Below are 230,686 nucleotides of genomic sequence, written 5' to 3' on the forward strand. Positions count from 1 at the left end.
TGTACGTTGATCTACTATAAATTCAACTTCAGCAAAACCAGTCCATCTTATTTTTTTCATGAATTCAATTGTTTTATTTTCAATTTCAGGTAGTGAAATTGTCTTCCATAATGTAACAGGGCCACCTTCTACCGGGAATTCTCTGATTCCCTGGTATGTACAAGCAGCTTTCAATTCGTGGTTCTGATCTAATATAACTAACACTTGAATCTTGTCAAATTCACCTGTGATGTATCGTTGTACAATTGGCAAAGGATAATCTTCATGTATTTCTTTGTATTTTGAATTTAGTTGTTCACTGTTTTCAACATAAGCGATTCCCCGAGATCCAGAACTTAATCTTGGCTTTATAATTGCTGGATATTCTATATGAGAGATTATCTCTTGCAACTCGTTAATATCGTTAAGAAAATAAGTCGTAGGACAAGTTATTCCATGCTCAATCGCATTTTTCATAGTCTTACCTTTATCTCTCGCGATCATAAAAGAGTCGTATTCAGGAAGCAATGTCTTTGTATTGTTTAGAACTTCAATGTTAGATATTATTAAGCCGACTGTTTCGTCTTCCATCGGCATAACGACATCAATTTCATATGCATCAATAACGCTTTCCAGCTCTTCTAAAAAAATGTCTTTTTCATCTATTGGATTTGGAAGGTGAACAAATGATGCACAATATTTACTGGATCTTGACATATTAATTTTTTTATCCGACCCGGCTATCACATGAAAGCCTTGTTTGCCAAGACTTCTGACAGCGCATAATGCCTTCCGTGATTCGCAATCTGTTACTAAAACTTTTTGCATTTAGGTTCACCTACAACCAAACATAATAGCTATCTATTTTTGTTCATTATATACTGTGTTTTCCAGATTCCACTTAGGGCTGAGAATTGAACTCATCCTTTTAAGTGAATATCTTGGAGGGTTGGTTAATTTGTGTATATTTAAACTTATCTTAGATACTTTCTCGTTATTTATAATAAGGTTTATCAACTTTAACAAAGGTTTAATAATCGAAAAAAGTTGGTTTGGAATATAAAAGACTTTTTTTACATTGCCAATTTGTTTTTCTAGTTCGATAAAATCAATTGTATTAATATATTCAGAATCAACTACATTATAAATTCCGGATATCTCTTCACGTGATGACAACCATTTCAAAATGAAATCTATAACATTATTAACAGATACAAAGTGATAGTCCTTTCCTTTGCCAACCCTAAAAGCTATATTAGGATGGCTTATATAGATTCTTTTGTATGCATCTTTCATATATCCTTTGTCATATACGGGCGCAAACCTTGCTATTGTGCAATTTGTAGAATGTAAATTCGCTTTTTCAATTAATGTTTGTTCAGCTAATTGCTTAGAATGAGCGTAATCTGAAATGGGCTCAGGTTTACTTTCTTCCGTTATATACTTTGATTGTTTATCTCCATATACATCAACAGTACTGGCAAAAAAGATATTGGCACCAGAGTTAATGGCGGCTTCAAACAAACATTTACTGGCTAAGGCGTTTACCCTATAAAATTCATTCCAACTGATTTTTTTTCGGTTTTTCAAATGCGCAATAGCTGCTAAGTGAATAACAGCTTCTATATCATAAGTGTCAAAAAGACTTTCTACAGAGAGAGGATGGGTGATGTTCATTTTAATATGTTTATAATTTTCACTTCCTTTTTTGATACTATCACTTGTTGATATGCCCAATACTTTATACCCCTTATTCAACATTGCATCTACTAATTTGGAACCAATAAAACCGTTACTGCCTGTTACTAAAACATAACCCATTATATCCCTCTTTACTTTTGCACTATAGTTCGGCTCCAAGGGGTTTAAAATTAACCCCTTCATTTTTCAAAAAACGTAATAGTTTATTTAGTTTTTTTAAATTACCTTTTCTTCCTACAGTTGCTCTAAATTTATCCTTTCGAGGTATGTTAGAAGATAGCGGTAATGGTATATCTGTTAACTCAAAAGGATGTAAATAGAATACAAAACTTGACTGTTTTTTAAAATGATTTTTAATCAATTGTTTAATAACCGGGTATGGAAATAACCGTAAGTATCCACCGCCTGAAATTGGAATATTGTACTTTCCAATTTGATAAGTTGGTACTTCAAATTCTAAAAAGTCATCGTTCTGGTATATTAAATCTTCTTTTTTTACATAACCGCTCAAATCTAAATCCTCGTATAATGGATGTTCCGCGAAGCTAATATAACTGGAATCATATTCATATCCACACTCTTTAAGAAGATTTAGTTTACTGCGATTCATTGTGAAACAAGAAGCCCTGTAACCCTTAACAGTATCCTCACCTACAATTCTATCCAAGATGTTTTTAGCTTTTATTATTTGGTCTCTAAACTCTTCGTCTGTTTTATTATATAAGAGATCGTGGTCTAAGCCATGACATCCTATCTCATGTCCTCTATCTCGGATTTCCCTAATAATATCTGCATATTCTTCAGCTATTTCACCCACAACAAAAAATGTTGCTTTAATTCCCAAGTCATCTAACATATCTAAAAACGTAAAAATTTCAGGAACTGTTTTTGCTTTATGTTTATCAACTTCATAGTCTTTCAAGTAGTCCAAATGATACCACTCTTCAAGATCTATCGTTAAATAGGCTTTCTTCATTTTGAGTACTCCTTCTCACTTGCTGCCTCTTCTTTGGTTTGTGCACCTGTTCCGCCTTCCACAACGCCATCACTTTTGATAACACTAATAAACGTCCCAAAGAAACATTTTACATCGAACTTAAAACCGATATTTTGTACATACTCACCATCAAGCTGGGCTTTTACATCAATCGGGAGCTCATCACGGCCTTTAATTTGTGCCCATCCAGTTAAACCTGGTAGAACATCGTTGACCCTGTATTTGTCCCTTTCAGCGATCAAGTCATATTGATTCCACAATGCCGGGCGGGGACCAATAATGCTCATGCTGCCGCCAAGGATATTAAAAATCTGCGGCAGTTCATCAAGCGATGTTTTTCTCAAAAATTTACCCATTTTTGTTATATACTGGTCCGGATCTCTCAGTAGATGGGTCGGTGTGTCCTTTGGTGTATCAATCCGCATCGTCCGGAATTTTAGTAGATTGAAGTGCGTTTTGTTAATGCCAACCCGTTTTTGCCTGAAAAGTACCGGACCCTTGGAATCCAACTTGATGCCAATCACAAGAATCAAGTAAACAGGTAATAATACTATTAGACCGATTAAAGACAGTATAATATCGGTTAGGCGCTTTAGTTTTAAATACATATTATGACGCTCCTAGATGGTTAGTGGATTAGAACTTAACTGGATTTCAAATAATTTACTAAGCTTCTTCCTTACCATGGAAGTGTTTTTAATATGTGTGCATCCAACCAACTGCTAAACCACTAAACAATAATTAATAGAATACAAGGCAATGTGCCAGGCTTTTAAGCCCAACACCTGCCATATATTGATAGAATTAATTCTTAACACCCTGTTTAGCAGCCAGTTCCTCAACCAACGCTGTTACATCCTGACCAATATCCGGATCTTTCATAGCATATTCCAAAGTCGTTTTGATAAAGCCATACTTCTCACCAACGTCATAACGTTTACCTTCAAAGTCATACGCATAAACATCCTGATCCTGATTCAACATTTGAATGGCGTCAGTTAATTGGATTTCGCCGCCTGCACCGATTTCATGCTTGTCAAGATGTTTGAAGATTTCCGGTGTCAGGATATAGCGACCCATAATGGCCAAGTTTGATGGTGCTTCACCTTGTGCAGGTTTTTCGACAAAGTGGTCGACTTTGTAGCGTCTGCCTTCTATTGTGCTTGGATCGACAATACCATAGCGTTTTGTTTCTTCATGCGGCACTTGCTGGACGCCGACAACGGATCGCTCGGTTTCTTCAAATTGCTGAATGAGTTGTCTTAAACCGGGTGTTTCGGATTCAACGATATCGTCACCCAAGAGCACGGCAAATGGATCATCGCCTATGAATTTCCGTGCGCACCAGACGGCATGGCCGAGGCCTAGCTGTTCTTTTTGCCGAATGTAGTGAATATCGACATTAGATGTCTGATTCACTTTTTCCAGCAGTTCGAACTTTTCTTTTTTCATGAGATTTTCTTCCAGCTCGAAGTTGTTATCGAAATGGTCTTCAATTGCACGCTTATGTTTCCCTGTTACGATAATGATATCTTCAATGCCTGAGTTAACGGCTTCCTCAACGATGTATTGGATCGTCGGTTTATCAACAATCGGCAACATTTCTTTCGGCATTGCTTTGGTTACCGGCAGGAAGCGTGTTCCCAGGCCTGCTGCCGGAATGATTGCTTTTTTGACTGTTGTCATCGTATAGCCCCCTCTAGTTTTTTCTTTATGACCCTTGTGCTGTTAGCAAGGTTTGTTCCGTATAAACAATTTTCATTATATCATCTTTTAAATGGTCCGGATCCGTTTTATTGAGCTTATCTATTAAATCCATGATAAGTGATGCATCCACCTCAACTGTCCGTCCCACATAAATCTTCTCATACACTTCCCCGGGATGGACTTCTTCATCACTGAGCAGTTCCTCATACATTTTTTCACCAGGCCGTTTGCCGCTAAATTCAATGCCGATGTCTTCTTCGGAATTACCTGATAGTTTAATAAGGTTGCGGGCGAGGTCGACAATTTTGACCGGCTCACCCATATCAAGCACGAAGATTTCGCCACCTTTAGCCAATGTGCCGGCCTGGATGACAAGCCGGGATGCTTCCGGGATTGTCATGAAATAGCGTGTCATTTCCGGATCGGTAACCGTGACCGGGCCGCCCTGTTCGATTTGCTTTTTGAACAATGGGATGACACTGCCGCGGCTGCCGAGGACGTTGCCGAATCGGACCGCGACGAATTTGGTCTTGCTGCGTTTGGCCAAGTCCTGAACGACCATTTCCGCGAGTCGTTTGGTGGCTCCCATCACGTTTGTCGGTCTGACGGCTTTATCGGATGAAACAAGTACGAACTTTTCGGCACCGTATGTATCAGCTGCTTCGGCAACGTTTTTCGTGCCGATGACGTTGTTTTTGACCGCTTCATGCGGGTTGAATTCCATAAGTGGCACATGCTTATGTGCGGCCGCATGATAGATGATCGCCGGCTGATACGTTTCGACAATTTCGAACATGCGATGGCGGTCCTTTACATCACCGATGACCGGGATAATCTCGATGTCGGTATCACCGTATTCCTTCTTCAATTCCATATCAATTTGATAAATGCTGAACTCGCCGTGACCGACGAGCAGAATCCGACCGGGTGTGAATGTCATCAACTGACGGCACAATTCCGAACCGATTGATCCGCCGGCACCGGTGACCATGACCGTACTGCCGGTGACGTATTCCGATATCGAGTCAATATCCAATTTAACCGGGGCACGTCCGAGCAAGTCCTCGACCTCGACATTTTTCAGGCTGCTGACCGAGACTTTCCCGGTCATGAGATCCTCGATTTTCGGGATCATCTGCACTTTGGTGTTTGTCTGGTTGCAGTAATCCACGATTTTTTTCAATTGACCATTGGCGAGCGACGGAACGGCAATTACGATATGCTCGATACTTTCCTGTTCGGCAATTGTTGGGATATCTCTTACCTTGCCTAAAACGGGAATATCATAGATCTGCATTTTTTGTTTGGTTAAATCGTCATCGACAAACGCCATCGGGTTCAGCTCGGCGTTTTCCTGTTCATTTTTCAGCTGGCGGGCAATCATGGCACCTGCAGCACCTGCCCCGACAATCAGGGTTCGTTTTTTCTTATCCGTGTTGGCGATATAATGATCACGATAAATGCGCCAGGCGAAGCGCGATCCGCCGATCAGGATAATATGTAATAACCACGTGACAACCAGCGCGCGATTGTAAATGGAAAAATCATTCACTAAAAATTGCACAATCCCTGCCGATATAATGGATAGCGTGATAGCTTTCACAATCGCCAGCAGCTCACCAACACTCGCATATGCCCAGACTTTGTTGTACAGCTTGTAAACGGAAGCAAATAAATGATGAAAGATTAATAATGCAATGGCGCTGATAATAATGGCGTTAAGCTCCAGCACTTCCGTGTATGGATAGACAACCCATGATGCAATAAAAATGGCTGTACTGACAATGATGGAGTCGAGCAGAACGAGCAGCGTGAGTCGTGTTCGGTATGTCAATGATATCACTCCCTCCTGAAGCAATCATGATTTTTTCTCTTCCCTAGACTATAACAAGTGATTATTAACTGACTGTTACTATGATATTAAATTTACTGTCACATTTTGTTCCACACGAGAAATCATACTAAAGTCTTAGTCATATTTTAAGTGAAAAACAAAGAAAAAAGTCACTTTCTCCTAATTCCTGTAAATTTTATGCAAATAATCGATAACCTGCCCTCGGTTGTGAATCCCGAGTTTTTGATAAATTTCGCTGATGTAATTTTTAATCGTGCCTTCACCGAGGCGTAATTTATCGGCAATTTGTCTGTTTGATTGGCGTTCCATGAGCAGGTAGGCTATTTCCTGTTCGCGTTTTGTCAGATGAATTCCCCGATTTTCCAGCCGGATGCCGAGAATGGCACTTTTGTCCATTGACAGCTCGCGAATGCGGCGTGCCAGAATCGAGGCAACGTCACCTGAGAGAACAACCTGCCCGCGGTAGGCATCCCGAATCGCCTGGTATAATGTGTCCGGAAACAGTTCCTTAACCAGGAAACCATCTGCCCCGACACTGATGCCTCTGATGGCCAGGTCTTCATTAATACTGGTTGTGAGCATGATGACTTTAACCCTGGGGTATGACTCCTTGATTCGCGCTGTTGCTTTGATTCCGTCCAGCTCAGGCATATGAATATCCATCAGAACGATATCAGGCCGCAATTCGCTGACCAGCTCCACTGCCTGATCGCCGTTTGATGCGGTCGCAATCACTTCCATATCGTCCTGTGTATCAATCAGTGCCTGCACACCTTCCAAAAACAGGCGTTGGTCTTCTGCGAGCAACAGCTTTATCAACGTCCACAGCCCCCTTTTTCATCGATAACCTAAGTATACACGACAGCTTATGCAGATTTATGTATACCCTGAAAATAAGGAAACGCCGGATACAGCTTATGGTCTACATCCGGCGAGAATTCTAAAATAACCCGAGAAATTTCTTCTTTTTAACCTGCTGTGGTTCATCTTTGTTGACGTTCTGGCCGTTAATGAGTAATTGTGCATTTTCCATGAACAGATATGTCATCTCATTGCCATGCTGGTCACTCAGTTCCTGGAATGCTTCATCCATCACAAATCCCCGTGTTGTTGTGTTATGCGCATCAGAGGCGAGAAAATGTGTCAGATTCGCTTCAACAAGCTGGTGGGAGAATTTCTGGATGTTTTTCCCGAAATTGCCATTAAGGCTTGCCGCGGTCACCTGCGTTAATGCACCCTTTTGCACAAATTCATAAAGCATGGATGGGTGCTGACTAATAGCGGAATTCCGCTCGGGGTGTACAATCACAGGTATGTAACCGGCCACCTGAATATCAAACAGCATTTGTTTGGCATACCTTGGCACGTGGCTGGACGAGAACTCAACAAACAGATATTTGGTATCGTTGAGTGCCGCCAGATCACCGTTTTCAATGTCACCAACCATATCCCCATTGATCCGTGTTTCTTGTCCGGGAAGGATGGTAACAGGTATATTCTCTTCTTTCAACTGTTCATTCAGGTCATGGGTGTAGCTGATGATATCGTTTTTTAGGTTATTAAAGACGCCATTCCGGTGATGCGGTGTGGCCACAATCGTATGAATCCCCTGCTGTGCGGCGGTTTGTGCCATTGCGAGGCTGTCTGTGATTGTCCCGGCACCATCATCGATCCCCGGTAAAATATGACAATGTATATCAATCAATCGCGTCACGTCCTGTCGAAAAAAGCTTTAACTAGCCGTATTATAACAAAATTCGAAGGTGTTTTACAGTCTAACTAAAAAAACTTGCGAACCCGGGATTTTCTGATGCGTTCGGGCATTTCTTTTGCAATGGGCTTGTCATGGAATATATACCCACTGTTTTCTATGAACATATCGGACATCGTTGCCTCAAGTGACCGGTAAGCTTTGGCTAAATGAATCGTCTTCGCATCATGGGCGTTTGAAGCAATGATATGTACCATATTAGCGTCGAGCAGTTGCTGTGTCAGTTTTTTCACCTTTTTCCCATTGGTACCGATCACGCTAGCTGCATCTGCCTGTACCGCAGCGCCGTTTTTTACCAGGTCATAGAGTATATTCGGGTTTTCCGCAATGCTCGCGTTTCTTTCCGGATGGGCAAGGACCGGGATGTAGCCGTCTCGTTGTAAATCAAAAATGAGGCGGTGCGTATATGGCGGCAGATGTGTTTCCGGCAATTCAATCAGAACATATTTGCTGGACTGATTCAGCGGCAATAGGAGACCGCGTTTCAGATCACCCGCGATATCTTCATAGAGATGAATCTCCTGCCCTGGGACGATATCCACTGGAATGCCGTGCTGCTGGATTTGTGCATTGACAAAGTCAGTCGCACCAAGGATGTCCTGTCGCTCGTTTATATACTTGCCGTTGTTATGGTGCGGTGTTGCGATAATGGTGTCTATCCCCTGATCTGCTGCCTTTTTGGCCATTGCGATGGTCTTTTTCAGCAGCTTGGGGCCATCATCAAGTCCCGGCAATATATGACAATGTATGTCAATCATTCATACCACTCCCCGCTTCGATATACCCTATTCCGGAGTGTCTTAACGTATTATAGGACTATTGTACTATTTCCCAATATACCAAGACTCCTTACCCGTCGGCAAGGAGTCTGGTCGTCTTGTTTACGTGCCGTAGTAATAATAATAGTTGGCTTTCTTTTTCTCGACACCGTTCAGGACAGTCCCGAGAAATTTCGCTGTTGATGATTGCAGGACATCAATCGATTTCTCGGCCGATTCATATTCCGTCTGCTTGCTGCGGACGATGAGCATTGACCCATCACATAGATTCGCCAATATTTGCGCATCCGTAACAGCGAGGACCGGCGGCGTATCAAACAGGATGATATCATACGCCATTTTCGCTTCCTTGATGAATTGTTCCATTCGTCTGGAGCCAAGCAGCTCGGATGGATTTGGCGGAATCGGGCCGCATGCAATAACATCAAGATTTTCGACATCCGAGTATGTGACTGTATCCTGAAGTGAAGCATCACCGACAAGGATATTGCTTAACCCGCTCAGGTTATCCAGTCTGAACGTATAATGAACAGTCGGTTTACGCATATCGGAATCGACGAGCAGTACTTTCTTGCCTTGCTGGGCGTAAACGACAGCAAGGTTTGCCGCACTGGATGACTTCCCTTCCGACGGGCCGGATGAGGTAACCATAAGGCTTTTGAGCTCATGGTCTGCCGATGAAAACTGTAAATTGGTGCGCACCGTACGAAATTGTTCAGCAATCGGTGATCTCGGATTCATTTTCGTAATTAGATGCCTGATTTTGCTGTTTTTAGATTGATTTTTTTTGCGATTGCGCGCCACTGTAACCACCCCGTTTCATTCTGTTTGCGGCCGACTGAACCTCATCCGAGCGGACGTCTGAGTCATCAATATGGCTGATAACCCCTAATACAGGTACACCCAGTTTGTCTTCAACGTCGGATTCTGTTTTGATCGTGTTGTCCAGATACTCAATCAGGAATGCCAGACCAACACCAAGCATGCCGCCAAGCACGATGGCAATCGCGATGTTCAGAAGTGGCTGCGGGCTCACCGGTGATGGATTGGGTGATAGTTCCGCTGCGGACAAGATGCTGACATTATCGACGTTCATAATGTCCGGAATCTCTGATTGAAACGTTGTCACCGTTGTATTCGCGATGTCACGGGCCAGGTTCGGATCCGGATCTGTTGCGGTAACGGTAACAACCTGGGAATTCTCGGCGCTCTCCACGGTGATTTTATCTGAAAGCTGAGACGTGTTGAGATTCAGGTTGAGTTCCTCGACGACATTTTCCAGAATGGCCGGGCTTTGGATAATGACATTATATGTATTGATCAGTTCCACATTCGTCTGGACATTCAATTCATTCGATGTCATTTCCGAATCCTGCTGTTCGCCCTGATTAACTAAGAATTGCGAACTTGACTCATACTGCGGGGTAATAAAGAAAAATGTTATGATTGCGCTGATTAATGCTGTTCCCACAATGAATGAGATAATCAGAAGCATGCGTTTTTTCAGAACCTCAAATATCTCTTTGAGGGATATTGTCTCTTCCATTCTAGTACCTCCATTGATGCTTTATGCAGTTTAAATAGATGCGTTAGTTCGACATTACAATCGGCATTATAACATAGATTCGGTATTTGTGATGATTTTTTAGGAAATTATTTTTTGGGTGGGGTGTGTGGGGGCGATTTTTTCTTTCTTGCGTCCATGTTTGGAGTTTCGCACTCATGTTGGCGGAGTTCTCGCCCATGTTTGGGGGTTTGCGCCCATATTTGCGATTTCTCGCCCATTTTTTGGATTTCCAGCCCATGTTTCGGTTTTCCGGCCCATATTTGTGGTTTCGCGCCCATATTTCGGATTTCCAGCCCATGTTTGGGGTTTTCTCGCCCATATTTCGGATTTCCAGCCCATGTTTTGGTTTTCCGGCCCATGTTTGGGATTTTCCGCCCATGTTGGCGGAGTTCCCGCCCATGTAGCAGCGGTGAGGAACATATTTCCGCGTTCGGGGACATGATTTCAAACTCATGTGTGATGAAATAACAGCCGCCCAGCAAAATCTTCCGCACAATATTACAGACAGGTTACAAGTAGATTACAAAACTATCAGACATCTATTAATCTCGACATTTTTCTTGTATAATGGTAAATATTTCATCACGATTATGGAGGGATCTTGCATTGGCGAATAAGAAAATTTTTATGTCGGTAACCGCAAGTGCTGCCATCGCTGCAGCAATAGTTGGAGCAGATGATGCAGAAGCAGCTTCATACAAAGTTAAGAGCGGTGACTCACTATGGAAGATCGCACAGCAGTATGATACAAGTGTCGGCCAGTTGAAATCGTTGAATGACTTATCAGGGGACATTATTTATCCGAATCAAGTATTGGAAACGTCGGGATCAAGCAGCTCATCCGATTCTTCAAACAGCGGCAGTTCCGGAAGTTCCAGTGGACAGGCATCTACATACAGCGTGAAAAGCGGAGATACATTAAGCGGAATTGCTGCCAGGCATAATACGACCGTGTCTGATTTAATGGATTGGAATAATCTTGATTCGACACTCATTCACCCGGGAGACGAGTTTGTCGTGTCGAAAAGCGGATCCGGCAATGGCGGGTCGAGTTCGGGTAATTCGGATTCGGGCAGTAGCGACTCGAGCTCAGGCGGCAGCGGAAATACAGGATCCTCTGAAGTTTACACCGTCCAATCCGGTGATACCTTATCAGGCATTGCCAGCCAAAAAGGCGTGTCCGTCAGCCAACTGAAAAACTGGAATAATCTATCATCTAATTTAATCTTGATCGGTCAGAAATTGAACATCGGCTCGGAAGCTTCATCCGGATCAGGTTCATCAGGTTCGGATTCAGGGAACACGAACTCAGGGAACAGTGGATCGGCTGATGTGGGCTACGATGTCGATGAATTGATCAGTGTTGCCAAAAGTCAGCAAGGCGTCAGTTATCAATGGGGCGGCAATACCCCGAGCACTGGGTTTGATTGCAGCGGCTTCATCTATTATACGTTCAACAAAGCCGGCAAAGACATCAGCCGTATGTCGAGTGCAGCTTATTACAACCGCGCCCAATACGTGAACAACCCGCAAGTCGGCGATCTCGTATTCTTTGATAATACGTATGCAGGCGCAAATGGTATCTCGCATATGGGCATCTATCTCGGCGGCGGTGACTTCATCCATGCCGGGTCGAGCGGTGTGACGATTTCGAATGTGAACAGTTCTTACTGGAGTCAGTATTTTGAAGGGTATAAGCGGTTTTATTAATATGGTGGCTCTCGGCGCGTGCCGGGAGCTTTCGTTTAAGGTGGAGTTTTTCGGCTGAAGTTGAAAATCAACAGCATGGATTGGTATATCATGCAGAAGTTGACGCTACTTTCGCACGAATTGAGGCTGTTCTCGCTCGAGTTTGTGGCGCTCCCGCACGAGTTGAAGCCTTCCTTGCACGAGTTTGAGCTGCTCTCGCACGAGTACAAGCTGTTCTCGCACGAGTTCGAGCCGTCCTCGCACGAGTACAAGCTGCTCTCGCACGAGTTCAAGCCGTCCTCGCACGAGTACAAGCTGCTCTCGCACGAGTTCGAGCCGTCCTCGCACGAGTACAAGCTGTTCTCGCACGAGTTCGAGCCGTCCTCGCACGAGTACAAGCTGCTCTCGCACGAGTTCGAGCCGTCCTCGCACGAGTACAAGCTGTTCTCGCACGGGTCGGAACTTCCCTTGACCGCTCGAAAGTCACTTCATATTGAAGATTTTTGGCAAAAGCCAAAAATCACCCACTAAAACAAAGGAAGTAACAACATATTGTCTTTTGCTGAAAAATAAGTTTGACGAGAATCCAGCAGTCTTGATACTTTTGACTTCGGATGTTTGATTGTTTGTAAAAGTTCTTCTTTTTCCTCTTCAGTCTGGTATGGCAAGGGTAACAACCATTGCAGAAAATGCGGAAATTCAAGATATTGACGGTAACATTATCAATATGCTTCTGATGATTTACATTCTAGCTGTTAAGGAACCTGGTAAAAATGAAGGTGGTGTTGAAGGTGTCAACCAAAGAGAACAGTAGAAAAGCTCTTGTTCGAAGTGACGAACCACCAAGAAGGCGTCTAAACCTGCCAATTGCTCACGTAGGAGAAAACCATAGTCAACGAAAATTGCGGGAAGAAAATAGAAAGATTTTAGGAAAAAGAAGAAGAAGTTACAGATTTCGTAAAAAAGAGGGTATCCAATAGGGGTACTCTCTTTTAATAATTAATAATTGAGGGGGTCTGTCCCTCATTGCTCTAATACGTTAATGCGATGAGGGACAGACCCCCATTATGCTTTCATGAATATTGTTTGTCAGTCATATAACTGCTTCAAGCGCATCGGTTATCATTGTACCAAAGTCTTCAAATGATTCTATGAATGTCCCTGACGGCTTATCAAGTTCTACATACAACTTCTCATCCAAATCATAGCAATACCAAGCAACATCTGAATCCCCAAAAAACACATATTTTCTTTGCCACTCATTTTCATGCCAAAGTTCATTGGTCTCAATAAAGCCATGAATTTCTTCTTCTATTTCCTTATCTAAAAAAGCTTTATCAATTCCATAAATTACTAATCCATTAAAGTCTAATCCATTAACAGTTTTTAAAAAACTTATATATTGAATAGGCAATATAGTTTTATTTTTATCTTTCATTCTTTCAATTTCCTCATCAGATACCGGATCTCTTAGTGAACTTCCATATTTATTTTCAATTTTTTCAATCTCTGCTAATAAGTCTTTAAAATGACCCATACTCTTCTCCTTTCTTAAAATGGCTCTGGAGGATAAACCTCGTCCTCTAATATTGGCCAATTTATCTTTTTAGTTTCACCAGGAGATAAATTCCTTGTGAGCGAATTTTGTTCATTGGTTATAGCTTTATGATAAGGATCATTTTTTATTAAAACCAAGTTAGAAAAATCATTTGTTCCTCCATCATCTAAAGGAAGATTATGGTGTACTTGCCATCCTTTTGGATTTAATCCATCCTTCATTCTTGCGATGTCCTAGTCATTTAACCCAGCCTTTCTAAGGTATTGAACTCTTGACTGGTCATTTGCAAATTCTTTAAGATATCTCTTCCTAACAGAATGATTGAATTTCTTTCTTAGTCTAGCAGTTTCTACTGGAGACCTTTTGGTGTATAAAATTTCCTCTATTTTAACACCTGTTAAATCAATTTTATTTCCTTTTAATGTTCCCTCAAAATAATTTTTTTCCGTGCTTTTATCTTTACTAAAACCACTACTTTCAATCCGATTTCCAGAATCACGCTTCTTCACCGCAAAATGGTAACCGCCCATACTATCCTGCACAAGCCCCATTTCAGGAACATTCACACGGTACCATTCTCTTTATGTTCGTGGAGGGTTGGTAGTTTCGTGTCTTTCGAGGGTTGCTTGGGCTGCAGACACGGTGCTCTTTTGATCAGGCGATGTTACTTTCGAATTGGTTTTTTAGGCATCCCGGTTTATTTTTGGTGCACGAAAACACCTCTCGCGCCAACGGCCTGTAAAAAATAAACCGAAGCTTTGACGTCCAATGCTCTTTTTGAAAAGCCCTCATCCCGGATTTCACGGCGTCATTTACCATATCCAACAGCGCCGCCATTGGTGAGCCAGTTGGCAAAATCAGATGGGAGTTCAGCATATTTTCGGCATTATACTGTAAATCCGCTTGCGTATTTTTCGCCATATCAAATGCGCCAAGCGTCAGATAGTTACCAAAATCATACCATGAAATCTGTTGCTTTTTGACCTCTTTCTCAAGGCCGCTCCATAGATCCAATCCAATTTCCTTGAATGCTCCAACAGACTTTTGAAACGCATTTTTTTCCTCTTCCTCAGGCTTCAACCGGCTCTCCGAAATCTCAGAGACGAATTTGTAATTCACATTCCCCTCGTTATCCATAAATTCTCGGATAATCCGGCCATCCATCAGCGTGTGGTAGTTGCCATACCATTCATTCTTATAATCAGAAACTTTTTCAGTGTTCACAACCTGCCCTTTGACGGTCGCAAATTCCTGCTCGCTGATATTGCTGCCGACAGCTGCTGTGACAACGTTTTAGGCTCTAAAACTGTATTCCGCAATTTTCATTTCAAACTTTTTCACTATGGATTAACACAATTTTCCAAGTGTGAAACGGTAGTTCTTGATCTAAGGACTTTAAAAAGTTAAAACCTTGAAAAGCTTTGTACCTTTCAAGGTTTTATTTAATAGCTTTATGGTATAGCAATTTTTTTCTGAGCATTGTAGACATTATCCATCTGGATAGTAGTGAAATCTAGATTTTCAACTCCCAATCAAAACTCTATCAACCTTCTTACCAAAATCCTTTATTTTATTAGCAATTAACAATTGAAATAGTCCCTTAGAAAATCAAAGAACGTCCGCCAAGTTTCTTCTAATTCTTCTTTCAAAAGCAACTCGTCTTCACCTTCAAAATTAACCGTATACACTTTGTCTGTTTTAGTATCAAGGACAAGTACTGCATTTGCTGACATTGAACTTAAAACCAAGAACTTATTAGGGAATCCATGTTCATTTCGAGAAATTTGTGTAGAAGACTCAATATTGTTGACGTCCTCTACAATATCCAGTAATTCAAAAGGAATATGTTCTTCCCAGAAAGGACCTTCATAAAGTTGATAAAATTCTTCGAAGGTGTCTGATACTGCCACATTCAATCTTGCTAAAGAATTCGTTACTGCAATTTTATCTTCTCGTTTATATATATCTTCTCCTATTACTTCATTCAGTTTATCAGGTAAATTGCTCATTTTATTTTCCTCCCAGTTCTCTATTTCCTCGAATTTTCCAATATTTAATAGAGTCTATTTTTTGAAATGCCCCTCTAGTCGTTTCATCCATTGGGGAATATGGATTTAATTTTCCTTTATAAGGATGTAAAGGAGGCCTTTTAGCATTACTGATATTATGATACCTAGTCGAAGCTTCAAATAATGGTCCCATACCCTTTTGTTGGGAATGATGTAAAGTGGCAATATTACCCAAATCATCAAGAATAGGAGCAAGACCGTACTTTGAGGAAGCTTCTGCATTTGTTAGACCCCGACCTTTTTTAGCTCCACTTGTTCGAACTAAACTCCAATCGATATCTCCCCTTTGATAAACTTTATAAGTAAATCCCGTTCCGTCAATGCCTGCATTATACTCTACACTTTTCGTAAAGTATTTATTGTTTTTATAATCCTTAAGATGCTTATAAGTTTGATAGTCAGTGAGTTTACTTGAACCACCACTCTCAACCCGATTCCCCCCATCACCCTTCTTCACCGCAAAATGATAACCACCCATACTATCCTGCACAAGCCCCATTTCAGGAACGTTCACACGGTACCATTCTCTTATATTCGTTAGGGTTGGTAGTTTCCGTGTCGCCGAGGTTGCTTGGGCTGCAGACACGGTGCTCTTTTGATCAGGCGATGTTACTTTCGAATTGGTTTTAGGCATCCCAGCATTTTTTGGGGCACTGATACCTCTCGCGCCAACGCCTGTTAAAAATAAACCGAAGCTTGACGTCCAATGCTCTTTTGAAAAGGCCTCATCCGGACTCACGGCGCCATTTACCATATCAACGCCGCCCATGGTCAGCCAATTGGCAAAATCAGATGGGGAGTTCAGCATATTTTCGGCATTATACTGTAATCCGCTGTGCGTATTTTTAGCCAAATCAAATGCGCCAAGCGTCAGGTAGTTACCAAAATCATACCATGAATCTGTTGCTTTTTGACCTCTTTCTTCAAGGCCGCTCCATATATCCAATCCAATTTCCTTGAATGCTCCTACAGACTTTTGAAACGCATTTTTTTCCTCTTCCTCAGGCTTCAACCGGCTCTCCGGGATCTCAGAGACGAATTTGTAATTCACATTCCCCTCGTTATCCATAAATTCTCGGATAATCCTACCGTCCATCAGCGTGTGGTAGTTGCCATACCATTCATTCTTATAATCGGACACTTTTTCAGTGTTCACGACCTGTCCTTTGACGGTTGCAAATTCCTGCTCACTGATATCGCTGCCGACAGATGCTGTCACAACGTTTAAGGCGCGGAAGCTGTACTCAGTGGTCCTCATCTCAAACTTTTCCGCCAGCTTGTTTATCCAAGCACCGGAATACGGAACATACCGTGAAAGGAGGTTTGCGGCCCCTTTGCCTATAAGCACATCCAGGGACAACATATTTTGTACCGCTTTGCCCCGCACGCCGGAAATCAATGCCTGATGGAAATCGTGCTGGGACAGTTGCTGAACGGAATAATTTCCAATGCTGATGTCGCCGCTGGAAACCATTCCGCCAAGTTTATTGATATAGGTTTGCATTAAATCCAAATCATTCTGGGGTTTATCCAGCGCTCTGGTGCTTTCGGAATCAAATGTATATAATTTTTCCAGTGTATGGTCTGTCTTTTTTCGTGCCTGCTGCGAGCGATCGAGAAAGTCACTGTCATCCACAGAAGGTAATGGGACAATATCCCTGACAGCGGAAATCACATGGTTTGCCTCATCGGTTAAAGTCATTGTAACATTTTCTGCATTTTTCAATCCCTGTTTGACATCTTCCTGCAAAAAAGATTCGCGGATATAGCCCTGCTCATCAGACTCCAATGAGGCAAGTGAATTTTTGATCTTGGCCAGGGCATCCTGAAAATCCCTGATGAATCCTTCCATAAATACGAGGAATGGCATATGGCTTTCCTGGTAAAAAGCCCGAATGGAATTTGCTGCTTTTCCTTTAAAAGCATCCTCCATCGCGACAAACCCATCTAGCTTTGTCTGGATTTTTTTGATCTGCTCCTTCAGCCTGGTTAAATCTGTTGTCGTTTGGTCAATTTCATTATGTAGCTGCTGTACATCTAAAACCTTTATAGCGTTTCACCCCTTTCCAATAACCTTACCCTTATTTCAATACTTGGAAAGAAGAGGCCACCGTTTCATCCGTTTCCTTCAGTCTTTCAACCACAAGATTTGCCGATTCCGTGTTTTCCCGAAGTACTGTTTGGTAGGATGAGTTTATATTCTCTAACTGTTGTTTCATCTGCTGAAGCTTATCCGTCACTTCCATTGAGCTGTCCCCTGAAGCATGCTTGGAGAAAGCGTTCTCCATTGCCTCGACCGCGTTTTTTAATTCACTCAGTGATTGTTGGACGGTTGAATCGTTAAGTTTGATTTCTTCACTCATTATTCAGCAGCTCCTTTCTCCTTTGGTCATGTAAATCATTCAGCCTTGATTGCTGGGATGATCGATTATTCTCCAACGAAATTATTTCCTGTTTGATTTGCTCGATTTCTGATTCCACTCGGGAAATAACCGTCTGCAAATCTCTCTCTTCAATAGATTGATAGCTTCCCTGTAATTCCTTTTGTTTGAACCCCTCAAAATCGTTTGCCATACTTCCGCTCCATGTATTTTTAGACAGGGATGGATCCAGACAGACACCCTTGTTGTGGCGGAATTCATCACTGCAATCCAACAACTGTGAGAATGCCTTTTTCAGCCTGACCAAATCCTCCTGTTTCCGCTGCAATTCGGCATTTATCGAATTTATTGCCCACTGCACGCCGGATATTTGCGAATCAAGTTGGAAGACAGCATTTGCCAAACGTTTCACCCCACTACAATAATTTCTTTTGGATTAAGCCGTTTTTCTTAGTTACCTATTATTGTAAAATAATTAGAAACTTTTACTAAGGGGATAAAAGGACTATTTATAATTTCTTAAATAATTCTTTATACCTGTTTTGTGTTTGGGGGGGTCTGTCCCCCATCGCTTTAACGCGTTAACGCAGCGGGGGACAGACCCCCCCTTTTAACTCAATTTCTTATAATTTTTGCGTCAATAGTCAATATTATATATAATTAAGTAAATATATTGGCAAGGGATGTTTTTATATGGGAATAAAAGGGTTGATGCCGCTCCCAATCGGGGTTAAGACAGAAGAAGCTTTAAAGATAATGGAGATCCTTTCAGGAGTGAACAATAAACTGGGCCGCCTGGAGGAAAAATTTAATCATTCAGTGGTCAGTGAAGCATTGGTGCAAATCCTTTCGTTAAGTGAATCGGTTGAATCGACAAGGATTGAAGGGACACAGGTAACATTTACAGACATGGTGGAAGAGCAAAATGATAAAAACAAGCGTTGGGAAATTAAAGAGGTCAGTAATTATCAGAAAGCACTATATGAAGGTTATGAAAGAATTCGAATGGGTTATCCCATTACGTCAAGATTAATAAAGGAATTGCATGATATATTAATGGAAGGCGGACGTGGTTCTGCGCAAGGCTCAGGCAGCTACCGGAAAAGCCAGAACTTTATTGGCCCCACTAACAAAATTGAGGATGCCAGCTATATCCCCGTTTCTGCCGATAAGATCGATGCGTATATGCAGAACCTTGAATATTATATTAATCATCATCCCTATCATAAAGCGTTGCCGACGGACCATATAAAGGAAACGGAATATATTTTCAATGAGGATGCAGACCCGCTTATAAAAACTGCCATAATCCATGCGCAATTTGAATCGATCCATCCATTTTTAGATGGAAATGGCCGGCTTGGCCGCATTTTAATTGTTCTATCTTTAATCCAATCAAACGTGATCACAAAACCGATTTTCTTTGTCAGCGAGGAACTGGAAAAAGAACGGCCGAGGTATTACGATATGTTAAATGGCGTTAGAGGGGACAATCCTCAGTGGGGCGATTGGCTATTATTTTTCTTAAAAGCCTGTGACCGGATGGCCAACCGTATCAATGATAAACTGGAGGCCGCAGAGCAACTGGCTGAACAAGGACTTGCTCGATGTGAGACAGAATCAGAGAAAAACGTGTGGATCTACACGTTTTCAACCCCTTTTACAAACGCGGTGAATGCTGCCGGCAAGATTGGTGTTGCGCCAAACACTGCCCGGAATGCATTGAATTCTTTAGTGCGGAAAGATATGCTGTTCACGGAGAGAGAAGTCAAACGAAATAGAAAGTATCGAAATTATGACCTTATGCGGATATTGCGATATTAGTGTTGGGGGGGTCTGTCCCCCACTGCGTTAACGCGTTAAAGCGATGAGGGACAGACCCCCTCAGGGTTTATTTTTCAAGAAATCCTTAATCATTTATCTATCTGATCCCACTCTGTTTTCTTATAATGTATATCCTTAAGCATGTCATTTATAAAATCCGGATTATATTCCCTGAACAATTGGTCCTCGGCCCATTCTTTCATATCTGCGTGTTCCGGGTGATTTGTGTCATGATAGATGTTTAAAAACGCATAATAACCCGCAGACCACCCACATCTTCCGGCGGCGCTGTTTCAGCACCATCTATCAGCGTTGGGTAGCCGTAATGGTAATCTTCTATAGTCTTCTCCAGCGTAATGAGAAAATACCAACCATCGCCATAATCATAAATGTAGTTGATTTCGCCATATTTTTCTAAGTACGTATCAATTTTGATACCGGTTTGCTTGCGAATGACTGTTTGCAAATTCCGCAGCCGGGCCTCTTGAATTTCTGCATATTCAGGTGGAACATTCCGCATTTTGGCCTCAATTTCTTTCCGGTTTTTCTTAAAATGCTGGTGCTCTTGATACGCCTCTTCATCATTGGTCACTCTCATATTCTCATCCGGTAAATCAAATTCAAACAGGTGGTATGAGCCGGGATAACCGCCCTGAAAATTCGTTACGTTCTGTATCACATCATGCAGCCTGTTAAATGTCGCCCCGGCCGGCATGACGACTCTGCGCCAGATTAAGGGTTCAGAATCGGTTAATTCAATTTTGATTTGGTAAGCTTTCATGTAATCAACTCCCATTGCGATTCAAGTATATTTTCTATTATAGGACAAACGCATTTAATTGGCATCCCGTATGAAATGGAATGTGGATTTCTTGTACTTCTATACTGTCACCGTTGGCGAGAGGTTGCACGAGTTACGGTGGTTCTCGCACGAGTCGGAGCGCTTCCTGCACGAGTTGAGGACGCTTTCGCTCGAGTTCGAGATGTTCTCGCACGAGTTACGGCGGTTCTCGCTCGAGTTGGAGCACTTTCTGCACGAGTCTCAGCGCCTCCCGCACGAATTTCAGCTAATCGCTCCGCAAGTTAGTGAATCGCTCGCCCATTCAAATGGATGATTTTTGGCTTTAGCCAAAAATCCGCACTTAACAAGCTTAAAAGGAGAGGTTTTCGGCGGACGCCGAAAACCAGCCAAATGCCGAATTATGCTTTTTGCCAGCATCGATGTTCGTTATTATATACCAAGCCGCTTGTCTTGAGAATTCTTGTTGCTGTGCCACGATTGATACTGCCGAGGAACCACATACATGCCTTATTTGTAATCGAATCTTTCACCAGCAAAAAATAATCGTCTAAGGCTTTCAAGTGCGCATGTCGTGAAAAACAGTGGCATTTCCTGCAGTGCCAGCCGTTATAGACTCGCTCCATCCCCCGCCAACCACAATCAGGACAGATCACACCAGGCAATATGTCCGCTGGCCGTACACCATACTTCTTGAACAAATCAATATCAAATTCACTGCATTTGCTTAGAATGGTCTTGCCAATTTGATAGTCTGAGAGCTTCCGCGCACCCTTTTTGCCAAATTGACGATCTGCATTCAATATTCGCACGGGAAGTTCAGCGGCATGGACAACATAATTACTGATCTCCTCCTGGCTGCCTTCCACTTTTACAACGGTGGATGGATCAGCAATAGCGACGAAACTTTTGATTGGAATATGCCCTAAGTTGTGCTGATTGAGCCAATTTTGCAGATGGAAATTTTGATTATTGACCTGGGTTATGGGATATCCGAAGCCTGATTCGACCTTGCCGTCAGAGCGGGTAAGCTGCCGGAGGGTGGTGTTAAAGGTGATAGTGCCATTATAATTTTTGGAATCAATCAAGGAAATGGAATGGTTCGCGATCGCCAGGGAGTCCATTTGGAAGTTTTTGTTGTTCTCGCGGAGGTAAACATCGTGAAGAATGGTGTGAATCGGGGCGAGATTGTCGAGAAAATAGTCGATCTTCTTTTCACCGGAATAGCCTTGTTGGTGCTTTCTCGCATCCTCTTGCATTCTGCCAAGATTAGGGAACGTTGGTGAGAGTCGAGGGATGGCTGCATCGAGTTTTTGAAGTGGACGGGGTTTTGGGCGTTGTTTAAGGTTCATCGTTTTGCTCCTTTATATAATTTTTGGGGTTGTTATTAATATAGCATATTAGCAGGGGGAAGTGTATAGATTTTCGGCTGGGGACGAAAATCATCGTTCTTGGCGGGGGTGGTGGACTGTTGCTGCACGAGTTAGGAATGTTGTCGCACGCGTTGGGGGCTCTCGCACGAGCTAAGGTGGATGTCGCACGAGTTGACGGGACTCTCGCACGAGTTCGAAGGCTTCCTGCTCGAGTTGGGGCCGCTCTCGCTCGAGTTGAGGCGCTTCTCGCACGAGTTGCCGTGCCCCTTGCACGAGTCCGCGCCCCTCCAGCTCAAGTTTCAGCGCCTCCCGCACGCTACAGCGGGCATTTTAGAGCAATATTCCCTTCATGCCGACCAGTACAATCTTATAAATATTTTCCAGGAAGGTGAACTTGTCACATCTCCCGGCATCCCGTGCATATCATTCACGATGGCCGACATAATGGAGCGTATTCCGAGGTTGGATTTAAAGTTCACAAAAATCATACCACTTGCTGTCCCTTTTTTGATATAGTGAAACTTAACACAGTAACTTAATATCAGGAGCTGATCACGTGTTAAAAGCCGAACACACACCAAATTATGCAGGAATCACGCTTCACGGTGATGTTTACGATTTTGAACAATTATACGAAGCGATCCATGACATTGTGGGGGAGGAAGGCGAATATCCGCCCTATGAACAAGTGCGTCTCTATATCTTGAGTTTCTGCTATGATTTGCGGCATGCTTTCATGGGCGACAGAGAAAGTATATTCGTTGATAATGGCATGACGGAAGATATGATGACACTTTTGAACATGGTTGGTTCCACAAAAAACATCTATTTTTCATTTAACACACTGTATCCTCAGATGCTCTTTACCATCGCGGCATTAAATGATTTTATTGAACGACGGGAAAGAATCCTCAAACACCCGGCGCAGGATCGAACTATAACCACACTCAGGCAATTCCAGGCAGCAGTCACCCAATCTCTGGAAGAAACGCTCTCACAGCACGCATTCAAGATGATGCTGAACAATATGTTTCACTGGTTAGTCGATTTTGACAATTATTACGCCCAGTACATTGATCAGCTGAACATCCGTTTTCTCGAGTGGGATAAGGAAAAGCGCAAGAAAAATATTTCGATTATGGCCAAACGAATTGTTGAAAAAGGAAAAGAGTACCAGAACGTCAAGCAGGGGATCGATGAGGTCGCACGCGAAGCAAATGTTCCGGTCAGCGAAATCCGCTTTACGGGAGAATATCCGGATGAGATTGATTGGTGATGGCTCAGCTCTCTTTCAATTTATAATCAGAGGATGTTATGATGCTGCATAATACATATGAAGAAAGGATGCAATAAGGATGTCGTTAGAAAAAGTCAAATCCCATTTTAAACAATGGAATCGTGAGCAGGACATCATGGAATTTGAGACCCTGAGTGCCACAGTCGAACAGGCAGCTGAAACACTCGGTGTCATCCCGGCCCGAATTGCCAAAACGCTGTGCTTCAAGGCTGAAGAAGACAAAGCCATTCTAATTGTCGCGGCCGGTGATGCTAAAATCGATAATAAAAAATTCCGCAATGCTTTTCAATTCAAGGCACGCATGCTTTCCCCCGACGAAGTACTGAGACAAACAGGACATGCTGTCGGTGGCGTTTGCCCATTCGGATTGGCAAATGACCTGGATGTCTATTTGGACGTCTCAATGAAACGCTTTGATAGCGTGTTCCCGGCGTGCGGAAGTGAAAATTCAGCCATTGAATTAACGGGAGAGGAACTATTTAACTATTCATTCGCCAAACAATGGGTCGATGTTTGTAAAGGATGGCAGGAAGAGGAAATGGAAGAGGCTGTGGCGATTAATGATGATTAGGATTAGTGCATGAGGGGCGACGTGAGGGTAGTCGCATATGTGTGTGGTATGGGGGGGCTGTCCCCCACCGCTTTAACGCGTTAACGCAGCAGGGGACAGACCCCTCTTAACCTTCATTCTTTCAATTCTTTCATGACTGCCTCAATCAATGGATTGTCCGCCTTGAGTTCCGATACAGATTGAAGCGTTTTTTTATAGCCTTGTTCAGCAACCGTTTCCTGAAGTTTAACAGCCTCTTCATCATCTTCATGATAATATTGCAGTGCTGCCGCAATCGTTTTTGCCTGATATACTGGTGCTTTCCCGGTTAAGTCGAAGTAAAGACGGGCCGGGCGAATCAAGCGGTCGCGTGCGCCGAGTTTGCGGATCGTACCGCGGCCAACGCGGGTGACGTCATCCGAAATGTGCGGGTTCTTGAAGCGTTTAATGATTTTTTCAATATAGTCCTGGTGTTCTTCTCTGTCAAATCCATATGTCCGGATGAGCGCCTCGCCTGATTCCTGCAATGCGCCATCGATAATTTCCTGCACGCTCTTGTCCTGCATGGCTTCATAGATCGTGGCATATCCCATCGAATGGCCGATGTAGGCAGGGACCGCATGCCCGGTATTGACGGTGAACAGTTTCCGCTCGATATAGGGTTTCAAGTCATCAACATACGTAATGCCATCAATGGGTGGTTTTTCGCCTTTAATAGCGGTTTGTTCGACTACCCATTCATAGTAGGGCTCGACGGACACTTGCAGCATATCCGCATGTGACTGGTTGGGAACAATCCGGTCGACCGCTGCATCCGGGAATCCGAACATATCAGCGGAGGCGGTCTGTTCACTTTCAGTTAGATGCGCAAATACATTTTCTTTCAGCACGGTACTGCCGCCGACCATGTTTTCACAAGCGATGACGTTCAGAGGCTGCTTGCTGGTTTCCAGGCGTTTGCGGAGTCCTTTGGCAATCAGCTCTGCAATCATCGGCAAAATTTTCGGGCCGACCGCTGTCGTGACGACGTCTGCTTTCACAATGGCGCCAATGACATCATCCGGGTTGGTCACGCTGTTGATCCCCGAGACATTTTTGACGGTCAATGTGTCACTGTTTTCCGCAGCGAGCACGACATCGTATTGCTGGCGGTCATTGATTTCGCGGATGATCGTATCATTCACATCGACAAATGTTGTGTGATAGCCCGAATCATTCAATAAAGCGCCGATGAAGCCCCGGCCGATATTGCCGGCACCAAAATGTACAGCCTCCATTTAGTTCACCTCATCGAACAAATTAATGATGTCTTCCTCTGATGTCGCATCAACGATTTTCTGGATATTTTCTTCCTCGGAACAGACAATCGCGATTTTTGACAGCACATCCAGATGTTCACCTTCTTTTCCGGCGATACCGATCAATACTTTGACCGTGTTGCCGTCAAAATCAACGCCCTCAGGCACGGTGACAACGGAAAGTCCTGTCTCCTGAACCAAGTCTCTCGCATCTTCTGTGCCATGCGGAATCGCAACATAATTGCCCATAAACGTTGATGTCACTTCTTCGCGCTCCAGCATTTTATCAATATAGGCTTCCTGCACATAGCCGTTGTCAGCCAGGATTTTACCGGTGTAACGGACGGCTTCCTCTTTGCTGTTCAATGATTGATTCAAATGGATATTTTCTTTCGTTAAGATATCTTTTGCCATGACGTGATGCACTCCTTACATAATCGTTTCGTTTAGCCATTTATAAAAATGCTTTGACAGGTGCTCCCCAATCCGGTCTGCATCGCCGGATTCAAGCACGTGGATACTTTCCTCTTCTATGATCAGACTGCTGAGATAGCTGAGCACCTCCAGCAGCTCCTGTTCCGCATCAGCTGGCGCCAGCATGACGAGCAGTGTGTTCATCATCATTTCAGTTCCGTCCATACTTTGAATTTTTAAAAGCGAATCCAGTGTATAAACGGTAAAACTCGGCTGCATGACCTCGTCTGTCCGTGTATGAAAAAGCGCCAGATGTGATCCGGGAATGCCGAGTCCGCTTTTTGCTTGCCTATCGATTAAAACGTCCTTAACGGATTCCGGGTTGTTTAACACGCTGTTTTCAGCCAGTTGATGGCACACTTCATGTAACAGCATTTCCTGTGATGTTTTTCCTGACAGCCGCTTAACGTCAAGTGACGTCAGCACATCAAGAATGGCCGCCGAATAGGTTTGTGTCCTTTCCAGCTTTTGCCGGCTATCCGACTGTTCGCTGTCCCATTTCGTCTGCTCATGCGGCTTCTTGAACACAGCTGCTTTTCGTTTCCGGATCGCCCGTTTCACCTCATCCGCTTCCGGTTTTGTCAGCATGGGCGAGGTCAGAATATAATCATCCGCCGCTTCATCCAGTGGGATTGTGGAAACGATAATATCATAGTCATCTGTTTCGGTATTTTCCAGATCAAACAGCGATTTGTTGTCTACCTGCTTAATTTCCGGAATCTGCTGTTTCAGTTTAGTTGCCAGCATTTTCGCTGTTCCGATACCGCTTGAGCAAATGACAAGCGCCCGCATGCTCGCATCTGTTTCGTCATGCAGCAGGATTGCGGCAAAATGGAGCACAAGATAGGCGATTTCATCTTCCGGGAAAGCAATGTCCGGAAAGACCTCACCCGCGGCATCCTGAACGATTTTGAACAGGTTATCGTAATCGCGCCTGATCTCGTCCAGCATCGGATTACTGATGGTTAAGCCTTTCTTCAGCCTGTAGATGGACGGCTTCAAATGAGCGACGAGGTCATTGAGCAGCGTGATGTTATAGGTTAAATCTTTTCCCAGCCGATTGCTTACAAAATCGATCATTTCTTTTGCCTGATAAGCGACATCAAGACTCGAATCTTCAATCAGATAATGCTGATCCGCCCTCAGCTTCGCGCCCAACAAGTGCATGGTGATATAGCCGATTTCATCATTTGGAATGGTCATATCAAAATCATTTTCAAGATTGTGAAGCAGCTTCTCGGCGATCGCGTATTCATCAGTCTGGCTGATTTCATTTAAATACGCTTGATCAAATTCGATCGTGTCGCCCTTTTGCAGACGCTCAATGGCCAATGCCAGGTGAACGACCAGCCCAACATACGCATTGTCTGCCAAATCATATCGCAGCAGATCCCGGGTCTGTGCCACGCGCTGTTCAATGATGCTTAATTTCTCAGGATTTACCAGCCCCAGCAGCCGGTCAGATATGGTGTCTGTGTAAGACGTGCGTGTCCGCTGTTTTAAAAATGACACGATGTCTGCTGTGTTCACATGTTCGGAAATCAGACTGCTGATCGCTGCACGTTTATCAGCTTCCTTGCCTTCAATGCGGACGCCATAACCTCTTCTTCTGATTAATTGGAGCCTGAAGTTTATAAGTCTGTCTTCCAGCTGATCCAAATCATGACTGACGGTTGCGGTTGTCACGTTCAAGTTTGCTGCAAGGGTGAACAGTTTGACCGGCTCATCCGCTTCGAGCAGCGTTGATAAAATAATGGTCTGGCGTTCTGCCGGGGTGAATTCGGACCACGGTGTTTCCGCTATCTCTGACATCATCAGTTTTTTATCAGCCTCTGAACCGGAAATTCGCAGGCCGACACCTGATTGTTTGTGCAATTCCAAGTTATAATCAAACAAAATCCGCTCAATAGTGGCTAAATCCCTGTGAATGGTGCGCTCACTCACATCAAGCTTATCAGCGATTGTTTTGATCGTGACAGCTTCCTGAGCTTCCAATAAATACTCAAGCATTTTTCGTTCACGGCCTGACAGGTACAAGCGGTTCACCTCCCTTGCAGCTTGATGTTACTTTTTCAGACGATCAGTCAGCTCATCATATTTCGGGCTGTTCAGGAAGTTTTCCACCGAAATATGCTCGGCACTCGGCAGTTTTTCTTTTGCCTGATCGGTTAAATCCTTATGGGTAATGACGATATCCGCATCGTCCGGAATCGCCTTGATGGCCGTGTTATTCACATCAATCGTTTCAATTTCCGCTTTCTTGAATTTGTTTTTCAAGAGTGATGCGCCCATAGCGCTGGAACCCATTCCGGCATCACAGGCGAAAATGATTTTGCCGACGTCTTCTGCAGGCTTTTCTTCAGACGGCTCATTCGTCTCAGGCGTTTGATCACGTTCAGCCGTTTCTGCTTCTGACGCATCCTGTTTCAGGCTGCCTGCAACTGAGCTCTCCTTGCCTTTCATTTCTTCCATTTTACCAGTTGCTTCAGTCAGGTCTTCATCAGATGATTTGCTCGTTTTCAGTATAAGCGCCGCAATCAGGAATGATACGACAGTTGCTATAACCACACCTGCCAGGACGCCGATGTAGTTACCCTGCGGTGTCAACGCTAATATTGCAAAGATACTTCCCGGTGATGCCGTTGCAACCAGTCCGGCATCAAAGATTGTAAATGCGAACACACCACTTACGCCCCCGCCAATCACGGCCAGAAGCAAAGCAGGCTTCATCAGCACATACGGGAAGTAAATTTCATGAATACCGCCCAAAAACTGGATGATTGCCGCACCGGGCGCAGAACTTTTGGAAGTGCCGGCCCCGAAAATAGCAAACGCTAGTAAGACACCCAATCCCGGGCCAGGGTTCGCCTCCAGCAGGAACAGAATCGATTTTCCAACCTCTGTTGACTGTTCCACCCCAATTGGACTTAAGATGCCATGGTTAATGGCATTATTCAGGAATAAAATTTTCGCAGGCTCGATGATGATATTGGCCAGTGGCAGCAACCCGGCATTTATGATCACTTCAACACCAGCTGCCAATGCATTATTAAGACCCTCAACAATAGGGCCAATTAGGCTGACCGCAATACCTGCGATGATTGCGCCTAGGATGCCCGCTGAAAAGTTGTTATAAAGCATCTCGAATCCGGAACGAATCTTGTCCTGGAACAAGTCGTCCACTTTTTTCATAAGATAGCCGCCCAATGGCCCCATGACCATGGCACCTAAGAACATCGGTATATCAGCACCGACAATCACACCCATCGTGGCAATCGCACCCACGACACCTCCACGCTTATCATATACCAGCTGCCCGCCGGTATAACCAATCAAAAGCGGCAGGAGGTAATTGATCATCGGGTCGATCAATGTTGCCAGCTGTTCATTCGGCAGCCACCCATCCGCCATGAACAGCGCCGTAATAATACCCCACGCAATAAACGCGCCTATATTCGGCATAATCATACCGCTCAAAAAACCGCCAAAGCGCTGTACTTTGGTACGGAAGCCTTTTTCCGCCATCGCTATATACCCCTTTCTAAATATAAAGCCTATCATTAGCGTACAGCGCACAGGCAGCGTATTCAATCTCATCTTAATGCTAATTTGTCATAGGAGATGGTGACATGATTTAATAAGTAGGATTTGCTTGTTGGGGGGCTAGGGGGTCTGTCCCCCATCGCTCTAATACGTTAAAGCAATGGGGGACAGACCCCCCCCTTCAGAGCAGCTCTCGCATGATTTGGGTTGACTCTCGCTCGATTTGGCGCGGTTCCTGGATGAAGACAATTCACTATATCGCCAGCAAAAAACAAGTCCATTCTAACCTTAGAACAGACCTGTTCTCTAAGCCTTACAGCTCCAACTTTAAATCATTCAACTTCTCTTCCGATAGTCCTGTTACATCAATGATATCTTCATCCGCAATTTTCGAAGCATTGCCAGAGCTATTTCTTTTCTTTCTTTCACCCTAATCTTATCATATATCGGTTTCAAAGTTGGTGGGTCAGGGTATTTCATTCTTTCCATATGATTCACCTCCTCTACCATTGGCTCTATCTCCTCTTGCAGCTCCCCTGACATCTCACGAGGAACTTCCAACAGATAATCAATAAAGAATAACAGGGGATCTGCATACTCCCGGTGCTCGACTTTTTTATCCCTTATCAACAACTCGAATAATCGACGCTTTTTTAAGAAAAAGCGATTTGTTTTTAAAATGACTTACGCCGATTTTCTGGATTCGCGATTTTCGGCATCCGCTTTCGAAAAACGCGTCTCCGGAAAATCCCGTACACCAAAAAACAGGTCCGTTCCAGCGCAAAAACGAACCTGCTTCATAACCCTGTACGTTCACATGACAGCATGTGCTTCTTCCTTTAAATCTGTTATGAACATGTGTCCCGGCGCGTGCGTTATCGCCATGTCACTATCGCTGTTCATCACAGCCGCTTGAGGTGTGACGCCGCATGCCCAGAATACGGGAATCTCATCGGCGTGAATCGTTACGTCATCGCCGAAATCCGGTTTGCTTAAGTCATTAATTCCAATCGTGCCGGGGTCGCCAATGTGAACCGGCGCGCCATGGACTGACGGGAATCTTGAAGTGATCTGCACGGCTCTAATCGCATCGGCCGGTTTCATCGGACGCATCGATACAACCATCGGACCGCTCAGTTCTCCTGCGCTTTCACATGGGATATTTGTCCGGTACATGGGCACATTGCGGCCCTCATCAATATGCCGGATGGGGATACCATTATCAAGCAGCGGTTTTTCAAATGTAAAGCTGCAGCCGATAATAAACGAAACAAAATCATCAGACCAGTAATCTGATATATCCGTGACTTCCTTGATCATTTTGCCATTTTGATAGATCCGGTATTTCGGCAAGTCTGTCCGCAAGTCTGCATCAGGTGCTGTTTTTACCGGGACTGGACTGCCCTCATCTGTTACTTCCAGCAGCGGACAGGACTTGGGATTCCGTATACAAAACAGCCAAAAATCATAGGCATATTGTTTAGGGAGAATAACCAGATTTGCCTGCGTATTGCCCGGATTGGCGCCGGTTGTTGGCTTTGTCCATTTCCCCTGTCTGATGGATTGCCGAATTTGACTCGCATCGTTGGTCATTTTACGTCTCCTTTCGATTAAACAAGAAGCTTCGACCGCCGTAGATGGGGTCTGTCCCTCATCGCTTTAACGCGTTAACGCGGCAGGGGACAGACCCCCGGCACACATTTATATAGCTTTCACCATGCCGCCATCGACGACGAACGATTGGCCGGTGAGGTATGTGTTCGCTTGTGAGCCCAGGAACGTGATGATTTTGGCAAATTCATCCGGCTGACCATAGCGGCCGATTGGGATGTTTTGCTCGGTATCCTGGCGTACTTCATCGGGACTGATATTCAATTTTTCCGCCTTTGTTTGGTCGAGACTGGCAACACGGTCCGTGGCAATGCGGCCCGGTCCGACTGTATTGACCAGGATGTTATCGGGGGCCAGTTCCTGAGACAGAGACTTAGACAGACCGAGTATTCCTGTACGGAAAGTATTTGATAAAATCAAGTTATCAATCGGCTGCTGAATGGACGATGATGCAAGATTTATAATCCGCCCGCCATCCCCTTTTCGCATGTAAGGGAGCACAGCCCGCGTCGTACGGATAAAACTGAGCAGATTTAATTCAAATGCAAATTGCCAGTCATCGTCATCCACTTTGTCAAAAGTACCTGCGGGTGGGCCGTCGGTGTTGTTGATGAGCACATCGACCGTGCCATACTGCTCCACCGTCTTATCGACCAGATTTTGGATATCGTCCGCTTTCGTCATATCGCAGACGGTGTAGGCGACATGATCATTGTCTGTTTCAGCTTGGATGTCTTCCGCGGTTTGCTGCAGCTCCTCTTCACTGCGGCTGGAAATCATCACCTTGGCGCCTTCAGCTGCAAATTGAAGGGCAGACGCCTTACCAAGTCCTTTGCTTGAAGCCGTCACGATAACTGACTTATCTTGTAAACCTAAATCCATGTTGATTTCCCCTTTCTGTATTTAGGGGGGGTCTGTCCCCCATCGCTTTAACGCGTTAACGCAGTGGGGGGCTGTCCCCCCTTATCCGTTCACCGGATTAACGAGTGGTTCAAAGCCATCAATGTGACACGCAACGACATCGCCATCACGAATAACGACTGCACCGGGTGTTCCGGTTGATATGATGTCTCCCGGCAACAGTGTCATCACTTTGGAATGGAATGACACAAGATGCCATGGTCTGAATGTCATGTTCGAGACGACGTTTTTGCGATGCAGATTATTGTTGATCATCGTTGAAACATTGAGTGCATGTACATCACCAACCTCGTCGGGCGTGAGGAGTTGCGGGCCGAAACTGAAGAACGTATCAAAGCTTTTTGATCGTGTTAAATACCGCGGATTCTTTTGCAAAATATCTTCAGCTGTCATATCAATCACAGTTGTATAACCCGCAATGACATCCTGTGCTTCTTGTTCAGGGACGTCCTTGCACGTCTTGCCGATAATGATCCCGAGTTCCGCTTCGGCTGTCGTCCGTTCTGATTGACGCGGAATATAAATGGTGTCGTTTGGACCGATAATCGCCGTATCCGGTTTCATGAAACTTGCCGGTTCTGTGTTTGGAGCTGCTTCACTCAAGTCGGATGCATGTTCCACGTAATTGAGGCCGATGCCCCAAATCTTTCGCGGATGGCGGTAGAGCGGCGCATACTCAGCATCGGCTAGTGGAATGATACTGTCCACCTTATCCAATTCATCCAGCGATTCAAACCATAACCTGAATTCCGTCAATTGACCTGATGTCAGCAAACTTAATACATCAGCCGGCCATTGTTGGTTGTAAGTATCGTTTAAATCCTGAACTCGAGCAACACCATTATCCGTCACAACAGCCGCCTGTTCTTTCCCCTGATAATTAATCGTTACAAGGCGCATTTAATTCAACTCCTTTTTTGTGGGGGACTTTTTGTGGGGGACTGTCCCCCACCGCTTTAACGCGTTAACGTAACGGGGGACAGACCCCCTATAATCCCCGCTAACTTATCCAATGCCATATTACCGCCCGACACAACGGAGCAGATATTTTTTTCGTGCAAGCCCGCCTTATTGGTCATGGCTGCTGCAACTGCCACGGCAGCTGATGGTTCAATGAGCTGTTTCATTCGCTCCAATACAAAGACTAACGCCTCGGTTATCTCATCCTCCGTCACAAGCACAATATCATCCACATATTTCTGCACAACCGGGAACGTCAGGTCACCTGGCTGGGATGCCCTGAGTCCGTCAGCTATAGTATCGGCACGTTCGATGGCGGTCAGCTTTCCTTGTTTTTTGGATAAAAATGTATCATTCGCTTGTTCCGGTTCAACACCAATTACTTTGACATCAGGCCGTGATTCTTTAACGGCCGTCGCGATACCGGAGATGAGGCCTCCTCCGCCAATCGTTATGTAAATGGCATCAACATCAGGGATTTGCTCCAGGATTTCAACGCCTGCCGTACCCTGTCCCGCCATGATGAGCGGATCATCATAGGGCGGAATGAACACTGCTTCCTGTTCGGTTGTCAGTTCTTCAGCTTTCTGCAAACGCTCCGTCGATGTCGTCCCGCACGTCATAATGTTGGCACCGTAACCGCGAATGGCGGCTACCTTACTTGAGACGGCATTTTCAGGCACAACAATTGTTGCCTCCAGCCCGAGCTTCCCTGCAATATAGGCAACGGCCTGTCCATGATTCCCGGAAGATGCGGTGACAATATGCTTTGCCCCTTCTTCGGCGACTGTTCTCACTTTGTTGGTTGCACCCCGGATTTTAAAAGCCCCCGTTGGCTGCAAATGCTCACCCTTCAAAAACATTTTATTGTCAGTTTTTGCTGAGAGCGTCCTGGACGTCAAGACAGGTGTCCTGCGTATCACGTCCGCGATGTTGCCGTACGCATCATTTATATCGTATATTGAAATCATTGCGTTACCCTCCTTTTTCGGGATCTGGGACACGGGGTCTGACCCTCTGTCCCCGTCTCAGGGGGACTGTCCCCCACCGCTTTAATGCGTTAACGAAGTGAGGGACAGACCCCCAAGAAATTTTTCTTCGTTAACGGCCAGTTTTTGTGCTTCATTCACGTTGACCGGTTGGAACTGTATGCTGCTGTTCGGGGGGAGCTGTGATACTTTTGGTAGATCAACGGAAATGACGGTGGCAATCCGTGTGTAACCCCCGGTTGTTTGCCGGTCTGCCATCATGATGATCGGCTGGCCGTTTGCCGGTACTTGTATGGTGCCAAACGGTATGGCGTCCGACCAGATGTCTGCGCCGTTTTTATGCGGGATTTCCGTTGATTTCAGGCGATAGCCCATCCGGTCAGATTCAGGGCTGACAATATGCTCCTGTCGATAAAACGTTTCGATTCCCTTTTCGGTAAACCGGTCGGTATCGGGCCCTTTCACTACCCTGATATGAGCTGGATTAGCATACTGGGGAATTTCACGATCAATCAGCCCCACCCCATGATGAGCACTGACATCAAAGCCATTAATCGTCATATCTTTTTCAATAACCGTTCCAAGATTCGCACGTTCATACGTCGATTTGCTGCCCATGACAACCGGCACATCATAGCCGCCCGCAACAGCCAAATAAGCGCGCACCCCCGCTACAGGACGGCCAAACGTAATCCGGTCACCCGCCTGGACTTTAAAAGACTTCCACATGGGGGCTCTTTTGCCATTGATTGCCGGACTCAGATCAGCACCACAAATCGCGATAACCGCTGATGATAAGACATCAAGCTCCGGCCCCATTAATGCGATCTCCAGAGCAGCTTCATCCCGGCGGTTGCCGACCAGCACATTCGCCACTTGTAATGCGAATGGATCCATCGCGCCGGATGCGACAACACCATACTGCTGCAGCCCTTGCCGCCCTAAATCCTGAACCGTCGTTTGCAAGCCTGTTTTTTTGAATTTAAATAGTGGCTGTGACAATGAATTAAGCACCGACACGTCGAATGTCAATTCCTTCCGCTGTCAATCGCCCGCGCAACTGTTCAACAAACTTCAAAGCATGCGGGTTATCACCGTGAACACAGACCGTATCCGCTTCAATGGCGATGGTTGTGCCATCAACAGCAACGACATGCTTATCATAAATCATATGCAGCACCTGCTCGATGGCATCATCCGGGTCCGTTATCATGGCGTTCGCATCTGTGCGGGGGGTTAGCGTGCCATTTGCCTGATACGTCCGGTCGGCAAACACTTCAGATGCAGTCGTCAGGCCATGATGTTGTCCGGCGCGTATCAGCTCACTTCCGGATAACCCAAATAAAATCAGATCATCATCAATATTTTTAACAGCTCTGGCTATCGCATCAGCCATTGCCGCATCAGTCGCTGCCATATTATAGAGTGCACCGTGTGCTTTGACATGGTTCATCCGGGCATCATGCACCTGACAAAAGCCTTTTAATGCGCCAATTTGATAGGTGACAAAATGGTAAACATCATCCGGCTCCACCATTATATTGCGCCGCCCAAATCCCTGCAGATCAGGCAGCCCCGGGTGGGCACCGATGCCGACACCATTTGCCTTTGCTGTTTCGACGGTATCATACATCGTATTATGATCCCCGGCGTGGTAACCACATGCTATATTGGCAGATGTTATAATTTTCAATACGTCATCATCAAGGCCGATCGTATAAGCGCCAAAACTTTCCCCAATATCACTGTTTAAGTCAATCCGATCTTTCGCCATCCTGAATCACTTCCTTTTCAATTTGAAACGCCTGGTTGCGAACCTGTTTTTCAATGCTGTCGTAGTCACTTTCTGAAATGGGCACGAACCTGATTCGGTCACCTGCCTGATATAAAAAGGGGTCATCACGATGCGGGTCAAATAATTTTACAGGCGTTTTGCCGATCAAGTTCCACCCACCCGGCGACGTCAACGGATAGATGCCTGTTTGATTGCCGGCAATCCCCACCGAGCCTTCAGGGACACTGCTTCTCGGATTATCCAAACGCGGTGTGGCCAATACTTCCGGCAACCCACCCAAATACGGAAAGCCTGGCAAAAATCCAATCATATAAATGAGATAATCAGTACCGGAATGGATGTCCACCACCTTTTGTTCACTTAAACCGTTATTCGCTGCTACATGCGCTAGATCGGATCCAGCGCAGCCGCCATACAGAACAGGAATTTTCACAAGCGTCACCGTTTCGTCATCAACGTACAAATCCCCGCCGGCTAAATCCAGTAAGGTGTCGCGCATCGTTTTATACGAAATTTGATAAGGATGATAATAGACAACCACTGAACGATAGGTTGGCACCCATTCGGTGACTCCCTTAATGGCATGCTCACGCAAACGTTTGCAGAAAGATCTGATCTCACGGTTCAAATCCGGCGATACGTCTTCGTTAAAATTTATGCGAATGGCCGTATCACCTACTGGCTGCCACGATATATTTAGCAAAATGGATCACCTCCACATGTGGGGTCTGTCCCCCACCGCTTTAACGCGTTAACGTGGTGGGGGACAGACCCCCCCTAATCGAGAATGCCGAATGATTGTAGTGCCAATAGAATTGTGATGGCAAAAATCAGCCAGCCGGCTACATTGATCCACGTCCGGTTAACATGTTTGCCGAGCAATTTTTTATTATTCATGACAAACATGAGCAATAGGACGATAACCGGTAAAATCAACCCGTTCGCATATTGCGCAAATAAAATGACCTGGATTGGCTCATATCCCAAACTTGCGAACAGAACACCAACCACAATAATGAATAGCCAAACCATGCGAAAGCGCGTGGATTTTAAATTACGTTCCCAGCCAAGTGCACCGGATGTTGCATAAGCTGCCGCCAGCGCTGCAGTCACTGACGATGTGATGCCGGCTGCAAAAATCCCGATTGAAAATACGTATTTGGCCCAGGAACCAAGCAGCGGCTCCAGCTGAACAGCCATTTGCGCCGGATTACCAAGCGCCGTACCAATCGGAAACGCAGCCGCTGCCGTTAAAAGAATCGCAATTGAAACAACCCCGCAAATTATCATTGATGCAATAATATCAAATCGGCCATCTCTTATCCCTTCTTCCCCTTTCCAACGTTCCTGAACCGTAGAGGATTGCAGGAATAAGGTATAAGGCACAATGGTTGTTCCGATAAGGGATATAACAAACAGCCCCGCCCCATCAGGCACTGTCGGAATGAAGGTGCCTTCAAACATCGCACCAAGATCCGGCTGAACCACGACTGCTGTAATGACAAAACTTAAACTCATGATGAGGATGAGTGTAATGAAGGCCTTTTCAATTATTTTATAACTTCCAGTCCACAATAACAAGGCAGCGGCGATACCAATGATGACACTCCACACATCAACAGGAATTCCTGTGATCGTCGTCAATCCAATCGCCCCACCGGTAATGTTTCCGGTTTCATATGCAGCATTACCTATCAATATGGCAGCAATAATGAGGAAAACTGTGGCTCCTTTTAAAACCGGATGCGTGAACTGGTCCCGCATCACCATACCGAGTTCTTTTCGGCTGATAATTCCCAGCCGCGTTACCATATCCTGCAGAATCATCGTAGCCAAAAGCGAAAAAACCAAGGCCCATATGAGGACATATCCAAACTCAGCCCCCGTAGCAGAAGCCGTCGTGACCGTACCCGGACCGACAATCGACGCTGCCACCAGCACCCCAGGCCCTAGTGTCCTCAGCCTCTCAAAAAACCCTTTTTGTCGCATGCTTCCCTCCCGGATTCCTGTATTTGAAATATTCTTTTATTAGTGAATATTATACTTTGTGGTGATGAATTAAGCAAATGGCGGTTTAAGGAGTTATGATGGGGTGATTTTCGGGTGGGAGGAAAATCTGTAGTATAGGAGGGAACTGGGGTTGGAGGCGTTCTTTCGTGTTGGGAGGTTTTGGATTGCGGTGCTCTCGTATGAGTTTGAGGTGGGCTCGCTCAGGTTTGTTTTGAACAGACTTGAGCATCGGAAAATCGTTCAACCCATCGCCGAATACATAGACATCGTCAGGACTTGAGCGGATTTTTATAGATTGTTTCGCTATTATGAACAACATACTGCAATCATTCCATGGGGCCAGTCCCTCATCACATTAACGTGTTAGAGTGATGAGGGACTGGCCCCCTATTCCCCATTCCTCGATGAAACGACTTTAAATGCGTACTTATGGGGATGGAAGTAAATTTTTGAGTACTCAAATACCGTTCCATCCTTGAACGTCGAGAATGCCTGCATAAATAATAATGGATCTTGTTCGGCGATCTGCAAATGTTTTATGATTTCGTCACTAGGCATCATTGGTATAAGCTCACCGTAACGTCTGTCAATTTTATATCCCTTACTGCTGATATATTCATATTTTGACCGCTTCATCACTTCAATCGATAAATCCGAAAACAGATCGACCGGCAAATAGGATTCTTCCAATATTAACGGTTCGAAATCCGCAAAACGAAGCCGTTTAACGTAATAAACTTTTTCATTTTCGTCTATTTTCAAATGCCCCCTGGCCTCTTCAGGTGGTGACATCAGTTGAAATTCCAGTATTTCATTGGAAGGGTTATTGTCCAGACTGCTCATTTCCTCGGTGAACCCCTGTAATCTCAGAATATCGTGTTCGATTTTCTCGTGATTGATATAGGTCCCACTTCCCTGAATGCGGTACAGGACACCTTCCTCAACAAGCTGTTTAATGGCCTCCCTTACCGTTACTCTGCTCACACCATACGTTTGGGCGAGTCTTGTTTCGGAAGGTATGGCATCTCCGTGTGCTAATTTTGCATCATCTATATCTGTTTTTATGTTGTTTGCAATTTGTTTGTATAATGGCAACGAATTGTTCCACATTTTACTTATCAACCTCTCCAATTACTGGTTAAAGTGTACCACGTTCTGACAGTTTTTTATACCATTTTATAAATTTGTATTATAATTGTATTGATATATGCATAAAGTTGAGTTAAAATCATATTAATAACAACATGAAAGGGGTTACATTTATATGGACAGAAAGAATCTGGTCATCGTCGGCGGTGGCAGCACTTATACACTTGGCATTGTCATGAGCCTGATTGAAGAGAAAGCTAACTTCCCGCTTAAATCAATCACGTTTTATGACATTGACGCCGAACGTCAGGAGAAAATTGCAAAAGCAGCAGCAATCATGCTTGAGGAACATTATCCCGAACTTGAGCAATTTAACTATACAACAGATAAAGCAGCCGCATTCAAAAACATCGACACGGCCTTTATCCAAATCAGAACCGGCGGACTTGCGATGCGTGAGCTTGATGAGCAAATCCCCATCAAACACGGGGCTATTGGCCAGGAAACAAGCGGGGCTGGCGGTATGGCATATGGCCTGCGCTCCATAAAAGACATGACTGAGCTGATTCGGGATATCCGTCAATATTCAAAAGACGCATGGATCCTAAATTACACAAATCCGGCAGCCATTGTGGGACTGGCGCTTAAAAGAGAGTTTCCTGAGGACAATCGGATCTTGAACATTTGTGATATGCCGATAGCCATTATGAAAAGCTATGCAGATCTATTGGATAAAGATGTATGGGAACTTGTACCGGAATATTTCGGTCTGAATCATTTTGGCTGGTTCAGCAAAATTCTTGATGAAGAAGGCAATGACCTAACTCAGGAACTAAAAGGTAAAATCATTAATGGTGACTTTATCCCAACAGATAAAGAAATCGCCAACGATGAATCATGGATACAGACTTTCCGAAAAGCCAGACAAATGCTGATCGACTTCCCGGAATTTTTACCAAATACGTATCTACAGTACTACCTGTACCCGGATGATCTGGCTAAAAAGGAGTCGCCGGATAATACGCGTGCAAGACAAGTGATCAACGGTAGAGAGAAGCGGGTACATGAACTATGCGATCATATTGTTGCACAACAAACAACAAAAGATATCCATGTCGAGTCTGATATTCACGGTGTCTACATGATCCGGGCAGCTGCGTCACTCATATTTAATCTGAAAGAAACGTTCATTGTCATGGTTGAAAATAATGGGGTTATTGCCAACCTACCAAATGATGCACTTGTCGAAGTTCCGGCGATGCTGACCAATAACGGACCAAAAGCATTTGCAGTCGGTGACATCCCGACTTTCTACAAAGGCTTAATCGAAAACCAGCATGCCAGTGAAAAACTTATTGTTGAAGCCTATTACGAGAAAAGCTACACCAAGTTGCAGCAGGCTATGACCCTAAACAGGACGATTGTTCATGCACCAAAGGCCAAAGCAATCCTTGATGACTTAATTGAAGCCAACAAAGATTATTGGCCGGAATTTAAGTGACGTTACATTTTTAAAAAAAGGGAGGGTTACCATGTTAAAACTCATCATCAATGCCGATGATTTCGGTTATTCAAGGGCAGTCAACTACGGCATCATCGACGCGCATACGGAAGGGGTGCTCACATCCACGACATGTTTGACCAATATGCCCGGTGCTGAGCATGCGTATCAGCTTGGCAGAGAACATACACGTCTGGGAATTGGAGTACATCTTACTTTGACATGCGGCAGGCCGCTTCTTGACAACCATCAGACCCTCATTGATGCTGATGGCAATTTTAAAAAACTGCATCATTATGAAGACAAATTTCATATCGATCAGGATGAATTGTATCGGGAATGGAAAGCCCAAATTGAGGCTTTCCTCGATTCCGGGCTGACACCTACCCACTTGGACAGTCATCATCACATCAATAATAGAGCGTCGATACTGCCTGTTTTTATCAGGCTGGCAAAAGAATATGAGCTGCCCGTCCGTAATAATTTTGACCAAAATACAGTCGGAGCCAAACTGGTTACAACTGATAAGTTTGAATATAATCCGGAAATTATGTTAGCGGATACAGAAACAATTTCAGGCCATTTTCAAGGTGTTGAGACGGTTGAAATCATGTGCCATCCGGCATACCTGGACAAATTTCTTATGGAAAATTCCTCGTATGCCATGCCGCGCCTGGAAGAATTGGCATCCATTACACATCCGGAAACGAAAGCAAAACTGGGGGATCAGGGACATTTTGAGTTAATTACATTCAACGATTTAAGGAGAGGTGAATAAGCAATGAGACGTTTCATGCAAAACTTGGGGAAGGCGATGCTCATTCCAATTGTAGCATTGCCTGCTGCCGGTATCCTGTTCCGTATCAGCGCAGAAGACCTGCTTGACTGGCAACTGGTGCAGGCTGCCGGGGCCATTTTCAATAACATGGATATTTTGCTTGCAATTGGTATTGCGATGGGACTTGCCAAAACGAAAGACAGGGGAATCCCCGCGTTAACCGGCTTTTTGGCGATTGCCGTTTTGAATGAAGGACTTTCCATTATGAACCCGGATCTCGACATGAGTGTATTCGGAGGTGTGTTATCCGGACTGATTGCAGCATTCATCTATAACCGCTTTAAAGATACGCGATTACCGAATATCTTTTCCTTCTTTGGCGGTGAGAAATTCCCGATTACGATGATTATCGTGACCATGATACCTGTCACAGGTATTTCGGTGTTATTATGGCCATATGCTCAATCAGCTATTGATTCTCTCGCACAGGGGCTGGTCGGTTTAGGTGCAGCAGGCATTTTCATTTTCGGCTTTCTGAACCGCTTCCTGTTGCCATTCGGATTGCACCACGTGTTGAACACGTATATTTATTTCGGACTCGGGAGCTATGAAACGGCCGGCGGTGAAGTTGTAACCGGTGAAATCACACGTTTCTTGAATGGTGATCCAACTGCAGGTTACTTTTTAGGCGGCTTTTTCGTTGTCATGATCTTTGGTGTTCCGGCTATTGCATTGGCCATTGCCAGAGCTGCTCATAAGAAGAAAAAAGAAGAAACAAAGGCCCTGATGAGTTCAGGAAGTTTAACATCTGTCGTTGCAGGTCTGACTGAACCGATTGAATTTACATTCCTGTTCACATCACCATTACTGTATTTCATTCACTCCGTCTATACAGGTCTCGCCGGGGCGACACTGTATTTAGTGAACGTCCGGCATGGATTTTCCTGGGGCGGAAGTGCGATTGATTACGCATTGAACCTCGGCATTGCCGATAGCGGATGGATGATTATTCCAGTCGGTCTAGCATTCGGCGTCCTTTACTACTTTACATTCTATACACTTATTGTGAAGCGAAACATTAAGGTTGTCGGCCGTGAAGATGACCAAGAATTCAGCGAAGAACGGGAAGAAAAGGAAAAAGACTTGGAACTGAATCATGGCAAGTACGAATATATGGCGAAAAAAGTCCTCCAGAATGCCGGGGGCCAAGACAATCTGGTAGACTATGAAAGCTGCATGACCCGTCTGCGCTTGGTCGTCAAGGATGCATCAGTAGTGGATGAGGAAAAAATCAAACAAACCGGCGCACACGGTGTCGTGAAGGTTGATAATGAACATGTGCAGATTGTTATCGGACCTGAAGTAAGCAATGTTTATCAGGAATTTAAAAAGCAGGTTGAGGGATAATAACTTGATAGGTGACACACTGTTCTTGTGACCACGTAACACAACGAGACTGACCTGGAGTTTTTTCTTCCAGGTCAGTCTCTCTGTAATTGAAAAATGGGCACTCATAGTTCTTGAATTGATTAGATGCCGCTATGTCACCGTCAACAATAGCAGACCAAGATATAGTGCCATTTTTTGCAGAATAGGCTGGTATTGTTGACTCAGATATGAAAACCTTTCCGACCTCTGTAGACTTAGCCCTCACGCCATTCCTCAAGCAAGCTTTCACTTCCGAGCTGAAGAATGGCATGAGCTTCTTCTGTTATAAGCCCGTTTTCTCGCTTATTCGTTAATAAATATCGGAAACTTTCCAAATGCTTCACAGCTTTAACCAATTCTTCTTTCTCTTCAAAGTGGGCTACCGAATCCAAGTGAACTTTAAGTGAACGTACAGTCCCATGGTTTTCAAAGGCGCCATCTTCTTCATATTGGTTCACCATTTCTATCAATTCATTTGAAGTGGAGATAGTCGGCTCTGTAACTTCAATCGTTATGGTTGTTGAAAGCTCGTCATAGCCGTCAACATCCAATTTATAGATGACTTCATATGAGCCTGGTTTTATTGGATCAAAGTCACCCTGATCGATCACAACCTCATTCGTTAAATCATTTTCGTGCGGATCTTCAGCAACGCTGATTAAAGATGTGAAATCCAGATCATCACCAGCCGTTATCGTTGCATCATCAACCTGCAGAACAGGTTCCAGTTTTTCAATGCGAAGATTATCCAGCATAAATGTACCTTCTCCCGTGTCCATATTCAGGCTTGTCCCATCACTGAAAATACCAATATACGTTTGGCCATTTTCAGATCCGTTTACAACAAACTCAGCTGTTTTCGATTCAGTGGATGACGCTAACTGCTCATTCACCTTTAAACCTTCAACATTGTCTATATCGTTTTCATCAATGGCCTCATCACCGGAAATGAAACGATAAGAATCGGCTGTCGTCTGATAATCGAAATTCACTTTATACGATGCACCTGCTTCAAAATGAAAATGTTGTGGAATGGTACGGTATACTAAACCATTATTTCCGTTGTTGACTTTGATAGACCAGTTACCATCAAGTACATCATCGACTACTTTCTTATCTGCCCATCCTTTTTGTGTATACGGTCCATGTCGCTCAGACAAATGAATACGGTTATCTGTTACACCTTGTATATTACCAATGACAAATGGATAGATCCCTTGTACAACATTTTCAAAATCCTGCTCAAAAACGGAATCCGATTTATATTTATGATTATTCAATGATTTTTGCACAATCCGGATATCGTCAAATTTAGTATCGCCTTCTCCGGCTTTTCGACTGAGCGTCAGCTTTGCAGTTTCATCTTTTGCGGTAAAGCTAATCTGCATGCGCTGCATTTTACTGTTATAGCCATCATTGGAAGCATGTGAATCGGCTTGTACATAATTCTTTTGCAAGCTGCGCAATGTGAAATTACTTACATCTTTTTCAGCATCTGTAATCTCCAGAGAAGACTTTAGGTCACTCGCATTTTCTACATAGACCTCTGCGACATAATCTTTGCCTGGCTCCAGGTTTCGCAATGTGCGAGTCACCGAAGTGTCCTCTGAAGGGCTGTTAAAACTCAAGTAGTAGTCTCCACTGCTTAAGTTCCTTGCGTTCTCCTCATTATCAGTACGTTTGACGGTAACTGCATCAGTATCTCCTTCAATTGCAGTAAACTCGTCGTCTAATGAACCTGTATTAAACCCTGCATCATGAACATGATTACCCGTACTCCATTCTTCAATTTGAACAGGATCCTCTTCACTCATCGATACCACATATGGAGTAGCCGGCTCAGCATTCAATGTAATTTGGTTGTCAACTACATCGACCTCTTGTTTGTCGGTTCTGCCTTGGTCAGTCAGCTTGTATACGTTTAAGCTGGAAACACCCTCATATTCATCCGGTAGCGTCCATGTAGATTCCCCGCCATCTAAATTCCAATGATACAATTTTTCCGAATCAGGGGTAGGCGTTTCAAAATCCTGTTCTACCCAAGGAATAAGGTATTTGTTTTCATCAAGTACCACATTGTCGTTCAACGTAATGATACGTTCTCTTGAGTCATCCTTTCTCTCGACAATAACAGTATCTCCGTTACTCGGATCTTCCAGTCTGATTTCTTTTTCCAAATTCGTTTCAGTTGGATCGCCTTCTGCCTTTTTCCACTCCATCACATAATACTTTTGTAAAAATTTAGTCGGTATGTTTGTATTAAATGTTTTTCGAATAAAGTAATCAAAGTTTTTATCAGATTGCCAGCCTTCAAATCCGGCTAGTTCAAATCCGCCCAGCAACGGATGATCGGCAGTTCCGCCTTCTTCCGGCCAGTTGAGCACCCATGAATCTTTTTGGTGATTGCTGATAAAACGAAGAACTTCAGAGTTGATCCCTTTATTCTCCGGTCCGCCATAATTTTTATCGGTAGCCCAATGCTGCCATGTTGAATAATTCGAAACAGAAGTACCAAATTCAGTCGTCATTCTCCAGCCGCGATCCATAATTTGTTCAGCTATCCGATCAGATTCCCACTGATCCTGGTACCATACATCCAAGTAAATGAAATCAAGCTCCGGTGCTGCTTCTTTTAAAGCGTCTAAACGTTCAGCACGCGCTCCGGAATATAAATCCTTTAGTTTATCAATCGTATATGACTGATCCAGCCATCCCCACCCTTGAGCATCGGGGCTATTAATCAAATCTTCACTAAATGCATCTGCTTCCGGATAGGACTCCTGAGCATTTATATGAACACCAAATTCTGTGTTAAAACGATGTCCTTGTTCAATAAGTGTATTCAAATCATCAGCGCCACCCATACGCTCTCCAACATCGCCGTAGTCAGGGTGTGCACTGTCATGACCTTCATTACCATACCCTTTTAATAAAACAGCCTGTCCCAATCCGTCTGTGGCAAGAGCTACTTTCTTTACATTATCCAACGTTTTCAGAAATGGCTGCTGTGCCTGAGAGCCGAAATTCATCGCAATCCGTGTTCCAACGGTATTATTCACATTTTCATAATCCTTAATATCTTGCATAATATCACGGTATTCAATAGCCGCATCCTGCCAATTGATCGCATTGTCATCATTCGTGTCTTCTGCGATGGCAATTTTAATTGTTGGTGTATTCGATGATGGTTCAGGCATAAAATCTCGATGATAATATAATTTACTTGATCCTATCCCCATCGCTTTAACATCATTGTCATTTAAATAACGATTGGCAATCAAATTTCCGTATCCATCCACTTCTGAACTTGACCAGACTCCTGCACTCAGCTCATCATTTGATAGAAATGCAGTGTAATAACTTTCGGATGTGCCAATACCGTCCATAGATGAATCTACCTCGACAGTTGTATCACCTGGCTGGGTAACATCACTGCTCAGATTGGTCAGTTTAGCAGTTGCGTTTTCATCATCACTATTTACCGAAATAAAATTCATGTCAGCAAACTGCAGTGATTCAATATTTGCACTTGAGTCATTGGTGATTTCATCAAACTTGTACACAACCTGATTTTCGTTAACTCTAAGCGAAAGTTTTAATTCCGCATCTAAATCCTCCATAACATCCGTGACGGAGAGCGTGTAAATCCTGGATTCCCGCCATAACATAACGATAAATCAGGTGAAAATCCGATAATGTTGGGCTTCATGCCCATTTTTTATTGTTTTTATACTCGTTATGTGTTACAATATACATAACGAGGAGGCGGAAAAATGGCTATCGTCTATCAAACAGATAAGCGTTCAGGGATTACCTATGCGTATGAGTCCATTTCATACTGGGACAAAGACAAGCGCCAATCCCGATCCAAAAGGACCTTAATCGGACGGGTGGACAGTAAAACCGGAAAAATTGTCCCGACAGACGGCAGAGGACGGAAAAATAAAGAGGCGCATACCGTGGCAAAGAGAGGTCCTGTTCCATCTGTGCAAACGTCACGTTATTTTTACGGCGCTACTTATCTTCTGGATCAAATCGGTGCCAATACCGGGGTTACAGAAGACCTAAAAGCGTGTTTTCCCGACAAGTATCGCCAGATTCTATCCATCGCATACTATCTGGTCCTGGAGGACAGCGCTCCGCTCTACCGTTTTGAAAAATGGAGTCATTTACATAAACATCCTTACGGTCAAAACATCACGTCTCAGCGAAGCAGCGACCTGTTCGCGTCCATCACCGAAGACGCGAAATATAAGTTCTTCCAGCTGCAGGGAAAACGGCGGACGGAAAAGGAATTTTGGGCCTATGATATCACCACCATATCCAGCCAGTCCGAACTTTTGAGACAGGTCCAATACGGCTGGAATAAAGAAAACGATCCACTGCCTCAGCTAAACCTGGCGTTGGTGTTCGGCGAAACATCCAACCTGCCGTTTTATTATCGCAAACTGGCCGGTAATATCCCGGATTCCAAGACCGTCAGAAAACTGCTTGCCGATTTGGATATGCTTGGCTTCTCCAAGGTGAAGCTGGTCATGGACAGAGGCTTCTACAGTCAGGAAAATATCAACGCTTTGTTGAAAAACCATCTGAAGTTCCTGGTCTCCGTTAAAATGTCTCTTACTTTCGTCCGGAAAGAACTGGATGCCATCTATGACGGCTTTCGATCGTTTGAACACTACAGTGAGAAATACGAGTTATATGCCCGCACGGTCCGGACAACGTGGCATTATACGCAGCAACGTCCTTATAAAGGAGACGCCCTGACACAGTCCAGGCGTATGTACATTCACTTTTATTACAATATTGACCGGGCCGCGGAGGATGAAAAAGCATTTGACCGCAAGTTAATCAACCTGCGTCGTGAATTGGAATCAGGGAAAAGGCTCCCGGAACATGAAAAGCAGTATCAAACGTATTTTGAGACAAAAACCACCCCGAAACGCGGGACAAAAGTCACCGTCAAAGAAGAGGCTGTCAACAAAGCCAAGCGATATTTTGGATATTTTGCGCTGATGACCAATGAAACGATGGGCGCCATCGCTGCATTGGAGCTTTACCGCAATAAGGACGTTGTTGAAAAAGCGTTCGGGAATCTGAAGGAACGGCTGAACATGCGCCGCACACTGGTATCATCCGAACAGAGTCTTGATGGGAAACTTTTTGTGGAGTTGTGGCGCTCATCTTATTCTTCTTATATCAAAAAACAAATGCAAGATACCGATTTATTAAAAAAATATACGTTACAGAAGCGTGCTGATCAACTGGATGTTATAGAATACTTTGAAGCGCCAGGGAAAGAACCGCGTATTGGCGAACTTCTTAGCAAGCAAAAAGAGATTTATGGAAAATTAGGTGTTACCCCGCCTACCTCGTTATGAGTAGGCGGGAATCCAGGGTAAATGGCTTCACTGTCATTCACTTTTTCAAATTCTACATCCGGATAATAAAGCTCATTGTTTATATAGAGGCCATATACAGACTTTTCCTGACCGCGCATTATCTTCCCATCAACATCGTATTTCATTATACGCGGAAATACCTCATCAATCTCAATACTCATAAAGTCTGACGATAATGTATTACTTACCGGATCTGTATCTGGAGGCGAAACTTGTTCGGAATTTTCGTCTGCTGCCTTAACGTTATAGGGTGAAAAAACATTTGCCACAATTAACAAAATGGTAAGGGTAGTCATAACAAAAACAGCTGTAAATGGTTTCGTTAAATAATCGCTTTTCAATTTTTAAACCTCCTTTAAATCTTTAAGTTGTTACTCTAATAAACTTAGTTACACCCCTCTCTATTATGAATATAATTGGAGAAACTAGGTTTTGATTATAACTACACGACTTTTCACAAAATGTTCCACAAACATAAATTTATGTCAAAGTCGCCACCAATCAAAACCTTATCAATAAGTTAAACGATATAAAACGCTTTCACAATGCTAATTATTGTCTTATTTTTTAGCTGTATTGTTATTTTTTATAACCTTCAGACTATTTTGTTAAAAAATGGGACCTTAGTCTATATCGAAGTCTAGGCAGATGGGTTCACGTTGCATTCATTACAAACACAGAGTCTATCAACGATGTCAGAACCTGCCTGAGCAAAAAACATGTGTTGAAAATTAGCATTGAATACATCACCGGTCTGAATCTTTTGCAAATTTATGAGGTAATATATGGTGGAGCTGGTTGTTTAAAGAATTGTTAGTTAGGGAGATGTTCGATTTATTATGAGATTAGTGATTCACGAATCATAATAGGGGCGACAGCTTGCTGTACCAGCCTCGGTACTGCAGCTATTTTCGCCCCCTTTCCTAAAGCATTTATTTACGAATATTTTGTTCATAGCAGAGTCGGTGGCTATACGGCTCTTATGCCAATAATGAATCAAGTTTCAAATGGATAGATTGTCACACCTTTTACAACACGATTGATTACACCATCCGGGCTTGGGTTGTCCGGGGAAAGGCCAACATGCAGTGATTTTTTCATCGCAAATGTCTGGGCGAATGCAATATACTGCAAGGCCAGATACATGTCATTTTCAAAATCCTCGCCTTCTGGATTGACCGTAATTACCCAGTCGGCAAGTGCTGCGACAGTGTCATCCGATTTCTCCGTCAATGCAATGACCTTCATGCCTGAATCATCCGCAGCTAGCTCACGCAATATATCCATATCATATTTTCGCGTATACGGGTCTTCTGACATAAATAGAACTGCCACAGATTTTTTGTTTATAACTGATTTCGGTCCATGACGGAATCCAAGTGAGGACTCATGCATCGCCATAACCCTGCCGGCTGTCAGTTCGAGCATTTTCAGGGCGCCTTCACGGGATAGTTCACTCAAAAGCCCCGAGCCCAAATAGATGACGCGTTCAAACGGGAATGTGAGAATATCTTCGATACGATCTGTAATGGAATCAAGCAGGACACTGGTGTTTTGGATCGATTGGTTCACTTTATTTTCCGAAAGCGGCTGCTCTGAAAAAAGGGCGAACGACGCCAAGACCATGGATGAAAAACTGCTTGTCATAGCTAGACTTTTGTCATTTGATTTTTTGGGCATGAGAAGTGTGATACTATTATCGTCGCTCTGGATGTTTTGAGCTAGCTGTCCTTCTTCGTTACAGGTGATTACCACCTGATAAAACTCATCAATAATTTGCTCGCCTAACGCTACCGACGCAACACTTTCCGGACTGTTGCCAGACCGGGCATACGAGACCATAATCGTGGGCACATCCTTAAACAAATAACTTTCCGGGTTGGATACAATGTCGGTTGTAGCAATCGCTTCAAACTTTATCTTTCCCTGGTACTGCCTGTTTAACTCCGTAACAAGTGTATTCCCGGCAAAAGCTGATGTGCCTGCGCCTGTTAGAATAACTCGAACACTTTCATGTTTAGCAAAAATCGACTTCACAAAACCTCGCAGTCTACCTTGCTCTCGCTCAATCATCTTGATTGTTTCGTGCCATACCTCCGGCTGCTGATAAATTTCAGAAGCTGTATGGATTGTCTGTTTTTCATGTAATTCACCGCTCGACAAGTTAAACATTTTAATACTCAGCCTCCCATTCTTTGTATTTCAAATGAACAATGTCTATGTCAGTCTATCCACGACACACCTAAACCCTGTGTTACCACCCGAACTGTCAGGAGTATTGGCAGTTCGTGCTGCTACGCGGTAACGGTTGCAATACGAAAAATGACACAAATAAGATCCACCCCGCAGCACACGTGTTTCGCCTGATTCCGGACAAACTGAATTATCACTTCCTCCACGCTGGCTGATATGTTTAGTGAACCAATCCGAACACCATTCCCACACATTCCCTGCTACATTATACAAGCCAAACGAATTGGGCGGAAAAGACTTGGAAGGAGCCGTTCCCGTATAACCGTCTTCCGCCGTATTTTGATAAGGAAATTTCCCTTGCCAAATATTACAATAATGCTCCCCGTTTGGTGTGAGTTTATCTCCCCATGGATATTTTTTTTGCTGCAAACCACCTCGAGCAGCATACTCCCATTCTGCTTCAGTGGGAAGCCTTTTTCCTGCCCATTTACAAAATACCTGTGCATCATTCCAGGAAACATGGATGACAGGATGATCCATTCGTCCCTGAATTGTAGAATCAGGACCTTCCGGATGATACCAGGTTGCCCCTTCAACAACCCACCACCAAGGGGTTTGGAGCACACGTTGGCTAACACTTTTTGCTATTTCCGAGCTTAGGAACTGATAAAAAACAAACGACCAGCCAAATTGCTCCGCTTCCGTGACATAACCAGTGGCATCAACAAATGTCGCAAACTCCTCATTCGTCACGGTATAAGCATCCATATAAAAAGAGTCGACATTGATCTCCTGAATAGGTCCTTCCCCATCTGACGGAAATCCATCTTGATCTGTAGTACCCATTAGGAACGTATTTCCCGGGATATAAATCAACTTATCCCTGAATAACGTCCTTCCCCTCTTTTGATGTGAAGGAGCCAAATGATGATCGACATTATTCTGGTTTAACCTTTGATTCCTTGCAGCAACACAACAACTTGACATCTTAACACACTTCCTCCCGGGCAAATTGTTGGATAAATTCCTATCAAGTGCCAGGCCAGTATCGCAAAAGCTCTTAGGCTACTGTCAATTCCATTCGTCCAACTGAACTTGCGTCGCTTTTGCCGTTTTACCAGGGATCAAATTTTCACCATCTGTATAGCCTTCATCTCTTCCCGACAGTTCGTCGATAAGCTGTTCTCTTCTATGGCGCAAACGATCGTGATAGTTGGCTTTTAGTGCTAGGTTTTGTTTTTCTTCCGGATCCTCCCACAAATCGAAAAACTGTTCCACACCAGATTGCGAAAACCAAATATATTTTTCTTTTCCATCCGTTATATAATGGTACGAAGCTTTACCAAATTCATGTTCACCATGGATATAATCCCGCCAGGACATTTCACTCTCGTCCTTACATAATGGTATCACACTCTCTCCATCAACCGAATCGGGGGGATCCACCCCGGCTGCATCGAGTAGTGTCGGCATGATATCACGCATCTCCACGACTTTATCAACAATCGTATTCTTTTTTAAATGGAGCTGGTTACCTGGATCAGCCACAATAAACGGTACCTTCGCACTCCCCTCATATGGCAATGACTTGCGATAAAGGTGATGATCACCCATCAGTTCACCATGATCTGATGTAAACAAAATCATGGTATTATCATATACACCATACTCACGCATTGCTTGCAAAAAACGTCCTATCTGATGATCGATATGCGTGATCAATGCATAATAAGCTGCTTGTGCACGACGGTGTCGTTGTGAAGGTACGATGCCCTTTGAGGTGGCCGGATCCAATCCAGCTCGAGTCTTATCCTTTGTTTCAGCCCATTCCCCAACAGGCGCATCAGGCAGCTCCATATCCTTGTACATATCAAAAAATGCTTGAGGCGGATCCAATGGAGGGTGCGGCCGTACAAATGACATTTTTAAAAAAAATGGTTTTGACGGATCCCGACGCCGTAAAAAGTCAATAGACTGCGCAGCCACCCAATTAGTAGGGTGAAACGTCTCTGGTAAATGCCAAGGACGGGTAACCGTTGACGAATTACAATCAAGCCCAAGGTCTAGAAAATCAACCTCCAACCCCTGCTTCTCGCGCAGCCAATTCAAATAATCATCGGTTTGCTCCTGTGATTCCATTGTTGTCGTCTTATGTTTAAAACGGTTGTAGTGCATGTAGCCATCATGCAGGACAACATTATGAAACCCACATAAGTTTCGGGCTGGATAAACATGCATCTTCCCCACACTTTGTGTATGATACCCGGCTTTAGCCAGTTCACCTGCAATAGTGTGTTCATACCTCCATGGAATCTCTTCCTCATAGCCAGTCCGACCCGTCGAGACTTGTGACATGCCAGTCATGACGGATGCTCGCGCAGGAACACAAGACGGTGTCGCAGAATAGGCATACTGAAACAATACACCATCTCTTGCCAGTTGATCCAAATTAGGTGTATCTACAACAGGATGGTTTAGATAACTTAAGCAATCCCACCGTATTTGATCAACCATAACTAATAGAACATTTGGCTTCATTTGGGACCACTCCCACTCTATATTTCATTTTAAAATGTGTCTTGAAATGCTTCCTCTCTATTTTCCAGTGCTCGAAGCCCGGCGCCGATAATCCCTTGCTCATTTCCCATATAGCTGACTTCCATGTGGTCAAGTATATGCGTCTGTTCGTCGAGAAGCCATTCTTCCAACTTTGTCTTAACCATTGTCAGTAAAACAGGATTTTGCGAGACAACACTTCCACCAAACACAATCTTATGCGGATCTAAAAGGCTATTGATTGTATAGATGCCTTGAGCCAGACTCGCAGCTATATCCTTAATCAGCATTTGAGCGATTGAATCGTCATCATCAAATGCTTTGAATACTTCTTTTGCCGTCATATCAGATCGCCCGTATAGGTCGTTTGAGTGTTTCGCAATAGCCGGACCGGAAGCAGTCATTTCCAAACGCCTTAATGTGTTTTCCGGAAAGCGCGTATAAACCGGTATTAATCCCGCTTCACCAGCAAAACCAGCTCCCCTCATAAATTCTCCATCTTGAATAATCGCACTCGAAATCCCTGTACTGATTGTCATGTAAACGAACAATTCATCTTGTTTAAGCTGAGCTTTCTTCCATTCTGCAAAAGCAGCCATATGCACATCGTTATCAATGGCCACGTGCTCCAACTCAAATGCTTCACGAATCCGGCGGATAAAAGGAAAATTATTCCATGGTAAGTTATTTTGAAAAATAGCAATCCCTTTTTCACGATCAACTTTACCAGGAACACCTGCCCCAAGACTATGAATATCACAAATTGGGATACTCGAATGATCCAACAGCTTTTCTATACATAGCACCACCTGTGCAAACATATTTTCTCTGTCGAAGGAGTCACTTTTTACCGTTTCCTGCTGTATAACATCCCCATTTTGATTAACGATGCCGCTAGCAATTGTAGTTCCCCCGATGTCCACACCAATCGCATATTTCATTGTTATTGCCTCCTGCATCTGCTCCCAAACTTATGAACCTGAGATATGGCTATCATTGAATTCATCCCATTTTCACTTTGATACAATTTATACGAACTACTGGTTGTGAAACTATACAAACTTCCGATTGTAATTCCATAATAAAAATAAAAGACCGGCAAGACCAATTAATTGAAGAAGCAGATAGATTTTGCCAACCGTTTGTTGACCATAGACGATCAAAAACATGCAGAAAAGAAAAAAGATGATTTTCAAAACACGGAATACCTTATCTTTCATCCCGTATCTCCTCCCAAATAATATCACTTGGATTTAGCCTTAATTTGTGAACAGTACCATTCCCATCATATACATTCGTTTCCTGCGGGCTGCTTGAATTATTGACGACTGCATATTTTCCAATGCCTGGATATGCATGAACCTCACAGTGTATATTGGAAGCTTGCCATTTGTTGAATTCACTTTCTTTTCCTGCCGCATAGAATAACGCACGCATTAACAATCGCGTATTTTCATGGCTGTATGGAAGTCCAGCCATATAGATGCCTCTTCCTTTGCCGAAGGGTGTACTGGACAACTGAATACTACCATCACTGTATTCAATAATTTCCGTATCTTCTCCGAGTGCGTGAACGTTCTTGCTTCCTTCGCCATAATCATAAGTGCTCAAATCCTCAGCCAGAAAATGTGAATCTACCGGGTTGGTAAAATACTTATTAGTCGATAATCCAAATCCCAACTCTTTATCCACTCCGAGTACATTAGCTAATTGAAAATAACGGCCCTCATGGTGCACAGCCGATGGTTCACCAATCCCAATAAAACCACCGCCATGATAAACCCATTCGCGTATCGCAGAAACCAGGTTCGGGTCTTTCCATTTGTCACCTCCTGAAAAGGCAGTACCCGCATCACCGACATTAATGATGACATCTACATCATTCGGAACCCCGTTTTCAATCACATCGTCAAAACTAATGAATGCCACATCTGCAGCTGCTCCGCTCAAAGCTTCGACAATGCCATAATAAGAATAGGTTTGCTGATAATACTTTCCATGGGCTACAATATGTGTTTGCCAAGTCCGGAGTTTCCCCCAGGAATTCAAAATAGCAACCTTGACCCCAGTATATGGATCAGCATCTTTTATCGTTTGGTAAATTTCCCGAAACTCATCCGTTACGTTTTCAACATAATCAATAAACTCTGGAAATTTATATGGCAAACTTGGATAACCCCCATAGCCGATCCGATCCACCGGTTTGCGCATAATCGCTCTTCTCGCGGTCAGCCAATTTTCATTCGCCTCAACCACAGGATCGTTCCCCTCATAAAATGTATCAGGAAAGAAGTAAGGAAGAAATCGGCCCTCGGTATAGCTGACATGCGGAATATCTGAAATAAGACGTAATGTTGTGCCATCACCGACACTGCCAACAACCGCATCGATACCTGTTTCTTTAAAATAGTTTCCATACGGCTCCGTTCCTATCCAGTTGTCCCCCAGAAACATCATGGCTTCCTTGTCATATCCATGAACGATATCAACTAACGTTTTCACTTCACGTGCTACAAATTGTTGAATAAAATCAATGTAATCCAAATAAGCTTTGGACGGTACCCGGAATGACGTGTTGTAATAGCCCTGATCCACAAAATCTTCCGGCCGGAGCTTGTAGCCTTTTTCATTTTCAAAAGCTTCCATAGCAGCAACGGATACACTCGCCCCGTAACCAAACCAATCAACGAATTTTTCTTTACCTAAATGATTAAAAATTAACGTGAAATGATAGAAAAACGTAGTAAATCGAACCACATCGGTATCCGGATTATCACGAAGCCATTTTTTTAAATAGTCTTTTATAAATTGATTAGAATTAGGCTGACGCGCATCAAACGGAATTTCATGCGGTTTATCCCCCCAATTATTGGTGATGTGATTATACATTTGAGTCGGATCCCATTTCATATATGCCAGAAAGGATACAGTGTACTCATGCCAAGGCTCTGCATCATAAACTATCACCTCGTTGACACCCTGATCGACATCCCAGTGAACGGCGTCAACCACCTTTCCAGTTGTTCGATCAATGACTTCCCACCACGTTTTAGGATCGTTCCGGTAATCAGGTTCTATTTGATCTTCAAAATAACCTTGCATAATACGAATCTTCAAATTTGCTTCGGTAGCTGTGTTGTAAGAAGACATCAGATAGATTTGCTGTGTCTCTTCCGGATGTTTATACGCAAACTCATTCTGTCCTCGAGCTACGAAATATGTTGTATAAATTTTTGCATTCAATTGCTTCATTTCCGCCTCCATGGTTGTCCCGTCACTGTCACGCAGTGCATCGGCACCCCAACGTTCCATTAATTCCCTGGTTTCTTGCAAGAAATTTTCTTCAATAGGAAGCGTAACACGTCCTGTTGATTTTTCCATTTCTGTCACCTATCCTTTCACTCCACCTACAGTCATTCCTTCTGTTAAACGCTTTTGGACGATAATATACAAAATCAATGTCGGGAGCATTACAATCACCATTCCGGCATACATGGGGCCATAATTGACGGCCGCTCGCTCGGCAGCCAGAAGATTCAACAAACCCACTGGTAATGTTTTGTTGTCTCCCGGCATAATCGTGAGTGCCAAAAGATATTCATTCCAAAACAATAAAAAGTTAAATAAGATGACAATCACTATACTAGGCATTGCCATCGGCAGCATGACCGAAAACATCGTCCGAAAATAACCTGCCCCATCAATATTAGCTGCTTCTTCAAAATCAGACGGCAAGGTTTCAAAGTAACTCGACAATAAAAATATTGTAAAAGGCAATGCAGTCGATGCATAAATCAATGCCAAAATGACCCTATTATCCAAAAAGAAACCCTGTCCGATTAAAGTTTGCAATACATTATCCCAACCGAGCAGCATTAAAAAGATTGGAACTGCGATATAACTGACATTAATAAATAAACCTGCCTTGACAAATGAATTAAGCAGACCACTGCCAAAAAACTTGAATCTGGACAAAACATAAGCAGCCGGCAATGCAATAACGAGCAAAAACAATAACGCCAATGATGTAACCATCACAGAGTTAAAGAGATACTGCCCCATGTTTGCTTCGATGAATGCCTCCACAAAGTTTTGGAAGTGGAAACCATCTGGTAAGGCCCATGGATTCCCGTAAAATTCGGAGTTTTCCTTTATTGACGCCAAAAACACCCATCCTACCGGAACAATAATCGAAATGGCAAGTCCGGCCAACGCGATATAGATAAATAGTTTAAACAGTTTAGCTGTACTCATACGATTGGACTTCTTCATTCACTGCACCTCCTTAGTACTCCAGAACATCTCGCTTCGTAATTCGGCTGACAATAGCAGCAAGGAGGAATGAGAAAGTAAATACAATAACACCTATAGCCATTCCATAGCCGTAAGTCGAATTCCCATATGCCTGGTCATACATATAGGAAAGAAAAACTTCTGTTGAACCACTCGGGCCACCGCCAGTCATGGCCGTTACCAGCAAAAAACTCAGATTAATCGTACTGATAATATAAAAAGCTAAGGTTGTACGAATATTATTCCAGATTAACGGAAGCGTGATAGCCGTAAATTGTTTAATCTTACCCGCTCCTTCTAACGAGGCTGCTTCGTAATAACTGGCTGGAATACTTGCCATACTGGACATATACATGACCATATAATAACCAATAGCTTGCCACACCAGCGCTCCCGCTATACTGTAGATAACGATGTCTTGATTTCCCAGCCACATTTGCTGCCAGTTCTCTAAACTTACAATACCAAGGATACTGTTGAGCAATCCGCTTTCAGGGTCATAAATCGCGGAAAATATACCAGCAATGACAACAATAGAAAGGATATTAGGGATATAAAAGACAACCCGAAAAAAATTATTCCCTATCAACTGTTCCCGCGTTAATACGGCAGCAAAGAAAACCGCAAAAAATAGCGTTATTATGGCTACCAGGACAATCAGCAAAATCGTATTTTGGAACGACTGAATAAAATCCATATCATTCCATAAAATTTTAAAGTTATCCAAACCAACAAATTGCTGAGAACCGGAAAGGCCGCCCCATCGATAAAGTGACATTCTAAACACTTCAAATGTCGGTACAACCATAAATAAAATAAACAATAAAATTGCAGGTGAAATACACACCGTAATGAAAATGTTTCTGGAAACTTTTTTACTCAAGTCGTTCACCTCTCTTAAAAACACGCCTCACATGACAACTGGTATTCGAATCCAGCCGGTGTTCATGAAACAAAACGGCGAGTCAATTGAGCGGACTCGCGGTTTTGTTTTGTATGATCTTTATCCATTTAATTATTCTATTTATTGCATTTCAGGCCTTAACTGATCAGATGCTTCTTGTACAGTTGCCTGCCATTCTTCATAAGTCATTTCGCCATTGACAACACTATCGATACTTCCGTACAACGCATCACTTATGCTCACACCGGGCACAGGATTTGTTGACGCAAATGTACCCATTGCCGGAAGAACATCTTCATCGTAAATACTGTAAAATTCTTTCTGTTGACCTTCCATTTTTTCAGTCATTCCTTCGATAGGCTGTACGGCACCGGCTTCAAGGAACGTGTCGGCTGCTTCATCTGAATACATATAAGCAATAAATTCTTTGGCAGCTTCTGTATTTTCAGCTTCAGCTGGGACCCACATTTGTTCAAAGAAAGTAAATGTATAACGTTCTCCTTCACCGCTTTCAAACGCAGGTATTGACGTCATGCCCCATTCAAAATTATCGGATCTCGGTGCCTCGGCCATTTCCTCAACAACCCATGCGCCGTTCGGCATAAACAATGCTTCATTATCTAAAATCAACTGCTGATTTTTGGTGAAGTCATTTGGATTGGCATTTGCCACTGTATTTGGATGCGTGTACTCAGCTAATTGCTCAACCGTTTGCAGCACCCGTTCAGCTTCTTCCGTTTCCCAAACACCTTCTTCATAAGTCATCGCGGAATTAAAGAAATCAGCACCACCTGAAGCATACAGCATCGAACCGATGAATGTGTCAAAATAACCGGCTATTGGGTATGTGAACAGTGACATATCTTGTTCAGTAGCTTGATCGCCAAGCTCCCACATGTCATCCCACGTTTCAGGTACTTCCCATCCCTGTTCGTCAAACAAACCGGCGTTATAAAACATGCCTGATGGGCTGTAGAACATTGGCGCCATGTACATTTCACCGTCACCGTAAGGGTTTGTCGCCAATGTATCACTAAATCCTTCCAGAAGCTTATCTTTTACTGCTACATCTTCACCTGGAATCGTCATATCCAAGACGTCGGTAATATTTTCGAGTCCATTTTCTTTGATCATCGTCTCTGTGAGTGCTTCTTCTCGATCAGTTGCCAATAAAAAGACATCAGGATAATCTCCGGCCTGCATTTGTGGACGAATAACTTCTTCCAGATTTTTTTCAATCGTTAACTCAATCGAGACATTTTCTTTAATAGCTTCATAGTCTTCAATAATATTTCGCCACATTTCTTCCCCATAAGCTGATTCAAGGGCAGCTACATGCAATGTCACATCCTCATCCGCTGTTGAATTGTCGTCTCCATTACCCTGGCCTTCGCTGTCGCCATCAGCTTCCTCACCACTGCAAGCAGCTAGTCCAAAAGTCAGTATCATAATAAATCCGACAAATAATAGATGCTTTAATTTCATCTTGACTCCCCCTTGGGTTTATTAAGTTCACTTTGATTATATATTCAAGTAAAACGCTTTCACAATCGAGATGTTGTTAATTATTTTAGAAATATTGCTCTTTTATTTGTAAAATTCGTATAAAAAATCTGTTAAAAAACGCAGACTCCTTGGCATTCACGAAATCCCACTTCTAAATTCTCTGATACAAAGGAAGTTGCTTTTTTAATTTCAGGTCGATAAAATTGGTTTAACAGAGTTGAGAAAAATTAAGGCTGGTGAGTCCAATGTCATATGAATTATATAAAATGAATAATCACTTCACGAGAAATATGCCTTTCAAACTCCTGTATGTTACACACTCAGAATATGACAAAGGATGGCACAGCACCTCGCATACGCACCATTTCACCGAGCTTTTTTACATTGTAAAAGGAAAAGGAGCCTTTGTGCTCACGGATTATGATGTACCGGTTCAGGAAAATGATCTGGTCATTATCAACCCCCATATTGAACATACTGAACGATCGAATAAACATGATTCGTTAGAGTATATTGCTTTAGGTATTGAGGGGCTGTCCTTCTGGCTAACGGAAGAAAAAAATGAACCAATCGGGCTTTATACATATCAGGGCGAACGCAATGATATCCTATTTTACCTGAATAAACTATTGGAAGAAGTACAACAAAGCAATGATGATTATGAGGTCATTTGCCAAAATATCATTGAAATTCTCATTGTCAAATTATGGCGTGAGCGGAAGATAACCATAGAGAAAACCAAGCCCAAAGAACTTAATAAAACGACGGCTTTCGTCAAACATTATTTAAATCAAAATTTCCGCAATGATATTACACTCGACATGCTTGCAACGGCAGGTCATATTAACAAGTATTATTTAGCGCACACTTTTAAAAAAGATATGGGTATATCACCGATTGAATATTTAAATCGTATTAGGATCAAGGAAGCAAAAACACTTCTCGAAACAACCGATTATTCCATCGCAGATATTGCAGAGATTAATGGTTTCTCCTCTCTATCATTTTTCTCACAAGCTTTTAAACGGGAGACATCCTTTGCACCTTCTGCTTATCGAAAAGAAGTACGTGAGCGCGATAAAAAATTTAGTGAAACAACGTAATAAGCTGTGAAATTACGAAATCCGGCCGGACATATATAGTCCCGATTCTGAGAAAAAACCCGGCTGCCACCTAGTTTTTTCCGAGGTCAGAGGGCGGAAGTCAGACTCGGGGAAATCGGCGAACTAGCCGATTTCTAAATATAACTGATCCACCATTAAAAGGAGTGTTCTGAATGAGCATATTGGTATTAGGAGGGGCAGGCTATATTGGATCACACGCTGTCTATCAATTAATCAATCAGCAAAATGATGTTGTGGTGGTAGATAACCTGCAAACTGGTCATCGGGAGGCCATCCATCCCGAAGCTACTTTTTATAAAGGCGATATACGCAACATTGTTTTTCTCCGGTATGTTTTTAAGAAAGAATCTATTGATGCAGTTATTCATTTTGCCGCCAATTCACTTGTCGGAGAATCGATGAAGAAGCCTCTCGCTTATTTTGATAATAATGTCTATGGTACCCAAGTGATTTTGCAAGCCATGACTGAATTCAATGTTAAACATATCGTGTTCTCATCAACGGCAGCCGTCTATGGAAATCCTGCACAAGTACCGATTGCAGAAACGTCAGATCCAAATCCAACGAATACATATGGAGAAACCAAATACATCGTGGAAAAAATGATGTACTGGATGAATCAGGCTCATGACATCAAGTATGTCTCACTCCGTTATTTTAATGTAGCGGGAGCACTACATTCAGGTGAAATCGGCGAAGATCATAGGCCAGAAACACATTTAATTCCAATTATTTTACAAACAGCACTCGGTCAGCATGATCATATTACCATTTTTGGTGAAGACTACGACACACCGGACGGCTCCCCGATTCGGGATTATATACATGTCGATGATTTGATACAGGCCCATCTCCAGGCACTCGATTATTTACAACACGGCGGCGCAAGCGATGTATTTAATCTAGGTAGCAGCGAGGGGTTTTCAGTAAAAGAAATGATTAAGTCAGCCCGCAAAGTCACAGGCGCACCAATACTGGTTGAATCCGGTCCGCGCCGTGACGGGGATCCAAGTGTACTGATTGCGTCTTCTGACAAAGCGCAAAAGGTGCTTGGCTGGCATCCATCCCGCATATCGATTGAAACAATCATAAAGGATGCCTGGAACTGGCATCGTACACATCCAGACGGATACGGAAGGGAGTAAACGTAAAATGGGCATTTATACTGACCTAACCAACTTAATGGAAAAATCGATTGAAGCAAAGCTTATCGTGAAACGTGACCGTATCTACGTATGGAATCGAGTTCTGCACTTACTTGGATTGGATGCGGCACCCCTCGGCGATTCTGAATTTGATCATAAATCGGAGAAGCCATCAACAGAATTGGAAATCCCTGACATATTGGGGCGTTTAATTGATGATGCCGTATTACGCGGTACAATAGGAAATGTACTGGAGGATAAAGAAGCCCTCACAGCTAACATCATGGATTGTTTTTTACCGCAGCCTTCAGTGATAGAAGGGGAGTTTTGGCAAAAGTATAACCAATCGCCCAAAGAAGCTACAGACTATTTCTATCAATTAAGTCAAAACAGCAATTACATCCAGGTAAGTCGCATTCGAAAAAATATTCACTTTAAAGTAGAAACAGCCTATGGTGTCATGGATATCACGGTCAATCTGTCCAAACCCGAAAAAGATCCGGAACAAATACGGCGCGAACGCCAAAGAAAGCAAGACATCGGTTATCCGCAATGTGTGCTTTGTAAAGAAAACGAGGGCTATGACGGTCGAACCGGTCATCCGGCAAGGGCGAACCATCGTATCATTCGAGTCCCCCTCTTGGGTGAGGATTGGTTTTTACAGTACTCCCCATATGTGTATTATAACGAGCACAGTATTGTTTTATCCGAAGAACACAGACCTATGAAAATAAGCCAAACAACGTTTGAACGACTGCTGGCTTTTACCGATAAATTCCCACATTACTTTATCGGTTCAAATGCCGACTTGCCCATCGTCGGGGGATCTATTCTAAGTCATGACCATTACCAGGCCGGACGGTATGAGTTTCCAATGACACAGGCTGATGATACCTTTACCTTTGAATTAAACCATTTCCGAAATGTATCCTTCTCTGTTTTGAAATGGCCGATGACAGTGATCCGCTTGCGTTCACATTCTAGAGATGAAATAGTCCGTGCTGCAGACCATATACGCACGACATGGAAAACGTATCAAGATGAAGAAGCTGACATTAGAGCCTTCAGCGGTAAAACACCGCACAATACGATAACACCCATTGCCCGAATACGCGAAGAGCTATATGAATTGGATCTTGTTCTCCGCAATAATCGAACCAGTGACAAACATCCAAGAGGGATTTTTCACCCGCATGAAGACGTCCAACACATCAAAAAAGAAAACATTGGTCTCATCGAAGTAATGGGGCTTGCCGTCTTACCGGGCCGGCTTAAAGACGAACTAGAGGAAATCAAGCAATATCTCCTTGGTCATAAAAATGATGTTCCAACTCTTCACAATAACTGGGCAGATTCGTTAAAAGATCGTTACGGGGACATTAGGGGGGATAAGGAAGCCGAAACGACTTTGAAGAAGGAACTTGGACAAAAGTTTGCCAGGGTACTGGAAGACGCTAGTGTATTCAAAGAAAGAAAGGAAATGGAACGGTTTATTGAGGTGTTAAATTTGTAGCGTTATGGCATTTAAGCAGGGTTTATATTTTGGTCCATCTATAAAATAACCAATTATCATCCCGTCTAAAAATGAATGAGAAATCACATACATGAATATAAGGATTTAACAACGATAGCTTATTCGAAAGCATATGCTTCAGAATAGGCTATCAACCTGTTTCATCCATGTTTCCTTTCTTCAGAAGGCTCCTAAAATACTCAGTCTATCCATACAGCCACTTATGGTCGTTTCAGCCATTCCCATTAATTAATTACACTTCTTGATTTAAAAAGTCATCATTACACTCACCTTTGTACTCATCAAGGTGCGTAGATTTGCCTGAAAACCGTAGACCACAACCATCCTATTTATTTATATCAACATGCACCCCGGTTTTTTAAGTTCTCCGAAATAGTTCTCCTTCATTCCGGAGTGGGTTGTATTCTTCCATATGATCAAGGCTGATGGCAGGTTATTCACGTTCGCGCCCGCTCGAAATAACCACAAAATGCCTGGACGCCTGCAACTCAGCAATAGCGTCTTTCCTGGATTCCTGCAGCTACTTATCGCTATCAAGAAGCTTGCCGTCTGTATCAGAAAAGACAGTTTTTTTGTGTTTGTATGTCCCCCCTTTTCATCAATGGTCTTCAGCTATTTTAAATCCTTTCGACGTTGAACGTTCTTACTTAATCAACTAAAAGCATGGCCTGGCGTTTGTTCTTTTTCTTGATGATTTGTGAAAAAAAAATGAAATATAAACTTTTCTATTGTCAAGTAAACGTTTGCAGTATATAATAACAATTGAGAACAAAAACAAACATTTTCAAACATTGGAGGTGAGTAAAACTGAAAGAAAGCAGACAAGATGAAATCCTTGAATTAATAAACGAAAAAGGGTTTATCAACGTTAACGATACAGCAGAATTACTGAATGTCACAAACATGACAATCAGAAGAGATTTGCTGGAACTCGAAAAGCAAGGTGAAGTCGTCAGGATTCATGGCGGGGCCAAACAAAAAACAAAAGATGATTATATCGAATTGTCCCACTTAGAGAAAGAAACGTTAAACGTTAACGGAAAAAAACACGTTGCCAAGAAGGCGGCAGAATTAATAGAAGAAAATGATACTGTTTTCATAGGCCCTGGTACGACCACTGAGTTTATTCACGAGTACATTAATCTGGACTCTGCAACCATTATTACTAACTCCATATCTATTTTTAATACTTTTCAAGACAAGGAAATGTTTGATGTTGTTCTAATTGGCGGCAGACTACGGGAACGAACGAAAACATTTGTGGGTTACTTTACGAGTAATTGGATAAAAGACATTAAAGTCCAAAAGTCTTTCATTGGCACAAATGGAATTTTTGAAAACAATATAACGACTGCTGACGAAGAAGAAGGTGCACTACAACGAACCATTATAGGAAACTCGCATCAAAATTATATTGTGAGTGACAGCAGTAAGTTTGGTGTTGAAGCTTTCCAGATTATTTGTTCAATTGATGATGTGACAGGCATCATTACAGATAAAAAAGTTTCAAAAGAAGTTGAAGATTATTATAAAGGTAAGTTAATCAATTAAGCAGACACCGAGGAGGTTTTTAACATGAAAATTGCTATAGGCAGTGATGTTAATGGACTCACATTAAAAAATCACTTGAAATCACATTTGGAAAACATGGATTATGATGTCTTAAATGTAACTTCAAACGAGGAATATGACCTTTTTGATGCAGCAACAAACGTTTCGAAGGCGATCACAGATGAAGAAGCGGATCGAGGAATTGTAATTGATGCGTATGGGGTCGGATCGTCAATTGTTGCCAATAAATATGAAGGTATCATTTGCGCAAACGTTGCTGATGAGCATTCGGCCAAAATGACAGTAGCCCATAACAACTCATCAATCATAACACTTGGTTCTGAAATTATCGGGGAAATACTGGCAGCAAAAATATGCGAGGCTTTTGTTAAAGCTGATTATGATGGAGGACGCCACCAAATCAGAGTAGATATGGTAAATAAAATGTGCTAAGGAGTGACAATCATGAAAATTTCAATTGGCTGTGACCACATTGTTACGGAAATGAAAAATCATTTAGTGGAGTATTTAACCGAAAAAGGACACGAAGTCATTGACAATGGAACACACGACAAGGAACGCACACATTATCCCATTTACGGCAAAAAGACGTCCGAAAAAGTTTCCTCGGGTGAAGCAGATTTAGGCATTGTTGTTTGCGGTACTGGTGTAGGTATCTCGGTAAGTGCGAATAAGGTCAAAAGAATCAGGGCCGCATTAGTCAGCGATATCGAAACCGCCAGATATGCCAAAAAACATTTGAATGCAAACGTTCTAGCAATGGGCGGACGTATCACAGGCATTGGTGTTATCGAAGAAGCAATTGACACCTTCTTGGAAACAGAATATGAAGAAACAGAAGAAAGCAAAAAGTTGATTGAAAAAATCGATTCAATTCCTATGAATGAGGATTTAATCGGTGATGAACACTATTTTGATGAGTTTATTGAGAAATGGAATAATGGCGGTTATCCAGCAAAATAGGATTAGATTCAACTTACTTGATAAAGGGGGTGTTTACTTGGATTCTATTAAATCATTATTTGATAGAGAACTCATTTTTATGGAAGATGCTCAGGATCAGGAAGACATTTTTAATCGAATTGGAAAGATTCTGCATGAGAAGGGAATTGTAAACGGTGATTTTACAGATGCCCTTATCGAACGCGAACAGAATCACCCTACAGGACTTGATTTGAAACCAGTTGCTAATGATATCCCAAATGCCGCCATACCACACACAGAAACAGAATACTGTCATAGTAAACATATTGTGTTTGTAAAATTAAGCAAACCAGTCTTATTTAAAAATATGATTGCACCTGATCAAGAAATGGAAGTTAAGTATTTGTTTTTCATTATCAATAATGAAAAAGGCAGCCAGACAAATGTTCTTTCGGAATTAATGGGGTTCTTGACGGTGGCCGATAATGTGAAAACCTTGGAAACATTGGAATCCAAAGATGAAATCTATCAGTTTTTAACTGAACAAACTATTAAAAATTAAAGGAGTGCTTTTAAATGATTAAAATTCTAGCGGCATGTGGTGCAGGTATTAACTCAAGTCATCAAATTAAATCAGGAATAGAAGAAGAAATGAAAAAACGGGGATATGATGTCCATGTAGATGCAGTCGTTGTTAAGGATATTAACGAAGACATGATGAATCAATATGACATTTTCGCCCCTATCTCAAAAATGAAATTCAGTTTTGAAGTCAAACCCCCTGTTGTTGAAGCAGGTCCTATCCTCTACCGTATACCAGCTATGGCGGATCCTGTTTTTGATGAACTGGAAAGCGTTATCAAAAAATTGGATAAATAGTTTACTAATAAACCTGTAAAGGGGAGTGAGCTTTCATGTTGGATGCTATTATAGATTTTGCAAATAGCATATTTCAGCCCATAATTGATTTAGGTGCGGCACCAATGATGTTCATTCTATTGTCATTATTGGCAATAATAATGAGAGTTAAAGTCAGTAAAGCACTTGAGGGCGGTCTGAAATTAGCAATAGCTTTAACAGGTATTGGGGCAGTCATTGATATTTTGACAGGGAATTTTGCCCCTGCCTTGCAGGATTTTGTTAAATCCACAGGTATTGAGCTGACTATAACGGACGTTGGCTGGGCACCACTGGCCACCATCACCTGGGGATCAGCATACACATTATTTTTCTTACTGATTCTTGTTCTTGTCAACCTTGTTATGCTGGGAATCAATAAGACAAACACATTAGATGTCGATATTTTTAATTTCTGGCACCTTTCCATCATTGGTTTACTAGTCGTGTACTACTCAGACAATTTATTCATTGCGACACTATTAGTTATTTTGCTGGGTGTTATGAAATTTATAAATGCGGATGCCATGAAGCCTACATTTAATGATTTACTAGATATGCCTGACACGAACCCGACAACAACAACACACTTGAATTTTATGCTTAACCCATTAATCATGCTTTTTGACAAGATATTCGATAAGTTTCTTCCGTTTCTCGACAAATTTGACTTCGATGCAGCATGGTTAAATGAAAAAATTGGTTTCTGGGGAAGTAAGTTTGCAATCGGTATCTACCTGGGTGCATTTGTTGGTCTATTGGGGCAACAGCCTGCATCAACAATATTCACCCTAGCCTTTATTGGTGGTGTATCCCTTGAACTCTTCTCAATTGTTGGTACATGGTTCATTTCGGCCATGGAGCCTATATCAAAAGGGATTACTGATTTTATGAGTAAACGACTGAAAGGAAGAACATTCAATATCGGTATTGACTGGCCTTTCCTGGCTGCACGTCCTGAAATGTGGGCTGCTGCCAATGTTATCGCACCTATAATGTTGTTCATCGCATTGATTTTACCTGGCAATGGTATCCTTCCTTTAGGTGGTATTATTGCGATTGGTTTAACACCGGCGCTATTGGTTGTATGCCGCGGTAAAATTTTACGGATGATTTTGATTGGAACAATTATGGTACCAGTTTTCTTATGGTCCGGTACTGCTATCGCACCATTTGTTACAGAGACAGCCGCTTCTGTCGGAGCTGCACCTGCTGGAATAGAAGAAGGCGCGCTCATTACACACTCAACCTTAGAAGGTCCGGTTGAGAAATTCATCGGTATCTTAGTCGGTAAAGCCGCCGGAGACTTCAGTCTTGGTCCCGTTTCTGCAGCGTTAGGCGCAATTGCAGCTTATATGCTCTTGTTCATCTGGTATCTAAAACAAATGAAGAAACGCAATAAACAATATGAATTAGAAAAAGAAAAAGCTTAATTTGACAATCTGCGGGAGTGAGTTGGTGTTACCGCTCACTCCCTTAAAACGAAGTGATGCAATGAAAAAGGTGATATATCGTGATTCTAACCATTACACTAAACCCCTCCGTTGACATCAGTTATAAACTTGAAGCATTTAATCTTGATACGGTAAACCGTGTTGCGGATGTTTCAAAAACGGCCGGTGGTAAAGGACTGAACGTATCGAGAGTGATCCAGCAGCTTGGAGAAGACGTTGCTGCCTCAGGGTTTCTGGGCGGCAGCTTAGGTCAGTTTATCCGCTCGGAAATTTCCGATCAGGGTATCGAGAATTTTTTTGTCAGCATCGCTGGTGATACGCGAAATTGTATCGCAGTGATTCATAAGGGGCAGCAGACGGAGATATTAGAAACCGGCCCAACAATCAATGAAACTGAGGCCACTGAGTTTTTAAATAAATTTTCAGAAGACGTACAAAAGGTAGATCTTGTAACGATTTCCGGCAGTTTGCCAAAAGGTTTGGATAAAGATTTTTACTCACAGCTTGTTGAAATAGCCAACCAGCATGATACACCGGTATTGCTGGATACAAAAGGTGAACTGCTTCGCCACACGCTTCGAGGTGACAGTAAGCCTTTCTTAATTAAACCTAACCAAGAAGAGCTGGCGGATTTACTCGGGGAAAAAGTGACTGATGATGCGCAGATTATTTCTGCTTTACAATCACAGACATTTTCCGGTGTCCCCTGGGTCGTTGTGACAACAGGAGCAACCGGGGCTTTTGTGAAACACAATCAAGAAGTATACCGGGCGACGACACCTAAAGTTGATGCGGTCAATCCGGTTGGCTCAGGTGACTCGGTCGTCGCAGGATTTGCAGCAGGAATATCACGTGGGCTGACAGACATTGAACTTGTGAAATACGGCCTCTCAATGGGTGTTTTAAATGCGATGGAAGCAACTACAGGCTCGATAAACCCGGAAAACATCAGCTGGTGCAAGGACCAGATTCGTGTGGAAAGTATTTAATAGACGGGAGGACTCGTAAATGAAACTAACACCAGGAAAAAAACGCGGTTTGGAATTAATTTCTGATGAAAATAATGTTGTTATCGCAACAGCGATGGATCAGCGAGGTTCATTAGGCAAAATGATTAAGTCATTCAATGATGACATTTCTTATGAAGATGGGGTGAGCCAATTCAAAGAAGGCGTCAGTGAAGTGCTCGGGAACCAGTCATCTTCCCTTTTGCTAGATCCTGAGTACGGCTGGAGCGCTGCAGAGAAATTAAATGACGACATCGGATTGATTATGGCCTATGAAAAAACCGGATATGACACTTCCGAAAAAGGGCGCCTGCCGAATTTGGTTGACAACTATGCTGTGCAGGACTTGATTGAAAAAGGTGCAAGTGCGCTGAAGCTGCTCGTATATTATGACCACAACGAAGAAGAAAAATACAATACGATCAAAAAAGCATTTATCAAACGTGTCGGTGATGAATGTAAACAAAACGACCTGTTATTCATATTAGAGCCTGTTTCTTACAGCGCAGAAGGTTTAGGTTCAAAAAGCGCTGAATTCGCTAAAAAGAAACCGGAAATTGTGGAATATTTCATGACCGAATTCTCCAAAGAGGCATATGGCATTGACCTGTTGAAAGTGGAAGTGCCGGTATCCATATACAATATTGAAGGCTACGAGCAGTATGATAATTATGAACCTGTATTCAGCAAGGAAGAAGCGGCAGATTTTTATCGTCCTGAATTATTCATAGAAACACATTCTGCATATATTGAAGGTCAAAATTAAAAATTCAGAAGCATTTTTATCAATTATCTTTGTAAATCTCTTTTTTCATTTGATAAAAACCCATATATTACAGGTTTTTCCATAATTGGAGTTAAAAAAGGACATACGTATCCCGATGGAGGAAACTCATTTTTTAAATTTTCCTTGAGTCTGCGCAAAATTGGCTAACACAACATTGGAAGCTGCTGTATTCGATTCAGCGTGCTGTAAAAGGCATTCTTATATAGCGAACTACTGGACAATTTGAATGTGATATAGCGTCCGGATCGAATCACTTTCCCGGCAATTTTGATTAAACTTGTGCGAATGGTTTGGATTTGATGCTTTTTCATCTTTGTCGGCATACAAAGGCGGCGTAGTCCATTATTTAAATTGTAAGCCAGGACAGCAATCTGTAATTTGTTTGCGTTGATTTCAAACGCTGTGCTGCTCATTTGGCCAAAAGCGAAGCCGAGCTTCCCTTCTTTGATGTAGTTTTCCTTTGCCGCGCACGAAAATTGTACGGTATTCCGGCGACATCCAGTGTTGTGACGATAAAAGTGGGAATAAACAACAATTGATCAACCGGCTTTTCCAGTTTCAACATCACATTACGGGGTTCATCCCAACTGGCAGCTTTGTATGTAAATGCCGGTAGAATTCATGATGGCGGCCATCATAAATGTCGATTTCAGGATCATCGAGTATCTCACTTTCAAACTCACCGGCAATCCGCTGCAGGCGTTGGTTAGCCTTCAAACGGATAACATAATCCGCGCCCAGTTCTTCACAAAGGTCGTACAACCCCGGTGTGGCAAATCCACTATCACCACGGATGATGATCTTGATGTGCGGATACTTCTTTCTTAATCGTTTCAGTTCAGGACCTACGAAAGCAACGATTTGTCTTGATGTATACACGTTTCCGGCACGCAAGGAAGCTTTGAGGCAATCACCTGTATCCCCTTCAAACATAAAAATGGGATGGTAGCCATTTTCACCGTAATGTGGGTTATACGAACTGCCATACTGATCCCCGTAGGTTGGTGAATTGGATGAATCAATATCCAGCACCAGGATTTCAGGCGGTTCCAGTTCTTGAAAACGTTCGGTAATGGTTTGATTTACCGTTTGAAGCTGTTTCATGGTTTCCTTGTCCAAATGTTGGTTTAATCGGGACATTGTAGGCTGAGAAGCGAGCTCAGGCTTATCCAGAACGGTTGTAAATACCGGATCATATTTTAAGTTATCGCCATGATCGTCCGCATCGTAACCGGCAGCATTCTGATAAATCTTTTGCATGATAACATCATGATTGACATGACTGCGATGAGATACGCCATCTTTTATATGAACCATTTCTTCAATTGCTTTATGTAATTGATAACATGATCAAACTCTTGATAAAGCAACAGACCGGCATCGCCTGTTAAATCACCACCGTCAAAATTTACTTTTACACGTTTATTGAAGTTCATGGATTTTTCGTTTACACTAGTAGTCATAGAAGGAGCCCCCTTGGTATGTTTTTGTTTAGTCACTTATTACATTACCAAAAGTTGGGCTCCTTTTCATTATTTTACTTTCACTTTTTGGTGATCAGCGTTAATGCTCAAAAGTGCTGTTATAACGGGATCACCGAAGAATATATCATGAAGTTATGAATAATTCAGGTATCGTACATGTTCTGAAAAAAGCCGTCTGCCATTCATTTATTTGAGCGGCGGCGTAACAAATGACCAATTTGTCGAAACACTCCATTTTGCCAAAGAAGCCGGCGCCAAATTCAGCGGCAGCCTTTGCGGACGTGCAATATGGAAAGACGGTGTGCAGCCATTTGCCGAAAAAGGAAAAGACGCGCAGTATCAGTGGCTCGAAACAACCGGATTGGAGAACTTAAACAAAGTAAAAAAAGCGATTAAAGATACTGCAACACCTTGGAGTTAAAGAAGGGGACTGAGTTAAAGAAGGGACAGTCCCCCACCACGCTAACGCGTTAAAGTGGTGGGGGACAGACCCCTATAAGTCTTTTGAACTGAATTTTTACGATTGATGTTTTTCTATTAGGTAATCTGCATTCGTTTTAAGCGTCTGATAAGCATTCTCTAATATACTGTCCTTCTCATGTTCAAGGAGTGTATTAAAACCTTCAAGATGTTTAATTACCTTTCCATTCTCCTCTTTTTCTTCAAAACGATCAACTGTCGTCAATTGAAGATTTAAAGAACGTACCAACTGGTCATCGGAAAATACACCCTCCTCATCATAACGCTCTACAAGTGTTTTCATACCAGCAGCACTTGTAGTGACATCTGTTACAACACGTTTACTTAATTCCATTGGTGAATCTTCTTGTGATACTGGCTGCAGGCGATAACTATAGCTGTACGATTGATCCGCGTTTAATGTATATTCCGAATGCGGACGTGCCCCCCAGCTGTTATCTCCGCCTAGCCCCATCTGATGGTAATTCAAATTAACATAAACATCATCCTTTTTGTCCATTTCATATGGATGTGCCGCATCTTCCAGGTCTTTCTCCGTATAATGAAGTGCGTTAACTTCCAGTAATGGCAATCCTGTCGCCATTAACCCTTCGCCATCCTCATTTGTAAACGTAACCCAGCGTACGTCTGTCTTATTCCCTGTTTCTTGTGGAATGGCATATGGGTAAAACTGATCATCAACTGTACTACTGTACACACCTACCGGATAACCCATTTTGCGATCCCAGTAGTTGCTTTCTGGACCACGACCATACCAATCCATGTTTTCAAATTCTTTAGGTAGTGTTAATTCCATTCCAATAGCTGGAATTTCCGGTAAACCGTTCCCTGGGTCAAGTGTGCTCTTGACAACAACTTCTCCGCTACCATAAACAATATAAGCTGTCTGATAATCAGATTCACTTGTAGTTGGCAATGTGCCTGCAACATTTATCCGAACAGCGTTTTCGCCGTATTTCATAACTTCCACATCTGTAACGCTCCTATTATCCCCTGCATTGCGCCATATACCGGTTCTGTCAGGCATACCATTACCATCGTCATTTTCGTTTGGAGCTCGCCAATAATCAGGTTCCGGGCCACTCTTAATTAAATTTTTTCCGTTATGTTGGAAGGATGACATCGTTCCACTATTTTTATCAAACTGTATATTAAAATCGTTCCCTTCAATTCCAATTTTCGAGTCATCTTCATTCACAGACATTTCTGGCATATCTTCAATGGATTCCGCCTCAACCTCTGGAATGTCATAAGGGATTTTGAATTGCTCACTAGCAATTTCATGACCTTCATTCGCCCAACCTTTATCTTCTTTTAGTGAAAAACTTATATTCAGGTGGTACTCAGACCCAGCTTCCATTGTCGGTTTTTCAATCGGTAATGTAATTTCTTCAGTTGTTAACGGAGCAACATCCAATTCATCTATATTTCCTTCCTGAATGACTTCATCATCCTGTTTCAGCTCCCAGTGAGTGTCGTACTGCTCTAAATTTGTAAATAGAAACTCATTTTTTAATTCAATCACACCGTTTACTATATCTGAGTCACTGACTTCAATATTTTGATATACTTTTTCGACTTCTTTCAGCTCTGGCTGTACGGTTCGATCTGCAGAAACAAGCCCATTAGCCAGGAAATTACCGTCATTTGGCTCGTCTCCCCAATCTCCCCCATAAGCAAAATAGTATTCATTTTCGCTGCCCGGAACCGGTTCCAGTAAATTCTGGTCAACCCAGTCCCAGATAAATCCGCCTTGCAAATTGTCGTACTTGTCAATAACATCCCAATATTTATAGAGATTACCGACACTATTGCCCATTGCATGTGCATATTCAATTAGTAATAGTGGCTTTGTATTTTCTGATTTCCCATATGACTCAACATCTGATACGTTAGGGTACATGACGCTTTCAACATCTGACCAGCGTGTATCGCCTTCATAGTGTACAACCCTTGTCGGATCCATTTCACGTGCAACATCAGCCATGTGCTGGAAAGTTGATCCTTCTCCTGCCTCGTTCCCCAAAGACCAGATTACTACTGACGGATGGTTTTTATCCCGTTCAATCATGCTTTTTAAACGGTCTATCGAAGCATCCAGCCATTGCGGATCACTTGCCGGAAGTTCACCACGTCTTCCATGAGTCTCAAGGTTAGCTTCATCAATCACATAAAGCCCGTATTCATCTGCTAGTTCATAAAATTCAGTCTGATTTGGATAGTGGCCAGTACGGACAGCGTTAATGTTATGCTGTTTCATCAATTTAATATCCTCAATCATACGGTCTCGTGAAACAGATCTGCCATCTTTTGGATCAATTTCATGGCGATTAACACCTTTAAATGTAATTGGTTGTCCATTGATTTTCATTTGCCCATCGTTCAATGTAAACTCTCGGAACCCAACATTTGTACTGGTGGTTTCAACCACTTGGCCTTCCTTATCTTTTAATTCCAATACGAGTGTGTAAAGGTTTGGATTTTCTGCCGACCATTTCTTTGGATCCTTAATGACTTTTTCTTTATCAATCGAGACCTGTTCTTCTCCATTAAAGTCAACTTCATGACTGATTGGCTTTTCCAAAACTTTATTATCTTCATCATCATACAGATTCATTTCTACAGTTTGGCCGTTTACTTCATTATCATTATATTTGGTTAGATCTACATTAACGTTCAATGCAGCATCTTCAAATGACTCGTCTAAGTCTGTTTGAACTGTAACATCACGCATGTGAACGTTTGGTGTAGAGTAAAGATATACATCCCGGAAAATACCGCTCAGATTGACCATATCCTGATCTTCCAGCCAGCTGCCATCAGACCATCGATAAACCTCAACAGCAATCGTATTTTTTTCATCTTGTTTCACATAATCGGATATGTCAAATTCTGCTGGTGTAAAACTATCTTCACTGTATCCAACCTTCTCTCCATTAACCCACAAGTAGAAGGCAGATTCGACACCCTGTAAAGATACATAAACAGGATCGTCATCCCAATTGTCAGGAATCATAAATTCTTTTTTATACGAACCGACAGGGTTATATTCTGTCGGCACCTCTGGCGGATCTGGATTTTCAATGCCTACCCAAGGGTACCTTTCATTTGTATACATTGGGTAATCATAACCTTCTAGTTGCCAGCTGGAAGGCACTTTAATTTCATCCCAGTCCGAAATATCATAATCATCTTCATAGAAATTTGCTGGTCGTTCGTCTGGCTTCTCAGAAAAATGAAATTTCCATTGACCATTTAAAGACTGATAAAAATCTGATTCAGTTGAATCATCTTTCAATGCGGAATCTACGTCGTTATACGGTGTAATGGAAGCATGTCCCGGTTCTCTGTTCACTTGATAAATTTCTGGGTTATTATTCCACTCCGGATAATCTTCCTTTTCAGCTGCAGTTACAACTATCGACTGGGTAGTAACATAGCCAATAAAAAGAATTGAAACCAGCATCGGCAAAACGTAAAGCTTCTTTACCATACATCTTCTCCTTTCTATTCAGTAAGCTTTTCATTCGTGATTCAGTGTTTTTAGTAATATGAGGAATGAAGAATTCTTCTCATATATCCTTAGCTAACACATCTTTTAATTTAAAAATTATAATATTTCACATTTATATCACCCCCTTCGATATTCTTAAAACATCCCAGAGTAAGTTATCCTGGGCAAAACGAGGAAATTTCTTTCCGGATTGCTCATTATTCAGCGCTACTAGCGCACATTATTATTTATGACATAATTGGTATAGAGAATCAGAACAAAATTGAACAGGTCGGATTCTTGTGCCCTATAAACCCTACACCTTTTGTATCTCTAGCACAAAAGCCATCTCTAAATTTTTTTATCAATCTAATTTATATAATATTTGTTGCAACTTTTCAGATTTACAAAACAAGGTCTAACTTAGCTGAAATATCTGTAAAAACTTGTATTAATGTTCAAAAATGTTTGTTTTTGTTTCATAATGTTATTATAACCTGAAAGCGATTTCTTTCAAACGGACTTCAGTACTAATATTTTTAAAATTAAATATATGGTTATTACTTAAGGAACCAGACTTTTTAATTATTTTTATAATCTAATTAAAATTAGGATCCGTACTACTGCCAAGTCCTCAACCGGAAGTTATAGTAGAATCGCACACAATAAGTTTTCATTAACACACCTTTCACTTAACTCTTTATTTAATTAGGATAAAAATATTTCAAAATGTTTTCGGTACTGATTGAGCAAGTGTTAAATCTGAATCCCGGAACATTAAATGTCAACACAGAGAATGAGAATACATTAGAGCTAAAAAGGGAAATTTGGTAAATGGGGTCTGTCTTCCAAAAAAGATACACTCTATTAATTCAGTGGTAGTTTTTTCATTTTTATACAGAGAATTATTGGAATTTAAACGGGGTTTGTGCTTATAAAATAGTCTTTCACAGATTTGCTTTAAACGTTAAGTCAGTGTAGACTCAGCTTATTACTGTGAAAGGAGAACATTTATGTCCCGAAAACCCCGAGTATGGTATCCAGGAGCTGTTTACCATATTACCGCCCGCGGAAACCGGCGTGATAGTATTTTTTATGACCCAGATGATTATCAGCACTATATGGGCCTTATCGCCTCCTGCATGGAAGACATCTCATTTATTCTCCACGCATATTGCCTTATGCCGAACCACATCCACCTGCTCCTCGAAACAAAAGAGGTACCACTTGGCGCCATCATTAAATTCATTCATACCCGATACGCCATTTATTTTAATAAGCGCCATGATTTCACAGGGCATGTTTTTCAAGGCCGCTATTATGCCAAGTTAATCGATTCAACTGATTACTTTCTTCGAGCAAGTCGATATATTCATTTAAACCCTGTTGAATCAGAGATAGTAACTGAACCAAAAAACTATGTCTGGAGCAGTTATCCTGAATATATGGCAGAGGCAAAAAATAGCACATTGCTCGAGACAGGCCGCGTATTATCCTACTTTCAAGAACCTCAAAAAGAAAATTATTGTACATATGTAGAAAGCAGCGAACCTGAAGAATCAGACGCCACTTTAACGAATTAGTGTAGTGGGGGACAGACCCCACGGAGAATAGGGGGGGACTGTCCCAAGTCTTCTGTCAACGGTCAATATCGAGCGATCGGTAATGAGACCCACTTCTCTTATCAACAGCAAAACCAGACAGCCAATTCGCTGTCCGGTTTATTATTCTGCCCTGTATCGTTTTGTCAACAATCTCCAGCATCATTGCTTCTTACCTTCAAGGCACTATCGTATGCTTACCAACAATTCTAAAACATATTTCTTGTTTTCCCTGTTATCATTTGTTCTCACCATCAGTCAGACAAACCCTTTTGCCAGCCTTCATCGATTATGTTTCTCGTTTTTCACTTATTGTTTAACAATTGCTGACAAATTATTGCCCGGGAAATATCGATTTTCGACAACTGGTTCTCTGCTTAGTCAACTAAGTACAACCTTCAAAGTTTCAGTTTTACACGAACCAGGGCTGCTCCCGCCCGAATTGATATGGCTAGGCAATCCCTCTGTAGCATCGACAGCAGGAAGATCACAATCTACACAGCACTTTAACGCATTAACGCAGTGGGGGACAGACCCCCCACTACAATCTACTGCCATTTCTCAATCAAAGATTCCGCATCTGAGTTAAGAGCTTCATAGGCTTCCCCGGAAATTAGGTCATTCGTTTGCTGATAATCCAACAACTGTTTAAAACTTTCCATGTGTCTCAAGACTTTCTCCGCTTCTTCCTGTTCTTCGTAGCGACTTACAGATGTCAAATGCATGGTTAAGGAGCGGACAGTCTGATCATTTTCAAAGGCACCATCTTCTGCAAAATTCTCAACACTTGTTATGAGGTCGTGTGCACTGATTGGAGTACCTTCTATCTCTTCCAAGCCGGATCGTGCATCGTTTAAAGCTTCCAGTGCAGCATCAACTTCTGCCTGCGTTGCATCTTCATTATTCAGAACAGTTTCCGCATCCGCCAATGCTTGCTCTAATGCCTCCCAACTTTCTTCTGTATAGTTTTCTTCATTTAATTCTTCGGCATTAATCTCATCAATCCGGTTCTGCAGTTCTGTTTTATCGACTTCCGGATCAAAGAGGTTCTCCGGTGCACGCGCCGCGGACTCTCCCCCGGTACCAACACTGAAAAATGCCCATTCGTTAACCGTTCCTCCAGTGAAATGAACCAAACCAACTTTGCCATGATTAAGCGTATCGTCAATATGGGTCACTTGAAACGCATCCGGTTCTTCTTCCCCATATGGCCAAGTTTTTGCACGAATTCTATTACCTTCACGCTGTATGACCACCTCATACCATGTATCCTCCAAAGCAGTAAACGGTAATTCAGCAGTACTATGCTGGGTGAATCCGCCATCTATCCAACTATTAATTCTCACCCTATTTGCTGACGAACTCGCATCCGAATGTCGCATGTCAAGATAATAACCGTTCGTGCTGTCTGCCTCGCCTGACATATGAAAAGCTAATTGGAACATTGTATTACTAACACCATCCGCTCGCACCACACCAGACAATTCAACATCACCGTAAACCTCGCCAACTTGATCCCAGGTTAAGGCCTTGCTGCCACCATCAGCTCCTACAACGACATGCTCCAACCGGTTGGGTTCATCAAGCACCGTCCAACGGCTCTCACGCCACATTGTGGACCAGTCACCAGGCGTTTGACCAACTTCATACTCGGAAAAATCAGTCTCATACTGTGCGGGCTCTGATTGCTCCGGAATATCTGGAGGATCTATTGAGCCCGGATCTGAGCAGTCATCTAAAGCTAATCCAGCCACCATGCTGTAATTTGCACGTTCATCCATTAAGAATGGCACGACAGTCATCATTGGTTGATTCATCGTGACAAAAACGCCATTTTCGCTAACCTTCTCAGTTTCTAATGAGAACAGTTCAATATGACGGCTGATATCATCCGCTTGAGCCGTGTGAAGCAGGTAACCACAAGCAGCCGGATCTAGTATTGCCCATTCCGGTGGCTCCCGATTGTCTGCACCATCAAGATAAAATGGCTCTTGATCCGCACCGTCAGCCGCCTTTCGATCAGGTGCTCCTGATACTGTATCGGCAATTTCATCAAAATTATCACGATAAAACTCCAAAACTGACTCGACTGTTCTTTTTTGCATTTGGACCCTTGATTCAGGTTCTGCCATGCCCGGTGATTCAGTCAACAATCCTATTCCATGTCTCAAGCCGGCCATTTGGGAAAAAACCGTTTCCAACCCTATTGTTGATGAAAAAGGAGCATATAAACCCGTTGTAAATCCGGCTTCTTCAACTTCTGGTCTGACATGATCCTGAACCATCTCCTCACTCAGTTCACGTAATTGATTGTCTGTATTAAGATTTCGCGGCCACATCAACTCCATATCAGGGTCTCCGGCATCACCAGGGCGTTCATGTGCATCAACAACGATATCCGGGGATAATTGATCCATCACAGCTGCAACTGTCTGTATCTCTGGCGTCCACAGATTCAAGTGATCCCGGTTAATGTCCATACCCTCTGCATTTCGGCGCTGGTCCATTTCAGAACCATCCGGGTTAGCCGATGGAATAAACAGTACAGTCGTTTCACTCAACTGATCCAGCAGCTCAGGATTTTCGGTAAACGCCAAATCCCTCAGCAACTGCAATGCCATTTCGCGCCCTGCCGGTTCATTTCCATGCTGAGAACCGACAACCAGCATGTTTCGTCCATTTTCGATTTCCTCATCTGTCGGAGGTTCAGGAAACCCAACACGTACCAAATGTAATGGTTTGCCCTCAACCGACGTCCCTACTTGAGAATAAGTCATACGTTCAGATTGATTTGCAACATCCTCTAAAAACGCCAATTCTTCTTCGTGTGTTGTCCATTCATCTCCATTACTTTCTTCAAATCCTGTAACAGGCAAACCCTCAGGAGACTCTTCCGCTAAACCAGTTAATGGAAAAACAAGTAACAATGATACAAATAACAGGCATTGAATAACCTTTTTCACATTTTTATTTTTCACTAATTTACCCCTTTTCTGATTTTTTAAATTAAAAATTTCACAGCTGTGTACTATAAATAATGAAGCTTTAGGAATGTCCCAGCTATAAAGAATCAGACCACACTTTAACGCATTAACGCAGTGGGGGACAGACCCCCCACTACAAATCCTCCACAATCACTTCATCAAAGTTAAAAACATTGCTGCTGTCGTAATCAAAGTTAATGACGCTCATCAACGCTCTGCCTGATTCGTTTGGCAATTGTTCATCCTTAGAGAGTGTATGGACCATATCCCACTCTTCAGGCTCTTGCGTATCATCCTGCCAGAGCCGGACCATTAGCTCATCACCTTCCGCGCGCAACCGTACATAATGCCATTCATCCGACATATTCGCATCGACACTGGCAAAATCTGTTGAACTGCTATCCTGCCTGCCTCGCAGAATCAATTCATCCGTATTAAGATTCAACTCAACACCGTAACCGTTCACAGGCATTGAACTTCCCGATGTAAATGCATCAGACTGCAGCCACAACCGCAAACGCTGATTATTGCCTGTCTCATCAGCTTTGAAACGCACCAGCATTTCACTATTTTCCGTATCTTCCATATTAGGCGTTATACGGCCAAAAGCACTGCCGTTGCCCTGTTGACGGTTATCGAGGTCAACCTGGCCGGTGTTGTTCTGGATCGTGTATGTGGCACCATCCGGGTTCGTCGGCCAGGAATGCAGATTCGTAAAATCAGATGATTCCCAGCTGCTTCCATCATCACCAATGAATCCCTGATGAAACGCATACTGCAGATCTTTCATGTAACTGTCAGCTTGCGGCTCAATCAGGTTATAGGCTTCCTCGGTGATCAGTTCATTTTCTCTTTGGTGATCAAGCAATTCCAAAAAGCCATTCAAATGTTTGACGACTTTTTCAGTCTCACCCTGTTCTTCAAATTGGCTCACTGACGTCAAGTGAAGATTAACGGCACGTGCAGCCTCATCGCTCGCAAATTCCCCGTCTGTTTCAAACCGGTCAGCCAAAATCTCTAAATTTGCCAGACTCGGTGAACCAAGTGGCGGTTCCACTTCACCGGGATTCGCACAATTATCGAGCGGCAGGCCATTCACTTCATTATAGCTCGCCTGTTCATCAAGCAGGAACGGAGCAACTGTCATCATTGGCTGGTTCATCGGAACAAAGACACCATGTTCACTGACTTCTTCCGTTTCAAGCGAAAACAAATCAGTATGCTTGCTTACCTCGTCCGCCTGAGAACTGTTGATAAGATATCCGCAAGCTTTTGGATCAAGCACAATCGTCGGATCCCAGTTATCCGCACCATCGAGATAAAATGGCTCAGATGGATCTGCTCCAACTTCTGCCTGACGCTCCGGTGCTCCACCCACGACGTCAGTGACATCAGCAAAACGCTCACGATAGAATCGTAGTATCGAATCAGCAGCTTCCCGTTGCATTTCCACCCTGTCCAGGGGTTCTTGACTGCCGGCGCTTTCCGTCAAAATGCCAAGGCCATTCCGAAGCCCCAGCATGTTGCGTAAAATCCGCTCATCACCGCCGCCAGCACCACCAGGGGATCCATACAAGCCGGTTGAGAAACCTGCATCTTCAACATCCGGCATCATATAATCCTGTACCAGCTCTTTATTAAGCGCACGCAATTCCTCATCCACATTCAGATTACGCGGCCATAGCATCTCCATATCCGGATTTCCTGTAGCACTAGGGCGCTCATGGGCATCTACCGTAATATCCGGCTGAAATTCATTTAAAATTTCTGCGACCGTTTGCATCTCAGGCGTATCCAGATTGAGGTGATCACGATTGTTGTCAACACCCCAGGCATTCCCGCGCGTATTCGCTTCTCTGCCGTCCGGATTTGGTGTTGGGACAAACAACACTGTCGCCTCACGTAGCTGCTCTATCAGCTCGGCATCCTCTGTAAATGCCAGATCCCTCATCAGCTCCAGTGTCATCTCACGTCCTGCAGGCTCATTTCCATGTGGTGTCCCCATGATCAAAATGTTATTTCCCGCCGCAATGTCTTCATCAGACGGCGGCTCTGGGAAACCGACTCGTACTAAACGAATCGGACGATCTTCCACAGATGTCCCAACCTCAGAGACAGAAACCCGATCGGACATGTCTGCCAAATCTTCCAAAAATGCCGCTTCCTCTTCAAGGGTTGTCCACCCGTCACCATTCCGGTCCTCAAACCCTGTCGTCAATGTTTCTTCAGGTGCATCCAGGGTTTCACTGCCACTCTCAGCAGCCACACTCAATGGACTTACGGTTAAAAGGAAAGACAGCATCATGATAAACGGTATTAATCCTTTTTTGACATGTGTCATTAATAATGACCTCCTCTTCAAAATATTTAGGTATTAAAACGTGAGCTTTGCTTATTCCTCAAGAATTTGATCCCCCCTTCCAGTAAGCCATTATTCTATTAACCTATTGCTAATAGTATTTGATCAAACGTTTAATTAACTTCATTACAGCCTTCATAATGGGAACTCAACTTCTAATGTTCGAAGTCACCAAACCTCCTTTTTCATGATTAGATGTCTCTTCCTTCAAGCAGATAATGGCGCTGCTGGAAGTAACAGTTTTAAATTATCACCACCAATCCATGAGTTGTTCCGCATGTCAGAGACTTCCTCCAAAATCCCCTTCCTGAAGACTTCTTCATCGGAAGTCACTGCATGCCGATATACAAAACAACTCTGAAGTCTGGCATTCTATTATTCAAGCAGAGACTTATCTACCCGCTAAACAAACGTATCAACTCAACCCAAAACTTTGTGCCTTCTTATCTGTAAACTCTACTGCCAGTTCTCAATTAACGACTCCGCATCCGAATAAAGCGAATCATATGCCTCATCGGAAATCATCTCATTTTCTTCCTGATGATCGAGTAATTGTTTAAAGCTTTCCGTGTGACTAATGACTTTTTCTGCCTGATTGTTTTCTTCATAACGGCTCACTGCAGTTAAATGCGTTATTAATGATCTGACGGCATCGTCACTCTCAAAAGCGCCCTCCTCAGCGAAGCTCTCTACGCTTGTAATCATACTGCTTGCGCTGATCGGATCTACTTCTTCAAGCCCATCACGCGCTTCATTCAATGCCGCAAGTGCCGCATCAACGTCTGATTGGATGGCATCAGGATCGTTCAGTACATTTTCGGCTGCTGCCAACGCGTCCTGCAGAGCTTGCCAGCTTTCTTCTGTATAATCATTTTCATTCAAATTCTCAGCATTGATCTCATCCACCCGCATCTGGAGTTCTGTTTTATCAACTTCAGGGTCCTCCGGTTCGAACAGATCGTCCGGTGCACGGGGCGCGGATTCACCAGCAGTACCGACACCGACATATGCCCAATCGTTAACCGTACCTGAGCTGAAGTGTCCTAATCCTATCCATCCCCAGTCAAGAGAATCATCGGTGACTTCTACCTGCCAATCGTCAGGCTCTTCCTCACCATAAGGCCAAACCTTCGTACGTAGCTTATCTCCATCACGCTGCAATACGACCTGGTACCATGTGTCCTCTTCTACTGTAAATGGTAACTCTGCACTGCCAAGCAGACTGAAACTGCCATTTTGAACCTCGTTGATGCGTACTCGATTAGCCGATGAACTTGCATCTGGGCTGCGCATATCAATGTAGTAGAAATCCTCATCACCCGCTGAACCTGACATGTGGAGTCCTTGCTGGAACAACGTATTATTGACACCACTTGCACGTACCACACTGGACACTTCAACATCACCACGAACTTCGCCGACTTTGTCCCATACCAACGCACGACGGCCGCCATCAGGCAAATGCTCCAGCCGGCGTGGTTCATCAAGCACTGTCCAGCTGCTGTCTCTCCATAATGTTGACCAATCGTCCGGCTGCTCACCGGTTTCATATTCAGTAAAGTCAGTCGCATATTGGTCCGGCTCCGATGGGGGTGGCGCTGCATTTAAGTAATCCGCAATTTTTTCACCTATTTCGTTCATGGCGCTTCTTGCAGTCGGCTTGAATAGTCCGCTGGTTAACACAGCAGCATATACCGATTTGTTTCCCTGAGTGACAAGTGCCACATCATGCCTGATCTGAGGCGGACCTGATAATGAACCCCCTTTACTGGCGAACGTAGCGCCTGTTGCATGAGCAGGCAGACCTGCCGCCAATTTTTGCTCCCTCATAATTTTTAAAATCTCATCCTGTCCTTCCTCAGAAACGATATTGCCCTCGTCTATTGCTTTTAATATCCCGGCCATATCTTTAGACGTTGTTAAATTATCAAGCGGTGAACTGAAGTCCATCATATATCGTTGCAGCTCAGTTTGTTCACAGCCCATCTCCAGACAAGTTTCGTTTACTGCATCCATCCCGACTCTGTCTATGATCATGTTTGTAGCTGAGTTATCGGAAACGATGATCATTAATGTCAGTAAGTCTCTCAGGGTCATTGACTGATTTTCCGATAAATCATTTAAAATTCCTCCGCCACCAACGATATCTGATGAGTCTATTCCGATTTTTTCATCCAAATTCAGGATGCCCTCTTCTGCTTGTCTGATCGCTTCGACAAGAATAGGTACTTTGATTGTACTGGCAGCAGAGTATACTTCTGTTTCATTAACGTTAATTTCACCTTCACTTGTTTCGATAGAGATTGAAATATCGCCTTCATCAGAGGCTTCATCTACAATTCGCATTACCTCGTCTTCCAAGGTTTCAAATCGCGAATCATCCGTTTGACCATTTAACCATTGACCGGAAAAACCCAATAGTATGAAACATGCAATTGCTGTCATTGCCATTAAGATTTGTTTCATCAACTTTGGCATAATCGCCCCTCCTTTGATTTAATCCCCTTAGTGGCAAACAAATAGCCTGCCACTAAGGTGCTAATCTAACAGTCTATTGCCATGCCTCTAATAAGTTATCAGCGTGTCCTTTCAATTCATCAGCAGCCTGTCCGGTAATCAACCCATCATTTTCCTGCTGATCCAGAAGCGATTTGAAGCTCTCCATATGCTTAATAGCCTTATCTATCTTTTCCTCTTGTTCATAATGCTCAATAGACGTTAAGTGGGTACTGAGCAGCCGGGCTGTTTCCTCATTTTCAATATCTCCGCTTGCCTCAAAATCCTCAACCAGTCCCATCATCAATTCCACACTGGATCCCTCAGGTGGCGGGTCTTCTATCTCATCTCTATCAATGGCCATAGCACTTCCGCCGCCTCTTCGCTCAGGTTCAGCAGCTGCCCGGACATTTCCATCATTCAGAAACTCTAAACCGGTTGCAGCGCTGATTCCCTGTACAGCTGTATCCGCAGTAAATGTGTGGCCCATTTCTTCCAGCTCATCTAAAAGTGATCCGTATTTATCAAGATAAATTTCCTCATATTGTGCGCTCGCATGACTCAGGTTACGCTGTGACAGACGCGGCTCACTAATGGCTTCCGGCAATGTCATCCCAAGATCAAGCCGGCCAATGATAATCTGCAGGTTGGTTGTAATAATCCGGTTACTGGACGGGGAACCTACTGTCATCACAGGTTCGCCATCATTTGTCACAATGGTGGGAGACATAGCACTCAGCATCCGGAGTCCAGGCCGTGGTGCATTTGGATGATCCGGGTCCATCATTGGTGTCCGCCCGGAAAATCCATTATTCAGGATAAACCCATATCCCGGAACAACCATGCCGTTCCCTGCAATACTGTTGATTGTTTTTGTATAGCTGACAACATTTCCATCACTGTCGGCTACAGATAAGTCAATCGTTTCGGTCGGAATTTCCTCTTCCGCTTGCTGGGAATCAGCAGCATTTTGTTCCAGTGTCGTCATTTGCGTTTCCTCAGCCAGATTATTTACGGTAATTTCATCAAAAGAAATCGTGTTCCCGCTATCCGTATCAAAATTAATCATGCTCAGAAGTGCTCTTCCGAAAGCATTATCTTCCATTTCCTCTTCGGACAGCTCATGCATAACATCCCAGTCATCCGGTTCATTCATGTCGTCATTCCAAAGACGGGCGCTAAGCTGATTACCTTCAGCTTTCAGGCGCAACCAATGCCAGTCAGTTGACAGATCCGTATCCGCCGTGTCAAATGTTGTTGAACTGCCATCATCTCTTCCGCGTAAAATTAACCTTTGATCATCAGCTCTCAGTTCAATTCCGTAGCCATTTTCCGCCATTGAACTTCCGGAACTGAACCGGTCTGCCTGAGTCCATAATCGCAGGCGCTGGTCATTTCCCAGCTCATTGAACCTGAATTTCACCAGTAATTCACTCTCATTTAAGGCACTCATATCCGGGGTAATGAGTCCATAAGCACTGCCGTTACCCGGCTGCCGTTCATCCAAAACGACCTGTCCGGTATTGTCCTGAATACTGAAATCCGCACCAAGCGGAGTCCCTGGCCATGAATGAAGATCTGCAAAGACGATTGGGTCCCATTGCTCACCATCGTTTCCCTCAAAATCATGATGAAATGCAACACCATCATCTTCCGGCGGCTCAGGTTCTTTATCCGGATCTTCTTCATACGGCCAAGGATTCCCTGGAGCAACTTGTCCAATCGTAGCGAAGTCATCCGATATATTCTGCCTGCGCTCAGCAGCATAGCCTTTTGACATTAAACCGACTGCCGGAACCTCCGTATGTGCCGGATCGCCCATATACATGCTGCGGTCTGCGAATGCGTATCTGGAAGCTTCAAGAAAGTAATGATATGCCTGGGTTTCAGACATATTGCCAAGATCATAACCCTCCAAAATATTCAGTATCTCACTGATTGTGACACCGCTTGATGACGGCGGTACACTGTAAATATCATTTCCGCGATACGTTGTATGGGTCGGCTCTTTATGAAGCACTTCATAATTCTCCAGATCATCCATCGTCATGTTCCCTGGCAATACCTCCCTTTGCGGATTATCCACCACAGGAGGATTATGGATCGTATCTATAATGGCCTCCGCAATCTCACCTTCATAGAAAATCTCACTGCCATGTTCAGCGAGCAGCCGATAGGTGTCGGCGAGATCAGGATTTTTCATGATGGTTCCTTGTTCCGGGACCTCGCCATTTTCATCAAGGTAAATAGCTTTAGCGCTTTCGAAAAGCCGGAGTTTATCAGCATTTTCGCTTGTTTCCCGAATAAAGTTAGGATCCGCTGCAAATCCTTCTTCCGCAACTTCTATTGCCGGCTGCAGCACGTCACTTAAAGACATGGACCCATGTTCTTCCAATGCCTGCTCCCAAGCTTTAACCGCCCCCGGAATACCTGTTGCCATCCCGCTTGAGCTGCGGACCGATGCAGGATAGAGTTCTCCTGTTTCAGAATTAATGAAAGAATCAGGCCCAAAATTTTCACTCGTTTCGGTTACATGATCCAGAATCAGTGAACGGTCCTCCTCAGCAAGGTAAATATTCATAAAACCCCCACCGCCAATTCCACCTGAAAAGGGACGTGTGACACCTTGTGCCGCAGCCGCTGCAACAGCTGCATCAACCGCATTACCGCCATTTTTTAGGATCTCTGTCGCTGCATTGGATGCCTCTACGTGCTCAGTTGCGACTGCTCCACCGTCACCGACAGCCGTCGGGTTTTGTCTGGGATCTTCTGGATAACCGGCAGACGTTGTGACGGGAGCAGTAGTGACCAGAAGCATGATTAGAAACACAGTCATGAATAGTCTCAGCCATTGTTTCGGCATAAAAATCCTCCTCTTTTAAAAAATCTCCCTGCGACAAATCATTTTCTGTCACAGGGAGTCACCCTCTCGTCAACGTTGTCTTCTGCAATTTTTTAATCGGCAGCCAAACCGACATGTTTTGGTCGTGAGTGTCGTTTTCGGGCCTATTTCCGGTGCTTTCTCCTGTCCTTTTATACAAAGATGTTCTCAGGGAATTTTCAGCACTTTTTCTTGCTGTTTTGAAATTGAGAAGCGCTCTCTCTGACGTTTCAGCAATTTTTCCTGCCATTTTGGACTAGAGAAGCGCTCTCTCTGACGTTTCAGCGATTTTTTCCTGCCATTTTGGACTAGAGAAACGCTCTCTCTGACGTTTCAGCGATTTTTCCTTGCCGTTTCGGACTTGAGAAGCGTTCTCTCTTACGTTTCAGCGATTTTTTCCTGCCGTTTTGGACTAGAGAAGCGCTCTCTCTGACGTTTGAGCCGAATTTTCTGCCGTTCTGGATTTGAGAAACCCTCGCAAACACCTCTTGCCGGCTATTTTGGCCTTGAGAGCTGCTTTGCTTTCATTCAGAAAACGTTCTCTCAATAATGCGGCCTTCTTTCAATTCACGTTTGCTCTCTCAAGCATCCAATGACACTATCGAATCACTCCCACGCTTCCAGCAGGTTATCGGCATGTGTCATCAGCGCATCAGCTGCATCCGCAGAAATTGTACCTTCAGCCTCCTGATAATCCAACAATTGCTTAAAGCTGTTCATATGCTTAACTGCCTTGTCCATGTCGCCCGATTCCTCGTAATGGCCTACAGTGTTCAAATGGGTTTGCAGCAAGCGCGCCGTTTCTTCATCCTCGATTTCACCTTCGTCTGCAAAACGATCAACCAGCTCTTTCATGCCGTCAATGCTGGAAGGTTCGGCATCACCCAGAAATCCTCTTACCTCATCTTCACCTTCAATCTGAATCGTAACGGTCGGACGGTCATCGGTTATCCCGGTCTCATTCTCATCAATGATAACCGAGAATGTCCGCTCGTCATCATCATTCAGGAGGCCACGGCCTGTAAAGCTTGTCCAGCCGTCTGCCGTTTGAGTTTTTCCAAATCCTGTCGCTTCAAAATCCAGATCGGCTTCTTCGTCCTGAACAGTGAATGACCCATCAGCCTCCACATCTTCTTCACCTTGCTGGAGGGAAAATGCGATTTCTGCTCCTGTTGCTGAATTCGGTTCATCCATGTCGTAGAGCGCTCCCGCATTTTCGATGTCAACCGCTTCCGTTGTCATCGGGCGGGTCGGCATATTGGCATCACGCTTCAGTGCCTTACCAGCTTGTACACCTGTTAGTTCGGCATTTTCCATTGCAAATTCACCATTGACCAAAACATGCTCAATGCCGTCTGCATATTGTTTCGGATCGTCAAATGTCGCGTTGTCAATAACGGTATCCGGATCAAAAATCGTAATATCCGCGGTCATCCCTTCAGCAATAAATCCGCGATCTGTTATGCCGATCGTGCTTGCCGGCAATCCTGTCATTTTTTGGACCATGGTTTCCCAATCCAAAAGCCCTTCTTCTCTTACATAATTGCCGAGCGCACGCGGCTGTGTGCCATATCGCCTTGGATGGGTACTGCTTGATGTCGTTGCACCGCCATCAGATGCAATGGACGTTGTCGGGTTGTTAAGAATTCGTTCAAAATCATCTTCATGGCCAAAGTTATAAATCGACCTTAAGCTTCCCTCTGTTTCCAGAATCCGCATCGTTGTTTCACCTGCTGTCAGTTCTTCTTGCTCTTCTTCTTCTTGCGGCTCAGGGATATCCGCTGTCATGCTCCACTCTTGGGGTTCTTCACTTTCATCATTCCAGAGACGTGCCATGAGCTGACCATCTTCAACCCGCACTCTTAAGGAATGCCAGTCGGTTGTCATATCAGCATCGACACTGCCGTAATTGGTGGAGCTTCCGTCCTCTCTGCCATATAAGGTCAGTTCATCATTTCCAAGGTGCAACTCGATGCCATATCCATTTACTGGGAAAGAACTGCCCGAGCTGAAGTCATCAGCCTGCAGCCAGAACCGGATTCGCTGGTTGTTTCCGACATCACTGACTTTAAAGCTCATGTACGCTTCACTGTTATTTTCCAATTCATCCATGACAGGCGTTGTTTTGCCATAAGCGCTGGCATTACCTTGCATGCGTTCATCGATTTCAACTTTTCCGACATTGTCTTCCACGTTGTAGTTCACCGCATCAGATGGATAGGAAAACAGCTGTTCAAAGGAATCGGATTCCCATTCCCCGCTGTCAGTGAAATCGTAATCAAAAGCGGTATTGCCTTCTGAATCCTGAACATTTATTTCATCAATATCAAACGTGATGTCACTGTCATAATCAAAGTTGAGGAAACCTAAAAGCGCCTGTCCATCCCTGGTATAGTTGAAACCCTCATCCATGTAGTCAGCAAGGGTCATTTGTCTGGTAGGAAAGTACACATCTTCCGGTCCTTCCACCCGGCTATGCATAATGTCTTCAATTTCCGCTTCAATCTGCGGACGGAGCTCTGGATCAGCGAAACGTTCGAGCATCGCATCCCATCCGCCATCCTCTACCCATGGGGGCACAATTGCCGTCAAGCCAGTCTGACTGCGGAGATATGGATAAACATCCGCTGTCGCATAAGTCCCGCGGTCATTTGCTTCTTCAATCAGACCAACCGTTTCGTCGGATTTTCCCCAATTATCCGGTCCCATCACCTTCATATGCGTGATATGCGGAACAAGACCCGCTTCTTCGCCGATTTCAATTGTTTCAGCTGTTGCATCTACTACGTCATTATTCTCATTGCGGATATGATGCTGAAAATAGGTCCGCCAATCATCGGCTGCACTGACGACATCAATGACTTCCTCTGTCGTCGCATAATACGCGGGCCGATAGAACAACCCGGCGGAAACACCAAAAGCACCATCTTCCATGCCTTCAGTGATCAGCCCCTGCATCTCACTGATTTCGTCTTCCGTTGCGCGCCGGTCTTCTTCACCGACGACTTCTTCCCAGACGGAATTGAATCCAATATGGGCACCGATGTTGATGCCTAAACCTTCTTCCTCAAGGTCAAAACGCTCCTGGAGGTCTGTCGGGCCGCCGCCATCAACATTTAAAATTTCTGTTGTGACACCTTGCGTCAGGGAGCTTTGTGCTTCCTGAAGCGCTGACGTTGATGCGTGGCTGTGAATTTCAATAAAACCTGGCGTTACAAACTGGCCATCCGCATCCACTTCTTTTTCTGCTGCAGCATTTTCCAGATCGCCAATTTTGGCAATAACGCCATTTCGCAAGCCGATATCTGCATCATATTGCGGCTGACCGGATCCATCGATAATTGTGCCATTCCTGATAATCGTGTCATAAACCGCTTCCTCCTGTGCCTGCACAGTATTTCCAACGGACGCCTGTGAAAATGTTCCGATCAGCAGTACAAAAACCGCTGCCATCATCGTCAATTGACGCAATTTAAACATAATCATCCCTCCTTGTTGGGGGTCTGTCCCCCGTTGCGCTAAAGCGTTAATGTGGTGAGGGACAGACCCCTCACTCCCATTCATCCATCAGATCATCAGACGCTGCCGTCAACTCCTCATAAGCTTCTTCTGAAATCAAATCATTCGCCACTTGATGGTCAAGCAGCGTGTTAAATCCATTCAGATGCTTAACGGCTTTATCCATGGATCCTGAGCTTTCATAATGAGCCAGCACTGCCAAATGGGCGTCAGCATGCCGTTTTGCGTTCGCATCATTAAATTCGCCGTCATCTTCCAATTCATCAGCGAGATACTGCAGATATGCAACCGTCGATGCTTCAGGTGGCAAATCATCAGCTGTAATGCCGATTGCTTTGCCTTCTCTGGTTGAATCAGCGGCACCAAAGTACGCTCCGCTTTCGGAATCAATCACTAAACTGTTGACGTTGCCGATTTCACCTGCTGACGCTTGCCATTCATGCCCCATTGCTGCCAGCTCTTCCCGTACGTCTGACGGGATGCCGGACTCCCAGCTGATACTTGGATAAGAACTGCTGAAAATCCGCGGTTCTTCAATCGCATCCTTAAGCTCCATATCATAACCGATCACATTGACAATCGTCTGCATGACGGACGTAATAATGGTAGTACCGCCCGGTGAGCCGACTGTCATGAACGGTTCACCGTCCTGTAAAACAATCGTTGGTGTCATGCTGCTTAACGGCCGCTTGTTCGGCTCAACTTGATTCGCGCCGCCTGGCACACATCAAAGTCGGTCAGTTCATTATTCAGCATATCGCAATCTTACCGATATCCGTATCGATTCTGCGATACTTGCTCATCGTTGTGGTGTATGAGACGAGATTGCCTTCGTTATCGGCAACGGGTAAAATGTTGTCGTCTCACATTGTTTTGTCGCCGGCCTTTTCACTGATCTTCAGAGGCTCACCTTCTGAATATCCCATGGGTTACCCGGTTCGACATCATCATTTGCCTGCTCCGGATCAAATTAGCCAAACCCTTTCATCCAATATAGTCGGGATGAGCAGTCCTTCAGCTGGCACATCACAATTCCGGATCACCCATATAGGGCGCCTCTGTCCGCATAGGCAAGGTGCATCGCTTCGGCCATATGGTGGTTATTTGTCAGGCTGACGGATATCATGTTGTGTCAGGTCCATCTCTTCAAACACTCCAGCATCTGCAGCATGGTCAGACCACCGGACTTGGCGGGGCCATTGATGCATATCATAACCTCCTATTACTCACCCCATACCGGTTCTTCGTAGGTGACTTCATAATTGCTCAAATCTTCCGGTGTCATGCTGCTGTCACGCTTTCGACTCCTCGACAGAGCTTCGCCGATTTCACGTTGTAATACGTCGTTGCCATGGCTTCGGCAATCAGGGCTGTACGTCTTAGCCAAATCTTCTGCACGAGCAGATCGCCTTCTTCCCGGCGTTCGCCATCAGGCAGGAAACGTTCTTTTGCCGCGGTATTTGACAATTTTTCCGCGTTACTGGCATCGCGTCGGCAGGACTCGATTGACTTCAACGCCTTCTTCGCCATTTCGATGGAAGGTTCCAACAGCTTGTCATTGAGCGGGTGCCCATTGATCAAGAGCGGTTTTCAAGCCTTTCAGCCGTCCCGGTACAACAACTGATTTGCCGCTTCGGACCCGTTTCCTGAGGCATCGGGTCACCGTCTTCGTCTAAAAACATATCAGGTGTTTTGCACATTCGGGGCCGCTCCCTGCTGTTATGGACGACACATCTTCCGTTCGGCGTCATAGTACATCAAAAACCGCCACCACCGATACGGACATCATCGTTCATTAACATTCAAGGCAAACTGATCGCTACAGCCGCCATCAATCGCCATTGCCGCCATTTTTCAGCACATCTGCCCCGACTTCAGATGCCAATGGATGGGCACTTACCACCATGCCATAATCGCCTCTGCCGTCTGTTCATCCTTTATGCCTGTGCACTGGCAGTGAGTCCGGCCGGCATACGATGTGAAGCAGAAGAATCAGTGACATGAAAATTGACCAGCCCATGCGAATCTTTGTGTCACAATAAAAAAACTCCTTTCTTCTTGAGGATCTTTCTTTTAGTGTCTGTCCCCCATCACTTTAATGCGTTAATGTGATGAGGGACAGACCCCGCAATTATTCTCTTTCACCCGGCTTGCTGTGCATTAAATGTCATTCCAGTTCCACGAATCACCTGAAATTGGTTCTGGTCTCGCCGTTTTATCGACAAAATTGAACTGGACAACTAAATCATCGAAGCGATCCGGCTCCAGACCGTCTTCAAGCAGCGGATCAAAACATGTTCATTCACCGCTTCAGGTGACATGTCCTCCAATTCTGCCAATGTTGTTTTGATATCACTTCATCCATTTGTCCGCGTTGTTACAAAATTCGACCTCAATTATGCTCCTCCAAAGTCACCCGTGTGTTGTCACCTCTGCATCGATGACGTTCATAATTTGTTTCAGGAGTACTTTGGTCGATTGCGACTGATCCGTTATTCTGCAGTTCAAAATCGCGGGTCATCGAATCTCCTGGCTGAATGTGTCAACATCAATCACCTGCGTCGGTTCACCGGCCAAATCAAGCGTACCGGCCGGCAAACGTATTGTTCGTAGCCTCGCTGTCGCTGAAAATAGGCATTACGTCCCTCCTCCAATCAGGGATAAACCGAGTGCCGCCGACATCACGCCCATGCCTAATTGCTTTTTAATCCCCATTAAAACGCCTCCTCTAAAGATTTTCCCTGGCAAGCAGGTGAATTTATTTTTGATGCCGCATAGAATGGGTGTCTATGACATTTCAAACGTGTTCGTTCAGATTCTGTTTTCACTAGGGGGACAAAGGGTCAGACCCCTTGTCCCACAACCATCATCGGGCTAATAGAAATCATGGTTGCGTTTTTCATAGTTCTGGAAATAGCTATCGTTGATGACACGGCAGAAAAAGTACAAATACCCCTGTCCTGCATTTAAACACCTTTCGTGAGTTGCGGAATAACAATGAATGAAACTGATAATTGCGGTATCTTATGATATTGCCATGATGCGGGAATCCTGCTAAATTTTTATAGGCTGATATAATTAGTAAATTTTTTGTGGAATCATAGAGTTCTCAGGAGAGGTTAATGGATCATGGATTCACGTATTGTCTGTCACTTCCTGTTGATGTATGAATCACCCGACGACAAAATTGGGGTTGAAGTGCCAATATTTTTCTAATAATTGAAATCTTATAATAGACTATCAAGTTATCATGCTGCCGTCTATATAACTTAAGATTCACTTTCCATATTTCTATAATTTTCCTGTCATTTACTAGTACTTTTAAGGGGGTCTGTCCACTGCTTTAACGCTTTAGCGTGGTAGGGGCAGACCCCGCCGCAAAATCTTCCCCAAATCTTTGACGCGCGTCAAATTATCTTTCCTTGCGCATGTCTTATTATAAGTCAGAGGAAAACAAAACTCGCAAATAAATAACAAAGGAGACGATGCGTGATGTTTATTCAATGGATTCATAGTACCAAAAGCCAATCACATTTATTCGGGAGCTTTATTGATTCTCGCACTTATCCAAATTTCGCGGGCTATTATGACGTTACGTCAGGGGATTTAGTTCATTGCTACGATAATTGCCGGTGTGCCAATTTTCCTTAAAGCGTATCAGGCCTGCACGCATGAAAGCTTTCAGTATTGAATTATTTGGTAACAATCGCCGTCATCGGGCGCTGTTTATCGGTGATATGTCGAGTCTTCCGTTGTGACGTTTCTGTTCTTTATTTCGGGATTATCTGGAAGCACGCACCTGCAAAAAACCGTTCGTCGTTTAAAAAAGAACTTGTTGACATGGCACCACAGGAAGCAACGGTGATCCGCGATAGCGATACGGAAACAATTCCGGTAGAAGAAAGTTGCTGAAGGCGACCGCATTATCAATCCGTTCCGGCGGCAAGTGCCCGTCGACGGCAGTATTATATCTGGCCAGGCATCCTTGAACGAAGCAGCTGTCACCAGCGAGTCGGTCCCGCAGCGAAAGCCAAGATGATAAGTTTCAGCGGAACCGTTCTTGATAATGGTTATATTGAAGTTGTCGCCAGAAAGTCGGCCAATGATACAACATTTGCCAAAATCATCGAGCTGGTTGAAGAAGCTCAGGATTCCCAAATCAAAAACACAAAAATTCCTGGATAAATTCGCAAACATCTATACACCGGCCATGTTGTTCTGTCAGTGCTCGTTACCTGTGACGCATGACTTGCACTTAAGCGATTACCCTTCCTGGTTGTCGCCTGCCTGTGCTCTTGTCATCGGTGCCCAGTATCAAACGTCGCCCGGTATTGGTAACGGGCGCGAAAATGGGGTGCTCGTTAAAGGCGGCGAGTTATGGACAATTTCTCCAAAAGTCGATACCCTTGTATTTTGATAAAACCGGTACAACTGACGAAAGGGAGACCGGAAGTGACCAACATTCAAACCTTTAACGGCTATAAGGAAAATGCCTTGTTACAACTGGTGGCTAAAGCAGAAAGATATCCGAAACCACCATTTGGGCCAAAACGATTGTGAAAAGAGCTGAAGCGCGAAATCTTTTCGCTGGATCAGGACCGGAGACAGCGACGTCATCAAAGGAAATGGGATTAAAACAACACTCGCAGGCCATGCATAGCCATAGGCAACGGAAATTGATGAAAACAGAAAAGGCATCCATTCTGAAGAGTCGAAGCTTATCAACAGACGTGAAAAGCAGGCAACACGCCATTTCGCAGCAGTCGACCGGCAAGGTCGCCGGTATCTTTCTCATCGCAGACCAAATCAGGGGAAATGCAGCAGAATCCCTGGCAGAAATGAGGGAAAATGGCATCAAAGAAAATCGTCAATGCTCACCGGCGACAAACAACACACGGCAAGAACTCGTTGCTGGAAAAGCTGGGCATTGATGACGTTCATGCGGGAATTACTGCCGGGAAGACAAAAGTACCTTGGTCAAACAATAAAGAAGCCGGCACACAAGTTGCTTATGGCAGGCGACGGCATCAATGAACCCAGCAAATCGCAACGGCAGATAATCGGGCTGGCAATGGGGAGAAGGAAGGCGGAAACAGACATTTCGATGGGAAACGCAGATGTGTCTTATGGCCGATAAATTATCGCAATTCTCGCATGCGTACGCGCTATCAAAGCAACCATTCGAAAACATGAAACAAACACCTTCCTGGCAGTCGGAAATCGTCTTTGTCCTTCTTGCAGGTGTACTCGGCGGCATCATCACCTGGCATCCCGGCATGTTTCATCCATGAAGCAAGCGTCCTGCTCGTCATTTCTGAAACGCCATGCGACTGATCGCTTCAATCATAAAATATGAGCATAGGGGGGTCTGTCCCCCAACACGCTAAAGTAGTAAAGCAATGAGGACGCCTCACAAAAAAGCCTCGGAAATTGACTGGGTCAAGGAATCGATATCTTTTAGAATATTAATGAAAATAGACATAGAAAGGAGAGATTCAATATGGCAACCGAACATGCACATCACCATGCAACAGCAGCATTTATGACGAATCAATTGTAAGCAAATTTAGGACTGTAATGTCAAGCTTCATCAGTATCACTGGCACGTACAAGGGCCGCATTTCTTCACACTTCATGCGAAATTTGAAGAGCTGTACAACGAAGCAAACCAATATTTCGATGCGTTTGCTGAACGATTAATCGCCCTTGGTGAAAAACCTTATTCGACATTAGGCGAATTCATCGAGCATTCTTTCATCCAGGGAAACGTATACGATGAAAAAATACCAGCCGAAAAAATGGTCGAAAATCTAGTAGAAGATTACCGGACAATCCGCGATGTAACCGTGAAAGGCATCGAACTGGCCGATCAGGAAGAAGACCCTGTCACCGAAGACATGCTGACAGAATATAAGGCAAGCATCGACGCCAACATTTGGATGCTCCAAGCTTATCTTGGAAAAGACCCACACGAAGGCGAGGAAGAATAAATTAGGCGGGGACTGTCCTAACACTTAACGCAGTAGCGTAACGGGGGACAGACCCCTACTCAAATCACTACTTTCGACTAGTTTCCTCTTTCTATTCAGAAAGTTAGTACAAATTCTCTTCCTATTTTCTGCTAGACACTAACTATAATCACAACTAATAGATTAGGAGGGATTTTTGTTGAAAAGTGGCAGCAAATTTTTACCGATTATGCTGATGTTTTTTGTGGCAGGTGCTTTGACCTGGCCGTCATTTGCAGATGCCAGTACAGAAGGCGATTCTGCATTGGATGCTACTGGCCACCAGCTTGAAACGGTGTGACAGAAACCAATCTATTCAATATGAGGATGCGATCAGAAAACCATCTATGTCGAAATCGTCATTAGACAGCGATAACGACGGTGAACGTGATCATATCGCAGTAGACATTATTCGTCCTCAGGAAACAGAAGGCGACCTGGAAGTGCCTGTCATAATGGATGCAAGCCCTTATTATGAAAGTCTTGGACGTGGAAATGAATCCGAGATTAAGGACCCTGACGGTGATGGCAACAATGAGAAATTCCCGCTATTCTACGATAACTATTTTGTCCCGAGGGGTTATGCCGTCGTGCTGGTCGATATGGTTGGCACCAATAATTCCGACAGCTGTCCGACAACTGGAGGCTATGAAGAAACGGAAAGTGCCAAAACGGTTGTTGAGTGGCTGAATGGTAAAGGAACTGCCTGGAATGAAGATGGTGAAGAAATCGAAGCTGACTGGACGACAGGTAAAACCGGGATGATTGGGAAATCGTATGATGGAACCATTGCCAATGGGGTTGCCGCTACTGGTGTTGAAGGTCTGGAAACCATTGTGCCAATCGGTGCCATCAGCAGCTGGTATGATTATTACCGCTATGACGGCATTCCATTTTATCCGAATGGACCGAGTGGTTTGGCCGAAACAGTCGTCAGCAGTGACAGTATTGAAGAATGCGCACCTGTCAGGGATGAAGTCAGAGCAGGGGCTGACGACGAGACTGGTGATTACAATGACTTTTGGGACGAGCGTAATTTTGTGAAAGACGCTGATAATGTCAATGCCAGTGTTTTCGTTATCCATGGATTGAATGATTATAATGTCAAAGCCAATCATTTTTCCAATTGGTGGGAAAAACTTGCCCAAAATGATGTGCCGCGGAAACTATGGCTGACACAGACTGGTCATGTCGATCCGTTTGATTTCAATCGGGCGGAATGGGTAGACACGCTTCATAAATGGTTTGACTATGGCTGCTGATATCGACAATGGGCATTATGATGAGCCGAGGTTGACATCGAGCGTTCAGCCGATGAATGGGAACTATTCATCCTGGCCATTGAAGATTCCAAATCTGTTGAAGTAAACCTTGGGTCCGGCGACAGAAGAATTGCCTGGAACAATGGCACCGCCTGTCAAAGAGAAATTTCAGTCAAACGTTCACAGACAATCCGCAGACAGAACAGGAAATGGTGGAAGATAAATTTACGGCAAAAGATGATCGATTAATGTTTTTGTCTCCTGAATTAAAAAGAAGATATGACATTAAGCGGTGTCCCTGAAATTGATATTCGAGCGACAGTGGTATGGAGAGGGATACAAACTGACAGCCTTAATTGTCGATTTATGGATCAGATGAACGCGTGACCATCGAGACCAGGGTGGAGGCATTCGTACACTGGATACTGAATCGTGCTGGGGTGAAAGCACCGATGTGGACGACGGCTGTTATAAAGAAACAGAAAGACGACGCACACAGCACCTTACGAAATTGTCACCACGGCTGGATGGATGCCAAATTGGAAAGGATAGGACAGACGATATTTCTGACGCCTGGAAAAACTATCGTTTCCAGTGGGTACGCTTCCGAGGGACTATGTTTTCAAAGAAGGCCATCGTATTGGTATTGTGATTGCAGGCAGCGATGACACTGGGCTCATGACGGATGAACCCGGGCAACGTTTAACGTTGATTTGAACCAAAGTCATGTGAACTGCCTTGTCGGCGGCAAAAAGGCTTTTGAAGCAATGGGGGCTTCCGTATATACAGAATCTTATTGACGAGCTGAAGGATGATGGCGCGTTCAATGACGAAGATGCAGCCCGCCACGTTGAACAACATTTAACGGCTCTCGCGCAATACAAAACTCAGCTTCGATGGATAAAGCGATAAAAACATCTTAATAATTAAAACGCTGCTTGAACACCAGAAGAACCAGGAATTGATTTCAGAAGCAGCTTACAACCAGTTAACATCTGCATCTGATAGATTACTGGAGATTGGTAGTTTATGTATGAGGGTCTGTCCCCAACGCAAGCGTTAACGTTGGACAGACCCACAATGTACTGAAAACAACGATTGAAAAACTTGGTTATCCAGTGCTTCAAACTTTATGACATGACCCGTGTTATCACGTGTGGATTTCCTTTTGGGGTCTGTCCCCATCACTCTAACGCGTTTGATGAGGGACTGACCCTATACTTAGTGTTTCATAGACCCTCTGACATTTCCTGCTGATGATTCAGCAAGTTTTTAAAGCCTTCCATATGTTTGACGACTTTTTCCGATGCGTCCTGGTCTTCATAATGGCTGACAGCAGTCAGATGAACGTTCAGGGAGCGGGCCGTTCAGTATCAGCAAATTCTCCTTTTTCTCAAAATATCTACAAGTCTCTTAAAACCGGATGCGTCTAACGGATGGTTCCCAGGCTCGACGATGACATCGGCCGTTACTGGAAGATGGTCGGAAGCCTGTGACGGAAACATTGGCAGACTCGACTTCATCCGGTGCTGTTACACTAGTCAATCGTTATCCGGGAAATCTGCGGGACGTATAGCCTGGTCCTCCTCAGTCAATGTCCACGTATCCTCAAACTGCTGAAAAGTGGTGACAGTTCAGGTGAATCAGGTGTTGCGTTCATATCACCGACCAACACTATTGCTGTGGCTGGAGGTGATATTCAGCATGTCATCAACTTGCATTTCCCAATCATCGGATCTGATCGGTAATCAAGGTGTGTGACATAAAACCATAGCTCCTCGCCGCTGACATGGATTTGCGCTTCAAGAAAGCCAGAGCAGGTTCGGAGCAGGGTCGTCATCCTGGGTGGACAGTCTCGCGATTTCACGGTTCTTAGCTATGTATGATTGGGTATTTGCTTAAACGGCTACACCGTATTGCCTTCTCGTTCGCCTGGTGCGGGCGGGTCCAATAAAACAAGCCCATGTTCAAGGTATCGGCCAGCATTTCAATTTGATTTTCAAATTCGCTCCTGCTGCCCCAGTGAACATCAACTTCCTGCAACCCAATGATGTCTGCACCCGATTCGCGAATCGTATTGGCGAGTCTGTCCAAATTGTAATGGCCATCAGTCCCAATACCAGTATGCATGTTATAAGTTGCAATCCTGACTGTCTTCTCGTTATCGGGGTGATTATTTTCTGCACTGACATTTTCAGCAACAGCTGAAGACACGGTCAAAATCACAAGTACAGCCATAAGCATATAACACTTTTTCACATCAATCCCTCCATTTCTTGGGGGGGTCTGTCCCCCATCACTCTAACGCGTTAATGTGATGGGGGACAGACCCCTCTCACCACTTCCCAATCAAATAATCCGCGTTCCTATTGAGCGTTTCATAGGCATCCTCTGACATATTTTCCTGCTGATGATTCAGCAAGGTTTTAAAGCCTTCCATATGTTTAATCACTTTAGCAACTGCGTCTTTATCTTCATAATGGCTGACAGCAGACAGGTGAAGCTTCAACGAATGGACTGCACGTTCACCAGCAAACGCATCATCATCCGCCAAATCTTCCACGAGTGCATTCATGGAGGACGCGCTCCATGCGTTCATGGCATCGGCTGTTTTCCCTGCCACTGCCTGCCGTATCGGATTGGTGGATGGAGCATCACGCGTCGGGTGGACTTTATTTGTCAGTAAAATCGCCACCGCATCTTTCGCCGGATTAATCACGATCGACGTGCCTGTAAAACCGGTATGCCCCATCGTTGCCGGCTCGGATAATGCACCCATATACCAATCCTGGTTCAATTCCCACGCCAGACTGTGCGCATTTCCCGGAAATTCAGGCAGCTCATTTGTCTCCATGATGTCAACGGTTTCCGCTTCAAGAATGCGAGTCCCCTCATATTCCCCGTCATTCAGAATCATTTGCGCAAACACTGCCAAATCCTGTGCCGTTGAAAATAATCCGGCGTGACCGGCAACACCATCCATTGCCCACGCATTCTCATCATGCACCTCGCCCCAAACGATTTCTCTATCTGTCTGTGGCTGGTATTCTGTTGCTGCAATACGGTCTTTCAATGATTCAGGCGGATTGAACATCGTGTCCGTCATGCCGAGCGGCTCGGTAATATGCGTTTGGATATAATCATCAAGCCGCTCACCTGAAATTTCCTCAATCAATGCGGCCGTTGTGATCATGTTCAGATCACTGTATCCGTAATGCGTCCCGGGCTCATAATCTAATGGCGTCGCGAACACTTCCTGATAGGCTTCCTCACGGGATTCCGTTGTTTGATAAAGCGGAATCCACGCCGGGAAACCGGATGTGTGTGTCAGCAATTGCCTGATCGTGACATCAGACTTTCCATTTTGTGCAAATTCCGGAAATGTACGCCGCTACGGAATCGTCCAGGTTAAATGCACCCTGCTCATATAACTGCATCGCAGCCGTCGCCGTGAACACTTTCGTAATCGAGGCTAAGTCAAAAATTGTATCAGTTTGCATGTCGACCGGGTTTTCCATTTCGGTAAATTCATCATCCAAATAACGTGCTGCATCGCCATACGCGTCCTCTTTCACAATAGTTCCGTTTCTGGCCGCCAAAACGACAGAACCTGCCATGTACTTATCGGCAATCGCCTCCTGAATAATACCATCAATGTCATCCAGCGGCCCCTGAAGCATCTGCTCACTGCTTGGCGGTCCGGGCTCTACAACGGGCGCAACAGCTGTGGCCTTTCCAGAACCTGCAAAAAATACCGAAGCGAGCACAGCACAAGTCAGCGTTATCGAGATCAACTTGTTTGTCATTCTTATATCTCCTTTCATTTGGGGTCTGTCCCCCACCGCTTTAACGCGTTAGAGTGATGGGGGACAGACCCCCCAATTATCCCCACTGTCCGATCATTGATTCTGTTTTGGCTTCCAGGGCCTCATACGCTTCGTCTGAAATCTGCTCATTTTCCAGTTGCTGTTCAAGCAGCAGTTGGAAGCTCTCGATATGTTTGGCCACTTTATCAGCGGATTCACTTTGTTCAAAACGGTCCACGGCTGTCAAATGCATGGTGAGGGAGCGGACGGCTTCATCATCAGCGAACGCCCCTTCATCCTCAAAGCGTTCCACCATCTCGATCATCTCCTGGGCACTTGTTGTGTACAGCAGATAATCACGCCGGACGTCTTTAAAGTCCTCCAAGCCTTCCTGCCAGTTTTCGATAATCGCATCAACCGATGTGCCATTTTCGATTTCGTCACGCACCCAGCCATTCCCGATCAAGTTATCGAAAAATGAGACACCCTCACTGTTCTCTTCACGGAATGCAAAATCGTCCGGATACATATCATGAATGGTTTTCACGATGGTCAGTCCCGTCTTGACAGGCTGATATTCTGCGCTGTCTTTAATGTGAATTTGAATGCCCCCGGACAGTTCGCCGGCATGTTTTGAAAATTGCGGTGTAAAATAGGCTGACCTGAATTGCACACCAGGCAACCCGGCAGCATTCAGCTCTTCCGCCAGATCGGCACCGTCAATGAACGGCGCGCCAATCAGTTCAAACGGTTTGGCTGTGCCGCGTCCTTCAGAGACATTCGTTCCCTCAATCAAGGCAGCACCCGGATAGACATTGGCCGTATCAAGCGTTGGCATATTCGGTGATGGCAGCACCCACTCAAGTGGTGTATCATTGTAATCCATCGAACGCTCCCATCCATTCATTTCAACCACTGATAAATCAGCACTCAGGTCAAACTCCTCGTTGAATAAAAGCGCCAATTCCCCAACCGTCATACCGTGCCGAAGCGGAATCGGATACAAGCCGACAAACGATTCATAGTCAGGGTCAAGGACTGGCCCCTCGACTTTCACACCCCCGATCGGATTCGGACGGTCAAGCACCATAAATTCAACATCATTCTCCGCAGCTGCTTCCATCGCATACGCCATTGTGTAAATGTACGTGTAATAGCGGGTGCCGACATCTTGAATGTCAAATAACAGCACATCCACATCCTCCAGCATTTCCGGTGTCGGTTTCCGCGTTTCACCGTACAGACTGTATACCGGCAGCCCCGTTCTTTCATCAATATAAAATTCAACATAATCCCCGGCCTGTTCACTTCCGCGGACACCATGCTCCGGCCCGTATAAGGAAACAAGATCCACATCCGGGTCGTTATGCAGTGTATCAACAATACTGTTTAGCTCCTGATCAACACCTGTAGGATTCGTGATTAACCCGACGCTCTTACCCTCCAGCTGATCCAACTGTTCATTAAGCAGTACTTCAACACCCGGCGAAAAATTTTCCTCGTTATTTGGACCATTGCTGCTCTCTTCACCGTCACTGGCTGCAGCCGCTGGTAATGATGCCAGCAAAAGGACAACTGCCGCCATCACAATAGACCATTTTTTCATTGATCTCCCTCCATTATTAATATTTGCCACCCAAGCAGAATCGGCGAGGGTGATTAACCCTCCCGGATCATTTTTATGGATTAGCTTATATAAGATTTTAAGTCCGGATTGACATTGTTCGTGCTGTTGCTTCTGCGGGAGTTTGCGATGCTGTCGTACGTTCTCGCACGTTTTGAAGATGTCCTCGCATGATTGGCGGTGACTCTCCCAGATTTGAAGCCTCCTCGACCTTTTTAGGATGTTCTCGATTGATTCGTACCACTGTCGATCGATTTTGGGAGGCTCCCAATCGTTCGTACCACTGTCGATCGATTTTGGGAGGCTCCCAATCGTTCGTACCACTGCCGATCGGTTCTGGCATGCTCCCGATCGAATTCGAAGTTGTCTCGATCGATTTTGAAAGCGCTCTCGCACGTTTTGAGGATTCCCTTGCACGGTTTGGAGTTCTTCTCGCACGGTTTGGGCTGATCCTCGCACGTTTTGAGGTTGCTCTCGCACGGTTTGAAGCTGTTCTTGCACGATTTGATATCGTTCTCGCACGATTTGCGACCTCTCCCGCACGATTTGATGTTCCCCTCGCACGCTTTCGGCCGATCCTCGCACGTTTTGAGATTACTCTCGCACGGTTTGAAGCTGTTCTCACACGATTTGAGACCGATCTCGCACGATTTGCGACCTCCCCCGCGCGATTTGAGGTTCCCTCTCGCACGATCCCAATCCGCTCCCGCACAATTCACAGCCCCCTACGCCCCCTATCACAAGAAAGAAGCTCTATACTATAAATCTTTTAACCTACTGCCACTTCTCTATCAGCGCATCAGCATCATGGTTAAGGATGTTAAATGCCTTTTCGGAAATCATATCGTTCGCCTGCTGATGGTCGAGTAAATCTTGAAAACCCTCGACATGCTTAATGACTTTCTCCGCTGCTTCCTGTTCCTCATAATGACTGACCGCTTCCAAATGAACGCTTAAGGAGCGAGCAGCACTGGCATCCTCAAACTCCCCGTCATTTTCGTAGCGTTCAACCCGTTCTTTCATACCTGCCGCGGTCGTCAAAATCGTTTCGTCTCCCGGATAAATCGCATTGGAAAGCAGTCTGTACAAATATTCCGGATGATCCCTGAAGCCGACCTCCAGCCCCATTAGTGTGACACCTTGATGGTTGCCTTTCGTGATCACCGGTTGGCCTTGTGCGGCTTCAGCGTCTTCCCAAAATCCGGCTTTAAACAAGTCCTGATCTGCAAAAGAGGCTATCACTCTATCATTTTCGATATTTGTATACCAGACAGGATTATAGACAAAGCCAACGTCCTGATCATCGTACCCGGCAGTCAGTGATGTATCCTTATAATTCACGTTGACAACGCCATTACTGTTCCGGGCACCGGTCTTAATGTCGGCATCGGTCAGGCCGAGCTCAGCAGCAGCATTGGAGGCACTTGAGCCAATGGCAATATATTTTCCGCCGTCAGCTATAAACGTGTGAATGTTTTGCCTATACGCGTCACTGTCATCGATGCCGGAACCGTTCGCCACCAGGACGTCGTAACCATCTAATCCGTTTTCAGTAATCTGTTGCGGTTCAATTTCATCCACTGCAAATCCAAGCTCTTGGAGGGCTGTCCTGATACCGTGCTGGCCGCCATCCTGTAAAACGGCAACATTGACATGATCCAGCTCTTCTGCATCGTCAGGGATTGATGCTGTATTCACAGTGATTCCGGATTGTTCGACAGCCTGGCGCAGCGTATCCCCGTTGCTGCTTTCCACATAAAAATGACCGTTCTCGCCTCTATAAACCGGAATATCGTTCTGGATCAGCTCATTGACCAGTGAAACAGCTGCAACTGAACTGTTCGGGACTTCATACGGACCGTCGCCGATAAGTTCACCTTGTATATCCAACTCCCCGGCTTCTTCAACCTGAATATCAATCTCTGAATCTGTCGGGATTGCAGCAAACCCCCATAATTCCGGCAGATTCCACGCCGAAATATCATACATGGCGCTTGCCTGATCACTAATGTCTTCACCATCCCAAAGGAGTGTATTGGCTAAACTTGCTTTTGGCTGATCCAGTGGCACAATAAACGTTCCTGCATCATATTGGTCACCGTCAACGGTAAAGGACGTTTCGGCTTTTTCGACTTCAACATCATGCCTGATGAGATTATTCACAGCCTTCTCTGTTACAGTGGGATCTGTTTCGTCAACAGGCAGTACATAAGCTTCCGGAAAAAATCCATCGTCGTGTTCAGGATGGTCAAATTGAATCCCGCGTCTGAAAATATCCAGCTGGTTTTTCGTCATGTCCATTTTGTTGTCCGATGCAAATTTCAGTGATCCCATCACCGCATCAAAATGCCATTTGACACCATCCACACTGTTGTTTGGTGTTTCGAGCGTATGACCGTAAATACCGTGAAGCATGGCATACATCGGTGTGAAAATCGGTGGATAGTCATCCCATCCATCCTCAGCATCGCGATACGGAATGTGGGTTCCTTCCATATTTTGATATAGATCCGTTTCATAATCCTGCTTGTTTGCCACGAGCTCCGCTTCCATTGCTTCAGCCTGATCCAGGGCGTGTTCCAGGTATAAATCATGCTCATAGTTAGGGTTGTGCGGCCCGGTCGTCGGCTCAATCAGGCCGGGGCTCTCATTTGACCGAATAATGAAACCATGTAAATCAAGAAAGACCATTGGATTCCATTCAGTTATTAAATCAACATTTGCCGCTGATTCCGGTTGCGAAAGCGTCACGTGATCACGGTTAAGATCAAAACCTTCTGCATTTTGTCTGGTTCCTAAAATACGTCCATCGGGATTATTCACGACATTAAACACCAGAACGTTGTTGTCGAGAATGTGCTCCGTTGTTTCATCATTGTCATAAGCAAACCTGTCAATCAACTGCAGTACGGCATCAGTCCCCGGATACTCATCACCGTGTATTGAGCCATTCACCATAAACGGAACTTTAAAATCAGGGTTTTCCTCAATAAAGTCTTCAGCCTCTTCCGGATTCGCAATCATCTCCTCCCGCATCGCTTTGATTTGCTCAAGATCATCTTCCGGTTCAGAAATGACCACACTGTACAGGTCATGGCCTAACGACGATTCGCCAATAACTTCAACCGAAACACGGTCACTTTCGTCTTCATGCTCTTCAAGAATCGAATGGATTTCTTCATATGGCACTGGATTGTAAGGTGTTTCATCTGCCTGAACCGTGCCGGATACGGGCATGATAATTGTTACTGCAAACATGAATGCAAAGAATAGCATGTAAAAAGTTTGTTTTCTTACTGGATACATTTTAAGTCTCCTCTCGTTTTTCTATGAAGATGGGTGATAGAAAAATAGTGCTGACATTCTATCGAGGTTTCGGGCTTGTTTACTGCCTGCTTTGGACGACGGAATTGCTTTTCTGACTTTGCGGGGCCAGCACCGTAAACAATCTGCCTAACCGTTTAATCGAAAAGGCAGCCGCTCTAAAAATGTTTCCAATCGAACGGCTGCCTGTATCTTAATTTGCTGTAGGCTCTGTCTCTTGTTCTTGTTCAGTGGCAATATCAGAGATTGCCGAATCCATCAATTCGCCGACCATTTGAATTTTTTCAGGACTTATCTTATCAATCGTGTCTTCAGGTGTGTGATACCATGGCTCTAAAGAAGCTGTTCCGGGCTCTCTCCAGATAAAGTTTGCTGCATCGATACCTGCTTCATGGAAAGCCTCGTGATCGGAAGCCCCTCTTTCGTAAAGGAAAAGGGTATCATTGTCTAATCGATCGGCAGCTACCTCGGCATATTGCCATACCGTATTGGGCTGTCCATCAACAACATTTACATAAAGTTGTGTCGCCGGGTCCCAATTCGTTCCAACCATATCCATGTTAAAGTTGCCGACACTTCTATTAATCTCATTATCTGACAATTGGCTGACATAGTGATGAGCACCTACCAAACCAATTTCTTCAGCGCCAAAAGCAACGAAACGAATTTCTTTGTCCGCTGGCACATCCTCCAGCACTTTGGCCAGTTCAAGAAGCGTCGCGGCTCCCGATCCATTATCGTTTGCCCCAGGAGATTCAGGTACACTGTCATAGTGTGCCGTGACATACACAATTTCAGGGTCCTCAACACCCTCGGCTTCTTTCACTGCAATGACGTTTTGCGATTGCTTATTATCCTGAATATCAAATGTTTGGGTGGAAACATCATACCCGAGCGTTTCAAATTCATCTTGTATATACGCTGCCGCTTCCTGCTCTCCCTCTTCTCCAGCGACACGCGGTCCAATGTCTACACTTAAATGCTCAAGATGGGCCATTGCCCGTTCTGAATCAAAAGCGAATGCTTCCCACTTCTCAATGAGCGCATCGCCCTGCGACTGAAGCACATCATAGGCGCTGGCAGAAATCAGCTCATTCTCCAGTTGGTGATCAAGCAAATCATTAAAGCCTTGCATATGCTTAACGACTTTTTCATCTGCTTCCTGATCTTCATAGTGGCTGACAGCGGTCAAATGCTGATTCAGGGCACGCGGAGCTGTATCACTGGCAAACGCTCCGTCGTCTTCCAGCTGATCGACAGTCGCCATGATGTCTTCGGCGCTTTCAGGCGGTGCGACGTCATAATCTTCTCCATGGCCAAATTCATAATGACCATCAATGGTGACCGGAAGCTTTCCACCAGGTGACGCACCATAAATCACATCAACGGCAGCTTCCCACGAAACCGGTACGGCCGACCCCCATCTTTCAATCGCATACGTTGCGATGTGCGCGTCCACATCTGGATATTCCCCGATATCATATGGAAGGCCTAATGATACAGACGCCACTGGGGTATCTGTATCCCCGAGAGCACTTACCAACTGGCTCTGCCCATCAGCGAGTTCACCGGCAGAGAACGTTGAAACGATGATTCGATCTGCTTGTTCTGCTTGCTGGGCCGCTTCATCAATCTCGCTGTCGGAAGGGTCCTCGGACGTGATAAAGGTTTCGACATCGCCATTTGTTTTCGCCTGAACGGCATCAGCGATATCCTCCATATAATAGGTGCCGTCGTATATTTCCGGACCAACGACTAACGTTGATTCATCGGATGCAGCATCAAACGGAAGGATATCATCATTTTTTACTAGCGTCATAGAATCCTGCGCCATGCTTCCGGCCAATTCTTTATGGGATTCCGTATTCACGACATCTGTCGCCTCATCCGGGTCAACATAGCGGTCATCAAAAAGCCCGTATCGCACTTTGGTTGATAAAATACGCTCGACAGATTCATCAACACGCTCCTCTGAAAGTTCACCAGATTCATAGGCTTCCAGCAGCGCATCAAATGTTTCTTTCTGTTCATCGAGCGTTCCGGTCGCCATGACAATATCAGCGCCTGCCTGGATCGTCATTACAGCTGCTTCACCCGCGCCCCAATTGTCTTTGATCGCTTGCATCGACATGGCATCTGTTACGATAAGCCCGTTAAAGCCCATCTCTTCACGAAGCAATCCGGTCAAAACATCTTCTGACAAAGTGGCCGGAAGCTCCGGATCAATCGCTTCAATGATGACGTGTGAGGTCATAATCGACTCGGCGCCTGCATCAATGGCAGCTTGAAACGGCGGCAGATGAACTTCTTCAAGCGTTTCCCGGTCATAAGTGACGGTTGGAAGATCATAGTGTGAGTCTTCACTCGTATCACCATGTCCCGGAAAATGTTTTGGTGTCGATAACACGCCGTTTTCCTGATGCCCTTCAACTTGCGCAACCGTCATGTCGGAAACAAGCTCTGTGTTCTCACCAAATGACCGGACGCCAATTACCGGGTTGTTCGGGTTGGTGTTCACATCAGCAAGCGGCGAATAATTCCAGTTAAAGCCTGTCGCTTTCATCTCTTCTGCCGTGACGCTTGCCATTTCCTCAGCTGCTTCTAAATCCCTTGTCGCAGCAATCCCCATCTGCCGCGGAAATGCAGTCGCATCAGTCACATGCTGATTCACACCATACTCCAAGTCAGCTGTTGAAAATAATGGAATATTCATCTCCGTTTCCGATGCCCATTCCTGGAGCTGATTATTGTATTCAGCCGTGGTCTCAGCATCACGATTTCCGTAAATAATCACGGAACCCGCTTTGTAGTCCTGAATCAGCTCTCGTGTGTCTTCATTTGGCATATCCTGCTCGTTATCGTGGGTGGATGGCATGACGAGCTGACCGATTTTTTCTTCAGGCGTCATTTGGCTCGTCATCTGCTGAACCATTTGCTGATTCTGATCAGCCTGGACGTCACTTTGCTGGCTCAATGATGATGGTGTGAGAGCCGAGACTTGTGTTGGAAGGAGAAGAACGAACACTGACAGGTAACTTAACAACCGGACAAATTTCTTCATTTCACTCTCTCCTCTCATTATGATTTTTTCGTTTACGGAATGAAAAAAGCTGGCCATAATGGACGTTCATCATTTATGGCACAGCTCTCGTCAAATCAAGTATTAGCCTTCCTCACCTTCTGTTTGCTGGGCATTAAAGGTCCACTGCAGTTCTAAAGAGTCGCCCTGGAATTGGTTTTGATCTTCACCGTTGTCGGCGAAGGAAAATTCAACAACGAGATCATCACTCGTACCGGATTCAAGCCCGTCCTCACCAAGCGCCGGAATGAATACCTCTTCATTAACGGCTTCTGGTGTCATGTCTTGCAGCTCAGCCAATGTTGTTTCATAAATCACTTCATTCAGCTGATCCGCATTGTATAAAAACGTCACCTCTATATGATTTCCAAAGTCATCCGTGTTGTCACCTTCAGCATCTATCACGGAATAGTTTGTTTCCAGGAGCACCTGATTAATATCCAGTGATCCGTTATTTTGCAGTTCAAAATCGCGGGTCATGGATTCGCCTGGCTGGATATTTTCTACATCAATTACCTCTGTCGGCTCAACAGCCAAGTCAAGCGTTCCCGCCGCAAACGTGTTGTTCGTCGTCTCGCTGTCACTGAAATATGCGTAGGTTCCTCCTCCAACCAGCGATAAACCGAGTGCTGCAGACATCACACCCATACCTAATTGTTTTTTAATCCCCATATTGAATGCCTCCTTAAAATTTTTTCTCCCTGAGTTAAAGGGTATATTTGAATGCCGCATAGAATGGGTATCTATGAACATCGCAAACCAATGATTATTCTTTCGCCGCTTCCTTATTTTTCGAACCGTCAACTTGCTTCAGCGCTCGCCAAATGCTAATTGCCGAGTAACCGATGAGAAAAATACCGGGCAGGATAAGCAGCAGTGCAGCGCCCTCTGCCGTATTGGCAAAATTCATCACATAACCGACATACGGTATCGTGAGCCCTGTGTATTTTCCAACGATATTTTCAGCAAGGACCGCCTCTGAATCAGCTTCTTCGTTGTTGTCACCTTTCGTCATGTATTGCTCACCGTCTTGCATCACCTCATCAACTCGGTGGGTAATGAGCATGTCATCCGATGATCGGTAAGTGATTACATCGCCTTCTTCAAAACGTGTCATATCCCCATCCAGTTCAATCGATATAATAGATCCGGTCTGTATCTCAGGTTCCATCGACCCGGATAAAACCGTTTTCAATTGATAACCGAAAAGATCAGCTTCCCCTCCCGATGCTCTGAGAGAAATTACCATAAAAACGGTTACAATCAGCAGACTGAATAATAGAAACGTTGTCAGGTGATTAATCATTTTCAGGATTTTTTTCATCATCCTGGTTATCACTCCGATCCGCATCCGGCTTTGATTCGTCTGATGCGTTGTCGTCATCGGCCGCGGAAGTTTCTGATTGGTCGTTATTGGACTCTTCTTCTGGTTCCTCATTGCCTGGTTTTGACGAAGGTTCAGACTTCTCGTCCTCTCCGGATTGGTTGTCATCCCCTTCACCATTCGAATCGGACTCATCAGGTGATGTAGCGTCATTATGCTCATCTGCCTGCGTGTCCTGCTTGGCCGGCTCACCATCTGTATTTGCCTGCTGGTCCTCCTGTGACTGCTCCTCAGATGTTTGAGAACGTCCAGGCTTGTCCTGCTCACGATTTGCGTTTTCTTGCTTGTCCGCCTGTTCATCACGCGTGGCGTTGTCCGATTCCGCTGCATCTTCTTCATCAAAATCATCGGCAGCTGAAATGGTTCCATCAGCACCTTCATCATCGCTAAAGTAAGCAGTCGTTGGTGATGTCAGTAAAAAGGCGACACAAAACAGTAAGTAAGCCGCTGCGGCGATTCTAAACATGCCATTTGCATAGCTTTTTTGCAAAATTTGATTTGGTTTGGTTGAACGATGACGTTTCATGCTATAAACACCTTCCTAAGAAAAACTCAGGCCTAGCCTCGTCTCTTCAGTGATCAGAGGCCGGAAGTCAGATTGGGCGAAATCGGCGAATCAGCCGATTTCAATCGTAAAAAATATCCTCTGAAATGATAGAATTTTTAACTTTTAAAGAAGTCGATTGATATCGAATTGAAAATCTATCTATGACCATTTCTCAATTAACCGGTCCGTTTCCGTCATCAGGTAGTTATGTGCCTTGGATGACATCATTTCATTAGCCAATTGATGATCGAGCAGTTGTTTGAAGCTTTCCATATGCTTGATCACTTTTTCGGCTGATTCACTTTCCTCAAAATGGCTCACGGCCGTTAAATGTCTGATGATGGAACGAGCCTGGCTTTCCTCGATCTCGCCCTCATCTATAAAGTTTTCAGTGAGGGTTGTCATACCATCAGCGCTGTTTGGTGTGTCAATATAATCTAAGCCGTGGCCGTATTCATATAAATCCGGCAGAGTAACCGGGAGCTTTCCGAATGGATTGACATCGCCGGCCATGACGTTGGACAGCGCGTTAACCGACACATCCTGAAAGCCGTATGTTGCCAGATAACCATCGACTTCCGGAAAAGCCATCAGATCGTAAGGATTCCGGATAGCTGCGACAATCACCGGTTTGTCAGTTGCCTCAAGTTCACCCACCAACTGTTGCTGCGCCTCATTTGTGTTAGCGGTATAGGTCGTCACAATGACTTTATCCGCTTCTTCCGCGTTCGCGACAGCTTCATCAATTTGTCCATCACTCGGACTCGTATCTGTTGCCAAACTGCTCGCTTCCACTGTTTTGTTATTTAATTGATCAGAAAGCAAGCCGGGTTTCGCTGATGATGGGCCGGTAATGAACACATCCTCGGAACTTTCAAGCGGCAATACGTCATTTTCATTCTTTACAAGCGTAATGCTTCTGTTGGCAATTTCGTCAGCCGTTTGCAAATGCTCGTCCGTCCCGATATTTTCGATTGCGTCCGGGTCAGTGTGCGGATCATCAAAGAGCCCTTTATCCTTTTTGGCTTCCAAAATGCGGTAGACTGATTCATCCACTCGTTCCTCACTAATTTCGCCGGTTTCGACCGCTTCCATCATGCTGTCATACGCCAATTCAACATTCGGCGGATTCAGTAAAATATCGTTTCCGGCTTTAAACGCCTCAACGGCCACACGATCCTCTGGTACAACATTGGCGCCGGACATGCCGAGACTGTCCGTGATAATCAAACCGTCAAAACCCATCTCCTCACGCAATAAATCGGTCAGGATCGGTTTCGAAAGCGTTGCCGGAAGCCCGGAATCATCGAGAGCCGGTACAACAATATGCGCCGTCATAATCGAATCAATGCCCGCATCAATCGCTTTTTTAAAAGGTTTCAAATCCACTTCATGCAATGTCTCCAGGTCATGATTGATAATCGGCAGCCCGTAATGGGAATCGACATCCGTATCACCGTGGCCCGGAAAATGTTTCGCTGATGCGATCACATTTTCTTCCTGGTAGGCATTGACTTGAGCAACTCCCAGATCCGACACCAAATCAGGATTTTCACCGAAAGAACGAACACCAATCACCGGATTCTCAGGATTCACATTGACATCGTCACACAGGGCAAAATTATATTTAATACCGAGGCTCTTTACTCCTCACCCAGAATACCGGCTGATCAGCTGCCATCTCCTCGGAACGTGTCGCCCCGAGCGCCATATTCCCCGGAAAAACAGTCCCCGGACTTGTCACCCGCTGCACAATTCCGCCTTCCTGATCAGTTGAGATAAAGAGAGGAATTTCAGAACGCTGATCCATCGCTATATCCTGCAACCCGTTTGAAAGTGCATTCACTTGTTCGGTATCAACAGGCATCCCGATATTATCGGTCCAGTTAAAATAAATCACACCACCAACATGGTAATTTTCGATAACTTCTTTAAAATTTTTACCACCACGGTCATTATCTAAATTTGTCTGCTCATAGTCCGGATCAGTCGGTGTCTTGCCATAAACATGGACGACAAATAACTGCCCGATTTTTTCCTCTAACGTCATGTCATTCATTTTATTCCGGACAAAATCGTTTTTCCCATCCTCACTGTCAGCAAATGTATAAACCGGGAAGATAAGGGCCAAAACCAACAGCATCGACAAGGCCGACAACAAATGACGATTTTTCATGGTAACGCCTCCAAATAGACAGATTTACCGTAAGAACAGCGAGACATCCGGTACATGTTGCCTCCTTTCTTATTTAACTGGATTCGGGTAAATAAATAGAAATGTTTAATCATGGGGTGTCAGAAATTTCCTGGATAGAAAAGTGGAGCTTGACCATCATTAAAATAATGATCGAATGTTGTTATATAAAGACTACCAAGTAAAAATCTGTCAGTCTATACAACTTTAGTTTTGTTATTTCAAATTTTCTGTATTTTGGGCATCTTTTTTCCTAGTACTTTTTTCGTTTTTTATCGAAATAATGAAGTTTGACCAAAAAAAACCTGATCGTGTCGATGGAGGGGGGGTCTGTCCCCCATCACTCTAACGCGTTAAAGCGGTGGGGGACAGACCCTCTATCTGGCACGGGGCGGACCTCCTGTGGTATACTATCATAAACGAATGGGAGGTACGGTGATGCGTGATAAAAAGGAGAGTAAAAATAAGGACGCTTATACTGAACTCATAAACGAAAACAACCTCACCTATGATGATTATGCTTCAATTGATGACGGCTACCGCTATGAACTCGTTGACGGGCAATTGGAATTGATGAGCCCGGCGCCGTCTGTTACACATCAGATGATCAGCTTTCAAATGCAGAAGGAAATAGGAAAAAGCTGTGAATCAGACTATATTATTTTATATGCTCCTGTTGATGTCATATTAGCTGATAATGAAGTGAGGCAGCCGGATCTTGTATTGATTCACCGCAAGCGTTTGGATATTTTAAGCAATCGCGGTGTAATCGGGCCTCCAGACCTTGTTGTTGAGATTCTTTCACCGTCCACATTAAAACGGGATAAAATTGATAAACTAAACACGTATGCCAATTTCCGCATCCCCGAATATTGGATAATCGAACCTAAGGCAGGCATTTTAGAGCAGTATTCCCTGCACGATGAACAGTACAGGCTTATTGATGTGTTCCAGGAAAACGCGCATGTAACCTCTCCCCACATCCCGTGTATATCTTTCACCATGGCTCAAATAATGGAACGTATTCCTATTATTTGGATTAGCGGGGGTCTGTCCCCCATCACTCTAACACGTTAAAGCGGTGAGGGACAGACCCCCTATTCGTAATGGATATAATTTCAGCTAAATATTTTTTCACTTCTTTTTTCAAAATAACACCAGCTTTAATATGTGCCATTTGTTCAGTAAGTAAGGCTAATGAAACAGTAAATTTAATAGTTCAATTGACGCAGGTACAAGAGAATTTCGTTTCCATTCAATCTTTTCAAATTATATTTGCGGATCTTGCTGTCAATTTTCTTTTGCTGCTTACTTCCTTTGCTGAAAAAATTAATAATATGAAAAAATGTTCCTCCCCAAATGCCTGCCCAACCGCGGAATCCTAACTGGAATGCCATTTCTTCTGTTTCCGTAATCGGCAATTGCGTGTTTTCCTCGAACTCTCTTTTATAGTCTTCGTGGATTATAATATAATCTGCTTTGTTCGTTAACGCAGAAAGCAAATCTTCAGCGTCGCAGGCAACAAAACAATCATCCAGCTGTTTATATTCCAAAGAATTCACTCTCCTTTCAATGAAAAGAATAGGTTGAAATTTACGAATCAAACATTTTCCTCCCCTTGTTTTCAGATAGAAGGGGACAGACCCCCTATCAGACCCCTATTCAAGCAATATTCTTCCTGTCCAGGGCGGCCAGACGCTTTTTGTTTGTTGCGATGAAGTAAATGGCAATGCCCCAGATGATGACGGCTAAAATCGACCCGATGTTGAAAATGCCTTTGTCGGCTGTCCACATGATCGAATAGCCGATTGAACCAGCCAAGAGCGCGTAATACAAAAATGGAATCAGCGTCTTCCTTATGACGTGGCCTTCCTTGCCGACGAGGCCAACGACAGCCGATGCGGCAACAACGTTATGCACACAGATCATATTACCTGCTGCACCGCCGACTGCCTGCAGGGCGACCATCCATGTTGGATCACCGCCGATATTTTCACCGACCCCGTACTGGAAGAAGGAAAACATCATGTTGCTGATTGTGTTACTGCCGGCCACAAATGCACCAAGACCCCCGATAAATGTTGCAAAGATTGGATACAGCTCGCCGCCCAAATTCGCAGCAGCTTCTGCCAGAACGAGCGGCATTTCCTGATAGCCTGCCGCGCCGCCATCCGTGTTCAGAAAGACTTGCACCATTGGCACCGTAAAGACCAGTGCTGTGCTGGCTGCAATCATATTTTTAGCTGAATCCCTCCATGCAGTGGCAAATTCACTTGGTTTCATACGATGCATAAAGTACGTTATGACAGCAACAACGATGAAAATAAATCCTGGTGAATAAAGAATTTCCCATTCAGCTGTGATTTCCGTTCCAAAGAGATTCGGAATCCGGATGATGGCAGCCTGCATCCATTCACCAAGCGGGGTCAATCTTGAGATAATCAGCAGAAGCGCAATCAGCACATAAGGTGACCATGCGCGCCACATGCCAATTTTTCCGGCATTGACATCATTTTGCTTCAATTCTACTTTGCCATTCCAGAGCGGATCCCAGCGTTCTTTTGGCTCGAAATCCCACTCTTCCCCTTCTTTTGGCATAAGAAAGCCTTTTTTCGCTGCTGGGACAACAACGGCAAGACCAATCAAGCCGCCGAACATGGCCGGGAATTCCGGTCCCATCGCATAGGCAACCACCAGATGCGGGATCGTCATGGCGAGCGCGGCGAAAATAGCAAACTTCCAAACCTGAAGCCCTTCACTAAACGATTTGTTTTTCCCAAAAAAGCGTGTCAGAAGTGCAACCAGAAACAATGGTACTAAAATACCTGCCAGCGTGTGGAGCAGCGCAACTTTCCCGGCAATACCGAAAACAAAACTTGAAACATCCGTTATCTGACTCAGTGGTTCAACACCATTGCCCACGCCGACAACAAGCGGTGTTCCGACCGCACCATATGAGACAGGTGTACTCTGAATGACCATCCCGGAAACAACCGCTGCCATTGCCGGAAAACCAAGTCCTACCATCAGCGGCACGGCGACAGCTGCCGGTGTTCCAAATCCTGCAGTCCCTTCAATAAACGAACCGAAAAGCCATGCAATGATAATGACCTGAATGCGGCGATCCGGCGTGATGTCCGTAAAGCCGCGTCGAATCGTGTGAAGTCCGCCGCTTTCCTGCAGCGTGTTCAACAGCAGGATCGCACCGAAAATAATGAATAAAAGCGTCACAGCAACGACCAGACCATTGACAGAAGCAGCAGCGACCTTCGGGAATGAGACTTCCCAGACAAAAAGTGCTAACACAATAGCTACAATGTAGGAAATCGGCATGGCTTTACTTGCAGGCCATTTAAAGCCCACCAGAAATACAGCAACAGCAATGATTCGGAAGCAAAGCAAGAAAGCTAAGGTCCAGTTCCCAGGTGATTCCTCCCTTTTTAAATTTTTTCTGTTTTCAGATATTTTTTCGTTTACTATTAGAAGCAGGTTTAAGATGTGAGGACTGTGTGACAAGCTTATTGTGCAAAACAGCAACATATTTCGACGCGGCGCCCAATGCTTGTGCACACATGTCCCTTTTTTAAAAGTAATCGTCTATCTGAAAACAGCTTTCATGAATAATATGGTAAACGGCATTCTGATATCTGATCGCTGACTGGCAGGTGCAGATAGCCATATTACCGTGAACGCACACGCACCTTTTGCACAACAGGATTATGAAGTTCTCCGATGCCGTTAATGCTGCAAATAATGTTATCGCCGTCTTTCATCATGACGGCGCCAAGCGGACTCCCGGTTAAAATGACATCACCCGGTTCCAGTGTTGACCAGATAAATAAGCCGATATCTGTCGCATTGAGACAATCATGTTCGTCGGCTCCTGTTTCTCTCGCCATTCAAGCTGGCTTTAAACCGCTACCATGTCAGGATCAAGGCTCGGTCTCGATACAGGGGCCAAGTGGTGTGAACGTGTCAAATGACTTGCCGACCATCCAATGGCCATCCTCATGAAAATATTGCGGCGCTGTCACGTCATTGGCCACGGTATAGCCGAAAATATAATCAAGCACCTCATCCTCAGCAACGTTTTGCGCCGTTTTCCCAATAACAACTGCGAGCTCTGATCAAACTTCACCTCGCTGATCCCCTCTGGAATGATAATAGGCTCGCCACTGCCAATCACTGACGACACCGGTTTGTAAAAGAATACCGGTAATTCAGGCGGCTTTTCCGGCAAGTCTTCCGGTCCCGCCACGTAGTTTGCACCAATGCCAACCACATGCCTCGGGGAAATCGGTTTCAAACTTTCGACATCAGCAGGCTGATAGATCGTCCCGGTTTCTTGCCAATCGGTAAACATATCCCCTTCAATTTGTTTGATACCGCTATCAGTTACAATCCCCTGTAAAATCGTTTGTTCGTGTTTCGGTTTGAATTGTGTAAACTTCACGCTATCGCCTCCTTTGTTAGGGGTCTGTCCCCCACCACTCTAACGCGTTAAAGTGCTGAGGGACAGGCCCCCTACCCAATGGTTTCTTTTTTCTCCTCGTGTTTCACCTCAACGCAGCGGGCAGGTTCAGGAAAAAGCTTCCCTGGATTCAGCAGATTATCCGGATTGAAAACGTTCCGGACATCTGTTTGTGCTGCCATTTCCTCATCACTGAAAATAAAATGCATTTCGTCTGATTTTTCGATGCCGACACCGTGTTCGCCGGTGATTGAACCGCCCACATCAGCGCACACTTGCAAACATTCCGATCCTGCTTTGGACGCCCGCTCACTTTCGCCATCGATGCTCGCATCAAACAGGATCAGCGGGTGCAGGTTGCCGTCGCCCGCGTGAAAAATGTTCGCAATCCGCAAATCGTATTTTTTGCTGATGTCACTGATCTGTGACAACACTTCAGGCAGACGCGTCCTTGGAATCACACCGTCCTGGACGAGGTAATCCGGCGAAATCGCGCCCATCGCACCGAAGCCCATTTTGCGGTTGGCCCACCACATACTGCGCTCAGCCTCATCTAGCCACTTCACGTCACGCCACGCGTTGTTCTGCATACGGTTAAAATCTCATCATCTGATCGTCATGCCCGGCCGCAATCCCATCCACTTCAATCAGGAGAAATGCTGCAATATCTTGCGGATGCCCGACCGGATAGGCCGAAGCTTCGACACCTTCAATCGCAATGTCATCCATCATTTCCAGCGCAGCCGGGATGATACCTGTTGCGATAATATCCGAAACCGCCTGACTGGCATGATCAATGTCGTCAAAATAAGCGAGTGCTGTTTTCTTGCCTTCAGGATTTTTCAAAACGTTGACCGTAATTTTCGTGACGATGCCAAGTGTTCCCTCTGACCCGGTTAGAAGACCGAGCAAATCATAGCCGGGCTGATCCGGGACAGCACTTTTGCCGATCTCGATGACCTCACCGCGCGGCAAAACCACTTCGAGTGCCAGGATATGGTTGGTCGTGACACCATATTTCAGACAATGTGCACCGCCGAATTTTCCGCAACGTTGCCGCCGATGTAACAGGCCACTGACTGGAAAGGATCCGGCGCATAATAGTAGCCTTTACCGGCAATTGAACTGGGACAGCTCAAGTTAATATAGCCGTTCGACAACGGCTATGCGGTTTTCCAGATCAAGGTCCAAGCAGCCGTTTCATACGTACGAGGCTGAATGATCACTTCACGCCCATTGGTGTTGCGCCCGCCGCTCAGGCCTGTGCCTGCGCCGCGTGCCGATATATGGTACTTCCCAGTGCGTTTCAACGATTTGACGACCTCTGAAACATGCTGTGTGTTCCTCACAAACACCACTGCCCTTGGCACTCTTTCCAGTGTGTAGCCATCACAAATCGTAGGCCAGGAGATCTGCTTTCAAATAGAGTACGTTTTCTTCTCCGGCAATATCGATTACTGCTGTTTGGACAGCATCCGTTTTTGTTTGGTTTGCTTTTTCCGAAACATAATTTCACCTGCTTTCTGTTTGATGCATTTATGGCGCCTGTCACAACTTCACCCATTTGATGGGATGAAATTGTCCTGACGCGCCGATGCCTGTCAAAAATTATTTATTGAAGGCTTCAGACTTGCCCTTCACCACATTAACGCTTTACCGTGGTGGGGGACAGACCCTCTTCGTGTGCTTTCTGCTTATCTTTTTCGTATGCCCGTCAAGGAGCTAATGAACGATTTTTTCTCCGTCCGTATTTTTCACACCCATGGCAATCTGCGCAGCATACAGCCTGGGTTGCCCATTGAAATCATGTCAACATTGTCCGGTACGTCATCAATCTTACGGTCAAGCAGCTTGCCTGCCATCTCAGGATGTGTCAGGTTATAAATCCCCGCACTCCCGCAGCAGCGGTCCGCATCAGGCAGGTCAACCATCTCAACGCCCGGAATGTCCTTCAGAATTTGGCGCGGCTCTTCCCGGATGCCCTTGCCCGTGGCCAGTGACATGCATCATGATTAAGTCACGGTTGTATCACTTCGGAACAGGACGTTTGAAATCAATATCGTTCAGGAATTTCGTAACATCCTCGATTTTTTCGGAAAATTCTTTCGCAAACGGTTGCATCTCTGGATCGTTCCGGAACAGCTCATCATATCCTGGAGCGCACAGCCCGCAGCCTGCAGATTGAGGAGAATCTTATCGTATTCCATGAATGCCTGGATGTTTCTGTTTGGCGAGCGCTTTGCCCGGTATCCCGCTCACCTGCGTGCACATGAAGCGCCCGCAGCAGCCCCTGATCAGGCGGTAGTGCAAACTTCGTATCCATTATGTGTGAGGACGCGGATGGTCGATTCGTTCACATCATTGAACATTTCATCCATCATACAACCCGTGAGCAATAGCGGACACGCTCTTGTCTCGCCCTTCGCCGTCACAACATCCGATACCCTGCCCAGAAACCGGCTTCGCTTTTGGCATGGCTCCAATCATTTTAAATGGTCCGGCAAGACGTTGAGTGCCCCTGTTTTCCTGGCCGCTTTTTGCAGGCCGCTCTTCTGGTAAAAGCGCATCAAACCGCCAAGCGTATTCATCCGCTTCTGGTTCGGGAGCACTTTATTCAAAACGGTCTTCTTAAACGTGCCGGTAACACCTGATTCCGGCATCGCCTGATTGATTTGTCCGCGTGCCTCCTCAATCAGTCCGCCAACCTGAACATTTGCAGGACAGGCTGTTTCACAGGCACGGCAATCAAGGCAGCCGAAGACGGGATCGGAAAACGCTTCATCAATAGTGATTTTGCCTTCTGCCACCGATTTGATTAAGTAAACACGTCCCCGTGGAGAATGCTGTTCTTCACCTGTCTCCTGGTAGGTCGGACATGCCTCGAGACACAAGCCGCAATGAACGCAATCAGCCCATTTTGTCGCATCAGGTATATCATCCCAAAGGTAGTTTCCGAGCGTGTTTGTTTGACAGGGCGGCTCGGTTTTATCTGTCTGCTGGTCTTCCATAACGGCAGCGGCACTGGTTTGATTCGTACTTTCTGTTTGGCCATCACCTGTTACCGCAGCAGTTTCAAGATGATGTCGCTTGCCTCTCAGCAAATCCGCTAAACCCATGCTCATCTTAAATACCTCCTACAAACCGATGTCGGTTTAGTATTTTCTTCGGATCATTCGCTTGCTTAATCCCTTCCAGTAACGGAAAATAATCAGGCTTCCCGCCCCACACGTCAGCATGTTCCCTTAGTGTGAACGGCATGTGTGTGCAAACCGCATAGCCATGATTCTTTTCCACCTCTGACCTGAGTGCTTTGGTGTAACCGATGATGTCCTCCGTGAACCCGTTCATATAGACCCTCGAGATCCCATGTCCGGCACCGCCATGTGCTTTGATTGATACATGATGTGCTTCCGCGAGCTCTTCCGCTTTTTTTAAGGTGGCCGGGACATCAGAAGGCTGGCTGCCGATTTTCAAAGCAGCTTGGGTTTTGGCGTCGTCTGCTTCATCGGTGTGGCCGTTCGGGCTCAACCAGCGGAATTTATCCCACCATTCGCGTGCTTCACCTTCATGCAGGACCATCTGCTCGACCCCTGTTGGCAGATACTCTGTCACCCACGCTTCCTGCTGTCTGACGGCTTTTTCCCGGTCTTCAAAAGCAATTGCGAGTGTATAAAGGCGTTTTCCAGTCATCATGTCAGAAGTTTCCGGTGTCAAAACTTCAAGTGAGACCGGCTCCATCATCGAGTCCATGATTTCTTTGGCAAACGTGTGGATGTCTTCTTCACGTCCATCCGGAAAATGCAAAAGTGACAGCCCTTCATACTTCGGCAACGGCCGTAATTTTAGCGTGATTTCACTGAAGATGCCCAGTGTGCCCATCGCGCCGATGAAAAGTTTATTCATGTCATAGCCGGCAACGTTTTTGACCACCTTGCCGCCCGTTCGGATCACCCGCCCATCCGCATAAACAATCCGTGTGCCGATGACGTGATCTCTTGCCGACCCGTAAAGCAATCGTTTGGAACCGCTGTCATTTGCAGCAATCGCGCCCCCCGATCGTTGCCAGTTCCGGCCACGATGGATCCAGCGCCAGGCATTGCCCGTTTTCTGCCAGTTTATCGGATATCTCTTTTATGGTTGTTCCAGGTCTGACAGTCAGCGTCAAGTCCCCAACCGAATGCTCCACAATGCCTCTGTATTTTGCGAGCGATAGTAAAATGTCCGCTTCTTTCATTGTGCCGCCATACCCGCGTTTCGTACCGCCCGATATGATATTAACGGTCATATCATGTTTGTTCGCGTAAGCCAGCACATTCGAAATATCTTCCTCGGAATGGGCTTCAATTATTTCGCGTCCGCCATTACCAAGCGGATGGTCTTTTTTCTCATTCGGTTTAATCTGATCTTTCGGTACAACCGTATCGATAGCTGTTGATATCATATAAGAACTCCCGCCCCCTTTTTGTCACTTTTTGTTATATAACAACCCAGAGAAAAAATTGACTTTGTCTTAAGTTAATCAGTGTCATACAACAAAGTCAGCATTAATTTTAAAAATTACAAATATTTTGGAGGGGGTCTGTCCCCCACCACGGTAAAGCGTTAATGTGGTGGGGGACAGACCCCCTATTTTGCTATGGCTTGCTTTTCTTTTGCTTCAATCCTGCGTTGATGCAGGATCGGTTCGGTATAGCCGCTTGGCTGCTCGCGTCCTTTAAAGACAAGGTCACAGGCTGCCTGGAAAGCGACTGATGCATCATAATCCGGTGCCATTGGACGATACGCGGAATCACCGGCATTTTGCTTATCTACTACTTTGGCCATTCGTTTCAATGTATCCATCATTTGTTCCTCGGTGCAAATGCCGTGATAGAGCCAGTTGGTGAGCATCTGGCTGGAGATGCGCAATGTCGCGCGGTCTTCCATCAGCGCGACGTCATTAATGTCGGGGACTTTTGAACAGCCGACGCCCTGCTCGACCCAGCGCACCACATATCCGAGCAGTGTTTGGCTGCTATTGTCGAGCTCTTGTTGAATCTCGTCAGCCGTCCAACCGGTATCACGCGCAACCGGAATTTGCAAAATATCATCGCGGTACTCCTGCGCTTCTTGTTCAATGGCCGCTTGGACCTCCCATACATTCACTTGATGATAATGCAGTGCATGCAGGGTTGCAGCCGTCGGTGATGGTACCCATGCCGTGTTGCCGCCTGCTTTCAGATGACCAATCTTCTCGTCAAGCATATCCGCCATCAAGTCCGGCATCGCCCACATCCCTTTCCCGATTTGCGCTTTGTCTTTCAAACCGGCATCGAGACCAACATTGACGTTATTCTTTTCGTACCCATTCAGCCAGGTCGATGCTTTCATGTCACCTTTGCGGATCATTGGACCTGCTTCCATGGCTGTATGGATTTCATCACCGGTGCGATCGAGAAATCCTGTATTAATAAACACAACACGTTCGCGCACTTCATGAATGCAATTTTTCAAGTTCAGGCTCGTGCGGCGTTCTTCATCCATCAAGCCGATTTTCAGCGTGTTGCGTTCCATATCGAGCATGTCTTCCACACGTGAAAATAGTTCATTGGCAAAGGCCGCTTCTTTTGACCCGTGCATTTTCGGTTTGACAATATAAACCGAGCCGCGTTGTGAATTTTGATAAGGACCATTGCCGAGAAGACTGTGTTTTGCCATCAGACTTGTAAACACACCGTCAATAAGCCCCTCGAAGACCTCCTCGCCATTTTCATCGTGAATCGCGTTGTTCGTCATCAAATGCCCGACATTGCGGACGAACATGAGTACTCGACCGTTCAACGAGAGCTCACCGCCGCCCGGAGCGGTATAGGTGCGATCAGGGTTCAGCCTGCGCGTGACGTCTTTTCCATTTTTTGAAAAACTCGTTGTCAAATCGCCCCGGTTCAAGCCGAGCCAGTTGCGGTAGATGAGCGTTTTATCCTCGGCATCAACTGCTGCCACCGAATCTTCACAATCCATAATGCTTGTTGTGGCCGACTCCATAAACACATCTTTCACGCCAGCCGGATCCGCTTTGCCGATGGGATGATCAGGATCGATTTGAATCTCAGCGTGCATTCCGTTATTCCGGAGTAAAATGGCGTCAGGTCTGTCAGCAGCCCCCTGGTAGCCGGCAAATTGCACTGTATCCTTGAGCCTGGCTGCCGCACCGTTTTCCAGCGTCACCTCAAGCTTTCCTCCATTTACAGAATAACGGACGGCATCTTTATGTGACGCCCCCTCTAGCGGTATATGGTCATCCAAAAAGTTTTTAGCAAATGCAATGACTTTTTCACCGCGGACAGGATTATAGGAAGCTGTCTTCTCAGCACCGCCTTCTTCACTGATGACATCGGTCCCGTATAACGCATCATAAAGTGAGCCCCAGCGTGCGTTGGCAGCGTTGAGCGCATACCGTGCATTATCGATTGGCACGACTAATTGCGGCCCTGCCTGATGTGTGATGACCTCATCCACATTTTCGGTTGTGATGTTAAAATCGTCCACCTCAGGTTCCAAATAACCGATCTCTTTCAGGAAGGTTTTGTAAGTATCAAAATCCGACACATCATTTTCCTTATGCCACGCGTCAATCTGCTTCTGAATCGTCTCCCGCTCATCCAGCAATGCTCTGTTTTTCGGTGTCAAATCGGCAATAAGCTGATCCAAGTCCTTCCAGAATGCATCCTGGTCAAGTCCTGTTCCCGGAAGCGCCTCCGAATTGATAAAATCATAGAGTTCCCTGGCGACTTGCAGATTTCTCACTTTGATATAATCCGTCATTCCTGAATCCTCCCCTTTGTCCTTTCCTTCATTTTAATGTAAGCGCATCAAATACTAAAATACATGTTTTGCATGAATACTATTCCTTTTGGCTATACCTTGACGTATAATAGACATAATCAAACCTGTATGAAGGGAGCCTGTGCACATGGATATCAGGCAAATCGAATGCTTTACGGAAGTTGCCCGGCAATTGAACGTCACCCGAGCGGCTGAAACACTTCATATCGCCCAGCCCTCCTTAAGCAAAACGATTAAAAACATTGAACGGGAGCTTGGTGTACAGCTTTTTTACCGGGGATCGCAGCAATTGGAACTGACCGATGCCGGAGAAGCTTTTCTGGTCAATGCGAAAAAAGTTCTTGCGTCATTTGCCAATCTGAGATCTGAGTTGAATGACGTGATTGATTTGAAAAAAGGCGAAATCAGAATCGGTATCCCCCCGATTATTGGTGCCGCGTTTTTTTCAAAATTCATCAGCCGCTATAAAGAAAATTACCCTTCAATTGATCTGTTATTGACAGAGGTCGGGAGCAATAAAATCAGTGAAGGCGTCAGTGACGGCGACCTTGATATCGGCCTCGTCTGCAATCTTCCCGCACAGCAAGAAAACCTCGAAATCATACAACTTTTAAACGATCCTTTGATGCTTATGGTGCATCAAGACCACCCCTGGGCCGACCGACATGACGTGGCCTTTGCGGAAATCAAAAATGAGCCGCTTATTCTATACCATCATGATTTCTCGCTTCATGACCGAATCATGGCAGCTTGCTCAAGGCATGGCTTTGAACCGAAAGTCGTCTGTGAAAGTTCGCAAAAAGATTTCATGATTGAGATGGTAGGCGCCAAACTGGGCGTCACCCTGCTGCCAAGCCGTATCTGCAGTCAGATCGAGAATGAGAATCTCGCAGCCATTCCGTTTACACAACCGGAAGTCAATCTGGAGCTCGGCATGATTTGGAATAAGGATAAATATTTGCCTTATGCGGTGAGGGAATTTATTGGAATGTCGGAATCGTATAGGGTTTAAATTTGGGGCTGTTCACTTGAGTAGGAGGGATTGCCGCACGTTTTTTGTTGTTACGCGAATTCAGATGGCGTCGTTCATATGATCGGTGCGCGCTAATTTCGTTGGCGTCGCGCGATTGGAATCTGCTACTGTGCACGATTATGGATAGCTGAGTCTCTGAAATAACTGAAAGCGATTATCTAATTAACAAGATTTAATAGATTTTTAGTGTTCATTGCCATTAATTTATAATCCCCAGCAGGACGCAAATATTTAAAATCAAATTTCGAATAAAAATTAACTGTGTTTTCGGTTGATTCGACTGTTATTAAAGAACAACCAGATAATTTCGCTACTTTAGTACAATTTGTTAAAACAGAGCTCATAATGTATAATCCGATTCCTTGATTTTGATACCGACTATCTACACCAATATAATGAAGCCTGATTGCCGGGATTTCCTTAACCTTTTGAGGGAGATATATTTGCACTTCTTCCCTTTTCTGTTTGTTCATTTTAATTGTTTCGTTAAACAATGAATAAAACCCGATTAAATTTTGATCGCCATCAAAGAATAATCGGGTTCTGACTAAATTCCGTTGCATTAACTTAAATGCTTCCTGTTGTAAAAATGTCTCCACCTGGTTATCTCCATCTTTGTCCACACACTGAAACCTATTTATATACGCGTTATTTTGTTCATTTAAAAATTCCTCTGAAATGTTTCGGTCCACGACCCTTATTTCCCCCGTTTCTGCTCCTGATATTGCTCAATTAGCTCTTTAACAAATTTGCTGGGCTCAGGAGGATTATTGACAAATTCAGTAAAATCTTTAAACTCTTTCTCTGAATCAAAGTTAATTTCCGTTGACTTAACCGGTTTTGTTGCTGAAGTCATTTTTTTATCCTCCTTTGTCATAACTAGCACCTCCTAGAATATATCATATTCACTAAGGTGCTCGATATTTACCTTAAGTATACAATATTTCTGAATTTTAATCAAAACATATATTTTTAATTAGCAGACCCACCTTATCCTGTTACATAGTACTTAAGAAGGAATTATGCTCACTGCCGTTTAAACGTTTACTTTCCCGGTAAAATTGATAATACCAACTTTACTAAGAAAGGAGCTCCTAAATGAAGCGTTGGCTATTCGCACTCACAGTGTTAACTGTTGCCATCGTCCTGGCAGCTTGCAACGGTAACGCAAACGATTCAGAACAGCACAATGATAACGGTGATCAAACCAGCCAACAAGAGGACGGAACGCAAGCATCTGTTACAGTGGATTTAAAAAATGGGGACGAACAATCGGTTGGTACTGCCGAACTGGAACAAGTATCGAATGGTGTCAACATTACACTTGAAGGAACAGACATTCCAAAAGGGACACACGGTTTTCATATCCATGAAAATGGGACGTGTGAATCACCCGATTTTGAATCAGCAGGCGGACACTTTAATCCCGATGATACCGACCATGGATTTGATACATCAGATGGACCGCACGCAGGTGACTTGCCTAACATCACAGTTAGCGAAGATGGTACTGTCACCATGTCTTATCTTGCAAAAGATGTAACATTGGAGACTGGCAGCAACAACTCACTGCTTGACGATGGCGGAACAGCATTGATGATCCACGAAGGCAAAGATGACGGCGAATCACAGCCATCCGGTGATGCCGGCAACCGGTTTGCATGCGGCACGATCAGCGAATGATAGCACAAAAACGCAGTCCTCATATTGGGGCTGCAGTTTTTTTGTGCCAGGATAGTTTTTCCTTTCGCTCAAACTGTCACAAAAACGGCTCATGTTCACTGAAATCGGCTCATGTTGTCACAAAACCCGCTCAAGTTCACATTTTCCCGGCTCAAACTGTCACAATTAATCGACGTTTATTCCATTTGTTATCTTAAGACAAGCAATTTCACCGTTAAATAAAAGCTGCTGAACCCTAAATTACGCAGGGCTTTCTTCCAGCAATATCAAGAGAGAGTCAGCAGCAGTCAACGGGCTTGTCGGTCTGCCCGCAAATAACGAGGGGCTGCTGAAAAATTCAGCAGCCCCTCGTTATTTGCTGTTCACCTCATTACGGCAATTCAATCTCTTCAACCGTACGCTCAACGATCCGTGCTTCTTTGATCGATACGACATCACCGCCTGATGATGTGAACGCGTTCTGATTGATGATTTCCTCCATCGCAGCTTTGATAGCTTCCGGATCAGCAGGCTCTACCGGCTTCTCCAGCGAGTAAGTTACCGTCTTGCCATCTTCGTTTAAAAATTTCAATTCAAGCTTTTTCATTTTGTCACCTCCTTTATCGTTGCATGCTTCAGCGGCGGACGCTCCATTATGAATCGGTGCTTGCAGCCATGACTATTTATTCTTTATCGGGTGCTAAGTGCTGCAGCCCAAGCAAGAATTCCCCCAAATAGTCGCCGACAGATGAACACCAAGCGGATTTCGGTTCAGCTTTTATTAAACGAGCTTGTTAAACCGCTCCAAGCCTCACCAATTCTCATTTTGCCTCTAAATGATTCCTATTCACTGGACGAGCGGAGCCGCTGCACGTTTAAGAAAATCACACTTCTGTGATTTCGGAACTGTCATTACGTTCCACATTGACGAGCGGGCGCTCCTGCAATCCTGTCACAGCGTTCGCGATCGCATAAAGCTGATCAGCTGTTGCGGTTGTCTTCACGTTGTTGAAGCCTTTCGTTTTATAAAGCTGCTCCCCCGAAACCTCATCCACGCCATCGTCGAGGATAAGGCGCAACCGCGAATCAATCATTTGTTGTTCAGCCATGTTGCCACCTCCTTTCACCCCTACAATCGAAAGAAAAAGCAAAAAGGGGGCGTCAAAAATAAAAAAATTTTTTTGGATTGAGATGCCCCCTTTTGACGGGTTGATTTCGATTGTAGGAAAAAGAGAGGTTTTAAGGTTTGGGATATAAGGAAAATTACCGGCGGCTGCCGAAAATAAACAGCATTGTGGCGGTTTATGGTGGGAAGTTTCGTGAGCTGGGAGTGCTGTCCGGCGCTTGGGAAGGGGTCCTCACACGATTTGAGGCGGTTCTCGACCGGTTTGAAGCGGCTCTCGCTCGTTTTGGAGATGTTCTCGCACGATTAAAAGCGGCTCCCGCACGGTTTGGAGGGGTTCTCGCACGATTTGAGCCTGCTCCCGCTCGTTTTGGAGCGACTCTCGCACGTTTCAGGACGCTTCTCGCACGTTTTGAGGGCGCTCTCGCACGGTTTGAGCCGGCTCTCGCACGTTTTGAAGCGGCTCTCGCACGTTTTGAGCCTGATCTCGCACGATTTACCGCGCCCCCACACACAGAATTGATGCTGTCACAGGCTAACACTGCTCAATCGCTTCCGCCCGCCACCAGATCGATTGGCACAGAACTCATCCGCTTCAAACAATCTAAAAAGAACCCCCACCCATAAACATACGGATGGCGGTTCCTGATTCAATCGTCTAAAGAAGGCTACAAGCTCCAGTAATGATAACCGTGAGCTTCACTTTCTTTACGATCCAAAATGCTTTTAACGTCAATCAATACCTTGTTTTCGGTTCGGTATAGGCTGTCCAGCGTGTTCAGATCATATTGGTCCTTGATTTCCTGGTGGCCGATAGCCAATACGACACAATCCAAATCCTTCAATTGATCTTTTTCAACAAGCTCAATGCCGAATTCATCATAGACGGCTTTTTGATCGGCAACCGGGTCGTGGACGACAACGTCAACACCATAGTCCTTCAGCTCCTCAATGATGTCGATGACTTTGGTGTTCCGGACATCCGGGACATCTTCCTTGAATGTGATACCGAGGACGCCGACTCTGGCGCTGCTGATTTCCTGTTTGGCATGGATCATTTTCTTAATGATATTTGATCCGATATATTTGCCCATATCATCGTTGATTTTCCGGCCGGACAGGATGATTTGCGAGTGATGGCCGAGCTGTTCAGCTTTATAGGTGAAATAATACGGGTCAACGCCAATGCAGTGGCCGCCGACAAGGCCTGGTGTGAATTTCAGGAAGTTCCATTTGGTGCCGGCTGCCTCCAATACGGCATTTGTGTTAATATCCATTTTATTGAATACCATCGAGAGCTCGTTCATGAAGGCAATATTAATATCACGCTGTGAGTTTTCAATCACTTTAGCAGCCTCTGCCACCTTAATCGACTCTGCTTCATGGACGCCGGCCTCAATAATCGCGTCATACACGCTTGAGACTTCACTTAATGCTTCATCATCAGAGCCGGATACGATTTTAATGATTTTTGTCAGTTTATTTACTTTGTCACCTGGGTTGATGCGTTCCGGGGAGTAGCCGACTTTAAAATCAGCACCAATTTGCAGCCCGGATTGTTCCTCGAGAATCGGAATGCAAATCTCTTCGGTCGTTCCGGGATACACGGTTGATTCGTACACGACGATTGAACCTTCCGTCAGATTGCGTCCTACCGTTTCACTCGCACCGATAACCGGATTCAGATTTGGCGTTTTATCCGTATTAATCGGCGTTGGAACAGCTACGATATGAAACTTGCATGTCTGTAAATCCGTTTCATCACTCGTGAAAGTCATCGTCGTATTTTTAACCGCTTCGTCACCGACTTCATGTGTGACATCGACACCGGTTAAATATTTGTCCAGTTTATCTTTGTTGACATCAAAACCGACGACATCAAATTTCTTCGCGAGTTCAATCGCGAGCGGAAGCCCGACATACCCCAGACCAATAACGGCAATTTTTTCATCCTTGGATGTTAATTTTTCAAACAGCGTCATAATCAATGCCTGCCTTTATTCAATCAATTTTTTACATACTATACTTTACCACATATAGGAATATGTTTTAAGAAAAACTCAGGCCTAGCCTCGTTTTTCCAGAAGTGAGAAGTCGGAAGTCAGATTGGACGAAATCGGCGGGTTAGCCGATTTCAAGATTGAGGTCTTCATCTGAAATGTTATACTTCTGACCTGACAAAAATGCTCTTTTGAATAACGTATATATCCAAACTATACAACGATATCCCGTTTTTGTATAGTATTTTAATCAGAGAATTGTTATATGTTGTCAATTAATTTCTACCATTGTTATATTGTCACTATTTTTGTAAAATAGTAGTTAGAAACAAATGAGGAGAAAATCTAATGTCGAAAAAGAAAAAATGGACGCTCATTATCGCTGTACCGTTATTATTAGTCATCATAGCTGCCGGCAGTTACGCCGCGTATTTGTACAACAAAACTGAAAACATGGTAAGTGATTCACAGGAAAAAGTCGGACGTGAAAACGATACATCAGAACTGAGAAGTGAGACTGTTAATCCGGTTGAGGACAATGTTTCCGCCCTGTTCATCGGGGTTGATAACAGCGAACACCGCAACGAAGCACAAGCCCGCTCGGACGCGCTTATATTGGCAACTTTCAACAAAGAAAACAGCTCAGTCAAGCTTTTAAGTATCCCCCGCGACTCGTATGTTTACGTCCCGGAGATGAATCAGCATACGAAAATCAACCATGCCCATTTTCATGGCGGCCCTAAAGCAACGATTGAAACAGTCGAGAACTTCCTTGACGTCCCTGTTGACTATTACGCCAAAATGAATTTCGAAGGGTTTGTTGAAGTTGTTGATGCCCTGGGTGGTATTAATTACGATGTCCCTTATGAATTATGGGAATCCGACTCGAATGATGACAAAAATAGTATCCATTTAATGCCAGGTGAGCAGCATTTAAATGGCGAAGAAGCATTGGCACTGGCCAGAACACGAAAATATGACAATGATGTCGAACGTGGAAAACGACAGCAGGAAATCCTTAAAACCATTGCCAACAAAGCAACATCCGCTTCCTCCGTCTTTAAACTGGGTGAAACAATCGATGCCGTTGGGGACAATTTGACCACGAGCCTTTCGTTCGATGATATGAAGAGTTTTCTCGATTATGGGCTTGATGAGAATATTTCCATTGAAACCGTCAACCTTGAAGGAAACGGCGGCTATATGGACGATGGTCTCTGGTACTATCAAGTGAATGAAGAAAGTAAAAACGATATGCGTGCGGAACTTCGGAGTCATTTGGATTTACAACAAAATATTGGAACAAGTGATTATGCCGATAACGACAAAAGCCATAACACTTATTGACCAAGAGACTGTATGAACAGTCTCTTTTCTAAAATATCGGAACAATTGTCGTCATCTTATTTACTATCGATCTGGTTAATAGTACAATAAGATGGGAATTCGTCTCGATGGGGAGATATTATGAAAAAAATCTTGACGTATGGGACTTTCGATTTGCTGCACCCGGGCCATATCAATCTTTTGCGCCGTGCAAAGGAGCTGGGTGACTATTTGATTGTCGGTGTATCAACTGATGATTTTAATCATGACAAAAATAAAGTTGCATATCATGATTTTGATAGTCGTAAAGTCATAGTGGAATCGATTCGCTATGTCGACAAAGTCATCCCCGAAACAAACTGGAACCAAAAAGTGGATGATATTATCACATATGATATCGACCTATTTGTCATGGGTGATGATTGGACTGGCAAATTTGATTTTTTAAAACGTTATTGTGAGGTTGTTTACCTGCCGCGGACAGCCGGCATCTCCTCATCAAAAATAAAAAGAAACAAACTATAAACCTATAAATTTGATATAAATATGTAACGTTTTCTTAATCGGATTCGTCTATAATATGTGGTATGATAGAAGACGCATTGCAAATTTCGACAATGCTGATCATTATGATTGATAGATTGATAGGAAACTTTAAAGGGGATTAATTAATATGGATCAACGTATGGAAATACGAAAGCAAAAAAAGAAAAAACGACGGCGCAGGATTCTCTATCCCTTACTGATTATATTTTTGCTGATGACCGGCGGGGTCGGTTACATGATTGTCCAGACATACACGGCTGCCAGCGAGTCGTATGATGACCTTGATCGTGAGAAATCGGATTTACGTGACGAAGCGGTGTCAGTCAGTGATGACCCGATTTCCATCCTGCTGCTGGGCGTTGAGGACTATTCAACAAACGGCGATAACGGCAGAACGGATACAATGATGGTCGCCACATTCAATCCGGATAATGAAAAATTACAATTATTAAGTTTACCGCGTGATACAATGGTTGAAATAGCTGATCGCGGCACACAGGAAAAGATAGCCCACGCCCATGCATACGGTGGTAAAGAGATGGCGATTAAAACAGTCGAACAATTCCTGGATATCCCGATTGATTACTACGCTGCTGTAAACTTTGATGCGTTTACCAATGTTGTTGATATCCTGGGCGGCATTGAAGTTGATGTGCCATTTGATTTCACACAGAGAACCATCAGGGAATCGGGGAATGAAGATTTGCAATTCACAGAAGGCCCAATGCAACTCAATGGTGAAGAAGCCCTGGCATTTGCGCGAATGCGGAAGCAGGATCCACGCGGGGACATTGGCCGAAATGAACGGCAGCAGCAAGTAATCGAAGCCATTATCGACAAAGCAACATCACTTAGTACTGTTACGAAAGTGGATGACTTGGCACAAGAAGTTGGAAGTAACGTCAAAACGAATATGAAAATAAGTGAAGGACTCGGATTTTACCGTGAGTATTCCGATTTCAGCACCAGCAATATTGAGAAACTATCATATGACACACAAACGCAAACAATTAACGGTATTGATTACGAGATTCCGAATGAACAATCACTTGCAGAAGTGAAAGCCATCTTACAACAGCATCTCGGTCTCGATACTTCGGCAAATTCCGAACCGCAGTCAGAAACTGGCACAACTGAACAACCATAAGGAAGAATCCCGGGGCTTATTTTCTGTCCCGGGATATTATTTTGCCTATAATGTTTTCTTCAGCTTCTCAATCTCTGCTTTTTCGAGATGTGTCACTTCAGCGATAAATTCAGTTGAAGCTCCCTTTCTCAACATTTCAGCAGCTACTTCCTTCTTCCCTTCTTTCTTGCCTTCTTTCTTGCCTTCTTTCTTCCCTTTCTCCTCATAGGAAATGGTATATTCCATTATCTTCTCGCCATCCTCCATTTTACCCATCTCTTCACGCAATTTTTCTTCCTCCTTTTCGTTTAGTTTCAGATAACTTTCAAAAAAACCGTAAATCATTTTTTCCTTGGCCGGGTTCAATTGCATTCTTACCAACATCCGCAGAAATTCCTTTTTAACTTCGATCCGATCCGCTCTTGACTGGCGTATCCCATTTTACTGAGCAACGCCGCAGCTGCAGGATTATCTGATTCAATGTAGTCACGCCAGTTCTTTTTCCTGAGTTCCAACATTAAAAAATTAAACGTCAAAACATGGAAGAACGGAAACTCAATTGTAAACGTATCGTGTTCATAACGCTTTTCGTCATAACTGAAAACAGCAATCGGCACAATTGGCTTACGATACTTATTATACAGCAGACTATAATAATGAAACATACGTTCATGGAAGTTCGGCTGCCTATAACTTTGCGGTTCGACATGGATGATAATAACAGAATCTTCGCCTTTAAGCTTCGTTTCAACGATAATATCCAGCCTTCGTGTTTTTCCGTCGTGCAGGTCGGTATGCACTTCTTCGGACAGCAGTTTCGCAGCATGATAATCGAGATGTTTGTGAACATCCGGGAAAAATACATCTATGAATTCTTTGAAAAATGTCTGGATGAGATCTTTGAATAGCAGATCATGTTTGGTGTATTCGGAGGTTTCTGCCTGTTCACGTACGATAGTGGCTAATTGCATTTTAGCACATCCTTTGTGGTTTATGAAGCGGAGTGACCGGGGTGTAATCGCTATAAGTATTATAACACAAAAACATATCAGGAACAAGTGTTCGAATTTATTTTTCCATCTAATTTTAAAGGCTGGAAATCTGATTGGTGGCACAGCCAAGTCAGCAAGTTTCGATATGAAAACCGTCATCCATATTGATCGTTCCTTACCTTTTAAAAAACACTTTCAGACCATCTAAATGACCCAAAAGTGTTTTTCTGACAATCTATTTCACTCTCTCTGCTCCAAATACCCGTTTAATCCAGCTTAATACAGGCTGCTGGCCTTGCATGACAATGCCGGATAATTCAGCGATGACCTGCATCCCAACAATAATGATGCCGAATATGATGCCAGAAGTCAGCATCGTTCCACTGTTAAACACGATCGCCATCCCGCCGAAAAAAGCACTGAATCCATAAATGATCAACACAGCAGCACGATGGCTGTAACCCATTTTCATCAATTGATAGTGAATATGCTTTTTATCCGCATTGGCTATGCCGTGTTTATTAACCGTCCGCCGAATAATCGCCAAAATCGTATCAAATACAGGAATGGCGATAACGATAATCGGAATAATAAAGCTGAATAAGGCAACGTTTTTAAACAGCCCGAGCATGGCCACCACCGCAATGGAATACCCTAAAAACAGTGCACCGGTGTCACCCATAAAGATTTTGGCCGGGTAGAAGTTATGATAAAGAAACCCGAGACAGCTGCCAATTAATATAACACATAAATAAGCGACCACAATGCGGTAATCGATTATCGCCATCACGAGAATGCTGGACAAACCTATGGCGGAAACACCCGCTGCCAGCCCGTCCAACCCATCGATCAAATTAATAGCGTTGGAAGCCGCAAGTATCCAGATAATCGTAATGATATATGCCAAACCATCCAAATAAACCGTACCAAAGAACGGCATAGTCAATTTATCAATCACCAAACCGGATGACGCAACAACAACTGCTGCCGCGATCTGACCTGCTAATTTGGTATATGGCTTCAAATCAAAAATATCATCCAGCATGCCCGTCGCCAGCATAATCAAGGCACCAATGATGATAGCTGTCATTTGCGGATGTTCCGGCTGCAAGTATAAAAATCCCGCAGCCGCACCGACAAAAATAGCCAGCCCACCTAAACTCGCCTTCGTGCCATTATGATGTTTTCGATTGTTATCCGGTATATCAGCTGCGCCCAGCTTTAAAGCTAATTTATTAATCAGCGGCGTTATGGCAAATGCAGCCAAAGCCGAAATCGCAAATGCAATGACTAACTCAGCTGTATCAAACATGGAAACACCTGCTCCATTTTAATTTAATGAAACTCCTTTATTGATTCTATCATATTTTTAATCGTTTGAGCACTGTTATTTTAGAATCATATTTTTTACTATAACTTCCCGTAGTGGAGTATGTTAAACTATTAATATTAATGAAATTTTTAGATTCCAAAATAACAGGTGATCATAATGGTATTGGACTATACAAATTCTATTCCGCTCTATATCCAACTGAAAGAAAAAATTGAAGAGAGGATTTTGAAAGGATTCTATACCGGCAAAATCCCCAGCGAACGCGAGTTTATGGATGAGTACTACGTCAGCCGCAGTACCGTCAGACAAGCAATTGATGCCCTGACAAGAGAAGGTACGCTTGAGAAAAAGCCGGGGAAAGGAACCTTTGTGACGCTGAAGCCAATTAACGATTGGCTCGGCAGCTTGAGCAGTACTTCTGAGACGATCCAACGCATGGGGATGGAACCTGGGGCAAAGCTGATTAAAGCGGATAGTGTCCAATTACCCAATATCCTGCAAAAATCAATAGGGATAACAGAAGCTGTTCACATTAAACGCATCCGTTATGCAGACAACATTCCGATTGGGGTTGAGAATAACTACTATCCTATTAAGCTGGGCGAAAAAATTAAAACGTATGATTTAAACAAGATATCATTATATGACCTGCTTGAGCAGGAATTAGGTGTCAATTCAATCGAAGCGGATCAGACTATCAAATCAGAACAAGTTGCCAGGGAAGATGCTCAACTATTGAATGTTCCAACGAGCACCAGTATGTTAATAGCTGAACGAAAATTAGTAGATATTAATGGTGATTTTGTCGAATACGAACGTGCTTCTTATCGATCGGATATGTATTCGTTTAATATTAAGCTTTCCAGAAAAAAATGAGTGACAGCCTATCAACGTCAGTTTGACAGGCTGTCCCGTTTAATGGTTTGTTACATCTTTAAGCGGGTTGAAATACCAAAAGCTTCCGCAACTGCATGAAGTTCGTCAATTGCAGCTTCTGTCAAAGGAATTCCGCTCTTTTGCCGTTCTCTTGCCCTTTCATTTTCGATTTCACCCGGCAGATAAATTTTATCGAAACCTTTGGCCGCCGGCACCTGTTTGATTTCTCTTGCCATGGTGTCCATCCGATTTTTGAACGTATCTAATTCCTCAAAAATGTCAGCACGCATCACGAAGAAAAATTGACCGACTTCCTGAACGTCATCTAAATTCTCAGGTCTACCGATACACGGTCCAAATGCAGCACCTGTCAGCAGTCCGGACAAAACATCGGCGAGTAATGCTAGCCCGTATCCTTTTGGACCTCCCACCGGTAAAACCAATCCATCCATTGCTTCCTGTGCATCTGTGGTTGATTCGCCTTTCTCGTTTATCGCCCAGCCGACAGGGATATCTTCATGATTTTGAATCGCCAGTTTTATTTTTCCTCTGGCTACAATACTTGTTGCCATGTCAAACACGATATTGCCCTCTCCCCCTCCAGGTATCCCATAGGAAATCGGATTCGTACCAAAATATCTTTCTTTTCCGCCCCACGGAGCCATATAGGATGGAGCGTTTGTTGTGGCTAAACAAACACAATCATTCTCAGCTGCATAGCCAGTGTAATCAGCCAACATGCCACAATGGTTGGAATGTGTGATGCCGGCAATGGCGACACCCGTTTCTTTTGCCTTACTAACAGCAGATCTTATCCCTGCAGTAGCGGGGATAATCCCCAACTCGTTGGCACCATCAATAAAAATGGATGAGGGGGTTTCCTTTTTTACCGTCATGTTATGCTCTCGGTTAACAACGCCTTTTTCCAAGCGATCGGTATAATTTTTGACCCGGGTGACGCCGTGTGAATCAACACCTCTTAAATTGGCAAACACAAGATGACGTGCAACGGTTGCACTGTGCTCCTCCTGCAAGCCGGCTTTTTGAAAAATTGCTTGAATGTAATTTTCCAGATCAGTATGGTTTATGTGAAAAGTCATGACTTCTACCCTTTCTAAGCGTATGTTTAACTAGCCTAATAGAATTCCTGCGGGCAACGGTACGAGAAATACGTAACGGAACAGCACAAAGAACACGATACTGACACTAACGGAACTGATTACAGCATGCACGATTTTCGCTTTGCTGCTTTTTTCCTGATTATCCCGCTGCAAATACCACGTTAATGTACCGATGAACAGCAGACTGGCTATTAAAAATCCAAACAGGCTTATCAAAACGACGTAGCCTATCATCCCAAGACTCATGACGAACACTTTACGTTTGTCAATTCCGCTAAGTAATTTGGTGTCGGTAGGCTTAATCAAACTTTTTATAAGATAACCTATACTCAGGATCAAGAGTATAATTCCAATCGTACGCGGGAAAACGTAACTCATTTCCGACAACCCTCTTGTTTCCCAAATCGCAATGCAGGCGACAATGATCAATATAACTGAAGATACCGTATTGTAGTTGATTCGTTGCATCATCAGGCCCCCAGCTCCTCTTGATGGTCTTCATGCTTATTTCGGAAAAGATTGCTTAAAAGTGGCAGCAGTATCGACAGGACACATAACACAATTAATACAATCGAGATTGGACGTGAAAAGAATAGTGCAAAGACGTTTCCGGATGCTTCTCCCAACAGCATGGATTGTGCAAGTCCTCTTTCTGCAATCGGTCCAAGAATAAGGCCCAACACAATTGGTGCCGGATTAAAGCCGGCATTTTTCATCACATAGGCCAGCAGACCAAACCCGATCAGTAATGCCACATCCAGGAAATTATTCCGAATCGCATAAGATCCTATAATTGTTAGAAAGACAATCGAAGGCGCCAAGTATGATACTGGTATTGAGAGAACTTTTCCAATATACCTGGATCCCATCAGTCCGAAGACAATCATAACGACATTTGCGATCACAAAGGCAATTAAAAATGTGTAAACCAGTCCTGGCTGCTGGTTCATGAGATCAGGACCAGGTGTAATCCCCTGCATCATCAATGCCCCAAGAATAATAGCGGCAGGCGGCGCTCCCGGAATGCCGAGCGATAACAGCGGAACAAGGGACCCGCCAACTTCTGCGTTATTTGATGTTTCAGCAGCCACGACACCATCAACATTCCCTTTACCGAATGACTTTTTATCTTTGGAAAAGCGGACCGCAGCATCGTACGACAATAATGATGCGACATTGCCCCCCGCTCCGGGAATAATGCCCGTTATGATACCAATGACGGATGACCGGATAATGGAAAATGGCTTTTTAATAATATAGAAAAAGAGGGTTTTGACGATGCCTTTTTCTTTTTTGACGCTTTTTTGGTGTTTGACCTTGTTCTCAATCATCGAAATGACTTCCGGTATACAGAAGAATGCAATTAAAATAACGATTAATTCCAGTCCGGATTGCAGCTCCGAAAAACCAAATGTATATCGTGACTCACCGCCAACCGGGGATATCCCGACAGTTCCGAGCAGCAGGCCGATACATCCGCCAATCAATCCCTTCAGCATGGATCCTGCTGACAACGTTGCAATCATCGTCAGTCCCAGTATGGCGACCCAGAAATATTCAGGCGGTCCAAAATTCAATGCCCAATCGGCCAAAATTGGTGTCAGAAATAAAAGCGCAAGACCACCTATTATGCCGCCGATTCCCGAACTGATAGCAGCAGCGGCCAGTGCCTTTGAAGCTTGTCCTTTTTTCGTCATGGGATAACCATCAAACGTTGTCGCAATCGCAGACGGTGTACCTGGTGTGTTGATAAGAATGGCTGATATGCATCCGCCGTAGATACCACCGATATATAAGCCACCCATCGTAATCAGCGATGTATCTGATTCCATTGTAAATGTAAACGGAAGCAATAACGCCAATGCCATGGTTGCTGTTAATCCGGGCAAAGCACCTACAATAATGCCGACTAATACACCGGCACACAACAGAAACATATTTAAAGGTTGTGTTAATGAACTCAGAACTTCTGGTAAAAACTCAAGCATCCCAGTACCCTCCAGGTGCGAAACCCTTTTTGGAAGTCCCAAAAAGGGTTATTCTTTACTTGTGGTGTTCGATCAATTTATTCGTCTTATTATCTAATTGGCCCAACAGGACTGTGACGAGCTCCAGCCCACGTCAGTTATCTTCAACATTTTCGAGAATTCGGCTGTACTGCTCTGTTTTCTGTTCAATATATTCCAGGGATTCCTCATGCCCCATTCTTTTCGGTTCGAATCCTTCATTGTACATCTCGTCCTCAACACCTTCTTCATCCAGGATATCCAAAAATGCCTTTTCGAGCGTGTCGATTACTTCCTGATTTGTCTCAGGTGGCACCGCTACACCACGGTCAATTCCCGGCGTCATATCATAGCCTAATTCCTTAAATGTCGGCACATCCGGCAATGGTTTAAACGTCTCTTCTGATCCAATGGCAAGTATATTCATATCATCTTTGTACTTAATCAGGTCACTGGAGTTTCCAAAAATAACCTCTGCATTCCCCCCAAGAAAAGCTTGAATGGACGGTGCAGCACCATCAAATGGCACGTATTGCATGTCGAGGCCGGCTAGATCCTGCAACTGCAGCAATGCAATGTGATGGCCCGAATATGTCCCGGAGCCTGCTACAGTAATAGAGCCCGGCGATTCTTTTGCCTTGTTTACGAGGTCTTCAAGTGATTCAATGTCACTATCCTTGGAAACGGCTATCCCGATTGGTGTTGCCTGAAAAATAGCTGCCGGCACAATATCCTCTGTCTGGTACCCTGTATCATCGTTTGCCAGTGGCTGAAGAATGATATGCGGGATATTGATGCCGGAAATGAAATGCCCATCCGGATCTTTACCAATCAGCTCGCTCCATCCAACGGAACCGCCTCCACCAGGTTTGTACTGAATCATAACATCCTGGCCTAAGGACTCTTCCAAATAGGGCTGCTGCCTTCTCGCTTCCACATCCGATTGACCACCCGGATCAAAAGGAATACTGTATGTAATAGATTCAGACGGGTAATTTTCTGCATTTCCTGAACCACCGGCATCTGCCCCGCACGCCGATAAGACCAATACCGCAGTCAGCATACTTACGACAATCAATGTCAACTTTTTCATGCTTTACCTCCCGATTCCAAAGTCACAACCTAATGGGTTATCGAACTAAAAGCCGATAAGTCCAACCGATCGGCATCAGTTGGACTTAAACCTTCACATCCCCAGGCCAATGCAAGTCATGTTCTTCTATGCCTGTAATGTCATGTTTCATCAAAACACGACTAGGCGCAGGTCAATTTCTTCCTCATTCATCTGCGCCATGCTTAGGATGATGACAATGTCACCAGGCGAGAATAAATGAGCTGGCGGGCCATTCAGACAGATTTTTTTCGAACCCTCCGGCGCCGGTAAAGCATATGTCTTCCATCTAGTCGCATTTTTCAGACTTGTTATTTGCACCATTTCGTATGGTTTAATATCAGCTTCTTTCATAAACTTCTCATCAATCGTCACACTGCCGACATAGTCAAGGTCAGCTTCTGTCACTCGCACTCTATGAAGTTTCCCTTTACACATCAGTCGCTGCATAAAAAAATTCCTCCTCGTGTTGGAATCCTCTTTAAGTATATAGTAAAGAAAGTAGATCAAATGAGGTAGAATGTACCAATTCATAGTGTACTGGTACGGACATATGACAATAATTGATTCAATATACACGGCACGTAAAATACAAGATAACGATGTGAGTTTTGTCGATTATAACCAATAGTGAGACAGAGAGAGGTGAAACGTTTTGAATTGGTATATATTTTGGATTGGCATTTTTCTTATTGTGGTAAAGCATCACTTTATCTCATCAAGATAGGGCTATTTTGTTTCAAATTCTCCAGTGTAATTCTGTACTCCCTGACATAATATGCTAAATTTTTTGCATATTGATATGGAGGGGGAGTTTTTTATGATGCTTATCCACAATTTTGAAATTGGCCTTGAGGAATATGATGAAAGGGGGTTGGAGAACAAATTCCCTGTATTTGATCGATGTCCCGATTGTCACTGTATTGCTCAGAATAACTTACATCGAAATGGTTATTATTGGCGATATGGGATAATGACAAGGATGAGGCATTGTATCCCAATATGCCGTGTAGGTGCTTAGTTCTGAAGGTTAATATTTCGATCTCCCAAGCTTTAATCCTTATTTTCAGCATACAATACATACGATTAGAGTACGTGTGAATACCGAAGAGAAAAAGTGCGTGGGGTATTCGCCAACAACTGGGCTCTATACATAAAGCGTTTTTGTGAACGCCTTAACTGGATTCATAGTTTTTCATGGATAGGCTGCCAACTCGGTTTGTCGAAAGACATCAAAAAAGAAGCCCCTAAAAAATATGTGAGGAATGATCCAGGATTTAGGCGAATCCACCTTCTTTCGAAGGAGCTGTGGTCATTTATCATCATATTTTATGGGCAAATTAATTGTACCATATTTGAGGCGTGATTTGGGGCGTGTCAAAATAAATTGTTATCCCACATAAATCTTGCCTATGAATCTTTTGCCGAAAAAAGTAGAATGAAAGCAATGGATAACCGGTTGTCCTTCTATCAAAAGGAGGAAAATTCAATGAATGAGAAAACACGGGAGGAAATTGCTTTATTTCGCTATGGGTTGATTGCCCCACTGTTGAATGGACATATGGAGCCGAAGGCATATTTTCAAGAATTGGAGGGGAAAATTCATCAGGTTCCTTATTATGGAGAACGAAAAGTTGCAACTAAAACAATGCAAGAATGGCTTCTTCATTACCGAAGGAACGGATTTGATGCACTGAAACCAAAAAGACGTTCGGATCATGGAAATTCCAGGAGATTGTCCCCGGATGATAAGGATCATATTTTAAAAATAAGGAAGGAATTTCTCCACATGCCGGTCAGTGTGTTCTACGAACAGCTAATTATACAGGGGGAGATTCAAAAGCATGAGGTTTCCTATGCCACCATCAATCGATTATTGAAAAAACATAACCTGGCTGGTAAGAATCATATAAGCTTTCATCCAGAAAAAGAACGGAAACGTTTTGCCTACGATAAGGTCAATGTATTATGGCAAGCAGATTTATCACATGGTCCATATATATCAATAAATGGAAAAGCGAAGAAAACCTTTTTGATTGCCTATATTGATGATTGTTCAAGGCTTGTCCCTTACGCGCAATTCTTTACTTCAGAAAAGTTTGATGGGTTACGAGAAGTCACAAGGGAGGCATTGATACGGCGTGGAAAACCAACCATTATTTACGCAGATAATGGTAAAATTTATCGTTCAGAAACGCTTCAACATGCATGTGCCCAATTGGGAATAACGTTGGCTCATACGTCACCATACGATCCCAAAGCAAAAGGTTATGTATAGTAAATGATAATGTAAAGTAAATCTTTTCTTTGCAGTCAAAGCAGGGTATTATGCTAAAATACTTTACATTATCATTTGTTCTTATTTATTGAAGCTGTTCAGCCACGTCAATAGGTTCTCATTTTCTTGCCACTCAGGTTCATCAGAAGGTGTTACATCAGTATATGCCTTCTCTATTGCTTCTCTTTTTTGTTTTGAATCTGTCTTGGCATAAATTTCTGTTACCTGTACAGAACTATGACCAAGAATATCTCTTATATATACAAGATTCACACCGGCTTGAAGTAGGTGCATTGCTTTTGAGTGTCTGAGACAATGGCAGGTAAACACTTCCGGAATCAATGTTTTATTTTCTTCCCGAGCTAAATTTTTGTATTTGGCTAATACATAATTCACCCCGGCTCTTGTCAGTTTCTCCTTTCTGTTATTGAAAAACAAAGGATATAAATTCGAAGAATTTTTTAAAAGGTCTTGTTCTTCCATATATCGCTTCAGTATTTGTACCGTTGGTTCCATTAAAGGTACAATCCTGGCTTTGTTTCCTTTGCCAATCAATTTTATAGTATAGGGTTTATCGAGCCGAACCATTGATGGTGTTAAGTCTATTATTTCCTGAACCCTGGCACCCGTTTCATACATGAGTGTTAATAAAGTTAAATCGCGGCGTCCAGCCGTTGTTTCTATATTTGGCATTTTTAACAGTAACTCTACCCCGTTAAGAGTTAGATAGTTTATGGTTTTCTTTTTTGTCCTTTTGACTGGAATAGAGAGGACTTTCTGCCATTCCAATAAATTATCCGGATTCTCGTATTGGAGATATTTAAAAAAGGAATGGATTGCTGCCAATCGCACATTTCTCGTCGCTGTGCTGCATCTACGCATTTTTTCCATCCAATCTAAATATTCCACCACTATATTTTTGGTTACCATATTCAAGGTCAAATTATCCGCAGGAATGTTCTTTTCATCGCTTAGGAAACGAAGAAAAAGAATAAACGTGTCTCTATAGGAGGCAATGGTGTTTTTGCTTGCTCCAGCTTCGCCTGGAAGATATTTTGTGAGAAACCTTGTAAGATAATAGGAAAAATCAGTAGGTTTCATTCTGACTTCACCTCCGGAAATAAATATGAACACAGATTATTTACATCTTGAATTAATTCCGGATACATATCCGAGGTTAATCTGACATACTTGTCCGTAGCTTCCAATGAATTGTGACCCAAATATTTAGACAGAATTGGGAGAGAATAGTATAGATCCAGTCCCTTACGGGACATTTCTGCCAATGAATGCACACTAAATGAATGTCTAAGGTCATGTACCCGTGGTCCCAAACCTTTCCCACCATGCGAGATACCGGCTTCCCAAAGAATTTTACGAAACCATCTATATACTGTGTCCGGGGCGTAACGGTTACCATTCAACTGTATAAAAAAGTAGCCCTCGGAGTCGTTTGAAGAAATATGAACTTTATATTGTTTACAAATCGTTATTAAAGAATCGGAAAGGGGAAGTATCCGGTCACATCCATTTTTCGTTTCCCTGACAATAATATAATTTTCGTCAAGGTTTACATCCTTATTTTTAAGTGACATTGCCTCATTTATCCTTAATCCGCAGCCGTAAATGACACGAAAAACGACAGGAAGGATAAATTTCATATTAGATTTACCATTTACCTTGATCGTATCACAAGCAGTAAAAAATGATTTTAGCTCATCTTTTGAAAAAATATATGGTGTGAAAGTTGTCTGATACTTTTTAGGCGTTCTCGGAATGTAAGACTGATAGCCTAATTGATTCAGGTAGATGCAAAAGTTGGCAATATCATTAACTCTTTTATAGCGCGTGACGTCAGATTCATTCGGGCGTTTTTCTTTCCATTTCTCTGCCAATCCTTTCGTCAAACCGATTGAAGTTGCGCCGTTATTGATTGTAAAATCGTCAAACGTTTTTGAAGTATAAGTGTTGCTCAGGCATTAGCCCATATTTCTTTTGAATGCTATATATTTGCTCAATCAAAATAAGCATTGACTCCTGATAGTTCCATCTCAGTTCACCTCCTGGTAATTGAGGTGATTGATTTTAGTACCTCTAGGCGCATTGCCGAAGAGATGTAAGATCAATTCTGAGATAAGTTTGTACTCCTCCGTATTTCGAATGTCCAAGTACCTCCGAAATAACTGGAATTGGTGTCTTCTGTTCCAGAAGAATTCCCGCGAGACTGTGCCGCAATGCATGTGGTCCATGCTTTTTTTGATCAATATTGCTAATACCTGCGCGCTTTAAATAAAAGGAAACTATACTGTGAAGCGTAGGTTCTTCAAGTTTGTCATATGGTTGTTGAGCACGTAAAAATATATACGGAAGGTCTGACATAGGCCTTCCGTATTTCAGATAATCGATAATCGCGTTTCCGAGCTCAACTAAAAGAGGGAGTTCGATTTTTTCTTGGGTTTTTCTTTGAGTAAGGTGTATTGTATTGGTTCCCCAATGTATATTTTCAAATTTCAAACCACAGATATCTGAAGCCCTTAATCCGAGCCTGGCCGCTAATAGTATCATAGCGATATCCCTTTTGCCTTTGGGGCTGGCCGTATCCACGGCGTTCAACAGAAGTTCCACCTCATCTTTTGTATAGGTTGTAGGAAGACGTGCTTCTTTTCTATATCTGCTTTTAGGTACAAGATACGTTAAATCGGAATCTAAATATTCAGTATCAAATAAATACCTTAGAAAGCAACGCAATGAACAAAGTGTACAATGAATCGTTGATTTTGAGGCAGAGCCAAGTCCGTTGATAAACCCCAGAATATGTTTTTTATCAAGATCAGATAGAGCCAAAACCCTGTTCGAATCAAGATAGCTCAAAAACCTGTGGAGATACAATTTGTTGTTATTTATAGTGTCTTCCGACAACCCTTGCGTGTTTCTGTAGGTTAAAAAATCCTGTATCAGGTTTCCTATTTCACCTTCAAATTTATATTCCTTTCGAACAGACCGGAATCTTATCATACCAGTGGTTTGGTACTCGGTGAGTACATTGGTGCTCCGTATTACGTCCTTTTCTTTCCTGCTAAGATCCGTATAGAATCTTTTGTTCAATACACTTGATATGAACACATCAGCTACCTTCGCATCAAAAAACTCTATTCGATGCTCTTCCATGAATTTCTTTAGAAGTTTCCATCCATTTTTGTAAACCCTGATTCTCACTTTGTGGTATGAAAGGCTGTTAAAATAAGCCTCTACCTCCGATGTAATTTCATAAAGTGTTTGTTTCTTTTCACCCATCATTATGAAGACCTCCCGATATTTTATTAGGCAACTGCCTATCTTTAATATCGGTTGATAATGTAAAGTAAATCAACTAAAAACACTGGATTTTACGTGAATAAATTAATTTACTTTACATTACCATTTACTATACATAACCTTTTTTATGCAAAGCTTTGCATAAAAAAGGGAAAATAGAAAGGGTATTCAAAACGATACAAACACGGTTTTATCCGTTATTAAAGGCCAATCCCGTACATTCCCTAGAGGAATTAAATGAACGATTTTGGGAATGGTTGGAGGTGGATTATCATCGTAAAAAGCATGCATCGCTAGATGGTAAAACACCTCATCAACTATTCCAATCTCAATTAGATAATATCACGTTTATAGAGGATTTGTCCATTTTGGACACGATCTTTTTAAAGCGCGCGGAGCGTAAAGTGAAGCTGGATGGAACTATAACATTAGAAAAAAAGTTATACGAGGTGCCATCTAAGTATATCGGACAGAAAATCGAGGTTCGATTGGATGAACAAGCCGTATATGTTTTTGAAGATGGCCAAAAAGTGACAGAAGCCACTCCGGTTACCATACATGACAATGCGCATGTGAAACGGGGGCCATCACCGTTCGCCGTTTCCGATACCAAGCATCAGGGGGAGGAAACGGATCATGTATAAACCATTTTATTCACTGGCAAGAGAACCATTTTCAAAGGATACGCAATCGGCTGATGCGTTTCACTCAACAAGCTACCAGGAAGCCCTTAACGGCCTTGAATATTTACAGAAATCCAAGGGGATTGGTTTGATCATTGGTGACCGGGGCCGGTAAGACATTTACCTTACGGTCCTTCAAGGAATCGCTTAATCCTGCATTATACCATGTGGTCTATTTTCCATTGTCCACTGGTGGTGTTATGGATTTCTACCGTGGTCTGGCATATGGGCTAGGTGAGGAACCCAAGTTTCGCAAAGTCGATTTATTTCGCCAAATTCAGCAGGGAATTGAACGGATGGACCAGGAGCGCAAAGTCACACCGGTTTTTATTCTGGATGAAATGCATATGGCAAAGGATGCATTTTTACAGGATTTAGCAATCCTTTTCAATTTTCAGATGGATTCATCGAATCCTTTTATCCTTGTATTGGCCGGCCTTCCACATTTAAAAACACGATTAAATCTTAACCATCATCGGCCGTTGGCCCAGCGTATCGTTATGCGGTATCAATTACAGCCATTAAATAAAGATGATGTTTACGTTTATATTGATCATCATATGAAGTTGGCTGGAGCCAAGATGCCTATATTTACATCGGCTGCCCTTGAAGCGATCGCTTTGCGTTCACAAGGTTGGCCACGTCTTATCAACACCTTAACAATTAATAGTTTACTGTTCGGGGCGCAGCAAAAGAAAGAACAAATCGATGAAGAAATTGTTCAGATGGCTGTTGAGGAGAGTGGCCTATAATGCGGCGAGAAGGGGTAATGGTTTTTAATGAAATAGAACGAGCTTGGCGAATAAGAATTGGCGATGAGTTCTACGAAACGCTTCCAGGAATGAATTTAGAAATCGGCATTCAACATCGCTATTACGAAGCATGCTTTGAGATAGATTACGGTGATTGGTTCGTGACACTTGAAGACGATGTGGATTTTTCGCTTCGGCTGGTCGAAGAATATAAAGTGCTAATTTCAGAAGAAGAAGAATTAATTCCGGCGTTCGATCTCCCATTTTGACGGGGGATCTTTTTTTACCGATTCGGATGCGGAATAATATGCTCAATTATTTTCAAATCTGAAATAAAGTGAGTAATAGAGCACATTATCTCAGATTTTAAGCTGAATTAATCTGATATTTAGTATCTGGAATAATGTGCTGATTTACATTATTGGCATTTTCGCCATAAGTATATATTATTCAAGAAAAATTAAAACGGCTGATGAATATACAATGGCCAATTTCAGCCTTGGCTTTTTTCCCATTTGCGGAACGATTATTGCCACTTCCTTAGGCTCTGCAGCAGTAATTGGTTCTTCTGGTAAAGGATTCGAAATAGGGATTGGCTGGATACTGACGAAATTTCCGGTTGCATTATTTTCTATATTGTTAGCAGTGGTATTGGGTTCAACCATTCGCAAATTAAAACTGTATACATTGCCCGACTTATTTGTCCGGCGGTTTGGCAAAGCTTCCGGTATTATCCCCTCCCTGATCATTAGCATCCTATACATGACGCCAACATTCGGGATGCAAATCGTCGGAATGGGGTCGGTTTTAACGATTGCTTTTGATGTCTCCGTTACGACGGCGATGCTAATCGGGTTTGTCATTTGTGTCATGTTCACATTAATGGGCGGTTTGCCGAGTGTTGCCTGGACCGACGCTGTACAATCGGTTCTGATTCTCGCAGGTTTAATTTTCTTGTTTGTTCTGGGACTGAATTATGTTGGTGGCGCCGATGTCGTTATCAGTAACACATCATCTGACACATTAAATCTTTTCAGTATGGAAACGACTGAACTGATTAACTACTTGATTATATTCGGGCCATTTTATTTGGTATGGCAAACATCCTGGCAGCGCATCGCGGCTGCAAAAACTGAAAAAATTGCTGTCAGGGCTGTATCAACCGGATTTATTATTACATTTATCATAGCTTTTTTCTCAATCGGAATCGGGATTATTGCACAACAAGTTCTGCCGGCTGGCACAGACCCTGACCTAGTGTATACCGAATTTCTTGCAGCTGTGGCCCACCCGGCTATTGGCGGTTTGTTCATGGTATCTCTTTTTGCGGCTGTATTAACCGGGGCAACATCTTTCCTCCTAAGTGGTGCGATGAATATTTCCAAAGACATTTATCAAGGCTGGATTAAACCAGATGCCACCAGTCGTGAGGTGCTTAAAATATCACGACTGTCTGTTGCGGGAATGGCTTTTATTGGCTTATTGGTCGCATTATTCATCACAGATGTGATCGCCATCTATTCGTATGCGTTAGCCTTATCAGCAATTACGATGGTTTTCCCAGTGCTTGCTGCGATGTTTTGGCGGCGGGCAACGAAACAAGGCGTGATTATCAGTGTCATTGGTTCACTTATTGTTTCTGTTATCTGGAGTTTGCTCGGGCAACCGTTTGGCTGGCATGAAATCATCCCGGGCATGATCACATCGTTTGTTTTACTTATCAGTGTCAGTCTGATGACGCAACATTCGGATGATGAAAACGTAGTGGCCTATTACTTTGATTTGAAAAACGAGGAAGACCCGGCACAGACGAACGTATCTTAACGGCATGAGGTATCATTGCCAAATAAAAAGGAGAGATATTTGATGCATGAAGTTGAATTACTATTTACAAACGCGAATGTCTTAACGATGGACGATGCCAATCCCCGAGCTGGATCGATTGCTATCAGTGATGGTGTGATTGCAGGCATATGGAATGACCCCGAACCGCCCAAACATGAGGTGGACATAACCAAAAACACAGCGGTTATTAATTTGCACGGAGCCACGTTATTGCCAGGTTTTATTGATACGCACAACCATATTTTAATGTATGCGTTGATGGCCGATAAAATTAACTGCGGCACACCTCCTAACCACAGTATCACTGATATCTTAAGTGCGATTAGGCAAAGAGCGCTGGAAACAGTGGACGGCAATTGGATAGAGGGTTACGGTTTTGATGACACACTTGTTGAAGAAAAGCGTCATATACTGCGACGTGAGTTAGATGACGCTGCGCCAAATAATCCTGTGTTTATCAGACATATCTCCGGTCATCTGGGCTATGCCAATTCACTTGCTTTGGAGTACGCAGGTTTACATGATGATATTTCCGATCCAAAGTCAGGTCATTTTGGCCGGGATGAAAATGGTCGTTTGAATGGCGTTTTATACGAATATGATGCGACCGACCCTGTTTCCCAACTAATACCAGACAAAACAATTGACAAAAAAGTTGACGATCTCGGAAAAGCAGCCAAAGAATATTTAGCACATGGCATAACGACTAACTCAGATGCTAAAGTAAGCAATCTGAACGAGCTTGATGTTCACCTGAAGGCAGCCAGACAGGGTGTCAATCCAATGCGAACCCGCCTTATGGTCATGCATAATCTTCTCTCAGATGGTGCGGCATTTGGCAATTATTCAGCCAATCAACTAAATCGGGAAATACAGGATAAATCAGGCGGGTTAGCCACACTGGATAGCGCCAAAATGTTTCAGGACGGCTCCATTCAAGGTCTGACCGGTGCATTGAGAAGTCCTTATTATAATGATGCGAAACATTATGGCGATCTCATTCATGATCAGGAATCATTTCAAGAAGAAGTCCTTGATTTACATCAGCGAGGGTACCGGGTAACCACTCACGGGAATGGTGATCGTGCCATAGGCTCCATTATCGACGTCTATGACTATGCTTTGGAAAAACACCCCAAAACAGGACATAAGCACAGGATTGAGCATGTCCAATCAGGTACACCGGAAGACATAAGAAGGATGGGAATGTTGGGGATTGCCGGATCCTTTTTCATCAATCATGTCTATTACTGGGGAGATCGACATGAGGGGATATTTCTCGGACCTGAACGTGCACGACGAATCAGTCCGCTGGCAGATGCCATAGATCAAAACTTGCTTTTCACCTTACATTCCGATTGTCCGGTCACGCCCATCTCACCACTTTTTTCTGTCTGGGCTGCAGTCAATCGGGTAACGCGAGATGGTAATATTCTTGGACCAGAACAACGAATTGATGTCATGACAGCACTGAAATCAATGACCATATATGGGGCGCAATTGAATTTCGAGGAAGAACAATCCGGCAGTATAGAAGTTGGTAAACAAGCTGATTTCGCGGTATTGGATAAAGATCCAACCGCCGTGGATCCAATAGCAATAAAAGATATCTCAGTTCAGGGAACGTTTATTGGCGGAAAGCAGGTGTATGAGAAAGAGGGATTGGAGACAAGTTAAATTTAAATGGAATGGCTGCGTGGCGGCCATTCCATTGTTTTTCAGCAATAATTAGCTACAATGGGGAAACAAATTAATTTTTATTCAACTTTTAAATGTATATTGTAGTAGCCTGAAATAATATATAATGTTGTTGTACACAAAATTTCTGGAAGGGAACTAGTAATAAAATGTTAACCCATCGTAATATAATGAATGAAAAACAATACTATGAAAAATTAGGAATTGCTACAAACACAAAAAACTTTGACCGATACTATAAGGCTGGCCTTTTAAAAAACATTGATGAAACCTATGTATAAGAATTACAGGAATACTGGAAAAAGTATTATAATAAAGACATTAACCCGCAGTTGCCTATAGCATTCATGAACTTGACCGGCAAAAAAGAAAAGAGAACTGTACTAGGAACAATCATGTGGAGAGAGATAATTCCATTCTTCAACGATCAGAGCTTGTCTGCGTATCGTGATAAAAACATCTTTGGTTCATTGTAAAATGAAATGCAACAGCTAAATAAATAGAAAGCCATCGTGAAACCACGTATAATTAAGGTTGACTAAAACACAAAAGATACGGAGGTAATTCACGATGACTCAACCCTATTCTAACACGGAAGAACGTACATTTACACATTTAACAGAAATGGAAAGAGGACAAATAGCCGCCTATTTGGATGAAGGCGTTTCACTAAGGGAAATTGGCAGAAGAATGGGACGCGATGCGAGTACGATTTCACGTGAAAAGAACCGCGGAAGCGTACAGCAGATTGATACTAACTGCAAAACCTATACCACATACTACCCAGACGCCGGGGTCCGTGTTTACGAGGAAAACCGTGAGAATTGTTGTGGGCATTCTACTATGGCGGCTGCGCGGGATTTTATTGAGTTTGCAGAAGAAAAAATCCTGGGAGACGAATGGTCCCCTGATGTAATCGTGGGTTATGCGAATAGGCAGAAGCAATTTGACTATGTCCCTTCGACGAAGACATTATACAACTGGATAGACGAAGGTAAGTTGTCGGTGATCAATATGGATTTGGAGCTGAAACTCCGCCGCTCAACGAAGAAGACAAAACCCCGTAAAAATAAAAAACTTCTTGGGACGAGCATTGAAGAGCGCCCCGAATCCATAGATAACAGGGAGGAATTTACCCATCACCCCACAACAAACTATAGGTTTGATAACCTTGGAAAAATGGAAAATTTTGACAAGTTCAAAACCTTTGTAATTGATCTACATAAAGACATCCTTCATCATGATTTTGTATCATGGGATATTGCTGTAGGTATTGATGGCCAACCTATCTTCATTGAAGCAAACTTTGCTGGCGCTACATGCCTTTATCAACTTGCTGCTCAACGTCCTTTGTTTGGTGACCTCACAGAGGAAATCATTCAATATGTCGCTAACGAAATCAAAAAAAATGAATATAGAGATGTTCACTCAAAATATGCTCAAATAAAGGATAAAAACAAATTACTTAGAGAGCGTAATAAAAGACTTATTCGAAATAATAAAAATCTAAAAGCTAAGAATACAGAATTAGAAGCTAATTTAACTAATCAAAAAAAATGAGTATAAAAAAGTACAAATTAAATACAAGAAAATATTGAATAGTAGAACTTGGCGATATACCCTTCCAATTCGGAAAGCTGCAAGTAAATTCAAGCGTAATTAAAAAGTAGTTCTAGTATATAAATAAAGTAAAGCTGACTTATCTAGGTTACTAAGTCAGCTTTTACTATGCTATCTGTATACTGGAATTTCCATGCTCAAAGTATCTAATCCAATTTGCTGGTACAAGTTATACATTGAGCCTATTTGTTTAGATGCCCATCCGATATCTGTCGCGTATTGACGACCAAATTTCCCCGTTTCATCCATAGCTAACGGATTCCAGCGCATTTTATACAAAGTGTTTTGTCCATCTTTAATATATCTATTCCCGATAAAAGCACCGCCACCTATTATTGCTTTCTCGGGTGTTGTCCATCCTTCTTCAAAAGCTCTTTTAGCTCCATCCCTTAATGGTTTGCTATCATTAGCATCGATTCCAAACATATTATAGACTGTGGTAGCCGTCTTATTTGTATTAGCAATATCACCATTGGAGTCTCTTGTAATATTGCCGTTTTTATCGACGGGAACCCCTGATGCAAGTGTTGATGTGCCATTTCCGGTTTCTAATGATGCATGGGATACTAAGTAAATATCATTTATTCCATTGATACGAGCAGCATCAATGAATGCTTGTCCCATCCCATCAAGTGTACCTTTACCTCTTAAAAATTGATCCAATTTATCAGCGGCTATATAACTCGGTCGGGATAAATCTAAAAATTGGAACTGCTGAATAGAGTCGTTAATAAAGTTATTCGGATTTAAATAATAAAACACATCATCTGGTTTAGCGTTAACCCATTGATGGTTTTCTGTATACTCAATTTTGTACCATCCACTTACTTCTTCTATTATAGTAATTTTCGTACCTTCATTTATTTGCCCTACGGTCCAATAATTTGTACCGGGGCCACCCCTTACATTTAATACATCAGCGGTCACCTCATTGTTGTTGTTGATATATGACTTAGAAACATAGGTATCATATTCTTTATCCGTTTGAGGTGTTGCTTTCAATTGAATATCTAAGGCGTCAGATAGTGTTAAGTCATAATGAGTGTATGATATAGATGCAAGAGCTTCTTCTATTGTTACTAGAGTTTTTTCTCTAGCTATACCATCCACTCTAAGACCATGAGCTTCCTGGAAGTCCTCCACAACACTTGCGGTGACACTGCCATAATATTGGCTTGGGTTCGACCAGTTCGCAAAACCTAATTCGGTCAAGTTCTCTTTGAGTTCTACTACTGGATTGCCCCTGTCACCATTTCGATACGGCGGTTTCAGAACCTCAGATATCTTATTACGTGTCCCTTCATCGGCTATACCTGTAACGGGGAGATTATAATAATCCTGGAAATCTTCCACCACATCAGCTGTTATACTGCCATAGTATTGTGTTGGGTCCGACCAATTCGCAAAACCAAGGCTTGTCAAATCCTCTTTTAAGGTCACGACATGATCACCGCTGTCTCCCTCTTCGTAATATGGGTCGTTTGTTAGTGCTTCCTCTATTTTTGACAGCGTGTTTTGGCCGGCTATTCCATCCACTGTAAGGTCATGGGCTGACTGAAAGTCTTCCACTACACCTGCGGTAACACTGCCATAATATTGACTTGGGTTAGACCAGTTCGCAAATCCTAATTCCACTAACTTTTCTTTGAGCTCGACTACCGGATCTCCTCTATCGCCATCCCGATAAGGCGGATTCAGAACTTCCTCTATTTTATCCCGTGTAGTTTTATCGGCGATACCAGTAACCTCAAAGCCATAATAATCCTGAAAATCTTCCACCACTCCGGCGGTGATATTCCCATAATATTTACTCGGAGATGACCAGTTCGCAAAACCAAGAATGGTTAGATCCTCTTTCAAGGCTACTATGTGATCTCCGCTGTCACCATCTCGGTATTGGGGATTAGTTAGCTCCTCTTCGATTTTTGCCAATGTGCTCTGACCGGCTGTGCCATCTACTTTAAGACCGTATGATGCTTGAAAGTCTTCCACCACACCAGCTGTAACGCTACCATAGTATTGACTTGGATTAGACCAGTTCGCAAAACCTAATTCCACTAACTTTTCTTTGAGCTCGACTACCGGATCTCCTCTATCGCCATCCCGATAAGGCGGATTCAGAACTTCCTCTATTTTATCCCGTGTAGTTTTATCGGCGATACCAGTAACCTCAAAGCCATAATAATCCTGAAAATCTTCCACCACTCCGGCAGTGATATTCCCATAATATTTACTCGGAGATGACCAGTTCGCAAAACCAAGAATGGTTAACTTCTCTTTTAATGTTACTATATGGGGGCCCTGATCACCCTCTTGATACTCATTCACACTAAGCAGTCCAAGAGATGTATCGGTATTCGGCTCTTGGTGAACTTCTTCATCTTCTGCAGACTCATCAGTGTTTTTTGGTTCGGCTGTTTTCCTGCTTTGGTCCTCTTTCTCTGTGTCTTCTTCTGGTGTTTCACTTGGTATATCTTTTCCTGATTTGGCTGTTTCTTCACCGTTTTCGTCTCCTGATTTATCCGGTTTTTCATCCTCGTTAGCTTTCGGCTGCTCTGGCGATATTTCATTTGGTTCTATATCTGTGTCTTCTGATTCATCTTTTTGTTCATCTGAATCAGACTTCACTTCTGTTTTTGCCTTGTCTGTTTCTCCTTCTGTTGCCTCAACTATGTATGGACTAAAGTGGAACAGAGAAAACATGAAAGCTAAAAGAATCATAAAAGCTCTTAATTTCACTTCAGTTTCACCTCCTTCTATTAATTTGAAATACTATTATATTATCGACTAGATCTCGATATTTTTCAACAAGATTTTTGATAATTTATCTTATTGGTAACCATTTTAATGGAGTTTGTGTGAAATTGGGTATCTATCACTCTTCCCATCATCAACACAAAAAAGGAGCCTGGTTCTTTTATGAGCCAGGCTGAAAAATAATTTACTTAATTAAATGCTGGAAAACTAAACCGTAAGGCTGGGTCTTCCAGTAACGAATACAGATTTTTAATATCATTAATTTGCTTCGTTGCCCAACCTATGTCAGTTGCATACTGATGTGGTGGATATTCGAAATTCCACCTCATTTTATAAATTGTGTTTTGACTATACTCATTGTGAATATAACTTTCACCAATATATTCAGATCCACCGACAATTGCCTTATCCGGTGAGAACCATCCTTCCTGATATGCACGGACAGAACCTCGAGTATTTGTGTTAACGTCTACTGCACCAATACCAAACATATTATAGGTTGTTTCTATATCATAAACTTCATCGCGGTCAATGGTAACATCTTCTTCGATAGACCATTCACCTTCCCCATCGTATCTTGCTATATCAATTTGACCTGGTTTGAATGAAACCCAGGTACTTTTATCCAGTTTACCTACCTGTATACTGCCATTAGATAAGACGGATGTGCCGTTACCTGTTTCATGAAGAGCATGGGATATCAAGTAAATCTCATTAACCGAATGCTCTTGTGATCCATTAATGAATGATTGGCCTGTACCTTCCAATTCACCTGCGCCATCCAAAACATTATTAAGGTTATTTGCTTCTACTCCAGAGTATTCGGAAAGTAGCAAATGTTGGAAGATATCATGATTATTTGGATTCATATAGTATTCAACTTCATTAGCTGTAGGGTTTCTCCATGAACCATATGATATCTCATGCCAGACATCACCCTCATTTACAACATTCACAGCAGTTCCTTCTTCAAGAGTTGCATAAACATGGCTTCCTGCATCTTTTTCTGCACGAATATTTACTTGTGCCGTTGTAACTGCTTCACCTGAGTCATTAATAGAAATGTATTCACTGGAAACATAAGCAGGAGCATTACGATATTGGTCGGTTTGTTGAAACCTACCCATTTGAATCTCGAGTGCTTCTTCATATGTCATATCATGTTGTGTATAGCTTACTTCAGAGTTTTGTTTAGTTATTTCTGAATTTATTCTTTCTAATGTGTCCTGATCTACAACACCAGTCACATGTAAACCATAGGTCGCTTGGAAATCCTCAACTACCCCGGCGGTTATACTACCATAATATGGTGTTGGGTCTGACCAATTAGCGAAACCTAAAGCAGTTAAATTCTCTTTCAAGGTTACTATATGGCCACCGCTATCCCCATTCTGATATAAGGTTGACAAAAATTCATCTAACTTTGAAAGAGTTGTTGTATCAGCTTTGCCGGTAATTCGTAATCCATAAGCATCTTGGAATTCCTCAACTACGCCTGCTGTCACATTACCATAGTATTGACTCGGATTTGTCCAATTCGCAAAACCTAGTGTTGTTAAGTTTTCCTTTAGTCCCACTACTGGGTTCCCTCTATCTCCATTCTGGAAAGCTGGGGTAAGCACTTCTTCTATCTTTGATAAAGTTGCTGGATATGCAGTACCTGTTACAGGCAAATTATAGTAGTCTTGGAAGTCTTCCACTACACTAGCGGTTATACTACCATAATATAATGTTGGATCTGACCAGTTCGCAAATCCTAAACGTGTTAAGTCCTCTTTCAAGGTTACAACATGATCACCACTACCCCCAGGTCTATATTGTGGTTCACTAGAAAGAACTTTTTCTACCTCTTCCAGTGTATCTTCATCAGCCACCCCATCTTGGGTTAGACCATATACTGATTGGAATCTTTCTACAACACTAGAAGTTACACTGCCGTAAAATTGACTTGGGTTAGACCAGTTTGCGAACCCTAATTCCACTAACTTTTCCTTGAGTTCTACTACTGGATTCCCTCTGTCTCCATTCTGATAAGGTGGTTTTAGTACTTCCTCTATTTTATCTCGTGTATCTTTATTAGCTATCCCGTTGGCGTTAAGTCCATAATATTTCTGAAAATCTTCCACAACTCCAGCTGTTATGCTGCCATAATATTGACTTGGAGATGACCAGTTTGCAAAACCCAAAGCAGTTAAGTCTTCTTTTAATTCTACTACATGATCACCCTGGTCGCCTTCCCGATATCTCGGGTCTGGCAGTACCTTTTCCATTTCTTCTAATGTGTTTTCATCAGCTATTCCGTCCGGTTCGAGACCGTAAGTCGCCTGAAAATCTTCTACAACTCCAGCAGTTATACCTCCATAGTATTGACTCGGATTAGACCAATTTGCAAAACCTAATTCTGTCAGTTTTTCTTTGAGTTCTACAATTGGATCTCCTCTGTCACCACTTCGATACGGTGGGTTCAGAACTTCCTCTATTACAACCCGTGTCTCTTCACCGGCAATCCCCGTAACGTTCAGGCCATAATATTCCTGGAAATCTTCCACTACACCGGCAGTGATACTCCCATAATATTTACTCGGAGATGACCAGTTCGCAAAACCAAGGCTTGTTAGGTCCTCTTTCAAGGCTATTATGTGGTCCCCGCTATCCCCATCCCGGTATTGTGGATCAGATAACACCTCATTGATTTTTGACAATGTGTTTTGACCGGCTATCCCATCTTCTGTCATACCGTATGCAGTCTGGAAGTCTTTCACAATGCCGGCAGTAACACTGCCATAGTATTGGCTTGGGTTAGACCAGTTCGCAAATCCTAATTCCACTAAATCTTCTTTGAGCTCAACGACCGGATTGCCTCTGTCACCATTTCGATACGGTGGATTAAGAACTTCCTCTATTTTAGTCCGAGTCTCTTCACCGGCAGCGCCCGTGACTTTCAAACCATAATATTCCTGAAAATCTTCCACCACACCGGCAGTGATACTTCCGTAATACCTACTCGGAGATGACCAGTTTGCAAAACCAAGGCTTGTTAGGTCCTCTTTCAAGGCTACTATGTGGTCCCCGCTGTCGCCTACTTCATACTGTGGTTCTGGTTCGTCTGTCAGCAATTTATCTATTTTTGCCAAAGTATCCGCACCCGCTATTCCGTCAACTGTTAAATCGTTTGCGGATTGGAATTCTTCTACAACACCTTCTGTAGCCTCATCATAGATATGGCTAAGATCGGACCCGGACCAGTCTGCGAAACCCAATTCTACTAGATTTTCTTTTAACTCCGTTACTGACTCTCCCCTATCTCCTAATCGAAAGGGAGGTTCTAAAACTACATCTATGGTATTTCTTGTTGCTTCATCTGCAATACCAGTAACGTCCAAGTTATATTCACCTTGAAATTCCTTCACTGCGCTAACAGTCTCTTCATCATAAGTTGATGTAAGATCCTGCCAATCTGCAAATCCTAAACTAATTAATTTTTCTTTCAGTTCTTCTATGTGTTGCCCCTCATCGCCCTCATGATAAGGAAGAGGACCTTCTTCGTCGGTGCTATTAGTTTGAATTTGCAAATTTTTTGAGGAATCATTTACACTGCTGTCTTCACTTTCATTTGTTAAATTTTCTTCTTCTTTTTCTTCATCCTTTACAGGTATTTCTTCGTTTTTTGAGTCGCCCTCATCCTTACCAGAGTCAGACCCTTCATTTCCTTCTCCGCTTTCATCGTCTACTCCCATAGCGTCCTGGTTCTGTTCTTCTTGATAATTCTCTTCTCCATCTTTTGAACTATTATCTGTAACTTCTCCCGTTGCCCCTACTGCTACTGAACTAAAGTGGAATAAAGAAAACATCATAATAAATAGAACCATAGAATTTCTTAACTTTACCACTTTAGTATCACCTCCTTATAAAATATTAACAACACATTACAAATCTAGTATCTATTGTCAGCGATTAATTGTCAATATATTTAACAAATTTTTGTAATGTATTGTCAAAAACCGAGAAGAAAACTGTATTTTAGACCATCTGAAAAAGAGATGAACCAAGTCAAAAGGCTCATCTCTTAACGTTTTTTCTATTAACCTATCTTCTCTCTAAATTAAATGAATTAGCAATTGCATCAGCTGTAACTTTTCCAAGTTCTTTTCGATAACCCGAATCTTGCAATAGTGTGTTCTCAGCCCAGTTATCTATAAACAAAAGCTCCAGCAAAATGGCTGACATTGTGGTATTACGTAACACATTAAAGTTTCTACTTTTCATTCCACGGTTATCTATATTATTCCTTTTGTTTAATTCATCGGCTATATAGTGATGAATTTGTTCTTGTTTTTCTATCGTGTTTGCCGAAACATTACCATCATATATATAGCTTTCGAAACCGTGTGCTGATCCATTATAAGCGTTATTGTGTATACTGACGAAATAATCAGCATCCCAGTCGTTTGCCATTTGAGCTCTTTCTTCCAACTCTACAAATGTATCTGTTGTACGAGATATGTTCACATTGGCTCCTTTGTATTCGGATTCCAGAACTTCTACAGTTTCTAATGCTATATCCAGGACAACATCTTTCTCGTTTAAGCCAAAACCTCGACCACCAGTATCATGATCCCCATGTCCCGGGTCAATAAATATTTTGACTACATTATTTTCAATGGTCTCTAATGTGATTTTATCAGCGCCTCCAGTAACTTCCAATCCATATGCCGATTGGAAGTCTTCGACCACTCCGGCAGTTATGGGACCATAATAAGGTGTCGGATCTGACCAATTCGCAAACCCGAGAGCTGTTAAATCCTCTTTCAGAGCGACAATATGATCACCGCTGTCTCCTTCTCGATACCTTGATGATAATGCTTCATCAATTTTTTCCAATGTATCTTGACCGGCTATCCCATCCACTGTAAGGTCATGGGCTGACTGAAAGTCTCCAATACACCTGCCGTGAGCTGCCATAATATTGGCTTGGTTCAGACCAGTTTCGCAAAACCTTAATTTAGTCAAGTTCTCTTTCAGTTTTTTACTACTGATCGCCCTGTCACCATTTCGATACGGCGGGATTTCAGAACTCAAACATCTATTTACGTGTTCCTTTCATCAGCTATACCTTGTAATGGGGAGATTAATAATCCTGGAATCTTCCCACCACGCCAGCTGTTATACTCCATAGGAGTGTGTTGGATCCGACCAATTTCGCAAAACCAAGACTAGTTTAGATCCTCTTTTCAAGGCTACTATGTGGTCCCCGCTGTCTCCCTCTTCATAATATGGGTCGTTCTGTTTAGTGCTTCCTCTATTTCTGACAAGCGTATTTGACCGGCTATCCATCCACTGTAGATCATGGGCTGATTGGAAGTCTTCCACTACACCTGCGGTGACACTGCCGTAATATTGACTTGGTTAGACCAGCTCGCAAATTCCTAATTCAGTCAAGTTCTCTTTGAGTTCTACTACTGGATCGCCCCTGTCACCATTTCGATACGGCGGATTCAGAACCTCAAACATCTTATTACGTGTTCCTTTCATCGGCTATACCCGTAGTCGGGCAGGTTTATAAATCCTGAAAAGTCTTTCCCACGACGCCGGCTGTTATATTACCATAATATTGGTGTTGGATCTGACCAATTCGCAAAACCAAGGCTTGTCAAATCCTCTTTTAAGGCCACGACATGATCGCCGCTGTCTCCCTCTTCATAATAGGGGTCGTTTGTTAGTGCTTCCTCTATTTTTGACAGCGTATTTTGATCAGTTATTCCATCCACTGTAAGGTCATGGGCGGACTGGAAGTCTTCTACTACACCTGCGGTGACACTACCATAATATTGGCTTGGGTTAGACCAGTTCGCAAAACCTAATTCGGTCAAGTTCTCTTTGAGTTCTACTACTGGATCGCCCCTGTCACCATTTCGATACGGCGGATTCAGAACCTCAGATATCTTATTACGTGTCCCTTCATCGGCTATACCTGTAACGGGGAGATTATAATAATCCTGGAAATCTTCCACCACACCAGCTGTTATACTGCCATAGTATTGTGTTGGGTCCGACCAATTCGCAAAACCAAGGCTTGTCAAATCCTCTTTTAAGGTCACGACATGATTGCCGCTGTCTCCCGTATGATAATCATCATTATTCGCCGTATTAAACTCTTTTTCATCTTCATTCTTAACTTGCTCATCAGATTCACTGGTATCAGTTTCCTGTACACTTTGATTCTTTTCTTCTGTTTCCTCATTATTTTCAGCATCATTTGCGACGTCTTTATCTTTACCTGATTCACCTTCTGGTTTAGCCTGGTTTTTCTCTTCTTGATTATTTTCCTCACCTGTTCCTGTACTTTCTGATTCATCATTTTGCTCATCTGAATCAGATTTTACTTCACTTTCCGTTCCATTTGTTTCTCCATCTTTCGCCTCAACTATGTATGGAGTAAAGCAGCACTGAGGATTAAATTTATTTTCATATCACTTGTTTCTTGAAATTCACTATATTAAACACTGAATATTCGGAAATTATTTTTCTCCTATTTTACCAAAAAAGAGAAGCCGAATTTTCAGGGGATAATTTTTTGAAAACTTTACACAAATAGATTTCTTTGCTTGGCATCACATCCTTTGCTATAATGAATCTATCAGGTGAACCGCACCTGTATAGGTTTTACCATTTTCGTTATATCCTCGTCTGTTAGTCGTTTTGTTCTGATGGTCTCTAACAGATTTGAGGATATTTCTTTTGCCGTCTTTTTGACACGCTTAAGTATGTTTGAGCCATTTTCAAATAGCTGCATCAAAATATCCGTTATTTGTGTCAAAAGATAATGGTTCTTCATGGCCGTGTAATCATGGCTTGATGCATGTTCGATATGATATCGGATATGCTTTTGTCTGTTGAAACCTTCATTTTCAATCTTCCAGCGGCTTCTGCCTGCATAGAGAAGCTTTCGACAGTTTTTATCCGTGATTTTGATATCGGTCAAAAACATGAAACGCTTTTGGCCATCTGCCGTTTTGATCGTACCTTCCAATACATGAATGTCCCAATCATTATACGCAATGTGATTAACCCAACGAATCTTGTCCTGCTGCCCTTTCCCATTAGTCTCTTCCATCTTATCCAACGCATGAAACTCTTCACTGATGCTTTTGATGCGGTCTTCTTTAAAGCGTAACAGGAACTTCCAATGGTTGTTATGACAGGTTTTAAATACGTTCTCACATGCATACAGACTATCGGCAATAATGCAGATTGGCAGCCTCTTAAATGTTTGATTTAATCGGGAAGCCATACGATAAAACGCATTTAATTCACAGTCCTGTTTGGGAACCTCTTCTGACTCATTCTCAATAAACTCGGAATCAACACTGAAAACCATATTGCCAACAACCAGTTTCGCCTCCAGGACATGATGCATGTAAACAGTCTTTTCGACATTCCCTTCTTCGTCTTTGTATTCCCGCCTCAAGCAATGATCGCAATGCTTCTGATTGAACGTGAATAACCCGGTCCCATCAATAATAATCGCCCAATACTTGCCGCCAATACGGCCATCTTCAAAACACCTCTTTTTCAATAACTCCCTGATCATATAAGTCCGTATGTTACGCAGTTCATCCGGTTCCAAGCGCGAGAGGAAGTCATTGATGGTGTCGTAATGTGGTAATTCCTCCAAGGTTTCAATGTTCAACGCCTTTTTGATGTTGACAATACATTCATCTTTGTTGAATTGATTCGTCATCGATCGCATGCTTTTCAGGTCACATACATTTTTCAGGATGATCATGAAAAGAAGGATATCGCACCCATAATCGATATAGCTTTGATGGCGTGGATCAGAGACATGTTTCATTATGTTTTGCAAATCTTTAAAAAAGTGTTTCCTGAATTTCATGAGCTCGAAAAAATAATTTTCACCTTTTTCCATGTTTCTTTTTATTTTTCTCGTTACCATCTTAAAATCCCCCTAAAATATGCGGTATAATAGGCTTTCTCGTAATTATATTATACCATGTTTTTCCATATTTTAGGTCGTATTAGCTCGAAAAATTTTTACTCTTCAGTGCTGGGAGTAAAGTGAAATAGGGAAAACGTAAGGATAATGAGAATTATAGCTTTTCTAAATCCCACTTTAGCTCACCTCCTTCTATAAATTTATGACACTACTATATTATTAATTAAATTTCCCCATTTTTCAACAGGCTTCGCAATATTTTACATTCTTGATGATATAAAAATAATTACTTATAAGAATGCGAACAAATAATTTAGATCAAAATAAGGATTGGTTTAGAAACAGGATAAAATGGTAATAGAAAACCTATATTATACAGATATTAAAGGAGATCGGACAATGCAGGTAATAGGTTATATGAGAGTTAACAAAAAACCGATGAAGATGGCAAGATTGTTAGCAAAAGTAAGTAAATATAATAATATTGAGTTAATCTACTTTTCTCCCACTGATATTGATTTGAATCGCGAAGTTATTCATGGTAAAAGACTTGTAAACAATAAATGGATAACAGAACAAATGTCAGTACCAAAATATATAGATATTTCTCCCTATTGCTTTAAACATAAGAAGGAAATTCAATTTTTAAAACAACATAGCACATTATCCTCATCTGGAAAATTAGGCACCAAAACTTTTGTGAACAAAAAAATTCTAGATGACGGTCATTTTTCAGATCTGATCATCCCAACAAATGAATTCACATGTTTCGACAATTTCTACTCTTTTCTTAAACAGTATAAGGAGATCATTATTAAGCCAAAAAACGGGGTTAAAGGGAAAAATATCTATATGCTTAAGCAGGAGAAAAACAATTATATATTAAGTTACAATCATAAAAACAGAAAAAATTACTAAGCATGATTTAAAGCAACTATTTGATACTACTTGGCATAATGATGGATATATTTTGCAAAAGTACATTCACTCAAAAACTAAATTGGGAGACCCTTTTGATTGTCGTATACGTCTTGAAAAAAATGGTAGAGGGTTCTGGGAGGTCGCTGTATACCTTGTAAGAATCGGTTCTAACCAAAAGGTTGTCTCTAATGTTGCACAGGGTGGCAGTGTAAGCAGGCTGAGACCATTTTTAGAGTCTAATTTCAAAGAAAACATGGAATCAATCAAAGCTTCTATTGAAAACATTGCAAATAAATTGCCTTATAAACTGGAATCAATATTTCAACAGAACCTGATCTCTCTCGGACTGGATATTGGAATAGAAAAAGGCGGACAAATTTATTTATTTGAGGTAGAAACAGGACCGGCAAATGAGTTTGCGATGGGTGAGATTGCCATTATACAAAGAAGGGGAGTGTGATTATTCCCTTCTTTTTATAATAGACATTACTTTCCTTATCAACCTAGTATAACGCCAGGATCGACTGTTTATTATTGCCTCATATTTCGTTTTGTATAATTGAATTTCTTTTAATGTTTTATTTTTTTCACTTTTAAGGCTGGCTTTTTCCTTTTTCAATCTTTTTAATTTCTGATTTGTTCTTTCTATATCTCGCTGAAGCTCTTCATTTTTTTGTTTAAATGTTTTGGCCCTTTTTTTAAAGTGGTTCTTCTCATTACTTTGATCCTTGAGTTCTTTCCTTAGCTCCGCCTTTGTTTCGGTTAGTATTTCAAACCCTACTTTAACTGTTTTATTCCAATCACATTCTATAACCTCTTGTACGTTTGCCTCATTAGGACCACGGTAACATAGTGATTTGAACTCTTCTATTTTTTCTTTATCAACCCCCCCAACAACAATAGCTATTTGTCCATCTCTCATTTTTTTTACATAGCCGTTTAAATTATTCTTCCTCGCCTGTTGTCTAATCCATGAAAGATACCCTGTTCCAGTAAAATCTCCAGTCACTTTATAGCTTTTTGCATAAACTTTTTCTAACGACGGAGGGGGTAACAACCTAATTTCCTTTGTAGTTACATTATTGAGAGGTGCTATTATATTATCTAAGTCAAAGTAAAGGTTCGTTCGTTTAGAGTTCATCGTTTCAGGAAAATAATAGTCAATTATTGGCTTCACAACATCCCTTGCCTTTCCTGCTACAGGAAATATATGAAGGCCCAACATAGGTTTTGTATTAATCTCAATTACTGTTCCAGAATTATTTTGTTCATCAACAATCATATCTAAACCACATATATCTAATCCTGGTATTGATTTTACCGCTTTACCAGCTATGATTTTTAATTCCTCAGGTAAATCATCAGTAACATCAATTGGATCTCCGCCTGTTGAAACGTTACTTTTACTACGTAACAAAATTTGTTTCTTTTCTTCCGGTACACTGTTGGGAGTGTATCCTAAATGAGAAATTGAGTTTAATACTTCCTTATCAATATTGATTAACTTCTTTGATATATTTGGATTACCTTTTTTACTTTTATTTTTCAGTTTTATTAACTCTTCTATTGTATTTTTACCGTCCCCAATAATATTTGCTGGAATTCGATTTACAGCCCCTACTACTTTCCCTTGCACAAGTAAAATTCGGTATTCTCGTCCTTCTACATGTTTTTCAATGATGATGTCTTTATAACCAAGTTTGTTGCGTACATATACCAATGACTCTTCTAATTCTCTTTCTGAACGGATGCTCGAGAATACTCCCTTTCCAGAATTTGTGTCAGTTGGCTTAAGAACTACCGGGTAGCCTAGTGTTTTTGCATAATCTAGAATTTTATCGTTGTCGGTGTCTGGTTCAAATCTTTTTCCTTCAGGGACAGCCACTCCTGATTTAGACATCAGTTTTTTCGTCAGATCTTTATTTTCACAACTTTTATATGCCTCTTCCGTTAGCTTTTCACCTCTAGAGCTTTCAAATCGGTATTCACGTCCATTGAATTCCAAAGAGTACCTGATTAAAACTTTATTTTCTGGGTTATCAATGTTATGAAAATTTACAGTTATTCCGCGCCTCCAGGCTTCTAAAGCTATTAGGTACATACTTAGTTTATTTCCATAAGCAGCTGAGGGTATTGCATCTTCCAAGTGAGGCAACCAATCAGTTTTATATTGATTCATTAAAACTCTCCAATCCGTCAAATGCTGAGTAAGGAGACTGCCACTTTACAGGAAAGATTACCAGCATGACATAAATATAATTCAATAGATAGTTACGGAAAATAAACCAAGAGATAGTGAATTTAAGCTTTTCTAAGGGATCTAATAAAATTTTTACCTTTATCAATAACAAAGCGGAACGGGGCCGTGGATCTCCAAAACCTGCTCGATTTTATTTGTCCGTAACGTTTTTTATAAAAGTACAACTCTTTTCCCATTTGCTCATTATCAAGTTCTATTTGGCTAATCTCTTCGCTGCTTAGTTTTTTATTGATCTCAAAACCGATTTTTACCGGTTTATCCCAAGGTTTTTCTATAACACCTGATACCTCCGCTTTAGGGTTCCCCTCTAAACAAACATTTTTAAATTCATTAATTTCTTCTTCGTTTGTTCCAGCTACGACAACCGAAATGTTCCCATCTTCTAACTCTTCAGTAAACCCATGCATCCTTCTTAATAAAGCTTGTCTTTTTATCCAAACCTTATAACCTACATTTCGTATTTTCCCAGACACAATATAATTTTTTGCATATATTTCACCTTCAGGTAAGGGGGTTACTTCTACTGCTTCAGCCGTCCTGTTTTGTAACGGCTCCAATATACTATTGAAATCAAAATATAGACTTGATCGCTTAATGTCTTTTGTTTCAGGAAAATAAAAATCAATTATATCTTTGGGTATATCCCGTGGTTCACCCTGGACAGGGAATAGATGTCCACCTAATCCCGGTCTGGTATTTGCTTCTATAATTACACCCGAGTTATTTTCATCATCGACTATCATATCCATGCCACTAACTGTTAAACCTGGAATAGCTTTCGTACCATCTATTGCAACCTCCCTTAGTTCAGGGGAAAGAACATCTGTCAAATCAACAGAATCACCACCTGTTGAAAGGTTGCTGGTTAATCTCAAAGATATTTCTTCGCCTTCCCTTGGAACACTATCTAGAGTATATCCATTTGCTGTTAAGAGTTCAATTACAGGTTTATCAATTTTTATATTTCTGCTTTTTAAATGTGGATTACTTCTCCTCATTCTATTCTTGTTTCTTATTAACTGCCTTATTGTATCTTTTCCATTACCTGCTACATGAGCCGGCACCCTATTAAGAGCTCCAACAACTTTATTATCAACTACAACTACGCGATATTCATTACCGGCTACATAAGCTTCAACAATGACTTCCATGTATTCCAATTCATAACGAACATAACTCAGTGCATCTTTGAACGACTCAATGCTATGGATATCAGAGAAAACCCCTTTTCCTCCATTTGCATTTGTCGGTTTTAAAACTAAAGGAAAACCTAAAGTATTAGCATAATTTATTATCTCTTCATCCTCAGTTTCTTCTGTAAACCGTTTCCCATCTGGTGTCGGAACATTGGCTTTTGAGAGGTATTCTTTGGTAAGATATTTATTATCACAAATTTCGTATGCTAACTCTGTTGTTTTATCTCCCTTGGAAGATTCAAACCTATGCTCTCTATCACCATTACTTAAGGAATACCTGACCTTTAATTTATTTTCTGGATTATCAATGGTATAGAACTTTAATTTTAAACCACGTCTCCACCCCTCCAAGGCTATGGTGTACATACTCAGTTTTTTCCCAAATCCAGTGACTGGCACTGCGTTTTCCAAATGCGGCAGCCAATTAACATCATTAATTTCCATTACCTATTTCCTCCTAAGAAAGAGCGTAAAACATGTTTAAGATATTACTCAAATATTCTTCCACATTTTTTAATTTTACCACCTAAATTACGTAGAGGCGATGTCATTTTCCACATACGGCTATTTTGAATCATATTTATTCTTTGATTCAAAAGATTGTCTTCCTTTTTAGTTTGCTTCATTTTCTTTTTAATATCTTCTATTTCGTTCTCCAGTTCCTTGTTGCTTTTAAAAAGATAATCGTTTTTTATTTCAAAGCCCAATTTTATAGGGCTTCCCCAATATTCTTTAGTTATATTAAATATCTGGGATTTAAAACGTCTAGAACCTATTAAGTCGGAAAATGATCTAATATCATTTTCAGTTTTTCCTGCAATGACAATTTCAATGTTCTCTTCATCAACCTGTTCGATAAAGCCATTTAAATTAAGATTTAATACCCTTTTGTTTAACCATTGATAAAACTCAATAGCATCTATACTCGTATTAATTATATATCTTTTCGCAATCAATTTATTTTTTTCTGCTGGGAATACCTCTATTGCCTTTGTAGATCCTGCAATCAGAGACTCTTTAATTTTTTGAAAGTCAAAAAAAACATTTGATCTTTCTGTCGATATTCCTTTTGTATTCGGGAAATAGAGGTCAATAATTGCTTTTGGAATATCTCTGGCTTCCCCTTCTACAGGAAATAAGTGAGAACCTAACCCCGGTCGTGTGTTAAGTTCAAGTATAACCGGAGTGTCATCTTCATTAGTTATTACCATATCAACTCCGCAATGGACTAGACCGGGTATAGACTTAACAGCTTTAATAGCAGTCTTTTTCTGCTCATTCGTGATTTTTTCTGTAACATCTATAGGGTCTCCACCTGTTGAAATATTACTTGTAGTCCTAAGAAAAATTCTTTCATCTTGCTTCGGTACACTATCTAAAGTATAACCAGCAGCATGAATAGTTTTTTTAACAGTTGAATCTAACTTGATTGGGCGAAAATATAAATGTGGAATACTCTTTCTAAGTTCATTTTTCATTTCTATTAATTTAGAAATTGGATTAATACCGTCCCCGATAACATTAGCCGGTATTCTTTTCACTGCTGCTAAAACGTTATCCCCCACAATAAAAACACGGATTTCTTCTCCGGGTACATATTCCTCAACAATTAAGCTCTGGAACCCGAGTGTGTCTCGTAAGTAAAGCAAAGCTTCTTTTAATTCTTTGTTGTCTTTAATGTTTGAAACAACACCTTTTCCACCACTGCCATCTGTAGGTTTTACAACTAATGGAAAATAAAGTGTTTTAGCATGGTCCATTATTTCAGAAATCGTTTTATTGTTTTCAAAACTTTTCCCATGTGGAGTAGGGACTGCTGTACTTTTAAGTTGTGTTTTAGTTAAAGCCTTGTCATCGCAAATTTCAATCGCTTTTTCTGTATTCAAGTCTCCTCCCGAGCCTTCAAAATGATGAATCCGTCCAGGGCTGTTCAAGGAGTATTTTATATCAAGCTTATTGTTGTTAATATACGAATAAAAGTTTAAGTTCAGACCTCGTCGCCAGCCTTCCAAGGCTATAGTGTACATACTGATTCTGTTTCTTTTTGCTTCACTGGGAATAGAATCAATAAGATGAGGTAACCTTTTTCCATGCTTGTTTTCCATTCATCATTCTTCCCTCTGTAAATATAGTGAATTATTTATTTTTAATTAAACGAATAATTTTTCTCATTGGAAGAGTATACTTCCAGCTCTTACTTTGCTTTAAACTTTTCAATTGTTTGGTTGTTTGCTCCAGTTCATAAGTTAATTTTTTATTTTTCTCTTGTTCTTTATTAAGGTTGTTTTTTAGCGTTTTAATTTTTCCAGGCTTGTTAACAATTTCAAAGCCTACTTTTACAGGTTCTGTATATTCATCTTCTTTTACTTTCTCAACTTGTATTTTTTTCGTGTTATGTTTCCGTACAACTTCTGTAAATTGATCTACTTTGTTCTGTGATCCAGCTGCAACTATTAAAACGCTTTTATCCTTTAAGTTTTTAACGTATCCACTTATTTTTCTTCCGATTGCTTTTTTGTACACCCAATTCCTGAAACCAACACCTTGTACTTTTCCCGAAACCTTCAACTGTTTAAAAACCAAATCGTTGTCTGGTAAAGAAGGTACCGTAACTTCTTCAACTATGCCACTTTTTAATATCTTTTCTATGCTTTCATAGTCGAAATAAAGCTTATTACGACCACTAGTTTCATCATCGGATATACTTTCAGGAAAATAGTAGTCAATAATATGTTTTGAAATATTTTGTGCTTCACCTTCCACCGGAAATAAGCTGCCCCCTATGTTAGGCCTTGAATTCAATTCCAAAACATAATTAGTTCGCTTCTTTTTGTCAATCATGATATCAACACCACAAACGACTAATCCTGGCAAAGACTTTGCAGCTTCGACAGCTATCCTTTTACTTTCCTCGGTGAGCTCATTCGTTACCTCAACTGTTTCCGCGCCAGCTGAAGCAATTGTACTTTCATTTAAAAAAACTCGTTCGCCTTTTTGTGGTATTGTTTCAAGTGAAAGCCCATGACTTTCGAGGTATTCTCTCAGTTCCTTGCCAAGCTTAATTTGAGACTTGCTAAGATGTGGATTTATTCGTCTTTCTTTATTTTTAATCTTAATAAGCTCTTCTATTGTATGTTTGCCATCACCAACTACATTGGCAGCTATTCGTTTGAATGCAGAACAAACTTGATTACCAACAACAAATAAACGGGTATCTTCCCCTGTTACTTGCTGTTCAACAATCATTTCTTTATAACCCTTTTTATTTCTTAAATTTTTGACACTATCAACCAATGTTTGGTCATCATATATACCAGTAACGACACCTATCCCTAAGCTGGCATTGGTCGGCTTGATTACCAAAGGGTATTCCAAAGTTTTTGCGTAATTTATAACTTCTTCATCACTATTTTCCTCATCAAAGCTTTTTCCTTTAGGTGTTGGAACGTTAGAATTTTGAAGTGCTTTTTTTGTGTTTTTTTTGCTTCGTGTGGTTTTTCTTGTTTCTTTTGGTACTGTCTCTGCCAAGGATAGCTGAAAGGTGATGTCTCTTTCCTCGCTGCTTAAAGTATATCGAATCTTAACCTGATTTTTTACATATTTTGTGAAGAATTTTAACTTTAATCCTCTTCTCCAACCTTCTAAAGACATACTGAACATGGTGGAATTTGCCCCATATGCATTTTCTGGCATGATTTCTTTTAGTTGAGATAATGAATTTTCCATTCCAATCAATCCATTCCTTCCATTAATAATTAAAATTATTGAAATCAAATAGATCCATATCGAATCTCTTCAGGATGCTTTGGTATATTATCGTGCTAGTTTTCTTATAAGACTGGTGAAATTGCGCAGGGGTCTGGTTGCTCTCCACACGCGGCTACCGAGCATTTTTTGATATTGCTTTTGACTAGCTTGTTTTTTCTTTTTTACTTTTCTCAACTCTTCTTTTACCTTAGTTAATTCGTTTATCAATTGAGTTTTATCGCCGTCAAGAAAAAATCCTAGCTGAACAGCATCATTTACAACTTCTTCCTTAATATGTGATTGAATGGAATTCGATTCAATAATATTTCGTCTAAAATTATCCAATGATTGCTTATTATGGCTTGCAATAACTATTTCGGTTGCCCCAGATTCATGAATTTTTGTGAATCCAAATAAATTATTCTTCAGAGCTTCCTGTTTGATAAAATAATGAGACCCAGAGTTACTTTCTCCTTCGAATACAGTTATTTTTCTTACATATAATCCTGTCGGTTCCACAGAATTCACTTCAGTTACGGCCGCTATTCTATCAGCCAAAGGCGATAATACTTCACTTAAGTTGAAATACAAATTAGATGCTTTACCTTTTCCTTTAGTTTCAGGAAAATAATAATCAATAATTTTCGCCGGTATATCCCGTCCCTTACCTTTTATAGGATACAAAAGAGAACCAATTTGTGCTGTAGGATTAACTTCTAGTACTACCCCATCTCCATATTGGGTGGGATGTTGTTCGGATAAAATTAAATCAACTGCCCCATGAACAAGACCAGGGATCGCCTGTATTGCACCAACTGCAGTATTCATAATTTCCAATGGTAAGTCATCTAAAACATCTACTGGATCACCACCAAGCGAAATGTTACTCTTTTCACTGAGAAAAACTTTTTCACCTGTTTTTGGTACGCTATTCAAATCATAGTTCAGCTTATCAATTTGTATTTCTAATTCCTTAGTAATATTTATCGGACAACTTTTAAGGCGTGGATTTTCCATTCTTTTTTTATTTTTATTTTTAATTAAGGTTTCAATAGAGTTTGCTCCATCACCAATTACATTTGCTGGGATTCTATTGATAGCGCCTACTACTTTATTTCCTACAACATAAATACGGTACTCGTTGCCAGGTATATGGTGTTCTACAATCACATTTTTATATTTCAGTTCTCCACGTACATAAATTAATGCATATTCTAATTCATTTTCATCCTGAATATTAGTCAGAATTCCTCTTCCAAAACTTCCATCTAGGGATTTCACTACAACCGGAAAGCCGATAGATGAAGCGTACCTATGAATATCGCTATTGGATTGGGTTTCTGAGAAAAATGCCCCTTCAGGTATAGGAATCCCGTTTTCACTAAGAATTTGTTTGGTTTTGTTTTTATCCTTTCCGATGTAGACAGCTTCATTACTAATTTTGTCTCCACGTGTTCGAAAAAAATAATGTGTCCCACCTGCGGAAGTTAAAGAAAAGAGTTGACCTGGATTGTCCACAAACCATGTTTCCATTTCTCTAAATTTCTCCGAGTCTTTAACATGCCATCTTAGTTTCAAACCTCTCTGCCAGCCTTCAAGAGCAACAGCATACGCATCCAGTAAATTGCCATGTACGTCTGATACAATTTCACTGGAGAGGTGCGGCAGCCACTCTGTGTTGTTCTCTACCATTTAGACTTCCTCCTAAATCCCAACCCGTTGTAAAACTGTTCATTTCCAGCTTGTTAATCTGTTGTATGCTCTAAATTGTTTTCCATAAATTAAATCCTGCGTCAGCCGGTCTTCTGCTTCCACAAAATAGTCACCGAGCCATTTATCTGTTGGTTCATCGAAATCATCATAATTTCCCGGCTTTGGTGTAAATTCACCGAATACCAATTCATTCGCGGATCTCAGAAAATCAATCCGGATGAACGGTGCCGGTATTTTCCGGCTAATCTCAGCAGCTGAATCGATTTCTGCCTGGGTAACGCCTTTCCCGGCAAATAGGTTTTCGTCATACTTGCCTGTCCGGACGCGTTCTCCAGTTGGTGTCCACCAGCAATACTTCAGCTCTGGATAGCGGACGATTTCAAGGATAAGCCCGACTTTGCCGTAAAAACAATAAAATTTGATGTCACTGGCAGGTGTTCGGTCATTTTCCATAATAAGTTCTTCAATCGTCCATTCATCATCCGCGACCCAGCCTGAGTCAAGATCCTGTTTCATACTTGCCTTCAGGTCATCCCAGTTATCGAGTTTTTTCGACCTTTTCATATCTACTATATCATTAATATCCTGAACAAGATAGACGCCGCGTGAGCCCGCGCCGTCAGCGGGTTTAATGACCATTCCGGATTTTTCGGGCAGGTTCGTGCTTGTGTAAGTTGCATCGGATGTCCACGGACGTCGCAGCCTCAGTTCGTCTGCAAACAGATAAGCTGTCCGTTTATCATCCAATTCCCACTCCGGCAGCGAGCCTGTCAGCTGCAATTGCCGCATGCGACTGTTCAAACTTGCCCGGAACGAAACGGTCGGCCGCAGTGAGATGCCATTCGTCAAACCGGCTCTTATGATGAATTCAGGGATGTCTTCCATTTTCAAACCGGCCATGGCACTCGCATAAACGAGGTTACGGTAGTCCTGCTTTTCGTTCATAAATAAGCGGGCAGCATGACGTAATGTACGGTTGTAGTTGGTATCATGCTGTTTCTTCTGCTGGACGAGATCTCCCAGATATTCCAGTAACGTTCCATTGTCTTTTGCCTCATTGACAGCTTGTACCATTTTATTGGCATCTGGTTTGCGGCTGTCCAGTATAAGGCGTTTATTTTCTTCTTTCGCATCATATAAAGCCTGTTCTGTTTCTTTTAGCTTTTCTTCCAGATGCCTAATATATTCGTTTTGCTGTTTGGTGGAACCGGAAAACATCCCGGTCAGTTTTTCAAATGGTTTGTTGTACTGCCATGTTTTGCTGTTTTCGATATGTTTGAGCTGTTTTTTGTTATCATTGATCGCTTTGTCCGTTTGTGCGATTTGCGCTTCTTTTTCCATCAGTTGTTTGATCAATTCCAGTTCCGTCTCTTTTTCGGATGGATAAGCGGTATTCGTTTTCGGTACGTTATTTAAATGGTTATGATGATTCTTGTCGATGGTAACCATCCCCTTTTATCCCTCATGTAACTGGCAGCCTCACTTTAAGCCCGAGAGCTGAAATATGTGGAGGGCTCAGTGCCTGAAAATGTCCGTTTCAATCAGTATGGATAGTGTGCTCGGCTGATTGAAGATACGGGTTCGCATTAACCAGCCAGTTTGCGAGGAACTCACCGTATGCTGTTTCTTCCTCGGCATCGGGCCAGTTGGCGTTGGCCAAATGAATAAATCGTAATTTGTTCACCTTATCCGTTTCTAATATATCACGGATTTCCTGATTTTTCGGGTACCAATTTCCTTTTTTGCCAAAATAGGCGGTGAGTCTTCTGGAACAGGTACGAATATTATAACCAACCGCTTGTGATGGTGGCCTTTCGATAACGGTCAGCACAGCCACCGGGTTTATGTCAGGTATATAGTGCTGTTTTTCCTGCAAAATGGACGGATTTTTGATCAGCAGAATATCGCATGTGATTGATTCACCGTAGACCAGCATCTGTACATTTTTTCCGTCGATTAATTTCCGTACGTCAGCGTTTACGGTTCTTGCGGTGCTGAAATTATATTCCGCCATCTGCACCAGCCCAGTCCGCAGCCCTATTTCGTTATGCGCACGTATTCCGCTGATTGTTTCTTGCAGTTGGTCGGTTGGCAAGCGGAAATCGGCTGCCACGACGATATCAAAATGACGATTGCCGTTATGTTTCGGTTCGCGATTCGTCCACATCGGCTCTGGTACGGGAAAAAGACGATTTGGCTGACTTGCCGGGTAATATAATGAATCTGCCTGTTTATGATAGTATTCGAAGCTTTCAACATATTCTTTTCGTACGCCTTTGAAAAAACCGCTGTAACCAAATGCTGAACTGCCGGTCAACGATGCCACAGACTGCCTTGGAAGTGATAATGGTCCTGTCTTAAGGTCCACAATCGTTTGTTTGCCGAACACGTTTATCAGTCTGCGTTTGAATTCGCCATCAGCCGCAAATCGCACACTGTCCCAGTAACCAAGTTTTTTCAGCACCGGCTTTCGTCTGAACATTAACGAGGACATATTGGAAAAAATATAATGTCCCGGTGTCCCGCGGCGGTAAAATGTGAGATCCTCAGTCAGCCGGGCATGTTCGGATGTATTGGCTATAATTTTTTTATTGTTCTGCAGATGCTTGGCCTGTATTTCGATTTTTTCCGCATGCGACCAATCATCGGAATCGTTGATGGTTACATAGTCACCGGTTGCTGCTTTTAGTGCAATATTCCGGGCAACGTATGGCCCGCTGTTTTCCGGTGTGGACATCAGCGTTATGCGCGAGTCACGTTTCATATGAGCACGTACAACATCTTTGGTCTGATCGCTGCTGCAGTCATCAACCACCAGCAGTTCAATGTTCTGCCACGTCTGTGAAAGAATCGAGTTGATGGCTGTTGAAATGCCATCTTCCGCATTATAAGCCGGCAATATGACCGATACTTTTGGGCCGGATTCGATTTTTTTATTTAGCGGTTTGGTCGTTAGGTCATCGTATGTGATGGATTCGTTCGAGTTCGGGATGCGCTCGCTCAAGTTTGGGTTGTTCCCGCTTTTGTTCGGGCTGTTCTCGCTCACGTTTACGTTGCTCCCGCTCATGTTCGTCTTGCTCTCGCTCGAGTTTGTGATGTTCTCGCACGAATTGGGCTCGCTCTCGCACGATTCGGGACCACTCTCGCTCGTTTTGGCGTCGCTCTCGCACGATTCAGCATCGCTCTCGCACGTTTCGCCGTTGCTCCCGTACATTTCAACACCGCTCGTGCCCGGTTCACCACCGCTTTCACAAGCAGAGGCGAAATAAACAAGCTGTAAGTTGTAAGCTTTCATCGCTTTATTGATCCATTCCGTGCGTGCCTCGACCGTTTTTTCCAAATTGGCGTATCCTAAATATAAATCCGGATGCTTCTGCTTACGAAGCGCTTGGTCCAGCACTTTTTTGCCTTCATCCGGTTCATCCAGCATGTCATAACACTCTGCCTGGATAATCGCCGCTCTTCGCAACCGTTCGCTATCTTTTTCGCCATCGATTACAACAGGCAAGTACGTGAGCGCCTGCAATGCACCTTCCTCCGTATATTTACCGGCATGCCATAAGGCCAGCTCCCATGCGACGGCGCGTTTTTGATAACGACTTTCAGGATGGTCATACATACTTTCCAGATCGGCTAATGCTTTTTCTGTCAATCCTAATTCATATAAATAATAGCGGTATGGTTTTAATTGATTGTCAGCTTTCTTTTGTTTGTATGCCTTGCTGTAAAGTTGTTTGATATTGCGTCTGCCAAGCATGTAAGCAGCCGTCGATCGCACAAAACGGATAACCTTCTGTTTGATGCGGCTTACTGCTTGTATCTTGCGCTGGATGGCATTGAATTGCACTTGCCGCCGGATTAATTGCTGTTTCACGGCTGCTTCCTGTTCCTGTTTCTCGGCAAGCTCCTTATCCAGCCGGGCTAATTGATCACGAAGCCCCGTGTTGCGCTTTTGCAGTTCATCGCGTTTTTCGTTATGAGCGGGCATCGTCTGTTACCTTCTTCCCGTCCTTCATCATGGCACTGAATTCTGATGCATTCATGTGCCATGTTCCGGTTTGGCCAAAATAAGATTGCAGATGGTTGCGGCAACGGTCGATGTCGAGGTCACCCGGAATTCGATCAGCCATCACATGCATGTCTTCCGCCGCTATATTCGGAACATATTGCTGCCAGTCCTCCAGCACGGTCGGATCCATAATAATCAACTTATTCGTACTGATTTTCTCGCCGTAAACGACCATTTGCAGCTGGTCCCCATCGATCAAATCACGTATGAGCGGACTCACGTCACGATTATCGGTTAAATCATAATGATACATTTGAATTAATCCAATGCGCTTATTTTGAGCAATCACGTCTCGAATCGCCTGACGTGTTCGCTCATCTTCATCGCCCAGTCGAAAATCAGCCGCTGCGACCACATCAAAATGGCGTCTGCCGTCTGATGATTTTTCCTCCCGATTTGGCCACATGGGTTCAGGAACCGGAAATGGGCGCTTGCTTTGCGGGTATGGATAATATAAAGAATCCGCTCGGCGGTGATGGTGTTCCAGGCTTTCAACATACTCAAGGCGCACTCCTTTGAAAAAACCGTTATAGCCAAATGCCGAACTGCCTGTCAGGGATGCAGCCGATTGTCTCGGAAGCGATAATGGTCCCGATTTCAAATCCACATAACGTGTTTGTCCGAATGCTTTTATGAGCCGGCGCTTGAATTCCCCATCTGCAGCAAAACGTACACTGTCCCAATAGCCGATTTTTTTCAGTACTGGCTTGCGTCTGAACATGATCGAGGACATATTTGCGAAAATATACCTGCCGGGTGTTCCGCGGCGATATAATTTCAACTCGTCTGTCAGCCGGGCATGTTCCGACGTATTGGCAATGACTTTTCTATTGTTTTTCAGATGTGTTGCCTGGATTTCAATTTTTTCTGCATGTGACCAGTCATCCGAATCATTGATGGTAACGTAATCACCGGACGCCGCTTTTAGTGCTATATTCCTGGCGATGTATGGTCCGCTGTTTTCCGGTGTCGACAATAACGTTATCCGTGCATCCTGCTTCATGTATTCACGGACGACATCTTTCGTATTATCGGGGCTGCAATCGTCAACGACCAGCAGCTCGATGTTTTGCCAGGTCTGATTCAGAATCGACTCAATTGCTGTTGAGATGCCATCTTCTGCATTAAAGGCCGGCAATATGACCGAAACTTTCGGGCCGTTTTCGATAACTTTATCGACCGGTTTAGTTTGCAGATCATCATATGAAACCGGACTATCATCCGTTTGAAAGAAAACAGGCTGCAGATGATAGGCTCCCATGGCTTGATTGATCCAGTTGGTCCGTTCCGCAATCGATTCCTCAAGGTTGGCATAGGCCAAATATAAATCAGGGTGCGCCTCTCTCGTGAGGGCTTTTTCAATGACTCGTTTCCCTTCATCCGTTTGATCAAGGATATCGTGGCATTCTGCTTTGATAATCGCTGCACGCCGCAATTGAACCGGATCTGATTCACCATCTATGACCCCCGGTAAGTATTCGAGTGCCTGACGTGCTCCGTCTTTTGTATATTTATTGGCATGCCACTGCACGAGTTCCCAGGCAGCCATGCGTTTCAAATAAGCGTCGTTCGACGTCAAATGGAGTTCTTCCAGTTCCGCCAATGTTTTGTCCGTGAACCCCAAAGTGTAAAGGTGGTGTCTCAATTGCTTCAATAAATGCTTTTGTTCATGCATTTTTCCGTGACGCGTCAACTTGCGCAGCATATTTTTCTGACTGTCCGTCAGCAAATTGGAAATGGCTTTCTTCTGTTTTTCATTTAATACCGTATATAACGCCCAATCCATTAGTTTGCTGACTGCTTTTTTAATGAATTTGATCAAATCATTCACCACCATTCATGCACTATCTGTTCACTTTTTGCCGGTTTGCCTTTTTGCCGGCTTTATTTTGGCTGCTTAATCCCAATGACTCACGATACTTGGTGACAGCTTCTTCTGCAGTCCCATCAAAGCGGACCTGGCCTTGCTCCATCCAAAGCGCACGTGTGCATACTTTTTCAACAAAATTCATATTGTGTGACACGATAATCACTGCTTTGGCACCTTCAATCATATCCTGAATCCGTTCGCTTGCCTTTTCCTGAAATTCCAAATCACCGGTTGAGAGGGCTTCATCAATGATAAAGATATCCGGCTTGAGTGTTGCCGCGATGCTGAAGCCCAGGCGCGATTTCATACCGCTTGAATATTCTTTTACCGGCTTATCAATGGCCCCTTTTATTCCGGAAAATTCAACAATCTCATCATATTTTTCATCAACACGTTTTTTCGGGATGCCAAGCAGCATCGCATTCAAATAAACATTGTCGCTGCCGGTAAGCTGCGGATTAAAGCCGGTACCATAACCTAAGAGAGCCGATGTTTCGCCATTCAGTTCGATCTGGCCCTCATCAGGCTGGTAAATTTTCGTCAGCACTTTACATAGCGTACTTTTGCCGGCGCCGTTATGGCCGATAATCCCGACAACTTCCCCAGCCTTGATTTCAAAATCCATATTGCGGAGTGCCCAGAATTCCCCTTTGTTTTTCAGCTGGAAGGAAACACCGACATTCTCCGCTTTCACCACGGTGCTGTCTTGTACGTTTGTTTCCGTTTTATCAAGCTGCAGCAGACGTTTTTTTCGTGGCGGGCGTGGTGGCATTGTCGCTTTATAGTTGGCAACGACTTCTTTCGGATCACCATCTTCACGGATGACACCGCCATCCACCCAGATCAGCCGGTCACAATTCCGCTGGGCATAGGGAAGACTGTGTGTAACAATGATCACCATTTTGGCACGTTTGACAAGCTCTTTCATTTTCAGAGCTGCCTTTTGACTAAACTGGGCATCACCGGTATTCAGCGCTTCATCAAGGATTAAAATTTCCGGTTCAAGGTGTGCCGCCACACTGAAGCCAAGTCGTGCTTTCATCCCGCTCGAGTAATACTTCATCGGCTGATCCATGAACTCACCAAGATCGGAAAATGCGTGTATCTCGTCAATGTATTGATTGATTAATGCCTTATCGATCCCGAGCATCATGCCGTTCAGATAAACGTTCTCCCGGCCGGTCAGCTCTTTATTGAAACCCATACCGAATGAGAACAGGGCGGTCACTTTGCCGTCGACCTTCATGTCCCCCTGGTCGTGACGCAGGATACCGGTAATGATTTTACTGAGCGTTGTCTTCCCTGCCCCATTGGAACCGATAATCCCGAGAATTTCACCTTGCAAGCCTTCGAAGTTTATATCCTTTAATGGCCATACTTCTTTTGGCCTTTCCACTCGGCCGCGGTTTTTGAAAAAGCGGAATACCTTTGATTTGTAGTCATCCTGCTGTTTCCCGGATTGAAAATACACACCGATATTCTTCGCTTTGATTACTTTTTCTTCAGTTGTCGAATTATTTTGGTCTGCCATAATTAAAACCTTCTTTGTCGTGTAACATGAATTCTACAAAGCTTTAATGATTTTGTGCTCGTTCTTGCTGTAGTGATACAGGGTGATGGCACCTACGACAATCGAAATCACCGTTATGATCCCCAAACTGATAAAGTCAGGCGTCTGGTGATTCATCAGAATGTCCCGATATGCCGTTACGATAATCGCAATCGGGTTAATATCCACAAAAAAGCTATATTCAGGCGGCAGCCGTCCACCCACCCAGATGATCGGGGACGCATAGAAAAATATCCGCGTCACATACGTCAGGATATTGTCAATATCCCGGACGAATACGGTGACATAGGCCAGCACAAAGCCGACTGCCATAAGAAAGAGCATCGTAATCAATATAAGCAGCGGAAGATAAACAATATGCCACTCCGGCATGACACCGAAGATTGCCAAAAATATAGCGATAACGATCAACCCGAATAAAAAATTAAACATCTGTGAAATCGTAAATGATAATGGGAAGATTGATTTCGGTAAATAGACCTGATTGATAATCGAACTGTAGCGCAAAATGGATTTCGCTGATGAATTAACAGCTGAACTGATCCAGCGCCAGACAACAAGACCGATGACAAGGAAAAGTGGATAATTCGGGACATCGTCGCCTCTTCCCAATATAATCACCACTAAAAAGTAATACACGAGAACGTTCAATAACGGGTCAAGCAGCCACCAGAAATAGCCCAGATAGCTATTGCGGTGCTCTGCTTTCAGCCCGGACTTCACTAAATAAAATAATAAATCTTTTCGTCTTAGTATTTCCTGCAAATATGTTTTCATAATTATTAATGACACCGCCTGATTCTTACAATTAAGAGGTTGTTCAAAAAGTCCGGTAAATGACACTTCAATTTCTTCGTTGGCTTGCTTTTCCGCTGCTCGTGTATCTAAATGCATACACTCCGCTGCTCAAAGCTTCGCCGCCTCGAACTTTTCGGTCCTTTTTATCCTCCTTTTTGAACACGCACTTTAGCTATTACGAGCCGACATTTTGAATTTAATCAGATTTTGTATGCCTTTGGCTGCATAATGGACAAAATACCACAAACTTTTCAGGATGTTGTGATTCTCGATTTGTCTGTAAACATACCACTGGCGCTTGGCAGCCTTTAATTTATTGCTGGAAATCGAGTTTTCGACTGATCTGTATTTCGCCAAAACTTCCGGCAATCCATATGCGCGGAAACCTTTTTTCGTAATGGCCAGCCAATAAGCATAATCCTGCCTTGTCCGGATATTGACCATCTTGAGATGGCCGATCTTTTCACGGTCAACCATTACCGTCAGACAGCCAATGACACAGTGTTTCAGCAAATCCGTATAGCCTACAGACGCGGGCGCTTTTGACACTGTATTTGTCAATGTACCGTCCTGCTCGATTCGTACATATTTTGTAAACGAAAAACCAACATCATATGATTGCATAAACTGTAATTGTTTTTCAAGCTTTTCCGGAAACCAGAGATCATCACTGTCCAGAAAAGCAATATAACGCCCGCGTGCTCGCTCCATTGCAGTATTGCGGGCAATAGCCGATCCGCTGTTTTCCTCAAGTTCGATCAGCTTAATGCGTTCATCCTGCTGTTCATAATGTTTCACGCAGCTGACCGTCCTGTCTGATGAACAGTCATCCACGATCATCATTTCCCAATTGGAATACGTTTGAGCGATCACCGAATCCATCGTTTCCATAATAAATTCCTCTGCATTATAAGCAGGTGTTATAACGGAAATGAGCGGGTTCTGCTCCTGATTAGACTGTTTACGTTCCATATCATCACCTGTTCAGTTCTCAGCGGTCAATTGGTCATACCAGGCGACCAGTTTCGCTTCCTCTGTATGCCAATTCAATTTATCCATGACGGCCGCTTTGCCGTTTTCCCCCATGCGCTTGGCTTCATCGGGGTTGTTGCGTAAATAATCGATCGCTTCTTTGATTTGGGTTTCATCATAAGGATCTACCGCCAGCCCGCATTCATACGTTTCCCACGAATTCTTTCCAGACCGGGAAATTGGAGCACAGAACCGGCAGTCCGGCATTCATATACTCAAAAAACTTCGTGAGTTCTTTTTTCTTATAATGTTCCGTTGGCGGGAACAAGGCAATTCCGGCCAGCCAATTGCGGCTGAGATAGCGTGCTTCGATAGCTTCTTTCTCAATAAACCGGTCAACCCCTTCCAGCTCAAGCCTGTCCTTTTCGTCACCGGCAATAGCATACATTTCTTCCGCCAGATCACCAGGGCATTTTCCGACAAGATGGACGGAAACCTCATCATGAATGAGCGGGATCTTTGCATGAATCTGTGCTCCCCGCACGTACGATACATTCCCAGTATACAACAGTTTATCTTCCAATGGTTCATGATTCCGGTCGTGTTCAACAAACGTTTGATTAACTGTTGGATAATTCAGTATACAGTATCCCCCCGGGTAAATGTCTTTATAATATTTCTCCGCCAGACACAGCTCCATCTTCCGGGAAAAAAACTTCTCCATATATTTATACGCAGCAGCTGTTAATTTTCTAACGGGTTTATTGAGATAATCTTTCTGCATAATGCTGGTGATATAATCTTCATGAATATCATAGAAGACATGATTTTGTTTCTTTTTCAGCAGCCATCCGACAGGCAGCAGTTCGGGATCATGGAAATGATAAACATCGGCATCCAGCGCTTTTGCCTTCTTATAGGCATCCAGTGTACCGAACAGCATACGTTTCAGCCTGCTGTTATAAGTTTTGACAGGGATATGTCTGATTGGATTATCTTTTGCCGCACCATTTTCCGCTTCCCGTGCAATCAATGTCACATCATAGCCGGCATTTTTCAGCGATGTGCATTCCTTATGATAAATCCTTGGATCATACGGATGGTGAACGGTCGTCAAATGCACGACACGTTTTTGATTACTCACGCTTTTTCAACTCCTGCCCGCGCTGATCAATTGTTTCGATGAATGTTTCACCGTACTGCCCGGCGATTATAGTCGCAGCAAATTCATTCGCGCGTTTTTTGCCCTTATCGATCATATATGCCAATTCTTCGTTATCCATCGTCAGTGTTTCGTATAGTTTCGCTGCCATATCCTGAGCGTTTCCCACTTCACACATCACGCCAAATTCCCCGTCGTTCAACACTTCTGCTGCACCGGGCCGACAGTTGGTGGACACAATCGGGGTTCCTGTTGCCAGTGCTTCAGCCAATACATGTCCGAACCCTTCACGGACTGATGACAATACAAACACATCGGCGTGTTCGAAATAAATATAAGGATTGCGCTGAAAACCGAGGAAATGAACGCTATCGCCAACACCGAGCGCTTCTGCTTTTGCTTTCAATTCAGCTTCCAGTTCACCCTCGCCGAGAATGACTAACTTCGCATACACTTGTTTGTTGACGTCCGCAAATGCCTCAATTAATGTTTGATGATCCTTATCACTGACCAGTCTGCCGGCCGTAATAATCACTTTCGCATGATCATTAAAAATGTCCTGATGCTCAGGAGCGATTTGGCCATTTTGAATCTGGTTCCGGATGCCTTCCACATCAACCGGGTTATAAATCACGTGAACTTTTTCCGGTTTTACTTTGTAGCGGCTGACGACATTTTCTTTCACACCTTTGGACAAGGCTATGACTTTGCTTGCAAATCGATATAGCATTCCATAGGTGCGTAATTTCAAGTCCTCAGACAAAGTGCCGCCCAAATAAGCCGCTTCCCGGACGACATTTTTGGCACGCGTAAATGACAATAAATTGGCCAGAATAGCTATTGTATTGTAATTGGGAATCGTGCTGAACACGATATCCGCCTGTTCATTCCTGATCACTTTAGCTAAAGGAAAGATGGCTGAACGCAATCGTTTCGTGTCGAGTTTAATAAATGTTATATCTGATTTTAAATCGTCTTCATAACTTCCATTATAATTCAATGTGACAAGTACAGGTTCAAATTTTGCTCTGTCTAAATTGTTGATGATGTTTAGCATTGTTCTGGCTGCTCCACCGGCACCCATTTGGTATATGAAAAATATGACTTTTACCTTTTTCACTGTACTCAGCCTTCCCCTGAACAGGTCAATCTCTCTATTAATCTCAAGGCATTATACCATAGCATTGGCAATTAATAAATTGTCAAAATAGTGGCGGATTTAGATATTAGGGGGTGGCGGTTTTGACAGCATTCGGGAGCGTTCGTGCCGAGAAAGGATCTTCCATAAGAAAAACTCCAGGCTGAACGCGTCTTTCCGGAAGTCAAAGGCCGGAAATCAGACTTGAAGAAATCAACGAATTAGCTGATTTCAAGATTAAAAACGTCACCTGAAATGATATACTTTCTTAACGTTTCAAAAAGAAGTTGGCAATAACACGCCAACTTCCTTGAATCGTTCTAATTTTTATTAAGGTTTTCGAGTGTTTTTTCCATATAAGCTTTAATATCTGAATGCAAATCTTCCCGCTTTAAAGCAAAATCAATCGTTGCCTGGACAAACCCTAGTTTATCACCGATATCATAGCGTTCACCTGCGAAATCATATGCTAAAACCTGTTCCTGTTCGTTGAGTGTTTCAATCGCATCTGTGAGCTGGATTTCGTCGCCTTTTCCAGGTTCCTGCTTATCCAATATGTCAAAAATGGATGGATTCAAAATATACCGCCCCATAACCGCCAAATTGGAAGGCGCGTCTTCCTTGGGCGGTTTTTCCACGAGTGAGTGGATTGCTCTGACATTTGAACCGTTATTCTGATCGCCGGGCTGAACAACCCCGTATTTTGAAACCTCTTCTTCCGGGACGCTGTGGACCCCGACAACCGACTGCTGGTGTTGTTCATAGACATTGATAAGCTGCTTTAGACATGGCTCGTCCGCTTCTACAATATCGTCACCTAAAAGGACGGCAAATGGTTCATCCCCAACAAAACTGCTGGCACAGGCGATCGCATGCCCAAGCCCTTTAGGCTCCTTTTGCCTGATGTAATGGATATTTGCGAGATTTGAAATGGACTGAACGATTTCCAGCTGTTCTTGCTTGCCTTTTTTGGCCAGCTTTTCTTCAAGTTCATAGGATATATCAAAGTGATCCTCAATCGCACGTTTGCCTCGGCCTGAAATGATAATGATATCTTCAATCCCTGAGTCTACCGCTTCTTCGACAATATATTGAATGGTTGGCTTATCGACAATCGGCAGCATCTCTTTTGGCTGTGCCTTCGTTGCCGGCAAAAACCTGGTGCCAAGCCCCGCTGCAGGTATAATGGCTTTTTTGACTTTCATATTTGTTATCTCCTTTGATCACACACTTGTCAAATTCTGTTTAATTATATCATTATAAGTTTATCACTGGGCTTATCGGTAATCAATCGACAGTATTTTTGTGTGGGGAAAAAACAACCTGGTGTTGTGGCCAGGTTGTTCGTAAGGGGTTGTTTGGTGTTATTGGTTCTCTTGCTTTTCTTCTTCGCTTGGTTCAGCCTCTTTCTTACTATTATCTTTAGGGCCATCGTCTTCAGGTTCCCCGTCATCACCCGAGGAATCTCCATCTTTTTCCTCTTCTTTCTCTTCTTCTTGAGTTTCATCTTCATCAGAATCAGTTGACTTTTCATCAGGGTCTCCATTATCAGTCTCTTTCTCTAAAGACTTATCATCAGAAGTTGGTGATTCTCCATCTTTTTCGCCACCAGGAGATCCACCGCTGTTTCCACCGCCATTGGATGTGTTTTCTGACTCCATCTCCTTGGATGTTTGGTCTGTGCTGCCTGAAGAACCTCCGCTGTTATAGGTTGCGGAAGAATTCTGAGTATTTGTTGCAGATTGTCCTTCTGTTGTGGTATCTAGCGCTTCTTCCGTTGATGCTTCTTCAGTCAATTCTTCTGTCCTTACTTCTTCATCCTCCCCTGAATCATCCTCATCTGTTTCGTCCTGGTCCGTATTTAATGGAAATATGTCGGCCTCGCTTTTTTGCCGTGCCATTATATCAGCATCAGGCTGAGCACGTGCAGTTTTCACGTCTGAATCCTTAGCCTCAGTTTCCATAGGTTGATGGATTGTAGGAGGTGCTTTCATCTCATAAAATAAAATAATAGAAACAATTGCTATTACACCGATTACGTTTCCAGCGATTACAAAACTTCTCAATTTGGTATGACGCATAATTCACCTCCAAAATATGGATTGCCTTCATCATATAAAAATTTTGCCAAATTGTAAATGTGTGGCGAATTCTGACGGGTTTTATTAATTTGCTGGGAATTATGATATATTGAGCCTGTGGATCTGAATAATTTTCTGTGTGACATGGGCGTGAATTCGGAATTATGGGCTCGTACTGCGGAACATGGACGTGTAATTGGAATTATGGGCCGGTGTGCCAAAAATATGGGCGCGTAATCGGAATTATGGGCCGGTGCAACGAAACATGGGCGCATAATTAAAATTATGGGCCGATGCGCCAAGAATATGGGCGCGTAATCGGAATTATGGGCCGGTGAGCCGAAATATGGGCGCAAAACCGGAATTATGGGCCGATGCACAGAAATATGGGCGCAAAACCGGAATTATGGGCCGGTGCACAGAAATATGGGCGCAAAACCGGAATTATGGCCCGATGCACAAACATGGGCGTGTAACCAGAATTATGGGCCGGTGCACAGAAACATGGGCGCGAAACTAAAATTATGAGCCGATGCACCAAAACATGGGCGTGTAACCGGAATTATGGGCCGCTGCACAGAAATATGGGCACGAATTCTATAACAAGGAGTGAGAGATTTGGTAAAAAAGCTATTAATCGGTTTTGCTCTATTCACAGTTTTTTTCATCGCCGGAAGCAAAAGAGTATTGGCGCCACAGCAGAAGATGAAAATCAACGGTATACCTGCCTATTATCAATACCCGGACCTGCCTACCGGGTGTGAAGCGACATCGCTGGCAATGCTGCTGAGTTGGGGCCGTGGTGAGCCGGTAAGCAAATTTGATGTGGCGGATACTTTGCCTAAAGGTGATAAAGTTCATCAGGCGGATGGTGAATGGAAAGGCGCCCACCCGAATAAAATGTTTGTCGGTGATCCGTATACCGACTCGGATGATGGCAGTTATGGTGTATTTGAAGGACCGATACTGGAAACAGTCGAGATGTTCATGTCCAGTTCCGGTACTGATTTGACAGGAGAGTCATTTGAGTCGCTCCTGGCTATTGTTCGCTCCGGAAAACCAGTCATGGCCTGGACGACGCTGGAGCAGCGGGAAACCTATTACGGTAAAACATGGACTGATAGTGATGGCGACGTGATTGATTGGTATGAGAATGAACATGCTGTCGTTCTGGTGGGGGTTGATGGTGATGATGTCTTGGCACATGACCCTGACACCGGGAAAGCGGAATTCTATGACCGGGAACTTTTTGAGCGTAACTGGCATTCAATGGGCGGCCGGGCCGTGACGCTGGGAGGATGACTGCCGCACGGTTTGCGATGGTTGTTGCACGATTTGGCGTGGGTCTCGCACGTTTTGGTATGCTCATCGCGCGAATTAGGCAGGGAATTGCGCGAAATTGGAGAGGTGCTGCGCGAAATCATGTAGTTGTCGCGCGAAATTAGAGCATCATCGCGCGATAATTTGTTGATGTCGCGCGAATTGACAATTCAGCCAGGCGTGCCATTTGGTCTATATTTGTTCCATTAAAAGATTTTCGGCCGCTGCCGAAAATCAACAGTATGGAAGATTGGAAACTTTTATTGGGTTTCACCACAATATTGAGGTCTTCCTCGCACTTTTCGAGGATGGCTGCCGCACGTTTTGATTGATTTCGTGCTGCGCCGATCGATTCTGTGACGCTGTCAATAGGTTTAATACTGCTCTCGATCGAATTTGGTGACTTTCTCGCGCGATTTGAGCTTGCCTCGCACGTTTTGGAATGGACCTCGCACGTTTTACAGAGAGGCTCACACGCTTGTGTGCTCCTCTCACTCATTACCACAATTCCGACTCCCAAATGCAAATCAAAAAGGCAGCGCCCCCCCGTGACCGGACCGCTGCCTTTTTGGTTGTATGACTACATCTATCCCCGATTCTTCGCTTCAATTTTCTTATTGCCTAAGATCAGGTAATTCAGCTCTTCTTTTGGTATCTGCTTCAATTCTTTCCGGTTTGCGAAATAGAAAACAGCACCCAATACGATCCACACGATCAGGGCGATAAATGATTCAATCCCCAGTGCGGCTGGTGATCCCGGAATAAGCAATAGCCCGAGGAATGTAACTCCTGCCAGCATACCGAGTGCCGCGAGTGTTTTCTTTCCTCGTGCGACCACATGTTTTTTCGGATTGAAGTTTTTATCCTTGGACCATTTAAATAATGTGAAGGCAGTAAAACATGTATAAAAATAAGCTATCGTCACACCGACGGATGACATATCGACCACCCATGTCAATGCCTGACGTCCGAACCATGGAGCCAACATTGACACGACAACGGTAAAAATAATGCCAACGTATGGTGTTTTATATTTTGGATGCAAGTTTGAAAAAGCCTTTGGAATAAATTTCGCACGGGACATGGCAAACAACAGGCGGCTTGATGAAATGGTAAACCCGTTTAAGCCAGTGAAAATGCCCATGGTGAGTGCGGTAACCAGAATGACGAGACCCATGTTTCCGAGCAGTCCTTGAACCGCTGCTCCTGTTCCCCACGTTTCTTCCTGGGCAACAAGTGTCTGCCATGGTTCAATCATGGATGTGGCCAAAATCATCATGCTATAAAGCAGCGCAGCAAAGGCAATCGCCAGTATGATTAATATAAAGGCTTTTCTGGATGAAAACCGAAATTCCTCCGCTGCCTGTGGGATATTATCGAATCCGACATATGCCCACGGTGCAATCGCAACAATTGAAATGACGGCTGCGAACGCGGTTGTATCTGTCGGGAACAATGGCGCGACATTTGAAAGACCCGCCCCAGGTTGTGCACCGACCATGAAGGTGATGGCAAAGACGCCCAGAATCATGACGGAACAAAACACAAATTGCATGCGCCCGGAAAAACTGGAGCCTTTCACGTTAAAATAACCAAATATCCCCAATAAAACCGAAGCTATAATGACCTCCGTAAAATAAACATCCCACCCGGCAATCGTGTACATGTGCATGTTTTCAAGCACTGCCGGGAAAACAAATTTAATCATTAATGCAAATGCGGATGCGTTCAACGCGACAATACATAAGTAGCCAAGCGTTAAAAACCACCCGCTGATGAACGCGTGTGTGCGCCCCAGACTAATATACGAATAAGCGAACTCTCCGCCTGATACCGGAAAACTTTTGATGAGAAATCCATAGCTCACAGCGATCAGCATCATCAGCAATGCGCCAATGACAAACCCAAGAATAACACCTAACGGGCCCGCTGTGGACATCCAGGTCGTCGGCTGCACAAATGCTCCCCAGCCAATCGAGGAACCCAGTGCAATCGCCCAGACCCAGTGTGGCTTCAATGATCTCGTCAGCGTCGTTCGTTCTTCCATGCTTGGTCTCCTTTTTTGATCTCTTTTTTCCTAACGGCAATAACCGCCAAAGCACGGCGGAAAACTCCCCGTAAAGGTCCGGTTCTGTTCAAGTAACATTCAGTGATAGTACCGGAAATTCACCCGGCTGAATGAAATGTCATTATGTCATACCTCTCTTTTATATCAAAGTATGGTTTTTTCCGCAAAATTTATGTGATTTAGTAAATGCACGATGTTGGGGATGAATGCGGAATATTTTAGTCTTGGAGTGATTGTCAAGTGGAATTTTAGCTGGTTTTAGGCAAATTTCGTGAAATCCTCTGTGTTTGCAGCAAGGTATGGCAGTCAATTTTCGAGTCGCTGTCATGTTATTTCAGAGTCTGTCGCACGCGTGACCTCGCTTAATAGAAATTTTCGGCTGCTGCCGAAAATCCCCTCCTAAACCATGTTTTAAAATATATCTAAAAGTTGTGTTTGAAATTTGTATTTTTCGGTTAAAATACACTACATAAAACACAATAAAATCACATATAAATGTGTATTGAGATACATTATATGATAAAATAGAGGTGAGGAATTTGAAAAGTAAAGGAGGCATTCACAACATGCCAAATGATATGCTGCAAACTGTCGAAAAGATCCGCGGTGGCTTTCAGGTTGACGGTTATATTAGTGTTACCCAGTTAAGCAGATCAACTGACTGGAAAAAAACACTTCAAAAAATGGACGCGATGCAGGTACTTGACCGCAACAAAACAGCTGGTGTTTTAATGACCAAAGATGCGTATGTTGGAGTAATGGATTATATTGACGCTTTGGAAAAAGAATTGGATGCAGCGCAAGTGTCAACAATATTGGCCGAACGTCAACATATGGATGACTGGACAGAAGGTGATGATCTGGCTGGAAAGGCAAAAGATAGTCTTTTAAAACGGTCGGACTATTTACAGGGTTTAATCAATGAAGATAACGAATGATGTACTCATTGAATGGATTGGCGAGGTGTCTCGTGTAAAAGGATTGCAAATGGATCCGGAAGCACTTGCTGATGACATTTTCCTAATGGCTTACGTGTACCAGAATCCGATTGAATTTGATATGGCTATGCAAAATGTGATCAAGGCGTTTGATCTCATCATTAAAAATAGTGTTAACACCTCACAGCTTGCTCATCATTATACAGACTGGCAATCCTATCACTTTCAAAGTAAACGCACCCAGGGACAAAAGGCTGATCTTCGTATAATTTTTAAAAAGGAATCTGATGTGATGTATGTACGAGGCTTTGGTAACAGATGGATCCCGGCTGATATTTATTATCGGTTGCGACACAGGGGGATTGATGGTTAACGTTAGTGATCGTTCCATCTCGGGTCTGTTCTTATATATCGTTACGGAGAAAATCAGCAGGTGTACAAACATATAAATACTCTTGAATTTCCTCCGTATAAAAATCTTTGTCACCTGTCACTAGCATATCTGGTTTAGCATGTATAGCAGAAATTAAATAGGAAGGTCTTCAGCGTCTCGAATATATGGTACATCAAATAAGGAGGTATCCTCTGGGGTGTATGCTAATTCAAAATCAAGGCTTGCTAACATATTATCCCATTCAGCTATTTTACCAGGGAACTTCTTTTTTAAAACACGAGTGATTTCTTGTAATGAGTGAGTGCACAAAATGAGGTGGTGATTTCGGATAATTACTCTTATCACTTGTCTGCATAATGATTTTTCTGAAAGCAAGGCTGAAATAAGTACATTTGAATCAACAAAAATCCTGAGTTCAGTTCCCCTTTCGTTCACTCCACATCTCCCTCCGAACTTGCTTCAAATCTTCAAGTACCTCTTCTTCTGTAATTCCTTTGTCTTTTGCCTCCTGACCAATTACATTTGCAAATTCATCAAAGGCAACCAGAGCACCTTTTTTCACAATCATTTTGCCATCATCCTCTGCAAATATGACTTGGTCGCCTTCCTGTAGATTAAGTGCTTGTCGGACACTTTTAGGGATAGTAATTTGTCCTTTTGATGTTAGACGGGCAGACTTTGGTTTAAAAACAGCCATTTTATTATCTCCCTTCTTATTTTCTGAAATCCTTAATTCCTTACTTCTATTATAACCTAAATAATTAAATCCATCTACATAAAAAAAGTAAACAGCCAATCACTGCTTACTGATCCCTCTTCCGCTTCCTGAACACTTTCCCAGCCGAATCCAGAACAGGCCTTTTCCCGCCCATAACGAGTCCGCCGAGCTCAGCAAATATGTGCAACAGAAACAGAACAAGAAACGTGGTGATGATGGCTGTTGATAAGCTGGCATATGAAAATAGAATGGCCATCACACCAAACAGGGTACTGAAGGCATAGATGATCAGCACTGTTTTCCGATGGCTGAAACCGGCTCTGATCAGCTGATAGTGCACATGCTTGTTGTCCGGCATCATGATTGGCTCTTTATTATAGGCGCGGCGGACGATGGCAAAGAGTGTATCAAAAATCGGCACCGCCAGCACGATGACTGGGATGATAAAACTGAACAAGGCAATATTTTTGAATAGCCCAACAATCGATACCACCGCAATCATGTATCCGAGAAAATTCGATCCGGTGTCGCCCATATAAATTTTGGCCGGGTAAAAATTATGGTACAAAAAGCCAAGGTTCGCGCCAATCAGGACGATGCATAAATATGCCGCCAACACTTGACCATCGATAATCGCCATAACAAACATACTCGAGAGCGCAATCGTCGTGACCCCTGTTGCCAGCCCGTCCAGTCCGTCGATCAGATTGATTGCGTTGGTGATGCCGACGATCCAAAGCACCGTAATGAGCACACTCGCAAATCCAAGATCCACCATACCGATAATCGGGAGTGTGACCCTTTCGATAATCAGTCCGGATGAAATGAGAAATGACGCGGCAATCAGCTGACCGGTCAGTTTGATAACAGGCCGTATGGAATAACGGTCATCCAGTGCGCCGGTGATAAGGATGACAATCGCGCCGAGAATGATTTCCGGAAGATGTTCGTGCTGTGGGTGCAAATAAAGCCCACCCAAAAAAACGCCCGCAAATATGGCGAGGCCACCTAATCTGGGTGTCACTTTCTTATGTATTTTCCGGTAATTCGGAAGATCAACTGCCTTTAATTTGATGGCCATTTTTTTGACAGGATATGTTAATAAGAATGTCGAAATGAGGGCGATAAAAAAAGCAATCGCCAAATTGGTAACATTAAACATGGTCTGTCTCCTTGGAAATGCTGGATGTCGAACGGTGCTGTTGTTGTTTAAATTATAGCGGAATTATGGTGTGGAGGGCAAATTAATCCCTCCTGATCGTTAGTTGGTGCCTGGTTTAAGATCTCATGAAACTTTTTCGATCTGGTTTTGCCGGGCAGCAAATTCAGGCATGAACAAGCGAGCATATGCATAAGTATTATTGGTATATATTTTTACACAAGTCAGGAGGGCCGGTAAATGCAATTTTACTATGGCAGTCAAATGCCGCTGCGGGTACTGGATGAAGCGGAATTCTGGAAGCAGCAGGAAGCCGAGCATACAGTTGTTATGCGGGAGCTGGTAACGAATTTGGAACAGGAGTATGTTGATGCTCTGAATCGCTGGGAGAGTGAGCTTGATGCAAGCCACCAGCATGTTAAACGATTCATGGAGTCGGTCATCAGGAGCAAAAATAACATCACAGCAACATTGCAGCAGCAAGTGCTTGAACTCGTTTCATTCTGTCTGCAAGAGTCGGAAGCTTTTATCCAGTTTTGCAGACAGGTCAAAGACGACAGTTCTGCTGTTTCAGGTAATCAAACGGCAAAAGTCGTTATCGACCACATTATCGACGAATCAGAGTATTTCATAGGCATCGCTCAAACGATTTTGTATGAGAAGATTTGAATTAGGACTTGAGAAGGGTGGCACTGAACGAAATCGTCATGCGGTTGGTGAGCGAAATTGAGGCTTTGTCGCGCGAAATCGTGCATCCGTTGCGCGATTTGAGCTGATTGTCGCGCGAAATTATGCATCCGTCGCGCGATTTGAGCTGGGCGTCGCGCGAAATTATGCGGTTGCTGTGCGATTTCATGCGGTTGTTGCGCGAAATTGGGGCATCGGCGCGCGATTGCACTGCTCGCCGCGCGAAATCGTGCCCCCGTCGCGCGAAATTGAAGCATCGGTTGCGCGATTTTGAGCTGCTCGGCGTGCGATTTCATGCGGTTTTTGGCGAAATTGGGCATCGGCGCGCGATTGCACTGCTCGCCGCGTGATTTCATGGTAGTCGTGTTGCAAACTAAAAAGTGGCATGCCTCATTAAAAACATGCCGCTTTTTGTTTCTTCTTTTCAATTCAATATAATATGATTGCCGAAATATCCAATGATTAATACTATGCAGTTGTTACCGTCTTACCTTCATCCTTATTATCCTTTGCTGCGGCATTGAGCATTAGGAATATCGCTGAAGGAATATGCATAATCATGCCCACTACCGGAATCCATCCAATACAAGAAGTTACGATTCCCAGAATACTTCCTGTCGTCGCTCCGCCATCTTTTTTCGTCATCACGAGTGTGATAATATGTAAAATTAACATTATTACAAGCGGCGTCCAATAAAGGCCTACAATGAAAGCCCCTCCGATCGCTGGGATCCCCAAAAATGCTTCGAATCCACCAGTTACCCATTTCAAAATACGAGATGGTGACAAATTTACACCTTCATTAAAAATATTACAAAAACATGAGTATATCGTATCATTACTATTTAACTCTGTATATATTTCGACATAATTTTAAATACTACCCCAAAGAAGACAAAGAAAATGTAGACTCATCTTTCATTTTTTCCTGCATCGATTAATAGTACAATAGCGGTAATAATGTGCATGGTCATGCCAATAAACGGAATGATACCAATAAACGATGTGATCATTCCCAGTATGCTCCCAGTGATACTGCCCTTTGCATTGCGCGCGACGATTAACGTGACCAGATGCAGGATAAACATGACGAACAAGGCGCCCCATGTGGTGCTGAGGATAAACGACCCGCCAATAATTGGAAACCCGAGAAATGCTTCACATCCGCCGGTTAGCCACTTCATAATTCGGGACAATGCCATTGCTTTGCCTCCATTCTTAAATGCTCGGTTTATCATAGCATATTTTTTGGGGTGAGAACTAATTCATACATAAGATTATTTTAAAATATGATGAATCGTTTGGTAGTGTACCGCGTGAAATTAGGGTGTTGCTGCGCGAAATCGTACCTCCGCCGCGTGATTCGAGCTGGACGCCGCGCGAAATCATGCACCCGCCGCGCGATTTGTGCTGGTTGTCGCGCGCTCCAGAATGTTACGGCGCTGCGGTACTTCCAGGTCAGTTCTAGTTGAGGTTTTTCGGCAGACGCCGAAAATCAACTTAATAAATTCCTTTTTTTCTAATCCAGCATTTATGCTCTTTTAGATAAATCAATCCACTTTTTTGCAGAATTCTTGTAGCCGTATATCGGGATGTTAAACCAAGCAACCACATACATTCCGTATTTGTAATGGATCCGAACAGCAATAAGTAATTATCAAGGTCTCTCCAGTGTGCGTTGTAACTTTTATGCCTGCATTTTCTGCAAATCCAGCCTCCATGCAATCGTTTCATACCACGAAATCCACATGCAGGGCAAAAGACTCCCGGAAGTAAATCATTACGCGTAATGCCATATTTCCGTACAATGTCAATATCAAAAGTACCACATTCACGCAGAATCGCATTCCCTATTTGATAATTCTTCAGTTTGGTTTTCCCGGCCTGAGCAAATTCTTGATCCTTGTCCATAATCATTTTGGGAATACGCGCAGCATGTGCCACAATGTTAGCTATTTCTTCCTTGTTGCCATTAACCTGTATGATGGTTGCGGGATCGGCTATAGCGACAAAGTAATAAATTGGAATGTGTGAAAGATTTCGTTGTTGGAGCCAGTTTTGAAGCAGGAATTTATGATTTTCCACTTGGGTGATAGGATACTCATAGCCCGATTCAATCCCGCCATCACTGCGGGTAAGCTGGTTGAGGATTGTATCAAATGTGATTGTGCCATTATAATTTTTGGTATCGACAATGAAAATACCATGATTTGTTACCACAGCAGAATCAATTTGAAAGTTTTTACCATTGGTGTGGAGATAAACATCATCAAGAATTGTATATCGACTGGCTAATGTTTCGAGGTGATAATCAACCTTAGTTTCCCCTGAGTAGCCACTTCCTTGTTTTTTAGCGTCTCTGTTCATCTCAGGCAGTTTCGGGAATTGCGGAGATAGTCTGGGAATTGCTGCATCGAGCTTTTGGAGCGGGAGAGGTTTAGGTCGGTTTCTAATCTTCATAAAATACTCCTTTATTTAGTTTTTGGAGATAATATAAATATAGCATATTTTCTGTAAGAGTTGTGCAATTTATTGAAATATTTTCAGTATCTGCTGAAAATCAACAGCATCGAGAAAAATATCATGACCGATCTGATGATTTTTCTCACATGAATTGGTAACTGTCGTGCGATTTAGGGAAGTTGACGCGCGAAATCGTACCCCCGTCGCGCGATCTGGACTGGTCGCCGCGCGAACAGTGCCTCTGTCGCGCGATTTGCACTGGTTGGCGCGCGAAATCCTGCCTCTGTCGTGCGAAATGGCCCAATCCCGGCGCGAATCGAAACTTCTGCCGGGCGTGCCGCGCCATCACACCACTGCATCAACCTCACTACCACGCCACAAACACCATAAAAACAAAAACTCCCTGCAGAGCAAGGAGTTCTCATTGACCATAATTATGCTTTTTTCCGCCGCTTAAATTTCCCGGTCAAATCATCAAATAATGTGTACACGACCGGAATCAGGAGCAGGGTGAAGATACTCGAGATGGTCAGGCCGAATATGATCGTTACAGCTAATGGCTGCTGCATTTCGGCGCCTTCACCGAGTGCGAGTCCTAATGGCACCATCGCCAGGATTGTTGTCAATGTTGTCATCAAAATCGGACGCATACGATTGGTGCCTGCCTCAAGAATGGCATCATAGCGGCTTCTGCCATATTCATCACGCCGCAGGATATTGATATAGTCAACCAGCACGATTGAGTTGTTAACCACTATCCCTGCCAGCATGATGATCCCGATAAAGGCCGGGATGCTGAGCGGCAATCCTGTCACAAACAGCCCGAGTAATACACCTACAACCGTTGCAGGCAGTGAGAACATGATAATGAACGGGAACAGGAAGTTTTCAAATTGGACTGCCATGACGGCGTATACAAGGAAGATGGAGAATACCAGCGCAATCGACAAGTCCGCAAATGAACTGGCCATATCTTCTGCCTGACCGCCGATCTGATAATCGTATCCTTCAGGCATGCTCATATTGTCCAATCTATCCCTTATATCAGCTGTTACACTTCCCAAATCACGGCCGATAATTTCGGATGTCACATTTAATTGTGGCTGCTGATTCTCACGCTGTAATGTCACAGGTCCTTGTACTTCCTCTAACGTTGCCAGTGATGTGATTGGGACAGCCGCTCCGCTTTCGGATTGGATAGTCACATCTTCCAAATCATTGATGGTGCTCCGTTCGTCCTCAGGATACATTAAGGTGATATCCATTTCAGTGCCATCTTCACGGTACTGGGCAGCAGTCTGACCGGTGAACTGCAGCTGAATCTGACTTGTTACCTGCTGCTCGGTCAGGCCATACATGGCAGCTTGTTCGGAATCAACCTGGATATGCATTTGTGGTGCGCCATCTTCAGCTGATGAGGATGCATTATGCACGCCTTCAACCCCGGAGATGGCATCAACCACTTCATCTGCCAGCTCGCGAAGGACTTCATGCTCCGGACCGTTCAGACTGATCTGAACCGGATTTCCCATGCCGGCAGCACTGTCTGTTGCCATCACGGATATATCCGCTCCCGGAACGGACTCAAGATCTTCCGTCATCGACTCAACCACATCATTTGTCGTCTGCGAACGTTCTGTTGCCGGAATCAGCTGCATCATATAGGTGGCCTGGTTGCCGGAGCCCATTCCGTCACCGCCAACATTCATGTAGTTGGTTTCCATCACATCTTCATAGGCCGTCAGTTTTTCATTCACATCTTCTGCCACACGCTGCGTATGCTCCAGTGAACTGCCTGGTTGTGTTTCCACATTCACCTGAAGCTGTCCCTGGTCAGATGATGGAATAAAGGATGCACCAATCATCGGAATTAACGCCAGGCTTCCTGCAATGATGGCGATGGTTCCAAAGACGGTTGTTTTCCGGTGCCCCAGGACCCACTTGAGCACAGCGCGATAACCATTGTTGACGCGATCAAGGAAACGATTGAACCAGTATCGTTTGCCGCTGTCTTCTGTGGCTTTGGCCAACAGTTTGGATGACAGCATTGGCACAAGGGTCACCGCTGCAACCAAGGATGCAATCAACGCGAATGATACGGTTAATGCAAGTGGTGTAAACATATCGGCCGCTATGCCGTCGACAAATATCATTGGTAAAAACACGACCAGTGTTGTTGTCGTTGAGGCAATTACAGCCGGTGCCAGTTCAGATGCCCCTTTAATGGCGGATTCAACTAAGGAATAGCCCCGCTGCCTGTACGTATAGATATGTTCTAATATCACTATCGAGCTGTCGACCATCATCCCAAGGCCAAGAGCCAGACCGCCCAATGTCAGCACGTTCAGCGTTTCCCCGGTAAAATACATAAGCGTAAACGTCGAAATAATGGCGATCGGGATGGACAAGCCAATAACAATCGTTGCCCGGACGCTTTTCAGGAATAACAGTAAAATCAGGAACGAAATTGCAGCACCGATCAGGATATTTTGCACAACCGAATTGATCGACATATTAATATAGTCGGACGTATCAATAATGACATTTGTGCTGAGACCTGATGGCAGATCATCTTTAATGTCATTCATACTCGCATTAATGTTGTCGGCTACTTCAACGGTATTGGCGTCAGTTTTTTTCATGATTGACAAGACAACAGCCTGATCACCGTTCACGCGTGTTTCGCCTGAGGATTCTTTGTGTGTGTCCTGAACGTCCCCCAATTCATCGACGTGGACTGTTTCGCCTGTTTGGGTCTCGACAAGCGTTTCTTCTATATCATCGATGGATTCAAACTCGCCGGTTACCCGCAGCTGCAGGTCCTGGTTGCCTTTTTCAACGACGCCAACCGATGCCGACTGATTCAAACTGTTCAGCGACTGCGTAATCGTTTGGGCTGTCACGCCATATTGCTGCATTTTAGCCTGATCCAGGACAATCCGAATTTCCCGTTCCTGTGCCCCTTCAACAGTAACCGATGCCACACCGTTCTGGCGTTCAAAAAACGGTACAATTTGGTCTTCAGCAACTTGTGTCAGTTTTTCTGCATCATCCCCGGTCAGGCCGACCCACATGAGCGGCATTTGATCCGGGTTAAATCTTAAAACGCTTGGGTCACCAGCCCCATCAGGCAGTGCGCCTTTCACTTGATCGATATTTTCACGTACATCAAGCAGTGCCTGATCGAGATTCGTATCGTTATTGAACATCATCATCACAAGCGAGGAGCCTGATTGTGATTGGGACTGAACGGTATCAATCCCCTCCACCGAGCTGACCGATGACTCGATCGGCCGGCTGATCTGATTTTCGACGTCCTCTGGTGCTGCATCTCCATAAGATGTTGCGACTACCGCAATCGGCAGATCAATCTCCGGAAATAAATCAATATTAAGGTTACGTAATGAGACCGTCCCTAACGCAATAATCGCCAGGACGATCATGATGACGCCAACAGGCCGTTTAACAGATGTTTTTACGAGTTTCAAGAATTATCCTCCTCCTGGGCCACGTCGACGGTCATGCCGTCAGACAAGGTCAGGAGTCCATTAACGACAACCTGATCGCCCTCTTGGATGTCACCTTCGACAGCTGTTTCCTGCGATTGGCTCTCCTGAATGGTTACATTTTTTTGTACGGCCTGATTGTCTTCCACAACGTAAACAAATGACTCCCCGCTTTCAGAAACAACCGCTTCTGTCGGGAGGATAATCGAATCTTCCACCCGATTTTCCGGTACATTCATAACCGCGACCATTCCGGACAAAATAGTGTCTTCAGCGTTTTCCACCGTCGCCTCAATCGGATAAAGTCCTGTATCATCAGGCATAGTGCTGACAGACATGATCTCCGCTTCATACTCCTGTTCATCAATCATAACAGGGTATGTATCGCCCGTTTCGATTAAATCAAGGGTTTCAGCGGCGACGGTCATATTGACAGTCATCGAGTCAAAATCAGCAATCACCATGAGCGGCTCTTCATTGGAAGCCATGCCACCCTCTTCTACGGTTAAATTAGCAATTTCACCCGCTGTCTGCGCATAGATGTTTTGGTTTCCGGCAGTTGTTTGGATGGTGGCCAGATGGTCATCCTCTTCCACCATGTCGCCGTTTTCCACTTCCAATTCGGTAACTTCCCCGGGGGACTGTACCGTAACAGGTGTCGTGCTATCCGGCTCTGTGCGGCCATAAATTGATTTTTCAATGGCCAAATCCCCTGTTGTTGCTTCCGTCGTTTCAACCGCTGTTGGGTGCTCCTCTTGTTCCTCATTTTCATCTTCGTCCTGATTACATGCAGCAAGAATGCCAATCAGCATTATTGCTGCTAAACTTAAAACTAGTTTTCGCATGGCTGTAACTCCTCTTTTTCGTTTTGTTAATCAAGCAAGTCCATATGTAAAAGGCGTGCTAATTCCTTACATTCCTGTTCAAGTTCCGGTATTCGCTGAAAATGAACCAAGAGCCCCTGAATGATTGCCTTTTGCGGGTGCTCTTTTGCTGTTTCAGTTAACATGATTCCAATGACTTCATCCAGTTCATTCACCTTATCTTCCGCTAGTCCCATTGCGGCAATTTTGTTTTTCATGGCTATTAAGATGTTCGATACGGACATCTCAGTCTGATACACTTTGGGGATATGGTCGGCCGTAACCAATGGGGCTTCCTGTCGTTCAAAGAGCCCGCTGGCGATATCATCCATTCTTCGTACGATATAAGCGCCCAATTGGTTTCGGTCAATGTTAATGCCATCGATAATGATCCATTTGAAATAGCCATTCATCAAACCTTCCAGCTGAATAATCATATCCTGATAATAAGCTGCCATTTGTTCCCCATAGATGTTATTTATATTTTGCCTTAGCCAGTGAAAATTTTGTGCGTTCATTTGCTGAATGAGTGCATCGGTATTTTCCCTGATTGAAATGTTTTGATGAAGATGCATCGTGAGAAAATCTTTATACTGATAAATATAGTTCGTCACGACTTCAATTTGTTTGGCAAAACGATCGCGTGGGGCCAAATTCTCCTTTTGGACGTTTTCAATCCGGTTGGTGATTTCCTGGTAATAGTAGTGGAACGCTGTCGTGATGAAGTCTTTTTTGGAATGAAAATGCAAATAGAACGCGCCTTTGGAAACGCCCGCCCCGCCTGCAATCTCTTCAACCGACGTCATATGGTAGCCTTTTTCGGCAAATAATTTCATACCGGCTTCGATTAATTGTATTTTTTTCGGATTCATTTTAACACCTGGTTTCATGTTCATTACCTGCTCAGTCATAAGTCGTTCTGTCAGCTGCAACTCATACTAACCAGTCAGTCATTTTTCCATTCTACATGTGCTGAGCCATGAAAGCAAGGAAAATTCAATTTGTGGTCCAGGAAAACTAGTCCTTAAAAACGGGTCGATAAGAATGGCCGGTTTCCAAAGAAAAGTGATCGGTTCAGCTTGGCTATGAGTTGACTTGTCCGTTTATATTGCATATCAAATGTTGCTTCGGAAGTGTTAACATAGAGTCCGGTGCCATCATGAAATACAACATATGTCCTGTCATCGCGCTGTTCAAAGTAATCAATCTGATAAAAAGAGAGCCATACATTATCTTTATTTTTGGAAGAGGAGGTTGGCAGCATGTAGACGCCTTTATCAGGTATAACCGGAATTGGTACTTTGCTGTTTAATTTCAGCAGGTCTTTAACTGATTCACGCCTCCCTTCCAGTGTTGAGCCGTATAGCAAGCATGTATGATCGATAATCTGCTCAGGGCTGTGAACAGAGTGCCGGTCCTGTGCAATTTCTGAAATCCGTGAACGATAATAAGCGGAGTCCTTTGTCATGATTGCTTTCGTTCGCCTGCTGATGATGTAAATTGATGGTGAAAATTGTCCCCCCATTGAATTTCCCCCTGTCATTCATGTAACGTTTGAATTCTTTGTCAGAATTTATCATTTTTCTAAGCCAATTGTACTATGTTTCAGACAGTTTATCTATTCATTTTAGAAAGAATTTCGATTTTTAAAAATCGAGGATAAATAATGACAAAAAGTAAATCAGATACATTCAATTGTTGCTTAATTTTGCCGATAAAAGAAGTGCATTCCATTCGGAGTGATTCAGATAAGTGACATAGGAGGTTTTATGGTGGATGTAGCAGCTATGTCTGTTGCGATGTCAAATCAGCAAGTCCGTTCTGAGGCGCAAATGGCTGTTATGGATAATGTGAAACACGTGGCAGAACAACAAGGTGCGCAACTGGTTGAGATGCTGAATCAATCACAGGGGCCTTCAGCGCCACACCCGTCACTTGGCAATGCCGTTGACATGAAGGTGTAACGGAAAACCCTCTGTCCTGAGCGGGCAGAGGCTTTTTGCTTTTTGATTTTTGTATGAATGACGAGCCAACCATTTTTTCGTTAAGGAAACGATTTAACAAGCAATCACAGAAAAATCCCCTCATTCAAGGGGATTTAAATGTCGTGATTAGTTGTTCTCCTCGTCTTCCATTATATTATTATCATCTTCATTGACACCATTACCATCCTGGTTTGTATCCGTTCCATTCTGATTTGCATCCGTTCCATCCTCAGTGGTGCCACCATTGTCATCATTATTAAGCTGCGGGTCATCCTCGTTCTCACCATTCATATCAGGACTGTCTTCCTCCTGGTTCAATGGTGCCTCATCTTCTCCAGCCGGATCTTCCTGATTATCGGTTCCGCATGCAGCAACCAACGACAATGCCAAAATGGATGCACCAATTTTCATAAGCCATTTACGTTGCATATGTGTGTTCCTCCTTTATAGTTCACTTTCGTCCTTAGCTTAACCACTACATAAAATGTGATACTTATTTTTTTAAAATTGTTTTATAAATCGTGATCGTCGCTGAAAAGCATTGACTAAATTATATTGGGATAAAAAAATTCCCCACTGCTTAAGTGGAGAATGACGTAGGAGATGAGTTATGTTATCCTGCATTCACTTTAACATCTAAAGGACAGTAATCCGCCAAAGTACGGCGGTTAACTGTCCCTAAATGTCCGATTCGGTTCGGCACGCTGCAGGTCACTTTACCGCGAATGTGATTTCTGCTTCACAGGCGACTTCACCGTCAACGGTTGCGACACCTTTTCCTTTGCCGACAGGACCTTTCAGCCGAATGATGTCAACTTCCAATTGCAGCTGATCACCCGGTTTCACCTGACGTTTGAAGCGGCATTTATCAAGACCGGCAAGAAAACCGATTTTGCCCTGATTTTCCTCAATACCCAGTACACCAATCGCACCAGTCTGGGCCAAGGCTTCGACAATCAGCACACCGGGCATGACCGGATAATCGGGGAAGTGGCCTTGGAAAAATGGCTCGTTTGCTGTCACATTTTTAACGCCGACAACCCGCTTGCCCTCTTCTATTTCAGTTACTTTGTCAACCAGCAGAAACGGATAACGGTGCGGGATGGTTTGTTTAATTTGTTCGATATCCATTTGATCGCTCCTTTACATTATGTAAGTCGCATTCATTATAACAAATGTTGAGGCGTTACTCGCACTTCAATCACCGGGGCGGCATTCTTACCTTATAACAAAAAACATGCCCGAAAAATCAGCGGACATGCATTATCCCGCATATAACCAGCAGTAAGACCCCCACTTCAAGACGATGTGGTAAATCTAAAAGAAAGTTAAGTGGGAGGACCTAACTGCCAGTAAATGTCCGATTTGGTTCGGGCCTGCAGGTGGCAGGTTACAAAGGCGTTGCAACAGGATGCCCGGGAACTTAGCCTTTGTTCCTTATTATCCGTGGGGAAAACTACCCCACGGATTGACGTTTCACTTTAATTCTCTTTTATTACGATATCGATAATATGCTGCCATGTATCCCAATCAAGCGCATCCGTTGGGTTGCCATCCCCGATAACACCATAACCGACCATTAGCCCAATAACCAGTGAAACTGCCGAAAGCACCAGGACAACAATCAACCGCAGCCAAATTGGAAAAATGCGGCGGCGCGGTCTTTTGTTTTGCCGCTTTTCCTGTTTTCGCTTTTTCCTCTGTTCTTTGCGCGTCAAGCTGTCTGTTGACGTTGTCTGTTGTTGTTTTTCCGTTCTGCCTTTTTGTTGTGTGTTGTCCGATTTTAATGTTTTTTTCCGTTTATGCTCTTTGCGCGTTACCGCATCCGGTGTTTCTTCCTGCTGTTGCCGTTCTTTCTGGTCTTCTGTTTCCTGGCTGTTTTGTTCGGTTACTGTTTTTTCCTTCTGGTCAGTTGACATAGCGTGTTTCTCCTTACATCCATTTGTCACTGTCAAATCTGGCTAATCACTAGAAAAAACGCTGACGCGTCTTTTCAGATGTCGGAGGTCAGAGGTCAGATTTGAGGAAATCGGGGAATTAGCCGATTTCCAGATTGAAAACGTCTCCTGAAATGATGGTTTCTTAACTTTATATATAAATACTGGATGAGTGCTTACCTGAGCTGGTTGACGAGCCCCATCATTTGATCTGACATGGAAATCGTTCTTGCGTTAAATTGATATGAACGCTGTGCTGTAATCATGTCGGTCATTTGGCTGGCCAGGTCAACATTCGACTGTTCCAGGGCGCCACTTTTTAGAATATCTCCATCCAGGTCAACCGGCTGCATGATTTCCGCAAAGTCAAATCCCAATTCATCCGTGTCGGGAAGTCGGAATGCATTGTCACCGGCTGATTCCAGTAATCTCGGACGAATCACTTCAGTAATTGCCAGATTTCCGACATTCTCATTTACATTACCACGCTGAATCGAAATTTGTCCATTTGGCTGAATCGTTATGTCGTCAAAACCTTCTGCCACAACAATCGGTCCGTTTTCCCCCAGTACAGGGTGACCATCTTTTGTGGTGAGCATGACATCCTCACCATCATTAACAGGTGATAAATAAAAAGAGCCATCGCGCGTATACCGTGTTTCCGTTACGTCGTTTTCGGTAACCTGAATTTGAAACACGTGATTGTTTTCCAATAAGGCGGTATCAAGCGTGCGAGCTGTTTCCTGAATCGTCCCTGGTGACAAGTCAATGTTCACTGATCCAAGTTTTGCACCTGAACCGACCCGCACGCCATCAGGGGTCAATCGCCCCTCAGCATTAGCAGGGTCTGTCATGTTATCGATTTGCTGAAACAATAATGATGAAAAATCCGCCTGTCTTGTTTTGTAACCGGTTGTTTGGCTGTTCGCCATGTTATTTCCAACAATGTCCAATTTATTCTGCAGCTGATTCATTGTAACGGCTGCTTGAATCATCGATCGTGACATCAAACCCCTCCTAGCCTAAGCGGGCAATTTCACTGACTGCTTTACCCAAACTTTCATCATACGCCCTGAGCACACGCTGATTCGTTTCAAACATGCGATAAGATTCCATCATTTGCGTCATGGACTGGGCTGCATCCACATTTGACCGTTCCAGTGATCCCTGCTGAATCGTGAATGTCGCTTCCGCCGGCACTGCACCAGCCTCCCCGTTGAACAGCCCATCGCCTTCTTTGGCAAATTCATTGACATTATCAGTATATGCAATGCCAATTGGAATATCTCCCCCCGCTGTTTGCAAAACACCATTTTCTGTTACGTTAAATTCCATACCGTCTGTCTCAATCGGCTCACCGGAGTCATCCAGCACATAGTACCCTTGCGTTGTGACAAGAAAGCCGTTCCCGTCAACAGTGAAATTACCGTTTCGGGTGTAGCGTTCTTCACCGTCTTCATTTTGCACCGTGAAAAAAAGGCCGCCCGTTTCATCCGGAAGTTCACCGTTAATCAATGCCATGTCAGTCGGGACGCCCGTTTCCCGTATATCACCCTGTCCATAATCCGGAATGTTTTCATGGACATATACCCCAGTGTTCATAGGGCCAATCGGGTTTTGGACCGGGAAATCCAGACCGCGTGATGTTGGTACATGGTTAGTGCCCATTTGGTGCATCAGCATTTCGGGAAAAGCGCGTAATGCAGGTTGATCAGCTTTATAGCCCGGTGTTTGGGCATTGGTTATATTATTGGATAAAGCCTCCTGTTGCCGCTGTTGGGAAATCATTCCGCTGGCAGCTGTATAAAATCCTCTCAGCAATTGCCTCAGCCCCTTTTATAAGGTTGTTCGATGGATCTGAAATGAAAACCGCTGCTCTTTTACCAATCAAATGTGACTATCCACGTGACAGGCCTTTTCATAAAAGCTCCCAGGAATCAATCAGACGATTTTTTTCCGTTCAATTTTATCAATATTCTCAAGCATAACACCTGTTCCTTTGGCCACACAGTCCATTGGGTCTTCAGACAGCAGGACAGGAACTTTCAATTCTTCCGCCAGCAGCTGATCGATACCGTGAACCATGGCACCGCCACCCGTCAAAATCACACCGCGGTCAATGATATCAGCAGACAATTCCGGCGGTGTTTTTTCCAGCACCTGTTTAGCGGCCTGGACAATCACGGAAACCGGCTCCCGAAGTGCTTTTTCAATTTCTTCCGAGTAAACGGTGATGGTACGTGGCAGCCCGCTCACCATATCACGTCCGCGAATGTCCATCTGCTCATGCCGCGAATCTTTCCATACTGTCGCAACATTGATTTTGATATCTTCAGCTGTCCGTTCGCCAATCAGCATTTTATATTCTTTTTTGATATATTGAAGAATTTCCACATCAAACTTGTCCCCGGCCATTTTAACGGATTCTGCCGTCACGATATTACCCATGGACAAAACCGCTACATCCGTTGTGCCGCCGCCGATGTCCACAATCATATTACCGCTTGGCTGATAAATCTCCATGCCGGCCCCGACTGCTGCCACTTTCGGCTCTTCTTCCAGGTAAACTTTCTTTCCGCCGGATTTCTCAGCCGCTTCTTTAATCGCTTTTTGCTCCACTTTTGTAATGTTTGTCGGGCAGCAAATCAACATTTTCGGCTTCGTTAAAAACCCTTTCACATTTATCTTATCAATAAAATGCCGCAGCATCGCTTCTGTCACATCAAAATCAGCAATCACACCATCCTTCAACGGGCGGATCGCTTCGATATTGCCTGGAGTACGCCCGACCATGCGACGTGCTTCTTCTCCGACCTCAAGCACACGGCCGGAATTACGATCCATCGCCACAACGGCAGGTTCATTTAATACAATTCCTTTTCCTTTCACGTGAATCAACACATTGGCAGTCCCAAGGTCAATCCCGATGTCCCTTGAAAACATTCATTAGATCCTCCCTGCTATCAAATACTTTCTCGCATCCGTATGTAAACACACTTCTACTAGTATTTTATTTTACCACAAAATACAACATTTAACTGCCATTTTCGAAAAAAGAATGGGAAAAATTCACTATGTGATGAATGCTGAAGATGACAGTGAGTTTGAAATGATTGGTATTGAAGTCATGTTTGTGTGCTTGAAGACATGTTTTAGCGCCGGGCTCATGTTTCTGGTTTCGGCCCATATTTTCGTTTCCCGGCACATATTTGAGCGGTCCAGCCCATGTTTGCCGTTCTCGAGCCCATATTTGAGCGGTCCAGCCCATATTTGCGTTCTCGAGCCCATATTTCCATTTTCCGGCACATGTTTTTGAGCAGTCCAGCCCATGTTCGCGTTCTCGAGCCCATATTTTCGTTTCCCGGCACATGTTTGAGCAGTCCAGCCCATGTTTGCCGTTCTCGAGCCCATATTTGCGTTTCCCGGCACATATTTGAGCGGTTCAGCCCATGTTTGCGTTCTCGAGCCCATATTTCCGTTTCCCGGCCCATATTTGAGCGGTCCAGCCCATGTTCGCGTTCTCGCGCCCATATTTTCGTTTCCCGGCACATGTTTGAGCGGTCAAGCCCATGTTCGCGTCTCGAGCCCATATTTTCGTTTTCAGGCCCATGTTTGAGCAGTCAAGCCCATGTTCGCCGTTCTCGCGCCCATATGGCAGGCTAAACTATTCATCAGCCCTAAATATTTTTGCAAATAATGACATCCTTAAGCAGGATTTTAAGTGAATATGTCGAATTATACTATTTGATAAATAATATTACCCAAGAAGGAGTGTTTATTTTTGTTCACAACAACTATCAAACATCGCAAAAAGTCGCACGAGCTGTTAGCCTACGAAGCGCTGTTCAGGTGTATTTTAGAAATGTATCTGAAACATGAGGCGATTGTTTCAGAATACAGGAGGGAAAAGTCAGGTTACGATGGCGAGAAAAATGTTGATTACAAACTTTCCACTTACCCGAATAAAGATTTCTTCGTTTTACAGGGCATTCGGCTGGTAAATCCCCCATTTCCCTTTCAGATTGATACGCTTATCCTGACAACAAAAGCCATTTACATTCTTGAGATTAAAAACTTAAAAGGGACATTTCGATACGACTCCGAGCAGAAGCAACTGACGCAAGTGGTTGATGGCGTCGCTGTAAAATCCTTTAAAGACCCGATTTCACAAGCCAAAGCACAAAAAATGCACTTACAAGGATGGCTGGCTCGCCACGGTGTTTTCAACATCCCAATTGAGCACCTTGTTGTCATTGCTTACCCATCCACTACCATTGAAAACGTCACAAAGGACCCGAAAGTTTATAAACAGATCATTCATAATGAAAGCCTGCATGAGAACCTCGACAGACTCCACAGCCATCACACGAAAGAAATACTTACCAAAGCACGTTTAAAAAAATTATGCCGTGCGTTGTTGGAGGAAGACACACCTCTCCGGACGGATATACTGCAACAGCACAATATAAAAGCACAGCACTTGATTAAAGGTGTGCCTTGCGAAAGATGCCGTCACTACCCGATGGAACGTTTGAATAAAAAGTGGAAATGTACAAGATGCTCTGCTTTCAGTAAAAATGCCCATGAACGTTTTATCCTGGATTATTTCCTGCTCAATGCCACTACCATCACGAATAACCAATGCCGTGAGTTATTGCAGATTAACTCAAGAAAGGTTGCATACCTTATTTTGAAGTCAATGAACCTGGATTTGTCCGGCAATAATAGTGGCAGAGTTTATTACGCACCCTCAATTAATGATTTTCCGCAAAACTCAGCTTTACCGATCGCATTCAACAATGACTTTGCAAAACAAAGCTTAATCTAAAGAGACCGATGTTTGTGCAGTAACATTATCATTTTTAATACAATTGAAAATGGTATGTTGTTATTCAGGCCCATGTTTACAGGCTCGGGCTCATGTTTGCGGGTTCGAGCCCATATTTCCATTTTACGGCCCATATTCTCCGCGCCGGCCCCATGTTTCCGATCTCGCGCCATATTTCCATTTTAGGCCCTGTTTCCGCGCTTCAGCCCATATTTTGCGATTTCGCGCCCATTTTTTCCATTTTACGGCCATGTTTCCGCGCTCCAGCCCATGTTTGCGATTTCACGCCCATATTTCCATTTTACGGCCCATATTCCCCGCGCTTCAGCCCATGTTTGCGATCTCGCGCCCATATTTCCATTTTACGGCCCATGTTTCTGCGCTCCGGCCCATGTTTGCGATCTCACGCCCATATTTCCATTTTACGGCCCATATTCCCCGCGCTCCAGCCCATGTTTGCGATTTCGCGCCCATATTTCCATTTTACGGCCCATATTCTCCGCGCTCCGGCCCATGTTTGCGATCTCGCGCCCATATTTCCATTTTACGGCCCATATTCTCCGCGCTCCGGCCCATGTTTGCGATCTCGCGCCCATATTTCCATTTTACGGCCCATATTCTCCGCGCTCCAGCCATGTTTGGATTTCACGCCCATATTTCATTTTTACGGGCCCATATTCCCCGCGCTTCAGCCCATGTTTGCGATCTCGCGCCCATATTTCCATTTTACGGCCCATATTCCCCGCGCTTCAGCCCATATTTGCGATTTCGCGCCCATATTTCCATTTTACGGCCATGTTTTTCTGCGCTCCGGCCCATGTTTGCGATCTCGCGCCCATATTTCCATTTTACGGCCCATATTCTCCGCACTCCGGCCCATGTTTGCGATTTCGCGCCCATATTTCCATTCTCCGGCCCATGTTTCCGCGCTCGAGCCCATGATTTGGAATTCACGCCCATATTTGCGTTCTCCGGCCTATGTTTCGGCATTCGAGCCCATATTTGTGATCTCGCGCCCATATTTGCGTTCTCCAGCCCATGTTTGCAATCTACGCACCCAAACACCCGCATCCCAGCCCATGTTCCGCTTACAAGCTGATAGCACCACACCAAAAACCCGACCTCACGCGGGCCGGGTTTTTCACATAATATATACCTCCCTGTCCTGCAGGTTTCGTTGTGCAGTCATCCACCTCCCTGTAAAGTGGGGTCGTTTTTCCTGCTCAAGCACCTCCCGGGATATGGAATAAATGGGTAATTATGTTTGTAGTGCTACCACCTCCTTTAGTGCTCGTCAGTCGTGGAAAGCGGCTATACTACTGGCTTGAAGGTGGGATCTTCTGTCCTTTCATCATCGTCTCTGTACTTATTTCGGGTTGCTTCGCCTCCGCGGAGATGGCGGATTGATTTGTGGTAATTGAGTACATCTTTGACCTCGTTGTAGAGTTCCGGGTTTATTTCAGGCAAGCGTTCTGTTAAATCTTTGTGGACTGTGCTTTTGGAGACACCGAATTCCTTTGCGATCAATCGGACAGTTTGCCTCGTCTCCACGACATATTTGCCTATCCTGATTGTCCTTTCTTTGATGTAATCGTGCACACCGTTCGCCTCCCTAAGTTGGATATTTCCGAGGTGTGGTTTGAGACAAGGTGATACAATTTACGCTGTTCACTTATCTTCTGACATATCCTTCTGTGCAGCTCTGGTTGTATTTATATCAGTGAATCAGATGAAGAACGTCTCCTTTCACATATGAAGTTTGTATGTATCAGACGAAAAATTAGGATGGCTTGATGAAAAGCTACACAAGCTCGCACCTCAGACTTTTCTGAATGCTTGGTTTATAACATTTTATTAACGAACCGGGAGAATTATGAATAAAACCTGAGTCTTTGGAGAGAAGGACAAGAAGAATTTTCAAAAGTAACAAAGTGTATCATTTCAGGGGACGTTTTCAATCTTGAAATCGGCTGATTTGTCAATTTCTTCAAGTGTCTGACTTCCTGCATCTGGCCTCTGGAAAGATGAAGGGCAACCGAGTTTTTCTTTATAAGATAGGAAGGTATAAAATTCAGGGCTGTTTTAATCAAAGAAATCGGCTCCCTCGCCGATTTCACCCAATCCGACATCTTACTTTTGACCTCTGGAAAGATGAGGGGCAGCCGAGTTTTTCTTTATGAGGTGAGAAAATATAAGTGATATCATTCTTATTTGCAAGATTAGCCGCGTCCGCCTTCAGCGACCAGCGCTTGCACCTTTGTTCCGGAGTTGAAATATATAAAAAATGAAAATAGGGTATTGGCCTTTACATGTCATTAAATTGTATTTATCGCTTGTGATTTTTTATTTATAGAACCTGCCTGCTATTAATCCAGATCCCCTAATTGCGGATCAGCTAAGAGATGATCACTTCCCGTATTAACTGAATCAACTGTCAGTCCACCTACCAGCAAAAGTGCAGCTACACCTAAGGAAACGATTAATTTTTTCATTTTATTGACTCCTCTCATTTTCATTAATTTTAAAAGCCTGACCCTATTTTCATTATTAACGAAATTCATTTTGCGGGAATGACTGGACCCGCATCCTAAAAAGTTATTCTCTCATTTTTTGAAGCGCATTGAGTGGAAGTCTGCTGAAGAAGTAGTCGCTTCGTTTTTCAATAAAATAGTTGTACGACTGAATAAGTAAGCTTTTATCCTGTGTTGCCATTCCCAGATAGTACATTCTAAAAGGACTGTTAATTTCGATTTCGTTCAAAATAGCCTTTGCTTTTGCATAGTTTCCTTTGGCTATCTCGATATGGGCTTGTTCACTTTTGTCAGTTGATGTAATACCTTCAACTTTGTTAAAATGCGCAGATAAAAACGGAATATTTCGTTGTTCAATAATGTCGACAACTTTATGGAGGCTTTCCTCCCTAGCGATTTTCAGCGCCTCCGTCAAATGGTACATGCTCTGAAAATACGTATCATACATATACGATAAACCCAGACTCATGTGCAAATTAATTTTCGTCTTGGGGTTTTTTGTCCGTGTCAACACCCGGAAAGCATATTTGCGGGCAATAATCAACTCATTGCGGACAAGAAAATAAACGAATAAATTATGATATAAGCGATCATAGAAAAAGTCCAATAGAAAGCCGTCATTGATTTTATCAAACAGGTATTGCTGTTTTTCCATGATGTTGCCTAATTTTCCATATTCATTCCGTGCAAAGTATATGGACACTTTAATAAATTCGAGCAAACATTTAAGCTCGGGTTCTTCCGTTTTCAGTCCCTCGACACGCTTCAAAATCACGTGATCCGAATACCGTGCTTGTTTACGGTCCAGCGTCATTTGATAGACGTCTGCCCATTGTTGATTTGAGAATTTCTCCGAGGCTTTATTGATATTGATTAACTGCTGCAAATCATCATAATGACCATTCATATATAAAAATTCCATGCCTTTTTTCCTGATATCTTCTGAGGTTGTTTCAAGGCAAAATTTGCGAATCAATTGTTGAACAGTTGCCTCATCATGTTCCTGCTGCAGGACTAACAACACTTGTTCCAATGTCAGCGGGTCACGATTGGGCAAGCTTTCGAACGCATCGGTATCTTCTTTAACCTCGAAATTTTGCATGAATACACCTCCTTTTATTTGATTGTTCCGATTGGGCATATGGACCCAGGACATTACGACCAATAGACAAAAGATTCTGTATAATATTTTGTTTATCTATATAATATCACAAAATTCAACAAAATAAAGGGGAATCGTTCGACAATTTTTGCAAGGTATCATAAATGACAGTCTCAACAATAAGGAGTCGGACGAATCTGTGTCAAAACGTTCGATTGTGAATGTTTTTAAAGTGTCTCCCTCCCGGCAAAAAAAATAACCCCAGCAGTATCACTAGGGTTTGTTGCGTTAATAGATTACGCTTAGTTTAATGAGAAAGCAAGTCTTTTACTCTTCCTCTTCTGTTTCGTCAGTTTCGCCTTCATCACCTGATGTTTCGTCGTTCTCTACTGAATCATCTGTATTCTCATCTGACTCCTGATTATCATCTTCAGGTGAATCAGACTCTGTATCTTCCTCTTCTGTGGCGTCGGTCTCACTGCTTTCTTCTTCTGTGGCATCGGACTCAGTGCTTTCCTCTTCTGTAGCATTAGATTCTTCATTGCTGTCTTCGCTTCCGTCAGATGCTGCATCTCCATTTTCAGATGCTTCATCCTCAGCTAAAGCCTCATCCAGAGCACTTAATGGCTGATTGAAAAAGGTTTCCGGATTGACATCTTCTCCATCTTTTCTGATTTCGAAATGGAGATGTGTTCCATTGTCTTTGCCGAAAAGATTTTCGCCGGCGGTTCCAATAGCATCGCCTTGTTCAACCTCTTCATCAGCAGAAATATTAACGTCTCCCAAGCTGGCATAATGCGTCGTTACATCATTGTCATGTGTCAACGTTACGACATTACCCAACAGCGGATCTTCTTTGACTTCCGTAACTGTTCCACTTAATGATGCCAACACATCAAATGTTTCACCGTCAGCAGATGCAACATCAATACCCGTACTTTGATAGTAGCGGTCGTTGAACACGACAATTGCATTCTCCTGATCTTCCTGGTCTGCGTTGTAATCATAGTATTTAGTTACGATTTCTGCTTCATCCATGTTCTCGACAGGCGCTTGAATGACTTCCTGCTGATCCATGACAGGCTCTGCTTCTTCATCATGTTCAACTGGTGCATAGTCTTCTGTATTTTCTTCCTGGGTCTCATCAATCTGATTGCCAAGATTCTGATACCATACAACCAATGACAAGAGAAGTGCAGCAATCGTCAAATACACTGCCGGAAAAAACCACTTCTTGCGGAAAATGCGACTCCACTTATTTTTTGGAGTGTTGTTTTCTTCACTCATTTGTCATCACCTCAACAACCATTCTGAGCAGAAAAATAGAAAACTATACATCTTCGCCAAAAAAATTCCCGGATCTATGCATTTTTTCTGAAATCCGGGGAAAATTAAGCGATTATCCGATTGTTGAGGTGAGTACCAAGTGTCCCGGGATATCGTGCCATCCCGGGCTCATACCTGAATCTTTATTTCGACACGAGTGTTGGGGCGATGTTTGAGACTGTATCAATTTCCACACCCTGATAGTAATGCTTAACAATTTCCTGATAGGTTCTGCCTTCCTCGGCCATGCCGTTTGCACCGAATTGACTCATTCCAATACCATGTCCATAACCTTTAGTGGTAAAAATCAAATGGTCGTTCTTTTTCTCAATGGAAAAATCACTGGATTGCAAGCCCAACGTCTCTCGCATGTCCCTTCCCGAATACGATTCTTCTCCGATCGTCATCTGATCGACACGATTGCTCTCGGTTCTGTTTAACGTTATGGATAAGTCATTCATTGATGGAAGATCGGTTTCCAACAGATTTTCCATTTCAGCAACGGAGAAGATTTCCTGATCCATAAACTTTGGTGTATTTGTATCCCAGGGGCTTTCCACACTGCGTAAATAAGGGACTTCATTTTCCCAATAATCCTCTGAGTTTTCCGTATAGCCATTACTCGTTGAAAAATAGGCGGCTGTTATCGGTGTATCATCATACGTTAAAATCTCTCCCTCAGTTTCTGCCACAGCCTGTTTGACTTTTTTCATATCCTCTTCATAGTTACTCCCCATTGTCGTTCTTAATTCTTGTTCATTATGGTAAACCTGATCACTTGTCGTGTCCGTCACATCAGCCTTCTCTGCATCATCCTGGTGAAGCAGACGATTGACGATAAACGTTCTGGCTGCCAGCGCCTGTGCTTTTAAAGCCTCCAATTCAAATTCAGCCGGAGTTTCCGATGCGACAACTCGGGAAACATACGTCTCCAATGGGACACTTTCAACCTGTTCAGAGCTTGCCCGCATGACTTCAACCGAAAATGGGGAATCGCCCATTGCAATTTCAACATCTTCGCCACTTTGTTCAATGGCGGCTTCCTGTTCACCTGTATCCGACATAAATGGTACGACAATTAATGTTGGCACAACCAAAATAATCGTGATCAAGCTTGATAAAAACAGGACAGTTGAAGCTTTCCATGATGACAGGGACTTGTTGAGGCGCAACGGCTTCCTGTTTTTTTGCAGCAGCTGCAGCGATTGGCTTTTTCGTTGTTTGTTCTTTTTTCGGATCTTAGGAATGATTTTGCTTTGTTTCATGACCTGCCTCCTTATCCTCCTGACTGTTGATGTTACAAATTTTAAAAGTGGTGGTATCGTACAACCTCTAGCATCCCTACTATTAAATTTATACAGGTCAGGAAAACAATAGAACCAGAGATTTTATGAAAAAACGCTGAAGCGTCTTTTCAGATGCCAGTGTTCAGAGGCCGGATTGTAGGAAATCGGCGGGTTAAGCCGATTTCAATAGTGAAAACGTCGCCTGAAATAATGCTCTTAACTTTTAAAAAAAATCCTATCCAACTTATAGTAGACTTCCGCTTATCAAATAAAGCCTATGCATCATGACTGCACAGGCTTTTTCCCGATATTAACTTCCGGCCGATTGTTTTCGCTCGATGAACCATCGTATAAATGACAGGCAACGTAATGATCTTTTTCAACTTCCTGCCACTTCGGTTGTTTCGCAGCACACACATCCATTGCATATGGGCAGCGGGTGCGGAAAACACAGCCACTCGGCGGATCGATTGGACTCGGCAGCTCGCCCTCCAGAATAATCCGCTCCCGTGTATCCTCGATATCCGGATCAGGAATCGGGATGGCCGACATCAGTGCCTGTGTGTATGGATGGAGCGGGTTTTCGTAAAGGGAATCACTTGCTGTCAGCTCGACCATGTTCCCCAAGTACATGACACCGATCCGGTCGGAAATTTGTTTGACCATCGACAGGTCGTGCGCAATGAATAAAAAGGTCAGCCCTTTTTCCTTTTGCAGTCTTTTTAATAGATTCACGACTTGGGCCTGAACGGAAACATCCAAGGCAGAAATGGGTTCATCGGCAATGATAAAATCCGGATCCAGTGCCAGAGCACGTGCAATGCCGATTCGCTGACGCTGTCCACCGCTGAATTCGTGCGGGTAGCGATTAGCGTGATCACGGTTCAATCCCACTTCTTCCAACAGCTGAATCACCCGGTCCAGCTGCTCTTTTTTGTCCGGATAAAGTCCATGCACTTCCATTGGTTCAGCGATGACTTCCTTAACGGTTGACCGGGGGTTCAGTGAGGCATACGGATCCTGGAAAATCATTTGCATTTGGCGATAAAACTTAAACGTTTCCTTTTCGTCAAGTTCGTGTACATTTTGGCCATTATAAATGACATCCCCTGCCGTTTTATCGTAAAGTCCCATAATCGTACGGCCAACAGTCGTCTTTCCGCAGCCTGATTCCCCGACAAGTCCAAACGTTTCCCCTTTATTGACATGGAACGTGACGTCATCGACTGCTTTCAGGATCTGCCCCTTGCCCATATTAAAATATTTACGCAGCTCACTGATTTGTAATAGTTTCTCATCCATTATGAATTCCCCTCTTCTGGCTGCCAATAACGTCTGGCTGCACAAAGCTCTTTTTCATAGTTGGTTCCTTTAAGTGAAATCAGTTCAATCCCTCTTCCGGTTTGCGGTGAATGCAGCATTTTCCCATCACCATAATAGAAACCGACATGGTGGATTCTGCCTTTCCCTTCTTCATAAGCGAAGAAGATTAAATCACCAGGTGCCAGTTCATCACGCGGGATCTTGTGGCCTGCTTGCGCCTGGTCACCGGCATCACGCGGAATCTGATAACCATTTGCTTTGTGCATCGCGTAGGTGAAGCCGGAGCAATCATAGCCAAATGAACTCATACCACCCCAGAAATAATCCAGTTCCAAGTAGTGCTTGCCGGCTTCCAACAAGTCATTTCCGCACCTTTTTTCCAGTCCTTGATCTGAAGCGAAAACAGTAACGGCGTGTTTCGGTAAAAAATACAAGCCGTGCGGTGTGACAACATGGATACGATCCGTTGTTTCACGCTCGGCAGGCAGGATTGTCATATAACTCAGTTTCATGACTTGTTCGCCGTTTTCCGTTTCCAGCCAGGCATGCTGTGACGTGATGGCTGCTGATTCTTTTCGCTGCCATTTGCGTCTCGTCACTTTTTTCAGCTGGCCCCGCGGCACCCAGCCGGGATAACCCCGCTTATTCTTTACAGAGCTTTGCGTTGGGATGACAACGTGTGCCCAGTCATCCTTTATTTCAGTAATGATGACAGCTTCTCCGTATAACGTTTGTGTTTGTATACGGTTTTCATCGGACAATGCTGAAGTTGTTTCGAACGTGAGATTGTTGACCCATTCATCGATGTTTGTCGGGTTACTGATACCAGGTTGATCAATATCTCTCGGGGATGATCGTGCTGTCCAGATCGTTGCAACCTGAACCGCTGTCACCCATAGCTCCTCAGAAGATTGATCAAACGTTTGTTTAGTCATCAACTGCTCCCCCTTTTATGCTGATTAAACGAGTTATATCACGTTTTATGTACGGCTTTTATCATCGTACTTATGATACTAGGGCGCATAACGTTTACAGCCAAAGATTTATCCTATCAAGCTAACATACTTAACACCTGGTTCTATGATAAGCGATTTTTCTGCTGTATTTAGGGTGGCTTTTTCTCCCAATGGGACCGAAAAATGCGGGAAACAATGACCGATCTTGAATCCGCTCATGACCGGGCAGGCAAGATCAGCCAAATGGTCGTGAAGAACGTGTTTTAATGACAGAGACGGCTTTCCTTCCGGCGGTTCTGCCTCCGCGAAGTCCCCGATGATGATTCCTGATGCGGCATGAAGTTTTCCGGCAAGCTTCAGCTGATTGAGCATAGAATCAATCCGGTACGGCGCTTCACCGATATCCTCCAGTAAAAGCAGCTTCCCTTCCGTATTGATTTCGTATGGTGTGCCGAGTGAGCTGATCAGGAGCGACAAATTCCCGCCGATGAGCTCACCGTCAGCCTCACCGGATACTATGACGTTTAGTGGGGAAATGTCTTCTGAATAATGTAATGTCACAGGATCGAAAAGCTGCCGGAACATGTTGGCAGACAATGCATCAAAATCATCATCAGCGATATCCGAAGCAGGCATCGGGCCATGAAACGTGGTCAATCCGGTTTGCTGGCGGATGGCTGTATGTAAATAAGTAATATCACTATAGCCCCAGAATATTTTGGGGTTTTGCCTGATGAGATGATAATCGATTTGATTCGCAATCCTGGCTGTTCCGTAACCGCCACGGGCAAATATAATGGCTTTAATGGTGTTATCGGTAACCATATCATGAAAATCAGCCATCCGTTCAGCATCCGTCCCGGCCAGATAACCATACTTCAGATTAGTTGTTTTGCCCAATTTCACATGCAGCCCCATTCGTTCAAAAAATGGCACAGCGCGTTCCAACCGCCTGATATCCGACGGGCTTGCCGGTGCCATAATGCCTACTGTATCGCCTTTAGCCAAGCGTTGTGGTTTCATGTGGATCCAGTCCTTTTTAATAAGTTCTTTACCATTTTAAAAATATCGTTACACGTTTATGTATAAGAAGTGGAAGGGTGGCTGTTGTGAGCCATCCTTCCACACTTCAGATGGCCGTGATTTGCGCAATGCCACTGCTCTGCAGCGCGAAATTATGTGCTTGTTGCGCGAATTGAGACCCTTGCCGCGCGAAATCATGTGCTTGGCGCGCGAAATCGCGGCATCGTTGCGCGAAATGGGACCCTTGCCGCGCGAAATCACGGCCTCGTCGCGCGACATGAGGCTCTTGCCGCGCGAAACCCCACTTCTGTCGCGCGAATTGATCAGCCTCACACGCGATTCAGCACTTCCACCAGGCGTTCCACCATTTCTCAAAGTGGATTTCGACTGCCGCCGAAATCAATCCCTCTGCCATTTACTTGATATCCGCCCATTTCAACTCCAAGTAACCGACCGGATGCCGCACAACATCATGTACATTATCTTTATAAATATAAACCTGGTTGTAATAATGAATTGGGAAAATCGGCATTTCTTCTGCCAGCAGATTTTCCGCTTCGTACATATGCTCCCAGCGTGCTTCCTCATCTGTCTCTTGTTTAGCCTCTGCAATCAGATCATCATATTCCTCATTTGACCATCCTGTACGGTTCATGGATGAATCCGTTACAAAGCTTTCCAGGAAGTTGATTGGATCGCCATAATCAAAAATAAACGAACTCCTCGAGAATTGCAGATTCAAAGCTTTTTGATCTTCAAGGAAAACGTTCCATTCCGTATTGGCCAATTCGACATCGACACCAAGATTTTCGCTGAACATATTTTGCATGGTTTCAGCAATGGCTTTGTGCTGCTCATCCGTGTTGTATGTCAGGGTTACTGGCGGCAATTCCTCATAGCCTTCCTCTTCCATCCCCTCTTCCAGCAGCTGACTGGCATGTTCCGGGTCAAAGTTTACCAAGTCACCGTTCACATCACGGAAATCCTCTCCGGCCGGATTGGTAAAGCCTGGCGAAACAAATGCTTTCGCTGCTTCTTCTCTGTTTTTGGTAACATAATTAACAATGTCTTCCTGATTAATGGACAGGGCAAATGCTTTTCGGATTTTTTCATTTTGGAATGGTTCTTCCTCTACATTAAAGCGGTAAAAGTAAACACCTGCCTGATCTTCAATCACGACATTATCGCCATCAATCAGCTGATCAGCCATTTCTGACGGGATTTCAGTCACATCCAATTCATCGCTTTCAAACATCTGGTACTCGGTGTTGATATCGTTAACCATCACCCAATTTACTTTATCAAGGTTGACTGTATCACGATCCCAGTATTCGTCGTTTTTGGCAAAAATCATCTCCTGGTCATGTGTCCACGATTCCAGTTCAAATGGCCCATTAGCCACGAACGAATCCGCCTCTGAATGCCATTCCTCATTTTCCTCGGCAACTTCCTGGTTGACCGGGAAGAATGCCGGATTAGATACCACGTGCAGGAAGAAACCGGTTGGCGAGTTCAGCGTCACTTCAAATGTCTTTTCATCAACTGCTTCAACTGCCACATCTTCAACTGATCCATCACCGGCATTATATGCTTCCCCGCCTTCAATAAAATAGCCGAGAAATGCTGCCGATGAGCCTGTTTCCGGGTCCAGAAGCTGCTGCCATGCATAAACAAAGTCTTCAGCCGTTACAGGATCGCCATTGGACCAATTGGCATCTTCACGGAGATAGAACGTGTATGTTCGCCCATCATCTGATATATCCCAGTCTTCAGCCATGGCCGGCTGTGGCTGATCGTCCTGGCCAAGTCTGGTCAACCCTTCCATCAAATTATTCAGGACATTCCATGAAACCGTGTCAAAACCGATTGGCGGATTCAACGACGTCGGCTCTTCGCCATTATTCATGCGCAATACCTTTTCCCCGTTGTCATCACCATCCTCAGTTGCTTCTGCCTCTGAGTCTGTACCCGTATCACCCTCATCACTGCCTTCATTACCGGTTGACGTCGTACAGGCCGCCAGTACCAGTATGAAAGCGGCAAACATGAGAAACCATAACCCCTTTTTCTTCATGCTTTCTCCTCCCTTGTTATGTTTTATCGGCTGCTGGAAGCCAACAACTGTTGAGCCCGTTCATCCTGGAGCCAGCAATCCACTTTGTGTGTATCGCTAAGTTCCGACTGAATCGGGTAAACTTTATCACACACCTCCATCGCCATTGGACACCTCGCTGTAAAGGGGCATCCTTGTGGAGGTGAGAATAAATCCGGTGGTGTGCCGTCAATTGGGATAAGCTCCTCCGCTTTAATATCGAGTCTCGGCACTGACTTTAACAACCCCTTTGTATACGGATGTTCCGGCTGATAAAAGATTTCTTTGCGTGTGCCTTCCTCGATGATTTTCCCGGCATACATGACAACAATGCGATCAGCTATTTTGGCAACAACCCCAAGATCATGCGTGATCAAAATAATGGAAACGCCGGTTTGTTCCTGAATCTGTTCAAACAACTCCAGAATCTGCGCCTGAATCGTTACATCAAGCGCTGTTGTCGGCTCATCGGCAATCAGAAGTTCCGGATCACAAATCAGGGCAATCGCAATCACAATCCGCTGCCGCATTCCGCCGCTGAACTGGTGGGGGTATTGCTTGAGGCGCTCTTCCGGGTTCGGAATCCCGACCAGATCCATCATTTCCAATGCTTTTTCTTTCGCCTCAGCACGCGTTGTTCGGCGGTGCTCCAGTAAACCTTCCACCAGCTGCGTACCAATCGTCAATGTCGGATTCAGTGCTGTCATCGGATCCTGGAAAATCATCGAAATGTCAACGCCGCGTATTGATCGCATTTCTTTTTCGGAAACATTCGTGAGTGCTTTTCCCTTAAACGTAATCGTCCCGTCTGAAATTTTTCCGGGTGGATCAGGGATAAGCCGCATAATGGCATTTGCTGTGACACTTTTACCGCAGCCGGACTCACCGACAATGGCGAGTGTCTCCCCTTTATTCAAATGAAAACTGACGCCGCGCACTCCCTTGACTGTCCCGCCATACGTTGAAAAATTCACATGAAGATTTCTGACATTGAGTATTTCTTCCATCTGTCTCACCTACTCCTTGAGCCTCGGGTCGAGCGCATCCTGGAGCCCGTCACCCAGTACGTTAAATGCAAACATCGTAAATGAAATGAAGAAAGCCGGGAAAAATAACGTCCACCAATTACCGGATAAAATCGCCCCTAATGCATCGTTTGCCATTACACCCCAGCTGGCATAGGGGAACTGAATCCCCAGCCCCAGGAAGCTCAGAAACGCTTCGGCAAAAATCGCATTCGGCACGGTCAGTGTCATTTGCACGATAATCGGCCCCATTGTATTCGGGAGCAAATTTTTCCGGATAATGCGTGGTGTCCTGGTTCCAAATGATTGAGAGGCCAGTACGAATTCAAAATTTTTGATCTGGAGTACCTGCCCCCTGACAATCCTCGCCATTCCCACCCAGCCGGTGACAGACAAGGCAATGATAATTGTCATCAGGCTCGGTCCCATGACAACCAGCAGCAAAATAACAACGAGTAAATATGGCAAGCCGTACAGCACTTCAATAACGCGCATCATGAGACTATCGGTGCGGCCGCCTTTGTAACCGGCGATACCGCCATAAATAACCCCGACACTAAAATCAATGAGGGCTGCCATCAAGCCGACAAACAGTGAAATTCGGGCACCATACCACGTCCGGGTGAATACATCACGCCCCAGCGAATCGGTGCCAAACCAGTGATCGGCTGAAGGCGGGAGAAATTGATTCGGACGATTCTGGTCAACCACTGAATAGGGAGACAGCATCGGCCCAATAATTGCCAGCGTTCCTAATAAAATCAGGAAAACCAGGCCCATCATTGCCAGTTTATTTTTCTTGAGACGCTTCCATGCATCTTTCCAATAAGAAAGCGACGGACGTGACACCGTTTCAGCTGCTTTTAAATCCTTGTCTTTCCATTTGAACCAATCATCCGGTATGTCGGCAGGAGAATGAACAAATTTTGTATGATCACGTGAAGACATGTTATTCCCCTCCCTTTTTGTGCAGCTTAATTCTCGGATCAAGGAAACCATAGGCCACATCGACTAAAAACAGGATAATAATCAGAAAGGCACTATAGAAAACAGTTGTCCCCATAATGACCGGATAATCCCGCTGATTGATGCTTTCGACGAAATATCTGCCCATGCCCGGGATGCCAAATATTTGTTCAATGACAAATGTACCTGTCAATATGCCGGCAAGCAGTGTACCCATAATCGTCACGACCGGCATCAGCGCATTTTTCAGCGCATGCTTGATAATCACTTTCCATGGTTTCAATCCTTTGGCACGGGCCATTTTAATATAATCCTGTGTCAGCACTTCAAGCATTGTCGAACGTGTCAGACGCGCGATAATCGCCATCGGACCGGTTGCAAGTGCAATTGTCGGCATAATCATATGTAACGGACTCGACCATGTGGCTGCAGGAAGCAGGTCAAAATACACAGCCAACACCTGAATCAGCAATGTTGCCAGGACAAAATTTGGAATCGATATCCCCAAAACGGCGATGGTCATCGCTGTATAATCAATAATGCCATTATGTTTCAGGGCGGCAAATACGCCGAGTATAATCCCGGAGATAACAGCAACGGCAATCGTCGCAATTCCAAGTTCAAATGAAATCGGAAAACCGCGTCCGAGTAAGTCATTAACGGTTTCAGTCGGCTGCTTAATCGAAGGACCGAAATCTAAATGTAACGTTTATTTGATATTACAGTAAATATACTGAATTATGTAGGGTTCATCCAATTATAATGTGCCTTCAAGATTTGGCCTGAAACCGTCTCATTAGTCGTCCGTTCTTTCATTTAGGTGGACCCCCGGCACGGTCACCATCAGAACGAATGTCAGTGTAACAATAATCCAAAGCGTCACAACCATGATAGCGAACCGTTTTAAAATATAAAGAAGCATGCGGTCACACTCCTATACGTATACACCTCTGTTTTGAAACCGATTACATTTTCCGGCTGAAGCAAAAAGATATACTCTTAATGTTGATTAATTTTGACATTCAAGGAATTTGGGTCTGACAGTTATTTTTCGGGAACAAGTTGATAAGCATCACTTATATCAGTGAGAAAAAGGCAGTAAAATTTGGAAAAAACTTTTACCAATGAAAATTTAATGTATTTTAAATTTTATCACATTTACTGTGAAATGCAATATGGAAATAATAGGATAATACTTAAGTCCTAGGAGGTAAGGCTTCATTGAGCATTTCAATCGTCAGTTGGAGGAGATTGCATTTAAATGCTGAGATGACACAAAAAAGGTTTCCGCGCTGAATTTGTGGCGAAACCTCGTTGCGTTTACCCAGGTAAAAATCCTTGAGTCAAACAAAAAACAGATGTGTAGAACATCTGTTTTATAATAATAGCTATTCATGTTAGGATTGGGATAATTCTGCTATAACATTATCATGCGGCGTTTCGACTTGTTCGAATGGATTAACGTGATCGCCGTTTTTTCATCCACCCGTTCAATATCAGCACCCAACCTGGCCATTTATTGGCAAAATCGACGTAGCCCCCGATCAAGGTGTCTCAATTCTGTAACACGGTGGAATCCGTCGGCACTAAACCTGCCAAAAATCAGGGCAGCCCGCCGCACGTAAATCAGTTTGCTGCGACCTCTCAGCACCCTGCAGATCAGCCGGGGCCTTCCGATAATAACACTCGCCCTTTCAATTTTTCATTTTCGGCATTCATACGCCGAAATTCTTCGACGTGCATAAAACGATTTACAAACACCGTTTCGGTAATAACACTTGTGGCCATAAGCATCCAGCATAAGAGCCATCATTTGTGACTGCATATCGGTCGGAAAATCCCGGGTGCGGCAATGTTTTTTAATAATCAGTCGCAAAGTAAATTTATCAGGGCCAATGACACGAACGCCATTTTTCTTCTTCATTGATCGTAACGCCCCCATTTCTTCCAGCTTGGAAATGAACTGAACGCAAAATGCTCACTTTCGACATTTTGAATTAAGATAATTGCCGCCCCCGGAAATGGCTCCGGCCACCATGAACGTACCAGCCTCGACGCGATCCGGAATAATTTGTGTGTTCAGTACCATACAATTTTCAACACCTCAATCCGGATCGTTTCCGTGCCAGCACCTACTACTTTTTGCACCCATTTATTCCAGGAAGATTTGCCAAAAACAACTATTTCAGGTTTCTTTCGCACAGTTCTCAATAATGGTTTTACCTCTGCAGTGCTGCAGCCATCATAATATTTTCAGTGGCTCCCACACTTGGCATATCCAAATAAATCTTAGCACCATGAAGGCGTTCGGGAGCTTCAACTTCAACGTACCCGTTACCCAAACGTGTACCTGTGCCCATTGCTTCGAATCCTTAAATGCAAGTCAATCGGCCGTGGATCCAATGCGCATCCCACCTGGGCATGGCAATTGGCATCACCATACCCCGCGCTAACAATGGTCCAAGCACCCAAATACAGAAGCACGCATTTTTCGCACATATTCAAAGGGAGCCTCTGTTTGTAATTGGTTTGACGCATCGACATTGACTGTATTATTTTCAAATTGCACTTCTGCATTCATGTTCCGTAATACTTCATTAATTGTATACACATCCGCCAGCACGGGAACATCTTTAATAACGCTTTTTCCTTCGCTGCCAGCATACTGGCAGTTATGACTGGCAGAACAGCATTTTGGCTCCTTCCACTTTGACAGAGCCATTCAGTGGTTTCCCGCCTTTTACGATGATTTTTTCCATATTCTATTCCCCTTATTCGATTCACTATATTAATATTCATTAATCAGGATAGGTGTGCCCTATCGTCAGACGCGTGCTCTCTTGTGTTACCATTTTGGACCACCATTTGTATGTTCATCGGTTCATTCATTCGTATTTTTTGCTCCAACAGTGGTGTATACCCGTAACACAATCTTTTTAACGTTTGAATTTTCCACATTATCTGTTTGAGTTCGGATGTTCGTTAGTTGCAAAATTATGTTTGCATTTTTTATCAAATATAAGCACTATCTATTTTTAGCATCAAATGTTTGTTGTTAGACAAGCAAATTTTGTCGACTTATTTGTGAAGTATGTCGAATTTAATGTCGTCCACACGATTAAATAGCTGTCAGCGATCGAATCATTTCCAGTTTTTCCTTGCAATACCACAACAAGTTCTGATTATACATTGTTTTCCTCCGGAATGACAACATTATAGGATTCGGAAATACTTCCTTCTTTTTGTACGCGCTCAAAGAAATATTTTACAGCGTTTTTATCTTCTGTACGAGAGACCTTGTAACTATTTTTGTCCTGAAGTTCTTCCAAAATTTGCTCGAATCTTATCACGATTCATTTCTTCTTTATCGTCACTTCCAGGGTATCGACTTGTTATGTTTTTACCGGTTACAACAGATGCAAATAGTCAGTTCATCCGTTTGTTTTGCAAATGCTGCTGTGTTCCATGGGTCATTAATAATAAATGATAATGAATATAATGCTAGTATTTCTCACAAAAAAACCCCCTTGTTTTTTACTATATTAATAGTATAAAACAAAAGGGGCTTGTACCATTACGATAAAAATTCGGGATTTTAGATTTTAAACTTATTTTGTACACGGACAAATTTGGGTAAAGGCAGTCTTAAGGAAAATTTAAACTATCGTAAAGAAACGGCGCCTTTAAAATAGATACTATCAGATCTGTGAACCATTGTATAAAACTCAAGGAAAAAGCGGCTGACACCTGTTCCGATAACGATTGTTATGAATACAATCAGAATTCTTGCTTCGGTTTCACGCCCTTTTCTGATGAGCGCATCAATATTAATGGTTGTGATGACTCGCCATGTAATATATATAAATATTAAATGTGATATCATACTTATGATTGCTGTTACGCCAATTGAAGAAAACATAATTCCACACCTTTATCTGTTATCAAAAATCGCTTGACTCATATCATTGTTACTTTGCCACGTAAATCAAGCTGATGTCAATTAATTGCACAGCTGCAATAAGGATTTCCGAATCGACTTTTTCTTTTTTATGCCCGGGAAAATATCGACAGAAAATATTTGTGCTTTTCGTTGGTTTTTTGCCGTGTTTCTGTGATTTATTTCGCTAGTGTAGCGGTCTAAATTTGATATTCCTGTTCCCGGCAGGTATGTCGCATTCAGGATTTTGGGACAAATTGAAGTTATGCGGCTATGCCAGGGTTCGAGGTCAGTTGCGTTTTCAACATCCATGTTTGGAGATTCGAGCCCATGTTGCGTTTTCCGGCCCATTTTTGCGATTGCGCCCATATTTGCGTTTCCGGCCCATATTTTGCGATCTCGAGCCCCATTGCGTTTTCGGCCCATATTTGCGAATTCACGACCATGTTGCGATCTCGAGCCCATTTTGCTTACGCCATTTTTGCGATCTCGAGCCCATGTTTGAAATTCCGAGCCATGTTTTGATTTCCCGCCCATGTTTGCATCTTCCGCGCCCATATTTGCGTTTTCCGGCCCTTTGCGAATCACGCCCAATATTTGCGATCCGAGCCCATTTTGAATTCGAGCCCATTTTGTGAATTTCCCGCCCATGTTTGCATCTCGGCCATATTTGCGTTTTTCCGGCCCATATTTGCGAATTCACCGCCCATATTTGCGATCTCGAGCCCATGTTTTGTAAATTCGAGCCCATGTTTCTGTTCACCCTGACATACGTATGTCCACAGCTCCCAGTTCACTGTCGTCTATGCAGCTGCAAACGTAAAAAAATCCTTATAAACAAAAACTGTTATAAGAGATTTTTTTACAATCCCCATGGCAATAGGCAATAAAATCCGCCAGAATACGGCGAATAACTGTCCCTAAATGTCCGATTCGGCTCAACTAAACAATTCAGCGGGCAAAGCCGCCCGCTGATTGAAGTTTCGCTTTACCTGGCGACATTCCAGTCGATTCATTGCTCGTTGGAAGTGCTAGTTTCTGCCCCGTTTGAAGTCGATTATCATCCTGTTTGGACTGGAGGCGTCTTTCGGCACGATTTTTTGCTTCTTCCCGCCCGTTGAACGTCGATTGAAGTTGGAGTTTCTGCCGATTGGGCAAGAATTTGTCACTTTTTTCCGGACGTACCTCCAAGAAACCCCGCCCATGACCTGCCAAATTTTCGTATTATTATTCATCCTTTAAACGGACTGAGCTGATTGTAATGGTGCAACCATCGGAATATGACCAGGCAAAACACGAGTTCGCCGTTTTCGGCTTTACAGCTGACCATATCAAACTTGTCTTCCAATACTGGACCATCAGGAGTAACAACACTCCCAGTCAGTGTTTCTCAATTGTAACCCCTCCTAAGAGACAGGTAAATAGCTGGATGGAACGCTGCAGCACACCGTTCGCTATTTTTACGATATACGCGTGATTGCTGAGCCTTCATCCAGTATTATGTCTGTAATTATTATTCCATATTTTTTTCCTTTTTTCCACGACTTCTTCAATAACGGGCCCACCAAACGGAAGGCGTCTTCGGAAGATCAATCCATGTTTTCCAATCCAGAATTTTCCCTGAAGCCTTTTACTGTTTTCACTTGCTGGTACAATAGACCTGGCTGGCCGGGTAAATTGCTCAGCAACGTGGAAAGTTTTGTGATAAGAAAATTGATTACGGCGAGCGCGGGGAAACCGTTAAATTTATCCTCATCAGAAAGCTCATCCATACCAAGGAATAGCGATAATGTCCTGTAAGCTCTTTAATACTTTCTGAAGTGTTTGGCCTGAACCTCACGCGCCACCTCGTATGGTCTTCCCCGACTACTTCAGGATCAGCGCACGGGATGTTGAAGCCAATGGATCCACTGCCGGATAAATCCCTTGTTCGGACAATCCACGGTCAAGGTTGGTCCGTTGCATCCAGTGAAGCAAATGTCGTTGCCGGTGCGGGTTCAGTATAGTCGTCGGCAGGCACGTAAATCGCCTGGGATTGACGTTATGAACCTTTATCCGTTGTGGTAAATGCGCTCCTGCAGCTGTCCCATTTCCGTTGCCAGTGTCGGCTGATAACCAACGGCAGACGGCATACGGCCAAGCAATGCGGAAACCTCCATACCTGCCTGGGTGAAACGGAAAATGTTA

197 protein-coding genes and 16 pseudogenes (2 of these 213 only partly in view) are annotated in these 230,686 nt (G+C 43.6%); 57 read left to right on the top strand and 156 right to left on the bottom strand.

Translation table 11 applies throughout. From position 1 onward, the window contains the following. From Len3610_RS12540 to Len3610_RS12590, 11 genes are all read right to left on the bottom strand, one after another. Positions 1-807: the 5' portion of a carboxylate--amine ligase gene (locus tag Len3610_RS12540; protein ID WP_176448247.1), read on the bottom strand. 372 nt of this gene lie to the left of the window's left edge; the window shows 807 of its 1,179 coding nt (coding positions 1-807); its start codon is at positions 805-807; the stop codon falls past the left edge of the window. A gap of 33 nt (positions 808-840) precedes the next feature. Further along, positions 841-1,800, bottom strand: coding sequence for an NAD-dependent epimerase/dehydratase family protein (locus Len3610_RS12545; protein WP_176448248.1), 960 nt, complete (start codon positions 1,798-1,800; stop codon positions 841-843). Between the two features lie 22 nt (positions 1,801-1,822). Further along, the gene (locus Len3610_RS12550; RefSeq protein WP_176448249.1) at positions 1,823-2,656 is read right to left on the bottom strand and encodes a polysaccharide deacetylase family protein; all 834 of its coding nucleotides are present in this window, start codon (positions 2,654-2,656) and stop codon (positions 1,823-1,825) included. Further along, complete coding sequence (locus tag Len3610_RS12555; RefSeq protein WP_176448250.1) at positions 2,653-3,285, bottom strand: sugar transferase; 633 nt, start codon at positions 3,283-3,285, stop codon at positions 2,653-2,655. Before Len3610_RS12555 ends, Len3610_RS12550 begins: the two co-directional genes overlap by 4 nt. A gap of 196 nt (positions 3,286-3,481) precedes the next feature. Beyond that, positions 3,482-4,363, bottom strand: a complete 882-nt coding sequence (gene galU / locus Len3610_RS12560; protein WP_176448251.1) for a UTP--glucose-1-phosphate uridylyltransferase GalU — start codon at positions 4,361-4,363, stop codon at positions 3,482-3,484. Between the two features lie 25 nt (positions 4,364-4,388). Next, a complete protein-coding gene (locus tag Len3610_RS12565; RefSeq protein WP_176448252.1) occupies positions 4,389-6,218 on the bottom strand; it encodes a polysaccharide biosynthesis protein in 1,830 nt (609 codons plus the stop codon). 180 nt (positions 6,219-6,398) lie between these two features. Next, entirely contained in the window at positions 6,399-7,058 is a 660-nt protein-coding gene (locus Len3610_RS12570; protein WP_176448253.1) for a response regulator transcription factor, read from the bottom strand. A gap of 121 nt (positions 7,059-7,179) precedes the next feature. Beyond that, positions 7,180-7,944 (bottom strand): tyrosine-protein phosphatase, encoded by a 765-nt coding sequence (locus tag Len3610_RS12575; protein ID WP_176448254.1) that lies wholly within the window; start codon positions 7,942-7,944, stop codon positions 7,180-7,182. Positions 7,945-8,018: 74 nt separating this feature from the next. Next, a complete protein-coding gene (locus Len3610_RS12580; protein ID WP_176448255.1) occupies positions 8,019-8,768 on the bottom strand; it encodes a tyrosine-protein phosphatase in 750 nt (249 codons plus the stop codon). A gap of 123 nt (positions 8,769-8,891) precedes the next feature. Next, positions 8,892-9,593 (bottom strand): CpsD/CapB family tyrosine-protein kinase, encoded by a 702-nt coding sequence (locus Len3610_RS12585; protein WP_303699671.1) that lies wholly within the window; start codon positions 9,591-9,593, stop codon positions 8,892-8,894. Further along, a complete protein-coding gene (locus Len3610_RS12590; RefSeq protein WP_176448256.1) occupies positions 9,562-10,335 on the bottom strand; it encodes a YveK family protein in 774 nt (257 codons plus the stop codon). The genes Len3610_RS12585 and Len3610_RS12590 overlap by 32 nt, the downstream gene beginning before the upstream one ends. 627 nt (positions 10,336-10,962) lie before the next feature. Here Len3610_RS12590 and Len3610_RS12595 point away from each other — a divergent pair. The 3 genes from Len3610_RS12595 to Len3610_RS12605 all read left to right on the top strand — a co-directional run bounded on the left by Len3610_RS12595 (position 10,963) and on the right by Len3610_RS12605 (position 12,859). Further along, the gene (locus tag Len3610_RS12595; RefSeq protein WP_176448257.1) at positions 10,963-12,066 is read left to right on the top strand and encodes a LysM peptidoglycan-binding domain-containing protein; all 1,104 of its coding nucleotides are present in this window, start codon (positions 10,963-10,965) and stop codon (positions 12,064-12,066) included. A gap of 90 nt (positions 12,067-12,156) precedes the next feature. Then, a complete protein-coding gene (locus tag Len3610_RS12600) occupies positions 12,157-12,576 on the top strand; it encodes a hypothetical protein (protein ID WP_176448258.1) in 420 nt (139 codons plus the stop codon). Between the two features lie 91 nt (positions 12,577-12,667). Further along, on the top strand, positions 12,668-12,859 hold the full coding sequence (locus tag Len3610_RS12605; protein WP_176448259.1) for a hypothetical protein: 192 nt from the start codon (positions 12,668-12,670) through the stop codon (positions 12,857-12,859). Positions 12,860-13,138: 279 nt separating this feature from the next. On the opposite strand, the gene Len3610_RS12610 is transcribed toward Len3610_RS12605, so the two are convergent. The 8 genes from Len3610_RS12610 to Len3610_RS12645 all read right to left on the bottom strand — a co-directional run bounded on the left by Len3610_RS12610 (position 13,139) and on the right by Len3610_RS12645 (position 18,456). Further along, entirely contained in the window at positions 13,139-13,582 is a 444-nt protein-coding gene (locus Len3610_RS12610; RefSeq protein ID WP_176448260.1) for a YrhA family protein, read from the bottom strand. A gap of 14 nt (positions 13,583-13,596) precedes the next feature. Further along, positions 13,597-13,824: an HNH endonuclease gene (locus Len3610_RS21020; protein ID WP_255259597.1), complete on the bottom strand. Its 228-nt coding sequence runs from the start codon at positions 13,822-13,824 to the stop codon at positions 13,597-13,599. Between the two features lie 12 nt (positions 13,825-13,836). After that, complete coding sequence (locus tag Len3610_RS21025) at positions 13,837-14,169, bottom strand: hypothetical protein (RefSeq protein WP_255259598.1); 333 nt, start codon at positions 14,167-14,169, stop codon at positions 13,837-13,839. An 88-nt stretch (positions 14,170-14,257) separates the two neighbouring features. Continuing rightward, positions 14,258-14,827, bottom strand: coding sequence for a hypothetical protein (locus Len3610_RS12620; RefSeq protein ID WP_176448261.1), 570 nt, complete (start codon positions 14,825-14,827; stop codon positions 14,258-14,260). A 356-nt stretch (positions 14,828-15,183) separates the two neighbouring features. Further along, positions 15,184-15,612 (bottom strand): SMI1/KNR4 family protein, encoded by a 429-nt coding sequence (locus tag Len3610_RS12625; RefSeq protein WP_176448262.1) that lies wholly within the window; start codon positions 15,610-15,612, stop codon positions 15,184-15,186. 1 nt (position 15,613) lies between these two features. Beyond that, positions 15,614-17,722, bottom strand: coding sequence for a ribonuclease YeeF family protein (locus tag Len3610_RS21030; protein WP_255259903.1), 2,109 nt, complete (start codon positions 17,720-17,722; stop codon positions 15,614-15,616). A gap of 31 nt (positions 17,723-17,753) precedes the next feature. Beyond that, positions 17,754-18,035 carry a DUF5344 family protein gene (locus tag Len3610_RS12640; protein ID WP_176448263.1) on the bottom strand — a complete coding sequence of 94 codons (282 nt, stop codon included), beginning with the start codon at positions 18,033-18,035 and terminating at the stop codon, positions 17,754-17,756. Then, positions 18,028-18,456, bottom strand: a complete 429-nt coding sequence (locus tag Len3610_RS12645) for a YwqH-like family protein (RefSeq protein WP_176448264.1) — start codon at positions 18,454-18,456, stop codon at positions 18,028-18,030. The genes Len3610_RS12640 and Len3610_RS12645 overlap by 8 nt, the downstream gene beginning before the upstream one ends. 290 nt (positions 18,457-18,746) lie before the next feature. Here Len3610_RS12645 and Len3610_RS12650 point away from each other — a divergent pair, with 290 nt between their 5' ends. Next, positions 18,747-19,877, top strand: coding sequence for a Fic family protein (locus Len3610_RS12650; RefSeq protein WP_176448265.1), 1,131 nt, complete (start codon positions 18,747-18,749; stop codon positions 19,875-19,877). A gap of 89 nt (positions 19,878-19,966) precedes the next feature. Here Len3610_RS12650 and Len3610_RS12655 read toward each other — a convergent pair. Further along, positions 19,967-20,673: pseudogene (locus Len3610_RS12655) on the bottom strand (plasmid pRiA4b ORF-3 family protein). A 404-nt stretch (positions 20,674-21,077) separates the two neighbouring features. Further along, positions 21,078-22,028 carry a nuclease-related domain-containing protein gene (locus Len3610_RS12660; RefSeq protein ID WP_176448266.1) on the bottom strand — a complete coding sequence of 317 codons (951 nt, stop codon included), beginning with the start codon at positions 22,026-22,028 and terminating at the stop codon, positions 21,078-21,080. Between the two features lie 577 nt (positions 22,029-22,605). Between Len3610_RS12660 and Len3610_RS12665 the strand changes: the two genes are divergently transcribed. Then, a complete protein-coding gene (locus Len3610_RS12665; protein WP_176448267.1) occupies positions 22,606-23,325 on the top strand; it encodes a DUF6904 family protein in 720 nt (239 codons plus the stop codon). Positions 23,326-23,404: 79 nt separating this feature from the next. Further along, the gene (locus Len3610_RS12670) at positions 23,405-23,917 is read left to right on the top strand and encodes a YbaK/EbsC family protein (RefSeq protein ID WP_176448268.1); all 513 of its coding nucleotides are present in this window, start codon (positions 23,405-23,407) and stop codon (positions 23,915-23,917) included. 113 nt (positions 23,918-24,030) lie between these two features. Here Len3610_RS12670 and Len3610_RS12675 read toward each other — a convergent pair whose 3' ends face one another. The 14 genes from Len3610_RS12675 to Len3610_RS12735 form a co-directional block, all read right to left on the bottom strand. Continuing rightward, the gene (locus Len3610_RS12675) at positions 24,031-25,173 is read right to left on the bottom strand and encodes a mannitol-1-phosphate 5-dehydrogenase (RefSeq protein WP_176448269.1); all 1,143 of its coding nucleotides are present in this window, start codon (positions 25,171-25,173) and stop codon (positions 24,031-24,033) included. After that, positions 25,174-25,608, bottom strand: a complete 435-nt coding sequence (locus Len3610_RS12680; RefSeq protein WP_176448270.1) for a PTS mannitol transporter subunit IIA — start codon at positions 25,606-25,608, stop codon at positions 25,174-25,176. Positions 25,609-25,623: 15 nt separating this feature from the next. After that, positions 25,624-27,705 (bottom strand): BglG family transcription antiterminator, encoded by a 2,082-nt coding sequence (locus Len3610_RS12685; protein ID WP_176448271.1) that lies wholly within the window; start codon positions 27,703-27,705, stop codon positions 25,624-25,626. A 27-nt stretch (positions 27,706-27,732) separates the two neighbouring features. Continuing rightward, entirely contained in the window at positions 27,733-29,193 is a 1,461-nt protein-coding gene (locus tag Len3610_RS12690; protein ID WP_176448272.1) for a PTS mannitol transporter subunit IIBC, read from the bottom strand. Positions 29,194-29,571: 378 nt separating this feature from the next. After that, positions 29,572-29,700, bottom strand: coding sequence for a hypothetical protein (locus Len3610_RS21040; protein WP_255259600.1), 129 nt, complete (start codon positions 29,698-29,700; stop codon positions 29,572-29,574). A gap of 324 nt (positions 29,701-30,024) precedes the next feature. Next, positions 30,025-30,804, bottom strand: a complete 780-nt coding sequence (locus tag Len3610_RS12695) for a putative hydro-lyase (RefSeq protein WP_176448273.1) — start codon at positions 30,802-30,804, stop codon at positions 30,025-30,027. A gap of 108 nt (positions 30,805-30,912) precedes the next feature. Continuing rightward, entirely contained in the window at positions 30,913-31,704 is a 792-nt protein-coding gene (locus Len3610_RS12700; RefSeq protein ID WP_176448274.1) for an SDR family oxidoreductase, read from the bottom strand. Positions 31,705-31,785: 81 nt separating this feature from the next. Then, positions 31,786-32,643: a fumarylacetoacetate hydrolase family protein gene (locus Len3610_RS12705; protein WP_176448275.1), complete on the bottom strand. Its 858-nt coding sequence runs from the start codon at positions 32,641-32,643 to the stop codon at positions 31,786-31,788. 56 nt (positions 32,644-32,699) lie between these two features. Next, positions 32,700-33,674 carry a threonine ammonia-lyase gene (locus tag Len3610_RS12710; protein ID WP_176448276.1) on the bottom strand — a complete coding sequence of 325 codons (975 nt, stop codon included), beginning with the start codon at positions 33,672-33,674 and terminating at the stop codon, positions 32,700-32,702. A gap of 81 nt (positions 33,675-33,755) precedes the next feature. After that, the gene (locus Len3610_RS12715) at positions 33,756-34,694 is read right to left on the bottom strand and encodes a 5-oxoprolinase subunit C family protein (protein WP_176448277.1); all 939 of its coding nucleotides are present in this window, start codon (positions 34,692-34,694) and stop codon (positions 33,756-33,758) included. A 4-nt stretch (positions 34,695-34,698) separates the two neighbouring features. Further along, positions 34,699-35,466 carry a LamB/YcsF family protein gene (locus tag Len3610_RS12720; RefSeq protein WP_176448278.1) on the bottom strand — a complete coding sequence of 256 codons (768 nt, stop codon included), beginning with the start codon at positions 35,464-35,466 and terminating at the stop codon, positions 34,699-34,701. Continuing rightward, positions 35,447-36,190, bottom strand: coding sequence for a 5-oxoprolinase subunit PxpB (gene pxpB, locus Len3610_RS12725; protein ID WP_255259601.1), 744 nt, complete (start codon positions 36,188-36,190; stop codon positions 35,447-35,449). Before pxpB ends, Len3610_RS12720 begins: the two co-directional genes overlap by 20 nt. A 74-nt stretch (positions 36,191-36,264) precedes the next feature. Beyond that, a complete protein-coding gene (locus Len3610_RS12730) occupies positions 36,265-37,476 on the bottom strand; it encodes an Nramp family divalent metal transporter (protein ID WP_176448279.1) in 1,212 nt (403 codons plus the stop codon). 408 nt (positions 37,477-37,884) lie between these two features. After that, positions 37,885-38,607, bottom strand: a complete 723-nt coding sequence (locus Len3610_RS12735) for a GntR family transcriptional regulator (RefSeq protein WP_176448280.1) — start codon at positions 38,605-38,607, stop codon at positions 37,885-37,887. A gap of 154 nt (positions 38,608-38,761) precedes the next feature. Here Len3610_RS12735 and Len3610_RS12740 point away from each other — a divergent pair, with 154 nt between their 5' ends. The 3 genes from Len3610_RS12740 to Len3610_RS12750 are packed head-to-tail and all read left to right on the top strand — an operon-like array spanning position 38,762 to position 42,272. Then, entirely contained in the window at positions 38,762-40,087 is a 1,326-nt protein-coding gene (locus Len3610_RS12740) for a 6-phospho-alpha-glucosidase (protein ID WP_176448281.1), read from the top strand. 31 nt (positions 40,088-40,118) lie between these two features. Further along, on the top strand, positions 40,119-40,865 hold the full coding sequence (chbG, locus tag Len3610_RS12745) for a chitin disaccharide deacetylase (protein WP_176448282.1): 747 nt from the start codon (positions 40,119-40,121) through the stop codon (positions 40,863-40,865). 3 nt (positions 40,866-40,868) lie between these two features. Next, on the top strand, positions 40,869-42,272 hold the full coding sequence (locus Len3610_RS12750; RefSeq protein WP_176448283.1) for a PTS transporter subunit EIIC: 1,404 nt from the start codon (positions 40,869-40,871) through the stop codon (positions 42,270-42,272). A gap of 236 nt (positions 42,273-42,508) precedes the next feature. Here the strand turns inward: Len3610_RS12750 and Len3610_RS12755 are convergent. Next, positions 42,509-45,940 (bottom strand): annotated as a pseudogene (locus Len3610_RS12755) (endo-alpha-N-acetylgalactosaminidase family protein); the annotation flags it as partial. A gap of 126 nt (positions 45,941-46,066) precedes the next feature. On the opposite strand from Len3610_RS12755, the gene Len3610_RS12760 reads away from it, so the two are divergent. Beyond that, positions 46,067-47,674 (top strand): IS1634 family transposase, encoded by a 1,608-nt coding sequence (locus tag Len3610_RS12760; protein ID WP_176448285.1) that lies wholly within the window; start codon positions 46,067-46,069, stop codon positions 47,672-47,674. Here Len3610_RS12760 and Len3610_RS12765 read toward each other — a convergent pair. From Len3610_RS12765 to Len3610_RS12810, 10 genes are all read right to left on the bottom strand, one after another. Then, positions 47,635-48,036: a hypothetical protein gene (locus Len3610_RS12765; protein ID WP_176448286.1), complete on the bottom strand. Its 402-nt coding sequence runs from the start codon at positions 48,034-48,036 to the stop codon at positions 47,635-47,637. The genes Len3610_RS12760 and Len3610_RS12765 overlap by 40 nt on opposite strands. Before the next feature lie 655 nt (positions 48,037-48,691). Further along, the gene (locus tag Len3610_RS12770) at positions 48,692-49,867 is read right to left on the bottom strand and encodes an SIS domain-containing protein (protein WP_176448287.1); all 1,176 of its coding nucleotides are present in this window, start codon (positions 49,865-49,867) and stop codon (positions 48,692-48,694) included. 45 nt (positions 49,868-49,912) lie between these two features. Further along, entirely contained in the window at positions 49,913-50,875 is a 963-nt protein-coding gene (locus Len3610_RS12775; RefSeq protein WP_176448288.1) for a formylglycine-generating enzyme family protein, read from the bottom strand. Between the two features lie 84 nt (positions 50,876-50,959). Further along, complete coding sequence (locus tag Len3610_RS12780; protein ID WP_176448289.1) at positions 50,960-52,426, bottom strand: arylsulfatase; 1,467 nt, start codon at positions 52,424-52,426, stop codon at positions 50,960-50,962. Positions 52,427-52,455: 29 nt separating this feature from the next. Then, positions 52,456-53,385, bottom strand: a complete 930-nt coding sequence (locus tag Len3610_RS12785) for an ROK family protein (RefSeq protein WP_176448290.1) — start codon at positions 53,383-53,385, stop codon at positions 52,456-52,458. Between the two features lie 111 nt (positions 53,386-53,496). Then, entirely contained in the window at positions 53,497-53,664 is a 168-nt protein-coding gene (locus Len3610_RS12790) for a DUF6903 family protein (RefSeq protein WP_176448291.1), read from the bottom strand. After that, a complete protein-coding gene (gene gnpA, locus Len3610_RS12795; protein ID WP_176448292.1) occupies positions 53,654-55,825 on the bottom strand; it encodes a 1,3-beta-galactosyl-N-acetylhexosamine phosphorylase in 2,172 nt (723 codons plus the stop codon). Before gnpA ends, Len3610_RS12790 begins: the two co-directional genes overlap by 11 nt. A gap of 9 nt (positions 55,826-55,834) precedes the next feature. Continuing rightward, positions 55,835-56,716 carry a carbohydrate ABC transporter permease gene (locus Len3610_RS12800; RefSeq protein ID WP_176448293.1) on the bottom strand — a complete coding sequence of 294 codons (882 nt, stop codon included), beginning with the start codon at positions 56,714-56,716 and terminating at the stop codon, positions 55,835-55,837. A 13-nt stretch (positions 56,717-56,729) separates the two neighbouring features. Next, positions 56,730-57,620 (bottom strand): carbohydrate ABC transporter permease, encoded by an 891-nt coding sequence (locus Len3610_RS12805; protein ID WP_176448294.1) that lies wholly within the window; start codon positions 57,618-57,620, stop codon positions 56,730-56,732. Positions 57,621-57,761: 141 nt separating this feature from the next. After that, positions 57,762-59,126: a carbohydrate ABC transporter substrate-binding protein gene (locus tag Len3610_RS12810; protein ID WP_176448295.1), complete on the bottom strand. Its 1,365-nt coding sequence runs from the start codon at positions 59,124-59,126 to the stop codon at positions 57,762-57,764. Between the two features lie 311 nt (positions 59,127-59,437). Between Len3610_RS12810 and Len3610_RS12815 the strand changes: the two genes are divergently transcribed. The 11 genes from Len3610_RS12815 (at position 59,438) to Len3610_RS12865 (ending at position 69,570) form a co-directional block, all read left to right on the top strand. Next, on the top strand, positions 59,438-60,250 hold the full coding sequence (locus Len3610_RS12815; protein ID WP_369693694.1) for an AraC family transcriptional regulator: 813 nt from the start codon (positions 59,438-59,440) through the stop codon (positions 60,248-60,250). Between the two features lie 173 nt (positions 60,251-60,423). After that, on the top strand, positions 60,424-61,416 hold the full coding sequence (gene galE, locus Len3610_RS12820) for a UDP-glucose 4-epimerase GalE (protein ID WP_176448297.1): 993 nt from the start codon (positions 60,424-60,426) through the stop codon (positions 61,414-61,416). 7 nt (positions 61,417-61,423) lie between these two features. Next, positions 61,424-62,929: a UDP-glucose--hexose-1-phosphate uridylyltransferase gene (galT, locus tag Len3610_RS12825; RefSeq protein ID WP_176448298.1), complete on the top strand. Its 1,506-nt coding sequence runs from the start codon at positions 61,424-61,426 to the stop codon at positions 62,927-62,929. Positions 62,930-63,781: 852 nt separating this feature from the next. After that, the gene (locus Len3610_RS12830; protein WP_255259905.1) at positions 63,782-64,501 is read left to right on the top strand and encodes a DeoR/GlpR family DNA-binding transcription regulator; all 720 of its coding nucleotides are present in this window, start codon (positions 63,782-63,784) and stop codon (positions 64,499-64,501) included. 24 nt (positions 64,502-64,525) lie between these two features. Then, positions 64,526-64,954 (top strand): galactose-6-phosphate isomerase subunit LacA, encoded by a 429-nt coding sequence (gene lacA / locus Len3610_RS12835; RefSeq protein ID WP_176448299.1) that lies wholly within the window; start codon positions 64,526-64,528, stop codon positions 64,952-64,954. Positions 64,955-64,966: 12 nt separating this feature from the next. Then, positions 64,967-65,485, top strand: coding sequence for a galactose-6-phosphate isomerase subunit LacB (gene lacB / locus Len3610_RS12840; RefSeq protein WP_176448300.1), 519 nt, complete (start codon positions 64,967-64,969; stop codon positions 65,483-65,485). Positions 65,486-65,522: 37 nt separating this feature from the next. Then, positions 65,523-66,008, top strand: coding sequence for a PTS sugar transporter subunit IIA (locus Len3610_RS12845; protein ID WP_255259602.1), 486 nt, complete (start codon positions 65,523-65,525; stop codon positions 66,006-66,008). Between the two features lie 14 nt (positions 66,009-66,022). After that, positions 66,023-66,325, top strand: coding sequence for a PTS sugar transporter subunit IIB (locus Len3610_RS12850; RefSeq protein ID WP_176448301.1), 303 nt, complete (start codon positions 66,023-66,025; stop codon positions 66,323-66,325). A 35-nt stretch (positions 66,326-66,360) separates the two neighbouring features. Beyond that, positions 66,361-67,776: a PTS galactitol transporter subunit IIC gene (locus Len3610_RS12855; RefSeq protein WP_217994028.1), complete on the top strand. Its 1,416-nt coding sequence runs from the start codon at positions 66,361-66,363 to the stop codon at positions 67,774-67,776. 80 nt (positions 67,777-67,856) lie between these two features. Beyond that, positions 67,857-68,786 carry a 1-phosphofructokinase gene (gene pfkB, locus Len3610_RS12860; RefSeq protein WP_176448302.1) on the top strand — a complete coding sequence of 310 codons (930 nt, stop codon included), beginning with the start codon at positions 67,857-67,859 and terminating at the stop codon, positions 68,784-68,786. Between the two features lie 19 nt (positions 68,787-68,805). Further along, positions 68,806-69,570, top strand: coding sequence for a tagatose 1,6-diphosphate aldolase (locus tag Len3610_RS12865; protein WP_176448303.1), 765 nt, complete (start codon positions 68,806-68,808; stop codon positions 69,568-69,570). Between the two features lie 164 nt (positions 69,571-69,734). Here Len3610_RS12865 and Len3610_RS21840 read toward each other — a convergent pair whose 3' ends face one another. From Len3610_RS21840 to Len3610_RS12880, 3 genes are read right to left on the bottom strand one after another with little or no spacing between them, the layout of a single operon-like run. After that, a complete protein-coding gene (locus tag Len3610_RS21840; protein WP_176449670.1) occupies positions 69,735-70,127 on the bottom strand; it encodes a transposase in 393 nt (130 codons plus the stop codon). A gap of 28 nt (positions 70,128-70,155) precedes the next feature. After that, positions 70,156-70,908, bottom strand: a complete 753-nt coding sequence (locus Len3610_RS12875; protein WP_176448304.1) for an IS1380 family transposase — start codon at positions 70,906-70,908, stop codon at positions 70,156-70,158. Continuing rightward, entirely contained in the window at positions 70,896-71,054 is a 159-nt protein-coding gene (locus Len3610_RS12880) for a transposase (protein ID WP_176448305.1), read from the bottom strand. The genes Len3610_RS12875 and Len3610_RS12880 overlap by 13 nt, the downstream gene beginning before the upstream one ends. A 181-nt stretch (positions 71,055-71,235) precedes the next feature. On the opposite strand from Len3610_RS12880, the pseudogene Len3610_RS12885 reads away from it, so the two are divergent. Further along, positions 71,236-71,496: pseudogene (locus tag Len3610_RS12885) on the top strand (tagatose-bisphosphate aldolase); the annotation flags it as partial. A 96-nt stretch (positions 71,497-71,592) separates the two neighbouring features. On the opposite strand, the gene Len3610_RS12890 reads toward Len3610_RS12885, so the two are convergent. Further along, positions 71,593-75,048: a beta-galactosidase, LacZ type gene (locus Len3610_RS12890; RefSeq protein WP_176448306.1), complete on the bottom strand. Its 3,456-nt coding sequence runs from the start codon at positions 75,046-75,048 to the stop codon at positions 71,593-71,595. Between the two features lie 1,013 nt (positions 75,049-76,061). Here Len3610_RS12890 and Len3610_RS12895 point away from each other — a divergent pair. Then, positions 76,062-76,631 carry an REP-associated tyrosine transposase gene (locus tag Len3610_RS12895; protein ID WP_176448307.1) on the top strand — a complete coding sequence of 190 codons (570 nt, stop codon included), beginning with the start codon at positions 76,062-76,064 and terminating at the stop codon, positions 76,629-76,631. Positions 76,632-77,197: 566 nt separating this feature from the next. On the opposite strand, the gene Len3610_RS12900 is transcribed toward Len3610_RS12895, so the two are convergent. The 10 genes from Len3610_RS12900 to Len3610_RS21850 all read right to left on the bottom strand — a co-directional run bounded on the left by Len3610_RS12900 (position 77,198) and on the right by Len3610_RS21850 (position 93,603). Then, positions 77,198-79,627, bottom strand: coding sequence for a M14 family zinc carboxypeptidase (locus Len3610_RS12900; RefSeq protein ID WP_176448308.1), 2,430 nt, complete (start codon positions 79,625-79,627; stop codon positions 77,198-77,200). A 139-nt stretch (positions 79,628-79,766) separates the two neighbouring features. Next, complete coding sequence (locus Len3610_RS12905; RefSeq protein ID WP_176448309.1) at positions 79,767-81,974, bottom strand: M14 family metallopeptidase; 2,208 nt, start codon at positions 81,972-81,974, stop codon at positions 79,767-79,769. A gap of 474 nt (positions 81,975-82,448) precedes the next feature. Further along, on the bottom strand, positions 82,449-84,470 hold the full coding sequence (locus Len3610_RS12910; protein ID WP_176448310.1) for a serine hydrolase: 2,022 nt from the start codon (positions 84,468-84,470) through the stop codon (positions 82,449-82,451). A gap of 73 nt (positions 84,471-84,543) precedes the next feature. Then, the gene (locus tag Len3610_RS12915; protein WP_176448311.1) at positions 84,544-87,351 is read right to left on the bottom strand and encodes a gamma-glutamyltransferase; all 2,808 of its coding nucleotides are present in this window, start codon (positions 87,349-87,351) and stop codon (positions 84,544-84,546) included. 624 nt (positions 87,352-87,975) lie between these two features. Continuing rightward, entirely contained in the window at positions 87,976-90,849 is a 2,874-nt protein-coding gene (locus Len3610_RS12920) for an N-acyl-D-amino-acid deacylase family protein (RefSeq protein ID WP_176448312.1), read from the bottom strand. 70 nt (positions 90,850-90,919) lie between these two features. Beyond that, positions 90,920-91,612, bottom strand: coding sequence for a gamma-glutamyltransferase (locus Len3610_RS12925; protein ID WP_176448313.1), 693 nt, complete (start codon positions 91,610-91,612; stop codon positions 90,920-90,922). A gap of 557 nt (positions 91,613-92,169) precedes the next feature. Next, positions 92,170-92,469 carry a hypothetical protein gene (locus tag Len3610_RS12930; RefSeq protein WP_176448314.1) on the bottom strand — a complete coding sequence of 100 codons (300 nt, stop codon included), beginning with the start codon at positions 92,467-92,469 and terminating at the stop codon, positions 92,170-92,172. Continuing rightward, positions 92,466-92,588 (bottom strand): hypothetical protein, encoded by a 123-nt coding sequence (locus Len3610_RS21045; protein WP_255259603.1) that lies wholly within the window; start codon positions 92,586-92,588, stop codon positions 92,466-92,468. The genes Len3610_RS12930 and Len3610_RS21045 overlap by 4 nt, the downstream gene beginning before the upstream one ends. Before the next feature lie 692 nt (positions 92,589-93,280). Beyond that, a complete protein-coding gene (locus Len3610_RS21845; protein WP_176448315.1) occupies positions 93,281-93,409 on the bottom strand; it encodes a M73 family metallopeptidase in 129 nt (42 codons plus the stop codon). Between the two features lie 116 nt (positions 93,410-93,525). After that, positions 93,526-93,603 (bottom strand): TasA family protein, encoded by a 78-nt coding sequence (locus tag Len3610_RS21850; protein ID WP_369693695.1) that lies wholly within the window; start codon positions 93,601-93,603, stop codon positions 93,526-93,528. Positions 93,604-94,834: 1,231 nt separating this feature from the next. On the opposite strand from Len3610_RS21850, the pseudogene Len3610_RS21855 reads away from it, so the two are divergent. The 9 genes and pseudogenes from Len3610_RS21855 to Len3610_RS21860 all read left to right on the top strand — a co-directional run bounded on the left by Len3610_RS21855 (position 94,835) and on the right by Len3610_RS21860 (position 98,875). Further along, positions 94,835-95,073: pseudogene (locus Len3610_RS21855) on the top strand (hypothetical protein). Between the two features lie 192 nt (positions 95,074-95,265). After that, the gene (locus tag Len3610_RS12955) at positions 95,266-95,448 is read left to right on the top strand and encodes a hypothetical protein (protein WP_176448319.1); all 183 of its coding nucleotides are present in this window, start codon (positions 95,266-95,268) and stop codon (positions 95,446-95,448) included. A gap of 119 nt (positions 95,449-95,567) precedes the next feature. Next, positions 95,568-95,819: a hypothetical protein gene (locus Len3610_RS12960; RefSeq protein WP_176448320.1), complete on the top strand. Its 252-nt coding sequence runs from the start codon at positions 95,568-95,570 to the stop codon at positions 95,817-95,819. After that, entirely contained in the window at positions 95,819-96,025 is a 207-nt protein-coding gene (locus Len3610_RS12965; RefSeq protein ID WP_176448321.1) for a hypothetical protein, read from the top strand. The genes Len3610_RS12960 and Len3610_RS12965 overlap by 1 nt, the downstream gene beginning before the upstream one ends. Further along, entirely contained in the window at positions 96,015-96,179 is a 165-nt protein-coding gene (locus Len3610_RS12970; RefSeq protein ID WP_176448322.1) for a hypothetical protein, read from the top strand. Before Len3610_RS12965 ends, Len3610_RS12970 begins: the two co-directional genes overlap by 11 nt. A gap of 303 nt (positions 96,180-96,482) precedes the next feature. Next, positions 96,483-96,878: pseudogene (locus tag Len3610_RS12975) on the top strand (DNA starvation/stationary phase protection protein); the annotation flags it as partial. 178 nt (positions 96,879-97,056) lie between these two features. Continuing rightward, a complete protein-coding gene (locus tag Len3610_RS12980; RefSeq protein WP_176448324.1) occupies positions 97,057-97,197 on the top strand; it encodes a hypothetical protein in 141 nt (46 codons plus the stop codon). A 46-nt stretch (positions 97,198-97,243) separates the two neighbouring features. Beyond that, positions 97,244-98,158: a CocE/NonD family hydrolase gene (locus Len3610_RS21050; RefSeq protein WP_255259604.1), complete on the top strand. Its 915-nt coding sequence runs from the start codon at positions 97,244-97,246 to the stop codon at positions 98,156-98,158. 594 nt (positions 98,159-98,752) lie between these two features. Beyond that, positions 98,753-98,875 (top strand): CocE/NonD family hydrolase C-terminal non-catalytic domain-containing protein, encoded by a 123-nt coding sequence (locus tag Len3610_RS21860; protein WP_369693575.1) that lies wholly within the window; start codon positions 98,753-98,755, stop codon positions 98,873-98,875. 1,155 nt (positions 98,876-100,030) lie between these two features. Here the strand turns inward: Len3610_RS21860 and Len3610_RS12990 are convergent. From Len3610_RS12990 to Len3610_RS21060, 12 genes and pseudogenes are all read right to left on the bottom strand, one after another. After that, positions 100,031-100,417: an endonuclease/exonuclease/phosphatase family protein gene (locus tag Len3610_RS12990; protein ID WP_176448325.1), complete on the bottom strand. Its 387-nt coding sequence runs from the start codon at positions 100,415-100,417 to the stop codon at positions 100,031-100,033. A gap of 76 nt (positions 100,418-100,493) precedes the next feature. Next, positions 100,494-101,492: a serine hydrolase domain-containing protein gene (locus Len3610_RS12995; protein WP_255259605.1), complete on the bottom strand. Its 999-nt coding sequence runs from the start codon at positions 101,490-101,492 to the stop codon at positions 100,494-100,496. A 16-nt stretch (positions 101,493-101,508) separates the two neighbouring features. Continuing rightward, a complete protein-coding gene (locus Len3610_RS21055; RefSeq protein ID WP_255259606.1) occupies positions 101,509-101,964 on the bottom strand; it encodes a serine hydrolase domain-containing protein in 456 nt (151 codons plus the stop codon). A 343-nt stretch (positions 101,965-102,307) separates the two neighbouring features. After that, positions 102,308-103,570: pseudogene (locus Len3610_RS13000) on the bottom strand (exo-beta-N-acetylmuramidase NamZ domain-containing protein); the annotation flags it as partial. Positions 103,571-103,667: 97 nt separating this feature from the next. Beyond that, entirely contained in the window at positions 103,668-103,931 is a 264-nt protein-coding gene (locus tag Len3610_RS13005) for a hypothetical protein (RefSeq protein WP_176448328.1), read from the bottom strand. Positions 103,932-104,362: 431 nt separating this feature from the next. Beyond that, positions 104,363-106,894, bottom strand: coding sequence for an FIMAH domain-containing protein (locus Len3610_RS13010; protein WP_176448329.1), 2,532 nt, complete (start codon positions 106,892-106,894; stop codon positions 104,363-104,365). Between the two features lie 211 nt (positions 106,895-107,105). Next, the gene (locus Len3610_RS13015; protein WP_176448330.1) at positions 107,106-109,973 is read right to left on the bottom strand and encodes a glycoside hydrolase family 3 N-terminal domain-containing protein; all 2,868 of its coding nucleotides are present in this window, start codon (positions 109,971-109,973) and stop codon (positions 107,106-107,108) included. A 102-nt stretch (positions 109,974-110,075) separates the two neighbouring features. Next, entirely contained in the window at positions 110,076-110,663 is a 588-nt protein-coding gene (locus Len3610_RS13020; protein WP_176448332.1) for a CalY family protein, read from the bottom strand. A 94-nt stretch (positions 110,664-110,757) separates the two neighbouring features. Continuing rightward, on the bottom strand, positions 110,758-111,318 hold the full coding sequence (sipW, locus tag Len3610_RS13025; protein ID WP_176448333.1) for a signal peptidase I SipW: 561 nt from the start codon (positions 111,316-111,318) through the stop codon (positions 110,758-110,760). Next, a complete protein-coding gene (locus tag Len3610_RS13030) occupies positions 111,290-111,901 on the bottom strand; it encodes a SipW-dependent-type signal peptide-containing protein (RefSeq protein WP_176448334.1) in 612 nt (203 codons plus the stop codon). Before Len3610_RS13030 ends, sipW begins: the two co-directional genes overlap by 29 nt. 180 nt (positions 111,902-112,081) lie before the next feature. Then, positions 112,082-113,518, bottom strand: coding sequence for a glycoside hydrolase family 3 protein (locus Len3610_RS13035; protein WP_255259607.1), 1,437 nt, complete (start codon positions 113,516-113,518; stop codon positions 112,082-112,084). Between the two features lie 31 nt (positions 113,519-113,549). After that, on the bottom strand, positions 113,550-114,098 hold the full coding sequence (locus tag Len3610_RS21060; protein WP_255259608.1) for a glycoside hydrolase family 3 N-terminal domain-containing protein: 549 nt from the start codon (positions 114,096-114,098) through the stop codon (positions 113,550-113,552). Positions 114,099-114,554: 456 nt separating this feature from the next. On the opposite strand from Len3610_RS21060, the gene Len3610_RS13040 reads away from it, so the two are divergent. Further along, the gene (locus Len3610_RS13040; RefSeq protein WP_176448335.1) at positions 114,555-115,193 is read left to right on the top strand and encodes a Uma2 family endonuclease; all 639 of its coding nucleotides are present in this window, start codon (positions 114,555-114,557) and stop codon (positions 115,191-115,193) included. A 134-nt stretch (positions 115,194-115,327) separates the two neighbouring features. Here the strand turns inward: Len3610_RS13040 and Len3610_RS13045 are convergent, their stop codons facing one another. From Len3610_RS13045 to Len3610_RS13075, 10 genes and pseudogenes are all read right to left on the bottom strand, one after another. Beyond that, positions 115,328-115,720, bottom strand: coding sequence for a hypothetical protein (locus tag Len3610_RS13045; protein WP_255259609.1), 393 nt, complete (start codon positions 115,718-115,720; stop codon positions 115,328-115,330). Between the two features lie 58 nt (positions 115,721-115,778). Continuing rightward, the gene (locus tag Len3610_RS13050) at positions 115,779-117,518 is read right to left on the bottom strand and encodes an L-lactate permease (protein WP_176448336.1); all 1,740 of its coding nucleotides are present in this window, start codon (positions 117,516-117,518) and stop codon (positions 115,779-115,781) included. A gap of 278 nt (positions 117,519-117,796) precedes the next feature. Beyond that, positions 117,797-118,189 (bottom strand): annotated as a pseudogene (locus tag Len3610_RS21065) (fumarylacetoacetate hydrolase family protein). After that, a complete protein-coding gene (locus Len3610_RS21070) occupies positions 118,147-118,569 on the bottom strand; it encodes an Rv2993c-like domain-containing protein (RefSeq protein ID WP_255259610.1) in 423 nt (140 codons plus the stop codon). The pseudogene Len3610_RS21065 and the gene Len3610_RS21070 overlap by 43 nt, the downstream one beginning before the upstream one ends. A gap of 71 nt (positions 118,570-118,640) precedes the next feature. Next, positions 118,641-120,042: pseudogene (locus Len3610_RS21865) on the bottom strand (FAD-linked oxidase C-terminal domain-containing protein). Between the two features lie 299 nt (positions 120,043-120,341). Continuing rightward, the gene (locus Len3610_RS21085; RefSeq protein ID WP_255259613.1) at positions 120,342-120,590 is read right to left on the bottom strand and encodes a heterodisulfide reductase-related iron-sulfur binding cluster; all 249 of its coding nucleotides are present in this window, start codon (positions 120,588-120,590) and stop codon (positions 120,342-120,344) included. A 480-nt stretch (positions 120,591-121,070) separates the two neighbouring features. Beyond that, a complete protein-coding gene (locus tag Len3610_RS21090; RefSeq protein WP_255259614.1) occupies positions 121,071-121,709 on the bottom strand; it encodes a (Fe-S)-binding protein in 639 nt (212 codons plus the stop codon). A 1-nt stretch (position 121,710) separates the two neighbouring features. Next, the gene (locus tag Len3610_RS13070; RefSeq protein WP_369693577.1) at positions 121,711-122,601 is read right to left on the bottom strand and encodes an FAD-binding oxidoreductase; all 891 of its coding nucleotides are present in this window, start codon (positions 122,599-122,601) and stop codon (positions 121,711-121,713) included. Positions 122,602-122,617: 16 nt separating this feature from the next. Continuing rightward, positions 122,618-123,028 carry an FAD-binding oxidoreductase gene (locus Len3610_RS21870; protein WP_369693578.1) on the bottom strand — a complete coding sequence of 137 codons (411 nt, stop codon included), beginning with the start codon at positions 123,026-123,028 and terminating at the stop codon, positions 122,618-122,620. 185 nt (positions 123,029-123,213) lie between these two features. Next, positions 123,214-125,391, bottom strand: coding sequence for a malate synthase G (locus Len3610_RS13075; protein ID WP_176448337.1), 2,178 nt, complete (start codon positions 125,389-125,391; stop codon positions 123,214-123,216). A gap of 148 nt (positions 125,392-125,539) precedes the next feature. Between Len3610_RS13075 and Len3610_RS13080 the strand changes: the two genes are divergently transcribed. Next, entirely contained in the window at positions 125,540-126,424 is an 885-nt protein-coding gene (locus Len3610_RS13080) for a LysR family transcriptional regulator (protein ID WP_176448338.1), read from the top strand. Positions 126,425-126,603: 179 nt separating this feature from the next. On the opposite strand, the gene Len3610_RS13085 is transcribed toward Len3610_RS13080, so the two are convergent. Beyond that, complete coding sequence (locus Len3610_RS13085) at positions 126,604-127,137, bottom strand: GNAT family N-acetyltransferase (protein ID WP_176448339.1); 534 nt, start codon at positions 127,135-127,137, stop codon at positions 126,604-126,606. 5 nt (positions 127,138-127,142) lie between these two features. Continuing rightward, positions 127,143-127,322: a hypothetical protein gene (locus tag Len3610_RS13090; RefSeq protein ID WP_176448340.1), complete on the bottom strand. Its 180-nt coding sequence runs from the start codon at positions 127,320-127,322 to the stop codon at positions 127,143-127,145. Positions 127,323-127,543: 221 nt separating this feature from the next. Here Len3610_RS13090 and Len3610_RS13095 point away from each other — a divergent pair, with 221 nt between their 5' ends. Continuing rightward, positions 127,544-128,128, top strand: a complete 585-nt coding sequence (locus tag Len3610_RS13095; protein ID WP_176448341.1) for a superoxide dismutase family protein — start codon at positions 127,544-127,546, stop codon at positions 128,126-128,128. A 370-nt stretch (positions 128,129-128,498) separates the two neighbouring features. Here Len3610_RS13095 and Len3610_RS13100 read toward each other — a convergent pair whose 3' ends face one another. Beyond that, complete coding sequence (locus tag Len3610_RS13100) at positions 128,499-128,714, bottom strand: DUF2922 domain-containing protein (protein WP_176448342.1); 216 nt, start codon at positions 128,712-128,714, stop codon at positions 128,499-128,501. Positions 128,715-128,991: 277 nt separating this feature from the next. Then, positions 128,992-129,216, bottom strand: coding sequence for a DUF1659 domain-containing protein (locus tag Len3610_RS13105; RefSeq protein ID WP_176448344.1), 225 nt, complete (start codon positions 129,214-129,216; stop codon positions 128,992-128,994). A 137-nt stretch (positions 129,217-129,353) separates the two neighbouring features. Between Len3610_RS13105 and Len3610_RS13110 the strand changes: the two genes are divergently transcribed. Beyond that, on the top strand, positions 129,354-129,857 hold the full coding sequence (locus tag Len3610_RS13110; RefSeq protein WP_176448346.1) for a hypothetical protein: 504 nt from the start codon (positions 129,354-129,356) through the stop codon (positions 129,855-129,857). Positions 129,858-129,898: 41 nt separating this feature from the next. Here Len3610_RS13110 and Len3610_RS13115 read toward each other — a convergent pair whose 3' ends face one another. Beyond that, positions 129,899-131,212: a nucleotide sugar dehydrogenase gene (locus Len3610_RS13115; protein ID WP_176448347.1), complete on the bottom strand. Its 1,314-nt coding sequence runs from the start codon at positions 131,210-131,212 to the stop codon at positions 129,899-129,901. 366 nt (positions 131,213-131,578) lie between these two features. On the opposite strand from Len3610_RS13115, the gene Len3610_RS13120 reads away from it, so the two are divergent. The 3 genes from Len3610_RS13120 (at position 131,579) to Len3610_RS13130 (ending at position 134,249) form a co-directional block, all read left to right on the top strand. Next, a complete protein-coding gene (locus Len3610_RS13120) occupies positions 131,579-132,577 on the top strand; it encodes an LCP family protein (RefSeq protein ID WP_176448348.1) in 999 nt (332 codons plus the stop codon). 120 nt (positions 132,578-132,697) lie between these two features. Next, positions 132,698-133,081: a glycerol-3-phosphate cytidylyltransferase gene (gene tagD / locus Len3610_RS13125; protein ID WP_176448349.1), complete on the top strand. Its 384-nt coding sequence runs from the start codon at positions 132,698-132,700 to the stop codon at positions 133,079-133,081. Between the two features lie 148 nt (positions 133,082-133,229). Next, positions 133,230-134,249, top strand: coding sequence for an LCP family protein (locus tag Len3610_RS13130; protein WP_176448350.1), 1,020 nt, complete (start codon positions 133,230-133,232; stop codon positions 134,247-134,249). Positions 134,250-134,294: 45 nt separating this feature from the next. Here Len3610_RS13130 and Len3610_RS13135 read toward each other — a convergent pair. Both Len3610_RS13135 and Len3610_RS13140 read right to left on the bottom strand, forming a co-directional pair. Next, a pseudogene (locus tag Len3610_RS13135) lies at positions 134,295-135,199 on the bottom strand (Rpn family recombination-promoting nuclease/putative transposase). Positions 135,200-135,455: 256 nt separating this feature from the next. Continuing rightward, positions 135,456-136,532 carry a glycosyltransferase family 4 protein gene (locus tag Len3610_RS13140; RefSeq protein WP_176448352.1) on the bottom strand — a complete coding sequence of 359 codons (1,077 nt, stop codon included), beginning with the start codon at positions 136,530-136,532 and terminating at the stop codon, positions 135,456-135,458. Positions 136,533-136,709: 177 nt separating this feature from the next. Between Len3610_RS13140 and Len3610_RS13145 the strand changes: the two genes are divergently transcribed. Further along, positions 136,710-137,429 carry a GntR family transcriptional regulator gene (locus tag Len3610_RS13145; RefSeq protein ID WP_176448353.1) on the top strand — a complete coding sequence of 240 codons (720 nt, stop codon included), beginning with the start codon at positions 136,710-136,712 and terminating at the stop codon, positions 137,427-137,429. A 50-nt stretch (positions 137,430-137,479) separates the two neighbouring features. Here Len3610_RS13145 and Len3610_RS13150 read toward each other — a convergent pair whose 3' ends face one another. The 5 genes and pseudogenes from Len3610_RS13150 to panD form a co-directional block, all read right to left on the bottom strand. Beyond that, entirely contained in the window at positions 137,480-138,529 is a 1,050-nt protein-coding gene (locus Len3610_RS13150; RefSeq protein WP_176448355.1) for an Ldh family oxidoreductase, read from the bottom strand. Positions 138,530-138,559: 30 nt separating this feature from the next. Then, positions 138,560-139,021, bottom strand: a complete 462-nt coding sequence (locus Len3610_RS13155) for a tripartite tricarboxylate transporter TctB family protein (RefSeq protein WP_176448356.1) — start codon at positions 139,019-139,021, stop codon at positions 138,560-138,562. Beyond that, entirely contained in the window at positions 139,021-140,538 is a 1,518-nt protein-coding gene (locus Len3610_RS13160; protein WP_176448357.1) for a tripartite tricarboxylate transporter permease, read from the bottom strand. The genes Len3610_RS13155 and Len3610_RS13160 overlap by 1 nt, the downstream gene beginning before the upstream one ends. A 133-nt stretch (positions 140,539-140,671) precedes the next feature. Further along, a complete protein-coding gene (locus tag Len3610_RS13165) occupies positions 140,672-141,649 on the bottom strand; it encodes a tripartite tricarboxylate transporter substrate binding protein (RefSeq protein WP_176448358.1) in 978 nt (325 codons plus the stop codon). Between the two features lie 85 nt (positions 141,650-141,734). Beyond that, positions 141,735-142,117: pseudogene (gene panD, locus Len3610_RS13170) on the bottom strand (aspartate 1-decarboxylase). 1,039 nt (positions 142,118-143,156) lie between these two features. Between panD and Len3610_RS13175 the strand changes: the two are divergent. Next, positions 143,157-143,942: pseudogene (locus Len3610_RS13175) on the top strand (DDE-type integrase/transposase/recombinase); the annotation flags it as partial. Between the two features lie 84 nt (positions 143,943-144,026). Here the strand turns inward: Len3610_RS13175 and Len3610_RS13180 are convergent. The 3 genes from Len3610_RS13180 to Len3610_RS13190 form a co-directional block, all read right to left on the bottom strand. Next, positions 144,027-145,046 (bottom strand): site-specific integrase, encoded by a 1,020-nt coding sequence (locus tag Len3610_RS13180; RefSeq protein ID WP_176448362.1) that lies wholly within the window; start codon positions 145,044-145,046, stop codon positions 144,027-144,029. Then, entirely contained in the window at positions 145,043-145,840 is a 798-nt protein-coding gene (locus tag Len3610_RS13185) for a tyrosine-type recombinase/integrase (protein WP_255259615.1), read from the bottom strand. Before Len3610_RS13185 ends, Len3610_RS13180 begins: the two co-directional genes overlap by 4 nt. A gap of 199 nt (positions 145,841-146,039) precedes the next feature. Further along, a complete protein-coding gene (locus Len3610_RS13190) occupies positions 146,040-147,242 on the bottom strand; it encodes a site-specific integrase (RefSeq protein WP_255259616.1) in 1,203 nt (400 codons plus the stop codon). Positions 147,243-147,406: 164 nt separating this feature from the next. Between Len3610_RS13190 and Len3610_RS13195 the strand changes: the two are divergent. From Len3610_RS13195 to Len3610_RS13220, 6 genes and pseudogenes are all read left to right on the top strand, one after another. After that, positions 147,407-147,904, top strand: a pseudogene (locus Len3610_RS13195) (Mu transposase C-terminal domain-containing protein); the annotation flags it as partial. After that, positions 147,897-148,695 (top strand): annotated as a pseudogene (locus tag Len3610_RS13200) (ExeA family protein). The pseudogenes Len3610_RS13195 and Len3610_RS13200, both read left to right, overlap by 8 nt. Next, positions 148,695-148,964, top strand: coding sequence for a DUF5348 domain-containing protein (locus Len3610_RS13205; RefSeq protein ID WP_176448364.1), 270 nt, complete (start codon positions 148,695-148,697; stop codon positions 148,962-148,964). Before Len3610_RS13200 ends, Len3610_RS13205 begins: the two are co-directional and overlap by 1 nt. Before the next feature lie 136 nt (positions 148,965-149,100). Beyond that, complete coding sequence (locus Len3610_RS13210) at positions 149,101-150,519, top strand: sodium:solute symporter family protein (protein WP_255259618.1); 1,419 nt, start codon at positions 149,101-149,103, stop codon at positions 150,517-150,519. A gap of 42 nt (positions 150,520-150,561) precedes the next feature. Beyond that, the gene (locus Len3610_RS13215; protein WP_176448365.1) at positions 150,562-152,217 is read left to right on the top strand and encodes an amidohydrolase; all 1,656 of its coding nucleotides are present in this window, start codon (positions 150,562-150,564) and stop codon (positions 152,215-152,217) included. A gap of 591 nt (positions 152,218-152,808) precedes the next feature. Then, a complete protein-coding gene (locus tag Len3610_RS13220; RefSeq protein WP_176448367.1) occupies positions 152,809-153,798 on the top strand; it encodes an IS30 family transposase in 990 nt (329 codons plus the stop codon). Between the two features lie 171 nt (positions 153,799-153,969). Here the strand turns inward: Len3610_RS13220 and Len3610_RS13225 are convergent, their stop codons facing one another. From Len3610_RS13225 to Len3610_RS13245, 5 genes are all read right to left on the bottom strand, one after another. Beyond that, complete coding sequence (locus tag Len3610_RS13225; RefSeq protein WP_176448368.1) at positions 153,970-156,597, bottom strand: peptidoglycan-binding protein; 2,628 nt, start codon at positions 156,595-156,597, stop codon at positions 153,970-153,972. A gap of 206 nt (positions 156,598-156,803) precedes the next feature. Next, complete coding sequence (locus tag Len3610_RS13230; protein ID WP_176448370.1) at positions 156,804-160,505, bottom strand: peptidoglycan-binding protein; 3,702 nt, start codon at positions 160,503-160,505, stop codon at positions 156,804-156,806. 196 nt (positions 160,506-160,701) lie between these two features. Beyond that, positions 160,702-161,625 (bottom strand): N-acetylmuramoyl-L-alanine amidase, encoded by a 924-nt coding sequence (locus Len3610_RS13235; RefSeq protein WP_176448371.1) that lies wholly within the window; start codon positions 161,623-161,625, stop codon positions 160,702-160,704. Positions 161,626-162,215: 590 nt separating this feature from the next. Continuing rightward, a complete protein-coding gene (locus Len3610_RS21100; protein ID WP_255259907.1) occupies positions 162,216-163,043 on the bottom strand; it encodes a peptidoglycan-binding domain-containing protein in 828 nt (275 codons plus the stop codon). 209 nt (positions 163,044-163,252) lie between these two features. After that, positions 163,253-164,569, bottom strand: coding sequence for a transposase family protein (locus Len3610_RS13245; protein WP_176448373.1), 1,317 nt, complete (start codon positions 164,567-164,569; stop codon positions 163,253-163,255). Between the two features lie 399 nt (positions 164,570-164,968). On the opposite strand from Len3610_RS13245, the gene Len3610_RS13250 reads away from it, so the two are divergent. Continuing rightward, on the top strand, positions 164,969-165,487 hold the full coding sequence (locus Len3610_RS13250; protein WP_176448374.1) for a YheC/YheD family protein: 519 nt from the start codon (positions 164,969-164,971) through the stop codon (positions 165,485-165,487). Positions 165,488-165,539: 52 nt separating this feature from the next. Beyond that, complete coding sequence (locus Len3610_RS13255) at positions 165,540-165,950, top strand: YheC/YheD family protein (RefSeq protein WP_369693579.1); 411 nt, start codon at positions 165,540-165,542, stop codon at positions 165,948-165,950. Here Len3610_RS13255 and Len3610_RS13260 read toward each other — a convergent pair whose 3' ends face one another. The 16 genes from Len3610_RS13260 to Len3610_RS13330 form a co-directional block, all read right to left on the bottom strand. Next, complete coding sequence (locus Len3610_RS13260; RefSeq protein WP_176448375.1) at positions 165,951-167,669, bottom strand: acylphosphatase; 1,719 nt, start codon at positions 167,667-167,669, stop codon at positions 165,951-165,953. A 122-nt stretch (positions 167,670-167,791) separates the two neighbouring features. Then, a complete protein-coding gene (locus Len3610_RS13265; RefSeq protein WP_176448377.1) occupies positions 167,792-169,390 on the bottom strand; it encodes an acylphosphatase in 1,599 nt (532 codons plus the stop codon). A gap of 44 nt (positions 169,391-169,434) precedes the next feature. Beyond that, the gene (locus Len3610_RS13270; protein WP_176448378.1) at positions 169,435-171,051 is read right to left on the bottom strand and encodes an ATP-grasp domain-containing protein; all 1,617 of its coding nucleotides are present in this window, start codon (positions 171,049-171,051) and stop codon (positions 169,435-169,437) included. A 31-nt stretch (positions 171,052-171,082) separates the two neighbouring features. Continuing rightward, complete coding sequence (locus tag Len3610_RS13275; protein WP_176448379.1) at positions 171,083-172,672, bottom strand: acylphosphatase; 1,590 nt, start codon at positions 172,670-172,672, stop codon at positions 171,083-171,085. An 87-nt stretch (positions 172,673-172,759) separates the two neighbouring features. Next, positions 172,760-174,385, bottom strand: coding sequence for an ATP-grasp domain-containing protein (locus Len3610_RS13280; protein ID WP_176448381.1), 1,626 nt, complete (start codon positions 174,383-174,385; stop codon positions 172,760-172,762). 39 nt (positions 174,386-174,424) lie between these two features. Further along, a complete protein-coding gene (locus tag Len3610_RS13285; protein WP_176448382.1) occupies positions 174,425-175,855 on the bottom strand; it encodes an ATP-grasp fold amidoligase family protein in 1,431 nt (476 codons plus the stop codon). A gap of 88 nt (positions 175,856-175,943) precedes the next feature. Further along, positions 175,944-178,394 (bottom strand): glycosyltransferase, encoded by a 2,451-nt coding sequence (locus Len3610_RS13290; RefSeq protein WP_255259619.1) that lies wholly within the window; start codon positions 178,392-178,394, stop codon positions 175,944-175,946. After that, positions 178,381-180,297, bottom strand: a complete 1,917-nt coding sequence (locus Len3610_RS13295) for a glycosyltransferase family 2 protein (RefSeq protein WP_176448384.1) — start codon at positions 180,295-180,297, stop codon at positions 178,381-178,383. Before Len3610_RS13295 ends, Len3610_RS13290 begins: the two co-directional genes overlap by 14 nt. A 22-nt stretch (positions 180,298-180,319) precedes the next feature. Then, complete coding sequence (locus tag Len3610_RS13300; RefSeq protein ID WP_176448385.1) at positions 180,320-181,876, bottom strand: ABC transporter ATP-binding protein; 1,557 nt, start codon at positions 181,874-181,876, stop codon at positions 180,320-180,322. A gap of 33 nt (positions 181,877-181,909) precedes the next feature. Then, positions 181,910-182,692, bottom strand: coding sequence for an ABC transporter permease (locus Len3610_RS13305; RefSeq protein WP_176449678.1), 783 nt, complete (start codon positions 182,690-182,692; stop codon positions 181,910-181,912). Positions 182,693-182,881: 189 nt separating this feature from the next. Then, positions 182,882-183,685 carry a glycosyltransferase family 2 protein gene (locus Len3610_RS13310; RefSeq protein ID WP_176448386.1) on the bottom strand — a complete coding sequence of 268 codons (804 nt, stop codon included), beginning with the start codon at positions 183,683-183,685 and terminating at the stop codon, positions 182,882-182,884. A gap of 12 nt (positions 183,686-183,697) precedes the next feature. Further along, positions 183,698-183,952: a glycosyltransferase gene (locus Len3610_RS21875; protein ID WP_369693704.1), complete on the bottom strand. Its 255-nt coding sequence runs from the start codon at positions 183,950-183,952 to the stop codon at positions 183,698-183,700. Continuing rightward, positions 183,888-184,829 (bottom strand): glycosyltransferase, encoded by a 942-nt coding sequence (locus Len3610_RS13315; RefSeq protein WP_369693580.1) that lies wholly within the window; start codon positions 184,827-184,829, stop codon positions 183,888-183,890. The genes Len3610_RS21875 and Len3610_RS13315 overlap by 65 nt, the downstream gene beginning before the upstream one ends. Beyond that, the gene (locus Len3610_RS13320; protein WP_176448387.1) at positions 184,822-185,967 is read right to left on the bottom strand and encodes a glycosyltransferase; all 1,146 of its coding nucleotides are present in this window, start codon (positions 185,965-185,967) and stop codon (positions 184,822-184,824) included. The genes Len3610_RS13315 and Len3610_RS13320 overlap by 8 nt, the downstream gene beginning before the upstream one ends. 338 nt (positions 185,968-186,305) lie before the next feature. Then, positions 186,306-187,190 (bottom strand): UTP--glucose-1-phosphate uridylyltransferase GalU, encoded by an 885-nt coding sequence (galU, locus tag Len3610_RS13325; protein WP_176448388.1) that lies wholly within the window; start codon positions 187,188-187,190, stop codon positions 186,306-186,308. 159 nt (positions 187,191-187,349) lie between these two features. Beyond that, entirely contained in the window at positions 187,350-188,066 is a 717-nt protein-coding gene (locus tag Len3610_RS13330) for a hypothetical protein (RefSeq protein ID WP_176448389.1), read from the bottom strand. 618 nt (positions 188,067-188,684) lie between these two features. On the opposite strand from Len3610_RS13330, the gene Len3610_RS13335 reads away from it, so the two are divergent. Together Len3610_RS13335 and Len3610_RS13340 are read left to right on the top strand one after the other, a co-directional pair. Continuing rightward, entirely contained in the window at positions 188,685-189,368 is a 684-nt protein-coding gene (locus Len3610_RS13335) for a C39 family peptidase (protein WP_255259620.1), read from the top strand. Next, on the top strand, positions 189,365-189,511 hold the full coding sequence (locus Len3610_RS13340; protein ID WP_176448390.1) for a hypothetical protein: 147 nt from the start codon (positions 189,365-189,367) through the stop codon (positions 189,509-189,511). Before Len3610_RS13335 ends, Len3610_RS13340 begins: the two co-directional genes overlap by 4 nt. Here the strand turns inward: Len3610_RS13340 and Len3610_RS13345 are convergent. Together Len3610_RS13345 and Len3610_RS13350 are read right to left on the bottom strand one after the other, a co-directional pair. Then, positions 189,508-189,891, bottom strand: a complete 384-nt coding sequence (locus Len3610_RS13345) for a hypothetical protein (protein ID WP_176448391.1) — start codon at positions 189,889-189,891, stop codon at positions 189,508-189,510. The genes Len3610_RS13340 and Len3610_RS13345 overlap by 4 nt on opposite strands. 81 nt (positions 189,892-189,972) lie before the next feature. Next, positions 189,973-191,433, bottom strand: coding sequence for an APC family permease (locus Len3610_RS13350; RefSeq protein WP_176448392.1), 1,461 nt, complete (start codon positions 191,431-191,433; stop codon positions 189,973-189,975). Positions 191,434-192,020: 587 nt separating this feature from the next. Between Len3610_RS13350 and Len3610_RS13355 the strand changes: the two genes are divergently transcribed. Both Len3610_RS13355 and Len3610_RS13360 read left to right on the top strand, forming a co-directional pair. Further along, positions 192,021-192,392: a hypothetical protein gene (locus tag Len3610_RS13355; RefSeq protein WP_176448393.1), complete on the top strand. Its 372-nt coding sequence runs from the start codon at positions 192,021-192,023 to the stop codon at positions 192,390-192,392. Continuing rightward, complete coding sequence (locus Len3610_RS13360) at positions 192,376-192,765, top strand: hypothetical protein (RefSeq protein WP_176448394.1); 390 nt, start codon at positions 192,376-192,378, stop codon at positions 192,763-192,765. The genes Len3610_RS13355 and Len3610_RS13360 overlap by 17 nt, the downstream gene beginning before the upstream one ends. A 153-nt stretch (positions 192,766-192,918) precedes the next feature. Here Len3610_RS13360 and Len3610_RS13365 read toward each other — a convergent pair whose 3' ends face one another. From Len3610_RS13365 to Len3610_RS13375, 3 genes are read right to left on the bottom strand one after another with little or no spacing between them, the layout of a single operon-like run. Next, a complete protein-coding gene (locus Len3610_RS13365; RefSeq protein WP_217994029.1) occupies positions 192,919-193,221 on the bottom strand; it encodes a PIN domain-containing protein in 303 nt (100 codons plus the stop codon). Then, positions 193,202-193,582, bottom strand: a complete 381-nt coding sequence (locus Len3610_RS13370) for an AbrB/MazE/SpoVT family DNA-binding domain-containing protein (RefSeq protein WP_255259621.1) — start codon at positions 193,580-193,582, stop codon at positions 193,202-193,204. Before Len3610_RS13370 ends, Len3610_RS13365 begins: the two co-directional genes overlap by 20 nt. A 7-nt stretch (positions 193,583-193,589) precedes the next feature. Beyond that, positions 193,590-194,666, bottom strand: coding sequence for a glycosyltransferase family 4 protein (locus Len3610_RS13375; RefSeq protein WP_176448395.1), 1,077 nt, complete (start codon positions 194,664-194,666; stop codon positions 193,590-193,592). A gap of 237 nt (positions 194,667-194,903) precedes the next feature. Here Len3610_RS13375 and Len3610_RS13380 point away from each other — a divergent pair, with 237 nt between their 5' ends. Continuing rightward, the gene (locus Len3610_RS13380) at positions 194,904-195,332 is read left to right on the top strand and encodes a DUF2935 domain-containing protein (RefSeq protein WP_176448396.1); all 429 of its coding nucleotides are present in this window, start codon (positions 194,904-194,906) and stop codon (positions 195,330-195,332) included. Positions 195,333-195,439: 107 nt separating this feature from the next. Further along, complete coding sequence (locus Len3610_RS13385; RefSeq protein WP_176448397.1) at positions 195,440-195,700, top strand: hypothetical protein; 261 nt, start codon at positions 195,440-195,442, stop codon at positions 195,698-195,700. 118 nt (positions 195,701-195,818) lie between these two features. Here the strand turns inward: Len3610_RS13385 and Len3610_RS13390 are convergent, their stop codons facing one another. The 7 genes from Len3610_RS13390 to Len3610_RS13420 form a co-directional block, all read right to left on the bottom strand. Then, positions 195,819-196,139: a hypothetical protein gene (locus Len3610_RS13390; protein ID WP_176448398.1), complete on the bottom strand. Its 321-nt coding sequence runs from the start codon at positions 196,137-196,139 to the stop codon at positions 195,819-195,821. Between the two features lie 122 nt (positions 196,140-196,261). Then, positions 196,262-196,552 carry a hypothetical protein gene (locus Len3610_RS13395; protein WP_176448399.1) on the bottom strand — a complete coding sequence of 97 codons (291 nt, stop codon included), beginning with the start codon at positions 196,550-196,552 and terminating at the stop codon, positions 196,262-196,264. Between the two features lie 298 nt (positions 196,553-196,850). Continuing rightward, complete coding sequence (locus Len3610_RS13400) at positions 196,851-197,810, bottom strand: NERD domain-containing protein (protein WP_176448400.1); 960 nt, start codon at positions 197,808-197,810, stop codon at positions 196,851-196,853. A gap of 437 nt (positions 197,811-198,247) precedes the next feature. After that, positions 198,248-201,301: an efflux RND transporter permease subunit gene (locus tag Len3610_RS13405; protein WP_176448401.1), complete on the bottom strand. Its 3,054-nt coding sequence runs from the start codon at positions 201,299-201,301 to the stop codon at positions 198,248-198,250. Further along, positions 201,298-202,164: an efflux RND transporter periplasmic adaptor subunit gene (locus Len3610_RS13410; protein WP_176448402.1), complete on the bottom strand. Its 867-nt coding sequence runs from the start codon at positions 202,162-202,164 to the stop codon at positions 201,298-201,300. The genes Len3610_RS13405 and Len3610_RS13410 overlap by 4 nt, the downstream gene beginning before the upstream one ends. A gap of 26 nt (positions 202,165-202,190) precedes the next feature. Beyond that, the gene (locus Len3610_RS13415; protein WP_176448403.1) at positions 202,191-203,072 is read right to left on the bottom strand and encodes a TetR/AcrR family transcriptional regulator; all 882 of its coding nucleotides are present in this window, start codon (positions 203,070-203,072) and stop codon (positions 202,191-202,193) included. A gap of 134 nt (positions 203,073-203,206) precedes the next feature. Further along, positions 203,207-203,707: a competence protein ComK gene (locus Len3610_RS13420; protein WP_176448404.1), complete on the bottom strand. Its 501-nt coding sequence runs from the start codon at positions 203,705-203,707 to the stop codon at positions 203,207-203,209. A 244-nt stretch (positions 203,708-203,951) separates the two neighbouring features. Here Len3610_RS13420 and Len3610_RS13425 point away from each other — a divergent pair, with 244 nt between their 5' ends. Further along, positions 203,952-204,146, top strand: a complete 195-nt coding sequence (locus tag Len3610_RS13425) for a YjfB family protein (RefSeq protein WP_255259622.1) — start codon at positions 203,952-203,954, stop codon at positions 204,144-204,146. Between the two features lie 147 nt (positions 204,147-204,293). Here Len3610_RS13425 and Len3610_RS13430 read toward each other — a convergent pair whose 3' ends face one another. The 7 genes from Len3610_RS13430 to Len3610_RS13460 form a co-directional block, all read right to left on the bottom strand. Then, positions 204,294-204,596, bottom strand: coding sequence for a hypothetical protein (locus tag Len3610_RS13430; RefSeq protein ID WP_176448405.1), 303 nt, complete (start codon positions 204,594-204,596; stop codon positions 204,294-204,296). A gap of 282 nt (positions 204,597-204,878) precedes the next feature. After that, positions 204,879-205,298 (bottom strand): 3-hydroxyacyl-ACP dehydratase FabZ, encoded by a 420-nt coding sequence (gene fabZ, locus Len3610_RS13435; protein WP_176448406.1) that lies wholly within the window; start codon positions 205,296-205,298, stop codon positions 204,879-204,881. Between the two features lie 350 nt (positions 205,299-205,648). Continuing rightward, positions 205,649-206,086, bottom strand: a complete 438-nt coding sequence (locus tag Len3610_RS21880; RefSeq protein WP_176448407.1) for a DNA-directed RNA polymerase subunit beta — start codon at positions 206,084-206,086, stop codon at positions 205,649-205,651. 194 nt (positions 206,087-206,280) lie between these two features. Continuing rightward, positions 206,281-207,111: a flagellar hook-basal body protein gene (locus Len3610_RS13445; protein ID WP_176448408.1), complete on the bottom strand. Its 831-nt coding sequence runs from the start codon at positions 207,109-207,111 to the stop codon at positions 206,281-206,283. Positions 207,112-207,121: 10 nt separating this feature from the next. Continuing rightward, the gene (locus Len3610_RS13450; protein WP_176448409.1) at positions 207,122-207,925 is read right to left on the bottom strand and encodes a flagellar hook-basal body protein; all 804 of its coding nucleotides are present in this window, start codon (positions 207,923-207,925) and stop codon (positions 207,122-207,124) included. A 120-nt stretch (positions 207,926-208,045) separates the two neighbouring features. After that, a complete protein-coding gene (locus tag Len3610_RS13455; RefSeq protein WP_176448410.1) occupies positions 208,046-209,047 on the bottom strand; it encodes a rod shape-determining protein in 1,002 nt (333 codons plus the stop codon). Between the two features lie 129 nt (positions 209,048-209,176). Beyond that, positions 209,177-209,635 carry a hypothetical protein gene (locus tag Len3610_RS13460; RefSeq protein WP_176448411.1) on the bottom strand — a complete coding sequence of 153 codons (459 nt, stop codon included), beginning with the start codon at positions 209,633-209,635 and terminating at the stop codon, positions 209,177-209,179. Between the two features lie 250 nt (positions 209,636-209,885). On the opposite strand from Len3610_RS13460, the gene Len3610_RS13465 reads away from it, so the two are divergent. Continuing rightward, positions 209,886-210,932: a nuclease-related domain-containing protein gene (locus Len3610_RS13465; protein WP_176448412.1), complete on the top strand. Its 1,047-nt coding sequence runs from the start codon at positions 209,886-209,888 to the stop codon at positions 210,930-210,932. 726 nt (positions 210,933-211,658) lie between these two features. Here Len3610_RS13465 and Len3610_RS13470 read toward each other — a convergent pair. From Len3610_RS13470 to Len3610_RS21115, 19 genes and pseudogenes are all read right to left on the bottom strand, one after another. After that, positions 211,659-211,952 (bottom strand): hypothetical protein, encoded by a 294-nt coding sequence (locus Len3610_RS13470; RefSeq protein WP_176448413.1) that lies wholly within the window; start codon positions 211,950-211,952, stop codon positions 211,659-211,661. A gap of 291 nt (positions 211,953-212,243) precedes the next feature. After that, positions 212,244-212,531, bottom strand: coding sequence for a sporulation transcriptional regulator SpoIIID (gene spoIIID, locus Len3610_RS13475; RefSeq protein WP_176448414.1), 288 nt, complete (start codon positions 212,529-212,531; stop codon positions 212,244-212,246). 767 nt (positions 212,532-213,298) lie between these two features. Further along, positions 213,299-213,424 carry a hypothetical protein gene (locus tag Len3610_RS21110; protein WP_255259623.1) on the bottom strand — a complete coding sequence of 42 codons (126 nt, stop codon included), beginning with the start codon at positions 213,422-213,424 and terminating at the stop codon, positions 213,299-213,301. A 103-nt stretch (positions 213,425-213,527) separates the two neighbouring features. Then, positions 213,528-214,565, bottom strand: coding sequence for an AimR family lysis-lysogeny pheromone receptor (locus Len3610_RS13480; protein ID WP_176448415.1), 1,038 nt, complete (start codon positions 214,563-214,565; stop codon positions 213,528-213,530). Between the two features lie 327 nt (positions 214,566-214,892). Next, the gene (locus Len3610_RS13485) at positions 214,893-215,852 is read right to left on the bottom strand and encodes a stage II sporulation protein SpoIIQ (RefSeq protein WP_176448416.1); all 960 of its coding nucleotides are present in this window, start codon (positions 215,850-215,852) and stop codon (positions 214,893-214,895) included. A gap of 182 nt (positions 215,853-216,034) precedes the next feature. Beyond that, entirely contained in the window at positions 216,035-217,156 is a 1,122-nt protein-coding gene (gene spoIID, locus Len3610_RS13490) for a stage II sporulation protein D (RefSeq protein ID WP_176448417.1), read from the bottom strand. 303 nt (positions 217,157-217,459) lie between these two features. Beyond that, entirely contained in the window at positions 217,460-218,479 is a 1,020-nt protein-coding gene (locus Len3610_RS13495) for an ABC transporter ATP-binding protein (RefSeq protein WP_176448418.1), read from the bottom strand. Then, on the bottom strand, positions 218,479-219,435 hold the full coding sequence (locus tag Len3610_RS13500; protein WP_176448419.1) for a C40 family peptidase: 957 nt from the start codon (positions 219,433-219,435) through the stop codon (positions 218,479-218,481). Before Len3610_RS13500 ends, Len3610_RS13495 begins: the two co-directional genes overlap by 1 nt. 108 nt (positions 219,436-219,543) lie before the next feature. Then, a complete protein-coding gene (locus tag Len3610_RS13505) occupies positions 219,544-220,479 on the bottom strand; it encodes a S66 peptidase family protein (protein WP_176448420.1) in 936 nt (311 codons plus the stop codon). 415 nt (positions 220,480-220,894) lie between these two features. Continuing rightward, positions 220,895-222,553, bottom strand: a complete 1,659-nt coding sequence (locus Len3610_RS13510; protein ID WP_176448421.1) for a peptide ABC transporter substrate-binding protein — start codon at positions 222,551-222,553, stop codon at positions 220,895-220,897. 23 nt (positions 222,554-222,576) lie between these two features. Then, positions 222,577-223,578, bottom strand: coding sequence for an ABC transporter ATP-binding protein (locus Len3610_RS13515; protein ID WP_176448422.1), 1,002 nt, complete (start codon positions 223,576-223,578; stop codon positions 222,577-222,579). Between the two features lie 9 nt (positions 223,579-223,587). Beyond that, complete coding sequence (locus Len3610_RS13520) at positions 223,588-224,544, bottom strand: ABC transporter permease (RefSeq protein ID WP_176448423.1); 957 nt, start codon at positions 224,542-224,544, stop codon at positions 223,588-223,590. Between the two features lies 1 nt (position 224,545). Next, positions 224,546-225,484: pseudogene (locus tag Len3610_RS13525) on the bottom strand (ABC transporter permease). 597 nt (positions 225,485-226,081) lie between these two features. After that, positions 226,082-227,321: pseudogene (locus Len3610_RS13530) on the bottom strand (UDP-N-acetylglucosamine 1-carboxyvinyltransferase); the annotation flags it as partial. Positions 227,322-227,744: 423 nt separating this feature from the next. Continuing rightward, on the bottom strand, positions 227,745-227,912 hold the full coding sequence (locus tag Len3610_RS13535; RefSeq protein WP_176448424.1) for a hypothetical protein: 168 nt from the start codon (positions 227,910-227,912) through the stop codon (positions 227,745-227,747). A 311-nt stretch (positions 227,913-228,223) separates the two neighbouring features. Next, on the bottom strand, positions 228,224-228,481 hold the full coding sequence (locus Len3610_RS13540; RefSeq protein ID WP_176448425.1) for a DUF1146 family protein: 258 nt from the start codon (positions 228,479-228,481) through the stop codon (positions 228,224-228,226). Positions 228,482-229,083: 602 nt separating this feature from the next. Further along, the gene (locus Len3610_RS13545) at positions 229,084-229,296 is read right to left on the bottom strand and encodes a hypothetical protein (protein WP_176448426.1); all 213 of its coding nucleotides are present in this window, start codon (positions 229,294-229,296) and stop codon (positions 229,084-229,086) included. A 234-nt stretch (positions 229,297-229,530) separates the two neighbouring features. Then, a pseudogene (gene atpC, locus Len3610_RS13550) lies at positions 229,531-229,883 on the bottom strand (ATP synthase F1 subunit epsilon). Positions 229,884-230,550: 667 nt separating this feature from the next. Continuing rightward, positions 230,551-230,686: the 3' portion of a hypothetical protein gene (locus tag Len3610_RS21115; RefSeq protein ID WP_303700397.1), read on the bottom strand. 116 nt of this gene lie beyond the right edge of the window; 136 of the gene's 252 nt are visible here — the last part of the coding sequence; the start codon falls outside the window, past its right edge; it ends in the stop codon at positions 230,551-230,553.

Source organism: Lentibacillus sp. CBA3610, from assembly GCF_013373365.1.
In the GTDB taxonomy this organism is placed as follows: domain Bacteria; phylum Bacillota; class Bacilli; order Bacillales; family Amphibacillaceae; genus Lentibacillus.

What these genes read in the sequence shown, in the direction of transcription:
- Len3610_RS12545 (WP_176448248.1), bottom strand. Translation starts at nt 1,800, where the DNA reads ATGGGTTATGTTTTAGTAACAGGCAGTAACGGTTTTATTGGTTCCAAA.
- Len3610_RS12550 (WP_176448249.1), bottom strand. Translation starts at nt 2,656, where the DNA reads ATGAAGAAAGCCTATTTAACGATAGATCTTGAAGAGTGGTATCATTTG.
- Len3610_RS12555 (WP_176448250.1), bottom strand. Translation starts at nt 3,285, where the DNA reads ATGTATTTAAAACTAAAGCGCCTAACCGATATTATACTGTCTTTAATC.
- galU (WP_176448251.1), bottom strand. Translation starts at nt 4,363, where the DNA reads ATGACAACAGTCAAAAAAGCAATCATTCCGGCAGCAGGCCTGGGAACA.
- Len3610_RS12580 (WP_176448255.1), bottom strand. Translation starts at nt 8,768, where the DNA reads ATGATTGACATACATTGTCATATATTGCCGGGACTTGATGATGGCCCC.
- Len3610_RS12590 (WP_176448256.1), bottom strand. Translation starts at nt 10,335, where the DNA reads ATGGAAGAGACAATATCCCTCAAAGAGATATTTGAGGTTCTGAAAAAA.
- Len3610_RS12600 (WP_176448258.1), top strand. Translation starts at nt 12,157, where the DNA reads ATGCAGAAGTTGACGCTACTTTCGCACGAATTGAGGCTGTTCTCGCTC.
- Len3610_RS12610 (WP_176448260.1), bottom strand. Translation starts at nt 13,582, where the DNA reads ATGGGTCATTTTAAAGACTTATTAGCAGAGATTGAAAAAATTGAAAAT.
- Len3610_RS21020 (WP_255259597.1), bottom strand. Translation starts at nt 13,824, where the DNA reads ATGAAGGATGGATTAAATCCAAAAGGATGGCAAGTACACCATAATCTT.
- Len3610_RS12625 (WP_176448262.1), bottom strand. Translation starts at nt 15,612, where the DNA reads ATGAGCAATTTACCTGATAAACTGAATGAAGTAATAGGAGAAGATATA.
- Len3610_RS12640 (WP_176448263.1), bottom strand. Translation starts at nt 18,035, where the DNA reads ATGAGTGAAGAAATCAAACTTAACGATTCAACCGTCCAACAATCACTG.
- Len3610_RS12650 (WP_176448265.1), top strand. Translation starts at nt 18,747, where the DNA reads ATGGGAATAAAAGGGTTGATGCCGCTCCCAATCGGGGTTAAGACAGAA.
- Len3610_RS12660 (WP_176448266.1), bottom strand. Translation starts at nt 22,028, where the DNA reads ATGAACCTTAAACAACGCCCAAAACCCCGTCCACTTCAAAAACTCGAT.
- Len3610_RS12670 (WP_176448268.1), top strand. Translation starts at nt 23,405, where the DNA reads ATGTCGTTAGAAAAAGTCAAATCCCATTTTAAACAATGGAATCGTGAG.
- Len3610_RS12675 (WP_176448269.1), bottom strand. Translation starts at nt 25,173, where the DNA reads ATGGAGGCTGTACATTTTGGTGCCGGCAATATCGGCCGGGGCTTCATC.
- Len3610_RS12680 (WP_176448270.1), bottom strand. Translation starts at nt 25,608, where the DNA reads ATGGCAAAAGATATCTTAACGAAAGAAAATATCCATTTGAATCAATCA.
- Len3610_RS12690 (WP_176448272.1), bottom strand. Translation starts at nt 29,193, where the DNA reads ATGGCGGAAAAAGGCTTCCGTACCAAAGTACAGCGCTTTGGCGGTTTT.
- Len3610_RS21040 (WP_255259600.1), bottom strand. Translation starts at nt 29,700, where the DNA reads ATGGAAAGAATGAAATACCCTGACCCACCAACTTTGAAACCGATATAT.
- Len3610_RS12695 (WP_176448273.1), bottom strand. Translation starts at nt 30,804, where the DNA reads ATGACCAACGATGCGAGTCAAATTCGGCAATCCATCAGACAGGGGAAA.
- Len3610_RS12700 (WP_176448274.1), bottom strand. Translation starts at nt 31,704, where the DNA reads ATGGATTTAGGTTTACAAGATAAGTCAGTTATCGTGACGGCTTCAAGC.
- Len3610_RS12705 (WP_176448275.1), bottom strand. Translation starts at nt 32,643, where the DNA reads ATGCGCCTTGTAACGATTAATTATCAGGGGAAAGAACAGGCGGCTGTT.
- Len3610_RS12710 (WP_176448276.1), bottom strand. Translation starts at nt 33,674, where the DNA reads ATGATTTCAATATACGATATAAATGATGCGTACGGCAACATCGCGGAC.
- Len3610_RS12720 (WP_176448278.1), bottom strand. Translation starts at nt 35,466, where the DNA reads ATGGCGAAAGATCGGATTGACTTAAACAGTGATATTGGGGAAAGTTTT.
- Len3610_RS12730 (WP_176448279.1), bottom strand. Translation starts at nt 37,476, where the DNA reads ATGCGACAAAAAGGGTTTTTTGAGAGGCTGAGGACACTAGGGCCTGGG.
- Len3610_RS12735 (WP_176448280.1), bottom strand. Translation starts at nt 38,607, where the DNA reads ATGTGGAACAATTCGTTGCCATTATACAAACAAATTGCAAACAACATA.
- Len3610_RS12740 (WP_176448281.1), top strand. Translation starts at nt 38,762, where the DNA reads ATGGACAGAAAGAATCTGGTCATCGTCGGCGGTGGCAGCACTTATACA.
- chbG (WP_176448282.1), top strand. Translation starts at nt 40,119, where the DNA reads ATGTTAAAACTCATCATCAATGCCGATGATTTCGGTTATTCAAGGGCA.
- Len3610_RS12750 (WP_176448283.1), top strand. Translation starts at nt 40,869, where the DNA reads ATGAGACGTTTCATGCAAAACTTGGGGAAGGCGATGCTCATTCCAATT.
- Len3610_RS12760 (WP_176448285.1), top strand. Translation starts at nt 46,067, where the DNA reads ATGGCTATCGTCTATCAAACAGATAAGCGTTCAGGGATTACCTATGCG.
- Len3610_RS12770 (WP_176448287.1), bottom strand. Translation starts at nt 49,867, where the DNA reads ATGTTTAACTTGTCGAGCGGTGAATTACATGAAAAACAGACAATCCAT.
- Len3610_RS12775 (WP_176448288.1), bottom strand. Translation starts at nt 50,875, where the DNA reads ATGTCAAGTTGTTGTGTTGCTGCAAGGAATCAAAGGTTAAACCAGAAT.
- Len3610_RS12780 (WP_176448289.1), bottom strand. Translation starts at nt 52,426, where the DNA reads ATGAAGCCAAATGTTCTATTAGTTATGGTTGATCAAATACGGTGGGAT.
- Len3610_RS12785 (WP_176448290.1), bottom strand. Translation starts at nt 53,385, where the DNA reads ATGAAATATGCGATTGGTGTGGACATCGGGGGAACTACAATTGCTAGC.
- Len3610_RS12790 (WP_176448291.1), bottom strand. Translation starts at nt 53,664, where the DNA reads ATGAAAGATAAGGTATTCCGTGTTTTGAAAATCATCTTTTTTCTTTTC.
- gnpA (WP_176448292.1), bottom strand. Translation starts at nt 55,825, where the DNA reads ATGGAAAAATCAACAGGACGTGTTACGCTTCCTATTGAAGAAAATTTC.
- Len3610_RS12800 (WP_176448293.1), bottom strand. Translation starts at nt 56,716, where the DNA reads ATGAAGAAGTCCAATCGTATGAGTACAGCTAAACTGTTTAAACTATTT.
- Len3610_RS12810 (WP_176448295.1), bottom strand. Translation starts at nt 59,126, where the DNA reads ATGAAATTAAAGCATCTATTATTTGTCGGATTTATTATGATACTGACT.
- Len3610_RS12815 (WP_369693694.1), top strand. Translation starts at nt 59,438, where the DNA reads ATGCCTTTCAAACTCCTGTATGTTACACACTCAGAATATGACAAAGGA.
- galE (WP_176448297.1), top strand. Translation starts at nt 60,424, where the DNA reads ATGAGCATATTGGTATTAGGAGGGGCAGGCTATATTGGATCACACGCT.
- galT (WP_176448298.1), top strand. Translation starts at nt 61,424, where the DNA reads ATGGGCATTTATACTGACCTAACCAACTTAATGGAAAAATCGATTGAA.
- lacA (WP_176448299.1), top strand. Translation starts at nt 64,526, where the DNA reads ATGAAAATTGCTATAGGCAGTGATGTTAATGGACTCACATTAAAAAAT.
- lacB (WP_176448300.1), top strand. Translation starts at nt 64,967, where the DNA reads ATGAAAATTTCAATTGGCTGTGACCACATTGTTACGGAAATGAAAAAT.
- Len3610_RS12850 (WP_176448301.1), top strand. Translation starts at nt 66,023, where the DNA reads ATGATTAAAATTCTAGCGGCATGTGGTGCAGGTATTAACTCAAGTCAT.
- Len3610_RS12855 (WP_217994028.1), top strand. Translation starts at nt 66,361, where the DNA reads ATGTTGGATGCTATTATAGATTTTGCAAATAGCATATTTCAGCCCATA.
- Len3610_RS12865 (WP_176448303.1), top strand. Translation starts at nt 68,806, where the DNA reads ATGAAACTAACACCAGGAAAAAAACGCGGTTTGGAATTAATTTCTGAT.
- Len3610_RS12875 (WP_176448304.1), bottom strand. Translation starts at nt 70,908, where the DNA reads ATGGTTCATATAAAAGATGGCGTATCTCATCGCAGTCATGTCAATCAT.
- Len3610_RS12880 (WP_176448305.1), bottom strand. Translation starts at nt 71,054, where the DNA reads ATGACTACTAGTGTAAACGAAAAATCCATGAACTTCAATAAACGTGTA.
- Len3610_RS12890 (WP_176448306.1), bottom strand. Translation starts at nt 75,048, where the DNA reads ATGGTAAAGAAGCTTTACGTTTTGCCGATGCTGGTTTCAATTCTTTTT.
- Len3610_RS12895 (WP_176448307.1), top strand. Translation starts at nt 76,062, where the DNA reads ATGTCCCGAAAACCCCGAGTATGGTATCCAGGAGCTGTTTACCATATT.
- Len3610_RS12905 (WP_176448309.1), bottom strand. Translation starts at nt 81,974, where the DNA reads ATGACACATGTCAAAAAAGGATTAATACCGTTTATCATGATGCTGTCT.
- Len3610_RS12910 (WP_176448310.1), bottom strand. Translation starts at nt 84,470, where the DNA reads ATGCCAAAGTTGATGAAACAAATCTTAATGGCAATGACAGCAATTGCA.
- Len3610_RS12915 (WP_176448311.1), bottom strand. Translation starts at nt 87,351, where the DNA reads ATGCCGAAACAATGGCTGAGACTATTCATGACTGTGTTTCTAATCATG.
- Len3610_RS12920 (WP_176448312.1), bottom strand. Translation starts at nt 90,849, where the DNA reads ATGTTTAAATTGCGTCAATTGACGATGATGGCAGCGGTTTTTGTACTG.
- Len3610_RS21045 (WP_255259603.1), bottom strand. Translation starts at nt 92,588, where the DNA reads ATGTGCAAAACACCTGATATGTTTTTAGACGAAGACGGTGACCCGATG.
- Len3610_RS21845 (WP_176448315.1), bottom strand. Translation starts at nt 93,409, where the DNA reads ATGACCCGCGATTTTGAACTGCAGAATAACGGATCAGTCGCAATCGAC.
- Len3610_RS21850 (WP_369693695.1), bottom strand. Translation starts at nt 93,603, where the DNA reads ATGGGGATTAAAAAGCAATTAGGCATGGGCGTGATGTCGGCGGCACTC.
- Len3610_RS12955 (WP_176448319.1), top strand. Translation starts at nt 95,266, where the DNA reads ATGGACAATTTCTCCAAAAGTCGATACCCTTGTATTTTGATAAAACCG.
- Len3610_RS12960 (WP_176448320.1), top strand. Translation starts at nt 95,568, where the DNA reads ATGAAAACAGAAAAGGCATCCATTCTGAAGAGTCGAAGCTTATCAACA.
- Len3610_RS12965 (WP_176448321.1), top strand. Translation starts at nt 95,819, where the DNA reads ATGACGTTCATGCGGGAATTACTGCCGGGAAGACAAAAGTACCTTGGT.
- Len3610_RS12970 (WP_176448322.1), top strand. Translation starts at nt 96,015, where the DNA reads ATGGCCGATAAATTATCGCAATTCTCGCATGCGTACGCGCTATCAAAG.
- Len3610_RS21050 (WP_255259604.1), top strand. Translation starts at nt 97,244, where the DNA reads ATGTCGAAATCGTCATTAGACAGCGATAACGACGGTGAACGTGATCAT.
- Len3610_RS21055 (WP_255259606.1), bottom strand. Translation starts at nt 101,964, where the DNA reads ATGACAAACAAGTTGATCTCGATAACGCTGACTTGTGCTGTGCTCGCT.
- Len3610_RS13005 (WP_176448328.1), bottom strand. Translation starts at nt 103,931, where the DNA reads ATGCCAGAACCGATCGGCAGTGGTACGAACGATTGGGAGCCTCCCAAA.
- Len3610_RS13010 (WP_176448329.1), bottom strand. Translation starts at nt 106,894, where the DNA reads ATGTATCCAGTAAGAAAACAAACTTTTTACATGCTATTCTTTGCATTC.
- Len3610_RS13015 (WP_176448330.1), bottom strand. Translation starts at nt 109,973, where the DNA reads ATGAAGAAATTTGTCCGGTTGTTAAGTTACCTGTCAGTGTTCGTTCTT.
- Len3610_RS13020 (WP_176448332.1), bottom strand. Translation starts at nt 110,663, where the DNA reads ATGGGGATTAAAAAACAATTAGGTATGGGTGTGATGTCTGCAGCACTC.
- sipW (WP_176448333.1), bottom strand. Translation starts at nt 111,318, where the DNA reads ATGATGAAAAAAATCCTGAAAATGATTAATCACCTGACAACGTTTCTA.
- Len3610_RS13030 (WP_176448334.1), bottom strand. Translation starts at nt 111,901, where the DNA reads ATGAAACGTCATCGTTCAACCAAACCAAATCAAATTTTGCAAAAAAGC.
- Len3610_RS21060 (WP_255259608.1), bottom strand. Translation starts at nt 114,098, where the DNA reads ATGAAAAATCGTCATTTGTTGTCGGCCTTGTCGATGCTGTTGGTTTTG.
- Len3610_RS13040 (WP_176448335.1), top strand. Translation starts at nt 114,555, where the DNA reads ATGCGTGATAAAAAGGAGAGTAAAAATAAGGACGCTTATACTGAACTC.
- Len3610_RS21085 (WP_255259613.1), bottom strand. Translation starts at nt 120,590, where the DNA reads ATGTCACTGGCCACGGGCAAGGGCATCCGGGAAGAGCCGCGCCAAATT.
- Len3610_RS21090 (WP_255259614.1), bottom strand. Translation starts at nt 121,709, where the DNA reads ATGAGCATGGGTTTAGCGGATTTGCTGAGAGGCAAGCGACATCATCTT.
- Len3610_RS21870 (WP_369693578.1), bottom strand. Translation starts at nt 123,028, where the DNA reads ATGATATCAACAGCTATCGATACGGTTGTACCGAAAGATCAGATTAAA.
- Len3610_RS13075 (WP_176448337.1), bottom strand. Translation starts at nt 125,391, where the DNA reads ATGACGGATTATATCAAAGTGAGAAATCTGCAAGTCGCCAGGGAACTC.
- Len3610_RS13080 (WP_176448338.1), top strand. Translation starts at nt 125,540, where the DNA reads ATGGATATCAGGCAAATCGAATGCTTTACGGAAGTTGCCCGGCAATTG.
- Len3610_RS13090 (WP_176448340.1), bottom strand. Translation starts at nt 127,322, where the DNA reads ATGACAAAGGAGGATAAAAAAATGACTTCAGCAACAAAACCGGTTAAG.
- Len3610_RS13095 (WP_176448341.1), top strand. Translation starts at nt 127,544, where the DNA reads ATGAAGCGTTGGCTATTCGCACTCACAGTGTTAACTGTTGCCATCGTC.
- Len3610_RS13100 (WP_176448342.1), bottom strand. Translation starts at nt 128,714, where the DNA reads ATGAAAAAGCTTGAATTGAAATTTTTAAACGAAGATGGCAAGACGGTA.
- Len3610_RS13105 (WP_176448344.1), bottom strand. Translation starts at nt 129,216, where the DNA reads ATGGCTGAACAACAAATGATTGATTCGCGGTTGCGCCTTATCCTCGAC.
- Len3610_RS13115 (WP_176448347.1), bottom strand. Translation starts at nt 131,212, where the DNA reads ATGACGCTGTTTGAAAAATTAACATCCAAGGATGAAAAAATTGCCGTT.
- Len3610_RS13120 (WP_176448348.1), top strand. Translation starts at nt 131,579, where the DNA reads ATGTCGAAAAAGAAAAAATGGACGCTCATTATCGCTGTACCGTTATTA.
- tagD (WP_176448349.1), top strand. Translation starts at nt 132,698, where the DNA reads ATGAAAAAAATCTTGACGTATGGGACTTTCGATTTGCTGCACCCGGGC.
- Len3610_RS13130 (WP_176448350.1), top strand. Translation starts at nt 133,230, where the DNA reads ATGGATCAACGTATGGAAATACGAAAGCAAAAAAAGAAAAAACGACGG.
- Len3610_RS13140 (WP_176448352.1), bottom strand. Translation starts at nt 136,532, where the DNA reads ATGTTTGATACAGCTGAGTTAGTCATTGCATTTGCGATTTCGGCTTTG.
- Len3610_RS13145 (WP_176448353.1), top strand. Translation starts at nt 136,710, where the DNA reads ATGGTATTGGACTATACAAATTCTATTCCGCTCTATATCCAACTGAAA.
- Len3610_RS13150 (WP_176448355.1), bottom strand. Translation starts at nt 138,529, where the DNA reads ATGACTTTTCACATAAACCATACTGATCTGGAAAATTACATTCAAGCA.
- Len3610_RS13155 (WP_176448356.1), bottom strand. Translation starts at nt 139,021, where the DNA reads ATGATGCAACGAATCAACTACAATACGGTATCTTCAGTTATATTGATC.
- Len3610_RS13160 (WP_176448357.1), bottom strand. Translation starts at nt 140,538, where the DNA reads ATGCTTGAGTTTTTACCAGAAGTTCTGAGTTCATTAACACAACCTTTA.
- Len3610_RS13165 (WP_176448358.1), bottom strand. Translation starts at nt 141,649, where the DNA reads ATGAAAAAGTTGACATTGATTGTCGTAAGTATGCTGACTGCGGTATTG.
- Len3610_RS13180 (WP_176448362.1), bottom strand. Translation starts at nt 145,046, where the DNA reads ATGAAACCTACTGATTTTTCCTATTATCTTACAAGGTTTCTCACAAAA.
- Len3610_RS13190 (WP_255259616.1), bottom strand. Translation starts at nt 147,242, where the DNA reads ATGATGGGTGAAAAGAAACAAACACTTTATGAAATTACATCGGAGGTA.
- Len3610_RS13205 (WP_176448364.1), top strand. Translation starts at nt 148,695, where the DNA reads ATGCGGCGAGAAGGGGTAATGGTTTTTAATGAAATAGAACGAGCTTGG.
- Len3610_RS13215 (WP_176448365.1), top strand. Translation starts at nt 150,562, where the DNA reads ATGCATGAAGTTGAATTACTATTTACAAACGCGAATGTCTTAACGATG.
- Len3610_RS13220 (WP_176448367.1), top strand. Translation starts at nt 152,809, where the DNA reads ATGACTCAACCCTATTCTAACACGGAAGAACGTACATTTACACATTTA.
- Len3610_RS13245 (WP_176448373.1), bottom strand. Translation starts at nt 164,569, where the DNA reads ATGGTAACGAGAAAAATAAAAAGAAACATGGAAAAAGGTGAAAATTAT.
- Len3610_RS13250 (WP_176448374.1), top strand. Translation starts at nt 164,969, where the DNA reads ATGCAGGTAATAGGTTATATGAGAGTTAACAAAAAACCGATGAAGATG.
- Len3610_RS13260 (WP_176448375.1), bottom strand. Translation starts at nt 167,669, where the DNA reads ATGAATCAATATAAAACTGATTGGTTGCCTCACTTGGAAGATGCAATA.
- Len3610_RS13265 (WP_176448377.1), bottom strand. Translation starts at nt 169,390, where the DNA reads ATGGAAATTAATGATGTTAATTGGCTGCCGCATTTGGAAAACGCAGTG.
- Len3610_RS13270 (WP_176448378.1), bottom strand. Translation starts at nt 171,051, where the DNA reads ATGGAAAACAAGCATGGAAAAAGGTTACCTCATCTTATTGATTCTATT.
- Len3610_RS13275 (WP_176448379.1), bottom strand. Translation starts at nt 172,672, where the DNA reads ATGGAAAATTCATTATCTCAACTAAAAGAAATCATGCCAGAAAATGCA.
- Len3610_RS13280 (WP_176448381.1), bottom strand. Translation starts at nt 174,385, where the DNA reads ATGGTAGAGAACAACACAGAGTGGCTGCCGCACCTCTCCAGTGAAATT.
- Len3610_RS13285 (WP_176448382.1), bottom strand. Translation starts at nt 175,855, where the DNA reads ATGGTTACCATCGACAAGAATCATCATAACCATTTAAATAACGTACCG.
- Len3610_RS13290 (WP_255259619.1), bottom strand. Translation starts at nt 178,394, where the DNA reads ATGCCCGCTCATAACGAAAAACGCGATGAACTGCAAAAGCGCAACACG.
- Len3610_RS13300 (WP_176448385.1), bottom strand. Translation starts at nt 181,876, where the DNA reads ATGGCAGACCAAAATAATTCGACAACTGAAGAAAAAGTAATCAAAGCG.
- Len3610_RS13305 (WP_176449678.1), bottom strand. Translation starts at nt 182,692, where the DNA reads ATGAAAACATATTTGCAGGAAATACTAAGACGAAAAGATTTATTATTT.
- Len3610_RS13310 (WP_176448386.1), bottom strand. Translation starts at nt 183,685, where the DNA reads ATGGAACGTAAACAGTCTAATCAGGAGCAGAACCCGCTCATTTCCGTT.
- Len3610_RS21875 (WP_369693704.1), bottom strand. Translation starts at nt 183,952, where the DNA reads ATGCCGGACTGCCGGTTCTGTGCTCCAATTTCCCGGTCTGGAAAGAAT.
- galU (WP_176448388.1), bottom strand. Translation starts at nt 187,190, where the DNA reads ATGAAAGTCAAAAAAGCCATTATACCTGCAGCGGGGCTTGGCACCAGG.
- Len3610_RS13330 (WP_176448389.1), bottom strand. Translation starts at nt 188,066, where the DNA reads ATGCGTCATACCAAATTGAGAAGTTTTGTAATCGCTGGAAACGTAATC.
- Len3610_RS13340 (WP_176448390.1), top strand. Translation starts at nt 189,365, where the DNA reads ATGACTGCCGCACGGTTTGCGATGGTTGTTGCACGATTTGGCGTGGGT.
- Len3610_RS13350 (WP_176448392.1), bottom strand. Translation starts at nt 191,433, where the DNA reads ATGGAAGAACGAACGACGCTGACGAGATCATTGAAGCCACACTGGGTC.
- Len3610_RS13355 (WP_176448393.1), top strand. Translation starts at nt 192,021, where the DNA reads ATGCCAAATGATATGCTGCAAACTGTCGAAAAGATCCGCGGTGGCTTT.
- Len3610_RS13360 (WP_176448394.1), top strand. Translation starts at nt 192,376, where the DNA reads ATGAAGATAACGAATGATGTACTCATTGAATGGATTGGCGAGGTGTCT.
- Len3610_RS13375 (WP_176448395.1), bottom strand. Translation starts at nt 194,666, where the DNA reads ATGTTTAATGTTACCAATTTGGCGATTGCTTTTTTTATCGCCCTCATT.
- Len3610_RS13380 (WP_176448396.1), top strand. Translation starts at nt 194,904, where the DNA reads ATGCAATTTTACTATGGCAGTCAAATGCCGCTGCGGGTACTGGATGAA.
- Len3610_RS13395 (WP_176448399.1), bottom strand. Translation starts at nt 196,552, where the DNA reads ATGGCATTGTCCCGAATTATGAAGTGGCTAACCGGCGGATGTGAAGCA.
- Len3610_RS13400 (WP_176448400.1), bottom strand. Translation starts at nt 197,810, where the DNA reads ATGAAGATTAGAAACCGACCTAAACCTCTCCCGCTCCAAAAGCTCGAT.
- Len3610_RS13410 (WP_176448402.1), bottom strand. Translation starts at nt 202,164, where the DNA reads ATGCGAAAACTAGTTTTAAGTTTAGCAGCAATAATGCTGATTGGCATT.
- Len3610_RS13415 (WP_176448403.1), bottom strand. Translation starts at nt 203,072, where the DNA reads ATGAAACCAGGTGTTAAAATGAATCCGAAAAAAATACAATTAATCGAA.
- Len3610_RS13420 (WP_176448404.1), bottom strand. Translation starts at nt 203,707, where the DNA reads ATGGGGGGACAATTTTCACCATCAATTTACATCATCAGCAGGCGAACG.
- Len3610_RS13425 (WP_255259622.1), top strand. Translation starts at nt 203,952, where the DNA reads ATGGTGGATGTAGCAGCTATGTCTGTTGCGATGTCAAATCAGCAAGTC.
- Len3610_RS13430 (WP_176448405.1), bottom strand. Translation starts at nt 204,596, where the DNA reads ATGCAACGTAAATGGCTTATGAAAATTGGTGCATCCATTTTGGCATTG.
- fabZ (WP_176448406.1), bottom strand. Translation starts at nt 205,298, where the DNA reads ATGGATATCGAACAAATTAAACAAACCATCCCGCACCGTTATCCGTTT.
- Len3610_RS21880 (WP_176448407.1), bottom strand. Translation starts at nt 206,086, where the DNA reads ATGTCAACTGACCAGAAGGAAAAAACAGTAACCGAACAAAACAGCCAG.
- Len3610_RS13445 (WP_176448408.1), bottom strand. Translation starts at nt 207,111, where the DNA reads ATGTCACGATCGATGATTCAAGCAGCCGTTACAATGAATCAGCTGCAG.
- Len3610_RS13455 (WP_176448410.1), bottom strand. Translation starts at nt 209,047, where the DNA reads ATGTTTTCAAGGGACATCGGGATTGACCTTGGGACTGCCAATGTGTTG.
- Len3610_RS13460 (WP_176448411.1), bottom strand. Translation starts at nt 209,635, where the DNA reads ATGGGCGCGAGAACGCGAACATGGGCTGGACCGCTCAAATATGGGCCG.
- Len3610_RS13470 (WP_176448413.1), bottom strand. Translation starts at nt 211,952, where the DNA reads ATGGGCGCGAGATCACAAATATGGGCTCGAATGCCGAAACATAGGCCG.
- Len3610_RS21110 (WP_255259623.1), bottom strand. Translation starts at nt 213,424, where the DNA reads ATGAAAAAATTAATCGTTTCCTTAGGTGTAGCTGCACTTTTGCTGGTA.
- Len3610_RS13480 (WP_176448415.1), bottom strand. Translation starts at nt 214,565, where the DNA reads ATGCAAAATTTCGAGGTTAAAGAAGATACCGATGCGTTCGAAAGCTTG.
- Len3610_RS13485 (WP_176448416.1), bottom strand. Translation starts at nt 215,852, where the DNA reads ATGAGTGAAGAAAACAACACTCCAAAAAATAAGTGGAGTCGCATTTTC.
- spoIID (WP_176448417.1), bottom strand. Translation starts at nt 217,156, where the DNA reads ATGAAACAAAGCAAAATCATTCCTAAGATCCGAAAAAAGAACAAACAA.
- Len3610_RS13495 (WP_176448418.1), bottom strand. Translation starts at nt 218,479, where the DNA reads ATGGATGAGAAACTATTACAAATCAGTGAGCTGCGTAAATATTTTAAT.
- Len3610_RS13500 (WP_176448419.1), bottom strand. Translation starts at nt 219,435, where the DNA reads ATGACTAAACAAACGTTTGATCAATCTTCTGAGGAGCTATGGGTGACA.
- Len3610_RS13505 (WP_176448420.1), bottom strand. Translation starts at nt 220,479, where the DNA reads ATGAAACCACAACGCTTGGCTAAAGGCGATACAGTAGGCATTATGGCA.
- Len3610_RS13510 (WP_176448421.1), bottom strand. Translation starts at nt 222,553, where the DNA reads ATGAAGAAAAAGGGGTTATGGTTTCTCATGTTTGCCGCTTTCATACTG.
- Len3610_RS13515 (WP_176448422.1), bottom strand. Translation starts at nt 223,578, where the DNA reads ATGGAAGAAATACTCAATGTCAGAAATCTTCATGTGAATTTTTCAACG.
- Len3610_RS13520 (WP_176448423.1), bottom strand. Translation starts at nt 224,544, where the DNA reads ATGTCTTCACGTGATCATACAAAATTTGTTCATTCTCCTGCCGACATA.
- Len3610_RS13540 (WP_176448425.1), bottom strand. Translation starts at nt 228,481, where the DNA reads ATGTTTTCTTCAATTGGCGTAACAGCAATCATAAGTATGATATCACAT.